Below are 194,615 nucleotides of genomic sequence, written 5' to 3' on the forward strand. Positions count from 1 at the left end.
AATGCGGCTTTCAATGCCGTACTTGCTTTTAAGTCTGACCATTCAGGAGTATGCAGGTAAAAACCTTTATCACCCCAGCCAAAAGCAATATATTGCATGGTACTGTCTTTTGATTTTGTCTGACTAAACTGAATCTCTTTTCGCCAGTCTTTAATTTCATTGACAACCGGAACTACAATATCTGTATGAACGCCGTTTGAGAGGATATAAATAGGAATTCCGTCTTTCTCTTCTACTTGTACAACATCAGAATTGACGGTGATTTTAGAAATCAGATATACTGCAATAAGATACAAAACAAGAAAAGTAATGATGCCGAGAATAGTCCAGCCAAGAAATTTTAAGGTCGTTTTTAGCATTTTGATGGGTTTATTTTTTGGTTGTTAAATTGATACTTTTTTGTACTAACCAATTTTTGAGCCAAAAAAATAATGGTACGCGGATTACACGGATTCGCTAACGCGAAAGCACCGATTTAAACAGATTTTTTTATGTTTTATTTTTTTTATGTAGATTTTATTGTCATTTCGACCGAAGGGAGAAATCACACGCGGGATTCAACAAAGATTAGTATTTTTTTGCAGAGTTTCGAGTACGATTTCTACCTTGGGTCTCAATGATAAACTTTGCGGGCTTCGACTTCGCTCAGCTTGACAGACGTGACTTTCAAACATAAAAAAACTGCTAGATTTCTCCAGCAGTTTTAGTCTATTTTCTATATTCTTTATTCTATTCTCTAGAAAAAATTAAACGTTAAAACGGAAATGCATTACATCACCATCTTTTACGATATATTCTTTTCCTTCGACTTTGAATTTTCCTGCTTCTTTTGCTTTTGCTTCTGAACCGTATTGAACGTAATCTTCATATGAAATTACCTCAGCACGAATGAATCCTTTTTCGAAATCAGTATGGATAACTCCGGCTGCTTGTGGTGCTGTAGAACCAATATTGATAGTCCAGGCACGAACTTCTTTTACACCAGCGGTAAAGTAAGTTTGTTGTTTTAGTAATTTGTAAGCTGCACGAATTAAAACTGATGCTCCAGGCTCTGTTAATCCCATGTCTTCAAGGAAAACCTGACGCTCTTCGTAACTTTCTAATTCTGTGATATCAGCCTCTGCTCCTACTGAAAGGATAATTACTTCAGCATCTTCATCTTTTACCAATTCACGAACCTGATCTACATATTTGTTTCCGTTTACTGCTGAATTTTCATCAACATTACAAACATATAAAACTGGTTTTGCAGTAATTAACTGAAACGATTCCATTAAAACCTCTTCATCATTACCTTGAGGAATAATAGTACGGGCTGATTTAGCCTGTAATAACGACTCTCTGATTCTGTCTAAAAGAGCTTTCTCAGTTTGCGCTTCCTTATTTCCGGTTTTAGCTGCACGATTTACTTTCTCTAAACGTTTTTCAACAGTTTCAAGATCTTTTAATTGCAGCTCAATATCGATTGTTTCTTTATCACGAATTGGGTTTACGTTTCCGTCTACGTGAACAATATTATCATTATCAAAACAACGTAAAACGTGAATGATAGCATTACATTCTCTAATGTTTCCTAAAAATTGATTTCCAAGACCTTCCCCTTTACTTGCTCCTTTTACCAAACCTGCAATATCAACGATATCAACAGTTGCCATTTGAACGCGCTCTGGTTTTACTAATTCTTCTAATTTATTGATTCTTGGATCCGGAACGTTTACAACACCAATATTAGGTTCGATTGTACAAAACGGAAAGTTTGCACTTTGCGCTTTTGCATTAGACAAACAATTAAATAGAGTCGATTTTCCAACATTTGGTAATCCTACAATTCCTGCTTTCATATTTAGATAATATTTGTTTTTTTATTGATTTTAGCCTCGTTAGCCGTTGCCGTTATTGACTATATATCAAATACATACCAACTGACTTAATTCTTTTTTAGCTGTTTTTTCTTTCTTTTAAAATTTTGTCAAAATATCACTTTTTGCCCCTAAAATTTTGCAAATATAAGATTTAATACCTCGTAACTAAACAAAAAATGACGATATATGTTTTTTTACTACTTTTCTTAAAAAAAATCAAACTTTTTATTAATATTTTGTTAAATAAACCTACTTTTATCGCAATATTTAACAAACCATATAGAAATTTTTAACCAAAACAAGTTTTAACATGAGAAGAATTGCAATTTTATTTTTTTTATTTAATACCCTATTTATTTTTGCACAGAAGCAAATTTCGGGTATTGTAAAGGACAATACAGGAAATCCCCTGCCTGGTGTCAACATTGTAGAAAAAGGCACAAACAACGGAGTATCGACGGATATTGACGGATCGTACAAAATAACTGTAAAAGAAGGTGCTTCATTGATTTTTACCTATATGGGTTACACTACGACAACGAGATTGGCAAATGCATCGCAAATTGATGTATCCTTATCTGAAGAAGGCGGACAAAATCTTGACGAAGTAGTCGTGACAGGATCCAGAACTGCTGCCAGAAGTAACACTACCAGTGCATTACCAATTGATGTATTATCCGCAAAAGATTTAACCTCTACAGGACAAGCAACATTTGATAAGGCATTGCAGTACAAAATTCCATCGTTTAATACTGTACAAACGCCTGTAAATGATGCAACATCATTACTGGATCCTTACGAGATCAGGAATATGGGACCATCAAGAACTTTGATCCTTATTAATGGTAAACGTAAAAACTTAAGTTCATTACTTTATGTACAAACTTCTCCGGGTCGTGGAGAAACCGGAGCAGATATTTCTGCAATCCCAACAGATGCAATCGAAAGAGTTGAGATTCTTCGTGACGGAGCTTCTGCTCAATACGGTTCTGATGCTATTGCGGGAGTAATGAACATTATTTTAAAGAAAAATGCTACTGATGGATCTTTGACTGTAAGAAGCGGAATTACTTCTGAAGGTGATGGCGAAATGCTGGGCGTAAGTTTAAACAATGGTACTACTGTGGGCGAAAAAGGTTTTTTAAATTACACCATAGATTTCTCTAAGGTAAATTTAGCCAACAGACCTGGTACAGTTGATGCACAAGGCGAAGCAAATGACTTTTTAGATGGATCACCTGCTGCTGTAGCAAGTGTTCAATCTTTTCTGGATAAATATCCTGATGCAAGAAACGTAAATGGTTCCCCGGAAACAGCAGCTGCAAAATTCCTGATTAACGGTGGAAACGATATTAGCGATAATACTAAATTATACTATAACGCTGCTTATGTGTACAAAAAAGTAAAATCATTCGCTAACTTTAGAACGCCGTACTGGAGACCTTTATCTGATGATCCTTACCTAAATGATTTCTTTGGAAATGGTAATGATGCAAATCCTTCTTATGCTGGATATGGACCTACTTTTGAAGGAGATTTAACCGATTACAACGGAACTTTAGGTTTTAAAAACGTCAAAAACGGCTGGAATACTGATGCAAGTTTAACGGTTGGTGGTAACAAACAGGTTTATTCAGTAAACAACTCTGTAAACAGATCTGATATTCTTGATGATAATGGAAATAATGTTTATAGAGAAAATAGTCCGATCTCGTTTAAACCAGGTGGAACTTCTTTTAATCATGTAGTTGGAAACATTGATGTTTCTAAAATTGTATCTGATAAAATTAGTATTGGTTTTGGTACCGAGTTCAGATCAGAATATTTTACTGTTATCGAAGGAGATAAAGCTTCATGGGACGGAACCGGAGCTGACTCTTTTGCCGGAAACAGACCTGAGAATTCAGGAAAATGGAACAGATATAATGTTGGGGTTTACTTAGATGTAGCTTTTGATATTACCAAAGACTTTTTAATAAACGGTACTGTTCGTCATGAAGAATATAGTGATTTTGGCGGAGCAACTGTCTGGAAAGCAAGTACAAGATATAAATTCCTTGATGATAAAATAACTTTAAGAGGATCTGTATCAACTGGTTTCAGAGCGCCAACTTTACACCAGATTTATACTCAAAAATCTCAGTATTCATTTGTAGCGGGAGAAGGAATTCAGATTAGCGGAATCATAAATAACGTTTCTCCTCAGGCACGCCAGCTAGGTATTCCACCTTTAGATCCTGAAAAATCAACTAACGTAACTGTTGGTATTGGTGCAAAACCATTTCAAAACTTTAATTTTACGATCGATTACTACAATATTAAGGTAGAAGACAGAATCGTTTTAGGAGACAGACAAGATACTGATTTTGGAAATGTTGCCTGGTTTTCTAACTCTTTCGATTCAAGAACTTCCGGTTTAGATGTAGTTGCTAATTACAATAACGTTGGAATTGGCGAAGGTAAATTAGGATTTAATCTGTCAGGAAATATTACTATACAAAATGAGAGAATTTCTCCTGTAACGAACAACTCATTTGGTGATATCCTGAACTCTTTGACTTTTACTTCAAGACCTGATACAAAATGGATTTTTGGAATCAATTATGAAATTGGTAAATTCGGATTTTCTTTGAATAATACTTATTTCGGAAAAACTACTTTTAATCAGGATGGTTTAGCAACAAATGATCCTAATGCTCCGGTTAATTCTCCGGAATTTTTAGCTGCTAACCTTAAAACAGAATTCATTCCTAAAATTGTTACTGATTTAGGCGTAAACTTTAGTGCTACCGAAAAACTAACCATTGCATTAAATGTAAACAACTTATTTAATATTTTGCCTGAATGGAAATTCGTAGCAGAAAATGAGGCCGGAGCTGCTTTACTTGCTGATCCTGCACAAACAAAACAACAATCTAATTTACTTACATTTAACCAGCGTTATTCCAGAATGACATATGATGGATTCCATTTTAGTCAATTAGGAACTATGTTTAATTTATCTGTGAATTATAAATTCTAAGTTCAACTTTGTTTAAATATTAAAAGGGTTGTCTTTATGACAGCCCTTTTTTATAATTTTATAATTTAAAAAAGAGCATTATGGCAAATTTATATGAAGGAAAAATGGCCGCGATTTACGATGCTATGTATCAGACATTTGTTGATTATGACGAAGAATATCTTTTTTATAATAATTTACTTCAGGAGAATAATAGGTCCAGTATTCTTGAAATAGGAAGTGGCACCGGAAATCTCACGAAACGATTTCTGGATAACAATCACCATTATCAAGGCCTTGATTACAGCGAAAGCATGATTGCAATTGCCAGAGAAAAAAATAAAAATGCTATTTTTATTTCGGGTGATATGCGCGATTTTCAACTTGCGAATCCTGTCGATTCTATTTTAATTACCGGAAGATCTACAAGTTACCTGATTACCAATGATGATATTAACAGAACTTTTGAATCTATCTATAAAAATCTCAATGAGAATGGTGTAGTTATTTTTGATTTTATAGATGCCAACAGGTTTATTCCTTTTACAAAAGAAAATCCTGTAATTATTCATGAAGCAAAGTTTGAAGACATAAATTACATCAGAGAAAGTCATTGGGATACCAATAATTTACTTGAGAATTTTATGCTGGAATGGACTGCACAATATTATATTATTAAAAACGGAGAGAAAGAAATCCTGGAGAATGATTTTTCTACCGTACGTGTTTTTACCCTCAATGAAATTCAGCTTTTTTTATACCTCAATAATTTTGAAATACTTAAAACCATTGATCGAAAAACGTATGCGTATGATACTTATGTTATTGTAGCTAAAAAAAGAGCATAAAAAATCCTGAATTAATTCAGGATTTTTTATTTTTCTTAAAACCTACATCTTAAAGTCTAAGGAACTTATTATTGCTTTTTCTTCTTCGGTAGCTGTAAAGCCGGAAATATCCCAATAATTAGTCAAAATCTTATTCTTTTTATTAAAGAGTGATTTTTCCTTAAAAACATCACTTTCGTTGTATGTGAATTTTTGCTTATTAAAATTGGTCGTGATAAAATTATTGCGAACCTGAATATTTTTTACCTGATCTTTTAAAATTAAATCATATCCTATTTCTTCATTCGAACTCAATAAATAATAATCTGATCCGTCGAGCCTGTAGTTTACTTTTACAAAAGATCTGGTAATATGTTTTGAACCAATCTTTGGTTTTTCTTCGGTTTCATTTGTATTCGCCGGATTAAAAATACAGGTAAATTCCATTATTATCTTTTTCTCAGGATCATAAACAATTTCAAAACTATCCCTGTTTTTTTTCGTTTTATCCAATGGAGCAATATTCATTACATAATATTTCTCATTGCCCGGATGTCCTTTTATAATATAGTCGTACTCTTTCTTCGCTTTTGGATCTAAAACAATTTCAAAATAATTAAGGTTAGAATAATTCTCCATAATATTATTCAGGTTATATCCTCGTAAATCCTCACTTACATCTGTTTCCAGCAAGCCATAAGAACGATTTTGTTCGACTAATAATGTTGTAGTGACATTTTTTTGATGACCTGAAAACTGAAAATTTACAAGTCCGTCATTATAATAAGAGTATTTATTGTCGAGCATAAAAAATTCTCGTACGTACACTTTTAACCGATAAGGCATGGTTAATTTTTCTATCGAATTAGAAACCACTTTTCGCAGTATTTTTTGTGGATTTTCTTTAGATAAAACAATTTCATCTAATTTATTATCCTTGTTCTGTAAATAAACTACAAATTGGTCTTCTTTTAAAGTTGCCCAGCGAACGGTAAGATTTTCATAATTCATCTCAGAAACCTGAACATTCGAAGCTCCGTTTAAAACAAAAGTTACCTTTCCTTCTTCATTACTCAGCAAAACTTGCTTCGTTTTAAGTATAACAACCGTCGCATTCTCTATTGGCAGCTGTGTCTCTATATCTTTTACAACTATAGAATATTCCGTATTTTGTGCACAAATAGTAATAGTAAATAATACGACAAATAAAAATATTAGTTTCTTCATAGGCCTTATTAAATTTTCAACTAAAGTATTAATTTTTTATTAATAAACTAACATTCAATAAATAAAACATTAAAAACCAACGAAATAGCCTAATTATACTGAAGAAATTTAAGCAAAAAAAATCCTGAGCGATAACTCAGGATTTATATTTTTTATGGTCGAAATTTATTCGTCACCGTGTAAAAACGCTTGTCTGTTCAAGAGAGTTTCTTCATCTTCTACGTGATTATCATCTGGCACACAACAATCAACCGGACATACAGCAGCACATTGAGGTTCATCATGAAAACCTTTACACTCTGTACATTTTCCTGGAACAATATAGTATACTTCGTCAGAAATTGGAGTTTGAGCATCATCAGCATCAACCTCAGTTCCGTCCGGTAAAATTACTTTTCCTTTAAGACTAGTTCCGTCTTTATATCTCCAATCATCAGCTCCTTCATAAATTGCTGTATTTGGGCACTCTGGTTCACAAGCCCCACAGTTTATGCATTCGTCAGTTATAATTATTGCCATTTTTTTTCAGTCTTAAAATTAAAAGTCTTCGAGTTACAAGTCAAAAAACATATAAAAAAGACATTTGAAGCTTTTGACTTTAATGACTTTTGACTTTCGACTTATTTATCCTTATTTTTGTGCAAAATTACAATCAAAACAATTCATAAGCAAACATTATGACATTAGAAACAAAAAAAAGTGTTTTTGTTGAATTAGGCAAATTTCTAAATCAGTTTTCTGAAACAAATAACATACAAAATGAGTCAGTTTTAGGCAATGATTTGTTTTTTGATGATTTTATAAATCTGATACACCTTTCTCAATCACACAACGGATGGTACACACCAGAACAAGTGTATTTTGCAATAAAATCCTGGGCAGACGCCTTAACAGAAGAAAACATAGCCAAATGGCTTTCTGAATATTCCTTCGACTCCGTTCAGGATGACAACAATGCAAAAAATGTTGCCTTAATTCTTGCCGGGAATATTCCGTTAGTTGGTTTTCACGATTTTTTATCGGTATTAATTACAGGAAATAGCGCTTTAATCAAAACATCATCAAACGATCAGCATTTATTACCGTTTTTAGCTAAATATTTAATTTTCGTTGATGAAAGCTTAAAAGACAAGATCACTTTTGTAGAAGGCAAACTCGAAAACTTTGATACCGTAATTGCTACCGGAAGTAATAATACTGCCCGTTATTTTGAATATTACTTTAAGGATAAACCTTCAATTATTCGTAAAAACAGGAATTCGGTTGCTGTTTTAAACGGAAAAGAAACAAAAGAAGACCTGGAAAATTTAGGTGAAGATATTTTTAGGTATTTTGGATTAGGATGTCGCAATGTTTCGAAACTTTTTGTACCGAAAGACTATTCGTTTGTAGCATTTTTTGAAGCAATTTTTAAATATCAGGATGTGATTCATTATGAGAAATACGCTAATAATTACGATTATAATAAAGCAGTATTTTTAATGAGTAATTTCAAATTATTAGATAACGGATTTTTGACTTTAAAGGAAGATCCAAGCTACGCCTCGCCTATTTCGAGTGTTTTTTATGAATTCTATGAAAATATCGAAGATTTACAGACTCGTCTTGAAGCTGAGGCTGAACAAATTCAGTGTATTGTAAGCAATGATTTGGTCAAAAATAGTATTGCCTTCGGGCAGACTCAAAATCCGCAATTGTGGGATTATGCAGATAACGTAGATACTATAACGTTTTTGTTAACAACAAAGTAAAAATATGTTTAATTATTTCGAATAATTTATCGCTTTTTCAGCTCCTATTGCCGAAATTTGCGTCTTTAAATTTTTCGACTATTAACAACAACCATGAAAAAACACAACTACAGCGCAGGACCAAGTATCTTACCTCAAGAAGTTTTTGAAAAAGCATCAAAAGCTATATTAAATTTTAATGATTCAGGACTTTCTATTCTTGAAATTTCGCACCGAAGCAAAGATTTCGTTGCCGTTATGGATGAAGCTCGTTCCCTTGCTTTAGAGTTACTAGGACTTACAGGAAAAGGATACCAGGCTTTATTTTTACAAGGTGGTGCAAGTACAGCATTCTTAATGGCTCCTTATAATTTATTGAAAGAAGGCGGAAAAGCTGCTTACTTAGATTCCGGAACCTGGGCAACTGCTGCTATAAAAGAAGCAAAAAACTTTGGAGAAACTGTTGTTGTAGCTTCTTCAAAAGAAGAAAATTACAACCATATTCCAAAAGGTTATACCATACCTAGTGATGCTGATTATTTTCACTGCACTAGTAACAATACTATTTTTGGAACTCAGATGAAAGATTTTCCGGCAACAAATATTCCGGTTGTTTGCGATATGAGTTCTGATATTTTTTCACGCAATTTAGACTTTTCTAAATTTGATTTAATCTATGCCGGAGCTCAAAAAAATATGGGTCCTGCAGGAACTACATTAGTAGTTGTTAAAGAAGAAATCTTAGAGAAATCAGGAAGAACTATACCAAGTATGTTAGATTACGCTAAACATATTAAAGCAGAAAGTATGTATAATACTCCTCCTGTTTTTGCTGTTTATGTTTCTCTATTGACTTTGCAATGGATTAAAGAAAAAGGCGGAGTTGCTGCTGTTGAAAAATTAAACGACGCAAAAGCGGATCTACTTTATGCTGAAATTGACAGAAACCCATTATTCAAAGGTGCTGCAGCGGTAGAAGATCGTTCTAAAATGAATGTTACTTTCTTATTGAACAACGCTGATCATACAGAAACTTTTGACGCTTTATGGAAAGCTGCAGGAATTTCAGGATTGCCAGGACACCGTTCTGTAGGTGGTTACAGAGCTTCTATTTACAATGCTATGCCTATCGAAAGTGTTCAGGTTTTAGTTGATGTAATGAAAGCTTTGGAGACTAAAGTTTAGTTTTTTTTCGGTTAATCGTTAATTTGTTTAACTGTTTAATCGTCAAAAAATGCTTCCTTTAAAATATCAAAAAAGAAAATTATAATAGTTGGCTGATCGATTAAACAATTAACCGTACAAACAGTTAAACAGTTATACGATTAACCAAATAAACAATAAAATACAATGAAAGTATTAGCAAATGACGGAATTTCTAAAAGTGGAATTCTAGCCTTAGAAAAAGGTGGATTTGAAGTTATAACTACAAAAGTAGCTCAGGAACAAGTAGCTAATTTTGTAAATGAAAATAATGTAGACGTAGTTTTAGTGCGTAGTGCAACTAAAGTACGTAAAGATATTATTGATGCTTGTCCAGGACTTAAAATTATTGGTCGTGGTGGTGTTGGTATGGATAATATCGATGTTGATTATGCAAAAAGCAAAGGAATTCATGTAATTAATACACCTGCTTCATCATCAGAATCTGTTGCTGAATTGGTTTTTGGTCACTTGTTTTCTGGTGTTCGTTTCTTGCATGATTCTAACAGAAATATGCCTCTTGAAGGAGATTCAAACTTTGATGGTTTGAAAAAAGCTTACGCAAATGGAACTGAATTAAGAGGTAAAACTTTAGGTATTGTTGGTATTGGCCGTATTGGACAAGCTACAGCAAAAATGGCTCTTGGTTTAGGGATGAAAGTTATCGCTGCAGATAGTTTTATTCCTTCTGTAGATGTAAAAGTTGAGTTTTTTGATGGTCAGTCTATCACAACTACAATTGTTTCTCAATCATTAGAATCTTTATTTAAAGAAGCTGATTTCATTACCTTACACGTTCCTGCTCAGGATGGTTACATCATTGGAGAAAAAGAATTGGCTATCATGAAAGATGGTGTTGGAATCGTAAACTGTGCTCGTGGTGGTGTTATTGACGAAGTTGCTTTAGTAAAAGCATTAGACTCAGGTAAAGTTTCTTTTGCAGGTTTAGACGTTTTTGAAAGCGAACCAAAACCGGAAATGGCGATCTTAATGCACACTAAAATTTCTCTAACTCCACACATTGGAGCTGCAACAGGAGAAGCACAAGACAGAATTGGAACAGAATTAGCTTCACAAATTATTACGTTGTTGAGCTAAGCAATTAAAAAATAGATTAACTTTAAAGGGATTTATTACATATTTGTAGTAAATCCCTTTCTTTTTAATTAAATTTGTCGTCTAATCTAAATCTAAAAAATCATGTTTGAACAATTAACCCAATTAGTACAGCAATACGGAGGCAACGCTGTTGTAAACAATACTGCTGTGCCAAACGAGCATAATGAAGCCGTAATAACTGAAACTAGCACTTCGATATTTGCTGGATTACAAAAAATCGCTTCAGAAGGCGGCGGCGAGCAATTGGCCAGTTTATTTAGTGGTAAATCGGCTATTGATAGTTCTAACCCTGTTGTACAGCAAATAACGCAACAGCTGTCAGGAAAACTTGGTGAAAAGTTTGGATTAAGCAGCGACGCTTCTTCAGGCGTTGCAGCAAGTATGATTCCGCAAATATTAAGTTCCTTAGTAAATAAAGCAAAAGACCCGAATGACAGCAGTTTTCAGATTTCTGATATTATCAGTTCCCTTACAGGAAATAGCGGACAAGCTTCCGGCATTATGGAAACGATTAATAAATACGGAATGCAATTTGGTTTAGACCAAAACAATGACGGAAAAGTAGATGTCGCAGATGTTCTTGTAGTCACTAAAACCAAAGGCGGAATTGCCGGATTTATTGGTAAATTATTTGGGAGTAAATAGCTTCTTAAAAGTTGCTAAGATTCTGAGTTGCTAAGCAACTAAGATAACAAAAGCTGTTTACTCAAAGTAAGCGGCTTTTCTTTTAGAAAATTTCACAAATACTTAGCAACTCAGAAGCTTAGCATCTTAGGGCCTTTTTTACAAAACTGTTAAATAACAAAATTCATAATTGAATAATTTGTAATTTTAAGTTTGAAACTAAAAGTCATGAAACAAATTCTTTCCATATTAGTGCTTCTGTTTACGATTATTGCATGTTCTACAGCTTCTAAAAATACTGTTGCGACGAATTCTGTATCTAAACCTAATACGGCTGTAAATGACACAGTTCGAATTGCCAATGACTCGCTTGAATATGAAGTTATAATTATTGACAATGGCTTTAGTAACTGGCTGGCATCAATGGCGCTTCCGCGTAATTATTATTCCTTGTCTTATCTTGAAAACAAGAATTACTTATATGTGACAGAATGGAATAATCGGGTTTTACAACCGCAGCGTTATAATCCAAATTTATACGAAATGACAATCGACTACAGGCCAAATATTCATTATGGATACGAAGTAAATTACCTGATTTATAATTATATGATTTATTTTCAAAATACATACAAACAAAAGCTCGGCGGGTATGTTCCTATAAGATAATGTTCTTATATTTGTAATCATTGCAAATAAAAATGAATAGATTAAAAAAACGTTGGGGAATTACCTCAAATCTACAAGCCATAATTATATTTATTGTTTTTGCCATCACAGGATCGGCATCTGCATGGTTGTCTAAACCCTTTTGTGTATTTCTGGGCATTACCAAAGAAGATTTTGGCGGATGGTTTACTTTAATCCGTTTATTAATTATTTTTCCTATTTATCAGGTTTTATTGGTGGCCATAGGAACAATTTTTGGGCAATTCCGCTTTTTTTGGAACTTCGAAAAGAAAATGCTTAAAAATATGGGACTTGGTTTTTTGTTTAAAGATTAATTCAGCTTCATTAAGAAATAAAAAATGGCAACTTTTAAGGTTGCCATTTTTCATTTATAAAATTGTTACGATTTTTAGTTTTCTCCTTTTTGAAAATAATACGTATAAATCCACGTAATTGTAAAGGACGGAATTATATCTGTAAACGGTAATGCTTCCTCTATAAAAGTTAAAACACTCGCAACTCTCCCTACTCTGCCTTTATACATTCTGGTCATAATAAAAGCCGCAACCGGAGCCCAAATCACATCTGAGAATTCTCCCAAAAGCGGAATTGTAAAGGAAATCATTCCAACTCCGTCCAAAAGAATTCCTAACAGAAGTTTTCTCATTCTGTCATCACTTGTTACATTTATTTCCTGCATTTCTATTTTATTTAGATATTAATCGAATTTATAAAGAATTCATCAAATGGAACTTCCTTGTAATCAAAATTTTATTTCTTAATTCCCATATAACAAACTCTTTATTTATTTATTTTTTCTGTCACTGCAAATAACACACCAAAATTTCCATCGGTCTGAATCCAGTTCTCTGACGGAGCATATGCCCGTGACACAAACCCGTCCAGATACAACGCATTTTTACAGCCTGACGTTTTAAAATAATTTGCAAAATCATAAAAATTAATTTCCTTTTTAGACAATACAAAGAGTAGTTTTCCATCAGGGAGAATCCCAACTCCATTTCGAATATTCAAATTAACAGATCCTTTTTTAAACTCGGGATGAATTTTACCATCAACAACTAACATTGGACCGGATTGCGTTGCATATGCTATTTGTTGATTATTACGAAAATCTTCTGTTTTACAAATTGCAGCAGTTTTGTTTGTGGTTATATAAAATACGCCATTAGGTTTTAGATAGAAATTTCCCGATGCTTGTGTTGTATCCAGAGGCATTAACATTTTATTGTTTTCGATATAAAGTCCCTGTGGCGAATTATCTTTTTTATACATTCCGGCATTCATTGCAAAATCAAGAGTCCTGTTATTTTGCTCCAGCCATAATTTTAAGTTTTGTATACTTCCAAAATTCTGATTCTTATCATTTTTCCAATATAGTTTTAAATCTTGTTTTTTAAGATCGACTTTATAAACCAAAAATGAATCTTCAGAATATATTTTTGCACTTATAAATATTCCTAAAAGTGCTGTTATCAAAAGTATTAGTCCAATTTTTATTTTCATCTTTTTAAAATATTTATGATAAATGTAAAATAAAATTCCCTGATCTCCTTAAATGGCTTTCTTCTTAAAATTCTGTTACAACTCATTTTTATATCGGCAGAATCTTTGTTTCTTTGTAGAAACAGTTTCAAAATGATCCACGCAAAAAATATACATAAGTTTTACGATAAATTAGAAGTCCTGAAAGGAGTTGATTTGCATATCAAAAAAGGAGAAATTGTTTCGATAGTTGGTGCTTCCGGTGCCGGAAAAACGACCCTTTTACAAATTCTGGGAACACTTGACAAACCTGAAATCAACCCCAATTCATCTTTGACTATTAACGGAGAAAATGTATTGCAATTACAAGATGTAGAAACCGATAACTCAAAACAGGAAAAAACGTTTAAATGGGTTACCCGCAGCGGTGCGGTTTATGTACTTTGTCTTCTGATTTTTTTATTTTTCTTTAAGCAGGCAATCCTAGATGATGTAACCAGATATAGTATTGCAGGCGTTTTAGTACTGCCACTTTTATTCGTAGCAATTTATCTGAATCGTTATTTTAAAAAGAAAAGCAAACAAGACAAGACATTATCTAATTTCAGGAATTTAAATCTTGGTTTTATATTCCAATTTCATCAATTGCTGCCGGAATTTACCGCCCTGGAAAACGTTTGTATCCCCGCTTTTATGGCAAATAAACCAAAAGCAGAAACGGAAAAAGAAGCTAAAAAAATCTTAGAATATTTAGGTCTTTCCCACAGGATACATCACAAACCAAACGAACTTTCAGGAGGTGAACAGCAAAGAGTTGCCGTAGCAAGAGCATTAATCAATAAGCCGGATGTTATTTTTGCCGATGAACCTTCAGGAAATCTGGACACTCATTCTGCCGAAAACCTGCACCAGTTATTCTTTCAGCTTCGTGACGAATTTGGACAAACGTTTGTCATTGTAACACACAACGAAGAACTGGCAAATATGGCCGACAGAAAATTAGTAATGGTCGATGGTTTAATTAGTAATTAATGATGCTTGTCAATACTTATTTTTCATCCAATACTGCATAAGCAAGTTGAGTTTTCTGTTAAAATTTCAAACTCATTTATGCTATCTTTACTGGCAGTGTCTGGCCGTGCATCTTTTTAATTATTTATAAATTACAGTATAGTATAAATGACTTAAAATCATAAATTTGATATACTTTATTTCCGCTTATTGCCACTTTTCCATTATATGCTATCCAATCATAATCAATCGGTAAAACCGAGCCATCTTTAAACAAAATATTATATTTATTTTTATTTTTGACAATCGATAATGCTTTTTCAGAAATAAGTTCTGCAATATTTTCTACGGATTCATATTTACTATCTACAGCCTTTTTAAAATCATACAAATATGTCCAATGTTTTTTTTTCTTTAAACTGATAATTTTTGGATTTTCATCTCTTGAACAAATAAAATCATCATACTTAAAAGGAATCAAGATTTTATTTGTATTGTCTATTATGCCTATTTTATTATTTAGTTTTACAACTATAAATTTTTTCTTTATTACTAAAACACTATCATAAAGCGGCTCTGCAATTATTTTGTTCTGTAGATTTTTAATTCCGTATTTCCCGTTCAAACCTTGAAAAGTGATAATTTCAGGTCCTAAGGGTTCAGCACAATATATGTAGTCGGAAACGAATTCATTTATGCTATAGTCATAACAGATTTCTTTATCATGCTCATTTTTAAAAATTAAGATTTTTTGATATGAAGCTATTTGAAAATATTTATAAGTTGGCTCAACTATATAATCCCCTTTTAAATTTATAAGACCATATTTTTCTTTTTGTTTTACTAAAGCTACATTATTAATAAAAGGATAAGCTACATCAAAACCCTTGTCTATTTTTATTGCTTTTGTATTATTGTCGATATAATAAAATTTCTCTTTTAAAAGTATTGGTACGATGACGTTATTATTCCCTGAAAAATATTCTAAAACAGACATTTCAAATGGAAACTTATTAATAGTTTGTCCTAACATATTTAGTTTTAAAAAAATAACTACGAAAATTAATACTCGTTTCTGTTTCATAATTTAATTATTTATATAAAGAGCATCTGTTGCCAATTATCCATCATTTATATTATTGATCTACGCTACTTAATTTATAATACAAAACTCCAAAAACAAGTGATATTAAAAATAAAAGCATTAAAATTATTGTAATGTTTCCCTTTTCCTCTTCTATTTTATTACTTTGTTCCTCTTCTAACTCTTCTGTACTTTTTTCCGGAATAGAATTAAAAATGGATGAATTTGAACTTTCTGATTTAGAAAAATTATTTTCACCCGTATCTTTAAACTCTATTTTGCCGCCCACATCACATAAGATAAAAGAATCTTTACCCAATTTTGCATTATTATTTATTTTACTTTTAAGTGTTTTTTGCCAAACTGTTGGTTTACATTTACAAGAATTTCTTAAAATACCACAACGACCAAATGGCAGTATATTTACAGGAAAATCCTTGTCTTTTTCTGTCGCAATCAGCATACCTTTTATTTTAGAATATTGCTGGCTGGTCACTTTTAATAAAGTGCTTTCACTTCCTTTCTCACAAACCAAGGCGGAATCAGTAATAGTTTTGAAAGACATAATTTAAGGATTAATAAGTTCAGGATAATATTTTTTGATCGCTTTTATATAATCATCAGGTAATTTTTTTAGAATCTTAACTTTTACAGTTGAGTCATAACTATACTTTTCATCTTTGGGTTCAAAGTCTTTAAAAGGATATTTGTTAGCTTGGTAATAGACCGGATGTTCCGAATCATAATATATTTTTTCGATGGTGTCAATATCGGTTCCTCTCCATTTCAGCTTTTTTAATTCAACAATTGGAGATCTAAAATTGACCGCCTGAATAAATTCTTTTTCGTTAATAGGGAAATAATTATATGTTTCAATTTCTTTATCAACTAACCCTATTTTGTTGAATAAATAAACATGATATTGTACAGGTCCTGTGGTTTGATATAATAAAACTAAGTCTTTTAAACCATCTTTATTTATATCAAAAACAGTGTCTTTTATTAATAAAGGGTTGTCTTCATACTCTAAAACTTTCTCATGATTTTGGTCAATATAATAAGTTGTACTTTTTGGATTATTCTCCGAATATTTCCACTCAATTAAATACAATATTTTATTTCCAAAAAAATATTCTTTTCTCTTTAAGATTGTATCTGCAGTTGTAATTATTTTTGTTGAGTCAATTAAAGCCACAGATTGTTCTCTTTTTGATTTGTCTTTGCAACAAATAAAAATGCTAACTACAAATACTAAACAACTAATAAAGATATTTTTCATTTTAAATTGTTGATCAAGATTTAATTAAACATTTTTTTTCTTTTGATTTGTTAGAATTAGACTTAAAAACGATACTATCAATTTTTATTAATGGTACTACTTCTCCACTTTGAATTTCTTTTAAAATACAATCTTTAGAAATAAATTTCCAATTAATGATGGTTGCTTTCGAACTAGCTATAATAGTTTTTTGACCAATATCCACAAGTTTATTTTCTCTATGTCTGGATATAATTGAATCTAAAACAACCAAGCTATCTTTTTTAAAACCATATATATAATCATAAGAATCAAACATAAATCCTGGTCCAAAAATATTTCCGTTGTAAACTCCTGTACGAACTATTATATATTGATTATATATACTCCAATCAAATCCATATTTTTCACTAAATTCATGAGGGAATATTTTAAATACCTTTTTCACAATACCCTTTTCCTCCCCAAAAACACATATAATAGCATCTTCAGGCATAGGGGTAGCTATTACTAAATACTTATTTTTTTTAATGTATATAAATTTTGATTTATCAAAAATTTTCTTCAAAGATTCTATGCGGGATTTATCATTAGTGTCTTGATTAGAAAACCAATCTTTATAATAAGCATAATAATATGCTGAATCTTTTAGCGTTGGTATTATTTGATTTAAGTCTGTTAAATTCTGGGGTATAATCTGTTTTTTACCGCAGTTTATATAGATAAAAAAGAATATGCTTAGAATTGTATAATTTAATGCTCTCATTTTTATTGGCTTCCTATTTTTATTTTAAACTCTTTATTGGGTTCACAATTACTTAAACCTGCTAAGTAATAATATCCCTTATCTACTTTTTTCACATATAAACTACTCCAATTGTTTTGCCACAAATCGCATCTCGTTCTATAAGAATCACTCTTATCAACTGATCCAAGTTTCGTAACATCTATCAATGTTTTTATTTTTGTGTTTACATCATAAATATATTTTTTGTAGTCATCATCGCAATCTTCAAAAATTAATAATTCTTTTCTTTGGTCACTCCATTTGAGACTAAAGCGTGACATCTCTGAGCCAAATTCAGTTTTACAACTTTGTTTATCATAAAGAACAAAATAAGTTTCATGCGTATTAAATGTATACGTTAATATGAAATGGTTTTTAAAGTCTCTATCATTATTTTCTTTGTCAAAACCAGGCAGTTTTTTTTGAATATCGAGTTCATATTTCTGGAATATAGTATCTCTTTTATTTCCTATCAATCTATAATTTAATGAATCTTTTTCGTGCATTTTAAAAGGAAAAATTATTAATGTATAGTCATTCTTTAATTTGATAGTATCTGGTTCGATTTTCTCTAAATGATCCTCTAAATAATCTATATTTAAATACAACTCCTTGGCTATGTAGTTTTGTTTTTTTTCACAGCTTATTAGAGTAAAAAAACTTAGAGTAATAATTATGTACTTTTTCGTTCTCATTTTTTTTAATTAATAATCTATTCAGGCAAAGTATAGATTTTATACAGGCCTTTTGATTTGTCATAAATATCCTCCAAATAAGTATATTTTTGTTTAAAATCTAGTTTTCCATCGTTATTAAAATCGCCATAAGAATCGTAAACATCCCTCATATTTATCATAGTAGTCAAAATATAATATTTAATATTTTCCGTGTCTGTAATATCAAAAAGATGATGCATCACCCAGCGTTCATAGCTTGTATATAATATTAAATATATTTTATTTCTATATTTTATAATATCACCACCACCAATCCTTACTTGTTGGTTATTAATTTCTTTAAACCAATCTTTGTCATAATCCTGATAATCCAAACTATTTGTAACTTTTATTTTGGGAGTAAGCCATTTATAGTCTTTTCCCAACCAAAAGTATTGTCCATTTTTAAATGATATTTTTACCGGAGTTTCATAACTTACTATAAATTCCATCTCGTTGGTATAACCATTTATAAAAGGGCAATATTCTTTGTAAGGCTTTTTATATTCCAAATAATTCTGCAATCCAAAACTATAAATCACCACTTCTTTTCTATAATCTAGTACCCTTACATCAGCAAAACTAATATTAATTGGTGTTTCTAATAAAACAGACTTAATACTTGTAAAATCATTCTCTTTGTCATAGGTTCTATTTTCAAATATAATAGAGCTTACTATTTCTTTATTATTGGCTTTAGTTACCTTATATTCTTCTGTTCGTTTCTTTTCAACTGCAATTGAATCAATTGTCTTTTTTTCCAGAATTAATTGTTTTGCTGTTTTATCATTTTTACAACCAATCAATAAGATAAGAAATAAAACTGTGATTATTTTTAAGTATATATTTATCATTATTTTAATATTCTACAATCAATCTATAGCGTTCTTACAAATTATTTATCATCAAATCGAGGATAATATTTCTTAACTGCTTTTATATAATCAGGAGGTAACTTTTTTAGGATTTCAACCTTGACGGTAGAGTCATAAATATATTGTTTGTCTGAGTCCTCAAAGTCTTTAAAAGGATACTTCTGGGATTTGTAATAAACAGGATGTTCCCAATTATAATATATTCTTTCAATCGTATCTACATCTATTTCTTTCCATTTCATCTTTTTCAATTCTACAATTGGAGATCTAAAATTCAATGCTTGAATGAACTCCTTATTTTTAATTGGAAAGTAATTATATGTCTTTATTTCTTTTGCAACATCACCATTTTTATTTAGTAAATAAAAATGATACAATTTAGGTCCTGTTGTTTGATATACTAAGACAAAATCATCTAAGCCATCACCATTTATATCATAAATTGAAATTTCATATAACTCCATTGTTTTTTCAAAACTGATTAGTTTTTTTACTTGTTTATTTTTTATCACATAAATGCTATATTCATTATTATCAAGATTAATAATCTGAATGTATTTGTGTCTATTATGAAATAAATCACCATATTTTTCGACTGAATATTGATATTGATCTTTTTTAGTGTTTAATGATATCGCTTCATTTAGATTTTTTAAATAGATAGTATCATTTCCTGTATTTGCTTTAGAAACATATTTCTTTAAAAACACATCTAATTGAAAATTGTTTGTAACAACTTCTTTTTTAGCAACATCACTTTTGCATGAAAAGAAAAATAAAATGAATAATATAGCTATTGTTTGTTTCATTTGTTGGTAAAGATTCTTAATTAAAACATTTTTTTTCTATTGATTTTTTAGAGTTAGGTTTAAAAATGATAGTATCGGTTCTTGGCAAAGGATTAACTTCTCCACTTTGAATTTCTTTTAAAATACAATCTTTAGAAATAAATTTCCAATTAATTGCAGTTGCATACGATCCAACTAATATTGTTTTATCACCAATATCTTTAAATTTATTTTCCCTATGCCTCGATATAATTGAATCTAAAATAACTAAACTGTCTTTTTTAATGCCATATATATAATCGTATGAATAGAAATCACTTACTCTGGACAATCCGTTATGATAATCTCCATGAACTATAATATAAGAGTTCTCTATTTTCCATTTTGGTTCATAATTCACATTTGCAGGTAAATCGTTGTATAATTTGAATAAATTTTTCACTGTATCCTCTTTATAGCCATAAACCCTAATTATTTCGTCACCTATTGTACGAGGATTGATGACTAAATATTTTCTTTTATCTGAATATATAAATTTTGATTTATCAAATATTTCTTTTAAATATTCTATTTCTTCATTATTAATACTATCCTTAGTATCATAATAATCTTTATAATATGCATAATAAAACATTGAATCTTTTATTGTTGGGATTATTGAATTTAGTGACATTAAATTTTTCGATAGCACTTGTTTTTTATTACAGCTTATTAGAATAAAAAAGCTAAAACAAATTAACATATAAGTTACATTTCTCATTTTTTCAATTGGTTATTTATTATATTCTTAAATTCTTTATGCCTGTGCTCGAGATAAAAAATAGTAGCACCAGCATATCCCATTGTTAAATAACCTTTTTTTATTGCTGATGATTTAGTATTTTCATCTTCAAAATCTTCTTTTAGACTTAATTGTTTTCCTTTTAAAGAACTATGCATTTCTTTTACTTTTTTAAAGGCTTCTGCATTTTTAATCTTCTCGAAATTTGATAATTCATTTTTCCTTTTTTCAAGTTCTTCGATATCTTTTTGCTTATTAGCTTCGGGTATATTTTTCTTTTTTTTAATATCAATTTCTAGATCATATTTCTTTTGTATATTTTCTGATTCTGTATGACAATCTTTTAGTCCTGTTTTAGGATGGCTTATTTTTAATAGATAATTAATATATTTTAAAAAATTCCCTTCAATATCAATTGTGCCTGCTCTGTTTCTTTCATGAGGCCAATTCCAATTTTCTAAGACATCAACACCGTCCCAATGAGTTGCTACTACTATTCCCTTTTTTATTTTATTATTATAATCCATTATTCCTAATAAAGTAGCTTTTATAGAAATTCTTAGTTCTTCTTTAGAATTTCGCTTTTCAATATCTTCATTTACTAGTAAATTATACCTCGGTGTTCCTATTGCATACGAAAAATTACCTTTAAGTCCATTGTCAATTATACCTTTAAAATATTCACAGGCATTACTTATACAACACATTGCGATATTTTTTTTCTCTAAAAAAGAATCTTCCTTTGAAATGTAATATTTGTTTTTTATTCGATTATCTAAAATTTTATACATACCATTTAAATTATAACCATTTATACCTGAACTTTCTCCCATTACAATACCAGCAACCTTAATGAAATCAACATAATCTACATTCAAATCGATCGGATATTTAAATATATCATAGGGAACCTTTTCATTTTTTTCAATTTTAACTTCTCTTATTTTTTGTTTACAAACTTTTACTTTAGTATTGCCTTTGTATGGACCTCCTAAAAAATTCCCTTCATAATCATAATAATAACCTTTTGCGCTATTCATATTTATATTTTTTCGTTACTAATAAAATCTATAATCTCTCTTTTAACCACTCTTTCTTTAAAAGGGAACGTAGCCGTACTTGAAACTTCGTTGATATCAGGTGACTTAATTTCCAGTTTTTCTACTCCGTTTAGAACTACTTCATCTCCACTTAGCAGTAAATCCGTTTGGGCCCCAATATTCATTTTTTTAGCCGTTAGATCTAATAAATCTGTAGCTTTTAGATTGGTTTCCTTAGCGGTAAGCTGTAAATCTTCAAAACTTTCAATGTCTACATATTTATCAGAATGCACCACTACTTGTTTCGTTCCAAATAAAAGCATGTTTTCTTTTGCATTTATATTTATGCTTTTTTCTGCGCTCATTGTGATATTTTCACTGGCAGTAAGATTTATATTTTTTGCTTTCAGGTTAATGATACTTAAAGCTTCAACATCGATAGTATCGGTTGCGCTATCAATATGAAATTGGTTGCCTTTATTGTCCTGAATTGTTATTTTTTCATTTTCATCAGTATCATCAAAAACAATTCGATGTCCGCTTTTGGTATAAATACTCTTAATATTATTATTTATTTTTCCTCCTGCAGCTGTTTCTCCGTTGAACAAACTTCCCATTACAAAGGGTCTGTTTGGGTCACTGTATCTAAAACCTAGTACAACATCATCTCCTATTTCAGGAATAAAAACCATACCTCTATTAGTGCCTACACTTTCACTCGATCCTGCGTCAGGAGTCATAACGCGAAGCCAGGGTGTTTTTTGCTGCTTAACTTGCTGCCAGAGCATACTTACACGTATTCTTCCTTTACCCTGTGGGTCTTTATTATCGACTACTTTTGCCTGTTGAATCCTGGCCTTTGGCAATGACACTACTGGTTCCGGTAATTTTTTTATAGAGGCAGGCAAGGCTTTAAAACTATTTTTGTATACACTGGAGTCACAAACCAAATGCGTAATCTGGGTAATGATGTAGTGCCCAATCTGCTGATTTTTAAATTGAGTTTTTGTCGCATCGCGTCCGGATAAATGTGCTTCATTAACGCTTATTTCTTCGCGTGCATCGATACTGATAATACTGCCAATTTTTAGTTTGTTGTTACGGCTTGTCGCGGTGATAAAATTGGCATCGGCCATGGCACTTTCCTGTCGTTTTTTCAAATTTTGCTCTAAATACATGTCGTATCCTGTTGCCAGGTTTCCATATTCAAAAGAGGCAGTAGCGTATAGATTTTGTGAAGCTTCTAAAACCTGATTACCAAGTGCAGATAAACCTTTGACCTCGTTACTCGTTTTGGCCTGATACAGTTTATTGATGTCATCATTATACGTATAAGCACTAAACTGAACAGGAACTACTTTTATATTGATATCCAGTGTAAGTAAATCTATGCCAAAGGTTAAACTTACAGGTTGTTCATGACTAGCAAGTTTGCCAAAAACCAGCTTTTCGCCATCATAATACAACCACTCGTTGTATTGCCTCGCCAGTCTTTTAATATATTGAAAATCAGTTTCTAAATATTGGGTCTGATAGCTTATTTTAGACGTATATTCAGGTAGGATTTGGTTTTGCAGTTGATCCCCTGCTGCCGTTTTAATAATTTCCTGAATCATTTCCTGAAGAGTAGTGTCCTCCCAGGAATGCATTTTTTTGCTGGATTCTAATAATATGGTTTTAGAAAAACCGGAGATAATAATTTTATTGCCTACCTGGTCATGGTTCTTTTGGGCTAGTCGAATTTTGGTTATAATTCCCAGAAAATTATTTTTATTTCCTAAAATGATGTGTACGGTTTTTCCAAGCCATTGCTGTGCATTCTCTATGGTATATGCCAGCCTTTTTTCTATGACTGTATGAGGTACTTTTATAGTAAATTCATGGTGATCGTTTATATTTTGCTTTAGTTTAATAGAATCAAAATGTAAAACTTCTTGTCCCTCAATTCCAAAAGTTATTTTTTCCTGCTGCATGTTTATGGCGTATAAAAGATTAAAGAATTGCTTATAGTAAATAGAATGAGAATAAATTCAAGTGATAAAAAAGACAGGAAGCGACATAGGCTGAGGCTTCCTGCCATAAAAAAATCAGACTTTAGCCCAATTGTTGTCTAATGTTGCATTACCTAATACAATTTTCTCTGCCGAGAAAGTGATTTCAGTAATCATTGGATTTTCTGCCAAAGCCTCTAATTGCTCGCTGAAGAATACAATGAAAGCATTTTCGAAAGTAATCTCTTTCATTACCTGCTCAGAATCGGGCTTAAAGAACTTTACTTTACCGCTTACAGGTTTGTGCTGGCTGTTTACCGCCTGCTCAATAACAGTCGTATTTTCTGTAGATTTAACTTTTATATTTAATCTGCCTCCTTTTATTTCAGACGAAACCGCGCCTTTACCATCAGTATGCCGCATCATTTCTACTTTTGAAAATAATACCTGATACTCGTTTCCTTCAAATTCTAAAATTGCTTTAAATGCCATAATAAAAATAATTTAAATGTTAAAAATGTGTTCTTTTTTAATATCTCCTTATCATGCCTGACTAGTATAAACTGAAAAGAGGAATGGTAACTGATTTAGAATATCTCTTTTTTACTTTATTATCTTTTATAAGAAAAAGACTGATAGTCAGAATCAATTATGTACGAAAATACAAATAATAATTTATAGAGAGCAAATTATTTTGTAAGATTTTTTCGAAAAAAAATAAATTGCAAAATATTTTGCACTTTACAAATGTTAAAAAAACACTTAATCACGCATACAACTACGTACAGCTATCATCAGAAAGTAAAATATCTTTTTTGTATATTTTATTTTATTATAAATTTGCCCTCTAATAATCCTTGGGTAAACTTAACTCACAAGAACTTTTATTACATCATGACCCAAAAAGAACTCAAAGAATTTCTCGACGAAAAAGTCATTCAATATAACAATCAGGATTTTATTGATAGTGATCCTGTTCAGATTCCGCATTTATTTTCTCAAAAAGAAGACATCGAGATCGCCGGTTTCCTGAGCGCAACAATTGCGTGGGGAAATCGTAAAATGATTATCAAAAATTCGCACCAAATGATGGAGTTAATGGGCAACACGCCTTATGATTTTGTCATGTCACATTCTGATGATGATCTGGTTCGCCTTGAAAATTTTGTTCACCGTACTTTTAACGGAAAAGATTTTGGCGGCTTCATAAAAGGACTGCAGCACATTTATAAAAATCACGGCGGATTAGAATCTGTTTTTGCAAAACATCAGGAGAAAGACAGTTTAAAAAAAAGCATTCACGAGTTTAAAAAAATATTTTTTGAAATCGATCATTTGCCGCGAACCCAAAAACACATTTCAGATCCTTTGAATAATTCGGCAGCAAAAAGAATCAATATGTATTTACGCTGGATGGTTCGCCAGGACACAAAAGGTGTCGATTTAGGCATCTGGAAAACCATTTCACCTGCCTTGTTATCATGTCCGCTTGATGTACATTCCGGTAATGTTGCCCGCAAATTAGGAATTCTGACCAGAAAGCAAAACGACGGAAAAGCATTGACTGAATTAGACTTAAAACTTCGGAAAATGGATGCAGCAGATCCTGTAAAATATGATTTTGCACTGTTTGGACTAGGGGTTTTCGAGGGGTTTTAATACTGATAACTAACACATTACACTATTCAATTATTAGATCATTAGAAAAATCTAGTGCTCTAACCGTCAATTTAATGTACATTTGCACAAAATTTAATGTAAATGAGCACTTTCGAAAAATTCAATCTTCCAAAATCAGTACAAAAAGCAATCGATGAGTTAGGCTTTGTTACGCCTACTCCTATTCAGGAAAAATCCTTTGCTGTGATTATGTCTGGCCGCGATATGATGGGAATTGCGCAAACCGGTACCGGTAAAACATTTGCTTACTTATTGCCCCTTTTAAAATTATATAAATTTACACCAACCAATACACCTAAAATTGTAATTCTGGTTCCAACACGTGAACTAGTCGTTCAGGTGGTAGAAGAAGTAGAGAAATTGACCAAATACATGTCGGTTAAAACACTTGGTATTTTTGGTGGGGTAAATATCAATACACAAAAAAAAGCCGTTTATGAAGGTGTCGATATTTTAGTAGGAACACCAGGACGTACAATGGATTTAGCGCTTGATGCCGTAATTCGTTTTGATGAAACTCAAAAATTAGTAATCGATGAGTTTGACGAAATGCTGAATTTGGGATTCCGCACACAATTAACAGCGCTTTTGGCGATGATGAAAACCAAACGTCAAAACATTCTTTTCTCTGCAACAATGACTGATGAAGTTGATGCTGTTTTGAATGACTTTTTTGATTTCCCGGAAGAAGTTACTCTTGCGGCTTCAGGTACTCCGCTTGAAAACATTACTCAGGTTACTTATAATGTTCCTAACTTTAATACAAAAGTAAATCTGTTAAAACATTTATTAGAAACAAACGAAAGCATGGAACGTGTTTTGGTTTTTGTGAATAATAAAAAGATTTCGGATATGCTTCATACCAGAATCGAAGAGGATTTTGAAGGTCAGTTTGGAGTAATTCACTCGAACAAATCTCAAAATTATCGTTTGAGTACAATGGCTGAATTCCAGGAAGGAAATCTTCGCGGATTAATCACGACTGATATTATGGCGAGAGGTTTGGATATCTCGAATATCTCTCACGTCATCAACTTCGAGCTTCCTGAATTTCCTGAGCTATACATGCACAGAATTGGTCGTACAGGTCGTGCAGATGCTACAGGAACCGCAATTAGCTTTATCACGCCTCGTGAAGAAGAGTTTAAGGTAGAAGTAGAAGTATTGATGAATCAGGAACTTGCAATTGCAGATTTTCCTGAAGAAGTTGAAATTTCATCCAAATTAATCGAACCTGAAAAGGACAAACAACCGATTAAGTTTTTAATGAAAAAACAAAAACTGACAGGTGACGGTGCTTTTCATGAAAAAGATAAAAAGAATAAAAAAGTGAATCTGGGCGGACCTTCTAAAACAAAAAAGAAAACCCACGGATCTGTCAATCGAAATATGTTGAAAACAAGAGATAAAAAGAGAAAAGATAAGAACAAGTAATCTCTAAAAATCTAATAAAAAAATCCAAATTCTAAGTTCAACAACTTGGAATTTGGATTTTTTTTGTCTCAGTTTTCAGTTTCAGTTTTCAGTACTTCTAAGAAGCTGAAAACTGAGACCGAGACTGAAAACTATATTTTGGTAAAAACAAGTCCAACCGGTGAACACAATTCGATCTTTTTTCCTGTTTTTTTAAGTTTTCCGGTTGCTTTATCTCTTTTAAAAATAATAATATCATTTGTATATTGATGCCCGACGAGAAGGTAATTTCCTGTTGGGTCAATAACAAAATCCCTTGGTCCTTTTCCTAAAGTACTTTCTTGCTCTACAAATTTAATACTTCCGTCTTTTAGAATTTGATACACTGTAATAGCATTTACATCTCCACGATCTGAAACGTAAAGAAAGTTTCCGTCAGGCGAAATTTTTATTGCTGCAGAACTATTAGCACCTTTAAAATCCTTCGGGATTATATTGGTTTCTTTTAAAAGCTTTAAACCTCCGGTTTTATTGTATGCAAAAGTTGTCAATGTACCATCTAATTCCTGAACTAAATACACGAATTTACCATCTTTACTGAACACCAAATGCCTTGGGCCACTTCCTGATTTTACATCAACAGTTTCTTTTAGCGTAAGAACTTCATGTGCTGCACCCGGATTGTATTTATAAATAAAAACTTTATCCTGACCCAGATCATTTGATAATACAAATTTCTTGTCCGGAGAAAAAACAACCTGATGCACATGTGCTTTTTCCTGACGTGCCGCATTTGGTCCTTTGCCTTCATGCTGAAGCAATTGTTGTCCTTCGGTTATACTTCCGTCAGCATTTTTCTTAAATACTGCAATACTACCGCCGGAATAATTGGCAACGATCACATTTTTATCATCGTTTATTAAATGACAAGGATCAGCTCCTAAAGAAGAGTTAGAATTTAACAGCTTAAGTTTACCCGTTTTTGAATCGTAAGTAAATGTACTTACAGCGCTTTGCGTTCCGTTTTCGTTTACTGCATAAATAAATTTATTATTTGCTGAAACTGATAAATAACTTGGACTTATCACATTTTCAGATGAGTTTTTTAATTTAAAATCACCGGAAGCTGCATCAAACTCATAAACATATATTCCTTTACTATCGCAAGTGTTGGTATATGTTCCTACTAATAAATTAAATTTATTTTGTGCTTGCAGAGTTTGTAAAGCTAAAGCCGAAAAAAGCATTATATATAATCTCTTCATATTTTTTAATTGTTTTTTGAATGCTAAAATACTCAATAATATCTTTTAGAAGCTTATTTTTTGTTACAAATGAAATTGCAAAAGTTACATTTTTCAAACTCCGCTGTGTAATTTTCAAATCCTATAAGTAATGTAAGTTCATTTAACTTTTAGTATAATTTGAATCTCTTAGATTACTTATATGGTTTACTAAATATACCTATATGTTTGACGAAAAATTTGTATTTTTGACCAGCATCTACAAAACGTAGTGAAATAAATCTAAGCCAGAATGCATTTTAAACATCCCGAAATTCTATACTTTCTGTTTTTATTGATTGTTCCAATTTTGGTTCACTTATTTCAATTACGACGTTTTAAAACCTCTTACTTTACGAATGTTCGCTTCTTAAAAGAACTTTCGATCCAGACCCGCAAAAGTTCAAAAATTAAAAAAAGACTTTTATTAGCCACTCGTTTGCTATTGTTAACTTGCGTTATCCTGGCATTTGCCCAACCTTTTTTTGAAGCCAAAGACAGCAAAAATGCCGCTAATGAAATGTATATTATCCTGGATAATTCCTTTAGTATGCAAGCCAAAGGAAAAAAAGGCGAATTATTAAAACGTGCTGTTCAGGAATTATTAGAAAATACTCCGGAAACCGCCCAGTTTTCTTTATTAACAAACACTGAAAATTACTGGAACACAGATATAAAATCATCCAAGGGTGCTTTGCAAAATCTAAAATACAGCGCAACACCTTTTGAGCTTCAGTCGATTATGGCAAAAATAAAAGCACATAAATCAGCTCATAAAAAAGATATCGTCATTATTACAGATGCTGTTGGTCTCTCAGAAAAAGATGTGAAAAACATGGATACTGAAGAGAGACCTTATTTCATTATTCCTGAAGCTGAACAAAAAAACAACATTGCTATTGACAGCGTTTTTATCAACCAGACTTTAGAAAATTTCTATGAAATAAGCGTTAATTTATCTGCTTATGGAGAAGATTTCAAACCTGTTTCTATGGCTTTATACAATCAAAACAAACTGATTGCCAAAACAATTATCAATTTTGATACAAAGAAAAAGAAAATCAATTTTACAATTCCAAAAGAAGCTTTTCATGGATATGTAACTATTGAAGACAATGGTCTGACTTATGATAACAAACTTTATTTTAGTATTTCGAAAACTAAAAAAACAAATATTATTAGTATTGGAGAACCTGAAAAAAGCAATTTTTTATCGAGAATTTATACTTCGGCAGAATTCAATTATAATAACTATTCGATCAGCAGTTTAGATTATAATAGTTTAGACAAACAAAATACAATTATCCTGAACGAATTAATAGAAGTTCCACAGGCTTTACAAACGACCTTAAAAGCATTTGTTTCTAAAGGTGGAAACCTGGTTGTAATTCCTTCAGAAAAAAGTTCAATTTCTAATCTAAACACTTTCTTAGGGAATTTTGGAAAAGTTCAGTTTAAAAATTTAGAGAATAAAAGTAAATTAATTACCAAAATAAATTTCGATCATCCTTTGTTTACAGGGGTTTTTGAAAACAAGATCACTAATTTTCAATATCCAAAAACAAATAGTTCATTTGATATTTCAAGTCCATATCCGGCCGTTTTATCTTATGAAGATCAAAGCGTATTTGTAACCGCGATTCAAAATCCGGTTTCTGGAATTACTATTTTTTCAGCTCCAATAAACACAACAAATTCAAACTTTCAGCAATCACCTTTAATTGTTCCGTTATTTTATAAAATGGGTCAAAACAATCAAAAAACCGGAGTCAATGCATTGACAATTGGCAATAACCAGCCTTATTTTGTGGATGTTTTATTGACAAAAGATGCAATTCTGGAAGTAAAAGGAATTGAAGATTCTTTTATTCCGATTCAGCAAATCCTGAATAATAAAGTAAAATTAACCTTTAATGACTTTCCTGAAACCGCAGGAAATTATAGTGTTTTTGATAAAAAAGAATGGGTTGAAAATCTGAGTTTCAATTACAAAAGAAGTGAAAGCGATTTAAGTCAGGTGAATACAAATATTATTTCGGATTTTAAAACTGCCGATACGATTTCTACCATTTTTAATACGCTGCAAACTGAGCGAACCGACAGTCAAATTTGGAAATGGTTTGTTATCTTTGCACTGTTATTTTTAGCATTAGAAATGGCAATTATAAAATTTGTGAAGTAAAACGTAACGTTTCTTTCGTTTAGTTTTTGTCATTTCGACGAAGGAGAAATCACATAAAGTAAAGACACACAGTACGTCGCTCTCTGAATGTGATTTCTCCTTCGTCGAAATGACAAGCAAGAATCTGTAAATACAAAAATAAATTTATCTACATATGAAAATAATCATCAGAAGCGCCAAAATTATCGATTCAAAAAGTCCGTTTCATAATCAGACCGTTGATCTTTTAATTGCAGATGGTTTAATAGAAAAAATAGGAACTTCGATTCTTGATATCGAGGATACAACCGAAGTTAAATTTGATAATCTACACCTTTCTCAAGGCTGGTTTGACAGCAGTGTTTCACTTGGTGAACCGGGTTATGAAGACAGGGAAACAATTGCAAACGGATTAAATGTTGCAGCAAAAAGTGGTTTTACGGCAATCGCTTTACAACCAAACTCTTTTCCTGTTATCGACAATCAATCTCAGGTAAATTTTGTAAAAAATAAAGCAAATGGTTTTGTTACAGAACTTTTCCCAATTGGCGCATTGACCAAAGCCAGCGAAGGAAAAGATATGGCCGAATTATTTGATATGAAAAAATCCGGAGCGGTTGCTTTTGGAGATTATAATAAAAGTATCGACAACGCCAACTTATTAAAAATCGCTTTACAATATGTACAGGATTTCGACGGATTGGTTATTACCTATTCTCAGGATCCAAACATAAAAGGAAATGGTGTTGCAAATGAAGGAATTGTTTCGACCAAATTAGGTTTAAAAGGAATCCCTAATTTAGCCGAAGAATTACAAGTAGCGAGAAATTTATACTTATTAGAATATACGGGTGGAAAACTTCACATTCCGACCATTTCTACAGCAAAATCGGTTGAGTTAATCAGAGAAGCCAAAGCAAAAGGATTACAAGTAACTACTAGTGTTTCTGTGCATCATTTGGTTTTAACCGATGAAAAACTAGAAGGTTTCGATACCCGTTTTAAAGTTACACCGCCATTAAGAACTGAAACCGACAGACAAGCTTTATTAAACGGGGTTACAGACGGAACAATCGATATGATTACGTCAGACCATAACCCAATGGATATTGAATTCAAGAAAATGGAATTTGATACGGCAAAAAACGGAACTATTGGTCTTGAAAGTGCTTTTGGAGCTTTATTAACTGTTCTACCTCTGGAAACGGTAATTGAGAAATTAACTTTAGGAAAAGCTGTTTTCGGAATCGAAAATAGTCCAATAACTGAAGGATCTAAAGCCAACTTTACTTTCTTTACTCCGGAAGGAAAATCGACTTTTACAAAAGCAAATATTCTCTCGAAATCTAAAAATTCTGCTTTTTTAGGAACTGAAATAAAAGGTTCTGTCTACGGAATTTTAAATCAAAATCAACTTGTTACATCTAAATAATTACAATGAATAATTCAATCGAGGAGGGAAAATCAATCGCCATTACCAGTTATATCTTAATTATTGGTGTTTTGATCGCGATGTCTATGAACTCTGAAAATAAAAATAGTTTTGCCTCATTCCATATTCGTCAGGCTTTAGGATTATCCCTTGCTTTTATTTCTTTTGGGGCAATTATTAGCAATTTTGACAGCTTTATGATTACTTTCCCAATGTGGATTTGTATTTCTATCTTATGGACTTATGGGATTTTTAGCGCTATTCAGGGACAAACTAGACCAATACCATTAGTGGGGAATTTATTTCAAAAATGGTTTAAAAGTATCGGATAGATTAAAACCAAATTCCAAATTTTGAAATTCCAAATTCCAATTAGAAAATAAAATTTAAAATTTAAAAAAAAACCGTTGAAATCTGCGTTTTCGCTTTAGCGAATCTGTTTTATCAACGTATAAATTTTGAACACGGATGACGCAGATTTGCAAGCAAAAACGCGGATAAAAACAGATTTCTTTATCATCCTAATTAAAGCTCAAAGCATAAAATATAACAAACTCGTAATTCAGCTGAAAACTGAGACTGCGACTGAAAACTAAAAAAATGAATCTATCTCTAGAATATAAAATACAAGAACCTAAAGTTATCTTAGATAAAAACCCTGTTTTACTTTTATTACACGGATATGGCAGCAACGAAGCCGATTTATTTTCGTTTGCGACTGAACTTCCTGATAATTACTATATTATTTCGGCAAGAGCGCCTTATGATTTGCAATACGGCGCATATGCGTGGTACGCAATAAATTTTGATGCAGATCAGAATAAATTTTCAGATAACGAACAAGCTAAAACTTCTCGTGATTTAATAGCAACTTTTGTAGATGAATTGGTTGCCAATTATCCTATTGATGCTAATAATGTGACTTTAATTGGTTTTAGCCAGGGTTCTATTTTGAGTTATTCGGTAGCACTTTCTTATCCTGAAAAAATTCAGAGAGTTGTCGCTATGAGCGGTTATTTCAACGACGAAATCATCAAGGAAGGTTACGAGAAAAACGATTTCAAAAACTTAAAAATATTTGCTTCTCACGGAACTGTAGATCAGGTTATTCCTATTGACTGGGCTAGAAAAACTCCTGCGATTCTGGAACAATTAAATATTCCTGTTACGTATAAAGAATATCCTGTTGGGCACGGTGTAGCTCCTCAAAATTTCTTTGATTTTAAGAATTGGCTGGCTGAGTAGTATTAATTAACAGAATAAATCAAAATCAAAAAAAGCAAACCATATGAAATTATTTCTTTCAATAGCTTTAATGTTACAAATATCAATATGCTTTTCCCAAACATATTATGGCCAAATAATTAACAATAAAAATGACACCATAAGTGTTCAGATCTTAATTAAAGGAAATACGATCTTTAAAAATAATAAGATATTATCTATTCAAGAGAAAATTACCGTTATCGAAAATGGTATATCTAAAGATTATTATCCTGCTGATTTAAAATCTTTCAAAATCAACATGAACAAAGAAGTAAAAACCTATGACAGCATAGATAATTCTACTTTTGCAGAAAGATTTTATTCTAACAAATTAAAACTTTATTATAAATTAGTAAAAGTAGAGACCAAACAAAGTCCTTATTTTGCAATTTATAGGGTGTTTTTAATAAAAAAACCAAATCAGCAAGATATGACTACATTAATTCCAAACGGATTTAGTCGATTAATCACTCAAAATGAAATGCTTGAAAAAATTACTGATTGTGAAATCTCTGTAAATAAAATAAAAAATGATGAAGTAAAAATTAGTAACGAAGAAAAGTTAATTGATTTTGTAATAGACTATGAAAAAAATTGCTTCAATTAAACCAAAATTAATATCATAATTATCAATAAAATATGAATAAAAAATTACTCTTATTTTTCCTTTTTACTACTTCAATTGGATTCTCTCAGCAAATTGAATTTGGTCCAAATATTAGTTATGGATTTACAAATATTGCTAATTCAAGAGTAACAGAAGGACGTGCAGTAATTGGTGATGCATTGTGGAATATCAACGAAGGATTTTCAGTTTTATATTATTTTGGCAATCCACATCAAAAAGGTACAAACGGTATTCATTTTGAATTTGTAAATAGTAAAAGAGGCTCAAAAAGCGAATCTAATTCTGGATCAGAATATAACTTTGATTCTAACTCTCTTAATTTAAATTACAGAAGAGCTGGTAGTTTAGGAAATAATTTTGGAATTTATGCAGATTTAGGTTTTGGTTATAATATCTTAGATAATAACAATATTTACAGTGGAAATATTGACGAACTTTCCGCTTTTAAAAAAGTAAACACAAATTTAACCATCAAAACTAACGAAATAACCTTTTTGTTTGCACTTGGAGTTGATAAACTTATTTTAAAAGATAATTTTGTTGTTTTCTTTGAACTTAATGGAGATGCCGGAATTACTAAAATAAACGAAGGTTCTGGCTCTTACAGAACACAATCTATGGGTTTTTCTACTGGAATTCGCTATATAATCAATGTAAAAAAGAAAGAATTAAATTAAATTAAATTTAAGTTACCGTTTTCAATCTTATTCTCACATTATTCATTTATTTTAAATCATCAACAATGAGTAATTTTCCAGACCTATTAACTGACGAAAAAATCAAGGATAGTAATAAAGACTTTAGAAATGCATTATTTTCTTTAGATAAGAAATTTATTGATAAGGATAATTATGTTCATTTAACAAGGATTTATTCTGCTACGAAACAACTTGATATTAGAAACAAGATCCTGAGACTTTTATATGATTTTGATTTTCCGTACTTAAAAGATTTCTTTGATACTGCGTATAAAAAAGAGCGTTATCTGGATATGAAAATCTATGCATTGCGAGGACTTTCTCAGTTTGTAAGCGAAAAGGAAATCGAAAAATTATTAATAAAGTTCAATCTTACTTTACTAAAAAGGCAAGAAACAACGCCTTATAATTATCAGGAATACGAACTTTTAAGAGGAAAAAATTCTTTGCCTTATTTAGTTCAAAAATACAATTACAATTGTTTCAAGGAAACCCTCAATCAGGTAAATGAGCAATATAATGCAATGCCTTATGCCTTTAAAGGACATTTTACAATAGATGAGAATGGTGAAGGAGTTTCATTAAGAAGTCCGGAAGAAAGTTCAAAAATGATTAAGGATTTTTTTAATAAGCAATAAAAAAATCGCAGCCTTCAAACTGAAAACTGCGACTGTATACTATAAACTCTTATTGTCCTGTATAAATAATTTTACCATTCTTTTTCAATACATAACCTTTCCAGGGAATTAGCTGGTAATCGTCTTTATTCCAGGAATCACCTTCGGATTTTCTTTCTAAAAGAATGGGCTCTTTTTGAGTGTCCAGAAAAAGTTCGGCTTTATTTCCGTCAAAAATTACGTATGCCACTGTCGAATATGTTTTTCCGTCTTCGGCATGGGATAACTTTGTACCTGTTTCAAAAAGACGTACACATTCTTTTTTAAGGCTTGACCAGATATAACCCGCAGAACCTTTACAACCATGAGCATCTGAATCTCCGCCAACCATTACTGCTGGTTTCGATTCTTGTTGTTTTGGGGCTTTATTTTCTTCTGAAACTTTTTTAGCACAAGAAAATGAAGTACCAATAATGAGCGAAAGTAAAAATATCTTTTTCATATATCCTATAATTTAGGTTGCAAAAAATAGGATTATACTTCCTTATTTTTGATACAACCAGGTTTGAATTACTTCAAAAGTAACACTTTCATCATCAGCAACAAAGTATTTTAACAAGACTTCTCCCCATAATTCACCATTACTATAATCTGCAATGATCCATCTGTGGTTTAAAATCTTAGCTTTATTGATTATAAATTTATTTGGACCTATTTTATCTTGTCCTGTATAAGGATTCCCATTTGGGTTTGCGTTTAGGTCTAATAATTTTTCTGTAACAACCGGAATTAGTTTTTCGTATAAAATCACTTTTCCACCAGATGCACTATTATCAAAATAGTTTTGCGCATTTTCATTATGTTCTAAAGAAAAATAATCTGATTCAGCTAATTTTGTTGTTACTGTATTGATGCTGTCTCTTAGCTTCTTAGTCGTTTTATCATATCGCTCTTCTCCAAATTTTACTTCTCTGCTGTAAAACATATAAGTAAAAACATTCATAAGTATCGCAAGGATAAAAAGATAAAGCATTAAGGATTTTTTCATTTTGTGGTATAATTAAATTGTAATTTCTAAATTATCATAAGCCAGAAAAACGTTTTCAGGCAATTGTTTTTGTACTTCTTCATGAAAGCCCAAAACGTGGCTGATATGCGTTAAATAAGCGACTTCAGGTTTTACTAAATTTATAAAATCCAACGCTTCCTGTAAATTAAAGTGTGTATCGTGTGATTCTACCCTTAAAGCATTTACCACTAAAACCTTAAGGTTTTTTAGTTTTTCGATTTCGACTTCATCAATTGTCTTAACATCGGTTAGATAAGCAAAATCATCTATACGATAACCAAAAACCTGTAAGTCGCCATGCATGACATTTACCGGAATGGCAGTTTTATCACCAACGGCAAAGGATTGGTTATTGACTACTTCGATTGTTTTAACGCTCGGCGCTCCCGGATATTTGTTTACGGTTTCGAAAACATAATCAAAACGGCGTTTTAGATTATCAATAACACGTTTATGTGCATAAACGGGTATTTCGCCTTGTCTGAAATTAAACGGACGAATGTCGTCTAAACCGGCAGTATGATCTGCATGTTCGTGTGTAAATAAAATGGCATCGAGATGTCTGCAGCCACAGGAAAGCATTTGCTGCCTGAAATCAGGACCGCAATCGATAACATAAGAATGCTCGCCCCAGGTAATCCAGATGGATACGCGGAGCCTTTTGTCCTTAGCATCAGTGCTTTTACAAACGGGATGATCGACTCCGATTATCGGAATGCCTTGAGAAGTACCAGTACCTAAAAAATAGACCTTCAATTGAACTTAATTTTTTTACAAAAATAGGATTATTTCTCTTTCATTAGAAGCCTAATTTGCTAACTTTGTAACAAATCTATTTAAAATAAAATGGGTACAGAAATAAAACTCAAAGGTGACAAGGTCATCGAACAGATTCCTTCCATAAAAGACAAAGCGTTACGCATTAATTTAAACGAGAATATTTACGGAACATTTGCTGAAATTGGCGCTGGACAAGAAACGGTTAGGCATTTTTTCAGGTCCGGAGGTTCATCGGGAACAATTGCAAAAGCAATGTCTGCCTATGACAAAGATTTCAGTGACGCCGTTTATGGAATTGAAAGAGATGGCCGCTACGTAACCGAAGAGCGATTAAAAAAAATGCTTACTCTTGAAGGACAGATTATCGAAGAGCGCCTAAGCAGAGAAAAACATCCTACAAAACTTTTTTTTAGTTACGCCAATACTGTTGCTACAATAGATTTTGCAAAACAATTTAAAGGACATGGCTGGGTTGGAATCCGATACCAAATTGAACCTGATGAAGCTTATAACGAAATTATCCTGCACATTCGTTTTAAAGAAACTGATGCCCGACTACAACAAGAAACACTTGGGATTTTAGGTGTAAACTTAATTTACGGTGCTTTTTACAAATACAACGATCCAAAACGATTACTTCGTTATTTATACGATCACTTAGATAAAGACCAGCTCGAAATTGATACCATTAACTTCTCAGGACCTCGTTTTGCTGATGTTGATAATCGATTGATGAGTTTGCAATTGGTTAAAAACGGAATGACCGATGCCGTAATGTTTAATCCTGAAGGAAAAAACGTTTTGCCGGCTGCTATTTTATACAAAAAGAACCTTCTTGCTTTTAGAGGAAGTTTTCGCCCGGTTACGAATGTAAACCTTGATATGTACGAGAAATCCCTAAAGATGTTTCTCGAAGAAAATAAGGTTGAAAAAGACAATACATTAGTCGTTTTTGAAATCACACTTTCGAATTTGCGATCTGATGGTGAAATCGACGAGCGCGATTTTATGGACAGAGCAGAATTACTTTGTTCGTTAGGTCAAACTGTAATGATCTCCAATTTCCAGGAATATTATAAAGTGGTTGAATATTTTGCTAATTATACCAAAGCAAGAATGGGATTAGCAATGGGTGTAAACAACTTAGTAGATATTTTTGACGAGAAATATTACCGTCATTTAAGTGGTGGAATCCTTGAAGCTTTCGGAAAATTATTCTATCGTGATATGAAGGTATTCTTATACCCAATGTTAGGCGACAATGGAGAAATTATTACTTCTGAAAACTTAAAAGTACATCCTAGAATGAAGGAATTATATAAATTCTTTAAATTCAACGGAAAAGTAGTTGATATTGTAGATTACAATCCAGATATATTAAATGTATTCTCACGTGAAGTATTAAAAATGATCAGCCAGGGAAAAACGGGCTGGGAACCAATGCTTCCGTCAGGAGTTGCCGAAATTATAAAAGAGCATCACCTTTTTGGATATCATCCTCAGAAGGAGCTGGAACAAAATGCTTAAAAAAATCCCCGGAAAGAAAGTTTTCTTTTTGGGGATTTTTTTTTAGTTTTCAGTCTCAGTTAAGGTTTTCAGTTACTCCCAGAGTGATTTCTCATTATTCGAAATGGCAAAATACTCATACAGTGAAAACCTGAAACCTGAAACAAAATAAACCTGAAACAAAAAAGACTATTTCAAAATCTGTGCTGCGTGTTCTTTAGTTTTAACTTGTGAGATAACCTCATCGATAATTCCGTTTTCATCTATTACAAAAGTTGTTCTGTGAATTCCGTCGTATTCTTTTCCCATGAATTTCTTTGGTCCCCAAACGCCAAATGCGTTGATTACAGATTTATCTTCATCGGCTAATAAAGGAAAAGGAAATTCGTATTTGTCTTTAAATTTTGCCTGCGCTTTCTGACTGTCGGCACTTACTCCCAATAATTCGTAATTATTGGCTTTAAAACGCTCAAAATTATCTCTTAAATCACAAGCCTCGGCAGTACAGCCCGGTGTACTTGCTTTTGGGTAAAAGAATACGACTAATTTTTTTCCGGCGTAATCTGCTAATTTATGTGTTTTTCCGTCCTGATCTGTTCCTGAAAAATTTGGTGCTTTGTCACCGGCTTTTAATGTTGTCATATTTTTTATTTTAGATTTTTTATTTTAGATTTCTGATTTTAGAATGTCTAGCAAAGATTATAGAAAAAAGATTATAGAGCAAAGACTTAGATTCAAAACTCATAATTTATAATTCATAATTTTTAACTCATAACTTTTTTGCCCCAGATTGTAGTGAAAACCCCGGAATTGTGAAAGTTTAAATTTTTTGCATTAAGAAAGCGACTGGAAGAAGCTCTTGTTAATGCTTAAAAATGTTACTTTGACAATGAGGAGTTGTAACGGAAAGCTGGATTAGGCACATCATGAAATTTATGCTATTTTTACATCAATAAAAATACGGAAATGAATAAAGAAGCCCGCGTACAATTTGTTATAAATACGTTAAAAGAACTCTACCCTACTATACCTGTACCCTTGGATCATAAGGATCCGTATACCTTATTAATTGCTGTTTTACTTTCGGCGCAATGTACAGATGTACGTGTGAACCAGATTACGCCTATTCTTTTTGCGAAGGCTGATAATCCGTATGATATGATTAAAATGTCTTTAGAAGAAATCAAAGAAATTATTCGACCTTGTGGTTTATCACCTATGAAATCGAAAGGTATTCATGGTTTGTCGCATATTTTGATTGACAAATACGACGGGGAGGTACCACAGAGTTTTGAAGCTCTTGAATCTTTGCCTGCTGTTGGTCATAAAACGGCAAGTGTGGTGATGTCACAAGCTTTTGGTGTTCCGGCTTTTCCGGTTGATACGCATATTCACAGGCTTATGTTAAGATGGAATCTTTCGAACGGAAAAAATGTGGTGCAGACAGAAAAAGATGCTAAAAGGCTTTTTCCAAGAGAATTATGGAATGATCTTCATCTTCAGATTATTTGGTATGGTCGTGAATATTCTCCTGCAAGAGGCTGGGATTTAGAAAAGGATATTATTACCAGAACTATTGGTAAAAAATCATTGATAGAAGAAGCTACTAAAAAGAAAGTTTAGTAGCTTCTCTCTATTTTTATACATTTTACATACTGCCTTTTAGCGAATTATATTCGTTTGTCATATTAAGCGATCTGTATATCCCTAAAAGTGATTTCATTGCACTTTCATTTTTAGGTTCAATGGTTAGTGCTTTTTTAAGATATGGAATTGCGCTTTTTATAACTTCGTCTTTTTTAGCATCGAGTATATCATATTCCTGCATTTCTTTGGTACTGTTTCCTAATGCTGCCATTTGATCTACTATTTGCTTTTTCTCCTGTATTTTTACATACACAAGATTGATGTAGCAGTCCATACATTTTTCATTGGTCTGTAATCCCTCTTCATAATATTTCTCAGCATTACAGAAATCATTTCTCTCTAAATAAGAATATCCTAATGAAGTTAAAATTTCTTCTTTTTTAGAAGGCGGAAACACATTTCGAGGTTTTTCATAAAGGCCTTCTCTAACACTTAGTTCTCTGGCACTCATAGACGCGAAAGCTTCTTCTTCTTTCGTTTTTTTGTTTGTAGCATAAAAAATCATTCCTTTTCCGGTATAATTTATTTTTTTAAGCTCTTCAAAATATTTGATTGAAGTAGTATAATCTTTAGCTGTTAAAGATGATGTTGCAGCGTTGTATAAGTTTAATGTGTCTTTTTTATCAAACAGGTATACTTCATAACTTTTATCTGCACTTTCTTTAAATTTGCCTTCTTTATAATCTTTATAAGCTCCATCTACAAGTTTAGATTTCATTTCTTTTAAAGCTGAACTTGCCTTGAAAGCATACCTGTAATTTCGGGACTCATTTTCGTATAAAAGAACATCCTGATAGGCACTGGAAGCTATAGTAAAGTTTGCTGCAGCATCTATATTTTTGGTTGCTAATTCTTTGTGTACATTTCCTTTTGTAAAAAAATAGTCGGTTTTTACCTCATCAGGAGCATTTATAATAAGATATTCTATTTTTTTTAAAATAGCTGCTGCTTCCTGAAGTTTCCCTTTAGAATAGTTGGTTTGGGCTTCTTTAAGTTCTTCTTTTTGAGCAAATGCGCTAACATTTACCAAAATCAAGAAGATTAAAATTTTAAGGTTTTTCATTTTGGTTACGTTTTGGTTGTTAAATAAATCTTATGGTTATTTTTATGAGCTGGATTTATCGGGAAGATTCAAGCTAATTTTACTTAGATCATTTTTAACGAAATGGCTCTGGTATTTTTTATTCTTAAGAAGATTATAACAAACAAAACACAGTTGGGTAATTTTTCTCCATAAATTATCTAGTTATTTGATTAAACATTATTTTTAATTACTTATTGAAAGGTTTTTAATACATAAATCTCCTCGTTTAATGAAATTCATTGAACAAATAATTAGTTTTTAACCAAAATAGAACTAATTATTGAATAAATAAACAAAAACAGATTAAAATATAAAATTTTAACAGGATGAGTATAAAAATTACTACTAAAACACCCATTTTAGTGGATAAAAATAAATCAATAATTACAAATTTTAAAGCGACTGGAAAAAAATATTTGAGATAATTACATAAAAAAACTCACTAGTTGTATTTGCATACAAATAGTGAGCTTTTTAAACCAAAACGACCATTTGGTTTTCTTTCGAAATAAACATCCGACAAATAATAGTGGGCTGTTTAATTAGCTATAATTTCAAAACTTTTATCTTCAATTTTCACAACTGTTAATGCTTGTGAATAATTAAGTAAAAAAGAAACAACTTCTTTTTTAGGTTTTAAATCTTTAGAAGCTAATGCTTTTTTAGAGTAAATTTTCGCCATACTATCAAAATGTTTTATAATAGTATAACGGGCAAATCTTCAAAATAGTATTAGTTGGTTAAAATAATTTGATGTTTATCAATTATTTTTCTTAAATTCATTAGAGCATAGCGCATTCTGCCTAATGCGGTATTGATACTTACACCGGTAAGTTCAGAAATTTCTTTAAAACTCATATCCTGATACATACGCATTACCAAAACCTCTTTTTGATCATCTGGAAGTTCTTCGATTATCTTTTTTAAATCGACTTCTACCTGATCAAAAATCATTTTATTTTCTATGGTCAGGGAATCATCAGACATGACAGAAAAAATCGAAAACTCCTCGGTTTCTCTGTACATTGGCATTTTTTTGGTTTTACGAAAGTGATCCACAATCAAGTTGTGGGAAATACGCATTACCCAAGGCAAGAATTTACCTTCTTCGTTATATGAATTACTTTTAAGTGTTTTGATTACTTTAATAAAAGTATCTTGAAAAATATCGTTTGAAATATCTCTATCAGCAATCTTAGAATATATAAATCCATATATCTTAGACTCGTGTCTCTTTATTAATGTTGCAAGTGCACCTTCGTTGCCTTCAACATAATTTTTCACTAATAGAGCGTCTGGAATATGCAGATCAGCCATAATACTACTTTTTTTAGTTCTGTTTTAAAATTGGAGTAATTTTATTAAAAAAGTAGTTTTATTGTATAGGCGTATCTTTATGAGTTATGTTAATAATGTGACCAAATTTAACAAATATTTCTTTTAAAAAGCAAATAAAAAGAACAATAATTAACAATAAATTGTTAATTATTGCAGAAGAAACTTAATTTTAGTCTCAAATTGCTTTAAAAACGGGCAAAACAAGAGTTGAATTTAACAAAAAAAATCAGATATAAATAGCTCATTACTAAACAATTAATAGATCTATATCTGATTTAAATATATTTTTTTTACGGTATTATTTTTTATTGATAAACACGTACATAATCGACATAAAACTTTTGAGGAAGTACTTTATCATCGACTTCAGGGCCTCCAAAATTTCCCCCTATGGCCAAATTTAGGATAATATAGAAGGGTTTATCAAAGGGCCAGGTGTCTTCGTTTTTAACCTCAGGATTAAAGGTATAAACCAATGTTTTGTCTACAAAAAAATTCATTTTTTCTTTGGTCCATTCAATCGCAAAAACATGATAGCCTTCTTCAATATCCGGAAATGCGGTTCTTTTTGTATTAATTGTATTTCCGTGACTGTCTTGTGTGTGCAAAGTGGTATAAACCATATGTGGATCTCTCCCAATGTATTCCAGAATATCAATTTCGCCTGTCTTAGGCCATTTTACTTCGTCAATATTGGCACCCAACATCCAGAATGCCGGCCATAAACCATGACCAACAGGCAATTTTGCTCTTGCTTCTATTCGTCCGTATTTAAATTCTTTTTTTCCTTTAGTGGTGATTTTTGTAGAGGTATATTTGTTTCCTTCTTTTCTGGCTTCGATAACTAAATTACCCTCTTTAATTTCATGGTTAGTTTTAGTATAAATCTGCCTTTCGTTATTTCCATAACCGCATAAATCAGGACAACCATCTCCAAGCTCAAAATTCCAGGCTTTTTCATTGATCTCTTTTTTATTGAAATCTTCTTCCCAAACAAGTTTTCGTTTTATTTCCTGTGCATAACAAAAACCGGAGATCATTATAAGTACAATTATTTTTTTCATTGTCTCTTTTTAAAATTACAAAAAATAAGAAGGCCAGCCTTGACTGACCTTCACATTCATTCTTACTAATTAATTTATAATCTATTGATATACTCTTACGTAATCAATCTCCATCGAAGATTGTGTAAAAGCAGGATCAATATTACCGCCCAGATTACCTCCCATTGCCACATTTAGAATTAAGAAAAAGTCGCTGTTAAAAGGTAAAGAACCCTCATTGGGAACTGAGTGAATTAACTGGTCATCTACAAAAGTTTGTACGGATGCCGGACTCCAAACTGTTTTATAAACATGAAATTCTGTTGAAACATTTGGTATTGTCTTAGAACCTGAAACACCACTTCCGCCTGAATGACCCGGATAATGCAGTGTACTCAAAATAACATTTTGATTGTTACCTACATGTTCCATAATATCAATTTCGCCACATGCCGGCCAGGGTTTAGTAGCATAATTTTGTCCAAGCATCCAGATTGCCGGCCATGTTCCTGCACCAATTGGAAGTTTAGCCTTAATCTCGATTTTACCATAGGTAAAACTAAATTTGCCATCTGTTTTTAATCGGGACGAAGAATAATCTGCTCCTCCTGAAGCTTCTTTTTTAGCTGTAATTTTCAGACTTCCGCCTTGTACGATTACGTTTGTCGCTGAGTTGGTATAATTTTGTTTTTCATTATTACCCCAGCCATTATCTCCTTTACCTAAATCATAATTCCATTTTGTGGCATCAGGAGCTCCGTCTGTATTAAACTCATCTGACCAAACCAGCTTTTTATAATCTGCCGCTGGCGCCTGAGTAGGCTTTGTAGTCGTAAATATGTGATACCATGCTAATGCCGGGTTACCGCCCATAACAGCTCTAACAACCATTCTGTTTGCCGTAAGAGATAATATTTCATAGGAACTCTGACCTATATAATAGCCCATAAATCCATTATCAGAAAAATTCATGGTCGTTCCTCTACTCTGTTTCGCATGATCCGGATTACCCATTACAACAGATTCTGAAGGACTTAATAATACTGTTTTTTTACTTCCTGTATTGTACGTTAAACATGCATCATCCGGTGAACTGCCTCCTGCAACGCTTGCAAAAGAAGCATTAAAGAATGTTGATCCGCCATTATCTAATTCATATTTTAATTGTCCTGCTTCAAGAGAGAAAGTCAGAACATTGTTGTATAAACAGCTGCTTGCAGGTGATGCTGCTTTCTCAAAAGCACCAGCTGAATAGTAATTTGGAAAATAATTTTTAGTGGCATCGCCGTCATTCTGACCCACACCCAAATGTCCTGGTTCAGAAGCTGACCAATACCATTTTTTAGAAGTTCCGTCTGTTAAGAAATTAACTGCTTCATCATCACTAAAATTACTTAATACTGTAACGTCAACAGTGGTATTAGTAGCTACACCACCTCTTCCTGAAGCTATTACGGTTACTGTATAGGTATTTAAGCCTGTTTTGGTAAAACGTTTTGTAAAAACCCCGCTTGGAGCATTTTCTGTGGTACCGTCGCTAAAAGCATATTTATACGAAATGGTATTATCACCTGTTGCGGTAAATTTTACCATTCCTGATCCGTCTCCGTTAGGAGCAGCAGTAGTTTTACCAACAATTTCAGCGGTAACTTTTATATTTGCCGGGGCTGATAAATCTCCAAAGGAATGATCATCATTTTGACAGCTTATTGCCAGTAAAAATGCAAAAAGCAGTACGAAATATTTATTGTATTTTTTCATTTTGTTCTTTTTTATAAAATGTAAATTCATTTTAATCTATTGACAGTTTCAATTTCTATTTATGAAAATAAACGTTGTCAATATATATAGTATGCGATCCGCTTGGATTTCCTGAGAAAATAAGTTGTGCAATATGTCCACGAGTTGTTAATCCGGTAAATTCAGTTAAGGGTATATCAAGACTAACCCAGGTTCCTTTTGTGGGAGCGGTAAATTTAACTTCATGTTCTTTATCGTCTCCGCCTCCATTATAAACGCCATTTGGTCCAAAATCTACTAATTTTATTCTGAATTCAGTAAAATCAGCTGACCAAACGTCTACGTGAAAATGTGTCATGGCAGATGCATCAATTGTTGCTGTTGGTTCGATACCCACGAAGTTTAAATCTGAGTATTTTTTTACTGCATTTCCTGCCACAGCAGTTTCTTCTAGTGTTGCTGCAGACCAATCTGTACGCCAGGTAGCTACAGGCACGTTTGTATAAGCATCGCTAAACATAGAAATAACATCTGTTGCTGCTTTAGTTGGTGTTGGTGCTGCGGTACTTAATGCTTCTCCATTTTTATAAAAATAAATATTATCTATAAATATGTTTTTACCTGCCGGAGTTCCAACCAATTTCAATTGAAAAATATCTGCTACTGTAAATCCATCCTGACTTGTAAATGCAGAAATCGGAATATCAATACTGGTCCATTGGTTTGCTATCAAGTCTTTTGAAACGGCTCTTTCTCCATTTATTTTCGTACTACTGATTAAGAAGATATCTAATTTTGGCAAATCTGCTGTCCACACATCAAGGTGAATGTAATCCATAGCGGTAACATTTGCCGTTACGCCATCTGCAAAGGCAATTCCTTCATAATTCAAGTTTGTATAATTCAGCATTTTGTCGCCATTAAGATCAAACTCTGAATATCCTGTTGATTGTCCCCAATTCGGGAAAAAGACTGTTCCTGCAAGATTGGTATATTTTGAACTGTAAACCGAAATAACATTTCCTGCCGGTCTGTTAGGAGGCGTTGGAGCCGAAGCTGTTGGGTTAAGCACTAATTTTGCGGTAACCTGTTCTGTGTATTCTGTTGTTTTTATAGCAGCACTTTTAGAAACTACACGCACCGTATAAACTCCAGCTTCTTTATAAGTATAAGAAACTGATTCGCCATCGTTTACAGAAACAGGTTCCGGTTTTCCTGCTTCACCAAAATAAACATCGTAAAACAAAGCAAAATCTGCCGTTGCTTTTACCGTTATTTTTTTAGAAATGGTAATATCATTTGTAATCACAACTTTTAAATTTTCCGGTGCCCTGAACGAAACGACAACTTCTTTTGTTATTTCGGTTGTTTTTCCGGTAATTCCCATTGCGGTAATTTTAGACTTGTAAACTCCTTCTTTATAAGTATGTGTTACATTAGCACCTGTCGAAAAATAACTAGATTCAGGGGTTCCGTCTCCATAATTGACTTTGAATTGCGTAACACCCTCTCCTGTAGGTATAAATGTAACTTTACCTGAATTATCCTGGGTTACAGTGGTCAGTGCAGCTATATTTGCCGGTTCGCTCAAACCATCCAAATTAACGTTGCTGTCATCGCTTGAACACCCCATAAATAGGGTTAAAACGAAAAGACTTATAATAAAATGTATTTTTTTCATGATCGTATTTTTTTAATATCCAGGGTTTTGTTGCCAGTTTCCGTTTGCAAATTGAATCTCTTCAATTGGTAATGGAAATAATTCGTTTTTATTTGCCTTAAATCCCGGAATTTTTCCAGCTGCTTTTCCAGTTCTTACTAAATCGAAGAAACGATGTCCTTCTCCAAAAAGTTCGACTCTTCTTTCGGCTAAAATAAAGTCAGTCAAAGCGGCTCCCGTAACTGATATGTCGTGGTTATTATCTCCAAAAGCACGTCTTCTTACCTGATTCAGGTATGTTTTTGCTTTTGTATCATCTATAGCTCCGCGGTTGTAAGCTTCTGCTGCCATCAATAACACATCAGCATAACGTATCGCTCTGTAATTATTAGGATTTGTCAGGTTTAAATCTCCCTGAGCTTCAGCACTTCTTTTTCTTGGCAGGTATTTTCTATTAAAGTAACCGGTATCTTCATTCCCTTTTCCATAACTTACTCCGGCGTTTGAAGCTGCCCACGCTGCGATATCAAGTATAGCAACATCTTTACGCTTATCTCCTGTTTCAAAAGCATCAGCACTTTCTTTGGTTGGAATATTAAAACTAAATCCGGAAGAAAAAAGTGGTCCTGTATAATTTCTGATTCCGCTAAAACCAACAGCTACGTTCCCTTCGCTACATTGCAAACAGGTAAAACCAGCTCCTTCAACATCTGTATATTGTACTTCAAAAACAGATTCCGGTCCGTTTTCTCCAGCCATTTCAAACATGGCATCATAATCTGATTGTAATGTATATTTTCCGGAATTTATTACTGCATCAAATGCAGATGCTGCTTGTACAAATTTACCTTCATACAGATATGCTTTGCCTAGTAAGGCCTGAGCAGCTCCTTTTGTAACTCTTCCTTTTTGAGATGCTGTTGGAGATAAATTAGCCGACGCAAAAATCAAATCAGCTTCGATAGAAGCATAAACTTCCTGAACTGATGAACGCGGTACTGTTTTTTCGTCTCCAACTTTAAATCTTGCATCTCCTTTCATCGGGATTCCACCAAACCATTTCACTAACTCAAATTGGTAATATGCTCTTAGAAAACGTGTTTCTGCAAGTAGTTGGGTCTTTCCTTCAAAATCTGTTTTATCCTTAAATTCAAGAATATAATTGGCTCTTTGTACTCCTGCAAACATCCAGTTCCAGATATCTCTTAAATTACTGTTTACCGGTGTATGAATCATATCGTCTACTTGTTGCCAGCCAATTACGTCTGTAGGGCTTTCTCCTCCAGCCAATGTATTATCTGAGGCAATTTCGCCTAATAAAGCATTTGCATAAGTAGATTGCAGCAAATCATAAGCGGCAACTAATGCCTCATCATAATCTGATTTTGAATTAAAATAGTTTTCAGAATCTATCGAATATTCTGGTTTTGGGCTCACAAAGTCATCTGAACAAGAAATTATTGTCGAGAAGAGTGCCAGCATTATAATGGTTGTAAATAAATATTTTTTCATTTTAATAGCAATTAAAAATTAATGTTTAAACCTAACAGATAGGTTCTTGGCACAGGATAAAAACCGTAATCAATTCCGGCACCAATTGGCGATTGAGAAACCCCATCCTGATTTGTTGGTCCAAATGAAGCGCCCGGGTCAAAACCTTTGTATTTGGTAAAAGTGTATAGATTATTTACTCCGGTATAAAGTCTTAGTTTTGTAATTCCGGCTTTTTGAGTCACTTTAGGATTAATGGTATATCCTAATTGTATGTTCTGAATTCTAAAGTACGATGCATCTTCAACATAATAATCTGACAAAACATTATTTGCTGTTGCTCCGGTAGTTACTCTTGGTACAGAGTTACTTGTTCCTTCTCCTGTCCATCTGTCTAAAACATAATCAAGGCGGTTGGCATCAGAAAGTACTCTTTCGTAATTACGCACCATATCATTGCCTATCGATGCAAATGTATATACAGCAAAATCAAGGTTTTTATAATTTAATTGCAAATTGAATCCCATTGTAGCATCGGCAATCGGGTCACCAATATTTGTTCTGTCTTTGGTATCAATTACGCCATCGCCGTTTACATCTACATAACGAATATCTCCCGGCGAAGCATTTGCACCTAAAGCTAATTGCGAAGGATGTGCATTCACTTCTGCCTGATTCTGGAAAATTCCGTCTGTTTTGTATCCATAGAAATATCCAATTGGTTTTCCGGCTTCCATACGCGCTGCTGCAGGCTGTCCTACCCCAAAAGAACCCTGTTCTATAAATCCGGTTCCGTTATTCACTTCCAATACTTCATTTTTAAGGAAGGTCACGTTATAACCAACAGTAAATGAAAATGAATCTGATAATTTCTCTTTATAATCTATAGCAAATTCTAATCCTGAATTTCTAACCGTACCTGCGTTCATTGTTGGAGCACTCGCACCCGGAGCACCAATTCCTACAATTCCTGAAACCGGAATATTTGGTATCAATAAATCTTTTCTGGTATCGATAAAATAATCAGCAACTACAGAAACTTTATCATTGAAAAGTCTTAAATCTAAACCAACGTCAAACTTTTTAGCTTCTTCCCATTTCAAATCCGGATTGGGTATTTGTCCTGTTGCAGCTCCGTTTACTAAAATACCGTCAAACACATAAGTTGCTTCACCATTTAGAATACTCAAAAATCCATTATTTGGGATTTGATCATTTCCTAAAGTTCCGTAACTCGCTCTGAATTTTAAAAAGTTAACTGTTTTTGATGTTCCAAAGAAACCTTCATCAGATACTACCCATCCTGCTGTAAAAGATGGAAAATATCCCACTTTAAAGCCCGGACCAAATTTTGTCGAAGAATCACGTCTGATCATTGCTGAAAAAAGATATTTTCCTTTATAATCGTATTGTGCTCTTCCAAAATAAGAAATTCTTCTTTGATCATACACATAACCTCCCGTATTTAAAGCACTTGGCAATCCTTTTGTTAAAGAAATATCTGCAAATTCCCATGAATTATTTGGTACATCATAACCTGTTGCAACAGCTGAATTTCCCCATTGTTTATAAATGGTGTTTCCTAATGTTGCTGTAATATTATGATTTTCTGCAATTTTTGTATTATAAGTTCCGTAAATATCAAATGAATAATCGTTATCGTTTACTGTTCTTTGGGTTACTGAACTTCTTTGTACATCAAACACTTTTCCTCCGTAACTTATCTGCGGGCCAAATATTTTACTTTCGCTGTTTGCTGTATTAAAACCTATTGAACTTGATAATGTAAATCCTTTGAAAATTTTATAGTCTAAACCAAAATTTCCGTTTAGCTTTTTATAATTATAGTCATTATAAGTATTGTCAATTTGTGCCAGCGGATTTATAATTTCTGTTCCCAATCCTGTTGTACTTGGTACAAGAGTAAAATTGCCATTTGCATCATGCGTATTAAAAGTTGCCGGTACATTTAAGGCATTAAACAATACAGATCCTAATCCGTTTTCGTTAATTGTTTTTCTGTCAAAATACGTATAGATTACATTTGTTTTCAGTTTGAATTTATCGCTTAAATCAGCTCCTAATCCTATTCTGGCAGTATTTCTTAAGTAACCGGATTTGTCACCGCCTACAATACCTTCCTGATCCAGATGAGAACCACTGATAGAATATGTAATTTTATCAGATCCTCCAGAAATTGTCAAATCACTGTTTAATAAAGGTACGCCTGTACCTAAAACTTCTTTTTGCCAGTCTGTTCCTTTTCCTAAACCGCTTACATTTGGGTAAGGAAGTGCTTTGCCTCCATTAGCATAACTTTCATTTAGTAATAAAGCATATTCAGTAGCGTTTAGAATTGGTAATTTTCTTGAAGCTTCCTGAAATCCGGTATAACTATTAAAGGAGATTTTTGTTTTTGAATTTTTCTTCCCCATTTTGGTCGTAATCAGGATGATTCCGTTTGCTCCAATAGTTCCATAAATTGCTGCTTGCGCATCTTTTAAAACCGTTACGGTTTCTATATCATTAGGGTTTAAAACATTTAAATCCCCAACATAACCATCAATAATAGTTGTTGGACCATTTTGTCCGTTTGTAGCAATACCACGAATACGAACATCTATAGGTGCGCCCGGAGCTCCGGATTGTGTTGTAACATTTACGCCCGAAATGGTTCCTTGTAATGCCTGTTCTATTCTTGACGGTTTAAGAATATCAAGCGTTTTACTGTCAAGTACAGAAACTGCTCCTGTAACTTCTCTTTTCTTCTGGCTACCATAACCAATGACAACAACTTCATCCAGCGATCTTGTGTCATCACCCATTCTTACGGTGACTTTGGTTCCGGAAACTACAACTTCCTGTGTTTTTAAACCAATGAAACTAAAAACAAGCGTAGTTCCTTTTGGGATTCCTAATAGTTTAAAAGATCCGTCGAAATCTGTTGAGGTTGCTTGCGACGAATTTTTAACTTTTACATTAACACCAGGCAGTGAAATTCCTGATGTGGCATCAAGTACTGTTCCGGTCACATCAAAAGACTGCGAAAACGCATACGATGTAAACAGCATTAATACGGTTAATAATAATTTGGATTTCATAATTAGTTAGTTTTTATTGAAAGATAAATTTATCTTATCCGTTTAGGAAAACGATAAATTTAACCTCAACAAAAAACATACATCATAAAAAAAACCTATATAAATTTAATATATCTTAAAATAGACCCTTATTTGACTATAAAATCAGAATATTAATTTCTTTAACATAAAACCTCCGAAATCACAACAAATCGTTAATGTTGTGGTAATGTATAGTTTTTTAAAGGCATTTTTTGATGTACTATACAGCCAGGATATATTCGACTAAACCGATTTCGTGCTGTAAATCCATTTTTTTACGCAAACGATATCTTTTTATCTCTACGCTTCGAACTGAGATATTAAATAAAGGAGCAATCTCTTTTGAAGAAAGATTCAATCGCAAATAAGCGCAAAGACGTAAATCGTTTGGCGTAAGTAACGGATGAAGCTGTTTTATTCTTTTAAGAAAGTCTTTGTCTGCATTGTCAAAAGCTGCTTTAAAAACATTCCAGGAATCTTCTTCCGTAATGTTTTTATTTATAGTGCTTATAACAGATTTTATATTAGTGCTGTCATTTTGATTGGTCTTTTTTAAATCTTCTTTTATAAAAGCCAAAAGCTCATTTTTGCTGTTTAAACTCATTGTAGAAACTGCGAGTTCGCGATTTTTATTATCTACATCCTGAGAAAGCTGTTCGTTACGAAGTTTCATAAGTTGCTGCTCGTTCTCCAGTTCCTTAATCTCGAGCAAAAGATTATTTTCTTCTATTAATTTCTCTTTTTGCTTGTGGTAATAATTGAGATAGGCTTTATTTACAAAATAGACGAGAACCAACATTAAAAGAAAATAAATAAACCACGCCAGATTGGTTAAATACCACGGCTTTAATACAACAAAGGTGTAAGTTGCTGTATTTTGTAAAATTGTATTGGCGTATTTTGCCCTTACTTTAAAGGTGTATTTTCCGGGCGAAAGGTTTTTAAAATTAACGGTTGCCTTTGTACTCCATTCGCTCCAATCGTTTTGGAAACCTTCTAATAAATACTGATATTCTGAATTGATATATTTATTGTATTCCGGAACGGTATAGTTTAAGGTAATATTATTTTCTGATGATTTAAATTCTCCTTCGTTCTGAATTGCAACATTCTTCAGGGTTTCATTTTGTTTGTTTATGGTAATATCCGAAATAAAAACCGTGTAGTTCTTAAAACTTAAATCGTCAATATTCAACGTATAATAACCATCTGTGGTTCCTATTAAATAAGTAGATTTTGAAATTTGAGTAATATTCTCGAAACCTAACATCGAATTGGTCAAAGAGGACGGAATAGGGATTACATTTTGTTTTAACTGATTGCTTAATTTACTCGCAGAGAAATAGTGAATGTAATTTTTAGAAAATAACCAGATTTTATTCGAGTTATCAACGATTAATTTACCTGATGTATATTCATCTTTTTCAAAAATAGAGCTCAATAAAGCATCTTTTTCAAAAATTTTGGTGTTTTGGTTTAATTTAAAAATCCCTCCTTTATAAGCATAATAAATTTGATTATTGAATTTGGTTAAACTAGCATTTTTTCCTTTTTGAGGAGATTTATAAGTGTAGAATCCTTTTGTCTTTGATAAAGTTTTGTCTAATTTCAGCCTGAAAATCCCTTTATATTCATGGCTTACATAAACATCAAGATTATTTGTGATTTCAAAATATCGGGACGAATAATCAAAACCCTGAATTTTATTTTTGAAACCCCATTGATTGTTTACTTTTTCTAAAACCGAAATTCCGTAATAATTTCCCTGAAGCAATTGATTTCCAGCATTGGGAACTGCTTCGAATTTCCAGGTTCCGGAGGCTGAGAATATGTTTCGTGCCGACTCATTATTGATGATAAAAGTTCCGGAGTCATGGCCGCAAAAAAGCGTGTTATCATATACAAAAAGCGACCAAACCTGCCCTTTTGTGCCGTTTATAAATTTAAACTCTGCATTACTTTGCATTTTTTTACAAAACAGGCCCTGATTTGTTCCCACATATAACAAACCATTAAAAGTTGCCGAGGCATAAACAGTCCCTAAAACTCCTGTATCATCTGTAAAGCTATGCACAGGCGAATTGATATTAATACAATTGATTCCGTTATCAAGACCTGCCCATAAATTCTGGTCTTTATCTTCAAAAAGCGACAAAGCTGTATTATTGCTTAATCCTTTATTTTGAGAAATATGGTACTTTAATTTTCCTTTATCCGATAAAACAAAAATTCCGTTCGAAACTGTTCCCAAAGCAAAACTTCCGTCCTGCAAAAGCTGGCTGCTGTAAACAAAACTCGATTTTAACTCATCATCAACATCTGTAGCAAAACGCGTGAGATTAGTACCGGACAACTTATATATTCCGTCTAATTGTGTCTGGACCAGCAAACCGTCTTCTGTACTAAAGACATTTGCAATCGTAAACTTTTTAAGAACAGGATTATCAGAAACCAACTTGGCTTTACCGCTTTCGATTTCAAAAAGTCCGCCTTTTATCGTCTGAAAATAGATCGCATTTTTATGTGCGAAAGATTTAACAACACCATTTTTAGGCGCAATGATTTTAAATTTTCCCGTTTTGGTATCATAAATATAAATTCGGTTCAGGGATTGAAATAAAATCCATTGGTCGTATTTCAGAATGTTCCAAAATTGTTCATCGTCCAAAATTTTATCCTTAATGGTGTCACTTAGAGAAGTATATTTTAATTTACCATTTGCCTGTCTGGTCCAGAAACCAAAATTCATATAACAGCCTGTATAAATTTTATTACCAATTACTTTTACAGATCGCATAATAGTTTCATTAGGCGTAGGATATAATTGCCAGCTTGTACCATTATATTCTAAGAGACCATCATTATTTGCAAAATATAAATAATTCTGATCGTCCTGAGAGATCATCCAACTCTGATTTCCGGCACCATAAACAACAGATGAATATTTGACAATTGGCGGAAACTCCTGTGAAAAAAGGAGGAAACTTATCAAAGAAAGCAGTAAGGAAAATTTAGTTTTCAAATTGAGCCGTGATATTAATTTAATGTAAAAACAGTCCTAAAATAGTGTTTTTTCTGCCACAGATTAAAATGATTTTTTTTCGCCACGAATTTCACGAATTTCCTTTATTTTTTTTGTCGATTATTTCGTCAAATTAATTTGTGCTAATTCGTAAAATTCGTGGCAAAAAAGATTTGAAGAATGAATCCTTTTAATGTGTGAAATCTGTGGCAAAAAAGAACTGGAGCAAATTTGAGTAATCTGTAACATGGAAATTAGTTAAAATTTGGAACAATCTCGTTAACAAAATTCAGTTCAAAATTGATTACTTTTGTAAAAATTGACTTTTTTTATGAAAATTGATCTTTCTACACTAGACCCAAAACATAATATTATAATTAAAGGAGCGCAGGTACATAATTTAAAAAATGTAGATGTCGCTATTCCCAGAAATAAACTTGTTGTTATCACAGGTCTTTCAGGATCAGGTAAATCCAGTTTAGCTTTCGATACTTTGTATGCCGAAGGACAACGTCGTTATGTAGAGAGTTTATCCTCATATGCACGTCAGTTTTTAGGGCGTTTAGACAAGCCAAAAGTCGAATACATTAAGGGTATTGCTCCGGCAATTGCTATTGAGCAAAAAGTAAATACTACAAATGCGCGTTCGACGGTAGGAACTTCGACTGAAATATACGATTATGTAAAACTTTTGTTCGCCAGGATTGGTCGTACTTATTCGCCAATTTCCGGACAAGAAGTTAAAAAAAATACGGTTACAGATGTTGTTGCTGATGTAAAAAATCTGGAATTAGACAGTAAATGGATGCTTCTTGCCCCTATTCATCTCGAAGAAGGCAGAAAACTTGAAGATAAACTGAAGGTGCTTTTGCAACAAGGTTTTGCCCGTATATTAGTCGAAAACGAAATGGTTCGTTTAGATGAATTTACCCCAACAGAAATTCATAAATTAGATAATAAAGATATCTTACTGATCATTGACAGGATTGTTGTCAAGGACGAAGAAGAATTTTATAATCGTCTGGCTGATGCTGTACAAACAGCCTTTTTTGAAGGAAAAGGAATTTGTTATCTACAGGAACTAAACTCAGATAAAAGATTTACTTATTCGAATAATTTTGAACTTGACGGTATTACATTTCTGGAACCTAATGTTCATTTATTCAGTTTTAATAATCCTTACGGAGCTTGTCCGGTTTGCGAAGGATACGGAAATATTATTGGTATTGATGCTGATTTAGTAGTTCCCAATACTTCTTTATCTGTTTTCGAAAATGCTATTTATCCTTGGAGAGGTGACAGTATGAGCTGGTATAAGGATGAATTGATAAAACATGCTTATAAATTTGATTTCCCAATTCACAAACCTTATTTCGAACTTACAGAAGATCAAAAAGACTTAATCTGGAAAGGAAATAACTATTTTCAAGGTCTGAATGGTTTCTTTAAAGAACTGGAAGAAAAAAATTATAAGATTCAGAATCGTGTAATGTTATCTCGTTACCGCGGAAAAACTAAATGTCATGCGTGTCGCGGAAAACGTTTACGTGAAGAAGCTTCGTATGTAAAAATCAATGGTAAAACCGTTTCTGATTTAGTTGATTTGCCTATAAAACATTTGGTTACTTTTTTCAAAAATATTGATCTTAATGTTTACGAACAGCAGATTGCAAAACGTTTGATGGTCGAAATCAACAATCGTTTGTCGTTTTTGACAGAAGTTGGTTTGGATTATCTTACCCTTAACAGAAATTCGGCTACGCTGTCAGGAGGAGAATCACAGCGTATTAATCTTGCCACTTCATTAGGAAGCAGCTTAGTAGGATCAATGTATATTCTTGATGAACCAAGTATAGGTTTACACCCCAAAGATTCTGAACGGCTTATAAAAGTATTGCTTTCGCTTCGTGATTTAGGAAATACAGTTATCGTAGTTGAACATGATGAGGATATTATGAAAGCTGCAGACATGATTATTGATATTGGTCCTGAAGCAGGAACTTTTGGCGGACATTTGGTTGCACAGGGAACTTATGATGAAATTCTAAAATCAGATTCATTAACCGCTAAGTACCTAAATGGGGATTTAGAAATTACGGTTCCTAAAAAGAGACGAAAATTCAAGAATCATATTGATATTATTGGTGCCAGAGAAAACAATCTAAAAAATATTAATGTTACTTTTCCGCTTGATGTGTTAACTGTCATTACAGGAGTTTCAGGAAGTGGAAAAAGTACACTGATCAAAAAGATTTTATTTCCTGCCATGCAGAAAAAATTGGAAAACGCAGCCGAAAAAGCGGGTCAGTTTAGCGAAATAAAAGGATCTTTCTCTCAAATAAAACATATTGAATATGTGGACCAAAATCCTATAGGAAGAAGTTCAAGATCTAATCCTGTAACTTATATTAAGGCTTATGATGAAATTCGTGAATTATATGCCAAAGAAAAATTATCAAAAATAAGAGGTTATCAGGCAAAACATTTTTCTTTTAACGTAGATGGCGGCCGATGTGAAACCTGTAAAGGAGAAGGTTCTATAAACGTCGAAATGGTCTTTATGGCAGATGTATCGTTACCATGTGAAACTTGTGGCGGAAAAAGATTTAAAAAAGAGGTTTTGGAAATCAATTTCGACGATAAAAACATCAACGATATACTAACCATGACGATCGATGATGCTATTGCCTTTTTCGATAAAAACAAACAAGCAAAAATTACACAAAAACTGCAGCCGCTTCAGGATGTTGGTTTAGGATATGTACAATTAGGGCAATCTTCTTCTACTCTTTCCGGTGGAGAAGCACAACGTATTAAGCTAGCTTCATTTTTAGTAAAAGGCGCTACAAAAGACAAAGCTTTATTTGTATTTGATGAACCTACAACTGGTTTGCATTTTCATGATATCAAAAAATTACTGGCTTCTTTTGATGCATTAATAGAAAAAGGACATTCGATAATTGTAATCGAACATAATCTTGATCTTATCAAATGTGCCGACTGGATTATTGATCTGGGCCCTGAAGGAGGAGAAAATGGCGGACATTTATTAGCTGTGGGAACTCCTGAAGAGGTAGCAAAAGAGAAAAAATCTGTTACAGGAATTTATTTAAAAGATAAATTGTAAAAAAAGGATATTGAGGCACTGAGTTGCTGAGGTTCTAAGTTTTAATAAAATATAAATTAAAAAAAATGCAAATTCCAATGATTTCATTATCATTTTGGAATTTGGATTTTTTAAATTTTGAGATTTAAATTTCTTACGCGACTAAACATCTTTCTTCAAAAGGCAAACCATCTTCATCAATTGCAACTAGTACTTTTTTTTGTCTTGAGGCTTCGATTGTTAGATAAAGCCATGCAAATGACCACAGACCTAATGTTAAACAAAAAATGATAAAATTCAAACCATGATTGACCACTTTTCCGCCTTTAGACAGGACCGCGAAAAGGAATTCATCATTTCTTTCTTCTAATGTAAATCCATTGTGAACTTTGTTTGATATCATATTAGAAAATACTTGTAAGCTCTGTTCCTGACTCAGTCCATTCTTTTTCATAATCATTCATTAAAATTAATCAAAATACTACTACAATTATTTTACAAATTTATATTTCGTAAAAAGTATTACTATCTTAAGAACAGCAAAATGTCTGATTTTATTATCTTATCTAAGATATTTTTTCTCTTAAAAACCAAAGTGTTGCCAAATTCTCAGTTAAAGTTAATTTTTATAAAATTAACTTCAAAACAATTCACTGTTAATTTTTAAGATTAATAGCACATTATCAAAAGATTATCCTTTTTTATTGATATTAAAAGAAGGAGCTTCATAATCGTTTTTTAAATAATTTTCAGGAATTGTAGTTGTATTTCCATCACGTAATGCGTTATAATGCGGCGACATGATTTCGATTCCGGCAGCATTAAATGAATCCTGAATATTTTGATGTAAAGAAGAATAAATCAATGGCTGCTTTGTAGGATGTTTGGTATATACATTAATTTGATAGGAAACATAAAAATCATCCAGACTGGTTTGCAAAACAAATGGTGACGGAGTTGGCTCTGTCATTTCTGTTTTTAGCGCCGCATCTATCAAGGCTTTATGAATTTCTTTCCATGGTACATCGTAACCAATTGTAACGGTCGTATGAATTAATAAACCATTATTAACCTGTTTTGTATTTGAAGAGTAATTTGTTGAAGTGCTCGATAAAACAGTGGCATTGGGTATTGTTATATCTTCAAATTTTGGTGTTCTGATTCGGGTAACCAAAGCTGTTTTTTCGATAACTTCCCCACTTACGTCTCCTATTTTTATAAAATCCCCAATCTTAAACGGACGCATGTATGTAATTACTAATCCGGCAACCATGTTCGCAATAGCATTTGATGAACCTAATGAAAACAGGATTCCAACGAATACAGAAACTCCTTTGAAAATTGGCGAATCTGAGCCGGGCAAATAAGGAAATATGATTACTAACATAAATGCCAGCAATAAAAAACGGATAATATTGAATGTTGGCATTGCCCAATCATTGTAAAAACCATCAATCTTTATATTTTCTTTTTTAATTTCATCAAAAAAGAACTTTATAATCTTTATCGTGTATTTAAAAATGAAGATGATAACGATAATGGTGACCAAACTAGGCAAGAAATCTATAAATCCCATGATGGCCAATTTTGCAGGAGCAAGGATCCATCGCAATAATGTTGTTGTATATGCCTCTGTAGCCGGAAAAATACTGAACAACAATGGCAGCGAAAGATAAACTATCAAAATCAAAGTGATACCTTTTATAAAGCTGTACAATCGCATCAATAAGGATTGCTGCTTTTGTGGAGAAAGGATATTAATATTGTTATAGTTGAAACCTTTAAAATATTTATCGCTGTTTTTTAAAATGTGTAACCGAATCCTGTTAAAGATTTTACCAACAAAATATAAGATCAATCCAATAATTAAAATCAATAAAGCTGTATATCCAAGCCTTTTAGGAAGCATTGAATAGTTCTGATTTTGATAAATAATTGCTTTCTTAATTAGGTTTAAATTTCGTCTGGCGATAAAATCAGCTGTTTTATTTTCTGCTTTTGCATCAATATCCAGAATAGACATAATTACGAAATCATTCTTGTACACGATATCCTGAGAAATATCTGAAGGAACAATTGCGATAGAATCTTTTTCAAAAAAGGAATCTTCGTAGAGCTTTCTAATTTTTTCGGTAATGGCTTTTGCCCTGCTCTCTGCCGAGAAAGAACCTACTTTATTATACACATAAAAAAGTGTATCCTTAAAAGGGCTTACAGGATATCGTTTTGGTTTTAATTGAGCAACAACTGTCTTTGATTTTTGCAGACTCTCTTTTTGAGCAAACACAGTTGACGAAAACAAAACAATGAAAAACGTTAAAAAACAAATTAATATCTTTTTCATATTCTGTTAGCTATAAGTGGTTTATCCTACTAACAAATATAAAAACAAAATAGATTCAAATTTAAATTACTTTAGGTTTTCTCAATAAAATCGTACTAAATTTTTATACCTACTTTTCTTAAAAGCATATCGATTACCTTATTAATATCCGGAGAAATATTAAACTTGTAATTTAAATAGATATAGACAATCGTAACCAGAATAGATTTTAAGGCAATACCAATTAAGGGATAAAAGGGAAATTCCCAAAAATAAAACATTAAAAACAGAACTGTCGTAACACCCAAAGAATATAAATTTTGTATTGTAAACGGATACAAATCAAGTTTTTTTACTACAAAAAGCAGTTTCGCCAAACTATAGAAAGTAATCGATAATAGTGTAGCAAATGCAGAACCCATAATACCAAAATGTGGTATGAAAATTATATTTAACACAAATGTCAAAACAACTAATCCTAATCCTAAAAATAAAACTGTGCGATAATATTTTGTATTAAAAATGATCGCATTGTTATTTCCTAAAATCAAATCAAAATATTTTGATAAACCAATCATAAAAACAACCGGAATACCTCCTCTGTAATCTTTAGGAACTATTTCGTAAAGCTGATCAATATTGACGAAAATACACAACATTACAAAACCACCTACAATTTGAAGATTTATTGATGTTTTTTTGTATAAAATATTCAATTCATCATGTTTGTTTTCGTGCATTAATTTCGCCGTAATCGGATACACGATTTGATGCATTGCACGACTTGGAACTGAAATAACCAAAGCAATATAGGTTGCCACGGAATAGTAGGCAATATTCTCAATTTCCATATATTGATTCAGTATCAATTTATCGCCATCCAAAAGTAAATTGGCAACGCTTCCAGACAGAATAATAAAGAAAGTATATTCCATAACACTCTTTACATTCTCAGGTATTGTAATCTGAAAATTAGGTTTCTTGATATAAAAGGCATAAAACATGGTAACCAAAAATGCTACAAAATAAATTCCTGCCGTAAAATAAACAAACTGAATAAGGGTCATCCATTTAAAATACAAACCTACCAAAGCGATAGTAGAAACCAATCTTAGTCCCACCTCTTTTATAAAATTTCCAAAAACAGAATGCATATGAACTCTTGCCCAAGCGTAGAAAATCTCAAAATACGCCATGCAAATTCCCACAAACGGAATTAAGAACATAAACTCTTTTACAACGGGGTTTTTCTTCGTTACAAATGCAGTTATATCATCAAAGAAAAAGATTCCAATAATACCTAACGGAATACACATCAGGATAGGAAATAATGCAGTAAAGGATAAAAATTGCTCTCTTTCTTCTTCGGTTTTATATTGGGAATAAAATTTGACCAGTGTATTTTGCATTCCTATAGCAAAGAGGGGCATAATAACATTTGCAGCAGAAAGAATGTAATTTGTTAATGCATAATACGTTGCACCCAGGTAAATTGGATACAAATAAAGTGTATTAATGGCTCCAATAGCGAAACCAATATAAGTTATAATTGTATTTTTGAAAGACTGATTTAAAACAATACCCATGTTTGGATTTTAGATTTTAGATTATGATTTTAGATTATTGCAATCTTATGATTCACTAATCAATTGCGCCAATTGCTTAGTTAGGCTTTTTCTTGAATATTGTTGTAAACCAACGCCATGAGATTGTAATTTGCCTTCCAGAAATTGATTATAAAAGTCCAAAATTACACTTTTTAGCTTCGCTTTTTCAGAATAATCAAAAAATACTCCTGTATTAGTTTCTGTTACAATATCTGCAAAATCAGATCCATCCGGACCAATAGCAATTATTGGTCTGTTAGAGACCATATATTCGAACAATTTACCGGGAATAATACTTTTAGTATCTTCAGAATTTATCTCTATCAGAAGTAAAACCTGAGATTTTTTTTGATGTGCAATTGCTTCGTGATGCGAAACATATCCAAGGAGGTTTAAGTAATCCTTTAAATCAAATGCTGTAATAGAGTCTAAAACTTCCTGACTTACTGCTCCTATGAGTTTAATTTCCAGATGCGATTTAAAATCAGGAATTTCCTGAAGCAACTCTACCAGACATTCCCATAAAAAATTAGGATTTCTATCGGATAAAAAAGATCCGATATGGGCGAGCGTAAATTTAGTATCCAGAGTTTGTTTTTCTACATTTTCGATATCATAACCATTGGTAATTACCGAAATTGGCTTATTTGTAATTGCCTGAAATTCTACTTTAGTAGTTTTACTCGTTACAATAATAGTATCTGCAGTATTTAATACTTTATGCTCTAAACTTTTATGCTTTTTTGCAGCATAACCGGATAAACGTAATGCTTTATGATATCCTATTGTGGTCCAGGGATCGCGGAAATCAGCAAACCATTTTACGTCTAGCTTCTCTTTTAGCTCTAAACCTATTAAATGCAAACTATGTGGCGGCCCTGAAGTGACAATAGTATCAATATTGTTTTCCTTAATATATTTTTGAAGATAAGATACAGATGGTTTTACCCAAAAAACACGGGCATCAGGAATAAAAAGATTTCCGCGGACCCATAAAAAAGTTTTATCTAAAAAAGTCTGTTTTTTCTTGTGAGGAAAAATTCCGGAACTGATTTTCTTAGTTTTATTTTTCGAAAAGATGGATGCTAATTGATACGGTTCCCAAATTTTATTTTTAAGAACAATAACCTTATCAGAAATTTGATTTACCAATCCTTCATCAATAATGGGATAAGTTGGATTTTCCGGAACATAAACAATCGGCTGAACACCAAATTCAGGCAAATACTTTACAAATTTTAACCAGCGTTGCACACCAGGTCCTCCAGCAGGTGGAAAATAATAAGTAATGATTAAGAGTTTCTTTGGTTCCAAGGAAAAATTGTTAATAGTTTAAAAGTGCAAATTTAGAAGTTATTTTAAAGCAAATTTCTCATATCCTTTAAATAAAATATAGAACAAGAGAAAACAATTTAAGACTTGCCAAAAATTTAAAAAAATCCATACAATTTTAAATTTGGTTTCCATACTTGACAAACTAAAATATTTGCCTTGGCTTTCCTCATAAAAATCATCATATCCCATCAAATAAACTCCACAGAAAATATATACCGCTAAGTCTAAGAAAATAACAACAATAATTTTAATAAATTTCGAAAACATTCTTAAAACTGAGACTGAGACTGATTATCGCGACTGTTCACCAGACTTCTTTCTTTCAAAATAAATCCCACCAATCAAAAGGAATAACATACCTATTGAACTGGCCAAAGTTATAGTGCTTCCGGTTTTTACCACCTGAGGTTCAAATTTAAATTCGATAATATGTGCTCCTCCCGGAACTTCCATTGCTCTTAAAACATAATCAACCGGGAAATGGTTCGTTAATTTACCATCAACATAAGCATTCCAGCCATTTTTATAATAGATCTCAGAGAAAACAGCTAAACCGTCTTTCTTATTATCCGTTTTGTACTTGATATAATTTGGCTTGTATTGCACCACTTTTATAGTTCCGGTTGTATCCCATTGTTTTTTTAAACGGGCACTTTTAAATTTTCCTTCATGCTCGCGAACATTGAAAACGGCCACTTTTTTAGTATCGATATGATCTAAAGCTTTCATGACATCGTCTGGTTTATTAACCAATGTTACGGTACTTACAAACCAGGCATTTCCGTTTGTATTCGGGTTTACGGTTGGGAATTCTTTTCCTTCTTTATCCGTTTGAATGATGTATTTTACATTTAACATATCCAGAACTTCCATATTATTTTTTGCAATTTGGTAGTCAAATAACTGTTGCATTCTTCTAGGTTTTGCTGCATGATATCCGCCAAGCGAATGGTGAAAATAAGATGCACGCGCACTGGACATATTTCCGCTTACTTCAAAAACCCTGTAATGAGTTGTATCTTTTAATATCTGCGCATCAGATGGTGTTTCCTGAAACGGAGATGCAATTTGTACCGGACTCACAAAATCTTTAGCCGAAACATATTTCTTATCCACAAAAAATAAATCGAAAATCATTAAAATCCCAACGATAATCAAAGTGGTATTTTGAGCTAGTTTATTTTTAATAAATAACCATAATATTCCAAAAGTCAATACAATAAAGAAACCCGAACGCAACAAATCTGCAGAATATAAAGTCATTCTGTCTTCTTTTAATGCATCAACAAAAGCTGGTCCGTAGCTGTCTAAAAAATAGTTATCACTGCTTCCTGTAAAATGGAACATACTTTTAGCAAATACCAAAATTATAATAACTCCTATACCAAAAACTCCTGTTTGTATTAATGCTTTCTGTTGTAATTTTGGTTCATCCTTTGCTTTAAAGAAAGATTGTAATCCCATTATAGCCAAAACAGGAAAACACAATTCAAGAATAACCTGAATAGATGAAACTGCTCTGAACTTATCATACATAGGTACATAATCAATAAAGAAATCTGTTAATAACGAAAAGTTTTTTCCCCATGAAAGCACTAACGCTACTAATGCACCTGAAAGGAATACATATTTTATTTTTCTATCATCTATAAACAATGCTAAAACTCCTAAAAAGAAAACGACAACTCCAATATATGCAGGAGCGGCAACAATAGGCTGATCTCCCCAATAGGTTGGCATTCCGGATACAAAATCCTGTGCTTGCTCTGATGGCACTCCCTGTTCAAGCATAAATGCATACATACGGCTATCAGTTCCAACATTCTCATGATTGGAACCTCCAAAAAGCCTTGGAGCAATTAAGTTAAAACTTTCAGGAATTCCGTAACTGTATTCTGTAATATACTCACGGCTTAAAGCATTTTCATTTACCTTTTTAGATCCGTCAGGATTAAAAGTCAGCTCACTATTGCTACGTGTACTAAATTTAGCATACTCACTGGTCGCCATTAAATTAGTAGCATTGGCACCAATAGCAAAAATTCCGGCTACTGCCAAAACTCCAATAGCGGTTAACAGTGGTTTGTATTGTTTATCTTTAATAAAATTAAAAGCAAAATAACCCGAAAGTATCAATAAGAATATCAATAAATAATAGGTCATTTGAAAGTGGTTCGCATTAATCTCTAACGCAACCGCAAACATGGTGAGCAAACCTCCCCAAATATATTTTTTTTGAAAAACCAGTATAAAACCGGCAATAACAAGTGGCATATAAGCAATTGCATGTGCTTTTGCATTATGGCCAACACCAAGTATAATAATTAAATAGGTAGAGAAACCAAAGGCAATTGCACCAATAAATGCTTTTAAAGGATCCGTTTTTAAAACTAATAATAATCCGTAGAAACCTAAGAAATATAAAAACAGGTAATCTGCCGGACGCGGTAAAAAACGCAAAGCATCGTCTATTTTACCTATATAATCGTTAGGATAATTTGCCCCTAATTGATAGGTTGGCATACCACCAAATGCAGAATTTGTCCAATATGGCTCAGAATGTTCTGTAGCTCTAAAATCATTCTGTTCTTTTGCCATTCCGGTATATTGAGCAATATCCGACTGGAAAATTTGTTTTCCTTGTAATACAGGATAAAAATAAATTAAAGAAACGAGAATAAAGCCCAATATAACAAGGGCGTGCGGATAGAACTTATTTACTATTTTCAATTTAGGCTGGTTTGGTTAAATGATGAATCCTGTAACTCTAGGTCACAAACTTAATCTATTTCTTCGTAATCAACATAATCGCCGACTTTTTTGGTTTCGCGGGGATTTTTTGCATTAGCGGTATTTATAATGATTTCATCATTATTTGTACGCGTTTTTTGCCATGTATTATCCTGAGTATATTGTTGTTGTCTCTGAAAATTCTCACCAGCTTTCTCAACGGCTTTTTTTACTAATACCGGTAAAAAGATTTTGGCTAAAAATTTAAAAATATAATAAAACGCAATAATCCACATTATCGTTTTAAACAAATTTGTAAAAGATGCTTCTTGCATGATCATATAATTTTTTTCCAAAATTAATAAATCCATTGTTTAAAATTAAAATATCAATCTTAAATAAATAATAAAATATAGTACATTTGAAATGCGTTATTACTTTTTAATCAAAAAAAACATTTATGTTAAAAAATAAAAACTTTTTTATTACAGCTCTTTGTTTAGTTCCTCAATTTTTTTTCGCACAGTATACTGATGTAATCAACTCCAATCGTCCAGGCGAGACAATGTCTGCGTATGCAGTTGGTAAATCAGTTATTCAGGCAGAGCTTGGTGTTTACGGTATAAAAGAAAAACACGATTTATTAGATTATGACGGAAGTGGTTTTGGTACTGATTTAACCTTACGTTATGGTGCATTTCTAGAAAAACTGGAGTTTGTGCTTGATTTGCAATACCAAATGGAAAATTTCGACACTCCATATACAAGTTACAAAAAGAACAACTTTAGACAGACAGTTCTTGGAGCTAAATATCTGATCTACGATCCTTATAAAAACTACAAAAAAGAAGCTAATATTTACAGCTATAAAGCCAATCATAGTTTTAACTGGCATGAATTAATTCCTGCCGTATCCGTTTTTGCCGGAGCAAATTTTGTTGGTGCTGATAATCCATACTCATTCTCTCCTGAATCCAGTATATCTCCTAAAGTAATGTTGATTACACAAAATCTTTTTGGAGGCGGGAAATGGGTTTTTGTAACCAACATTATTGCCGATTATATCACAACAGATTACCCTAGTTATGGTTATGTTTTAACTTTAACACACGGATTTAATGATAAATGGTCTGGCTTTGTTGAAAATCAAGGCTACAAAAGTGATTTTTACAGTGATGCCATTGTTCGTGGCGGAGCTGCTTATTTAATTAATCCTAATCTTCAGGTTGATGCCTCATTAAGTACCAACTTTAAAAATACACCTTCTATATTTTATGGAGGAGTTGGAGTTTCATGGCGTTATGACGCAAGTTATAAAGAGAAACAAATGGAATTTAAAGGTAAGGAAAAAGCAAAAAAGAATAAAGATAATCAGATGGAACAAAGAGAAATCGATTATCAGGAAAAAGAACGAAAACGTAAATCTAAATACGAATAATAATTAATAATAACCTCTCTAAATAAAGAGATATTTCATACACAATCTTGATGATTACAATTAAAGAAGCCAAAACAAAAAAGGAATTAACCGATTATATCAAATTTCCATTTTCACTCTATAAAGACAATCCATATTGGGTTCCGCCAATTATTGCAGATGAACTTGAATCATTTGATAAAACAAAAAATCCTGCCTTTGATAATGCTGAAGCCTATTTTTATATGGCTTATAAAGACAATAAAATTGTTGGCAGAATTACGGCAATCATTAATTGGTCTGAAGTCAACAATCAGCATAAAAGAAAAGTTCGTTTCGGATGGTTTGATGTCATCGACGATATCGAAGTAACAAAAGCACTTTTAGAAAAAGTATATGAACTGGGCAGACAAAACAATCTTGAACACGTTGAAGGTCCAATGGGATTTTCTAATTTAGATAAAGTTGGTGTACTTACAGAAGGTTATGACCAAATGGGAACTATGATTACATGGTACAATAATCCTTATTATGTTACTCATTTTGAACAGTTAGGTTTTCAGGTAGAAAAGGAATATATCGAAAGTGTTTTTCCGTTCTCAAATGTTAAACCTGAGTTTTTCCTTAAAGCACAGGAATTAATCAAAAAGAGATATGGCTTAAAATCGCTTACATTCACTAAAACAAAAGATATTATGCCACATGTGGACAAAATGTTTGATTTGTTTAATGAATCGTATGCAAAATTAGCTTCGTTTGTAGCAATTTCAGATGTTCAGAAAGAATATTTCAAGAAGAAATACATCAGTTTTATAAATCCTGAATATATCAAATTTGTAGTTGATAAAGACGATAAATTAATCGCTTTTAGTATCGTAATGCCAAGTTTTTCTGAGGCATTGCAAAAAGCAAAAGGCAAACTGTTTCCGTTTGGGTTTCTTCATTTATTAAAAGCCCGAAAAAAGAGCAAAGATGTTGTTTTTTACCTCATCGGAGTACATCCGGATTATCAAAACAAAGGAGTTACGGCTATTATTTTTGACGAATATTACAAAACTTTCTCCGAAAAGGGAATTCAGACTTGTATCAGAACTCCAGAACTGGCTGAAAATACTGCTATCCATTTATTATGGAAAAACTTTGACCCAAAAATTCATTGTCAGAGAAAGACTTATCTGAAATATCTTTAATTAAAATGATCAACAAAACTAAAAAATCCATTCTCCCCAAAGAATGGATTTTTTAATATAAATAATAACAGAAAACTTATTCTGCTTTACAATCAACTTTTGTTAATGTATTTTTTTGATCAAATTTCAGTAGTTTTTTATCTTTAAAGGAAACTTTGCCATTTGCTTCTACAACATCACCATATCCTTCATAAAGAATACCTTCTCTTTCAATAAAAGCAACCTCCCTAATAGATGAAACTCCTTCTGACATAAAAGTATAATCAGCAATTAAAGTATCACCTTTCATATTCCCTATCAAAGTTCCTTCATTTTTATCTTTCCCAGCTATGTTATAGCTTAATTTTCCATTTACTTCCTGATGCGAGTTTACATTATAACTTAGTTCAATTTTATTAGCACCAGTCGATGCATAACATTGATCTCCTGATGGCTCAAGGATTTGGGCTTCTTTTGGTGCTTTTGGTGTAATTTCTACCGGTTCTGCAACTTGATCTTTTTTACAAGAAGCAAAAACACTTAAAGTAATAATTGTAAAGGCCAGTATTTTCTTCATGTTCTTTTGTTTTTAAAATTAGTTGATATAAAATTACTTTAAATAAAAAAAATCCATTCGCATAACGAATGGATTTTTTTACATAATTCCCATATTAGGAATCTATTTTGAAGAAATTAAGCGTCTAAATCAACTTTAGTTCTGCTTGCAATTTCCTTATAAGTTCCATTTTCCAGTTTTTCACGAATTGCTTCAAATGCTACTAACGTTTCATCAATATCACTTAAAGTATGTGATGTTGTAGGGATCATTCTTAACAAAATAATTCCTTTTGGAATTACCGGATAGATGACAATAGACAAGAAAATACCGTAGTTTTCTCTTAAATCATTCACCATAACCATTGCTTCAGGAACACTTCCTTCTAAATAAACTGGTGTTACACAAGTATTTGTGTCACCAATATTAAAGTTTCTTGAACGCAATCCGTTTTGTAATGCATTTACATTTTCCCAAAGTTTATCTTTCAATTCAGGGTGATTACGCAATAATTCTAAACGTTTCAATGAACCAATTGTCTGAATCATTGGTAATGCTTTTGCAAACATCTGAGAACGTAAATTATATTTCAAATAATCAATAATATCCTGATCACCAGCTACAAAAGCTCCAATATTAGCCATTGATTTTGCAAAAGTAGAGAAATAAACATCAATACCATCCTGAATTCCCTGCTCCTCACCTGCTCCGGCTCCTGTTTTACCAAGTGTACCAAAACCGTGTGCATCATCTACTAATAAACGGAAATTATATTTTTCTTTTAAAGCAACAATTTCTTTCAATTTACCTTGTTGTCCTCTCATTCCAAAAACACCTTCGGTAATAAAAAGAATTCCACCACCTGTTTCTGTTGCCATTTTAGTAGCACGTTGCAGGTTTTTTTCCATACTTTCAAGATCATTGTGTTTGTATGTAAAACGTTTACCCATGTGCAAACGAACACCATCAATAATACAAGCATGAGAATCTACATCATAAACAATAATGTCATTTTTAGTAACTAAAGCATCAATAGTAGATACCATTCCCTGATATCCAAAATTCAATAAATATGCTGCCGGTTTCATTACAAACTCAGCTAATTCATTTTCTAATTGCTCGTGGTATTTTGTATGACCTGACATCATACGCGCTCCCATTGGGTAAGCTGCTCCAAATTGAGTTGCAGCATCAATATCGGCCTGACGTACTTCAGGATGATTTGCAAGTCCTAAATAGTCATTCAAACTCCAGTTTAAAATATTTTTTCCACCAAATTGCATTCTTGGACCAAGTTCTCCTTCTAATTTTGGGAATACAAAATACCCCTCAGCTTGTGAAGCCCATTTTCCTAATGGTCCTTTATTGTTCTGAATTCTTTCGAATAAATCTTTTACCATAAATATATTTTGAAGTAATAATTTTATTTTATACAGGGTGCAAAAATAATGATTATTATTCTAAAATAGAGTCAGCCAATTATTTTTATTGAAAAATATTCTGAATCCCCATTTTCTGCCGTTTTTATTGTATAAACTTATCGTATTTAACGTAAGGAATTATCAAATCAATATCCTTAAAACTGAATATAATCAATCAAAAGCAGCTGAAAAATGACTTTTATCATAATAAAAGATAAAATTGTCTTTTAAATTTACTTCAGATTCAAAAACTAAAACAAAAACCATTTATTATGAAAAAAAAGTATATTATTAAAATTAAAGCCTCTCTGTTTGTTCTGTTTTTCCTCTTGCTGATGTCATGTGAGAAAGAAAAAACTAATTATTCTGACATCGTAACTGAAGGAGAAATGCAAGCCGAATTAACCTCTCCTCCATTAGTACCTAAACCAGTTGGAAACAGAACAGCGATGAAGCTAAAAATCAACATGGAAATTAAGGAGCAGGAAGCAACAATGACTGATGGTGTAACGTATACCTACTGGACATTTGGCGGATCTGTTCCCGGAAGTTTTATCAGGACAAGAGTTGGGGATGAAGTCGAATTTCATTTAAAAAACCATCCGGATAATAAATTGCCCCACAATATCGATTTGCATGCTGTTACAGGTCCTGGCGGTGGTGCAACCTCATCATTAGTAGCGCCTGGTCACGAAAAAGTATTTAGTTTTAAGGTAATTAATCCTGGCTTATATGTATATCATTGTGCAACTGCTCCTGTTGGAATGCATATTGCCAACGGAATGTACGGTTTGATTCTGGTTGAACCTGAAGGCGGATTACCTCCGGTTGACAAAGAATATTATGTAATGCAGGGTGATTTTTATACTCAAGGCGAATATGGAGCAAAGGGTCATCAGCCTTTTGATATGACTAAAGCTGTTAAAGAAACTCCTGATTATGTTGTTTTTAACGGAAAAGTAGGTTCCCTTACTAACGGAAATGAGCTTACTGCAAAAGTGGGAGAAACGGTTCGTTTGTTTGTTGGAAACGGTGGTCCAAATCTGGTCTCGTCTTTTCATGTCATTGGAGAAATCTTTGATAATGTTCATGTAGAAGGCGGTGCACTTATCAATAAAAATGTTCAAACTACCTTAATCCCTGCCGGAGGTGCTGCGATTGTAGATTTTAAAGTAGAAACTCCCGGTAATTTCATTTTAGTTGATCACTCCATTTTTAGAGCATTCAACAAAGGCGCTCTGGGAATCTTAAAAGTCGAAGGTGCTGAAAACAAAAATATTTATTCCGGAACAATTCAGGAAGGAATTTATTTGCCGGAAGGAGGAACAATTCAAAACATGCCGGTAAGCGAGTCTTCAAAAACAATTACACCAAAAAGAACTGCAGCAGAAAGAATAAAAATTGGCAAAGAGATTTTTGGAACTACTTGCTTTGCCTGTCACCAATCTGAAGGGCAAGGAATTTCGAATAGTTTTCCTCCTCTTGCAAAATCAGATTATCTAAATGCAGATTCAAAAAGGGCAATCAAAACAATATTGCATGGCTTAACTGGTGAAATTACAGTAAATGGTCAAAAATTTAATAACATAATGCCGAGCCAAAATTTATCTGATGATGAAATTGCAAATGTTATGACCTATATATATAACAGTTGGGGAAACAATAAAACAGTTGTTACACCAGAAATGGTAAAATCCCTGCGATAATATCAACCAATATGTATAAAGGTATTTTAATAGCGGTACTTTTCTTCGCTCTGACTGGATTGATGAGCGCACAGGAAAATAAAATGGTTCAAATACGAGAGGGATCTTTTATTCCTCTTTATGGAACTACTGCAAAAAAACCAGTAAACGTAAAAACCTTTTTTATAGATATCTATCCTGTTACAAATAGTGATTTTTTAATTTTCATAAAAAAGAACCCAGGTTTTAGCAAATCTAAAATAAAAGGAATTTTTGCAGACAAAAGTTATCTGTCTTATTGGGAAAGCGATTTTGATTTTGGAAATATAAATCCTAAATCACCGGTAACAGGCATTTCATGGTTTGCTGCTAAAAAATATTGCGAATGTCAGGGAAAACGGCTACCAACCATCGACGAATGGGAATATGTGGCGATGGCAGATGAAAAGAAAATTGATGCGAGAACTAAAACAGAATTCAATAAATACATTTTGTCATGGTATGAAAAATCTAAAACCTACGAAAATCCGGTTGGAAAAACTTTCAAAAATCACTGGGGAGTTTATGACATGCATGGTTTAGTCTGGGAATGGACAGCTGACTTTAACAGCATTTTTTTATCCGGAGAATCCAGAAAAGATAAAAGTGATGATAAAAACCTGTTTTGCGGCGGTGCATCTGTCAACGCTACAGACTTAATGAATTATGCCGCTTTTATGCGTTATGCTTTTAGAGGCAGTCTTAAAGCACAATATTCAACAAGAAATCTGGGGTTTAGATGTGCAGGCAACACAAAAAAATAATTTTAAATATCTAAAATGAAAAAAATAATACTGGCACTTTTTTTAATCGCTTTAAACCTGCAAAGTTGCAAAGAACCAAAAGTCACTGCCGCCGCATCAAAAGAAAAACCAATTACTGATTTATCAATCTACAATCTACCATCAAAATGGACCAATCAGAACGGTAAAAACATTGAGCTAAAGAGCTTAAAAGGAAATGTTCTTGTTATGGTAATGATTTATACTTCGTGTAAAGCAGCCTGTCCCAGATTAGTAGCAGATATGAGAGCAATTGAGGAAAAACTGGATAAAGACACTAAAAAAAATGTAAAACTTATTTTAGTCAGTATTGATCCTGTAACTGATACGCCACAGAAATTAAAATCATTTGCAATGGCCAATAAGCTCAATAACGATCCCTGGATTTTATTGCGTTCTACAGAAGATAATACAAGGGAATTTGCGGCAGTTTTAGCTGTTAATTACAAACAAATATCTCCTATGGAATTCTCTCATTCTAACATTATAAGTGTCTTTAATCCTGACGGAGAATTGATATACCAACAAGAAGGCCTGGCAGTAAATAATAAAAAAACAGTTGAAACAATAAATAAGGAAGCTAAAAAAATTTAAATAGGTTGATTAGTTCAAAACAAGAGTAGATTTTAATAAATTGACTCTTGTTTTTTATTTAAAATTGAAATCATAATCAACATTATACTCACTACAATCAAAACTCCTGCAATAAATATTCCTTCAAAATATCCGAAAAGCTTTCCCCAGCCTAAATAAAAAAGCCCGCCCTGAACAAAAAGTAAAAGTTCATTCATGCTGTATCCCAGAATAAAAGTTTTAATTCCGTAACGCAGTATTTTATATTTATTATCCAGTATTTTATTTTCAATTAATACTCCAAATAAAATTCCGGTAATAATACCAAGCGCAGTTAAGTGAATAAATCCAATTACAAAATTTCTGATTTGATGAGAAACTTCAGCAAGATCAGGCATTAAATTTAATAATTGAATACCTATTTTTAAAACTAACGAAAATAAAACCAGACCATAAATATATTTTGTTGTTGTATTTAAATTGCTTTTAAAATAGGACAAATGAGGTTTAACCATTTTATAGAAATACACAAAAGCTAAAATTTGTAATAAAACTCCAAAAATATTAATCCATTTTAGCATTTCGTTTTTAACATACCAGCTTACTGGAAGCGCCATTGTTAAAAACGTTGATAGTATTAATAAAACAAAGAATTTATTAAACATCTCTTCTTTCAGGTTTCTTTTAGCTTGTTTTAAAAACAAAGCAAGAACAGCAAATAAAAACCATCCATTAAACTGAAAATGCAGAAAGAATTGAATTGCAATTTGATAAAATGCATTTTGTTGCCCCAGCATACTTAATGCCGGTCCTAAACACCAGACGCCAAAAGTTGAAAAAACCATGAATAAAATAGCAGCTGATAAAAGTTTACTTTCCGGAGTTTTCTCCTTGTAAGTATCTTTCCAGACCAATATGCAAAAAACATAACTTAATAAAATATGCGTTGTTGAAAATACAATCGAAAAAAAAGCATATCCTTGAAGAGGAAAAGAAATCATCATACCAATAACAGTCAACTCCGTTATCCAGAATAATTGATTGTAAATGGGTTTACACCTTTTATCTTTCGGGTTATCTTTCGGGATAAATAAGTAAACGATTAAAACATAAATTGTCATATAAACCCAACCTAGCATCGCTACATGTGAATGTGCATGAAGCAGGAAACTATAATTTATACTACTAAAATGAAATAGTGTTACAAATCGCATCAATAACCCCATAATTGAGGCTATTAAAAAATTGAAAAAACAACATAATACCCAACTTTCAACGGTGTTTATTTTAAATAAATCTCTCATTTGTTTTTAAATAAAAATGCACCAACTACAATCCGTTTTTAGCATGATTTAGTTAGTGCATTTATTCTAAATTATTATTATTTCTTAAGCAAATTCTTCTTCCAGAACAACTGCTTTATTAAACAGAATATTATTTTCAAGATGAATGTGTTTATGCAAATCTTCTTCAAATTCTTTTAGCATTGCAAAAGTTACTTTATAAGTCGTACATCCATCACTTGGTGCAGTATAATTATTGGTTATACTGGCAATTTCCCTAAAGCGATCTCCCTCATTATCATGCTCCTGCATCATCATCGCGATTGGGTTAGATACAGTACCAAAAGAAGGCTGAGTCAGGATTCCATGTTCTTCTTTAGTTTTTACCATTCTTTTTATGAAAGGAAACAACATTAATTCCTCTTTTTTCATGTGCTGTGCCAATTCCCCGATACCTGCTGTAAAAAGTTCATTTATTCTGAATAATTCAGGATGAGCATCACCATGTACTTTGCAAAGTTTATCTAAAAACTGTTTCAGGATAATCGATTTATCTTCAACATAACGATGATGTGTTTTTTCGATATAATCAACCAATAAATCTAATGGCCATGAATTAAAATCTATTCCGTTACTATTTTCAGATTCTAAAACATCAATCAGGTTTTGCACCAAAACATCTGAATCAATATTTTGTTTTTCACATACTTCGGTAAGGATCCTGTTTCCTTTACAGCAAAAATCAATTTGATATTTAGTAAATACTGCAGCTGTTCTAAAATCTTGTGCTACAAATGATCCAATTGTTTTATTTTTTAAATTTTCCATTTTTTTTTTAATTTATTATTATTCATTTTTAATAAAAGATAATTTTGTCTTTTATTTCTTCATTAAAAAACTCTAACCTGTAAACAGCATTAGAGCTTATTATTTATTCAACAATTAATACACCTTTCATCATGGCTACATGCCCTGGAAAAGTACATAAAAAATTGTATGTCCCTTTTTTATCAATTGTAAACTGAATAGTATCCTCTTCTCCGCCTCCCAGTAATTTAGTATGAGCTATAATCGAAACTTTTTCAGAAGCAGGAATATAATCTGTTTCTTTGGCTGTAATAGCTTTTGCAGCAAAAGCAGCTTCATCTGTTCCTTCTTGTAAAATAACAAGATTATGCCCCATCGCTTCCTTTGGTATCTGACCAACATGTTTTAGCGTTAAGGTAATAGGTTTTCCGGCAGTAGCTCTTAATTCTGCTTTATTAAATTGCATCTGGTCATTACCTTCAATAACCAAATCATTGCTGACAACTTCTGCCTGTGATTCAGAATCTTCTGTTTGATTAATTTCTGACGACTCAGTTGTAGTAGTATCTTTTTTTCCACACGATGTTATTGCTAACATTCCTAATAGTACAATAGCCGAAATTTTAACTTTTTTGTTCATTTCTACGTATTTAAATTATAATATTTATTCGTTTTTATTTAATATTTTCAAATGAAAATCTCCTGATTTTATGCTTAAAGCTAGTTCTTCCAGCGAAGTATTCGTTAACATTGCTACGAGTAATTCGCGTATTTTTTTAAATTCATGATGCACAGGACAAGGATGAACCTCAGAACATTCTTTTAACCCTATTCCGCAGCCTTTATAAATAGTATCTCCATCGATGGCATCGACGATATTAATTAATTTTATAGACTTTAAGGCTTCTGTAGAAATTTCGAATCCTCCTCCTACTCCTTTTGCCGAACCTATAATATTGCTTTTCGTTAAAATCTGCATTATTTTGGCCGTAAAAGGTTCCGGAGAATCAATTTCTTTAGCTACATCTTTTATTCCTACCCTGATTCCTTTAGACGAATTAGCAGCAATAAATATAGAGGCTCGAATACCATATTCGCACGCTTTTGAAAACATAACAATAGATTAAATTCATTACAAATGTATACAAACACATATTAAAAGACAAATTTATCCTTAATTAATTTTACGTGACAAACTGCTTATTTATAACGAGAATAATTTAAATCTTAAAAAACATGAAATTATATATCAAGTGAATTTAAAACCAATTTTAGTTTTACCTTTGGTAGAATATAATTTTGTAAAACCTAAAAAATGCCTTTAAGCAACTCTAAAGATCTAAAACTCGCTGTTCTTATTGATGCCGATAATGTACCTTACAGTAATGTAAAAGGTATGATGGAAGAGATAACAAAATTTGGAACCCCAACCACTAAACGCATTTATGCGGATTGGACAAAACCAAATTCTAATGGATGGAAAGCCGTTTTATTAGAACACGCCATAACCCCAATTCAGCAATATAGTTACACCGTAGGTAAAAACTCATCAGATTCTGCCTTGATTATTGATGCTATGGATTTACTTTATTCAGGAAAACTGGATGGATTTTGTATTGTTTCGAGTGATAGTGATTTTACTCGTTTGGCTATTCGATTAAGAGAATCCGGCATGAAAGTAATTGGCATTGGAGAAAAGAAAACACCTAATTCTTTTATCGTTGCTTGTGACAGATTCATTTATATTGAGGTTTTAGACGGAGCAATCCAAAAGAAAAAACCAAAAACAACGACAACAACCGATGCTAAAAAACCTGTTGAAAAACCTGCTGAAAAAGCATTGCACAAAATAGACAAGCAAACCATTGATTTGATAGAAGCCACAATTGAAGACATTGAGGATGATGACGGATGGGCGTTTTTAGGAGATGTAGGAAACTTAATTGTAAAGAAAAAACCTGAATTTGACCCAAGAAATTATGGTTTCTCCAAACTTACACCAATGTTAAAATCGCTAACTGATATTCTTGAAATCGACGAAAGAGAATCAGACAAAAAAGGTATTAAGCATGTATATGTTCGCCTTCGGTTTAACTAATTATAAAAGTATTACATTTTAATTTTTCACGAACATGAGAAAAAAATTCTTCATCTACGGATTCTTATTGCTTCTAATTGTTGCTACAATTTATTTTTATACGAAGCGTGGTTTCTTACTCGTTATTATTATTCCGATATTATTAGTTGTTGGGTTTTATAACATCCTTCAAAAAAAACATGCCATTTTAAGAAATTTTCCTGTTTTGGGTTATTTCAGATATTTATTTGAAATGATTGCACCTGAAATTCAGCAATATTTTATCGAAAGATCTACAGACGGAAGACCTTTTTCAAGAAATCAACGTTCTTTAGTGTATCAAAGGGCAAAAAACATCGATTCAAGTACCCCTTTTGGAACGCAGCAAAATCTAAACCACGATAGTTACGAAGGAATAAAACACTCTATTTTTCCGGCAGCAGTAAACGAAGAATTACCTCGTGTATTAGTAGGAGGAAAAGATTGTAAACAGCCTTATTTAGCTTCTTTATTTAATGTTTCTGCGATGAGTTTTGGTTCATTAAGCGAAAATGCGGTTCGTGCCATAAATATTGGTGCTAAAAAAGGAAATTTCTATCAAAATACTGGAGAAGGCGGATTAACCGAATTTCATCTTGCCGGTGGTGGTGACATTACCTGGCAAATTGGTACCGGATATTTTGGATGCCGCGATGCGGAAGGAAATTTCAGTCCTGAAAAATTCTCAGAAAAAGCGAATCTTCCAAATGTTAAAATGATCGAAATTAAGCTTTCCCAAGGTGCAAAACCAGGTCACGGAGGTGTACTTCCGGCTGCTAAAAATACGGAACAAATTGCAAAAATAAGAGGCGTTGAACCACACACAATGATTCTTTCTCCTCCGGGACACCACGCTTTTTCAGATATTAAAGGACTTATCCATTTTATTGCGCAACTGCGTCAATTATCAAACGGAAAACCTATCGGATTTAAATTATGTATTGGGAATACCGCTGAATTTGAAGCTATTTGCCATGAGATGATCGCGGAGGATATTTATCCTGATTTTATAACTATCGATGGTGCTGAAGGCGGAACCGGAGCTGCACCTCTGGAATTTGCTGATGGTGTTGGAATGCCTTTTGAACCTGCCTTGATTTTTGTAAACAAAACCTTGATAGGCTTGAATATTCGTGATAAAATTCGAATCATTGGCAGCGGAAAAATCATATCAGGTTATTCAATTTTACATGCTATCGCGTTGGGTGCAGATATGTGTAACAGTGCTCGCGGTTTTATGTTTTCATTGGGTTGTATCCAGGCATTACGTTGTCATAATAACGAATGCCCAACCGGAGTTGCAACACAAAATAAAATGCTTATGAAAGGCTTGGTAGTTACTGATAAATCAGATCGTGTTTATCATTTTCACAAAAATACTTTGCACTCTGCAAATGAACTTTTAGCAGCAGCAGGCAAGAAAAGTTTTGCTGATGTGGATAGTAATATCTTTATGCGCGGAGATGAATTTGGAAATTTATCCGATTCCTATTTTCCTGATATTTTAACAAATGTCACTAAACGATAAAAAAAAAGCCTCTTTGAAATTATACAAAGAGGCTTTTTTATTTTTTCAAAATTTAGAGTTTTGCGGTTACCTTTTCGTTGGCGTTTCCTGCATTTTCTAAAACTGCCAATTCTTCTTTATCTACTATTTGTTGTGCAAGAATGGCGTTATTATAGGCTAAGAAATACACATCAAACTTAACTCCTTCTTCAATTAGCTCTTTTGAAATTTGATCGTTCTTAATCATTTCTTTCAGCAAATCAGGAAATGAATCTTTGTAGGTTTGTTTATTAGTATCATTTTCTTCAAGATTAGTTTCTATCCTGATTTCAATTTTATTGTCATTTAAAAATGCTTTCGCGGTTGTGCTCGTAATACCGGTACCTTTAATTGAGGAGGAATTATTATAAGAACTTACATGTTCCTGAATTTTTTGCTTGGTATTTTTACAGCTTACCAATAGCAGCATAACAACGACAGTAAATGCGATTTGGGTAATTTTTCTCATAAAATTTTAGGTTTTAGGTTATTTTTTAACTCAAACATAATGAACTTTTCAAACAAAAACAACTTCAAACCACAAAAATAAAAAACTGTAATTATTTGGTTACAAATTGATTATAAGAAAATAAATCTCAAAAAAGAGGCTTCAATTTACCAAATTCATTACCTGTAAAAATTCAAAAAGCCGCTTTAAAAACGATTAAAGCGGCTTATCACTGGGTTTAATTTCAGATATTATTTTAATATCTCAGCTATAGATTCTTTATTTATTATTTCTTTTACAAAAACTGTATTATCGTCAGCTAAAAAATAGGTATCAAACTGAACACCTTCTTCAACAAGCTCCTTAGGAATCTGATTTTTATTGATCATCTCTTTCAGTAGTAAACGAAAGGATGAATTTGCTTTTATTTTATTAGGTTCATTTTGTTCTAAATTGGTTTCGAACCTCAGTTCAATTTTGTTATCATTTATATAACCTCTTGCAGTTGTTAGCGTAACGTCATTAGCCTTAAAACTTGCAGCAGTACTATTATAGGACGTTACATATTCCTGAAGCTTTTGCTTTGTGTTTTTACAACTTACCATAAATACCAGTAAAACCACAGTAAATGAGATTTGAATAATTTTTCTGACCATAATTTAAATTATTTATTTTTTAATTTTTGAAATCTTAAAAGTGCTTCAAGATAATAATAATCTGCATAATTTATGGAACAATCTATTTCACTTCCTGCAGGTTTATGACCTGTTGAATGAAGCAAAAAAGCCGAATTTACATCATGACTCTGATAATGTTCTGACAGTGAAACAAGCATCTTTTTAGACTTTGCGAGATATTCTTTTTTTAGGTTTAAATCCTTTGTATACGAACTTAACTCCATAAGTGCAGATGATACAATTGCTGCCGCAGAAGCATCTCGCGGTTCATTCGGGATTCCCGGCGCATTAAAATCCCAATACGGAATTAAATCTTCGGTAGATAATCTATCTAAATAAACACGCGTTAATTTATGCGCGAAATCTAAAAACTTAGGATCTTTTGTTTCTCTGTAAACCATGGTAAATCCGTAAATAGCCCACGCCTGACCTCTTGCCCACATACTATCGTCACTATATCCCTGAGCAGTTCTTCCTTTTATTTTTTTACCTGTTTCATAATCATAAATAATAACATGATACGAACTATAATCAGGTCTAAAATGATTATTCATGGTTGTTTCGGCATGTTTTACGGCAATGTCATACAACTTTTTATTTCCTCCATTTTTAGAAGCCCAAAAAAGCAGTTCTAAATTCATCATATTATCAATAATCGTATTATGACCGCCATATTTATTATGTGGCCAAGATTGAATAGTTCCTACTTTTGGATTAAAAAGCGTCGCTAAAGTATCTGCTGATTTTAGAATAATATCTTTATAACCCTCATTCTTAGTCAAACGATATCCGTTCCCGAAACTATTAAAAATCTGAAAACCCAGATCATGATCATTTGCTTTACTAACTGATAAGGGAGTTAAAAACCGACTGAATTTATCGGCTTCTTTTTCCCATTTTTTATCGCCTGTAGCTTCATATAAATACCACAATTCTCCTGGCCAGAAGCCACTTGTCCAATCTTTATAATTGACAAACTTCCAGTCTTTACTTCCATTAGGAACTGTTCGCGGAGAAGTCCCGTCATTAGGAATTACTTTTAAGGTTTTCGAAGCTTGTTGTGCACAATATTCAAGTTGTTTTTTTACATTGAAAGAAGTCTCTTTTTGAGAATAACAATTATTTCCAAATACAAAAAGGGTTAAAATAAAAATAGTAAGTCTTGTAATCATGTGGTTATTTATTTAGACAGAAAGATTATTATGATTTTTACGAATTTATAAAATTAAGCAGACCTAAATCTATCTTTGTATTTTTGTCTACCTAAAAAAGTACTAATGATCTCAAACAAAATCAAAAATTGAAAAAATACAGGCTTTATTATTTCATTTTACTTTTATTGGTTATTTTTCTTGGAATCATGTCCAGAAAAAATGATCTCATTCCTTTGTGTACCGGAGATTTTCTTTACGCTGTTATGATGTATGTGCTGATTAGAATAGTATTTATTGATAAAAAAGCATTTCAAATAATAATTACTTCTTTATTGATTTGCTACGCAATTGAATTTTCTCAACTCTATCAGGCAAACTGGATCAATGAACTTAGAAACACGCTTTTAGGTCGATATACTTTGGGACAAGGTTTTTTATGGTCTGATATTCTAGCTTATACTTTTGGTATTGCTATTGCTTTTAATATTGAAAGAGCTGTTTTGAAACACAAATCTTTATAGAATATTAGCTTTTATATAAATTATTTACTTTCTCGTAAACCCGACAGGTTTTAAAAACCTGTCGGGTCTCTTATCACAATAATCTTGAAGGCAATTAATCAAGCGTCTGAGTAATTTTATCAATATTAAGACTATTTGCCATCGCTGTAAATATTTTATAGTAAACAGATTTATTATCATACAATTCATCATGTGTTCCTACTTCTACACATTTTCCCTGCTCTAAAACTATAATATTGGCAGCATCGATAATTTGAGAAATACTATGCGAGATGATAATTACGGTTCTGTCTTTTTTAATAGCGTCTAATGATTTTTTTATTTGTTCTGTCGCTATTGCATCCAAACTTGCCGTAGGTTCATCCAGAAAAATAATAGGCGGATTCTTTAGAAACAATCTTGCAATCGCAATGCGTTGTTGCTGACCTCCTGAAAGCAAATGCGCATCAGAATCATATCCTTTTGGTAGTTGTATAACTTGTTCATGGATATAAGCTTGTTTGGCAGCGTCTATGATTTCAGATTTTGATGCATCAGGTTTTCCATATAAAATATTTTCAGCAATTGTACCTTTAAAAATATGATTCTTCTGTAATACTAATCCAATATTTTTGCGAAGAAAATCAGTATTATAATCATTCAAGTCTACACCATCGAGGTATATTTTTCCTGATGTTGGCAAATAAAATTTATCCAGTAAATTGATGATTGTACTTTTTCCTGCTCCGCTTAAACCAACTAATGCAGTCGTTTCGTTGGGTTTAATAGTGAAATTGATATCAAAAAGCGCTTTTGTTCCGTTTGGATAAGCAAAATCAACATTTTTAACTTCTATAAGTCCAATAATTTTCTCTGGAACATAATCTCCGCTGGTTTCTTTTTCATTTTCTGATTCTAAAATATCGAAGAATCCTTCAGAATAAATCAAGGCGTCGTTTACTTCATCATAAATACGATGTAATTGCCTGATTGGTGCAGATACATTATTAAACAACATAATATGAAACATGATCGCACCAATTGTCATCGTATTATTCAGTACAAAATAAGCCGTTAGAATAATGATAATTACAACTCCTATTTGTTCTACAAAACCTTTTACACTTTCAAAAATAAAACTTGTCTTTCTGGTTTCAAGTTGATTCTCTGTCATTTCGAACTGAATGTCTTTATGACGATCTGCTTCCATTGGTTCACGAACAAACGATTTTATAACCGTTATCGATTCGATTAAACTGATGATACCGTTATTTTTCGTTTCGCGATAATTACGCATTCTTCGTCTAAAACCACTCAGTTTTGTGGCTTGCAACTGACTTATATAGAAATAGATCGGGATAATACATAAACTTACCAAACCCACATAAACATTCGCATAAAACATAATCCCCAGAGCCACAAAAGCATTAGCAAAAAGTGGCAGAATATCAATGAAAAAATTCTGAACCAATCGTGTTAAGCTGCTAATTCCAAGATCGATTCTGGTTTGTAGTTTTCCGCTTTCATTTTCATTAGAAGTATAAAATTCCATTCGATAACTCAGGATTTTTTCGACAATCGCCTGAGATATATCGCGAGTTATAAAGATTCGCAGTTTTTCTCCATAAAATTTCTGACCAAATTGTACTACAGAATATATAAGCTCTTTAGAAAGTAATACAATACTAATAATTCCCAATAAATGAAAACCTTTCGATAAGGGTTCATGCGCCACCATTAGATCACTAATAGAATCTACGGTATACTTTAATATTAAGGCATTTACCTGAGCCGCAAACGATCCTAAAAAAGTAAGCAACAAAGTAGCAATAACCATCTTTTTATAAGGCTTAACAAAAGGAGTTATTTTTTTATATAATACTGATATCTGCATTTATTTTTATTTCATGTCGCATATCAAATATAAGAATTCTAAATTTGTGTTTTGGAATTACTCTAAAGAATCAACTTTAAAAATATATCGTCATGCAATTGGTTTTCGCTTCAAACAATCTCAATAAAATCAAGGAAATTCAAAGTATCCTGAAAGGATCTATTCAATTATTAAGTTTAGAAGAAATTGGCTGTCACGAAGAAATTCCGGAAACTGCTGATACTATTGAAGGAAATGCGATTTTAAAAGCAAATTATGTAACTGAAAAATACGGTTATGACTGTTTTGCCGATGATACGGGTTTAGAAGTTACCGCTTTAAACGGAGAACCCGGCGTTTATTCGGCACGATATGCGGGAGAACAACGCAATGCCGATGATAATATGAACAAACTTCTTAAGGCTTTATCAAATAAAGAAGACCGAACCGCTCAATTTAAGACTGTTATTGCTTTAAATTTAAAAGGAGAACAACACTTATTTACCGGAATTGCAAAAGGAAACATTATTCTTGAGAAAACAGGAAATCATGGCTTTGGTTACGATCCTATTTTTCAACCTGAGAATTATACTGAGACTTTTGCTGAACTGGCTTCAGACATCAAAAATAAAATAAGTCATCGTGCAAAAGCAACTCACCAACTAATTGATTTTCTGAACGCAGCAAAATAATTGTTTAGAATACAACATTTTAGAGTCCAAAATTTATATTTCACGACGTATTTTTGCCGAATTTTCCTGATGTACAGACAAAAATCATGCTACTATAAACATAACTTTTTGATAATCAAATCATAACAAATACATAATTCTTAAAATAGCATTAGTTTATCTGAATAATTAACAGTAATTTTGCACCCTATTTTAAAAATACATATGAATAAATTTGAACAATTAGGATTGAATGAATCGTTACTGAAGGCGATTTTAGATCTAGGATTTGAGAATCCGTCAGAAGTACAGGAGAAAGCGATTCCCCTATTATTGGAAAAAGACACAGATATGGTTGCGTTGGCTCAGACAGGGACAGGGAAAACGGCAGCTTTTGGTTTTCCGCTAATTCAAAAAATTGATGCTGACAACAAGAATACACAAGCATTAGTTTTATCGCCAACACGAGAACTTTGTTTACAGATTACCAACGAACTTAAAAACTACTCAAAATACGAGAAAGGTATTAATGTGGTAGCAGTTTACGGCGGGGCTAGTATTACAGAGCAAGCTAGGGACATTAAAAGAGGAGCACAAATTATTGTGGCTACTCCAGGAAGAATGCAAGACATGATCAACAGAGGTTTGGTTAACATTAAAAATATAGATTACTGTATTCTTGATGAAGCTGATGAGATGTTGAACATGGGATTCTATGAAGACATCGTATCTATTTTATCAGATACTCCAGATCAAAAAAGTACATGGTTGTTCTCTGCAACTATGCCACAAGAGGTTGCCAGAATTGCAAAACAATTCATGAGCGAACCGGTTGAAATTACTGTTGGAGCTAAGAACTCAGGTTCTGCAACAGTTTCTCACGAATTTTACTTAGTAAATGCACGTGATCGTTACGAAGCTTTGAAACGTTTAGCCGATGCAAATCCAGATATATTTTCTGTGGTTTTCTGTCGTACTAAAAGAGATACACAAGCTGTAGCTGAAAAATTAATTGAAGATGGATATAGCGCTGCTGCGTTGCACGGAGATTTATCTCAGGCGCAACGTGATGGTGTAATGAAATCTTTCCGTGGAAGACAAATTCAAATGCTTGTTGCTACTGACGTTGCTGCACGTGGTATTGACGTTGATAATATTACTCACGTAGTAAATTACCAACTTCCTGACGAAATTGAAACATACAATCACCGTTCAGGACGTACAGGTAGAGCTGGAAAATTAGGAACTTCTATTGTTATTGTTACAAAAAGTGAGTTGCGTAAAATTTCTTCTATCGAAAGAATCATCAAACAAAAATTCGAAGAGAAATCTATTCCTTCTGGAATCGAAATCTGCGAAATTCAATTGTTGCACTTAGCAAACAAAATTAAAGATACTGAAGTTGATCACGAAATTGACAACTACTTACCAGCAATCAACAATGTTCTTGAAGGTTTATCCAAAGAAGAATTGATTAAGAAAATGGTTTCAGTAGAATTTAACCGTTTTATTGCTTACTATAAAAAGAACAGAGATATTTCTACTCAATCTGGAGAAAGACGCGAAAGAACTGATTCTGAGCCAAGAGAATTCAATAATAACGGAGCAGTTCGTTACTTTGTAAACATAGGTTCAAGAGATAATTTCGACTGGATGTCTCTTAAAGATTACTTGAAAGAAACATTAGACTTAGGTCGTGATGACGTTTTCAAAGTAGATGTGAAAGAAGGTTTCTCTTTCTTTAACACTGATCCTGAACACACTGATAAAGTAATGGAAGTATTAAACAACGTACAATTAGAAGGACGTCGTATTAATGTTGAAATTTCCAAAAATGATGGTGGCGGAAGACGTGACCATAACGGTCGTAGCGGCGGAGGACGTAGTTCTGCTCCAAGACGCGAAGGTTCTGGTGGTGGAAGTTTCGGACCAAGACGTGAAGGTTCTGGCGGTGGTGGTTTTAGAAGCGACAGAAACTCTGCTCCTAGAGAAGGTGGTTTCAGAAGCGACAGAAATTCATCTGCTCCAAAAAGAGAAGGTGGGTTTAGAAGCTCAGCTCCAAGAAGCGAAGGAAGTTCAGACAGAGCTCCAAGACGTTCTGAAAGCTTTGGTGATTCGCCAAGACCAAGAAGACCAAGAAGAGATTAATACTTTAATATCTTAAAATACAAAATCCCAGATTCCAGACATAATTGGAATTTGGGATTTTTTTTACCTTAAAGAATCTTACTCTCTATAAATGAGTTTTGTATTTTAATCTTCCTTAACCCTTTTTATTTAAATACTAAAAGCAACGCTGCTACCTTTGTTAATTTTCTGATAATTATATTCGAAGACTGCGAAATATTTAATCCCTATTTAGTACTTTTAGTGCTTTAAATCAGGATATGAAATATTTCGCAGTTTTCTTTTTTACACTACTATCAGCCATTGGTTTTGCACAAGACGTTGAGTCTACTGCACCACAAAGAGTTTCAGGTTATGTCATTAATGACAATACGAAACAACCTTTGCCAAACGTAAATATTATTAACACGAACAAGGTACGTGGTGCCAAGTCTGATGCTAAAGGATATTTTGAGATAGATGTACAAGTTAATGACACGATCCACTTTTCGATTTTAGGATTTCAATCTTTAAGAATCAGGGTAACGAATGACTGGATAAAAAATAAAGTAACCAGAATTCAGCTTACTGAAAAAGCAATTGCTCTTGAAGAAGTAATTATCGCACCATTTAATCTAACCGGATATCTGGAAGTCGATTCTAAATTAATTCCAACAAAAGAAAACTACCGTTACAGCATTTCCGGACTTACTCAAGGCTACGAAGCAGGAGAATATTCTCCAAATGCATTTGGAAAAGTATTAGGCTCCATTTTTAATCCTGCAGATGTTCTCTATAGTTTCTTTGGAAAAAATGCCAAAGAACTCAAGAAACTAAAAGAAATGAGAAAAGATGATACCGTTCGAAATCTTCTTGAATCTAAATATGATCGTGAAACTGTTGCTGTACTTCTAGGCATTAGTAAAGACGAAATTCCTGAAATTTTACAGCGCTGCAATTATTCTGACTCCTTCATACAATCAGCAAATGATTTACAAATTATGGACGCCATCAATGGTTGCTATGAACAATATAAAGTATTAAAACGAAATTAATTCACTTTAAATAAAATTTAAAATCCTCATTTACAAATAGTAATTGAGGATTTTTTTTATTTAAAAACTTATATTTGATCATTAACAAACCAAAAGATATTATGAATGAAATACCTTTTCAAACAATCGACTGGAATCAAATTGCAAAAACCGAACATTCCGGAGAAACCGGAACCGCTTATTGGCAAACCCTGCAGTTAGGAGGTTTACGCATTCGAAAAGTTACTTATTCTAAAAACTACATTGCTGATCATTGGTGTCAAAAAGGTCATATTGTTCATTGTCTTGAAGGAGATTTTATCAGCGAATTAGAAAATGGACAAAAATTTGAACTTTCAAAAGGAATGACATATGTAGTTACTGATGACATTAGTTCTCATAAATCATTAACCAATAATGGTGTTGAGTTACTAATAATAGATGGTGATTTTTTAAAGTAATAAAAGTAATATTTGAAGCAAATTAAAATATTATATCTACATTTACTTACATTCAAATAAAATTAATTAAATCAACATATCATGGCAAAAAGTCAAGACGCTAAAAAAACAGCAAAGAAAGAACCGTTAAAAACGGCTAAAGAAAAAAAAGAAGAAAAGAGAGAGAAGAAAAATGCTCCTAAAAGAGATTAAGTTTTAGTCTCAGTTTGCAGTCTCAGTTTGCAGTTTCTCGAAACTGAATACTGAGATTGCGACTTAATACTGAGTCTTTTTTTAAATGCACAATTTTAGATATATCGATAATTTAAAATTAGAAGCAATGCGAAAAAATTATATTTTAAAGATTACGCTTTTGCTATTTCTATTTTTCTTAAGCAGCAAAAGTTTCTCACAACATACTGACTTAGTAGACGATTCTCAAACTCAAATCTTAGCCGATTCTACTAAAAACTATATCATTCCTGATGCAACAAGCAAAGGAATGAAATGGTCGAGAACTGAGAATAAATGGTTCACAGCAAAATTAGGCTTCGCTCCTATTTTAGATTATAATGCCAACTTTCAAAATCAGGACAGCAAAAATCAGGTAGGTAAACAAGAAAGCCGATTTGACATTAGAAGCGCCAGAGTTATGGTGAGCGGAAAAATAAACTTCAAAAACCCCTGGAAATACTTAATAAGTGTTGAATACAAAGGATTAGACAGACCTGACGACGCCAATAATTTTGGCATAACCGATTTTAAAATTGTTATACCATTATCTGAAAATAGTGAACTCGATTTCGGAAAAGTCAAGGAAACTTTTGTTTATGAAATGGTTGGGGACGCCGCCAACTTACCGCAATTTGAACGATTATTAAATCCTTTTTTTAATAGCAGAAATATTGGTGTAATTTATCGTCATTATCTATTAAACGACAGAATTTCTCTTTCAGGCGGAGTTTTTAAAAATTGGCCCGCAAGCGACAAAAGCTTTTCAAACACTGATAATACCTTTACAGCCAGAATTACCGGATTACCAAAATGGCAAAATGACGGAAAAGAATTTATGCATGTTGGAATTGGTTTGCGATACGTAGATGCTAAAAATGACATTATAAGGTTAAAAAATAAAAATGAGTCAAATATCACTTCAGCTTATGTTGATACCGGAAATATGAATGCTTCACACCAGTTTAATTTAAGTATGGAGCAACTTTGGAGTTTAGATAATTTTTCGGTTCTAATGGAATATGTTCACAACTGGACTGCAACAAACGATTTAGGCACGCAGCAATTTAGTGGTTATTATGTAACAGGAAGTTATGTTTTAAGCGGAGAACAAAGGCCCTATGATCAGAAAGCCGCTTATGCCAGAAGAATAAAACCAACAGGTAAATATGGAGCTTGGGAAATCTTTGCGCGTGTTGGAGCAAATGATTTAGAAACCAAAGAAATTCACGGAGGAGTAAATAACCGTTATGACCTGGGACTGAATTGGTGGGCAACTCAATATTGGAAAGCTGGTTTGGTTTATGGAATTGGCAATCTTGAAAAAGACGGAATTACAGGAGTAACCAATAATTTACAATTCAGAATTCAATGGATATATTAGAAAGTATTCAGTTGCAGTGTTCAGTCTTTAGTCGCAGTTTCAGTCTCAGTATTCAGTGATTGTAATACCGAAAACTGAGACTGAAACTGCGACTGTAAACTGAGACTTATTATTTAACCGGAATATTAGAAAGAATCTCTAATACAAATTTCCAATATTTTTGAGCTGAAGAAATACTTGCTCTTTCATCCGGAGAGTGTGCACCATGAATCGTTGGTCCAAAAGAAATCATATCCATATCAGGATAATTTGTTCCTAAAATTCCACATTCTAAACCAGCGTGACAAGCTACTACTTTTGGTTTTTCGTTATTTTGCTTTTCATAGATTCCAACTAAAGTATCTAATATTTCAGAATTTACGTTTGGAGTCCATCCCGGATAAGAACCTGAAAGCTCTACTTCACAACCTACTAATTCAAAAGCAGAACGCAATGCATTTGCCAAATCAAATTTTGAAGTTTCAACAGATGAACGAGTTAAACACCCAATAGATATTTCTCCATCTTTTACAATAACACGAGCAATATTATTAGACGTTTCTACTAAATCATCCATATCAGCACTCATTCTGTAAACTCCGTTATGAGCAGCATAAATAGCACGAATAATTCCTTCCTGAACTCCTAAATCCATTACTTTTTCAGGAGTATCGCATTTTACGATTTCTATAGATAAATTAGGCTCAGTAGTTTTATATTCCGTTTTAATATCATTGATGATTTCCTGCATATCAAAAATATAGGCTTCATCAAACATTTCAGAAATAATTACTTTCGCAACACTTTCTCTCGGAATTGCATTTCGCAAACTTCCACCGTTAATTTCTGCTACCTGCAAACCAAAGTTTTCAAAAGCATCAAACAATAAACGGTTCATGATTTTATTTGCATTTCCTAAACCTTTATTGATATCCATTCCTGAGTGACCACCATTAAGCCCTTTTACAGTAATAATATGTCCAACTGATCCTTCCGGAACTTCTTCTTCATTATAAGTTCTTGTAGCTGTTACATCGATTCCACCAGCGCAACCTATATCAATTTCATCATCTTCTTCTGTATCTAAATTCAAAAGAATCTGACCCTGAAGAATTCCTCCTTTTAAATTTAGAGCCCCAGTCATTCCGGTTTCTTCATCAATAGTAAATAAAGCTTCAATTGCAGGATGCGGAATATCTTTACTTTCTAAAATAGCCATAATTGTTGCTACTCCTAATCCATTGTCAGCTCCAAGTGTTGTACCGCGGGCACGAACCCAGTCACCATCTACATACATATCGATTCCCTGTGTATCAAAATCAAAAACAGTATCTGCATTTTTTTGGTGCACCATATCAAGATGTCCCTGCATAACGATTGCTTTGCGGTTTTCCATTCCCGGAGTTGCCGGTTTTCTGATAATAACATTTCGGATTTCGTCTTCAAAAGTTTCTAAACCTAAGCTGTTTCCAAAGTCTTTCATAAACTCGATCACACGTTCTTCTTTCTTTGACGGACGAGGAACTGCGTTTAAATCAGCGAATTTATTCCATAGCGCTTTAGGTTCCAGATTTCTTATTTCCTGACTCATTATATTTTGTTTGAAGTTTAACAATTAAGAGTCCCAAAGTTACAAAGTTTAATTTTTTTTTCGCCACGAATTTCACGAATTAGCACTAATCTTATTGAAATTAAAATACAATTTCACAAATACTATCCCGTTTTGTAAAATTACAAACTAATAATTTAGTAAAAGCTCGTGGAATTCTTAACTAACTTTTTTTATCAATCAATATTGTATTTATATTTACCTATCAAAAATCTATACTTTGAAATCAAAATACACACTACCTATATTTCTTCTTTTGCAAATCATCCTCTTAAAAATTCTACCCTTCTTTCCTGAATTTATAGAAAGATTTTACAGCAAAGGATTCTACTTAAAAATCTCTTACTTTTCGAGAATTCTTTTAGGTAAGATTCCATTTTCTGTTGGAGACTGCATTTATTCTATTTTAATTTTACTCTTAATTCGATGGTTTTGGAAAATCCGCAAAACATGGAAAATTCAATGGAAAGATAATCTCTTAAAAGCTCTAAGTATTCTTTCAATATTTTATTTCTTTTTTCATATACTCTGGGCATTAAACTATTACAGGGAACCTCTTTTTGAAAAAATGAAAATCCAGAAAGAATATACTGATGCGGAATTGTTGGTTTTTACAAAAAAACTAATTGCAAAAACAAATGAAATTCAGTTTCAAATTACCCAAAATGACAGTGCCAAAATAGTTTTTCCTTATTCTCAGAATCAGGCATTTCAGATGAATTTATCCGGCTATAAAAATCTCTCAAGAGATTATTCTTATTTTAAGTATGAAATTATAAGCGTTAAAAAATCTCTTTTCAGTTTACCTCTTACCTACATGGGATTTGGCGGTTATTTAAACCCTTTTACTAATGAGGCACAGGTCAATGATTTATTACCTATGTATAATTTTCCTATTACGAGTTGTCACGAAATGGCACATCAAATGGGTTATGCAAGCGAAAGCGAATGCAATTTTATTGGCGTTCTGGCAGCTGTAAAAAACAACAATTTATATTATCAATACTCCGGTTATAGTTTTGCTTTGCGTTACTGCTTAGGGATTTGGCAGGCAAAAGATGAAAAAATATTCAAACAATTAAAACAAACAGTTCACGCAGGAATTTTAAAAAACTATCAGGAAAGTCAGGATTTCTGGAAACAATATGATACTTTTATTGATAAAGGTTTTCATGTTTTTTATGATAATTTCTTAAAAACAAATAATCAAAAAGATGGCATGGAAGGTTATAGTAAATTTGTAGATTTGATGGTGAATTATTACAAAACCAGACCACTATAGAACGCTATTTATTATTAATAATTCGAGAAATTTGTAAAATTCGTGACAAAAAAAACACATTCATTGTAACAAAATAAAGTTCATTACTACTAATACATTATGAGCGAAAATCTAGAACAGTCATTTGTTGCACAATTGCAGGCAAATCAGAATATAATCCATAAGATATGTCGATTATATACTGCTGGCGAAGATGCTCACAAAGACTTGTTTCAGGAAATTACCATACAACTATGGAAAGCTTATCCTAAATTTAGAGGCGATAGTAAATTTTCGACCTGGACGTATCGTGTCGCTTTAAATACCGCCATTACCTTATATCGAAAAACCAAAAGAACCGTATCTACAGTAGAATATGAAAGTCACCAGCATTTTGTAAAAGATGTTGATTACAATTATGAAGAAGAAGAACAGATTAAGTTGATGTACAAAGCCGTTTATCAGCTTAACGACATCGAAAAAGCATTAGTTTTTATGTATTTAGAAGACAAAGATTATCAAGAAATAGCAGAGACCTTAGGGATCAGCGAAGTGAATGCACGTGTGAAAATGAACAGAATTAAAGGGAAACTTAAAAAAATACTAAATCCTTAAAAATTATTATGAAAGAACTGGATTTATTAAAAAAAGACTGGAAAAAGAACTCTGACTCTTTTGAACAAATTTCTGAAAAAGAAATCTATAAAATGATTCATAAAAAATCATCTTCAATTGTGAAGTGGATTTTGATTATCAGCATTTTAGAAGTATTATTTTGGACTATATCAAATTACTTTTCAAATATTGACGATTTCTTAAATAACATTCATCATCCTGAAATCATACTTTATATGGAGATTCTGATGTATTTTAATTATGCGGTAATATTGGTTTTTATTTATTTTTTCTACAAAAATTACAAAACAATATCCACCATTGTTTCTACTAAATTATTAATGAGCAGTATTTTGAGAACTCGTAAAACAGTTCAGTATTATGTATGGTACAATTTAGGAATGATTGTGGTTTCATCAATTCTTAGCTTTTTCATAGGATATGTTTACAATCCTGATATGGCAATTGTTAGGGAAAAACTAGCCTTGAACGGAAAAGCAATGTTGTTTTCGATTGGCGCTCTTGTATTACTTACATTACTATTCTTTGGGCTATTCTGGTGTATTTACAGATTGCTTTACGGAACTTTATTAAGAAGATTGTACGCTAATTATAAAGAGTTAAAGAAAATTGATTTCTAGATCCAAAGGTTTCTTTTGAAGTTGCTATCCAAAAACCTTGGACTTAGCTAAGGTTCTAAGTTTATTTTAAAAAAAACGTGAAACTTGAAACAAAAATTTAGAATCTAATGTTCGCTTTCTGATGCTTTATAGCTCCATCTTCTCATTTCATTCAGTTCTTCTTCAGCTTTAATTTCTTCGGCCGGAATGACTTTTAAAAATGATGGATGTTGTTCTATTGCAAATTCTACTTTTTCAACGATTTCTTCGATCGTATCATTTTCATAATCAATATCAAGAGGTTCTTTGATAATAAAAGATTGTAGAATTCCCTTTTTCTTCATTCGTAATCCTTTCTTATCAAACGAACGACGGAAACCATCTATTACTATCGGAATTACAATTGGTTTATGCTGTTTAATGATATGTGCTGTTCCTTTACGAACCGGTTTGAACGATTTTGTTGTTCCTTGCGGAAACGTAATTACCCAACCATCTTCAAGTGCTATTCTGATGTTTTCAGTATCGTTTGGGTTAACATCACGTTTTTCAGTAACATCGACACCTTTTGCACGCCAGGTTCTTTCGACTGTAATCGCACCAACATAAGCTAAAATTCTTGGCAGTAAACCTGCATGCATGGTTTCTTTTGCCGCAACATAATAGATATTCATTTTTGGCTGCCACAAATATCCAATATTCTTAATGGTATCCTGACGTCCGCTTAAACTTGCGTTAAACACATGAAACATAGCTACAACATCGGCAAAATAAGTTTGATGATTAGAAATAAACAATACATTAGTGTCCGGCAATGTTTTAATAATTTCTGATCCTTCAATCTGTAAATCATTAAATCCCCTGTATCTTCGGTGCGTCATGGCTCCCAAAATTCGTATTAACCATTTTTTAATGAATAATATATGTCCAAAAGGATTTCGTTTAAACAATCCCATAGTTGTGTATTGTATTTTTTTGTTAGAACGCAAACATACAAAAATTATTCTTTTGGCAATACTATAAAGCAATTTCGTAAAGAAATCATTATTCTGATGAATAACAAATTGTTAAATTTCTATTTTTACGAATTTCCTTCAAAGGTTATTTTCAGAACATCTCTCAATTCACTTAAAATCATAGCAGTTGCTCCCCAAACAATATGATTTTGTATACTAAATGCCGGAACTAAAATATTATCACCATAAGAAGTTGACAATGTGGCTTCGATAATAATTTTATCATCTAAAAATACAGACAACGGAAGTTCTATTATATTTGCCACTTCTCTACTATCAGGATAAAATAAAAGCTCCTCTTTTGAAATTCCCAAATATGGGTGCACTAAAAAATTACTTGGCGGAATGTACATTGGACTAAAATGCTTAATCACCTCTATTTTTTCCGGTAAAACTCCAACTTCTTCCTGTGTTTCCCTCAAAGCCGTCTCTTTATAATCAGAATCTGTACTTTCATATTTTCCTCCGGGAAAAGCAATTTGAGAAGAGTGAACACCATTGTAAGCATTCCGTACAATTAAAACCAAATGTGTTTTTCCATCTTTAGGATAAAACAACATCATTACGGCTGCGATTCTGGGATTTTCTATTTTTAAATCCAGATTCTTCAAAGCTTCTATTCTTTCTTTAGGAGCCATTTTTATATGCGACGCAACCGCTGGCAGTTCAACTGGAATTAAATTAGGAACATATTGCAAAAAATCTTGAAAATCCATATTCAAAGTTTATTTTTGTACTTTCAAATAAATACAAATAAAAATATAAATATAGTCCAGAAAACGCGGTTCTACAAGTTTTCTAAAATCAAAGCCATAAAAATGTACAGTAGAGAAGAATCACAAAAATTAAAAAGGGAGTTTTGGGTGGCTTTCGCCGAAAAATATCCTCGTAAATGGGTACTTTATGATACAAAAATCAAAGACTTCTCATTTAAGTTTTATGTCGACAATAAAAAAGCACAGGTTTTAATTGATATCGAACAAAGAAGCGATGAAAAACGAACTGCATATTTCGAAAAATTAGAGGCTTTAAAAAATATTCTGGAAGAGGAATTTATTAAAGATCTGGTTTTTGAAAAAAACTACACTCTCGAAAGTGGAAAAACCATCAGCCGAATCTGGACCGAAATACAAGGAGTGGGATTTAGCAACCGCAATAATTGGGATGCTATTTTTGATTTCTTTTTCGAAAAAATGAATGCTTTAGAAATGTTTTATCTTGAATATGATGATTTTATCAAAGATATTGAGTAAAAGCAACTAAGTTCTTATTATAGAAAAAAGCTCGCAGGTTTTAAAAACCTGCGAGCTTTTTTTGGTTTTACACGCTAAAAATATTATATAAAATAATATGATCGTCGTAATTGATATAAAGTTGTTTTCTGTAATCTTGCTTTTTACGGGTAATAATAGATAATTTACAATCCTTGCCATCATTATCTTTGCACATGAAAGAATACACTATATCAGTATCATTTTCTTCGCGCTCGATATAATCCAAAATCCTAAAAAGCTGTATTTCCTGCGAATACACTACAATTCTATGTTTGTTAGTATCTAAAATTACAGAAAGATTAACCAAATCCAGATTTGACCATTCGCCCCATTTCCCTCTTTCATTTTTTTCTAAAACACTAAAACCAGATGTTTTAAAGCTATAAGATTGACTGTAAGTTTGCTGTAAACCAATTATTAAAAAAAATAGTACTATATAAGTGCGTATAGAATTCATATCGTGTTGATGCCAATAATTAAAACTCAAATTTAGCCTTTTCTTGACAAGCAACTTCAAAATCGGCAATCATTTCCTCAATAATTTGCTGTGCGGGTAATATTTCATGAATTAATCCTGCAATTTGCCCTATTTCGAGTTCTCCTTCTTCCAGATCACCTTCAAACATTCCTTTTTTTGATCTTGCTCTTCCTAAAAGCTGATTTAAATCTTCTTTTGACGGACATTTTTGATATAATTCCTGAACATCATTGTAAAATTTATTTTTAATCAAACGTACCGGAGCTAATTCTTTCAATGTCAACTGTGTATCACCTTCTTTAACTTTAACTATTGTTTCTTTAAAATTATTATGTGCAGATGATTCTACAGATGCTGCAAAACGACTTCCAACCTGAACTCCATCTGCTCCTAAAACCATCACAGCAAGCATTGCGTGTCCGGTTGCAATTCCACCCGCAGCAATAATTGGGATCTGGATTTTCTCTTTCACCATTGGAATTAAAGTCAATGTTGTAGTTTCATCACGGCCATTATGTCCTCCAGCTTCAAAACCTTCGGCTACAATTGCATCCACACCAGCTTCTTGTGCTTTTAAAGCAAAAATACTACTGCTCACAACATGAACAACGATAATTCCTTTTTCCTTTAAAAAAGATGTCCATGTTTTAGGATTTCCTGCCGAAGTAAAGACGATTTTCACACCTTCTTCGACAACAATATTCATAATTTCTTCAATATTGGGATATAACATCGGAATATTAACCCCAAAAAGTTTATCAGTTGCCTTTTTACATTTTTGAATGTGTTCTCTTAGTACCTCCGGATACATTGATCCTGCGCCAATTAAACCTAATCCTCCGGCATTACTAACAGCAGAAGCTAATTTATAACCGCTGTTCCAGATCATTCCGCCTTGAATAATTGGATATTTAATATTAAAAAGCTGTGTGATTTTATTCATTCAAAAATGCTGTTATTGTTTGATTATCTTTCCTGTTTTATGCAGATCATCCGCGTCAAAAGTATAAAAATAGAGTCCACTTTTTAAAGCTTCTACAGAAAGAGTTGGATTTTGATTTGAAATTTGTTTTTCAATAATTTTCTGTCCTAAAACTGAGTAAATTGCAATTAAGGCCGTATTACTTTTAAACGAAAATGAAACTGTCGTTTGTGCCGGATTAGGAAATATAGAAAATGGAGCAGTTAAAGATTCGAAATTCTCAACACTCAAAGTTGATCCAAAATTTGGAATTCCATAACCATAATTATTATTTGGAGCACTATATCGATCAGAAGACTGAAGAATCATTTCCCTGATTTCCTTATTGGTTTTCGACGGAAAAGCCTGCCACAAACAAGCAATCATTCCCGCCATTATTGGGCACGAAAAAGAAGTTCCGTTCACAGTTACTATATTTCCTGAAGTGTCAGATACAACAGCAGCAGTTCCTTGCGCCATAACATCCGGTTTTATTCTTCCGTCATAACTTGGCCCAATAGAACTAAAAGACGATTTATTTTTTGAAGAAGTAACTCCTCCAACAGTAATTACAGAAACCGCATCTGCCGGTCCGCCAATATGTGGTTCCGCAGTACTCCCCTCATTTCCTGCCGAAGCCACGACAATGATTCCTTTGTTAAAAGCAATTTGAGCACCTCTGGAAATAAAATTTGTCGTACCGTTCATGTCGCTGTACGTATGACTGTAAGCAGCATTATCAAAGCCAAAATACCCTAATGAAGTTGTAATAATATCTGCTCCCAAATTATCGGCTCTTTCAGCAGCTTCTACCCAATATGACTCTTCGACAGGATTTTCAGTAGGTGCATATTCTGTAATAAACAAATAATATGATGCATCTGGGGCCGTACCCACTAAAGCATTTTCTTTATATCCACCCATTGTAGAAAGTACCAATGTACCATGACTGTCACCTGTATAGAAATTTTCATTTCTATTTACAAAATCATACCCTCCTAAAATTTGATTATTATCGATAAGTTTTTTAAAAGGTAACGCTGTATTCACACCTGGAAACCCAGCATCTAAAACTGCAATTACTTTATTGTTTCCGGTATAATTTTGCTGATGTAAAACCTGACCGTTAAGCATTTGGATTTGATTTGAAGAAGATCCATAAGCATAATCAATTGTAGTTTCAAGTTTATCTTTTACCTGAGATATCTTTTCAGGAGAAACCATTTTAGTAGTTATATTCAATGCTTTATTTGCAAAAACTACCTTATCAACAAACGACATTGCTGTCAGTGACAAAATATTAGCCTGAGTTCCTCTAATATGAAGCGCATTCATCCACTTAGATTGTGCCATTACACTAATTCCGTTACTTGACTTAATCAGATTTATGTAAGTTTCTTCTACAGGAACATCCGTTAGATCTAAGGCAATATTTTGATTGGCCCTTCGGTCTAAAGCACGCTGTGAAAGCATCATTGATGGAGTATCAAAAAAGATTTGGGCATTTGGTTTATCCTTAAAATAAACCCATGCATCTTCTTGTGAAAAAATCACAGAAGTAAAAACTAATAAAAGAAATGTAAAATAGTACTTCATAGTTTACTTTTTTTTAAGGTTAAAACCTTTGTAAAAAAGTATAAAGCTAAGAAATTACTCCCGAACCAACTAATTCATTATCGAAATACCAAGCTGCAAACTGTCCCTCGGTTATTGCAGATTGCGGTTCATCAAACTGAACATACATTCCGTCTTCAAATTGGTGTAAAACAGCTTTTTGTAAAGGCTGGCGGTAACGAACTCTCGCCATTACTTCCATAGTTTCTCCAACTTTTAAAGCTAAATCAGTACGAATCCAGTGCACTTCAGATTTTTCGATAAATAATGCTCTTTTGAATAAACCAGGATGCAAACTTGTTAATCCTGTATAAATAGTATTGGTTTCAACGTCTGTAGCAATAATAAACAACGGATCCGTTGTTCCGCCTACATTTAGTCCTTTTCGTTGTCCTACCGTAAAATAATGAGCTCCCTGATGTTTACCAACAACTTTTCCCATTGTTGGAAGATAATCACGTTTTTTAGATTCTGATTTTAATTCTTCTTCTAAGGTTAAACCAGCAGGTTTTTCGACAGTATATATTGAATCGTTTTTATCGATCTGAACAATTTTACCTTCTTTAGGCTGCAATTTTTGTTGCAGAAATTCCGGCAAACGAACTTTTCCAATAAAGCATAATCCTTGTGAATCTTTCTTTTCGGCTGTCACCAAATCCATTTCAGCAGCAATTTCACGCACTTCAGGTTTTGTTAAGGCTCCAATAGGAAATAATGATTTTGCCAATTGATCCTGTGATAACTGACATAAAAAATAAGATTGATCTTTGTTGTTATCAGCGCCTGCAATCAATTGATAAACAGGTTTTCCATCAACTTCGATTTCATTTTTTTGACAATAATGTCCTGTTGCCACATAATCAGCTCCAAGACTTAAGGCAATTTTCATGAAAACATCAAATTTGATTTCGCGATTACAAAGTACGTCAGGATTTGGAGTTCTCCCTTTCTCATATTCGTTGAACATATAATCAACGATTTTTTCTTTGTATTCTTCGCTTAAATCTACAGTTTGAAACGGTATTCCAAGTTTTTCAGCTACTAACAAAGCATCGTTACTATCCTCTAACCAAGGACATTCGTTAGAAATAGTAACCGAATCATCGTGCCAGTTTTTCATAAAAAGGCCAATAACTTCGTATCCTTGCTGTTGCAATAAATAAGCCGCAACACTCGAATCTACTCCACCGGAAAGTCCAACAACTACACGTTTCATCCTAAATTTTTTATATTTTTACAAGGATGCAAAGATAAGTCCTATTTTTGATAATCGTGGTAGTTTTAATTAGTTTATATAATACCGTGGTAGATAAAACTTATCGCAAATAAATAATTTTAATTTAAAACGGATAATTAATTCATTTTAGGTTTTGAATCCACTTGATAACTGCTTTTTGGATCGCTCATATTTACTTCTTTGGTCAATTTCCCTTTTAGATAGAACTGCCACATATTTGCTTTTTTACCGTTTACAAATTTTCCTTTCGAAGCCACAACTCCGTCAGCATCATAAAAAACAGCATCGCCGTTGTACTCATTATTTTTATAAGTCGTCTGTTCTAAAAGAATTCCGTTTTGTCCGTATTTTTTATAAACTCCATCTTTCAAGCCGTTTACGTAATTCATTTCTTCGGCAATTTTAGAATTTGGATAATACACCGTTCTTAAACCTTCGAGTTTTCCATTTTTATAATTTTCAAGCGTCATAATTACTTTCGAAGCTTTATGATAATACTTCCATTCACCTTCACGGGCTTTACCAATTTCTTTACCTTCACTTACTTTGTTTTTATTCTGATCATAAAAAATAGTATAGGAACTTCCGTCATTTGCAGTAAAATCCCTTGTTGCTATAACATCACCTTTTTTTGTATCATCAAAAAATTTAAACACACCGGTTTCTTTTCCGTGATTAAAGGTTCCTTCGTAACGAGGACGTTTAGAGACGTCATAAGTTCCTTTCCAGACTCCGTCTTTTTTTCCGTTAGCATCTGTTTTATTAAAATCCTGAGCAGATACTATGATCGCATTTAAAAAAAGCAGTCCTATTATTATTTTTTTATAAATCATTGTAATTCAATTTTAAGCTTTAACGAAAATGGCTTTAATAAATTATATTTTAGATATAAAAAAATCCCGATGAATCGAGATTTTTTTATAAATAAGTTCTTTATTTTTTATTCTGTTTTTTTACAGCTTCTTGTTGTTCCATAACCTCCTGAAGACGTTGTTGAAACTTACTTTGCTTTTTAGGCTCTTTTAATTTATTCTCTTGAATCTGAGCATGAATCTTATCTGTATCAACAATATAATTTTTAATCACAAACATAATTCCAATGGTAATTAAGTTCGAAATAAAGTTATACAAACTCAAACCTGCACCATAACTATTAAAGAAAATTAACATCATCAATGGCGAAACATAGATCATGATTTTCATCATTTTTGCCATATCCGGCATACCTTCTTGCTGAGGCGCAGCCATTTGCTGATCTCCGGAAGTCATTTTCATATAGAAGAAAATTGCAATTGCTGCCAAAATTGGAAACAAACTGATATGATCTCCATATAACGGAATGTGGAATGGTAATTTTACAACAGCATCAAATGATGATAAATCGTCTGCCCAAAGGAAGCTTTTTTGTCTTAACTCAAAAGCTGACGGGAAGAACTGGAATGATGCATACATAAACGGAAGCTGAATCAATGCCGGAATACATCCTGCCATTGGGTTTACTCCTGCTTTGTTGTACAGCTTCATTGTTTCCTGTTGTTTCTTCATTGGGTCTTTTTTGAATTTTTCTCCCAACTCTGTAATCTCCGGACGTAAAACTTTCATTTTTGCCTGAGACAAGAAAGACTTGTATGTAATTGGCGACATTGCCAATTTGATGATAATAGTAAAAATGATAATCGCAATTCCGTAAGCAATATAAGAGCTTAAGAATCCAAATAATGGAATAAAAATCCATTTATTGATCCATCCGAAAATTCCCCAACCTAATGGAATAATTTTTTCGAAGTTTTTATCATATGATTTTAAAATTTTATAATCAGATGGCCCAAAATACCAGCTCATTTTATAATCAACTTCTCCATTTGTAAAAGCCAAAGGAACTGTTGCTCTAAATTGCTTGATATAAGTCGTATCTATTTTTTCATCTTTAACTAAATCATCAGATTGCAATTTAGATTTTTCGAATGCTTTATCTGTAGCTAAAATTGCAGTAAAAAAGTGTTGTTTAAAAGCGATATAACTCACTTTTTCAGGAGTATCTTCTTTTCCTACACCAAGACTTACTGAACTGTATTTTTCATCTCCATATTCGTATTCAAGCTGAGCATATCTTTTTTCAATAGAAACACTTTTCTCGTTTCTGTAACTTTTTAAATCCCATTGTAAATCTAATGGTTTAGCAGAATTTAAAACTTTATTCAAACCTTGAGAACGAATATCAAAACCAACTAAATAATCATTTGATTTTAATATATATTTATATTCCAAAAATTCATTAGCTCCGGCTTTTAAACGCATTGTCAAAATCTGGTCAGCACCATTTTTAGTCAACGTAGGCTCAAAATATAAATCTTTAGAGTTTAAAGTCCTGTTATCAGTTGTTTGTAATTGAATATTTAAATTAGAATTATTGTCTTTAATCAATTCTACTAATTGTCCTGAATTTTTTTCAAACTTTTTAAATTCTTTCAACGTAGTTTCTACTATATAACCACCTTTGTTGGCGATTTTTAGTATCATTTTTTCGTTTTCAAGAGTTGTAAAACCTTCTTTAGCAGAAGGAAGCGTAGCTGAATAAGCAAAACCTCCTAATGTTTTTTGCAATTGCGCTAATTGAACCGTGTCGCCTGGAGTTGTTGCAGCAACTGGTAAAACAGCTGTTTTAGTTTTATCAGTTTTAGCTTGCGCTTCTTGTTTGGCAACTAATTCTTTCTTGGCTTTTTCAGCAGCAATCTCCTTGTCAGAAGGTTGATTTTGGTACATAATCCAAATCAAAATTCCAAATATCAATACAAAACCAATGATTGAATTAAGATCAAATTTTTTTTCTTCCATTATAATTTAAAAAAAGTTATTCGTTAAAGATATTAGTTATGAGTTTGACTCAAAAGTTACATCTTTTAGAATATTAATTATTATTTTTTATGCGCATTCACTGCAGCAGCCACAAAATTCACAAAAATTGGATGTGGGTTTGCTACTGTACTTTTATATTCAGGATGGTATTGTACACCAATAAAAAACGGGTGGTTTTCAAGCTCTACAATTTCTACCAAACCTGTATCCGGATTTACTCCTGAAGCTTTTAAACCTGCTTTTTGCAGTTCATCAGCATATTTATTATTATACTCATAACGGTGACGGTGACGCTCTGAAATAGTCGTTTGTCCGTATATTTTGTGCGCTAAAGTGTTTGGTTTAATATCACATTTCCAAGCTCCAAGACGCATTGTTCCACCTTTATCTGTAATTGTTTTTTGTTCTTCCATTAAATTCACCACCGGATGAGGAGTTTTCTCGTTCATCTCAGTAGAATTCGCATCAGCATAACCTAAAATATTTCTTGAATATTCGATAACAGACATTTGCATTCCTAAACAAATTCCGAAGAACGGAATATTGTTTTCACGTGCAAAACGAACTGCTTCAATTTTTCCTTCAATACCTCTTTCTCCAAAACCAGGCGCTACTAAAACTCCGTCAAGAGGTCCTAATTTTTCAGCAACATTATCACTATTAATGTGTTCTGAATGTATCGAAATTACATTTACTTTAGTTTCGTTTGAAGCTCCTGCATGAATAAACGCCTCTAAAATAGATTTGTAACAATCCTGCATTTCTACATATTTACCAATCAAACCAATATTTACGGTATGTTTTGGATTTTTTAACCTGCGTAAAAAAGTATTCCAGTTTTTTAAATCCGGAGCTGCTTTTTTAGGTAAATCTAATTTCTTTAAAGCCACAACATCTAATCCTTCTTCAAGCATTAAATTTGGAACTTCATATATTGTTGAAGCATCAATAGACTGAATTACAGCTTCTCTTTTTACGTTGCAAAACAACGCCAATTTATTACGCAATTCATCAGAAAGTTCATGCTCTGTTCTGCAAACCAAAATATCAGCTTTGATACCGCTTTCCATCAATGTTTTTACAGAGTGTTGTGTAGGTTTTGTTTTTAACTCACCAGCAGCAGCCAAATAAGGAACTAAAGTTAAATGAATAACAATTCCGTTATTTTCTCCCAACTCCCAAACCAACTGACGAACAGACTCTATATAAGGTAACGACTCAATATCACCAACTGTTCCGCCAATTTCAGTAATTACAATATCATAATCGCCGGATTTACCCAACAATTGCATTCTGTCTTTGATTTCGTTTGTAATATGAGGAACAACCTGAACTGTTTTTCCTAAAAACTCTCCTCTTCTTTCTTTTTCAATAACCGAAAGATAAACTCTTCCTGTTGTAACGTTATTTGCCTGAGAAGTAGGAACATTTAGAAAACGTTCGTAATGACCTAAATCTAAATCTGTTTCAGCACCATCATCTGTTACATAACATTCTCCGTGCTCATATGGATTCAACGTACCCGGATCCACATTTATATACGGATCGAATTTTTGAATAGTTGTACGATATCCTCTTCCTTGTAACAATTTTGCTAAAGATGCGGCGATAATTCCTTTTCCTAATGAAGAAGTCACACCGCCTGTAACAAAAATATATTTTGTTTGATTCATTCTGTTGTTGTTTGTATTGTAGTTGTGTAAAAAACTTGGCAAAAGTACAAATTTAATTAGACAATTTATCAAATAGAGAATGAGATAATTTGCAAATTTTTAAATAGAACAATTACATCTTTCCGTAATCGATACTTTTAACTTTAATTGGATATTCTTTTTAAACAATGCCTTTATTTTTTCAAATAAATACAAGATTATAAAATGAAAAAATAAAGAAGAGTGTACTCAGAATTATATCTAAAGTTAATACTTTCTTTAAATTAGAGGGTTTGAGCAATTTATTTATAGAGAAACGAGCTATTAATTGCACCAGAAAAAATAAAAATATTTTTATACTATAGGAATTAAAAGCAATTGCTTCTTTAAATTTAAGTCTTAATATTTGAGAAAAAGCCCGTGTCAGACCGCGACTTTTACAATAAGCCAAAGGCATTCCTTCGCAAGAAGAAGGAAAACCAAAATTTAGGAATGGCATTATAAAGCAATAAAAAAAGATAAACATGATTATTACGGTAAAAATCATGTTTATCTTTTTATAAGAATCAATTTCGTAAGAGGATTTTATTTCCACAAAAGAGATTTATTTCGTTTCTTCAACCTTTACAGTAATAGTATCATTTGCTACTTCTACAGCGTTTAAAGAATCTTGTACTTTAGCTGACTCTGCAGTTGCTGAATCTATAGCATTGGTTATTTCGTCTTTATGAGATAATACAGCTGAACCTATTGATCCTACTACAACCAATACCCATATAATAACAAAAGCGGTTGCTACGATCCCTAAGATCAAACCTGCTTTTGGCATTGTGGTAGGAGCATTTTCTCTTTTTGCCTGTGATAAACCAATTGCTCCAAAAATTATTGCCAGAACCCCAAAAAATACTGCGATCAAACCAAAACAAGGTATAAATGCTGCAATTGCAGCAACGATTCCTAATACTAAAGCCGCAATACCCATTCCCTGACCTGCGTTTGAGGGTTGTAAATTGTTTTCCATATAGTTATTTATGTTAATTTTTACAAAAATAGAAAAACACTTATGTGAACAGCTGAGAATTTATCAAAGTTATTAACAAATAAATCAAAAGGGATTTCTTATTATTTCAAAGGTTTGAAGTACGTTTTGACATAAAAAAAATATTATAATTTTAAAACATCGACTTGTACACTTTTAAAAATTCAGTCTTGAATTCAGTGGTGCCAATTTGTTTTTAAAAATTATAATATTTTTTATTTAGCAAATATTATAATTTCAAAATATTGACTTGTACACATTAAAAAACTCAGTCTTGAATTCTGTGGTATCAATTAGTTTTTAAAAATTGTAATATTTTTATATATCAAACTTAAATAAAAAAAACGAAACAACAAAAGATTTTTCTTACTATTTTATTTTAAAGGCTTAGGATACTGCTTTTTAATATTTCGGATCAACTCTTCTAACCCATTTAATTTTAATTCATAAACAAGTGCCAGTTGTTGTCCTAATTCACCATTTGGGAATCCTTTGTTATGATACCAAACGACATAATATTCTGGAAGATCAATTAAAAATCGTCCTTCGTATTTTCCGAAAGGCATTTTGGTGTGGGCTAATTTTATGAGAAGTTTTTTGTCTGGTTCCATGTTGTGAAGAAAAAAGAAGCAAGAAGAAAGAATATAGAGTCATTCTTTCTTTCTTGCTTCTATTGAATGCAAAGCTATTATTATTTTTATTCTTTTGCCACAGCTTTTAAAATAGTTTTCAGTCGCAGTCACTGTTTTCAGTCGCAGTCGCAGTTTTCTGTTTACAAAGCAACTGTTTACTGAGACTAAAAACTGTGACTTAATAATGCCATCTCACGAAAGCTTCCATCGCTGCGTAAGTTGCTAAACCTAATTCCTGGTACAAAGCAGCAGTTTCGGCATTTCTGTCTTCGGCTCTTTGCCAAAATTCTCTGGCATCTGTTCCCTGAAAAACAACACCATCTTTTTGCGATTGATGTTTGAAGATTCCGTGACGTTTTGCTAAAACCTGATCAGGGCTCATTGGTACAGCCATTTCGACTTCGTCAATTCCCCACTCTTGCCAAGCTCCGCGGTACAACCATAACCAGCAATCATCCATAAACGATTTTGGTTTAAGCGCTTTTACAGCTTCGAAAATAGCATCAAGACAAACTTTGTGCGTTCCGTGTGGATCCGCTAAATCTCCTGCTGCATATATTTGATGTGGTTTAATTTTTTCGATTAAATCCATTGTCAACTGAATATCTTCTTGTCCAATTGGTTTTTTCTCAATTGTTCCGGTTTCGTAGAAAGGCAATTCCATAAAATGAATCTGATCGTCAGTTAAACCAACAAAATGACTTGTTGCTCTCGCCTCCCCTTTTCTGATTAAACCTTTAATGTAACGAACTTCAGGAATATCAATTTCACTGTTCTTTTTATTCTCTAAAAAGGTTTGTGCTTTTTGGTAAATATTGTCTGCCTCAGCGCTTTTGATTCCGAATTTTTCATTGTAATCAATTACGAATCTTGCAAAACGCAATGCTTCATCATCCGCTACAGCGATATTTCCAGAAGTTTGGTACGCTACGTGCACTTCATGTCCCTGCTCTTGCAAACGCATGAAAGTTCCTCCCATACTAATAATATCATCATCAGGATGCGGACTAAAAATTAATACACGTTTTCTGGCCGGTTCTGCTCTTTCAGGACGGTTTGAATCGTCTGCATTTGGTTTTCCACCTGGCCAACCCGTGATTGTATTTTGTAATTTATTGAAAATCTTAATATTGATGTCGTACGCAGGACCAGAATCAGCTAATAAATCGCTCATTCCGTGTTCGATATAATCTGCATCTGTAAGCATTAAAATTGGTTTTTTAAGCTGAAGCGCCAATCCTAAAACCGCTTTACGAGTCAGTTTATCTGTCCATTCTACTTTTTCTACCAACCAAGGTTTGTTGATTCTGGTAAGTTTAGAAGATGCTTCTTTATCTAAAATAAAAACAGCATTGTTGTGCTCCTGCAAAAATGAAGCTGGTACTCTATTCGTAACTTCATCTTCTACAGATCTTTTTACCACATTTGCTTTTCCTTCTCCCCAAGCCAATAAGATTACTCTCTTAGCTTCCATGATTTTTTTTACTCCAAGTGTGATTGCTGTTCTTGGCGTATTACTTAACCCGAAGAAATCTTTACTTGCCGCAACTCTTGTAATATGATCTAAAGCTACTAAACGTGTTTTTGAGTTTTGTAGCGAACCCGATTCATTAAAACCTATATGCCCGTTTCCTCCAATTCCAAGAATCTGAAGATCGATTCCGCCCAAAGCTTCAATTTTAGCTTCGTATTCGTGGCAATAATCTGCGATTTGTTCTTTTGTTAAAAGTCCGTCTGGAACATGAGCATTTTCAGGTAAAATATCAACGTGATCAAACAACAATTCTTTCATAAAACGAACATAACTGTTGATTGAGTTTGGCTCCATTGGATAATATTCATCCAAATTAAAACTGATTACGTTTTTAAAACTCAAGCCTTCTTCTTTATGCAAACGAACCAACTCAGCATATAATCCTTTTGGAGAAGAACCTGTTGCAAGTCCTAAAATACAAGGTTTACCTTCTTTTTGCTTGGATTGAATTAAAGCTGCAATTTCCTGAGCTACTGCTTTTGATGCATCGCCGGAGTTTTCGAAAACAATCGTATTGATGTTTTCAAATCGTTTCTCGAATCCTGTCGCTTTGTCTATTTTACTTTTTAACATGATATAGTTTTTTTTAATTCCTCTCGTTACATTTTCCAACTTCGATATTTATGACCTTTTATCGCATAAAAAAGAATCATTATATAAGATGGCAACAACATTAAATAAGCAATCTGATTGCCGCTTTTCGAAACTTCAACCGTTCCGTTTGCTATATTTGATGCGTTTATATTTTCTGTGATCAATCCGTAAAACAAAGGAAAAATTGCTCCTCCTATAATACCCATGATCAAAATTGCACTTCCAATTTTAGTATAACCTCCTAAATCTTCTAACGCCATTGGCCAGATTGCCGGCCAGCAAAGTGCATTTGCCAAACCTAATAAGGCTACTAAAAGTATCACAACAGGTAAATTTGGAATTCCAGGCAGCTGAAACATTATTTTTGGCGAAATTAAAACGATTGCCAAAACCAAAATTACTCCTAAAACTCCCGATGCTTTTAAAGCGGTTACCTGCGAAAGATATTTAGGTATTAATGTGATTCCTAATACATAACCCACAACCATTGCTGACATAGTGAAAGAAGTTAATTTTAAATAAAAATTCCCTTCTGTTCCGTATACTCCTAATTTTTTTCCGAATGCTCCAATAGAATCTCCGGCTAAAACTTCGGCAGACAAATACAGCATTAAAGTAATGACTCCTAAAACCAATTGAGGGCGTCTGAATGCGTTTCTCATTTGTTTAAAAACACTCAAATGTGTCACATTTCCTTCTTCATCCAAATCAATTTCAGGAAGTGGCGACAGCTTTACGAAAAGTGCCAAAACCATAATAATCAATCCCATATAAAGGTAAGGCCTTTGCAATTGCAATGCAAGGGAATTTAAAGCATTTGATTTTGAAACCGAATCTAACATTGCGATCTTATCTGCTGTAAACTCCTGCATATTAGACAAAACCAAAGCTGTCAATATCAATGGCGCCACAAATCCGGCTAGTTTATTCGCGATTCCTAAAACACTAATTCTGGCCGCAGCACTTTCTCTCGGGCCAATTACGACTACATACGGATTTGATGCTGTTTGTAAAATTGCCAAACCGGTTCCCATTACAAACAATGCAATTAAAAACAATAAAAAAGTTCGGCTTTCGGCAGCGGGATAAAACATAAATGCACCCGCAGCAATGATCAGTAATCCTAATGAGATTCCGTTTTTATAACCTACTTTTTCGATGACCCAGGATGACGGAATTGCCATTACAAAATATGCAATATAAAAAGCAAAAGTTACAAAATAGGCTTGAGAAGAAGACAACTCGCACGCTAATTCAAAAAATGGAATTAAAGGTCCGTTTAACCAGGTTACAAATCCCAATATAAAAAATAATGCGGTCAGAATAATCATCGGAATGATCGAACTCCTCTTTTCTATATGTATTGCAGTCTCAATGTTTGACATAATTTTATCGGTTGATTGTTAGTTGATTAGTTGCTTTATCCATCTAAAATAACACCACCGCTTTTGCAAATATATTGCAATTTAAATACAATTTAATGCATTTTTTTTGCAATTTTAAACAAAAGTAGTTTAATAAGTTGTACTTATCCGTAAATTAGATATCAATTTTTTGTTAATTTTTTTTTAGGCTTCCCAGTCTAAAACAGGGTAATACTGCTTTAAATATGCTTTGACATCAGCAATGTCTTCTTTAGCAGTTAAGTCCGGAACGTGCTCTGAAAACGGAATTCCTAAAGTTGTATTAGGATTCTCTTTTACTGAATTTAAAAGTACAGTTGGCAATTCTTTTTCGTCTCTTTCAGGATGAACAGGACAATTTTTAAGATGGGTATATAATGTACTTCCGTTAAATTTAAAAGCATTCATACTTACTCTTATTTTTCCTTCAACATCTTTATAATCCTCTAAAACATCAGCCGAAGGTTTTTCTAAAATATCCAATAACTGATTGTTTTGATCTAATTTGGCAATGGCAAAACGCGAAATTCTTTCTGACGGAAATTCTAATGCATCACGATCATACGCAATAAAAGCATTTGGACTACTGGTTTCTCTAAGTGCTAATAAGGCTTTCGCCGAATATAAATTGTCACTATTACAAACTGAATATTGTTGAGAATTCAACTCCGGGAATTGTTCAACAGCCTGAAACAAAGCATCGGCAGTACCAAAAGGTTTTACTCTTCCTTCGGGAATATATTGCACGGCAAAGGAAATATTAAGTCCGTGAAAGTCATTATTTACATTTTGGTTTCCGTAAAACTCTTTAAACAACTCGCCTTGTTCTCCTATAATAATGTAGATATTTTTATATCCTGCTTTTTTAGCATTCAATAAAAGATAATCTAATAAGGGTCTTCCGCTTGCGCCAACACCAATTAAACCTTTGCTTCTTTCGTTTGCCTGAGCGATTTCTTCTGGTGATAAAGTATCAAGAACGGCTTCTTTTTTCATACGGGATGATGCGCCGCCTGCCAGAATAACTAAATTGTTGTGCATATTTATTTTTTAAATTTCAATATTTTCTATAATTCTCACGCCCGGATCTACCGCAACGGCATAAGCTTCTTCTGCGCCTGCTTTTAAAATAGCTTCGATTACGGCATCTTCGTTTTCAGGATTGGCCATGACTACAATACTTCCGCCACCACCTGAACCTACAATTTTTGCTCCGTAAGCTCCCGCCCGCAAAGCTGCATTAATCATATCATCGATTCTGGGCACGGTTATTTTTAATAAATCGCGCAGAACTTCGTGATGCTGATTCATTAATGCTCCTATTTTTTTGAGATCTAAAACTGGTTTTTCAAATTCTTTTAAAGCTTCTTTGGTATAATGGTAATTTTTCAGCGCGGCTTCAAAAAACGGAATCAGTCGATCCGGCAAACAATTTCGGTAACGGTCTATATCTTCAATTTCAGAAGTATTAAGATCGAAATCAGGGAAATTTTGTTTTACAATACCAATCGACATTAAGGCATTTCCTTTTATTTCGCCAATTAGCCCAATGGTTTCTTTTGGAACACCCGAAACTCCTGTTATCAAACCTTTTAAATCGGATCTTATTACTTTAAACGAAAAAGGTTCTTTTGTATTAATGTATACTACATTCCCTACTCCAATACTAAAATGATCCATCATTCCGCCTGGTTCTCCATGTTCTAAAACCTCAGATTCATATCCTACTTTTGCGATAAATTCCGGCCTAACTTCGTGATCGATCCCAAAAGCATCCACCAAAAAACGAATCCAGGCCATCAATAAAGCTGATGAACTTGATGTTCCCGAATTAATCGGAATATCTCCTGTAATGGTAATCGTGTAACCTACATTGGGCACACAACCGTATCGTCGCAAAACGCGTAAGGAAGAGGCAAAATAATCACGTGGTTGCAATGTATCGAAAGTAGCATCGATATCAATGACCCTAATTTCGCCAATATCGATCATGTTTAGCACAAACGTATTAGTATTATTTTGTTCTGCGGTTAGTTTTATATTTCTATCAATTGCACAGGCTATAACTGGCAATCCTAAATAATCCTGATGATCTCCAAAGAGGCACGTTCGGCCGGGAGCTAATGAAGTAATTTTTTTCACTTATAATTTTTATAATAAAATAATGTAATACAAATAATTACAATATTAATAAGTTAAGGATTTAAGCTGTTTTTTTGGTTTTGATTCTACGAAACTATAGATTATATTTTTATAAAACAAGAAAAAAACTAAAAATGTGCTCGAACACACTAAATAAATGTTCTCGAGCACACTTAATAATTCCGGCGAGATTTTTTTTAAATAATTAAACCAAAGTTTCTATATTTGCTTATATGGATAAAAAGTACACTATTAAGGATATAGCAAAAATGGCGGGAGTTTCTAAAGGAACTGTCGACAGGGTTTTGCATAACAGAGGAAAAGTTTCTCCAACGGCTTTGGATAAAATTAATGAAGTTTTGAATGTCATTAATTATGAACCGAACCTTATTGCCCGTAATTTAAAAAACACTAAAGTTTACAGAATTTGTGTTTTGCTTCCGGATCCGGAAATAGATCCGTATTGGTTGCCTTGTGTAAACGGAATTCAGGAAGCTAAAACTGAGTTTAAAGCGTATGGTGTAATTATAGAAACGCATTACTTTAATCCTGAAAGTAAAAAATCTTTTTTAAGTGCACATGAAACGATCATTAAGCAATCTCCTGATGCGGTTTTAATTGCACCTTTATTTCATAAAGAAACTCTTGAAATCGTAAAACAATATGATGAGCTCGAAATAATAGTGAACACTTTTAATAACCAGATTGAAGGTGAATCTATCAAAAGTTTTGTGGGCCAGGATTTGTATAAAAGCGGTCGCGTGGCTGCAAGTTTAATGAATTTGATTTTAACCGATGGTCAAATTGCGATTATACATATTGATGAGAGCGTAAAAAATGCGGTTCACATGCAGGAAAAAGAAAAAGGTTTTAGAAATTATTTTGATGAAAAGAAAATTGCTGACTTTTCGTTGACTACTTTAAAACTAAAACATCCTAATGTTGAAAGTAAATTTTCGGCCTTTCTGGAAGAAAATCCTAACCTTAAGGGAATTTTCATTACAACTTCAAAAGCATATCAAATTGCTTCTATTTTAGCTCCTTTACATAAAAAAATTGCCATTATTGGTTACGATTTAATAGAGAAAAATATCAACTTCCTGAATCAGGGATTGGTACATTTTTTAATTCATCAAAATCAAAAAAGACAAGCTTATTTAGGCGTGAGTACTTTGGTCGAACATTTTATATTCCGCAAAGATATTCCGGAAACTATATTGTTGCCTATTGATATTATTAATGTCGAGAATGCTTCGTTTTATATTTCTTAAACTGATGTAAATAGCACACGGATTTGACGGATTAAACAGGTTTACACAGATTATTTTTCGCAATTCTATAACAAAATTATACCTGGCAAAGACGCACTGCTGTGCGTCTCTACAATAAAAACTTTGCGATTTTGCGACTTTGCGAGATTAATTTTACTTATAAAAAAACCAGCGAAAACCCATTTAATCCGTTAAATCTGTGGGCAAAAAATAAAAATGTCTCGCAGATCTGGCAGATTGAGCAGATTTTTTCCATCAAATTTTATACAAAAACCAGCGAAAACCAGTTTAATCCGTTAAATCTGTGGGCAAAATCTTTGAACCTTTGTTACTTTGAACCTTTGCCCCTTTTTTTAACTCATTAATATAAACTTCCCAAACAAAGAAGCGATATGAAAATTAGGAGTGTCAGTGTTTGGATTTATCCATGAAATCCAGGTGGGTTCGTATTGAAGATTTTCTACCAGAGAAAATTTAGCCCTGAAAACTCCGGCTTCGATTGCATTATTCTGAATTAGATTTAAATCTTTTAAAGACTGAATGCTAATTCGACCTTCGACGATAAATGAAGTTTCATCTTTTGAAGTTTTTACTTCTATATCATTTTTTGGCCATTTCCAGCTGAAATCAAAATCCTTTCCCGGAAGCGCTTTAAAATCCATTATTCGGCCTGAAGTATCTATTTCAAGGCAATAATACGGATTTAGAGATTCATTGGTTCTAAAAAACAATTCTACGCGATCTGAGTTTCCTATACTCGCAAAACTATTGTCTTTTTGATCAACATAAATATCAGTATCGAAAACCCTGAAACTAAAATAGAAATTCTCTCGATCATGAAGCGCTTTAAATTCAATTTTTGAAAATGAATCAGTTTTCCATGGAGAACAAAAATCAGTTAGACAATTTGCTTTTTCCCAAAAAAAAGGAGTAAAAACAGGATCGTTGTTTTTTTGATTTTTATCGATTAAAATTACTTGATATTCTTTTAAAATTTCGGTCATCTTTTTTGAAAAAATTTAATTTAATAAAAATAAAATCCTGAAGCATTTTAATCCTTTCAAACGGTAGAAAACTACCTCGAAAAATCTTCTTATAAAAATGCTAATATAAGTCAAACTTTTATTTAAAACCTAATCGATATTTTTTAATGCATTTGTATTTAAAAAGTAATAAATAAGAAAAAACGGATCAATTTAAAATCTTCAAAAGTTTGATTTATTATTAAATAAATTAATTTATAATTGCGATATTATTATAAATACAAACAACTATTTTTTATTCTTTAAAAATAAAATACTATACCTGCAAATACGCCTAAAATAAAGCGATGTGCTTTTTGTGTCTTTTTTTATAATAATCTTATCAATTTACATTAAAAAAAACGTAAAACACAATTTTATGTGCTCGAGAACATTAATTTTGTGTGTTCGAGCACATTTTTTGTGTTTTTTCTTGGTTAATAAAAATATAATCGATAGTTTCGTCGAATAATAATAAAATACAACGCATTTATCAGCTCTTTTTTATCGCTTTTAATTCTCTTTTTAACCTACCAAAAAGTGATCACTAATGAGCACCAAAACTTAAAAAAACGACTAACAAAAAACACAAATCATTAACCAAAACCAAACTAGAGTATGAACAAAGTATTCTCAAAAAAACCTAAAAATTTTAGGATGCAGACTGTACTTGAAAAAAGTTTAAAAACAACATTACTTTCCTTGTTGTCTTTAAGTTTTCAAATTACAACGGCTGCACCTTCTAAAGAGATTCCGGTAAACGAAACCAATTTGCCTGTTTTTCAGAAAATAGTAAAAGGAAAGGTTGTCGATCAAAAAGGAATTCCGGTTCCCGGAGTAAATATTGTCATAAAAGGCACAACGAAGGGAGTACAAACTGATATCGACGGAAGTTTTGCTATTGAAGTTCCAAATGATGGCACTATACTGGTTTTTACTTTTTTAGGAATGGAAGATCAGGAAATACCGGCAGGAAACAGTAATCTTAAAGTAGTAATGAAAGAGATTGGCGAACAAATGAACGAGGTTGTGATTGTAGGTTACAGCAAAATCAAAAAAGAGAGCTTAACAGGATCATTACAAACTTTAGACAGCAAAAAAATTGTTGATGTCACGACTCCTAGCGTCGAAAACATGCTTGCTGGAAAAGCTTCCGGAGTATATGTAAATACAGGTGGAGGTCAACCGGGAGCGGTAGCAAAAATAGTGATTCGAGGAAAAACCACCGTCAACGGAAGTACAGATCCTTTATGGGTAATTGACGGAGTTATTGTGGGGAATAGTTCTGCAAACATGAATCCATCGGATATTGAAACGTTGACGGTTCTTAAAGATGCTGCTTCTACAGCGGTTTATGGTTCACAAGGTGCAAACGGTGTAATTGTCGTTACAACTAAAAGCGGAAAAACAGGAAAGGCTGTTATTAATTTTTCTGCCAAAACTGCCATGACCACATTAAATAACGGGAATTTTAAAATCATGAATGGATCTCAATTATATGATTTATATGATTCATTCGAAAACAAACAAGCATTCGAGAATGTTTGGTGGTGGAATCCTGAATTAAAAAATAAAAACTTTGACTGGTGGGATAATGCTACTCAAACGGGTATTGCAGAAGATTATAACTTATCAATAAGCGGCGGCAGTGAAAACTTTAAAAGTTACGTTTCTGTAGGTGTTTATAAAGAAACCGGAGCAGTTAAAGGTTATGATTATAAAAAATACAATGGTTTAATGAAATTTGAGTACAGACCAAACACTTGGTTTACTTTAAGACCTCAGGTAAATTTGACCAGAGAAACAACTTATGATCAACAGCATTCAGTTGGTGCTTTATACGGAAATATGCCATGGGATAGTCCGTATATGGAAGACGGATCTTTAGTAGGAAATGCTCCTAACCCAACCTGGGTAAACACAACAGGATCAAACTATTTGTATGATTTACAATGGAATTATGGTGAATCTGAAAATTATACGGTGAGAACTAATCTGGATTTTGATATTAAATTTACAAGCTGGCTGACTTTTTCTTCTGTCAACAATTACATTTTTGGTAATTCAAATTCAAGCTATTACACAGATCCAAGGTCTTCTGGCGGATTAGCGGTAAAAGGCAGAATTGAAGATAACTTTGATACCAATAACAGAATTTACACCAATCAATTATTAAAATTTAATAAATCATTTGGCAAACATAACTTTAATGCTATTGCAGGTTATGAGTGGAATGAATATAATAGAAAATTCAGTCAGGGAATTGCAACCGGAATTCCTCCGGGAATTATAGCTCCCGATGCTGCCGCTGTTCCTGAAAAAGTGGCTGGCGGAAGACAACAGTGGGCTGTGCAATCTTTGTTATCGAATATAAACTACTCGTATGATAACCGTTATTTGGCACAAGTTTCTTTTCGTCGTGACGGAGCATCTAACTTTGGTAAAAATGCACAATATGGTAACTTTTACTCTATAAGTGGTGGATGGAACATTCATAATGAAGCATTCTTTCACGCAGATTATATCAATAACTTAAAACTTAGAGCGAGTTATGGTTCGGTAGGAAACCGTCCAAACAGTTTATATCCTCACCTTCCTTTATATTCTTTCTCGAAAAGTAGTTATAATGAAAGTCCCGGGGCGCTAATCTCGCAATTGGCGAATCCTGATTTAAGTTGGGAAAAAACATTTACTGCTGGTGTTGGTCTGGATGTAAGTTTCTTTAAAAGAGTAAACATTACTTTGGATTACTATAATAAAAACACTTCTGATCTATTGTATTATGTACCACTTCCGGGAGTTATTGGAGTTACTGGTATATGGAGAAACGTTGGTGCGGTAAACAATAGAGGTTTTGAAGCTTCTATTAATGTAGACATCATTAAAGGAGATAATTTTAACTGGTCTGTAGATGCCAACATTGGTACGAATAAAAATAAAGTAACAAGCCTTTATGGAGACAGAAAACAAATTATTGTAGGAGATGGTAGTGGTGTTGCGGGTTCAGCAAGCAAATTATTAACGCCGGGTAAAGATGTTGACAGCTGGTATTTAACAGAATGGGCAGGAGTTGACCCAACTAATGGAAAACCACAATGGTTCACTACAAATGCTGCCGGAGAGCGTGTAAAAACAAGCAGTTACGCTGATGCTTCTAAAAATCAAAAGGTAATAGGAACTTATACTCCGGACTTTTTTGGAGGATTCTCTACTACTTTAAATTATAAGAATTTTGACTTTTCGGCTATTTTTAGTTATTCTGTTGGAGGACAAATTTATAACTATGCCAGAGCCGAATTTGATTCAGATGGTGCTTACAACGACAGAAACCAGATGGTACTTCATAGCGGATGGAGCCGTTGGGAAAAACCGGGAGATATTGCAACACATCCTCAGGCACTTTATGATAACAGCAGCCAGTCGAACAAAGCATCTTCTCGTTTCTTAGAAACCGGAACATACTTAAAAATGCGAAGCATTACCCTTGGATATAATGTACCTATTCCACGTCTTAATATTTCGAACCTAAGATTGTACATCGCCGGAGAAAATCTTTTCACCATTAGTCATTATTCTGGTGTAGATCCTGAGCTTCCTCCTACTTACAATGATGCAACGCAGCAATACATCATTTCTGGTGTTGCAACGCAGGTGTATCCTTCAACACGCAAAATTGTATTAGGACTTAACTTAACTCTTTAAAACAAAATCATGAAAAAGATATTTATATTAGGTATTGCGATTAGTTTCTTGTCCTCATGTGATTTAGACAGAGAACCATTTAATGCATACACAAAAGACAAAATAGAACAAGATAAAGTAGCTGCCGTAGAAGTTTTATTAAATGGTTGTTACGCACAATTAAAAGGCTGGTCTGATGTTATGCACAGAGTTGGAGAGTATCCTGGCGATAATATCATGATTAGAGGAACTTCTACAGATTCATTTTACTCTTTTATTTCGTATCAGCACATTCCTAACAATGACAGATTATCTGTTTTCTGGAATAACAGTTATAAAATAGTATCACAATCAAGTGATTTGATCAAAATGATTTCAGAGGGAGAAAGTCCTGCTGTAAACCAACAGCTTGGCGAAGCGTATTATTTAAGAGGTATGATTTATTTCTACCTGTGCCGCACTTACGGAAGACCTTATGCACAAGCTCCCGAAACTAATTTAGGAGTGCCAATTGTAAATGGTTTACCACCGGATTTAAATAATCTTAGATTACCAGACAGATCAACAGTAAAAGATACTTACGAACAAGCAATTAGTGATTTGAAAAAAGCCGAATCTTTAATGACGGTTGACAGATCTGCAGCGTATGCTACTAAAGAAGCGGCTCAGGCAATGCTTTCGAGAGTATACTTATATATGAGCGGAACATATGAAAATCCGAATCAGGAATACGCAACACAAGCTATAGAATATGCGAATAAAGTAATTACAAGCGGAAAATATAAATTGTTGAGCCGTGAAAGTTTTATGAAATTCAATACGTATGCACCGGATTCTGATGAGCAAACTGAAACCATTTTTGCTGTTAAAAGAGTAGCTTCAGAATTTTCAGGTTTTGATCATTACTACGGAATTGGCGGTATGTATGCTAATATTCAAGGTCAGGGTTGGGGCGAAATGTACGCTAGTGCCAAATATCTGGATTTATTAAGAAAATCAGGTTTAAAGAAAGATGCACGTTGGGCATTTATCGATCCGCAATACACGACAGACGATGCAGGAAACAAAACTCAGGCATTCCGTTTTATCTATGATGTAAAAAATGCAGGTGGTACTCAAACCGGTTACAACTATATGCAACAACCATTAAAAACAAATCCTAATGGTACATTTTTTATCACAATAGGAACTACTGATTATAATTTAACTCCGGTAAACGCAGCCGAAAATCAATATTCGATTGTATACGAAGGCAAAACTTATACAGGAGAGAAAGATTATATGATGTTATTAAATCGTGTATATCCAATGTTTTACATTACAAAATGTTCTTTGCAAAATAATGATTCTCACCTCTACTCTCCTTCTATTTCAAGATTGGCCGAGATGTATCTGAACATGGCAGAAGCTTATGTTAAAAAAGGTGATTATAATAACGCTTTAACCAACCTAAACATTATTCGCGAAAGATCGATTGTTGGTGGTGGTTATACATCATTAAACAGTACCAATGCCGTACAATTAGTAGATGAAGAACGTCAGTTAGAATTAGCATTTGAAGCGCACAGAGGTTATGATGTTTACAGAAATGGGCAAACCATGACGCGTCATTATCCTGGTCCTCATTTACCAATGACAGACTGGCCCGCTACAAGTTTAAGAGTAGTGCAATACATTCCGCAGTCAGAAATTAATGCCTATCCAGGAACTTTAACTCAAAATCCATAATTTTTTATTTAGCATTATTTTGTTTTTGAAGCCTCTCTAATTGGATTGATTAGAGAGGTAATTTAAAAAAATAAATTACTATCGATACATGAAAGACTTATTCTACTTATTTTTTGCTTCGTTACTCGTATCGTTTTCCTGCACGGCAAATAGCGAAAGTACCGAAGATCCTTTAAAGAATCCGAAGACCAGTATTTCTCTTCCTTTGGCAGGAAATGTATATAGTTCTAAACATTTAGAAAGCAATACGATTACAGATAACGGAATCGAAAACTGGACCAATGCTGAGGAATTTTTTACGGTTTATTTCAGAATTTCCAAAGCAGGGAATTTTCAATTAACAGTAGAAGAATCTGTAGAAGTATTTGGAAAATCAGAATTAGAATTTTCGATTAATAATGAAGCTAAAAAAGTAAAATTTGATACTTCAAAAAAAGCAGTAACCATTGGTACCTGGAAAATAAATCAGGAAGGTTACGTAGCCATTAAAATCAAAGGAATAAACAAAACAAAAGATCGTTTTCCTGCTATAAATCGTCTGACTATTTCGAGCGCAGATTATGACGGAAAAATATCTTATGTACCCAATAACGAAGGTAATTTTTATCATTGGGGACGACGCGGACCATCAGTACATTTAAATTATCAGGTTCCTGAAAGTGTCAATGCAAAATGGTATTATAATGAACTTACGGTTCCTGAAAACGAAGATAAAATTGGTTCTTATTTTATGGCGAATGGTTTTGGAGAAGGCTACTTTGGTATTCAGGTTAATTCGGCTACAGAAAGAAGAGTTTTATTTTCTGTATGGAGTCCGTTAAACACCGATGATCCGGCTAGTATTCCTGAATCTCATAAGATTAAAATGCTAAAAAAAGGCGAGAATGTACATACAGGCGAATTTGGGAATGAAGGTTCAGGCGGTCAAAGCTATCTCAAATACAACTGGAAAGCAGGAACAACTTATAGATTTTTATTACAAGGTTTCCCTCAAAACAACAACACAACAACTTATACCGCGTATTTTTATGCGCCTGAATTACAAAAATGGCTATTAATCGCTAGTTTTAATCGTCCTGAAACAAATACTTATTTAAAAAGATTTCATTCGTTTCTGGAAAATTTTATTCCCGAGCAAGGCGATTTATCCCGTAAAGTATTATTCAATAATCAATGGGTTTGTGACGATAAAGGAGTTTGGTCAGAAATAAATTCGGTTCGTTTTACAACCGACAATACCGGAGCAAAAGAATACCGAATGGATTTTGCCGGCGGATTGGACAATAATTCATTTTATCTAAAAAACGGAGGCTTTTTCAACAACTATACAACACCAAAAATGATCTTTACAAGACCTTTAAACAATAAAAAACCGGAAATAAATTTTGACACATTGCCTTAAAAAAGACGTTTTAAAAAATAAACAATTTACACAAAAACAATAATTCCCGATAATCTTCATTTTGATTATCATCATTTTCAAATCAAATTAATTCAATTATGAAAACTAGTATTTTAAAATTCATGTTAGTGACCTGTCTTTTGTTTGGAGGAGCAATCGCATCGGCACAAATGATCAAGACCAAAACACCAACCCGTCCAAAAGGTCAGCAAGATGTTTTGCGTTTGGCTACTGATCCAATTCCAACAGTTCGTGTTGCTTTTATTGGTTTAGGAATGCGTGGTCCCGGAGCTGTTGAGCGTATGACGCATATTCCGGGAGTAGAAATCGTAGCACTTTGCGATATGACGGAGAAAAACACACAATCTGCCAATGAAATTTTAACTAAAGCCGGACTTCCTAAAGCACAAGAATTTTTTGGAGATGAAAATGCATGGAGAAAAGTTACTGCTTTACCAAATGTTGATTTAGTTTATATCGCAACCGACTGGAAACATCATGCTATTATTGGTGTTCAGGCAATGAAAGATGGTAAACACGTAGCAATCGAAGTTCCGGGCGCTATGACTATGAAAGAAATTTGGGATCTTATCGATACGTCTGAAAAAACACGTAAACATTGTATGCAACTTGAAAATTGCGTTTACGATTTCTTCGAATTAACAACATTAAACATGGCGCAACAAGGTTTATTTGGAGAAATTCTTCATGCCGAAGGTTCTTACATTCACGGTCTTCAGCCTTTTTGGGGTGAATACTGGAACAACTGGAGAATGGATTACAACATCAAACACCGTGGTGATATTTACGCTACTCACGGCATGGGACCAGCTTGTCAGGCTTTGAATATTCACCGTGGAGATAAAATGAACTTTTTAGTTTCTATGGATACAAAAGCAGTAGGAAATCCTGCTTATATCAAAGAAAAATCAGGTCAGGAAATTAAAGATTTTAGAAACGGAGATCATACTATGACTATGATTCGTACAGAAAACGGAAAAACAATCCAGATTCAGCACGACGTTACTTCACCTCGTCCCTACAGCAGAATGTATCAATTGAGTGGAACGAAAGGTTTTGCAAACAAATATCCGTTAGAAGGGTACGCTTTAGACGGTAAAGATTTAAGTGATGACGTAAAACCAAATCACGAAAAATTAAGCGCACACTCATTCGTTCCGGAAGACGTTAAAAAAGCTTTGATGGAAAAATACAAACACCCAATTGTAAAAAATATTGAAGAGCAAGCTAAAAAAGTAGGTGGTCACGGCGGAATGGATTTCGTAATGGATTACAGATTAATTCACTGTTTACAAAAAGGACTTCCGTTAGACATGGATGTTTATGACTTGGCAGAATGGTCTTGCTTAGGTCCGTTAACAGAAATCTCGCTTGATAACGGTTCTGCTCCTGTAGAAATTCCGGATTTCACACGTGGCGGATGGAAAAAATTACAAAAATTAGAATTTTCAGAGTAATAATTTTATTGGTTAGTTAGAGTTAAAAACGAGAAAAGGGCACCTTAAAAGTGCCCTTTTCTTATTTTATGCCGGAAATTATTTCCAGTTAAAAGTAATTTTCTTTTCAATTTCACTGCTTAAACTCAAAAATACAGGACAAGTCATTGCAGAACGTTCCAGTATTGTTTTACTTTTTTCGTCTGCTACACCTTGCATATCAAAAACAATTTCGATTGCGCCAATTCGTCTTGGTTCTGCATTCATTATTTTAGTTACTTCGGCAGTTGAGCCAATGAAATCTACCTTTAAATCGCGCGCTTTGATTCCCATAATAGTCATCATGCAACTTGCTAGAGCATTGGCAACTGTATCAGTTGGAGAAAATGCTTCTCCTTTTCCGTTATTGTCCAGAGGCGCATCAGAGATGATTTCACTTCCTGATTGTACGTGAATAGATTTTGTTCTTAGATCTCCTAAATAGGTTACTTTTGATGTCATTAATTTGCTACTTTTAAAGTTAAGTCTGAATCATAATATAAGATATAAACACCTTTATTAGCGTGTCCTCCATCTTCTTTTCTATAAAACTGAAATTTATTATCAACTTGTTCTGTTGTCATTAAATCTGTAGTTTCCTGATATGTTTTTCCTTGCACTAAACGCATCATGGTATCAAAAGTTACATCAAATCCACGTGTTGCATACGTATTCGGGTTTATTTTATTTTTTAATCTATATTCTTTACCAAATATTAAAACTCCCTGCTCATCGCTTTCACGGGTTACAGACGGATACATTAATTTTAATTTTACCAGATTATCAAAACTAATTTCGTCAGTATCCAATGTGCTGTTTGGTTCTAAAATAACCAATTGAACCTGACATGTTTTTTGTGCATCAAGTAAGGCTTTAATTGTGTTTTTAACCATCGCTGTATTTCCAGTTTCCATCACCACATAATTCATTCTGTTTGGTAATAACAAACTTTTTAAATTCGCCACATCCAAACCTCCTGTTTCTGTCAAAGCAGCAAAAAGAACTCCTTTTTGATTTTGTTTAATATAACTAATTACTGATTCTTTCTTTTTATCAACCACAGCAACGATATTTCCGTTTTTAGAACGCATGTAATCAAAAACCGCATTTCTCACGACATCATTCGACGGAATCGTTTGGTATAAATTATCAATTGGGTTTGCTGAATCTTTAGACAATGGCGAAATTACAGGAACATTATACAAACGTAACGAGTTCGCAGTGGCTTCGGCATTATTTTGATAAAATGGCCCAATAACAGCATTTGCATCCTGTAATTTATTCTGAGAAATTAAAGTCGAAACATTCGAATTAATTTTAGTTTCCTGTGAATCATAAATGGCCACATCAATTGGCAATTTCAATGTTTTAGCAGAATCGATTGCCATCATTGCTCCTGAATAAAAATCAAGGGTCATGTTCAGGAATTTATCATTTTTGATACGATTAGCTGCGCTCATAGTATCATTTTGCATTTTATTTAAGTTGAAAGGCAATAATAAAACTAATTTTTTACGCTCATTTTGTCCTCTTTTCTTAGTCAATTCAACTACTTCAGGATCAGCAGAAACGGTTTCAGATTTTACTTTGTCTACAATTTTAATACCGGCTGTATTTTCTGTTTGTTTTTCAATTGGTTTCTCAACTGCTTTTTCAACAGGTTGTTGTTGCGCAATAATTGGGGCCGGAGCTAAATATCCTGTAGGAACTTTTAGTACCATTCCTTCTTTTACTCCTTCAGACAAAGATGGGTTCAGTTCTGTTAATTCTTCCTGGGTTAAATGAAAAGTTCTGGACAAACTATAAAAAGTCTCTTTTGGTTTTACCTGATAATCCATATAAGACGTTGCCTTTTTTGAAGTTTCGGTCTTTTTAGTTTCAGCTGGTTTTGACACATTTGCAACAGCCGGAGCCGAAGCTTCTGTCTTAGGTGCTTTTCCTTTTATGGTTAAACGATAACCAATTGGCAAATTCGAAACAATTTCAGGATTACGTTTTTCAAGTTCCTCAATTGTGATTCCGTATTGTTTAGCGATCGAAAACTTAGTTTCTTTTGCCACAACATCATGATAAACATATTTATCCTGTGCTTTTTCTTTCGCAGGTTTATCTGTGTTTGCTGCTTTCTTTGTTGATCCTTTTGCAGGAATCACCAATTTTTGACCAATCTGAACTCCCGTTTTTTCAAGAACAGGGTTTGCCGCTTTCAAATCTTCGTCAGAGATACCATATTTTTTTTCGATACTGTAAAAAGTCTCTTTAGGCTGTACTTCATGAATTACTTCTTTAGTATTACCATTTGATTTTGCTGCTGCAGTTTCAGATTTTGCTGCAGATTTCGTCCCGTTAGTCGGAATCAATAAAACTGTATTTGGTTTTACACCACTTCTGGCATCCGGATTTAAAGCATAAATATCATAAGGCGTTACCTTAAATTTTACAGCTATCTGATTAACAGTTTCTCCATTTGCAACTGTATACTTAATTACTTTTTCTTGTGAAAAAGCAGAAAACGTTACAAAAAAAACAAGAAACAATAATGTTGAATAATATTTCATAATAAGGCTTAAAACAATTTAATTTTTAATTCAAAAACAAGTCATTAATTTCTCTTTAAAGCAAGATTCTTGCCACTTGTTAATTTAGCGCAAATTATTCTCTAAGATCGATTTCAACCTTAGCAATAATAATCTCTTTATATAACTCATCTTCTTCTTTTTTCTTGCATTGATAAAGTACTTCTTCCATATTTTGATACTTATCCGAGTAAACGTAGTACGAAAGACTATTAATATTAAAAAAGAAACTAGCGTTAAAATCACCAGAATCAATGAGTTTCATTATGAGCTTATCTCTTAATGTTGCGTCTGTAAATATACCTAAAACTAAGTAATAGCCGTTTGAAACTTCTTTAAGATTATCATAAACTTCGACCTTTACTGTTTTATCTGTCCTAAGCGGATTTTCTTTCAGTTCACGCTTCATTTCTTCTATCGAAATTGTTTTTGATGTTCCAGCTTCATTACTTTTACTTTGATTTTTTATTGCTTCGTCCTGATATTTTTTCAGTTTTATCAAAGCCAGTTTATCATCAAATTTTCGCGCTTCCATGCTATAATATGTCGCTTTACTGATATGACGTTTTACCTCGATTTTTTTCTGATTGTCAAGTGAATCAATTTTGGCAATTAAAAGCTGATTTTGTGCATCTCCTTGTTCCTGTTCTATTTTATATCGCTTTATTTCTTCTAAAGAAAGGCGTTGTTGTAATGAAGTAACATTATTATTCTTTTCGTTTTCACGGATTTTCTTTTTGTATTCCTGATTTTCTTCAACCGCAATTTTCTCTACTTTATTCATTAAACCGGCATATGCTTTTCGGTTTTCAGCCAATTCTTTCTTTAATTGAGAAGATAATTCGCTGGTTTTTCCAATACTTTCATAGGATTGTTTTTCCAGTCGTTTTGATTCGTCAATATTCAGGATATCCATTCTTTTTAAATCGACTAAATCATTATTCATAGTATTGACCAATGAATCTAATTTTGCCATTAAAATGTCCTGTACATTTTTATTTGCCTCCAGGACCAAACGTAATTTCTCGACTGAATTTTCTTTTGAGCCGTTCATATTATTCAGATTAACTTTCAAGTCATTAATCTTTATAATTTTTTGGTTCATTTCTTTCTGAACCACTAATCTGTCTTTTAGATCTTCAAGTTCAACTGTTTTGGCTTTTGTTTTTTCAACCACAACTTGTTTTTCCGCAAGAGCCAGCATTAATTCTTCGCTTTCGTTTGTTGGTTTTACTTCCTTGATATTAATAGCTAATTTGTTCCCCACAATTAATCCGTTTACAATTTCAGGATTTTGAGATTCAAGCTGATCGATTGGAATTCCGTATTTTTTAGCAATCGAAAATTTAGTTTCCTTTGGTTCAACCACATGAAAAATTGTTTCCTGATTGATTACACGAACTCTTCCGTCGAGTGTTTTTCTTTTGTTTGGAATGGCAATTGTCTGACCAATTTGCAAACCATTTAAAAGCAAATCTTTATTTAGATTTTCTAAATCCTGAACCGAAACATTATATTGCCTCGCAATACTAAACAGCGATTCTTTTGCCACAACTAGATGTGTTGCTTTTGAAGCAGTTGTAATTTCAGTTTTTGAAGTATTTTGCGGAATAACTAATTCCTGACCAATCTGAAGTCCGTTTGCAAGAATTGGATTTGCATTTTGAAGCGCTTCAACAGAAACATTATATTGTTTTGATAAACCAAAAAGGGTTTCTTTTACACCAACAATATGAGTAGTTTGTTGGTTTTGATTTTGTTTTTCTGCAGAATGAACCGGAATTTTAAGAATCTGGTTGTCTTTTATTCCGCTTTGCGATTCGGGGTTGAGTTTGTAAATTTCATCTACAGAAACCTTATATTTTTGGGCAATAAAATAAGCAGTTTCTCCTTTTTGAATTTTGTGTTCAATAATTGAATCTTGCGCAGCTATTTTGTTAAAAGACAAAATAATGACAAGAGAAATCGTTAAAAATTCTCTCATAAATAGTAGGTTTAAAAAATTAAGGCATTACAAATGTAACGCCTTAATTTGAAAAATAATACTATTCCCACTCAATTGTTGCAGGTGGTTTTGAACTGATATCGTAAACTACACGATTCACGCCTTTTACCTTGTTTATAATGTCATTAGACACTTTCATCAGGAATTCATATGGTAAATGAACCCAGTCAGCAGTCATACCATCTGTAGATTCAACAGCTCTAAGCGCTACTACTTTTTCATATGTACGCTCATCGCCCATCACACCAACACTGTTTACCGGAAGCAAAATTGCTCCAGCCTGCCAAACTTTATCATATAATCCCCATGATTTTAATCCGTCGATAAAAACAGCGTCAACATCTTGTAAGATCTGAACTTTTTCAGGAGTAATATCTCCTAAAATTCTAATTGATAATCCTGGTCCCGGGAAAGGGTGTCTTCCTAACAATTCAGGATCTATTCCTAAAGTAGCTCCTACTCTTCGAACCTCGTCTTTAAACAACATTCTAAGTGGTTCTACAATTTTTAATTTCATATAATCCGGCAATCCACCCACATTATGATGCGATTTAATGGTTGCAGATGGTCCTTTCACCGAAACCGATTCGATTACGTCAGGATAAATAGTTCCCTGAGCCAACCACTTTACGTCTTCGATTAAGTGCGATTCATCATCAAAAACTTCGATAAATACACGACCAATAGTTTTACGTTTGGTTTCAGGATCACTGATTCCGGCTAATTCACCAAGAAAACGATCTCCGGCGTCTACTCCTTTTACGTTTAATCCCATTCCTTTGTATTGATCTAATACATTTTGGAATTCGTTTTTACGAAGTAAACCGTTATTTACGAAAATACAATATAAGTTTTTACCAATTGCCTGGTGCAATAAAACTGCCGCAACAGTAGAATCTACTCCGCCTGACAATCCTAAAACCACTTTATCATTTCCTAATTTCTCTTTTAATTCTCCCACCATTTCTTCTACGAAAGCATTTGGTGTAAAGTTTTGAGGAACTTCGGCAATATTAACTAAAAAGTTTTCCAGCATTTTTGATCCATCAGTAGAATGGAAAACTTCCGGGTGATATTGAATGGCATAAGTAGTTTCACCTTCAATTTTATAAGCTGCAAATTCTACATCATGTGTGCTTGCTAATTTTACTGCATTTGTTGGAAGTGCTTTGATACTATCGCTGTGGCTCATCCAAACCTGGCTATTTTCTGAAACTCCGTTAAAGAAAGTTTCCCCTTCTTTAATATAAGATAAATTAGCTCTACCGTATTCTCTGGTGTTCGAAGCCGCTACTTCACCTCCACTAAAGTGGGCTAAGTATTGTGCTCCGTAACAAACTGCCAACATAGGTAGCTTGCCTCGAATTTGAGATAAATCAGGATGTGGAGCGTCTTCTGCACGAACAGAAAATGGGCTTCCTCCTAAAATTACTGCTTTATAAGGTGATAAATCACTAGGAAAGTGATTGTAAGGGAAAATTTCGCAGAATATATTTAATTCGCGAACTCTACGCGCAATAAGCTGTGTATATTGCGATCCGAAATCTAAAATAAGTACGTTGTGTTGCATGCGCAAAAATACTTTTTATATTTCAATCTTAAAAATGGGAACAATGAAAAATTACTATTTTTTTTCATTATCCGATTTTTTAGGTACAATCCCGAAGTTTCGGGACAGAGCCACAAAGGTTCAAAGGGTTAAAACCGATGATTTTATTAAGTTTTTTCTTTGTTCCTTTGAGGCTTTGTTGCTTTGTGCCTAAAAAACAAAAATCCAACTATCAAAAAACATCGTAATTAGAGAAAAAACCATTTATGAAATCAAAACTAGTTGCCCTTTGTCTTTTTTTAGTTGTATTTTTTAATTCATGTGATGCTGTTGATGACTTACTGTCCTTTACCATTTCTAATGAAACTTCGATTAAAATAAAAAGTACTTCGCCTATCAATTTACCTTCAGAAATTATCACGCCTGATGTAACAACAAATTCTTCAGCTGAATTTGAAAACAACAAAACCAAAGCCAGTCTGGTTAAGGATGTAAAAATCAGATCGCTTAAATTATCGATTGCTGATCCTTCTGATAAAACATTCACGTTTTTGAAATCGATTCACTTATACATTTCAACATCAGATTCTAATGAAATAGAATTGGCATATCAGGATAATATCAATACTTCATCTAATAGCATTGATTTAATTTGTACCGATGCCAGATTAGATCAATATATAAAAGCTGATAAATATAAAATCAGGACTCAGGTTACTTTAAAAGAAACCCTTACAAAAGATGTAACGGTAAAAGCAGATATGAAGTTTAGAGTAACTGCAGATCCATTTTAATCAAAGGTTCAAAGTTGCAAAGCAACAAAGGTGCAGAGGTAAACATGTGTAAAAAACTTTGTTCCTTTGAACCTTTGTCGCTTTGAACCTAAAAACAAAGTACCTTAGAAACTTTAAATCTTTGTAAAACAAACCTCATGAAACTAATCCAGAAGATAGCAATACATCTAATAATTCTTTTTATTGTTATAATTTTTCCTGTTATTGTATATGATTTTATGTCCAACAATGGCTATTATGATTTTGCATTCATTGGTGGAATATCTTATTTTATTTATGCTTTTTATTTTGCGCTTAAAATTAAAAAGCATCGTGCAAAAGTTATTATTTTAGGAATAATCTCTTTATTATTAGCACTTTGCATTGGTTTATTACTGAGTGAAATCAATGTATTTATCCCTATTATATTATTAATAATTAATTTAATACTTCAGGCTTTTTTAGTAATCAAAAACCCAAGATATACAGATCAGACAATAGGAAACTCTTATTTGATTAATTTTGTAATTACTTTAATATTATCTGTTATAATTACTTTTTTTTGGTTTCTTGCTATGGCCGCAAGCGGCATGCCTTCTAATCATTACTAAATTACTTTTATAAAAAATATAAAAACCTCTTTCCGCACCTTTACCATTTTTTCCTCCAAAAAAAACAAGCTTTATTGCTCCGCACTTCTAAAAACCAAATCTTTTCATTAAATTTATAAAACCATACCAAATTGTTTTTACATCATAACCAGATGTTCTTAAAATCTAATCTTAAGAAAGTAAACCATAACCAATGTTGATACTGTCTAAATATTAATTTTAAAAATATAATCCATGAGTAAAATAGTTGCGGAACAATTAGTTGACATGTTGGTAGAAGCCGGAATAAAACGTGTATATGCGGTAACCGGTGATAGTTTAAATCATTTTAATGATGCAATACGAAGAAACGGAAAAATAAAATGGATTCATGTGCGACATGAAGAAGTTGGCGCCTACGCAGCGGCTGCCGAAGCAGAATTAGACGGTTTTGCGGTTTGTGCCGGAAGTTGCGGTCCCGGACATGTACACTTAATCAACGGTTTATATGATGCGCATCGCTCGCATGTGCCTTTATTAGCTATTGCTTCTACAATAAACACCAGCGAAATGGGAATGGGTTATTTTCAGGAAACCAATACCATTAAACTGTTTGATGATTGCAGTTGTTACAATCAAATGATTATGACTGCTGAACAGGCTCCAAGAATTATACAAACTGCCATACAACATGCTTTGGGTAAAAAAGGTGTTGCTGTTATTGGTTTACCCGGAGATGTTTCTGAGCTAAAAGCAGTTGAAAGTAATATATCTACTCAATATTTTCATTGTAATCCTGTTATCAGACCTTCTGATACTGAATTGCAACACCTCGCAAAAGCAATTAATGAAAGTACTAAAATAACTTTATTTTGCGGAATTGGAGCTGAAAAAGCACACGATCAGGTGGTGCAATTATCGCAACATATAAAAGCTTCCGTTGGATATTCGTTTCGAGGAAAAATGAGCATTCAGCCTAATAATCCTAACGAAATAGGAATGACAGGATTACTGGGACAGCCTTCTGCTTATCACAGTATGCACGAATCGCACTTGGTTTTATTGTTGGGAACAGATTTTCCGTATGATAAATTCATGCCTTCCGATAATAAAATCATTCAAATCGATACAAGTACAGAACGTTTAGGCCGAAGAGCGAATCTCTATATGGGTTTATGCGGTGATGTTGCTGATACCATTGAAGCTTTATTACCATTGCTGGAAACGAAAACAGATGATAGTTTTTTACAAGCGCAGCTTAAATTGTATGCCAGTGTAAAAGAAAGCATGAATACTTATATTAATGATAATGGCGGAGAAGATACCATTCAGCCGGAATATGTAGCCCATATCATTGATAAATTGGCAAATAATGATGCCATATTTACGGTAGATACCGGAATGACCTGCGTTTGGGGAGCACGTTTTATTAAAGGAACAGGAGAACGAAAAATGCTGGGTTCATTTAATCACGGATCAATGGCAAACGCAATGCCAATGGCGATTGGAGCAGCTCTTGCCCATCCGGAAAGACAGGTTATTGCGATGTGTGGCGATGGTGGATTATCAATGTTACTGGGAGATTTGGCAACTATTCATCAATATAATATCCCTATCAAAATTATTGTTTTTAATAATCGCGCTTTGGGAATGGTAAAACTCGAAATGGAAGTTGGAGGATTACCGGACAATGAAACTGATATGGTGAATCCGGATTTTGGCCTGATCGCCCAGGCAATGGGATTTCAGGGCGTAAATGTTCATAAACCCGAAGAAGTCGAGGCAGCAATTGAAAATGCATTCCGTCATAACGGACCCGTTTTACTAAATATTTTCACAAATCCAAATGCATTGGCTATGCCTCCAAAGGTAGAATGGGAACAAGTTGTGGGTATGGCAAAATCTATGACCAGATTAATGCTTGGAGGTAAAATGGAAGAAGTTCTGGATACGATTAAATCAAATTACAAACATTTGAAAGAAGGTATTTAAAGGTTCAAAGCAACAAAGGGACAAAGGTTCAGAGGTTTCAAAGCACAACAACTTTGTTCCTTTGAACCTTTGTTGCTTTGAGCCTTTGTTTACTCTTTTGTAACTATTATCGAAGCTTTAAATCCTGCGGCGAGATTATCCCAATAATCATTGGTTACTAATTGACCTTTATCGTCGTAAACCTGAATTTCGGCAGTATTTCCTCCCAGAGTTCCTATGTTTAATGCTTCAAAATCGAGTTTATTAAAGCCATCAGCAAGATCAATTTTTACATCTTTAAAATTAGCTTCTAAAAGTAATTGGTCTCTTATTACCTTATCATTTGAAGAAACTTTTACTAAATCGCCATCTATAGCACCAAAATCACGGAATTTCACAATAAAATATTTAGATTTTGTTCTAAAATCTCCTAGCGAAATATTTCGTTTTACCAATGTTCCGCGTCCTTCTTTTAAACCTGCATCTTTTAAGGCTTTATCTAAATCCTTTTCCATTTTAGGCACATAACGATCGCCCGGATTAGCAAAATCAGTTTCGGTAGACATGGTAAATTTACTTTTCTCCGCTCCTACCTGCAATTGCGATTTAGGGGTAATACTGGTATTATCAAAAACATTAGGTGTTTTAATACTTGGCATATCCATATTATCAGCCTGAGGATCTTTTACTTCCGGAAGAGGTGTTTTCTTTGGCTTTGCCCCAAACTTTGGCGCTGCAATAGGTCTGAATTTTGTACCAAATTCAGTTTGAGCTGAAACTGTGACAGCAGTAAAAAATAGTATGAAAAATAAAATATGCTTCATTGAAAAAGTATTTATCGAATCGGCTTTTATAATTTTTATAAAATCAGTGTAGCTTCACAAAAATAATATAATTTAGTTAGGCACTACAACTTTAAGACTATTATAACAATATATTAGGCTAATTTTTGGAAAGCAAAAAACCTGCCAAAAAAGATCTTTATTTCTATTTATTGTTCATAATATATACAAAAAACAAAAATCCGACTTGACTGAACAAATCGGATTTTTGCTAATAAAATGAAATTACTTTTAACTAAAAGAAGAAACTATTACAGAATTAATCCGTCACAATAACAGCTGTTAAGGTCGAAAGATCTAATGTTTTTCCGGCAGTATAATTAAGATGTACATCATCTGTATACGTCACTCCTGCTTCAACATACTCTACATATGTAGTTCTCTGAAAAACTTCGCCATCAGTAGTTTTAGCCGTAAACTTCACCGTGAAATTTCCTTGCTCATATTTGGAATATGATATTTTAGAAGTGTTTTTTACAGAATAGTTAATTTCAAGCCAATCGGCAACAAACTTTGTTGATGTAACAGTTAAAGTAAAATCTGCCGGATTAAAAGTATTGCCGTTTGAAGGTGCATTATCATCATCGTGGCTGGAGCTGCAGCTTGCCAGTAAGATTGACATAGTAGTTATTAAAATAAAACTAATAACTGATTTTAAGGGAGATAATTTTTTCATAATTAAATATATAAAAGGTTAGATTACATGATTATTTATAAGTTTACCTCTGCAATATTATAAGAAATAATCGCAAAAAAACATCAAAAAGTAAGATTTAACCTAAATAATAAATTTAATTCTTTATATTTCTTAAAACATCACTATTAAGTTGAAAATGATGTTTTTACTTTGGCATTTAATAAGTTATGATTAACTTCAATATTTTAATTTACTTATTAAAAATACAAGCAAATGGACTACATTGACTATTATAAAGCATTAGAAATTACCAAAGCTGCCACTGAAGCTGAAATTAAAAAAGCATATCGAAAATTAGCCCGAAAGTATCATCCTGATTTGAATCCGAATGATAAGGAAGCAGAGAAAAAATTCAAGGAAATAAATGAAGCAAATGAAGTTTTAAGCAATCCTGAAAATCGTAAAAAATACGACAAATACGGAAAAGACTGGAAACATGCTGATGAATTTGAAAAAGCAGGTTATAATCCTAATCAACAACAATCCAGACAACAACAAGGCGGAAGTCAAAGTTATTCAGATTTTGGAGGAGATTTTTCAGGAAGTGATTTTTCTGATTTCTTCAATTCTATGTACGGTTCTACTGGAAGAAGTTCCAGAAGTCAGGCTAAATACAGAGGACAGGATTTTAATGCCGAATTACAATTAGATTTAGAATCGGCATATACTACTCACAAACAAAACCTGACTGTAAACGGAAAAAATATCCGAATTACAATTCCGGCCGGAGTTGAGAACGGACAGATTATAAAAATCCCCAATCATGGTGCACCGGGAGCAAACGGAGGTCCGAATGGTGATTTGTATCTTACCTTTTTAATTGATAATAATTCAGATTTTAAACGCGAAGGAAATAATTTATACGCTGATGTTGACCTTGATTTATACACTGCAATTTTAGGCGGAGAAACTCATGTGAACACCTTTGACGGAAAAGTAAAAATTAAAGTAGCACCTGAAACACAACCCGGAACTAAAGTAAAACTGAAAGGAAAAGGATTTCCTGTGTATAAAAAAGACAATCAATTTGGTGATTTATATATTACTTATACATTAAAAATACCAACACAACTTTCTGCAAAAGAAAAAGAATTATTCCAGGAATTAGCTAAATTAAGAAATCATGAATAGTAAAAACTTAATTCAAATAAAACAATTTTGTATTTATCACGAAATTGAAAACACTTTTATAACAGAACTTCATAATTATGGTTTGGTAAAAATTATTTTCCTTGAAGAAGATGAATACCTACAACCTGAACAATTACCAACTGTAGAAAAAATGATACGACTGCATTATGATCTTAAAATTAATTTAGAAGGTATTGATGTTATCGCAAATCTATTGGATAAAATAGAATCGCTGCAACAAAACCTTACTGCTGCTCAAAATAAACTTCGTCTTTACGAACAGCATCAAATTGAATAAACAAGTTTTTTGTCACAGATTAAAATAATTGCTGTATTTTTTTGCCACGAATTTCACGAATTAAGCGAATTAAAATTGGTGTAAATTCGTGTAATTCGTGGCAACAATTTTGCATAAATAGATAATCTTTAAAATCGTATTGATCTCTGTCAAAAAAATAAAAACCATATTTAGTACTACTTAAAATATCACAAAAAAGAAAATTTAACGAGATGATTTCAATTCAATAATACTCTTTTTGATCTGCATATTTTATAAATTGCAGCAAAATTAACTAACCTGAATTTGATTTTTAAAAAGAATAAAACAAATTCAATAAAACACTAAAAATGAAAAGAGAAAACATCTTAACAGGATCACCTTGGGAGGACAAAATGGGATATTGTCGCGCAGTAAGAATTGGCAATATTATTGAAGTTTCAGGAACTGTGGCTATTGTTGATGGTGAAAAAGTAAAAGCTGATGATGCATATGCCCAAACTTACAACATTCTGGAACGTGTCGAAAAAGTGTTAGAAGATTTAAATGTTGGAATGAAAGACGTTATCAGAACTCGAATTTTCACGACAGACATTAGTACTTTTGAAGATGTAGCAAGAGCTCATGCTTCATTTTTTAAAGATGTTAAACCTACTACAGGTTTTTATGAAATAAGTAAACTTGTTGCACCTGAATATTTAGTTGAAATTGAATTTACCGCTGTTGTACAGTAAATATTTTTTGCCACGAATTTCACGAATTAGCTCGAATTATTTTTGTCTTCAAAAAATGGCTTTAAGTATTTACTAAAAAAATCCTTTTTAATCCATTCAATCTGTGGCAAAAAATTTCGCAAAAACACGAAGAAATTCGCGAAAATTAGTGAAATTCGTGGCAGAAAAAACTTCTCTTAAATAGTTAATGACTTCTCAAACCCCAAAACAAATACTTCTGGCAATTTTCAAATGGATTTCCATTTGTGTATTAATAGGTATTTTGTCCGGATCTGCATCTGCATTTTTCTTAGTTACTTTAGAATGGGTTACACAATTTAGAATTCAACATGACTGGATTATCTGGCTTTTGCCATTTGGCGGATTACTAGTAGGCTTGAGCTACTATTACTGGGGAGAATCTGTAGAAAAAGGAAACAATTTATTGCTTGAAGAATACGAAAATCCTAAAAGTGTTATTCCGTTTAAAATGGCTCCTTTAGTACTTTTAGGAACTTTACTTACACATTTATTTGGAGGCTCTGCAGGTCGTGAAGGAACAGCCGTACAAATGGGAGGCGCAATTGCAGATCAATTTACCAAACTTTTTAACCTCGATAATTCCGAAAGAAAAATTTTAATAATCCTTGGAATTAGTGCTGGTTTTGCTTCTGTTTTTGGAACGCCTTTAGCGGGCGCTATTTTTGCTTTGGAAGTTTTATACTTTAGTAAAATTAATTTCAAAAGTATTATTCTATCATTTTTAGTGGCTTATGTCGCATATTTTACCGTAGAATTTTGGCAAATTAAACACACTCATTACAGTATTCCGGTTGTTCCTGAAATTAGCATTTCAACCTTATTCTATGTTATCATCATTGGAATTTTATCTGGTTTTGCGGCTTTATTATTTTCAAGAAGTACACATTTCTGGGGTTCTCTTTTTTCTAAAAATATTAAATATCCGCCACTGCGTCCGTTTATTGGAGGCATTATTTTGGCGATTGCCATTGCCGGATTTGGGTTTACAAAATTTTCAGGATTAGGCATTCCGGTGATTGTAGATTCATTTTCGAATGCAAATCCATGGTATGACTTTTTACTTAAAATTTTATTTACAGGTGTCACTTTAGGTGCTGGCTTTAAAGGCGGAGAAGTAACACCACTATTTTTTGTTGGCGCTACTTTAGGAAGTGCGTTATCAATCGTAATTCCTTTGCCAATAGCTTTTTTGGCAGGTTTAGGATTTGTTGCAGTTTTTTCGGGCGCTACCCACACTCCTATCGCCTGTAGTGTAATGGGAATGGAACTTTTTGGAATTCAGCCTGGAATTTTTATCGCTATTACCTGTATTATTGCTTATTTTTCGTCTGGTTCTGTAGGAATTTATAAATCGCAAATTGTTAAGGGAGCGAAATATAAGTTATATCAAAAGTGGCTTTAATTAAGTCACAGTCACAGTTTTCACGTATAGTCTGCACTGGAAACAACGACAGAAAACTGACAATTAATAAAAGTGTGTTAATCTGTAAAATGATTTCAACATTACATTAAAAAAATGTAAATTCGCACACTATGAAAATACAAGATATAAAAGCGATACAATTATTACTCGCAACCCCAAAGAAAATCGCCATAATTCCGCATAGAGGTCCTGACGGTGATGCTATGGGTTCAACCTTAGGTTTATACCATTTTTTATTAAAGAACAATCACCAGCCAACTGTGATTGCCCCAAACGATTTTCCTGATTTTTTAGCTTGGTTGCCAGGTTCTGAAACCGTTAAAATCTTTGAAAAAGACACTGAAAACTGCACCAAAATATTAGAAGAAGCTGAGTTAATATTCACACTGGATTTTAATGCTTTTCATCGTACCGGAGAAATGGAACATACTTTAGCAAAGCTAACAGCTCCGTTTATCATGATCGATCACCATCAAAAACCGGATGACTATGCTGCCTATATGTACTCTGATACCTCGTTTGGATCAACTTGCGAAATGCTTTATAACTTCATTTCCTTTCTTGGAAAAAAAGAAGATATAGATAAGACTATTGCAACTTGCATTTACACGGGAATTTTGACTGATTCAGGTTCGTTTCGTTTCCCGCGAACTACAGGAAACACACATCGCATTATTGCAGATTTAATTGATTTAGGAGTCGAAAACACTCAGATTCCTGTTTTATTATTTGATAACAGTTCTTATGGCCGCCTTCAATTATTAGGTCGCGCTTTACAGAACATGAAAGTTTTCACAGAACATAAAACATCTTATACGTCACTTACCCAGGACGAATTAGATTCGTTTGATTATGTAAAAGGCGATACTGAAGGAATTGTTAATTACGGATTAAGTATAAAAGGTATTGTTTTTACTGCTATTTTTATCGAAAATAAAGACGAAAAAATTATCAAGATATCTTTCCGTTCACAAGGAGGGTTTGATGTAAACCAGTTTGCACGAGATCACTTTAATGGTGGCGGACACAGCAATGCAGCTGGAGGAAGATCAGATGTTTCTATGGAGGAAACCTTAAAGAAATTTGAAGATTTAGTAAATAAACTAAAAATATAATTCCACATGAACTACTTAAAACTAAGCATTTATACCCTACTTTTTGCTGTTTTATTTGTGAGCTGTAAACAGCACGAAGAAGCCAGAAGACCTATTTCTCAGGCTTCAGGTACTTTTATGAAAAAATCAGCTGACAGAAATAAAAAACTGGTAGCCAACGAAGAGGATGTTATAAAAAAAATAATAAAAAGCAATCCCAAAATAAAATATTATGCCACCAGAAAAGGATATTGGCTTTATTATGACGAACAAAACTCAGCCGATCCTGCAACACCTAAAAAAGGAGATATTGCTTATTTTAATTTGGAAGTAAAAGATATAAAAGGTAAAATCATTTACTCTGAAGCTGATCTTGGTCCGCAAACTTACTATGTAGACAAACAAGATATCATGATGGGATTGCGTGATGGTATTAAAATGATGCATAAAAATGAAACTGTGACATTCTTATTCCCTTCTCATATGGCATACGGATATCATGGAGATAACAAAAAAATAGGAACAAACCAGTCTTTAATTTGTACGGTGACACTTCGTAATTTTGTACCAGATCCGGTAGCTAAAGCTGCACCTGTAGTTGGACAAGCACAAAAACCTGTAACTCCAAAAGCTGTGAATCCAATTAAAAAAGATACAATAAACCCCTAAAACATTTTAAAAATGAAAAAGAGTATTTTACTATTATTAGTAGCCGTTAGCTCATTATATTCTTGCAAGGACGAACACAGTAATTTACCTGATGGTTTATATGCTGATATTGAAACCAATAAAGGACATATCATTGTTGAATTAGATTATAAAAAAGCTCCAGTTACTGTTGCCAATTTTATCACTTTGGCAGAAGGTAAAAATGAGTTTGTAACAAAAGATTACCTAAAAAAGAAACCTTTTTTTGATGGTTTAAAATTTCACAGAGTTATAGAAGATTTTATGATTCAGACCGGAGATCCTGAAGGAACGGGTTCCGGAGATACAGGATACAAGTTTAAGGATGAAATCAATGATTTAAAATTTGATAAAGCCGGAGTTTTAGCAATGGCTAACAACGGTCCTGGAACAAACAGCAGTCAATTTTTTATTACACATGTTGAAACTCCATGGTTAGACGGAAAACATACTATCTTTGGTCATGTCGTAGACAAAGGACAAGAAGTTGTAAATCAGGTAAAACAAGGCGATACTATTGTTTCTGTAACCATTATTAGAAATGGTGAAGCTGCGAAAAAGTTTGATGCCGTAAAAGTATTTACAGATTATTTCTCAGAAATTGCCAAAGAAAAAGGTAAATATGCAGGAGTTCAAAAAGAAAAAGTAGACTATTTTGCCTCTGTAAAACCTAAAACAACTAAAACAAATTCAGGTTTAGAATATTTAATTACAGAAAAAGGAACCGGTAAAAAACCAACTGCAGGAACTCAATTATACATTCATTATTCAGGATTCCTGGAAGATGGAACTTTATTTGATTCAAGTGTAGAAGAAGTTAATAAAGCTTTTGGAAAATTTGACGTTTCAAGAGCTGAACAACACGGATATCAGCCAATTCCGTTTCAGGCAGGCCGCAAAGATGGTATGATTCCCGGATTTATTGAAGGAATCGAACAACTTTCATTTGGAGACAAAGCAATTCTTTTTATTCCGTCTCATTTAGCTTACGGAGCAACAGGTGCCGGAGGAGTGATTCCGCCAAATGCAAATATTATTTTCGAAATTCAATTATTAGAAAAGCCACAATAACTATATATTAAGATTAACGTAGACTTAAATTCGGAACATTATGAAGTTTAAATTTCTATTTTTATTTTGCCTGGCGGTAGTAAACATCCAGGCTCAAACAAAAAAGCCAGTGGCTAAACCAAAGGCTCCGGTTACAAAAACAATTGCAAAAACAGATCCTAATGATGGCATTTTTGCTACTATATCAACTACAAAAGGGGACATAGTTGTATCGTTAGAATATGTAAAAACACCGGTAACAGTAGCCAACTTTATTTCTTTGGCAGAAGGAAATAATCCTAATGTAAAAGTGGAAAGACTGAAAGGAAAACCTTTTTATGACGGATTAAAGTTTCACAGAGTCATCAATGATTTTATGATTCAGGGTGGAGATCCGGACGGAAACGGTTCAGGAGGTCCCGGATATGCTTTTAAAGATGAATTTGTAGAAGAACTGAAGTTTGAAAAAGGCGGTGTTCTTGCCATGGCAAATTCTGGTCCTGCAACAAACGGAAGCCAGTTTTTTATCACTCATAAAGAAACACCTTGGTTAAACGGAAAACATACTATTTTTGGTCACGTAGTTTCAGGAATGGACAATGTAAATAAAATTGTTCAGGATGATATTATGACAAAAATTACCATTACCCGCAAAGGCGATGCTGCAAAAAAATTTAATGCAGTAAAAGTTTTAGCTGATGATGTAAAAAAACAAGAAGCCAAAAAAGCCGAATCTCAAAAAGTAGTAAAAGATAAAGCTGCTTACTTTGCGGCTAATAAAGCAAAAGCTACGGCAACTGCATCAGGTTTAAAATACGTTATTACAAAAAAAGGAACTGGTGTTAAAGGAGCTGAAGGTTCTGCAATCTATTTTCACTATGCAGGATATTTTGAAGACGGAAATCTATTTGACAGCAGTATGGCCAGCGTAGCAAAAGCTTATGGTAAATATGATGCAAATCGCGATGCTCAAAAAGGATATCAGGCTTTTCCTTTTACAGTAGGTAAAAAGGACGGTATGATTCCTGGTTTTATTGAAGCATTGGATATGATGACTGACGGTGAAAAAGCAATATTCTTCATTCCTTCAAATTTAGCATATGGAGAAAAAGGTGCCGGAGGAGTAATTCCGCCAAATTCCACTTTGATTTTCGAAATTGAAACTTATCAAAATCAACCTGTAAAATAAGATTTTACTTTTTAAGATATAATTAAAAAACCCATCAGAATATATATTTTGATGGGTTTCTTTTTTTCTGCAATACTATCAAATCCATAATTTTAAGACCTAAATCGATCTTTAAAATAAACTCATAACAGCATTTGTATTTGATTTCTATTAAATCCTAAACTAAATAGTGTACCTTTGCCGGCTTTATTTTTTTAAACTAAACAAGTCAAGATGTCACAAAACAATGTATTAAAGGGAGTTTTTTTAGTAGCAATAGGTGCTACAACTTACGGAATGTTAGCCACTTTTGTAAAAATGGCTTATTCAGAAGGATATACAACCGCTGAAGTAACCACATCTCAATTTGTATTAGGAATCATTGGAATTTTATTGATAAACGCTTTTCAAAAAGCAAAACATAAAGAGAATGTTGTAAAAGCAACCAAAAAAAATATTTTTAGCTTAATGCTTGCCGGAACTTCATTGGGTATGACCAGTTTATTCTATTATCTGGCGGTAAAATATATTCCGGTTTCTATTGGTATCGTTTTATTAATGCAAACGGTTTGGATGGGTGTTTTACTTGAAATGATCTTAGAAAAAAAACTTCCTTCAAAACAAAAAGTCATTGCTGTATTTATAGTTCTTATAGGTACTGTTTTAGCAACAAATATTATTCATAATGATGTAGCTCTTGATTGGCGCGGTCTTGCATGGGGAATTCTGGCTGCAGCATCTTTTACTACAACAATGTTTACAGCAAATAGCGTGGCAACCGAAATTTCATCTGCACAACGTAGTTTATACATGCTTTTGGGCGGATCTATAATCGTATTTTCATTTGCAATTGCGACTCAGGTAACCCCTTTTAACTTTGAAATTTTCATGAAATGGGGAATTATACTAGCACTGTTTGGAACTATTATTCCTCCAATGTTAATGACTGCTGGTTTCCCGTTAACCGGAATTGGATTGGGTAGTATTGTATCTGCGCTTGAACTTCCAGTTTCTGTAATGATGGCTTATATATTATTAGATGAAAAAGTGATCTTGTCACAATGGATAGGAATCGTTTTAATCATTTTTGCCATAATTATCATGAATGTAAATTTTAAGAGAAAAAATTAACTTATTTTGCAAACCATTAAAAAAAAGGTATTTGTAATGCAATAATTGTTAATTTTTTTATAAATTCGTGACAAATAATTACATATCATCATGAATTTACCTTGGCATTTATATTTAATGGCTGTTCTCTATATTATTGCCGGACTAAATCATTTTAGAAATCCCGGAATGTATGTCAGAATCATTCCGCCATTTTTTTCAAACCCCAAATTAATAAATTTTTTAAGTGGAGGAGCCGAAATTGTTTTAGGCATCCTCTTAATGGTTAATTGCACAACAAATTTTGCTGCGTGGGGAATTATAGCATTACTAATTGCTGTATTTCCGGCAAATCTTTTCATGTATCAAAATAAAAAAGCAAGTTTTGGCTTACCAAACTGGATTTTATTTGTACGTTTGCCCTTACAATTTGTTTTGATTTTCTGGGCATACCAATATACCCTTTAACAATCAACTATTAATTAAATTATTTTATTATGAAAAAATTATTTGCAGAGTTCTTTGGAACTTATTGGCTAGTTTTTGGAGGTTGTGGAAGCGCACTTTTTGCAGCTGGATATCCTACTTTAGGGATCGGATTTGCTGGTGTTGCACTTGCATTTGGTTTAACAGTATTAACGATGGCATATGCTGTGGGTCATATTTCCGGAGGACATTTTAATCCTGCGGTTTCTCTTGGTTTATGGGCAGGCGGCAGATTTCCTGCAAAAGATCTTTTACCTTATATTATTTCACAATGTATTGGCGCAATTGCCGCTGCAGGAACATTATTTATTATCTGGACCGGTAAGGCAGGAAATGCTATTAACAATTTGCAAGCCGGAGCTTTTGCTTCAAATGGTTACGGGGCATTCTCTCCAGACGGATATTCTTTGCAATCTGCATTTATAGCAGAATTTTTATTGACATTCTTTTTCCTGATCATTATTCTTGGAGCTACAGATAAATGTGCAAACACTAATTTCTGCGGTATAGCAATTGGTTTAGCCCTGACTTTAATTCACTTAATAAGTATTCCAATTACAAATACTTCTGTAAACCCTGCCAGATCACTATCACAAGCTATTTTTACAGGAGGAGAACCATTATCACAAGTTTGGTTATTTTGGGTAGCACCAATTTTAGGCGCTATTCTGGCCGGATTTATATACAAAACATTATTACAAAAGAATGACGAAACGGAGCATTCAGCTTAATAATCGTTAATATTTACATTATAACGTACTTTTAAAGAGAAAATCAGATATATTTATATTCGGTTTTCTCTTTTTTTATATGCCAATGCTTTAGGTTCTCTTTTAGAAAACAGATCAAAATGTATCAATCAAATTCTACTTTTCATGAATGATATTATAGCATATTTTAGTACGATTCCGTCTTCACACAGAAGTTTGATACTCATTGGCGGGATTACCATTTTTTGGCTGATCGAAAATACATTCCCCCTATTCAGGATGCAATATCGAAAATGGCAACATGCAGGAATCAATTTCTTCCTGACTTTTACCACCATTATTGTCAATTTTGTTTTAGCTTTTATATTAATTAAAACTGCCAATTGGACAACCGAAAATAATTTTGGATTGCTGCAATGGCTGCCTAAAATACCCATTTGGTTATATACCCTAATTGGTTTACTTCTATTAGACCTGATTGGTGCATATCTGGCTCATTATATTCAGCATAAAATAAAATTTTTATGGCGTTTTCATATTGTTCATCATACAGATACCTGGATTGATACCACAACTGCCAACAGACACCATCCGGGAGAAAGTATTATTAGATTTATATTTACAACTCTTGGGGTTTTAATAGTTGGAAGTCCAATGTGGATGGTTTTCTTGTACCAAAGTCTGTCTGTTATTTTTTCACAATTTAATCATGCAAATATTTCTCTACCCAATAAGCTGGATGCTATGTTGAGTTATTTTATTATTTCTCCTAACATGCACAAAGTTCATCACCATTATATTCTACCTTATACAGATAGTAATTATGGTAACATTTTTTCTGTTTGGGATCGTATTTTCGGCACTTTTACAACGCTTCCAAAAGAAGAATTAATTTACGGAGTAGACACTCATATGAGTTCAGAAGAAAACAATAGATTGAAAAATTTATTGCAAATTCCGTTTCAAAAATCAAGATCTGCAAAAAACAGTTAAAATCATTAAAAAAAATATCACAGATCGAACCAACTAATTATTTTTTTTATTAATATTGATACTTAAATTGAAAATCAATCTATTAATCATTAACCCCTATTTTGAATTAATTTTCACGTGATGAAAAAGAGTAACCGCAAAGAATTGAATTGGGAACAAACCGAAAAACTTGTTTCGTTAGCCTTAGAAGAAAAAAATCCATTTGAGATCATAAAAAAAGAATTTGGATTGGCAGAAAAAGAAGTTCTGGAAATCATGAAAAAGAAGATGCCACTTGAAAAATTTGAAATGTGGAAAAAGAAGGCAATTGCAAATAAACCAAAACCAAAACCCGTTAAAATAGATGATTTTGATGAAGATCTGGATGGTAAATATTATATAAAAAACAAGCTAGACTAAAACAGAACTCCTGAAATTCAGGAGTTTTTTTATATTTTTAATCTAATTGTAACTTTTTTGCTTTTTATAAGTCAAATACAAATAACTAAACACTAAGAAATGAAAAAAATACTTTACACCTTAGCTCTTGCAGTCACTCTTTGGAGCTGTAAAACAGGAAGCTCATCAGGTGCCGCAAAAAGCAATGTCGTAGATGTAACTATAAATCTAATTGATGTAAAAGACGATAAAGTTTTAGTGACTGTTACGCCACCACAAATCAAAACGGACGAAATCATTTACAGCATTCCAAAAACAGTTCCGGGAACTTATTCTACTGATAATTACGGTAAATATTCTGATGGATTTAAAGCTTTTGATGCTAAGGGAAATGAACTGGCAGTAAAAAGAATTGATGATAATTCCTGGTCAATTTCTAATGCAAAAACATTAAAAAAAGTGACTTATCTGGTAGGCGATACTTTTGATACTGAAAAAGGAACCGGATTTGGTAATGATGACGTTTTTTCGCCGGCAGGAACGAATATTAATGCAGGAATTAACTTCATGGTTAACACGCATGGTTTTGTAGGTTATTTTCAGGATAAACTAAATGTGCCTTATAAAGTTACGATTACGCATCCTGAAACACTTTGGGGCGCAACTTCTATGACTGATGAAGATGCCAGCAAAACAAGCGATGTATTTACAACGCCTCGTTATGCTGTTTTAGTCGAAAACCCTATCATGTATTCTAAACCGGATTATACGACTTTTAACGTAAACGGAATGGATATTCTGATTGCTGTTTATTCTCCTACCGGAAAATTTACTGCTGAAAGTATTACTCCGGAAATGAAAACGATGATGACGGCGCAGAAAAACTTTTTGGGTAAAGTAAATGCTACTAAAAAATATACGGTTTTATTGTATTTATCAAGCATGGCCAAAGATGATGCCCACGGTTTTGGAGCTTTAGAACATCCTACAGCAACTACAGTTGTTTTACCGGAATCTATGCCAAAAGAAAAATTGGTAGAATCTATGAAAGATGTAGTTTCTCATGAATTTTTTCATATTGTAACTCCTCTTACCATTCACTCAAAAGAAATTCAGTATTTTGATTATAATGCCCCAAAAATGTCAGAGCATTTATGGATGTATGAAGGTGTAACAGAATATTTTGCTAACCTGTTTCAAATCAATCAGGGATTAATTGGCGAAACTGAATTCTATACGCGTATTGCTGATAAAATAGAACAGGCAAAAGATTTAAACGATACGATGTCATTTACTTTAATGAGTAAAAATGTACTGGAACAACCTTACAAAGATCAATACTTAAATGTATATCAAAAAGGTGCATTGATTGGTATGTGCATTGACATTATCATTAGAGAAAAAAGTAATGGAGAAAGAGGAATCCTGGATCTAATGCATAAATTAGCTAACGAATATGGTGTTGAAAAACCATTTAACGATGACGAGCTTTTTGCTAAAATCACGCAATTGACTTATCCTGAAGTTGGTGAATTTTTAACCAAATATGTTGCTGGAACAACTCCAATTCCTTACGATTTTTATTTGGCTAAAGTGGGTGTAACAAAAGCATCTGAAAAAACTCCGGGAGCAATTTTCATTAAAGGACAAGCTCCTTATATTGGTGTTGATAAAGCAACCAAAATAATCAGCGTTCGTCCTGATGTTGATTTAAATGTATTTTTTACTAATTTAAATCTTAAAGCAGGCGATCAGATCATTTCTGTAAATAATAAAACCTATAACTTAGATAATATCTATGATCTGATTACAGAAAGTGAAAACTGGAAAGAAAATGATCCAATTGCTATTAAAATCAAGCGTGCCGGAGCAGAACAAACCATAAAAGGAACTGTAAAAGTACCATCTGAAGAAAAAGAAACGTTTAAAGCTACAGACGCTTCAAAAGAGAAACTTAAAAATGCATGGTTAAAAGGATAATTTCTTTTAATTAATCATCATAAAAAAAACCGACAATCACTTGTCGGTTTTTTTCTATTATGTCATTGCGAGGAACGAAGCAATCTCATTTTACATATCAATTTTACCTGTTGTTAGTGTGGTTGCTTCGTTCCTCGCAATGACTTTGCGTGTGTATCTTTATTTCTTAACCGGAAATTTCCAGTCAAATTCGTCTTTATCGTTAATAATTGCACCAACTTCAAACTTTACTACTTCATCAAATTCAGTTTGAAGAATAAACCAATTGTCTTCATTAAAATAATTCTCAAAAGTATCAAAAGTTTCCTGTGTATATTTTGTGATTCCTTTTGTTGCTAAATCTTTCTTTACATCAGCAATTTTTCTTCCGATAAGTTTGAATCCAAAAACTTCCAAATCATTGCTTGAAGCCACTACATAACCTAATTTCAAGTCTTCTTCCTGATAAAATGTCAATCTGATTTTTTGTGCATTGTATACAAAAATCACATTGTCATCTTCGTCTTTATAATTTTTATCAGGTTTTCCTAAAGCAGCGGTTACATCGTTTTGCTTCATTCCGAAAAGCAATTTATCAATTCCTGATTTTAGATTTATTTTCATATTTGATTGTCTTTATTTGAAATGCAAATTTCGTAAAGTTTTTTTGTTATTCGCCACGAATTCACGAATTATACTAACTTAATCTTTTTTCTTGTCTGGCTGAGTCTGATAAACTTAGACCTGACTGGTTTTAAAAACCTGTCAGGTCTAAAACGAAACTAATTTTGATATTGTTTCTTATTTGGTTTTGCACTCATATAAAAAGTAATTTTTCCGCCATTAATAACATCTGTATGTTTCAAGAAAGGCTTATCTAATTGTTTTCCGTTTAAAAGTACTTTACTCACAAACACATTTTTATCCGATTGATTTACCGTTTCTACTTCGAAACTCTTTCCGTTTTCTAAATTAAAAATTGCTTTTTTAACCAATGGACTTCCTAAAGCGTATTCATCAGAACCGGGTGCTACGGGATAAAATCCTAAACTGCTAAAAATATACCAAGCGCTCATTTGTCCAAAATCATCATTTCCTCCTAAACCGTCAGCACCATTTCTGTACATTTTCTTCAGGATCATTCTGATTTTATCCTGCGCTTTCCAAGGCGAATTTGTCCAGTTGTATAAATACACCACATGATGAGATGGTTCATTTCCGTGAACATAATTCCCAATAATTCCGTCTCTGGTGATATCTTCTGTATTTTCAAAATACTTATCCGGTAAATGCATGCTGAACAATGAATCTAATCTCACATTAAATTTATCGTTTCCGCCCATCATTTTAATCATTTCAGCAGGATCTTGCGGAACATACAAGCTATAATTCCAAGAATTTCCTTCAATAAAACCTTGTCCATGCGTATCTAACGGATCAAATTCTTTTTTGAAAGTTCCATCATTTAATTTCGGACGCATGAAACCTGTTTTGGCATCATATACATTTTTATAATTTTTAGATCTTTCGATAAATTCATTATAAATATCTGTTTTACCTAATTTTTTTGCAGCCTGAGCAATTGCCCAATCATCGTAGGCATATTCCAATGTTTTAGATACTGATGATCCGTTTTTATCTTCAGGAACATAACCTTTAGTCATATAATATTCCAATCCGTCATAATAAGGTACTTTTGCTGTATTTACACAAGCCTGAAGTGCTTTTTCAGGGTCAAAATTACCATTGCCTTTTACAATTGCATCTGCAATCACAGAAACGGAATGATACCCAATCATACACCAATTTTCATTGGCATAATGCGACCATATTGGTAACATTTTATGCACACTTTGATCTGAATGTGCCAGCATCGAACTAATCATATCCGAATTTCTCGCTGGCTGAACCAAATTGAATAAGGGATGTAAAGCTCTGTAAGTATCCCATAAGGAATAACTGGTATAATTTTTAAAGTTTTCGGCCTTGTGAACATTCATGTCCAAGCCTTTATAATTTCCGTCTAAATCCATGTATTCTGTTGGTCCTAAAAAGGCATGATACATTGAAGTATAAAAGTTTACCAGATCTTCTTTTTGAATGGTTTCAACCTGAATTTTATTCAATTCATTATTCCAGACTTCCTGACTTTGTTTTTTTACTTTTTCGAAATCCCAACCCGGAACTTCTTTTTTCATATTTTCAAGTGCACCGGCAGAACTCACAGGTGATAATGCCATTTTTATTTTGATCTTCTCGCCTTCTTCAGTATTAAAATCAAAAAATAACTTCAGGTTTTGACCCGCCATCTCCGGGAAATTCTTTGTCTGGTCAAATCTTCCCCAGAAACCTCTGTATACACTTTTTTCCAATGCTGCTTGACCGTAGCTTTTAATAGGTTTACTAAAAGACATCGCAAAATAAACCGTTCTTGTTCTTGCCCAGCCATTGGTCTGGCGATATCCTGTAATTAAAGTATCGTTCTCAACGCGAACAAATGTCCATACATTTTTTTTATCATAGTTGTAAATTCCTGATGTCAGATCAAGAATTATATGCGATTCGTCAGATTTTGGAAAAGTATATTGATGCATTCCAACGCGGGTTGTTGCAGTAAGCTCCGCTTTAATTTTGTGATCTTCAAGAAATACGCTGTAATATGCCGGTTCTGCTTTTTCGGTCGAATGAGAAAATGCAGATCTATAACCTGATAATGGCTTGGATGCGACTCCCGGATTCAATTGTAATTTTCCTGTTGTTGGCATAATCAAAAAATCACCTAAATCAGAATGTCCTGTTCCGCTAAAATGAGTATGGCTAAAACCTACAATCGTTTTATCTTCGTATTGATATCCTGCACAATATTTATAAACCTCGCCATTATATTTTCCGTTTAAACCATAAGCAATCGTATCTGTTTCCGGACTTAATTGCACACTCCCAAACGGAACTGTTGCGCCAGGATAGGTATGTCCCATTTTTGCAGTACCAATCATTGGATCGACGTACTGAATTAAATTACGTTTTTCGATTACTTTTTTCTGTGCATTAACTGCATAACCAAGCACTAAAAATGATAATCCAAAAAGAAGACTTTTGCCATTTATTCTATTCATCAGGTATTTTTTTAAGCATTATTTTTTTTCTAAAACAGCATTACGCATTTACTAAAACGATTTACCAATTGTTTTAGGTTAGAAAAATACAACAAAAAATGATTTTTAAAAAATATAAATTCTATTCAACTAAAAAGCTTTTAAATATCTTTGATTCTATAAAAATGCAACCTTTACTCATGAAGAATTTTATTTTATTGTTATTGATTTCTTTCTCAACATTTAGTTTTTCACAAAAAACAGAAAGCTATAAATTGACAAAACAAGAAATAACCGAAAGAGAACTGGATCAAGTTTCAGATTTTCCTATTTATAAAGCGTTCGAATGTTCAGATAAAAGTGGCGTGTATGAATTGCTTTTATGCGAAAATCAAAAAAATATTTCTAAAAAAGATACTTTAAATACCAAAATTCAGGCTATTTGCACGATGAATGATCATGGTGGATTTCTTGAAAAATGGCGAATAAATGATTTGCTCGAAAACACGGAACCTAAAGAAACTAATATTTGGTTCTGGACAAAATACTGCAGTAGCAAAGATCTTGACGGCGATGGATATATAGATCCTGTAATTGTTTATGGAACCAGAAATGAAAATGATGAAATAAAACGTGTAAAAATTATTACGGTTTATAAAAACAAAAAATATGCAATTCGTGCCATAGAATGTGATCTTGATGATTGCAGAAGTTTTAAAAAAGATCAAAATTGGAATTCTTTACCTCAAAAAGTAAAAACGTACGTAGATAGTTTAGTTGTAAAAATAAGAAAGGAACAAGATCTTCTTTTGAAAAATGGGTAGGAGTTAAATTTCATTTTTTTTAAATTCCAAATTCAGAACTTGATTAAAATGTGGGGTAAAACTAATTACTTGCCAAGACTGGATTAATCCCGAAGCTTTCGCACAGCTCTACAATATGGTTGGAGCATTTGGCTTTTTTTTTGCTTTGTCTAAACTGGACTAAAGTCCAGCCCTACAATATAGATTGAGCCTTCGGCACTTTTTTTTTAGTTTAAAGCTTTTGTTTTAGATTTTCTTTTACCTCATCAAACCATTCGTTTTTTAGAATGCTTAAAACAATTGAATCGCGACGTACTTCGCTATTTGCTGTTGGCATGTGACTGCGTAAAACGCCTTCGACTTTGCAGCCAATGCTTTTCATGGCAGCAATGCTTCGCTCATTATTATTATCGGCACGAAATTCTACACGCTCCATTCCCAGAGTTTCAAAGGCAAATTGCAGCAATAAAAATTTACAATGTTTGTTAAGTCCGGTTCCTCTAAAAGCAGATCCGTACCAGGTATATCCTAATTGTAATGTTTTATAATCAAGTTGAATATCATAAAATCGGGTTGAACCTGCGTATTTTTGAGATTTTTTATCGAAAACTATAAACGGAAATTCTTTTTTGTTTTCTCGTGCTTTTATTGCCGATTGAATATATTTAATCAAGTTTTGTTTTCCGTCGGCACCAACTAATGAATATTTCCAGGTTTCCGGTTCGTTAATCGAGATTTCTAATAAATTATCGACGTCTGATTCTTGCAACGAACGCAATAAAACCAAATTGTCTTCTAAAATTATAGTATCTGAGAAACTGAAATTTGATGCTGAAGTCATAATTATAAATCTTTATTTATTCTGTAATTTTAAAAAACCTTTCTTTGTAAGATCAGATGAAGTTGTAAAGATATTTGAAAAATTTAAAAAGAAGAAATTACAAAAAATTAATATCCCATTTTAAATTTTTATTTTCCTTTAAAAAATATAAGTTTTTTCTTTCTTTATTTGTATCATTGCAATTATTTTAAACTACAATTTTGAATATTTTATTAGTCGTAGCAATAGCATCAAAAAAGGAATTTGGGGAAACTGTTTGGTACGATTTATTAATCGCACTATTTACAGGAATATTATCTTGTCTAATATTTTACTTAGTACTTCGAATATTTAAGCCCAATATCAAAACTTGCAGTATTATTTGTAAAGAACTTGAATCTCTTTATAATGAAATCATAACAAGATATTACTTTAAATTTATAAACAAAACGTATTCAGATATAGAAAACATATCTATAAGTTTATTACTAATAGAAGACTATATTCATGGAAGCGGCAAAATTTTAGTGGTAAGGAACTAAAGCTTAGAAGATATGATTTTAAAAACATTCCGGGCAAATGGACAAAAAATAAAGAAATTCATAATAACTGTGTTCAAATGCTAATTGATGAAGATTTGGAAGATCTTTGGGATGGCAAGAAAGAATATCTGGAATTACAAATTGATTGTACACATTCTAAGAGCGGAAGAAGACTTGTCCATGTACAAAAGTATACAGATGTAAAAAATACTATCAAAAATGGACGCTTTGATTCAGGAGAAAACTTTAACATTATATAGATTGAAACTACTATTTAAATGAGTAATTTTATAGTTCAAATTAAAAAATTATGAAAAACGACATTATCTGGAAATAGTTGAATATTTAGTACACTATTCCTTCTTGATTATAAAAACAAAAGCCTCTATTAATTAGAGGCTTTTGTTTTAAGTATATAATAAAATTACTCACTCATTTCGTCATAACGTTCCGGAACTTGCGGATCATACAACGGACATTTGAATTCTTCCATGAGTTCAACCAATTTATTCATGGTTTTACCCTCGGTTCCGTAGCAGTCGATTTTGATGCTTTGTGGTGTAGATATTACCTGAAAAGCGCCTTTTCCTGAAGTGTTTTGCCAGCTGTTTTCATCGACTTTTTCCCATTGAGAAAATACCGAAGCGATTCTGTTCATAATTACCTGAACCTGAAGTATTTCAAGACCTTCGACTTCTTCTTTTTCGACAAGGGCTTCGTAAACCTCGTGATGATTTAAGTAAACTTCTTCTAAATATTTCCAAAAAAGTAATTCGTACATAGCCTGGTGTTTTTTAGCCCCGATAGTAGTGAAAATCCTTTAATTTTTTTCTTTAAAAAATTAAAGATTGTAACGGATAGCGGGATTAGCTCCTAAAAAAGCTAATTATTAATAAAAAAGGTTCTGTTGTAAACTCCAGTAAAAAACCTTTGCAACTCAGAACCTTTGAACCTTTGTAACTCAAAAAATTTAATACTCGAATGTTCCGTATTCGCTGGTAATTGTTAATTTCTTAGCATCTGCAGCTTCTACTCTACCTACGATTTGTGCATCGACATTGAATGATTTTGAAATTGCAATAATATCCTGAGCAATATTTTCAGGAACATAAATTTCCATACGGTGACCGCAATTGAAAACCTGATACATCTCTTTCCAATCGGTTTTTGATTGTTCCTGAATTAATTTGAACAATGGCGGAACCGGAAACAAATTGTCTTTTATAATGTGTAAATTCTGAACGAAATGTAAAATTTTAGTTTGTGCACCTCCACTACAATGTACCATTCCGTGAATTTCGTTTGGTGTGTAAGTGTCTAAAATTTTCTTGATAATTGGTGCGTAAGTTCTTGTTGGAGAAAGTACTAACTGACCTGCATTTATTGGACTGTTCTCTACTTCATCAGTAAGATTTACCTGTCCTGAATAAATCAATTCTTCCGGAACAAGTGCATCATAACTCTCTGGATATTTTTTGGCTAAGTATTTCCCAAAAACATCATGACGTGCAGATGTTAATCCGTTGCTTCCCATTCCGCCATTATAGCTTTTTTCGTAAGTTGCCTGACCAAATGAAGTCAGACCAACGATTACGTCTCCTGCTTTTATATTGGCATTATCCACAACATCACTGCGTTTCATGCGAGCGGTTACGGTAGAATCTACTATAATAGTACGAACAACATCCCCAACATCGGCAGTTTCTCCTCCTGTTGAATGAATGGTTACACCAAAAGATTTTAATTCGTTGATTAATTCTTCGGTTCCGTTGATGATGGCCGAAATTACCTCAGCTGGAATTAAGTTTTTATTTCTGCCTATTGTTGATGAAAGCAGGATATTATCTGTTGCTCCAACACATAATAAATCGTCGATATTCATAATTAAAGCATCCTGAGCGATTCCTTTCCAAACTGAAATATCTCCTGTTTCTTTCCAGTACATATACGCTAATGACGATTTTGTACCTGCGCCATCTGCGTGCATTATTAAGCAATAGTCTTCGTCCTGTGTTAAATAATCAGGAACGATTTTACAAAATGCTTGAGGAAATAAACCTTTATCGATGTTTTTTATGGCGTTGTGTACGTCTTCTTTTGATGCCGAAACACCTCTTTGTGCGTACCTTTTGCTTGAATCTGAACTCATGTAACTTAGTTTGTGTTGATGTGGTGCAAAGATAATCCCTTTTTTTAATTCTCACGGTTATACGATTTAAAATTAGAATATTTGATTCACAAAAAAATTCGGCAGGTTTCATAACGCTGCCGAATTTTTAGGGTAATTGGTTTTAAAAAATTTGGTTCCTGAAATTATTCCCAATCTGGCATAACAGTTCCTGAAAACAATACGATTCTTGAATTTATAACGCCTGTAGTTGCTTTTACAGTATTTTTGATCGAAATACCATCATTTGAGGTATTGATAAATATCAGTTCTGACTCGTTTGGAGAATACCGAACATCTAAATCGTTTGTTCCTGAAATTTTATCTGTTACGATTTGTGTCGTAATTCCGGTTGCAAAATTATACTCAAAAATCCTGGAATCTAACTGACGGTAGTTCGAACTTTCATATCCTGAAACATCTCTGGTATACACTATTTTTTGTGCGGTGATAGAAAAGTTTAATCCACCAACTGCTCCATTTATACCGGAAAGAATGGTAGCTGTTACTGCTCCGGAAGTATCAATAACATAAATCTCAACATTATAACCATTTGCATCATTTACTTTTAAGGCAATTTTAGATCCATCAGCACTCCAGTCACATTCTGATATAAATTTGCCGTTTGGTGTTTGAAATATTTTCGTCAAACCACTTCCGTCACTGTTGATTTTATACAATTTATCAAAATTAGGATAAATAAGTTCACTTCCTGAAGCATTCCAGGAATACCCGATATAATCTGAATTGAAACCGGCAACAGGTACAGAACTTGTGACCTTTTTGATACCAGTTCCGTCAAAATTCATCGTATAAAGATCATTTTGAGAACCATTTGTTCCTATAAAAGCAATTTTCTTAGCTTGATTATTTCTTCGTGGACGCCAGTAATTTTTATCTGAACTGGTTAATTGATATTGTTTTCCGGCATCATCAGCTGTAAAAATCACATTATTATCATTTATGTTTTTCACAAATAAATATCGTGTTGCAGGAAAAGCAAGTGTCGTAAATGTATTTACTGTGCTTAAAACAGGCGTATTTACACCATCTGTTACTTCAATTTGCCAATAATACTTTGTTCCGTATATTAAGTCTGTCAATGTTAGTTTAGTTTCTTTTATGGGTTCATAAACTTTCACTTCGCTATTGTTACTATTTCTAAGCGTGATTTTAAAAACCAGTTCATCTTTATCAGGATCTGTATCTGTCCAGGTTAAATCCAGAGATACTGCCTGAGCTGTGCTATTATCAATTGGACTTACTAATACGGGAACTGTTGGCGGTTTATTATTGGCTGTGGCTTTTTTGAGTTCAAAAACAACTTCAGAGGTGTTGTTTCCGGTAAGTGTAACGGCTTCAAATTTTGCAACAAAACCATCTTTCTGAGCCTGAAAAGAATATTCACCTGCTTTTACGTTCGAAACGGTAAATTTACCTTCGGCATCTGTAAAAACTGTACTTGTAGTTGGGCTGGAAAGTATTTTAACGTTTTCCATAGGTTCAAAAGTATCTGCATTGACGACTCTTCCGGTAACGGTACCAAATTCATATTCTCCTATTTTTTCTTCGCTGCAGGAAACCAAAAACAATAAAAAAAGTACACTTGCTATTTTGTATAAATACTTCATTTTTAATTTGTTTTTAAATTTAAACTTCATCTTTATATCTTCGGTATTGCATTTTTTTACGATTGTACTATTTTTTCTTTTTTGCGAAATAATAAGTAAGTCCCAATCCAAATTTGTAATAATAATCATCCCGCGTTCCCGCTTTTATATAATCGACATTATCACTGAAATTAATATTTTGTTCTGCAAATAATTTTATTCCAATTCTGTCAGAAACCAAATATTCAAGTCCTAAACCGTATTGAATCTTACTATATGTATTCTCGAATTTTTTGTTTGTCGCATATCCTCCGCCTCCATATATATAAGGTGTAAACTTGTCTTTGGGAAGTAAAAGCCATTCGAAATTAAGATCGTACGTAATATATCCCACGTCGAGCAAATTTTTATTCGCAAGGTTTACCACATTTGTAGAGGCACTGATATTAAAACCGGGTGTTATAAAAAATTTCAAGGCGCCACGGCCAAAAGGTCTCAAAAGCGGATCTTGATAATCGCCGTCCATTAACGTTGCTCCTCCGGAGATTTCGATGGCAAACTTACTTCTTCGGTTTTCTAATTCTCTCCCGTAAAGTGCTGTTACATCTGCAGTTTTTGTTTCTTCGTCATACGCTTTCAATACATTATCAACTTCCCATTTTGGTGCATCAGCTTCCCATATATTATCTTTTATTCCTTCAAGAACCAGAGATTCAACGGCTTTTTCTATCGCTTCGGTTACTGCCATATGCACGGGTTCATTTGTAGTATATCCGGTTTCAACTTCTAATAATCTTTTAAAGTTTACATATCTGAATAAACTTTGATCAATTGCCTGAGATAAAATAGTTTTAGAGACATAAACTGATTTTAGAATTTTTCCGTTTGATGTCGAAATCATTCTCAGATAAATCGTAACACGGTCCTGACGGTATTTTACAGAAGCGCCTGCACCAAAATACCGTGCACCAAAACCTCCTGTTATTATATTAGAATCATATGAAACTATTCCGCCCTCTAGTAAAACTCCGGCATATAATAAGGGCGTTAACTGAGGTTCGTTAGGATTGGCATTTTTTACATATTCCTGACGTGTGGCTCTAATAAGATTTCGTTCCTGAAGTAAATTTCCAATATTTTCACGCTCAATAGGCACAAACCATTTAGAATCTTCCAGGGCTTTTATCAAGATAGAAGTTGCTCCCTGAGTTACGGCTGTACTAAAGCTGCTTCCGTTTTCCTGTGGTTTATATTGCCCTGTCTGGTCTCTGAATTTATAGACACCAACGACAACGGGTTCCTTCGGTTTTGGCAAATCTTTTAATAAGGAAGTCGCAGGAGTACCTTCTCCTAAAACTGCTTTTTGAACTCCGGTTGGCTGATTGTAATAAGCTCCACAACCCGAAAAAAGAAATCCTGATAAAATAAGTAAGTAGTGATGTAATCTCATATCATTGATTTGGGATGATTACTTGAGTTTGTTCTCCGGTATTGGTATCTAATATATTTAATGTGAGTCCGTCTGAAGATGGATAAACATCTACAGAATAACTCCCAAAGGTGTAAGAACCTTGCTTAATACCATCAGTACCAAATTGCTGTTTGTAGAGTGAGCTTGAAATCTGACTTAACAATTGAGCGTTTAAATTGGCTTTAAATCGTTCCAGATCAGTTTGCTGCTTTGTTTCGGTTGTTTTATCCTTCTGCTTATTCTGAGCTTCGGCACTGCTCAAAAGCCATTGATAATTAAAGGTATCTCCTCCAAAAGCTGGATTTACAGGTTTATAAACTAAAGCCTGAGCGTTTATAAACGGAGACACAAGTAGAAATACTACCAGGATTATAATAAATTTCATGTCGCTAATAATAAAATTAATACTGAGTGAAATATTTTCGCTGCTTTTCTTTTTCTTTAAAATAAGTAAAGGTGGCATTTACAGATTCCTCTGCAACGGCATCCAGAAACTCGTCATCCGGTCTGGCTAGAAACTCATAGATAACTTCATTGTCTATGGTTATTGTAATAGCTGTATTTCTTGCGAAACTATATTCTTCACCTATTGTTACTATTTTTTCAGCATTTATTCCAATATCATTGTATTTGTAATAATATCGATCATAAAAATCTTTACCAATTTTGGTTTTGGTATCGTCTGTAATAATTCCTCTTAACATAAAACCGTCAACAGGAAGTACTATTACATTGTCTTTTTTTTTTCCTCGCCCAGAACCACACGGTCTTTTGCTATTATTTGTTTGTCTTCATCATAAAACAATAATAAAACGATTACCTCATCATCTTCAGACAGGTTAATTTGAGAAGTCGATAACTTTTGCAGTTCGTTTGGCTGAAGTGTAAAAACGCCAATCTGGTCGTTATTAGACTCATTATTACTTTTAGTATTGTTTTTTATAACAGACATTCTGTAGCCTGCACTTCTAATAACATCTGTAAGATTCTCTGCAGTACCGGTAATTTTTACGTTTCCTTCAATTTTTTCAATTTCAAGTTTCGCCTTTATTTTATCCTGAGGCACCTGACCATATATTGTGGCAGTAAAAATTAGAAATATCAAAATAATATGTCGGTTTATATAACGCATGTTTCAAGTTTAGTTGTTGATAAGAATTATCGAAGCTCCATTGCCTGTTTGTGTAATTCTCATATTTTTTGACAGCGAATTGGTTCCAATATTCTGAATCTTCTGATTGTCTCCTTTTTGAATCATTTCCATATTTACATTATAATTGGTATATAATGTAAAATCAGAAATTTTGTTGTTATTGCCTTTCTGAACAATATTTTGTGTAATTGTTTTAGCATTTTTATCTAAAAACAATTGATTGTAATCTCCTTTTTGATCTACGGCAATTTTAGTTTCATTTGATTTTAAAACTGCTGTTACTTGGTTTAAATCTCCTATTTGCTGTATCTGAATACCGGACGGGATTTTAAGATTTAAATCCTTTTGTTCTTTTTTATCCATTAAGGAAACGATACTTAAAGCCACTTGTTTTGAATTAAACAGCGAGGAGCTATAATTTTTAAAATCTGAATTATCATCTTTTTCCTGTGCATAAAAAACGGATGAAAAGAGAAAAACAACTACAATATTTAAAATGAAATTCTTCATCTTGATCTCTTTAGATTAAAAAAATGAGATAGTCACGTTGTACGACTATCTCATTTGTATTTTTAAGCATTAGTTACTTTGTGCTACAGTAGATAAGTTCAATGTACCTTGTTGAATTACTACACTTGCATTACCTGCAAAACTAGATGGGAATGTAGAATTTTGTGTTGCATAAGATTTGTTTCCAGTTCCTTCCTGCAATACATTTTCAAGATTTTTAATGCCTGTTTGTGTAACATTAGCAATATTGTTATCACCATATTGATAATGGTTTGACACATTTTTATTGGCAGAAGAAGCCAGTACTGATGCATTCTGAACCTGGCTGGAACTGTTATTATAACCTCCCTGACTTGTGTAAGCTTCATTATAATTCCCTGTTTGGGTTTGAGTAGCTTCATTGCTTCCGTGAGGTTTTGCCGGAATTGAGGTTGTTAAAGGCAGCATTCCTGTAAAAACGGAAGCGCTTGCAACAGGATTTCCTGAAGTTCCCTGATCAACAGTGGCTTTATTATGATTTCCGGTTTGTGTTTGGGTGGCAACATCCTCACCTATTAAATTACCTGAAAAACCTAATCCGTAAGCAATATTGGTTTCGTCTTGCCAGATTGTAGCCTCATTTTCATTCCCTACCTGAGTTTGATAAGCTTTGTTTCTCCAGTTATTTTGAGAAATAAAAGCTTTATTCAATTTACCATCCTGAGATACCTGAGCTAAATTGTCATGCGAAATATTCCCTATCAATGGTAATGTAATTTGACCCGGATTTACACCTTGGTACACATCTGCTTCATTTTTGAAATTTTTCTGGATAACACTTGATTTCTGACTTGTCCCAATTTGGTTAACATACGCATCCTGAGTTGATCCGGTTTGATTAACATAACTGCTATTAGGGCTGTAAGTTCCCGGTAAAACCTGCGCAAAGGCTGCGACTCCCACAAAAAGCATCGCTGAGATGCTTAAAATTACTTTTTTCATAATAGATATATTTAATTGGTTATTAATACAACTTATTATGTAGGTAAGGAGGATTTGGGGAAATCGCGCTATCAAAATCGTCATTCGAAAATAAAATCAGAACGATTATTTTCTTTCTTCATGATCAAAATTAGAAAACTTATCGAAAATCAAATCAAGTATAAACAGCTATTTTTCAATAGATTAATAACTTTTCGATGAAGTGTAAAACTATCTCGATGAACTGCGGAAATCTTTAAAAATATAAGTAGGAAATTACTTTGTTATTGTATTTTATTCATATTTAACCTGTTAGATATGACAAAAACAACGCTGATTGTATATTATTTTAGCATTAAAACAAAAATAGCCCACCTTAATTGGTGGGCTTTGCTATAATTGTTGCTTACGTATTACTTGGTAAATAGTAATTCTCTGTATTTAGTCAATGTCCAGCTTTCGTCATCTACTAATAGTTCCAGTTTATCGCAATGGTTACGAATATCCTCAAAATAAGGTTTTACTTTATTACAATAATCCTCTGCCATTTTTTGGGCATCTGTCAAATGATTCGCTGATCTTCTTTCATTAGTCATTGCTAATACTTTAGAATTGATTCCTTCTATATGACCGGAAATTTCCTTTATAAGAACAATTTGTTCTTTGGCAATAGTTTCAAATTCTTTTCCGAAGATTTCTTTTAGACCTTTTACATTTTCTATTAAAGTATTTTGATAACGAATTGCTGTAGGAATAACGTGGTTTCTTGCGATATCTCCCAAAACTCTTCCTTCGATCTGGATTTTCTTTGTGTATTCTTCTAATTCTATTTCGTAACGCGCTTCAGCTTCAACATGGTTAAGAATCCCTAATTCAGAGAATAAGTCTAATGCTTGCTTAGAAACTTTGGCTTTAATTGCTTCCGGCGTAGTTTTAAAATTACTTAAACCTCTTTTTGCTGCTTCTTTCTCCCAGGCTTCGCTATATCCGTCACCTTCAAAAAGTATTTTTTTAGATTGTTTAATATATTCTCTTAAAACATTAAAAATAGCATCATCTTTTTTCATGTCTTTTGAGTCAATCAAAGTATCAACTTCTGTTTTAAAATCCTTTAATTGTTTTGCGACAATAGCATTCAAAGTAGTCATTGCATTCGAACAGTTTGCATTTGAACCTACTGCTCTAAACTCAAATTTATTTCCTGTAAAAGCAAAAGGCGATGTTCTGTTTCGATCTGTGTTGTCTAAAAGAACGTCTGGAATTTTACCTACTACATTTAGTTTTAGATCTGTTTTTTCTTCAGGAGATAATTTTCCTGTTGTAACACTTTCTAACTCTGATAAGACTTTTGTTAATTGTGCCCCAATAAAAACAGAGATAATTGCAGGCGGCGCTTCATTTGCCCCTAACCTGTGATCATTACTTGCCGTTGCAATAGAAGCTCTTAATAAAGTCTCATTATCATTTACTGCTTTTATGGTATTAATAAAGAAAGTCAGGAACTGTAAATTACTCATAGGAGTTTTACTCGGACTCAATAAATTAACTCCGGTATCTGTTGCTAACGACCAGTTATTGTGTTTTCCTGAACCGTTTACACCTTTGAATGGTTTTTCGTGAAATAAAACTTTAAAATCATGACGCTCAGCAACTCTTTGCATTACATCCATCAATAAGGAGTTATGATCTACGGCAAGATTTGTCTCTTCGAAAATTGGTGCCAACTCAAATTGATTTGGTGCCACTTCGTTATGACGCGTTTTTACCGGAATTCCTAACAACATACATTCTTGCTCTAAATCTCTCATATACGTTAAGGCACGCGTTGGGATTGAACCAAAATAATGATCGTCAAGTTGTTGTCCTTTTGCAGAGGTGTGTCCTAATAAGGTTCTTCCGGTCATCATTAAGTCCGGACGTGAGTTTGCAAGTGCTTTATCAATTAAAAAATATTCCTGCTCCCAACCTAAGGTTGCGGTTACTTTTTTTACATTTTTATCAAAATATTTACATACTTCTGTCGCTGCTTCATCCATTGCGGACAATGCTCTTAATAACGGAATTTTATTATCTAAAGCTTCTCCCGTATAGGCGATAAAAACAGTTGGAATACATAAAGTTGTTCCATATATAAATGCCGGAGAAGTTGGGTCCCAAGCAGTATATCCTCTGGCTTCGAATGTATTTCTGATTCCGCCGTTCGGGAAACTTGATGCATCCGGTTCTTGCTGTACCAATTGTGCTCCGCCAAATTTTTCTACAGGATCGCTTCCGTCATATGATGTTTCAAAAAAAGCATCGTGTTTTTCTGCTGTTGTTCCTGTAAGAGGCTGAAACCAGTGCGTGTAATGCGTAACCCCTTTTGATAATGCCCATTCCTTCATTCCCATGGCAATATAATCTGCCAGTTTTCTGTCTATTTTAGTTCCGTGCTGAATCGCATCTCTAACTCCCTTTAAAGCATCAGAAGTCAAAAACTGCTTCATTGCTTTTTCATTAAACACATTTGCACCAAAAAGGTTAGACTTTCTGTCTATTTCTTCAAAATGTACCGGCTTTCTTGTAGAAGCTTCTTTTAAAGCTTGGAAACGTAATGTTGACATGTATATTAAGTTTAAAATTTGTAATCATTTTTACTAAAAAAAGAAGAACAAATATAAACAATAAAATAGCCTGTTTTAAAGATAAATTCCGGATTTTTATTCGCTGATTTTTCAACGTTCGCGCCTTTTTTCAAAGAATAATGAATTTGATTCAAAGAAATATAACAAAATAACATAGTATTATTCATTAAATAAACATTTTTTGATAATTCCTTAACCTTAATTTACAAAAAACTACCCTGATTTTTACGAATTTATTTTTTAATGGTGTTAAAAATTGCTTTTTTAAAAATATACCCCTCTGAAAATTGCGCTTATCCAAAAAATAATACTCAGCTAAACAAAACAGCCCCCTAATTTTTACGGCTAAAAAAATAAATCTATATTTGACCCAACGAAAAAAACAAAAAAATTAATTTATATTATTATGGCTAAAATTAAGTTAGAGTACATTTGGTTAGATGGATATGAACCAACTCAAAATCTTAGAAGTAAAACTAAAGTTGAAGAGCATGAAAATTTCAAAGGAACATTAGAAGAACTTGGAAACTGGTCATTTGATGGTTCGTCAACAAAACAAGCCGAAGGTGGATCTTCAGACTGTCTGTTAGTACCTGTTGCAATTTACCCTGATCCAACTCGTATAAACGGATACCTGGTAATGTCTGAAGTTATGTACGCAGACGGAACTCCACACCCATCTAACGGTAGAGCTACAATTGATGATGATAATGATGATTTTTGGTTTGGTTTCGAACAAGAGTATTTCATCATGGATACTAAAACTTTATTGCCATTAGGTTTCCCTGTTGGAGGATATCCTGCTCCACAAGGTATGTACTACTGCTCTGTAGGTGGAAAAAACACTCACGGAAGAAAATTAGTAGAAGAACATGCTGACTTATGTATCGCAGCCGGACTTAACTTTGAAGGAATCAACCAAGAGGTTGCTTGCGGACAATGGGAATTTCAATTATTCGCTAAAGGTGCTAAAAAAGCCGGAGACGAAATTTGGGTTGCGCGTTACTTACTAGATCGTTTGACTGAAAAATATGGTTACTATATCGAATATCACCCAAAACCATTAGGTGATACTGACTGGAATGGTTCTGGAATGCATGCTAACTTCTCTAACGAAGTACTAAGAACATGTGGTTCTAAAGAAACTTACGAAAAAATATGTGAAGCTTTCCGTCCTGTTACTGCTGAGCATATCGCGGTTTACGGAGCTTACAACGACCAACGTTTAACTGGTAAACATGAAACTGCATCTATCCACGATTTCTCTTATGGAATATCTGATAGAGGAGCTTCAATCAGAATTCCTTTATATACTGTTCAAAAAGGATGGAAAGGATATCTTGAAGACAGAAGGCCAGCTTCAAACGGAGATCCATACAAAATTGCTGCAAGAATTATCAAAACTGTAAAATCAGCGTTGTAATTCTTAGTTTAGAATATACTTAAAAGTGCCATCGATTACGATGGCACTTTTTTTATTACCAGCAAACCCGACAGGTTTTAAAAACCTGTCGGGTTTAGTTTCCATAATCCCAAGTAACCGCAGAGACACTTTGAATAAAAATCTGTTGGGTTTGCATTTCAATTTCGCTCAATGGGAAAAACCATAAAATTTAAGGTTATTTATACTAATAAATTTTTAAGTTAAACTTCAAAAACTATCTTTGTAAATCATTTAAAAAAAGTATCATGATAGTCTGGATTTTGTTTTTATTAGCCGTTGTTTTTATTCTTGCTTTAGACTTAGGAGTTTTTAATAAAAACCCACATATTATTAGTACGAAAGAAGCAAGCAAATGGACACTTATTTGGGTTACTTTATCATTCCTGTTTTCAGGAGTAATTTACTGGCTTTACACTACAGATTATATTGCAAATCCTGACAATCTGAAACCTGCCGTAGCTTCTATGAAGTTTATTACGGGTTATTTGATTGAGTTATCTTTAAGCGTAGATAATATATTTGTAATCGCGATTATTTTTGCATCATTCAAAATACCACAAAAATACCAACACCGCGTTTTGTTCTGGGGAATCCTGGGTGCTGTAATCTTTCGTGGATTAATGATTTTCTTTGGTGTAATGCTAATCAATAAATTCACATGGACAACTTATTTGTTTGGTGGCTTCTTGATTTTCACCGCTTTAAAAATGTTGTTCTCAGGAGAAGATGATGACTTTCAGCCTAAAGATTCTTTTGTATACAAAACGCTTGGAAAAATTATTCCGATTACTTCTGAAATGGAAGGCGAGAAATTTTTCATTACTACAAAAACCGCAAAAAAAGCTGCTACTCCGTTATTTGTAGCCTTGATCGTTATTGAGGTAATGGATGTTCTTTTTGCTGTTGATAGTGTTCCTGCAATCTTAGCCATAACATCTGACCCATTTTTAGTATTCAGTTCTAATATTTTTGCAATTTTAGGATTGCGTTCTATGTACTTTTTCTTAGCGAATATGCTGGCAAAATTCAGTTTCCTTGAATATAGTCTAGTGGCTATATTAGCTTTTGTGGGATTAAAAATGATTCTTCACGATTTTATTCACGTTCCGGAATGGGCTTCATTAGGATTTATTGCGCTTTCGCTTTTAGTAGGAATTCTGGTTTCTCTAAAATATGGTAAAAATGCAGAAGAAGCTCCTAAAGTAGAGGAGTAAATTCTTGAAACATAATATTTAGAATAAAAAGGCTGTCCCAAAAGACGGCCTTTTATTTTTTGGATCACACAAAAAACGGTAACTACAATTTTGTCATTTCGAGATTGAAGAGAGATTCGAGCTATAGCTAACATACGAAGTTAAATCACAAAAGAAATTCCTTTGCTAAAAGCATTATTCTTTGTCGAATCCCGAGTGTGATTTCTCTCTTCGATCGAAATGACAAACTGCTGATTATATAAACAAAAAAAGGAGATCGAAAGATCTCCTTTTTTTGTTTATACTAAGTAATTAATTTAGTTTCTTAACATTACTGTCATCAATATTATATTTCTTGATAACTGCATTATAATCTGAATAATCTACTCCGCTAGCTGATTTTTTTGAATTTGGTCCTCCTTTATTTACTCCATCATCTCCAGGAACAATAACAACTCTAAATACTTTACCTGTTGTAAAAGCAGTAGGTAATTGAGTCAAAGGAAAGCTTGCATCTACTAAAATAGAAAATTGGTCGTATGAAAACTCATAATTGTATTGTGCAGTACCACTTGGAAAATAATACACTTGCGGTAATAATGCCCAAGTATCAATTCCGTTATTAGTATTAACTAATAAGTATACTAAAAGGTTATCTCCAGAATAAATCTTTGGACTTAAAGGAAAAGTTTTTCCAAAATTATTAGCAGATGTAAAATCCATCTGTACTTCAAAAACTTCTGAAATTGGTCCTTCTGGGCCTTGCGGTCCTTCTGGTCCCTCTGGTCCTTCACAACTTGAGAACACGATTAATCCAACAACTGCGAATAAGGTAAGTATCTTTTTCATAATATTTATTTTTTTAAGGTTTATAAAGGTATTCCAAAAACCAAACCAAAAAAAATGTTTTGATTGGTTTAGCATTAAAAATGTTATTATTTTTTTGCAACCTGCTGGTTTTTAAGCAGTATTTTATTAAAAAATAACACATGATAAGGTAGTGAATTTTCCCAATAATCCCATGTATGTGCTCCTGGACGTTCTGTATAATCGTGTTCTACTTTATTATAAACCAATCTTCGGTGTAATTCTCTGTTGGGTTCTATCAAAAAATCATCAACTCCGCAATCTATAATTAGTGGTAACTTATTTGCCTTTAGTTTATCCAGCATTCCCATCACGGCATATTGCTCATACATTGCGGAGCTGTCGCTTTTATCACCAAAAACGGGCTGCATTAGTTTTACTACTTGTGCAGATGATTCACGATTAAGCATTGTGCTCATATCCACTGCACCACTCATACTACCGGCGGCACAAAATAAATCAGGATGTTTGGCAGATAAATACAATGCGCCATGACCTCCCATAGAAAGTCCCGTAATTACTCTTCCGCTTCTATTGCTTATCGTTCTGTAAGTTTTATCTACTTTCTGAATCACTTCCTGGGTAATAAAAGTTTCAAACTGACTTCCTTTATTTACCGGACTATCGAGATAAAAGCTAAAGGTTTCACCTTCTGGCATTACAATAATGATATTATACTGATCAGAAAGGCTCTGAACCAGCTTTTTATTTGGCGTATTTTTTAGCCAGTCACCAAAATGTCCATACGCACCATGCAATAAATACATAACCGGAAATGCCGATTTGCTTTTTGAGTACGAATTAGGTAAAACAACCGCTGCTTTGTAGGTTTTGCTCATAGCAGCACTTGCAACTTGCAAAGTATCTACTTTTGCAGCATAACTCACTGAACAAGCACATAAAAGAACCGTAAATACTAGAATTCTAAAGTTTTTCATATTTATTTTTTTCTGATTAGGGATTGTAAATATACCCTTTTCTAAATAAATCATATGAAAAATCCCACCAGTTTTTAACAGTCAGTTTATCTATTTGTGATATTTTTTTTCAGATTATATTATTTAAAAAAGTTTGCCACTAATTACTCTAATTTCTACTAATTAGATTATGGTTAAAATGATTTATTTCACGCAAATTCAAAAGATTTAAGCAGATGTAAACAGATTTTTTAATTTTAAATCTAAATAAAAATTGCCAGAATCTGCGTGAAACAAAAAAACCATTCGCCGCAACGAATGGTTTTATATATAACTTACAATTTTATTTTTACCAGATTACAACTCTTAAACTATCGGGCTGATACATTTTATCTCCTTTTTTGACATTAAATGCTTTATGAAATTGCGGAATATTACTCAAAGGTCCGTTAATTCTAAATTGTTCCGGCGAATGAACATCCGTCATAATTTGGTTGATTTTCGATTCATCTCTTCTGTTAATCATCCAGGAATAAGCATATGCCAGAAAATATCGCTGATCCGGAGTGAGACCGCTAATTTTTTCTTTGTTTTTAAACTGGGCTGTTTTCTGGAAAGCTTCATAACCCATTATTACTCCGCCTAAATCAGCAATGTTTTCACCTTGAGTGGCATCTCCGTTAATATGTTTTCCTAAAACCGAAAATTTATTATACTGATCTACGATCAATTGTGTTTTGGCCTTGAATTTTTTCAAATCTTCTGCGGTCCACCAATTGTTCAAGTTTCCTTTTTCGTCATATTGACTTCCCTGATCATCAAAACCATGCGTGATTTCGTGTCCAAAGAAAGATCCTCCAATTATTCCGTACAAAATAGCATCATCAGGCATGCGTCCTTCATAACCCGGTACAATAATATTACAAGCCGGAATCACGATTTCGTTATTACTTGGATTATAATAGGCATTATAGGTTTGTGGCTGCATTATCCACTCGTTTCTGTCAACCGGTTTGCCGTATTTGTTGATCATAAATTTATAATCCCAAATGTAGGCGTTCATAACATTCGCGCAATATGAATTTCTATTGATCGAAAGTTGGCTCATATCTTTCCATTTATCCGGATATCCTAACTTCATCACCATTTTACTTAATTTGTATAATGCTTTTTGTTTGGTAGCTTCACTCATCCAGTCTAACTTTTTGATATGCGAAGCAAATACATCACGAATATTGTTTCCTATTTCCAGTAATTTCTCCTTTACTCCTTTTGGCATATAATCAGCAACATAAACCTGACCTATTAATTCTCCCAGAGACAGATCTGTTTGCTCGACAACTCTTTTCCAGCGTGGTTTTTGAGTAGCAACACCATTTAGTGTTGTGGCATAGAATTTAAAGTTTTCTTTTTCTATCGCTTTCGTCAAATATGGTGCGTACGCACTTACAAGGCTCCATTTTAAATACGTTTTCCATTCTTCGATAGAATAACTTTTAATGGTTTTGTTTAATGCTTTAAAGAATTCCGGCTGACCTACAATAACCGAATCTGCTTTTGCAATTCCCAAAACAGGAAGCACTTTTTTCCAGTCGATATCCGGTGTAATTGTATTGAATTTTTCTACAGAAAGTTTATTGTAATTTGCCAGCGGATCACGAAGAGCTTCTAATTTTCTGGAAGATTTTGCCAGTTCAGTTTCGAGTTTCATAATTGTTGCAGCATTTTTTACCGCAACAGATTCCTCGTCGCCCATAGCTCGCATCATGGTTTTAAGATGCGCTAAATAAGCCGAACGAATCTCGACATTTCGTTTATCCTGATCGAGATAATAATCACGTTGTTTCATTCCTAAACCGCCTTGTCCAAAAAACAAAGCATATTTAGTACTGATTTTATCATCTTGCGAAATATAAAATGAAAAACCCGGCTCTGCTCCTACCGTTTGCAAATGCGCCATAGTATTTACTAATCCTGAAACATCCTTGATTTCGTTGATTTTTCTGATTTCGGTATTTAGCGGCGACAAACCTGCTTTTTCAATGGCAATCGTATCCATTCCAGAAGCATAAAAATCACCTATTTTTTGTTTGTTACTTCCTTTTACTGCAGATTCATCTTTAGCCGATTTCTCGCAGATACTTTTTATTTGACTGTTAATCGTATCATTGATGGTTCGCATAATTCCGTTACTGCTTTCGGTAGGCAAAATGGGATTTTTTTTAAACCAGCCATTATTCGCATAATTAAAAAAATCATCAGCAGGATTTACCGTTGTATCACGATTAGTAATTAAAGGATCAGGAAAAGCGGTTTCTTTTTTGTTACAGCTAAAAAATGTCATTCCGATAAGTAGGAATGCTATAGGTTTTCTAAATAAATTCATTCAGTTATAAAATTGGTTGATATATTAATCCATCCTTAACACACTTGTTATATTTTGAAAATAACAAGTGTGTAAATATAATTTTTATAACAATAATGAAGGATAAAAAAATTCCAAATTTTAAAATCTAAATTTCAAAGCTCGGATTTCTACCTTATTTAGCTAATAATAATCTTGTGTTCCTGGCGGTATTGCGAAGCGCTTTTACCAGTATATTGTTTAAAAGATTTACTAAAGTGGCTAAAATTATTAAAACCACTTTCGTAACATACTTCATTTATACTTATTGGTTTTTCGGCCAATAGTTTTGATGCGTGTACCAAACGATATTCATTTACAAACTCTGTAAAAGTCTTATTAGAAATCTTTTTAAAATAACGACAAAAAGAAGGCGTCGTCATACTCACCAAACTCGAAACTTCGTCTATGGCAATCGATTCCTGAAAATGATCTTTAACATAATTAAATACAACATTTATACGATCATTATCCTGTGTATGCAATTCTAATGAAAAACCATCGGCATTAAGTACCGTATAATCTTTTGAAGAATCTAATTCGTCAAAAATACTCAAAAGGGTTATTAATCGCTCAAACGGAAGTTGGTTTTCCATCATTTCGATTTTCTTGCCTATTTGTTTTTTTGTTTCTCCACCAAAAGCAATTCCGCCTTTTGACTGAGTCAGGATATTTTGCACCTTTCTCATTTCTGGAGCACTAAAAAACTCACTTCCTAAAAATTCAGGTTTAATATGAATAACGGTTTCATTTATATTTCCGGTTTGCTCGTTTGTAAAACCACAATGCGGTAAATTAGAACCTATTAATATCAAACTTCCATTGGTATAATAAGAAACATGGCTTCCTATTTGTCTTTTTCCTGCGCCACCGTTTATATAAACCAATTCAATTTCCGGATGATAATGCCATAAATGAGATTTAACATTGGTCTTTTGGGCATGCTTAGTATAGGTAAAAGAACTTCCGTATGAGTTAGATATCACTTCAAGAGCGGGGGCGATTGTCTTCATGATAAAATCTTTAAAAAATAATAGCAAATTTAACAAAATTACCTAATATAATTTAAAAATTAACCTATATCGGTTTCGCAAATGAGAATTTTTCATGATAATCAGCAAAATTAAAATTATCATTTTTTTACAATCAGCGCATTTTTTTAACTACTCGTATTTTTTTTGTTGATTTTTTTAAGATATCGTATTTAATTGAGTGTTTTTATATGCATCCCTCATTTTTGTAAGAATATTAGATGATTGCGAAAAATATTAACAGTTACAAATAATTGAAAAATAATAGCCGAATTAACAAAAACACCTCATTAAATTCAAATTTTAACCTATAACGGTTTCGTAAATGAGAATATAGCACATAAATTGGAAAATAGAGTTGTGTAAAAAAAGCCATAACCGGAGTAATTTAGCATCAGAAAATTAGAACTAAAAAACTTTAAAACATAGAGCTATGAAAAAGATCGTAAAATTAAGTTTAGTATGTGCAATACTTTTATCAGGAATAAGCACTTATGCAATTGATGGAAATGGGAATGGAAATGAGGATTTTAACCTTCATGTATTAAAAGCTAATGGAAAGCTAATTACGTTTGCTCTAAATCAGGTACAAAAAGCAAGCTTAAGTATTTATGATAAAAACGGAAGTTTAATCTATTCTGAAAATGCTTCAGGTAAAGAAGGAATCTTAAGAACATTTAGTCTTGAAGAATTTCCAGCTGGAATCTACTTCTTAGAAGTTGAAGACAGTGTAAAAAAAGTAAGACACGAAATTACAATTACTGATGATACATCTGTATTATCTACAAAAGCAGTTTCGTCATCATATAAAGCAGATACAACTGCAAAAAATGCAAGCGTAGCAGTACGCTAAAAAAGTTTATACTCTCATAAAGTATAAAAATGAGGTTAGATAGTTAGTAAAGTTAAAAACGTGATTGTTTTGAAACAGCTCTTTGTGGTTATTGAGCTGTTTTTTTTGTGCCTTATTTTTTCACAACAAAGAGAATTTAATCTAAACGCAAGAAACGCTAAGATTTTTGATCTACAATACCTTCAAAAAACACAAAGTTCGCAAAGCTGATTCAAAATAAAGCTTTGCGAATTTTGCGTTTACTAATTTAAATCTATAATAAAAAAAGCCATTGCCTCTTTGTGGCAAAACTTTTATCTGCATGATTTTTTGTAAGAAGCAGAAATAAATTTACATTCTCTTATTTTAACCGAAACGTTGAAAAATAACAACCGAATTAACAAAAACGATAAATATAATTTAAATTTTAACCTATAACGGTTTCGTAAATGAGAATATAGCATCGAAATTGGAGAATAGAGTTGTGAAAAAACACTCATAATGTAAGTAATTTAGCATCAGAGAATTAGAGCTATTAATCTAAAAAACAAACATCATGAAAAAGATTGTAAAATTAAGTTTAGTATGTGCGGTACTTTTTTCAGGAATCAGTACTTATGCAATTGACGGGAATGAAGATTTTAATCTTCATGTATTAAAAGCGAACGGAAAGCTAATAACATTTGCGCTAAATAAAGTGCAAAAAGCAAACCTGGCTATTTATGATAAAGATGGTAGTTTAATCTATTCTGAAAGTGCTTCAGGCAAAGAAGGAATTTTAAGAACTTTTAGCTTAGAAGAATTTCCGGCAGGAACTTACTATTTAGAAGCTGAAGATAATGTAAAAAAAGTGAGACATGAAATTACCGTAACAGATGATGCTACAATATTATCTACAAAAGCAATTTCATCAAGTTACAAAGCAGGTTTTTCTGCTAAAAATACAAGCGTAGCAGTACGCTAAAAAATTATACTCATACAGTATAAAAGTGAGGTTAGATAGTTAGTAAAGTTTAAAACGAAAAATCGTTTTTAAGACAGCTCATTGTGGTTATTGAGCTGTTTTTTTATACCTAAAATTTACTAAAATATTTTAGTAAATTGTTTTTCGAAAACTATTCCTAATAAATACAATAGAGTGATTATACACTATTAAAAAATATTAAAATAAAAACATCCAACATCCCTTTATTTACGTACATAGTTCTAATAAACCACAGAAACATCTTTAATTCAGCAATTTAGACATTAAAAAAAGTAGTTTTATTGCATAAAATTAAATTTCAATTTGTAGTTTTGGACGTTCCACAAATAGTAATTAACATTTAAAAAAAACATGACAAATTTTACCAAAATGGGCTTAGTTGTTGCCGTATTTTTAACAACAATCTTTACTTATGCAATTGATGGAAAAGGGGATTATATCTTGCATATAAAAACCGGAAACGGAAAAGTAGTTAGCTTTACTTTAAACACCGTTGAGAAATCAGTTTTTTCTATTTACGACGAAAGCAATAATTTGGTGTACACAGGAGAATCTGCTACAGACAAATTAGAAATTTCGAAAACTTTAAGTTTAGAGGCATTTCCTGCCGGAACTTACATCCTACATGTAACAGAAAATGGTAAAGTAGCAAAACATGAAATTACAGTTTCTGCTAAGAAAACAAAAATCGTCAAGCTAGACGAATCAGTAAACGAAAGCCCTTCGTTTCGTCGTTAATCTTCACCTTTTTTGCCCAAAAAAATTCAAAGCATCAGCTACCTACAGCTGATGCTTTTTTTTATGAATAAATTTTAAGGATATTTATCTAATGGATTGAAAATACAATTGTCCGTTCCAAAATTCATTTGACTGTCTCCTACTTTGTACTCTATGTTTTTATTATTTTTTTATTAATCCATTTACCATCTATTTGAATTTTAGCAAAATATGTTCCTGCATTTAAATGAGAAATATTGATTTCATTACTGTTTGACTTACTAATTACGAGTTTTCCATTTAAATCAAATACCTGAACATTTTCTATCGTTTCATTATTAGTTGTAGTAATCTTAACATAATTTGATGATGGATTAGGGTAAATAGTCAACCTGGAATCTTTTGTGAAAAATTCTGTATTTAGATTATTACCATACTTCCAAAATTTACCGTCTTTAGAATAGTACAAATAATTATTAAATTCAAAAGGTAGTCGAACGTTATCGAGATTAGTGATATTTTCTAAAGTTTTGAGATTCGAATCGTATATCCATCCTTTTCGGTTGTCATCCTTATCTATCGCACCATGAATAAAATATTGATTTTCATTAAATTTTAGGGTTGAGACTTGAGTATTGAATGGTATTTGAAATTCATCTAAATCATTTAGTACTGCCAATTCTCCTATATTAGAAACTACATTATTGGCTAAATTTAAAGAAACCAACTCCGTACCTTCAGTTGCATTTGAAATCGTAAAAACTAAAGAATTACCTATTTTGGTCAGATTTGATGCTGAAAAATATTTATCAATTTGTTGCTTATAAACCGGAACAATTGAATTGTTTATGGTGTTAAACTTTAAGATCTCTATACTCCCTGTACTATTAGTAAAATTTTTAAGAGAAACAAACATTAAATACAAATTGCCATCTACAGCTATAACATCATCATAATGAACTAAACTACCTACTAACGGATTTCTTACAGTTGCAACTTTTTTTGTGTTTTCTAGTGTACCATCAGTTTCAAATAAAAAATGCCTGCTCGCAAAATAAAGTTTATTATTATATTCAATAAACTGGGTTAAAATACTAGTACCGCCTGAACCACCTACTAATCCTGAACCATTACCATCCATTTGTTCAGTTACGGGAAACGTACCTGCAGAAGTTCCGTCACTCCTCCATACTCTAGAATCGCTTGTATTGGCTGGCTGAATCGAAAATATAAAGATATTGTTGCATTGCCCTTCAAAAGTAGGCGTGTTCCATATAGATGAAATTTCTTTAACCAACACAGTTCCAGAATCTGTTCCATCTGTTTTCCAGACCTCCAGCTTATCGTCTTCTTTTTTTATTAAAAAATATATTGAGTTTCCTGCTGTTGTTAGTGTTGTAACACGTTCGTTAATAAAATTTGTAACTTTTACAGTCCCGGCATCAGTTCCGTCTGTCTTCCATATTTCTCCTGCAGAATTTTCATCAGAGGCTATAAAATAAAAGGTATTATTTAAAATTGCAGATCCGGTTCCTATTGTACCAATATAATCATTTCGACTATCTGTATCTTTGAATAAAAAAGTATTATCAGCAGTTCCATCACTTTGCCATAATGCTCTTCCATTATTTGTATCATATCCCTGAAAATAAATCTTCTGATCAAATTTTTTAAAAAATTGAGCATTGCCAGGCGAAAAATCATAAATCAACTGTTGTGCATTGACTTTTTGAAATAAATAAAGTAAAAAGAATTAAAAGTAGTTTTGTTTTCATTCAATAGTTTTAGGTTTTATTAATAGTTTTCTCAATTTGTAATATTAGTATTAAATATTTGAAATAAATAAAAAAATATTTAATAAAATCATGTTACATATTCCAAATATATGGTTCGTCAACAATGCACAATAAATCTGATCCAAAAACAAACCATAAAAAAAACATCAACCTCTGCTGATGCTTTTTTATGGATAAATATTAGAATTATTATTTATCTATTTGTTTTTTCAAAATATCAGTCGCATTCAGTGATGTCACAACCTTTTTTCCTGTTTTAGATTCTAATTCTTTTAAAGCCACTTTTGCGACATTACCCCCTTGTTGGGCAACTTCCTTATTTTCATCAAAAGTTCCCGGTTCATTTGCAACCGAAATATCTTTTGTAGAGGCTTCTGCCAGCATATTCAAAATCAATTCGGTATTTGTCATATTATCTCGCAGATTTTCTTTCTTTAATCCTTTGAGCATTTTATACTCTTTAGTAGTTTTTCCTGACCACGTACTAGAAATTATATCTATTAAAGTCGCAAACTGACTGCCTTCTTTTATTCCTCTGTTTTTCCATTCATCAGTTAATTCTTTACGAATTTCAATACTTTTTAATCGCTGATTTATCCAACTTTCAGAATATCCCAATTGCAAATATTGATCTAAGGCCCTATCTATAGAAAGTTCCGGATCTTGCATTTCATCTAAACGTTCTGCTGCAATTTGAGCAAGCCACAGTTTAAATGGTTCGGCTTTTGGGGAAGGAATAGATTGTATTAATCGAAATAACTACTCAGTATCAGCCACATCTGTATTATAATATTTACCATCAGATGACTGCATTTTCAGTTGACTACAATTTGTAGTCAACTGACTTCCTTCTTTCTTTAAACGTATTTTTAGTACGCTCCAGTATTTTCTTGGATTTGGACTATCAGTTAAAACCTGAACAGTATCAACGATAGAAAAATACCATTTTTCTTCCTCTTGATCCCAAACGGTTCTTACTTTTTTATCTTGAAATATTTGTATTGTTTCTTGCTCCTTCATTTTCAATAAATAGTTTTAATTTATAACAGATGACTATTGTAATTTGTTTAAACACTAACTTTCTTTTGATTTAGAAAATTAGTGTAAATTATCAATAATCTTGTATTGCTTTCTCTTAAATTAAAAAGCAACTCTACAAGAGCTGCTTTTTTTTATGAATAATATTTAGCGCTACTTTTTCTGTGGTATTAAAGTATTTGCATTATTGATCTCATTAAAAAATACTATTTCTGATTTAGTAATTTTTCTAAATATTCGATTTTGTCTTTTTCAGCCTGAAGCAAACGTTCGTAAAGTTTTTTATTTTCTTCTACAGTTTCCATTAATTTATCTAACGGATTGAAAGTACAATTATTAAGTCCAAAATAGTTATTAGGACTTTCATTGAAAGTATTGAAATAATTAATTGCAGCTTCGTCAGAAAAATTCTTAATGGCTTCAACAGTTACACCAAGTGCTTTTGCTACTTCGATAAGTTTATCTTCATCAATTGTTTCGCTGTTTTCTATAGCGGAAACTGCTTGTTGGTTTGTTCCTAAAGCTTGTGCCAAAGCTTCTTGTTTCATATCTCGAAGTTCACGAATACGGCTTATTTTTCGCCCTATATGATTTGGTTTTGTAATTGTGCTCATAATTCAAAGATAATAATTAAGTGTAATAACTCGCAAAATGTAAAAAACATATTTATCGCCGTACAATACTGCTAAAAATGATTTGCTACAGTAGAGATCTATTGCTTACTTCGCCACGTCAAACAAAAGTACGATTTTTCTTTCTATAAAATAATAAGAGTCTAATTGTAAAATGATTAAATACAACTAAAAAATACACGCCTTATGGAAACAAATGAAATGGAAACTTTATCAAGACTTAAAAAATTAACGGCACTACATTTTCGCACATTAAAACCTGCAAACGACAAATCAGAAACTTACATCGCTCAAATTAAGGTTTTAAATTATTTTGAATTAGGCTGCATTATCACAGATATGCTAAAATTAAGTATTCTTGCACTCGATCACGATATGAATAATGTTGCCGAAAAGAAAAACCAATCTATAAACGTAGGTTTGATTCTGGAAATTGTTGTACAAATGTTTCCTTTGGAAGAATTTGAGTTTTTGAGTTGTGTTGAGGAGGTTATTCAACACTAGCTCTCAATAAGTGAAAAACTATTAATTTTGTCGTTGTGATTCTATTTTTTATTATAATTGAAAAAGCAGCTACTTTAGAACTGCTTTGCAATTTAAATTTATATATATCATTATTTACAATAACTAAATGATAGAATCATTTCCTGTCAACAAAAATGAAATCAATTTAAACAAATCTAATGATACATTTGAGGCTATATGCTTATCTTTTTCTAATAAAGAATGAAATCCTGTATTAGAATTCTCCCCATGAGTTATATAGAGAGTATTTCGTATTTTATTAGAATCTTGTAAAATCTGAAGATAATTATTTACACGGCTTGATAATTTTAAAGCATCTTTGGCAAGCAAAAAAAATGCTATCTGTAAAGAAAGTCTATCTCTATAATTCTCTCTTTTTAATTTAAATCCATTTCGGTCAAATTCAAAAAAGGGAGCTACATTTTTTCTCTGAAAACTGGAATAAATTTCTCTTCTTACTTTATTAAGATTTGGACTTGAACGGCGCCCTCTCTCGTTAATTTCTTCCTCAAAAATTGGTTTGTCTTTTATAAAAAATTTATCAGGTGACTGATTTTTAATTTTCCAACTATCAAGTGGAAGATACACATGAGTGCCACTAGCATCCAAAAAAGATGTGTGAGACATCTCTAAATTTTTTTCAAAAAAACATTCTTGTATTTCATTAAGAATACTCCACAAAGTCATGAAGGATAAAGTATCATATGAATAATGGAATTTTTGTGTATTAAAGTCAGATTGTTCAAATTTTGTTTTTATTAAACCATAAAACATCTCTAATCTTTCAATTATTCGAGATTGAATTATTAAGGGGGGATTATCAGTTATCTCAGGTAAAAGAGAAGTTTTTATTTTCAATATTGCATCCCAGTACAATCTTAAATATTCGCTTTTTTCTATTAAAAAATTAGTTTCAATAAGAAAATCCAAATAATTATCAAATGACTCCTCTTTTGAAGAATCAGTAGATTCTTTGACATACATACCATCCGCTCCTGCTTCAAGAATTTGATTTAATGTACTTGCTTTCTGTGAAGCAGTAAAAATCAGCAAGGGAACATGTAATGATTTTTCGTCACTTTTAATTTTATTTATCAACTGAATTCCATTACTTATATCTACTGAACTAGTAGTCAACAAATCCGCAGGTAATCTTAAATCTAAAAAAATAAAATCATAAATAGAAAAATCAGAAACTAATAATGCATCAGTGAGATTTAATTTTACATCAATATTAGCTGGATAAAATATTTTCTCAAGAGCAAATTTCCATCCTTTATTTGCATTATCATCAATTAATAAAATTTTCTGAAGTTTTGAAATATTAGATGTTAACTTTGTTTTCTCAATACCAATCTTACTTTCATGAACATATCCATTAAAATGAATAATAGTAGAGTCTTCAACTCCATGCTCTTTTAGTTTCTGTTTAAAAAATATCGTTTTAGGAATTTGATAAGACTGCTCAATTTTTTGTAATGAAATACCATAATTTAAAAGCAGTTTAATTGCCCCCCATTCATTAGTAGCTTGATGTCTGTCTAATACCAAAAACTTCTGATAATTAGAAACGTAATTAATATAATCAAAATTCAACTCAAAAACATTACAAAATCTTTCTAATTCAGAAACATCGCTTTTATCTAATAATTCAGATAATTGTCCCTTATTAATCAACTTAATAGCCCTGTTTAAAAATAATCCAAAATCATTTTCATACGGAGAAAGTAAATTTTGTGTTTCAGATAAAAAACATATTATTCCTTTAGAAGAAGTTATTAAATGGTGTGCCAATAGAAATAAATGCTGCTTATTAATTTCAAAATCTATGACAATAAATGATTTATTATCTTTAATACCTTCACAAATTAAATAAGGAACATATTCATCTGAATAATTCTTCCAAGCATTAGGTATTACGTTTTGGACTTTATTTACATCTATTATTTCGCAACTATCGTTACAAAATTTAAAATCATCTGGTTTTTCAGTAATTATAATTTTTTTCATAAACTTCTTAATTGTTCAATTAAATCATTGCCTTCACAACTTAATATTTTTTCATACATAGGAGAAGGTATCTTAACATATTTAAGCTTTAGCAATGTATTAAACTCTAATGATTGTAAAATCGTCTCATTCAAAGCCTCTAAATCTTGCATTTCAATAATTTTACCAATTAAAAACTTCTCATAATCAAAATATAAAATCTCTAACTTCCATTCTTGAAGAAGTATTGATTTTTTCAAAAATGAAGAATAATTATTTTCCATTTTTTTTCTCTGAATACTTCTATAGATAAAACTACCTTCTTCATTTAAAAAAGCTTCTTTTATGGCACCACTAAAAAGGATAAGTTTTGATCCAAAATCAATTTTAATTAAATCAATTATATTTGATGGTATTAAACCATCTCCCTTTTGGCTATTATGAATGAAAATATATTCATAATCATCTACATCAAAAATTGCTTTACATGAATTTCCAGCAATATCATAATCAAAAAGAACTTTTGCATCATTTTCAACTCTTACAAAGTCAATACTTCCAATTGATTTTTTTTTCCATATATCTAAATATGAAATAGTTTTTGAATTATCACTATAAATTTTATCATCTAATATTAATATTTTTTTCATATTTTAATCGTAAAAAGTAAATATATATTTAAACCCTTGAGGGTCTTCATCAATTGGCTTCACTTTACTAGCATATGGCAAAACACGACATTCATAATTTTCCTCCATTATAGATTTAAATTGAACTTTAAAATCGCAAATACCCACTAAAACTGGGAAAAAGTCTCTTCGCATATCAGAAAGTATATTATCTATACTTCCCATTAACAGAGAATTCTTATCCAAAATTGATAATTCAATTTTTATTAAATCATTTACTGCCTTTCTTTCGATATTAATTATAATTCCTTTTTCCTCTAAAGTAAAATTCCTGTTTCCGTTTACATTAGAATGCTTAAGTATTGACTCAAAAATTATTGAAAGTGCAATTTTAACATTAGGAACCCAAGTAAAAAAATTAGCTTTTGATTGAAATTTTTGCAATTCAGGATAAAAAATTATTTGTTTATAGTCAAACAATCCTGAATTATCATTTTCACCAAATGAATAAACAATATTATTAATTTGATCTGAAAATTCCTTTTTAAGAGCTGTCCTTATAATCAAATCAGATAAAATAGATGATTCGCTTTTTTCATTTCCAAATCGATAATCCCCTTTAAATAATTGAATTTTAGCACCAATATTCTTATCTTCTAATGGGTGCAAATTATTAATATTATAAAAATCTATTCCAGAAGTTCTTAAAATTTCAAATAAATTTTGCACTCCACTTATTAAATCTTTTGGAATATTCAATTTATTATTGTTATCAACTGAAAAATCCATAAATTGCTTGTTTGCTGTTTTTAATATTTCAATAAAGTTAAAATCATTTTCATTAACAGGTTTATGAACTAATTGCTTAAATGAATACTTGTTATCATATTTAAAAAATTTCAATAATTTGACTGTTTCTTGGGGGTCGTGTTTTACTTCTTTTATATTACTAATCTGTACCGCCTGAAATGATATTTTTTTCTCACTTAAAACCCTAAATCTTTCATACAATTTTAAATAAGTGCCATTCTCGGCTCCTTTCACCATTTTTAAGAAATTTAATTTCCCGTCTAGCACAAATTCCAAGTTTGGCACTCTTTTCTTAACATAACCTCGATCTTTAAAATATTGCGAGCCAAAGAACAGATTTGCTTTCTCATAACCATGATTTTCCCAATAAAATAGCCACATACGTAATTGCTTAATATAACGTGAATTCACATTTGGTTTTGCATTTACTATAAGTCCTGTAACTTCTTGTCTATATCCTTTCTTTTGAAGTCTAGTTTTAGATTGTTTAATATGAAAATTTTGGGAACTAATAACTCTGTTTAGTTCTTTTATAAAATCACTATTTTCGTTATATACATTATGCATTGAACTAAAAGTTATGTCATCTGCATAACGACTATATCTAAGTCCGAAGCGTTTTGCTACAGCTGTTAAATAAAAATCTAATTGTTGACAAATAATGTTTGTAATTGTTGGTGATGTAGGAGCTCCTTGAGGCAAAACATTTCTATTCACAATTTGCCATTCATTATTTTCATCTAACCTCTCGACATCAATTTTAAAACAGCACAAAGACGAAATCATATTTGCTACTTCCAAAAGATCCCTTTCTTTATTTAAGTTAAAAGGTGGATATTGTAATCTTCCCCAAATTCTAGCTTGATCAATTGAAGAAAAAAAATCTTTTAGATCTATATTATATATGTAGTGATTTCCTGAATGAATATTAGCATTATTTACAATTGATTTACTTTTCACGAAACCATAAACTGAAGGATGAACATCATAAATAGTTTGAAAAATAAGATTTAAACATTTTTGAATTGCCTTTAATCCTTTAGAAGGTGAATTTATCGTTCTATCTGCACCAGATTTTTTTTTAACAATAAAGCTTTTATACTTTTTTGTATTGGAATTACTGTGAAAGTTCAGGTGATTTAAATCAAAACTCTGTGTCTTTTCTCCATAAATAAAAGGTTTCACATAATTTAATAAATCAAGAAAATCATGCTTACTTTTCATATTTTGAAAAGTTTCTTTTATAAAAATAATATTTTCTGTTTTTAAAATCATCTATTAGTTTTAACAAATCTTTGATGTCCGCTTTGTTTTCTTTGTGTATGGCCCAGAAAAATTATAAATATATTAATAGAATAAAAGCAATTAAAAATAATAACTTGAAGGCATAAAAAGCACATATGGCCAGGAATGACCAATAATACATTCAGTTTTCAGGATTAATCCTGAAAACCATCCAACCGGTTTTTTATTACTTACATAATAAACAGTTGGCAAAATCAAAATCTTCAGCGGACATTCAAAGAACTGTACAAAGTAAATATCTACCTATGCAGTACAACTGCACAAATATAATTTTTTTGTTTATATTTGATCATTGATAAATTACTTATTTACTTAATATAAGTGGCGACAAATAAAAATGCTTTAATAAGATATAAAATATTAGACAATTGTTTTAGAAATATTGGAAAAAAATATTTTATTGACAATCTCATTGAAGAATGCAATAAAGCATTATCTGAGATTGATTCTTCGTCAAATGGTATAAGTAGGAGACAAATCTTCGAAGATATTCTTTTTATGCAAAGTTCAGAAGGATGGAGTATTGCACTTTCAAAAATTAAAGAAGGAAGAAAAGTGTATTATAGATATGAAGATCCTAATTTTTCTATTAACAATATGCCTTTAAACAGTTTTGAAGTTCATCAACTTCAAGTAGCTCTTGATATTTTATCACAGTTTAAGGGAATGCCTCAATTTGAATGGATTCATGAACTTGTACCAAAATTAAAACAAGGAATGGTTCATGACAATGAATCATTTTCAACTATTATAAACTTCGACTCTAACAAATATCTTAAGGGCATAGAATATTTAGGTTTGTTATATAATGCCATATATAACAAAAAAGTTCTTTTAATAAAATATCAACCATTTAATCATAGTCAACCTTATAATTTAAAAATTCATCCTTACTATCTGAAGCAATATAATAATAGATGGTTTTTATATGGTTATAGTCCAGAAAAAGAAAAATTTGATTGGAATATGGCATTAGATAGAATAGTTGACATATCTGAAATCCTAGATAATTATCAAGACAATTTGAATATTGATTGGTTAGAATATTTTGAAGATATACTTGGAGTAACTAAACATATAGATGCTAAAGTTGAGAATATAACTCTTCACTTTTATGGCAAAACAGGAAATTATATTATTTCAAAACCCATACATGGTTCTCAAAAATCAAAATGGATTAGTAATGAAATTTTAGAAGTAAAATTGCAATTGATTATTAATTATGAATTAGAACATTTTATTCTTTCATATGTTGATACTGTTTTAGTTGTAGAACCTAAAGAACTGCGATTTGCAATTCAAAAAAGAATTGAAAACGCAAGAATAATTAATGAATAATCTCTATTTAAGAAAAACCTCCCATTTCTGAGAGGTTTTTCCATAAATATAAAACAATAAATTCTACATATTCCTTCTATATTGCCCGCCAACTTCAAACAATGCCGAAGTAATCTGACCAAGCGAACAAACCTTTGTAGCTTCCATTAAATGATCGAATAAATTTTCGTTTTTAATTGCGGCTTCTTGTAGTTTGTTTAAATGCTCGTTTACTTTTGCTTCGTGAAACTGGTGTAAGTTATCGAGCATTGTAATTTGATATTGTTTTTCTTCTTCGGTGGCGCGAATTACTTCTGCCGGAATTACCGTTGGAGAACCTTTTGAACTCAGGAAAGTATTTACACCCACAATTGGGAAATCTCCGTTGTGTTTTAGAGTTTCATAATACAAACTTTCTTCCTGAATTTTAGAACGTTGGTACATGGTTTCCATTGCACCCAAAACTCCGCCACGTTCTGTGATTCGGTCGAATTCTTGCAGAACGGCTGATTCAACTAAATCTGTTAATTCTTCGATGATGAACGAACCTTGAATTGGGTTTTCGTTTTTGGCCAGACCTAATTCTTTATTAATAATCAACTGAATCGCCATTGCTCTGCGCACAGATTCTTCGGTTGGTGTTGTAATCGCTTCATCGTAAGCATTTGTGTGTAACGAATTACAGTTGTCGTAAATCGCATACAAAGCTTGTAAAGTGGTTCTGATATCATTAAAATCAATTTCCTGTGCGTGCAATGAACGTCCAGAAGTTTGAATATGATATTTTAGCATTTGCGCTCTTTCGTTGGCTCCGTATTTGTTTTTCATAGCTTTCGCCCAAATTTTACGCGCCACACGCCCAATAACAGAATATTCAGGATCTACTCCGTTCGAGAAAAAGAACGATAAATTTGGTCCAAAATCGTTGATGTTCATTCCGCGGCTTAAGTAATATTCCACGTAAGTGAAACCATTCGAAAGCGTAAATGCCAATTGCGTAATTGGGTTCGCTCCCGCCTCTGCAATATGATATCCTGAAATCGAAACCGAATAGAAATTACGAACGTTTTTGGTAATAAAATATTCCTGAACGTCGCCCATTAATCTTAGTGCAAATTCGGTAGAGAAAATACAAGTGTTTTGTGCCTGATCTTCTTTCAAAATATCAGCCTGAACCGTTCCACGAACTTGCGATAATGTTTTGACTTTTATTTCATTATAAACGTCCAAAGGCAAAACCTGATCTCCGGTAACTCCCAAAAGCATTAATCCTAAACCGTTGTTTCCTTCCGGTAAATCGCCTTGGTATCTTGGTCTTTCTGTTCCTTTTTCTTTATATATTTTATTGATTTTAGCTTCAACTTCTTTTTCAAGATCGTTTGCTTTTATGTAATATTCGCATTGCTGATCGATCGCTGCATTCATAAAAAAGCCCAACAACATTGGCGCTGGTCCGTTTATGGTCATACTTACAGATGTTAAAGCATGTACCAAATCAAAACCTGAATACAATTTTTTAGCATCATCCAAACAACAAATTGAAACTCCCGCGTTTCCAATTTTCCCGTAAATATCAGGACGAATATCCGGATCGTTTCCGTATAAAGTTACACTATCAAAAGCAGTCGAAAGTCGTTTTGCAGGCAATCCTGCGCTCACATAATGAAAACGTTTGTTGGTTCTTTCCGGTCCGCCTTCTCCGGCAAACATTCTTGACGGATCCTCGCCTTCACGCTTAAACGGATATAATCCTGAAGCAAACGGAAATTCTCCAGGAACATTTTCCTGTAAATTCCAACGTAAAATATCGCCCCAAGCTTCGTATTTAGGCAAAGCAATTTTTGGAATTTGCAAATGCGATAAACTTTCAGAATGTGTCGCAATCTTAATTTCTTTATCACGAACCTTAAACGAGTAAACCGGATTTTTGTATTTGGCTACTTTTTCATCCCAATTCAGAATAATTTCCCAATTGTACGGATCTAAATCCATTTTTACTTTATCAAACTGATTTAGCAAAAGATTTAAAAATATTCTGTTTTCGTCGTGTGCTTCGGTTGCGCTTGGTAAAACAGTCGAATCGTCAATTCCTGCTTTATTTATCTGCGGAATTTTCCCTGAAACTGATTCTATCGTTTTAAAGATTCCATATAGTTTTTGAGCTACTTTTTGCTGCGAAAGCGCGATTTCATCATAAGATCTGTTATTCTCTGCAATTTCAGATAAATAACGCGTTCTGTGTGGCGGAATCACGAAGATTTTCTCGCTCATTTCCTTCGTAATCTGAAAAGTCGATTTTAATTCGGATGCTGTTTTCTCCACAATTTTATCCATGATCGCTTTATAAAGCGTGTTCATTCCAGGATCGTTAAACTGCGATGCAATGGTTCCGAAAACCGGCATTTCATCCGGATTTTTATCCCAAAGATTATGATTGCGTTGGTATTGTTTTTTAACGTCACGAATCGCGTCTAATGCGCCTCTTTTGTCAAACTTATTTAAAGCTACCAAATCAGCAAAATCAAGCATGTCGATTTTTTCTAATTGTGTTGCTGCACCAAATTCCGGCGTCATTACATATAAGGATACATCAGAATGGTCCATAATCTCAGTATCAGATTGTCCAATTCCTGAAGTTTCCAGAATAATCAAATCATATTTTGCCGCTTTCAAAACCTGAATTGCTTCGGCAACATATTTAGACAATGCCAGATTTGATTGACGTGTTGCCAAAGAACGCATATAAACACGTGGATTATTAATAGCATTCATACGGATTCTGTCTCCTAAAAGTGCTCCTCCGGTTTTACGTTTCGAAGGATCGACAGAAATTAATCCAATTGTTTTTTCAGGGAAATCAATTAAAAAACGACGAACTAATTCGTCAACCAAAGATGATTTTCCGGCTCCACCAGTTCCTGTAATTCCTAAAACCGGAATTTTAGAATTGGTATTATTGGTATGAATTTGATCGAAAACAGGTTTTGCTATTTCAGGGAAATTCTCCGCTGCCGAAATTAATCTCGCAATTGCCGTTGGAATTTTATTTTCGATATGATCGATTTCTCCGTTTAGTTTGTCTCCAATAGGATAATCAGATTGTTCTACCAAATCATTAATCATTCCTTGTAATCCCAAAGAACGGCCATCATCAGGAGAATAAATTCTGGTGATACCATAATCCTGTAATTCGGCAATTTCGCTTGGCAGGATTACTCCGCCTCCACCGCCAAAAATCTTAATATGTCCCGCTCCTTTTTCATGAAGCAAGTCATACATATATTTAAAGTATTCATTATGACCTCCTTGATAAGATGTCATGGCAATTGCATTTGCATCTTCCTGAATAGCAGTATTTACCACTTCTTCGACACTGCGATCATGCCCCAAATGAATTACCTCAACTCCAGTTGACTGAATAATACGACGCATGATGTTAATCGCTGCATCATGCCCGTCAAAAAGAGAAGCCGCTGTAACAATTCTTACTTTATTTTTAGGATTATATGGTATTTGTTGTTCCATTTTATGAATATGATAATTTTAAGGGAGCAATTTACAAAATATTATAATATTTGTTCATCCTAATATCTTTTTGTTAACAAAAAAAATAATCTTTTTTATGCGAGAGGGGTAACAATTTAAATACTTATCTGATTTATCTTATATAAGTCTTATAGAAATGTTAACAACATGGTAATCTTGAAAAATTTAAATTAAATACAACAACTTGTTTTCCAGATACCTAAAGTAATTTAGCAGAGTACAAAAGCCCCAAATTTTACCCCTAAACTTTTACTGTTAGTCATCAACGTAAAATTTTAAAAAATGAAAACATTATATCCAATCACCCTAATATTAAGCTTGAGTTTTTTTATCTCTTCTTTTAACAGAAATGAAAATGACATTGTTTCGTATAAAAAAACTGCAACTATTGCTAACGTTTACACAAATTCAGATCCTGATAATGTAGACGAACTTTCAAATGACTTCTTTAAAAGATATTCGGATTTAAAAAAATATAAATCTGATGTCATGTCGCTATATAAAAATAGAACTTTAGGAACCATTTGGTTTGATGAAGATGATATGAATGAATTTGCAACTGTATTGTATGAAAAAGCTAAAAAAACAAATGATTTGATTATCCCTTATCAAAAAGAAATCGATGATCTTTTTTCTTCATCAGCAACAAAGCTTTCTAAAACAGATGCTGATATGCTAATAAGTTCTTTATATATTGCTTATGCGAAAAAAATCAATTCAGATTCTAAGAAAAAAGTCTCTTATGATGCTATGCTCAAAGATTTTTTAAACTACAGCACAATCGAAGAAGCCAATGCTTCTACAACTGCAAATGCAGATGTTAAAGTAGAATATGACCAATATTACAAATTGCAAGATGTGCTGAAAAAATATAAAAAATTAGACCGTACAAATAAATGGAAACCTATTGTTCCGGAAGAAACACCTTATAAAGATTTACGTCCGGATGCTGTTTCCAGCACTATTGCACAGGTTAGAACTCGTTTGTATTTATTGGGAGATCTAAAAAATGATTCTAAAAGTAATGTTTACGATCGTGAATTGATGGATGCCGTAATGAAATATAAAGTTCGTAATGGTTTTAAACCTAACTATATTTTAGCCGAAGAACATATTAAAGAAATGAATGTGCCAATTTCTGAGAAAATAGAAACACTAAAACTTAATATGGAAAGATGCCGCGCTATATCAGCTCAGATTGCCAGTAGCGATGAATATGTTTTAGTAAATATTCCTTCATATGAATTGATTTATGTTAAAAACGGAAAAGTACAATTGACTTCGAGTGTATTTGTTGGTGCGCCATTAACTAAAACAACCATTTTTAACAGTGAAATTGACAGAATCGTTTTCAGCCCTTACTGGACAGTACCGCAAAGTATTGTAAACAACGAATTAAAAGGAAAAATAGCCTCTGATAAAAATTATCTTGCCGAAAAAAATATGGAAATTGTAAATGGTCAGGTAAGACAAAAACCAGGTCCTGACAATTCATTAGGTTTGGTAAAATTTATGTTTCCAAATCCAGATGATATATACTTGCACGATACACCTGCAAAAACGTTATTTGATTTTGAAAAAAGAACTTTCAGCCATGGTTGTATAAATGTAAAAATGGCAAAAGAATTAGCCGTTGCAATGCTTCAGGATTATCCGGAATGGACTCCTGCGAAAATTGATAAAGCTATGGAAGGTAAAACAGAAAACAGTTTTAAATTAACTAAAAAGGTACCTATTTATATCACTTATTTTACCTCTTTGGTAAATGAAAAAGGCGAAATTGGTTTCTTTCAGGATGTTTATGAAAAAGATGCTGAAATTCTTTTTCCTCAGGCAGAAGTTGTAACTAACTAATATTAGAATTTTAAATAGCATATTAAGCTTCTTATTTATTTCAATCACGAATTGAGATAAATAAGAAGCTTTTTTTGTGAACAGAATATAGCCTTTATACAAACTCAAATAAAAACCTTAAGTTATTAATATTAAAACTTTTAGAGAATAAAATATTTTAAAGAGAGACGGATCTTTGCATAATAATTATACCACTATTATAAAAAATAAATTTGTCATGAAAACAGAAAATATTGAAGGATTATCACTTTTTGAAATAAATGTATTGATTCAACAAGGCGGAAGATTTGTTATGTTTCCAAATCTTATTACCAAATTAAAAAGTTCAACTATTTATTTTATTCGCCCTGAAGAAAAAATATACAAATACGCCTTTAAACATTTTATAAAGAATTTATCAAATGGTCGACGCACATTTCCTTTAAAACCATTTTACATTTCAAAATCATTATTTTATTTGGCCATTGGCGGTAAAGATTATACCCAAAACATGCTGGCTGACTTAAAACAGATCAATCCAATATATAATCCTAATTTATATTGTCTTCAATACGTTTAAATTTAAAAGAATATAAACTTTTAATTTTTTATCAGAACATCTATTGCTCAAAAGATCTTGCCATAATTGTCTTAAAGTGTTATTTAAAAAACTTTTACCGGCAAACTTAGAAGTTAACAAAAAATATATTTACGAATTGAATTTAGCTCTTTTACAGGGCTAAATTCTTTTTTTATTTAACTTCTAAAACGATCTAAATATGAAAACCACTACATTCAGAATCTTTATTCTATGCCTTATTTTAGGTACAGCAGCTTGTTCTTCTAACGACTCTGCTGAGAATGAAACTACATCTCCGGAAAAAAAACTATACGATTACTATGTTGACAGCAACATGCAAAAATCAATAGATCAACTTGGTATTACAATACACAAAGGCAATACTCCTCCTACGGTAGAAGGTATTTATAAAATTGATCCTTTGCGTTGTACCATGTCTAATTTTAGTGACGGAATGCTGGGAGTTGAACTTGGCGCATCTACTCTTACATTATCAAATCAAAACACAGTTAATTTAAGCGTTGATTATAAAAGCTTCACTATTTACTCTTATGAAGATAAGAATGAAACCTGGGAAGGAAAAGGCTCCTTTATTTCTGGCCAAGGCAACAAATTCTCTATATTATTACATAGTAACGGCGAACTGGAAAACGGAATTTATAAAGCAAAATTCCAAAATTTAATCATTCTTTCCGGCGAACTGGATGTTCAGGATGACAAAATAAAAGGGATCAAAAATTTACAACTCGCCTCTATTATGTCTGATGATTATCAAGATCCTTACAATACTTTAATATCAATAGGTCAGGGACGCCTTTTTACCAATAGTTATGCCGGTACAAATAAGTAAAATATCCTGAGTCATATTTTTTCTGATGCTATTTTCGAATAAATTTTTTATCGAGAATAACAGTATTTTTCTATCTTTAAACTCTAATATTAAATTATTATTTTTAAATCATGGAAGACGACTACGTTGAAGTTAGAAAGAGTTGGTGGGAAAGAAACTGGAAATGGTTAGTACCAACCGGATGTGTCAGCATTTTATTGATTTTTGTATTATTTATAGCGGGAATTTTCTTTGGAGTTACGTCTATGATGACAAATTCTGATGTTTATAAAGGCACCATGAACGAGGTGCAGCATAACCAACTTGTAATCGAAAAATTAGGAACTCCTATTGAAGATGACGGAATGACTTCCGGCAGTATAAATACAACAAACAACGATCGCGGAAATTGTAATTTACAAATTCCGATAAAAGGACCTAAAGGCCAGGCAATCGTATTTGTTGTCGCTGAAAAAAAAGGAGTCTGGAAGTACAGTGAAATGACTGTTTTTATAAAAGCAACAAAAGAAGAAATTAATTTACTCAAAAAATAATTTCACATAAAAAGGCAGATTCTTGTTGGTTTCTGCCTTTTTTATTTCAAAATACTAAAATGATGTTATCTCAATAAAATTTATTTTTTAAGACTAGGATTCTTAATGCAAAAAACAACTTAGAAAGAGTACTTTTATCATAACAAATTTTCATATTTCAACCATGTATATCCGCCTGTCTTTCTTTTTATTATTTTTCGGTTTTTCGACTTTACTATTTTCTCAAAATCCCGCTAAAAAAGAGCCCATACATAAAGCATCAGCGAATACGATAAATTCAGATAATTATGTAAAAATATTGTGGCTGGATAATAACGGAACTCTTCAGCTCAATGAAGATTATATCAAAACAATCACAGACCAGCAACGAGCAGCATTGGGTTATATTGCAACCGATGTTGGCGGTGAATGTTATTGGGATGGAGAAAAGAAAGCAGACAAAAGCAACTTGAAATGTAAATTGCTGTCAGCGCTTAATTTAGGTTATCAATGCTCTGAAACGCATTTGTCTTTTCTAAAAAAATGGTTTAAAGATGATCTCAAAGTACTTGAGAGATTACAATATTGCAACAAAACTGATTCTTCGCAAAAAATTAAGGATGGTTTTGTAACATTAAAAATGATAACGAACCAATCAACAATTAAGATAATTTACTCAGCAGTTGGCAGCGACAGTAATGCGCAACAAAAATGGAGCTGGACAGAAGAGTCTACTTATTCTTTTACCAAAAATGGAATTAAACAAACTGACCGTAAAAACATCAATGGTCTATACAATTAGAAAAATCAAAAAAATTAAATTAAGTATTATCATTTACTCATGAATAAAATAAAATTGTTTTTTTTATACATCATTTTTCTTCAAAGTGCCTTTATATTAGCACAATCCAATAATTATCAAGCTCTTACCAATCGAGTAAAACAATTTTCGAAACCTGCAAAAGTATTGTTCAATAATATTGATGCCAAAGGAAATGGTTCGATAGAATTTACAAATGCAAAAAAACAAGTGCTGCGTTTTCGTTTAGATAATAAAAAACTTCAGGTTATGCATGGCGGAATTGCTTATCAGCTTTTTTATTATAAAAATAATTATTTGCAAAGAATTGAAACTTTTGATACCAGCGGAAATTTAGCTGCAGAAAGAGAATCAAAAAATGAAGCAGCCGTAAACTTCATTATTGATAAACCAGATTTATACCTAAAGAAAAAGAAACTTATTGATGCTGCCGAAGGAAATATCGACTTAAAAGAGGACAGCAATGAAAAAATTATAAGGGTAGAAATATTCGATCAGAATAATCTCCCGATAAGGGAATTTCAACCTACTTATATTTCCAGCAAAACATATTGGAATTATAATGTTAGAATGTATTGGCCTTAACAGAAGATTTTAGCCACTAAGTTTGATTATGAAATTATATTCAAAATTCACGATATCATGAATTGGAATAACGGAATGGGATATATTCGTTATATCATTTTACCAAATAATAACAATTGGCAACATATACTTGCCGATAGTTATAGCAGCGAAACTTTCACAACTAAAATAAAACAAGATAAAAAGTTTCTTGACAGCTATGATGCGTGTGTTTTTAAATTAATATCAGCTCGCGCGCACCATATATTTTATCAAAGTGAATCTTTTGGAACTATTTTAATGGATAGTGTATCATTTGAATTGGAAAAATTTTGCTTAAATTATTCTAAACAATACGATGGCGAAATTATAGTTCTAAAAGGACATCCGGAATGCTTTGATCTGTATGATATCGAAATATACATAAATGGAGTTTTGGTGCGAAAAAGTATTAATGTCGCCAAAGAATTATATAACAACGCACCGGAAATACTTAAACCAATGTATTCATCTTATGCAAATACAGAAATTGGACAACCATCTATTTTTGAAGAACTGCCGTATTTAATTCCATTTTTAAATCATTTTGGCTGGACAGAAGAATTTATGGATCAAAAAAAATGGCAAGCAGTAACCACTAATCTGGATTAAATTATGATATTATAATTCATCATTTTTTCAGAATATGTTCTTTTCTATAAAAAAACAAAGACCTCTAATGAGGAATGTTATTTATGAAACAAAATATTTCTACTCCCGAAATAAAATTGTGGCTTTGTTTTTGAATATGTAGTATTTTTGAACCTTATATACCCCAAATAATGAAAAAGATTTTAATTTTATCTCTTTGTATTTCACTAAGCTCTTATGCTCAGGTAAAGGAAACTTTAGCTCAAAAACTGTCAAGATTATCAACACAACTTTCAGGAGTTGGAGTTGGCGGCGTTGATATTGCATCTGGACTTAAAGAAGCTCTAAACAAAGGAATAACAGAACAAGTTAGCAAACTAACTGCTGTTGATGGTTTTTATAGAAACGAAGCTGTAAAAATCTTAATGCCGCCTGAATTACAAAAAGTCGACGCTACTTTACGCAAAATAGGTTTATCATCTCTTGCCGATGATGGAATAAAAGTATTAAATCGTGCTGCCGAAGATGCGGTAAAAGAAGCAACACCAATATTTGTTTCTGCTGTAAAAAACATGTCGTTTACAGATGCTAAAAATATCCTGCTAGGAAATGAAAGCGCTGCAACCACATATCTGCAAGGTAATACCAATACAGCTTTATACGCAAAATTTAATCCGGTGATTAAAACTTCTTTTGAAAAAGTAGGTGCTGATGTAGTTTGGAAAAATATTATCAACAAATACAACACGATTCCGCTAGTAAAAAAAGTAAACCCGGATCTGACTGATTATACAACCAATCAGGCTTTGGCAGGAGTTTTTAAAATGATTGCTGTTGAAGAAAAAGATATCCGTACCAATATTAATGCAAGAACTTCTCCTTTATTGAAAAAAGTTTTTGCGATGCAGGACAAAAAATAATTTTTTCTTGTTAACTGTTTAATCGTTTAGTTATTTGATTTGTAATTATAAATCAGGTATTTAAACGATTAAGCAAATCAACAATTAACCGATTAACCAAAAAACTAAAATGCAAAAAATAACAATTCTGATTCACTGCAAAGACCAGAAAGGAATTATCGCCGCAGTGACTACTTTTATTGCTAAAGTAGAAGGAAATATAATCTACATTGATCAGCATGTTGATGTGGAGCAAAATGTATTTTTTATGCGATTAGAATGCGAGCTGACCAATCATAATATTACTATTGATGGTCTTAAAGCCGACTTTGATCAAACCATTGCAACTGATTTTAATATGTCCTGGGATTTATACAATCAGGAACAAAAACCCAAAATGGCATTGTTTGTATCGAAATATGACCATTGCTTGTTTGATATTTTAGGACGATACAGCGCAGGAGAACTAAATGTTGAAATTCCGGTAATTATAAGTAATCATAATGATTTAAGGTCTATTGCAGAGCGTTTTGATATTCCGTTTCATTGTGTGCCTTTTACAAAAGACAACAAAGAAGAAGGTGAAGCAAAACAAATTGAATTACTAAAAAGATATCATATCAATTTTATTGTACTGGCGCGCTACATGCAAATTATTACACCAAATTTGATTGCGCTTTACGAGAATAAGATCATTAATATTCACCATTCATTTTTACCTGCTTTTCCCGGTGCAAAACCATACCATTCCGCTTTTAAACGCGGTGTAAAAATTATTGGTGCAACAAGTCATTATGTCACAGCAGAGTTAGATGAAGGGCCAATTATAGAACAGGATATCGCACCAGTTTCTCACATACATTCGGTAGATGATTTTATTATGAAAGGAAGAGATTTGGAACGTATTGTTTTAGCCCGTGCCATAAAACTGCATTCAGAACGTAAGACAATGGTTTATAGTAATAAAACGGTTGTTTTTTCTTAGGGACAAAAGCAAACAAAAGTTCAGAAGAGCAAAAGTTTTTTTTTCGTTACAACTTAATAAACAAACCCGACAGGTTTT

The 194,615-nt window shown here is 32.6% G+C and carries 172 protein-coding genes and 2 pseudogenes (1 of these 174 only partly in view); 79 read left to right on the forward strand and 95 right to left on the reverse strand.

Annotated elements, in window-relative coordinates:
- A protein-coding gene (locus BXU01_RS03360; protein WP_083691689.1) for a TIGR02117 family protein crosses the window boundary here: on the reverse strand, positions 1 to 359 show its 5' portion. Its footprint begins 319 nt before the window's first position; 359 of the gene's 678 nt are visible here — the first part of the coding sequence; it begins with the start codon at positions 357 to 359; the stop codon falls past the left edge of the window.
- Positions 360 to 746: 387 nt separating this feature from the next.
- On the reverse strand, positions 747 to 1,841 hold the full coding sequence (gene ychF / locus BXU01_RS03365) for a redox-regulated ATPase YchF (protein ID WP_074656996.1): 1,095 nt from the start codon (positions 1,839 to 1,841) through the stop codon (positions 747 to 749).
- 331 nt (positions 1,842 to 2,172) lie between these two features.
- Here ychF and BXU01_RS03370 point away from each other — a divergent pair, with 331 nt between their 5' ends.
- Positions 2,173 to 4,884, forward strand: coding sequence for a TonB-dependent receptor (locus BXU01_RS03370; protein WP_083691690.1), 2,712 nt, complete (start codon positions 2,173 to 2,175; stop codon positions 4,882 to 4,884).
- A gap of 80 nt (positions 4,885 to 4,964) precedes the next feature.
- Positions 4,965 to 5,711 carry a class I SAM-dependent methyltransferase gene (locus BXU01_RS03375; RefSeq protein ID WP_083691691.1) on the forward strand — a complete coding sequence of 249 codons (747 nt, stop codon included), beginning with the start codon at positions 4,965 to 4,967 and terminating at the stop codon, positions 5,709 to 5,711.
- A gap of 42 nt (positions 5,712 to 5,753) precedes the next feature.
- Here BXU01_RS03375 and BXU01_RS03380 read toward each other — a convergent pair whose 3' ends face one another.
- Together BXU01_RS03380 and BXU01_RS03385 are read right to left on the reverse strand one after the other, a co-directional pair.
- Positions 5,754 to 6,917: a hypothetical protein gene (locus BXU01_RS03380; RefSeq protein WP_083691692.1), complete on the reverse strand. Its 1,164-nt coding sequence runs from the start codon at positions 6,915 to 6,917 to the stop codon at positions 5,754 to 5,756.
- 165 nt (positions 6,918 to 7,082) lie between these two features.
- Complete coding sequence (locus tag BXU01_RS03385; protein WP_029269133.1) at positions 7,083 to 7,436, reverse strand: 4Fe-4S dicluster domain-containing protein; 354 nt, start codon at positions 7,434 to 7,436, stop codon at positions 7,083 to 7,085.
- 158 nt (positions 7,437 to 7,594) lie between these two features.
- Here BXU01_RS03385 and BXU01_RS03390 point away from each other — a divergent pair, with 158 nt between their 5' ends.
- The 6 genes from BXU01_RS03390 (at position 7,595) to BXU01_RS03415 (ending at position 12,597) form a co-directional block, all read left to right on the forward strand.
- Positions 7,595 to 8,668, forward strand: coding sequence for an acyl-CoA reductase (locus BXU01_RS03390; RefSeq protein WP_083691693.1), 1,074 nt, complete (start codon positions 7,595 to 7,597; stop codon positions 8,666 to 8,668).
- 93 nt (positions 8,669 to 8,761) lie between these two features.
- The gene (gene serC, locus BXU01_RS03395; RefSeq protein ID WP_083691694.1) at positions 8,762 to 9,832 is read left to right on the forward strand and encodes a 3-phosphoserine/phosphohydroxythreonine transaminase; all 1,071 of its coding nucleotides are present in this window, start codon (positions 8,762 to 8,764) and stop codon (positions 9,830 to 9,832) included.
- 165 nt (positions 9,833 to 9,997) lie between these two features.
- Complete coding sequence (locus BXU01_RS03400) at positions 9,998 to 10,948, forward strand: D-2-hydroxyacid dehydrogenase (protein WP_083691695.1); 951 nt, start codon at positions 9,998 to 10,000, stop codon at positions 10,946 to 10,948.
- Positions 10,949 to 11,050: 102 nt separating this feature from the next.
- Positions 11,051 to 11,614, forward strand: a complete 564-nt coding sequence (locus BXU01_RS03405) for a hypothetical protein (protein ID WP_083691696.1) — start codon at positions 11,051 to 11,053, stop codon at positions 11,612 to 11,614.
- A gap of 207 nt (positions 11,615 to 11,821) precedes the next feature.
- Positions 11,822 to 12,262, forward strand: coding sequence for a DUF6146 family protein (locus tag BXU01_RS03410; protein ID WP_083691697.1), 441 nt, complete (start codon positions 11,822 to 11,824; stop codon positions 12,260 to 12,262).
- A 32-nt stretch (positions 12,263 to 12,294) separates the two neighbouring features.
- A complete protein-coding gene (locus BXU01_RS03415; protein ID WP_055098230.1) occupies positions 12,295 to 12,597 on the forward strand; it encodes a DUF6787 family protein in 303 nt (100 codons plus the stop codon).
- A 74-nt stretch (positions 12,598 to 12,671) separates the two neighbouring features.
- Here BXU01_RS03415 and BXU01_RS03420 read toward each other — a convergent pair whose 3' ends face one another.
- Complete coding sequence (locus BXU01_RS03420; protein WP_083691698.1) at positions 12,672 to 12,962, reverse strand: hypothetical protein; 291 nt, start codon at positions 12,960 to 12,962, stop codon at positions 12,672 to 12,674.
- Positions 12,963 to 13,063: 101 nt separating this feature from the next.
- Positions 13,064 to 13,789: a phosphodiester glycosidase family protein gene (locus BXU01_RS03425; protein ID WP_083691699.1), complete on the reverse strand. Its 726-nt coding sequence runs from the start codon at positions 13,787 to 13,789 to the stop codon at positions 13,064 to 13,066.
- 132 nt (positions 13,790 to 13,921) lie between these two features.
- On the opposite strand from BXU01_RS03425, the pseudogene BXU01_RS23940 reads away from it, so the two are divergent.
- Together BXU01_RS23940 and BXU01_RS23945 are read left to right on the forward strand one after the other, a co-directional pair.
- Positions 13,922 to 14,134 (forward strand): annotated as a pseudogene (locus BXU01_RS23940) (ATP-binding cassette domain-containing protein); the annotation flags it as partial.
- A gap of 216 nt (positions 14,135 to 14,350) precedes the next feature.
- Positions 14,351 to 14,800: pseudogene (locus BXU01_RS23945) on the forward strand (ABC transporter ATP-binding protein); the annotation flags it as partial.
- 124 nt (positions 14,801 to 14,924) lie between these two features.
- Here the strand turns inward: BXU01_RS23945 and BXU01_RS03435 are convergent.
- From BXU01_RS03435 to tssD, 11 genes are all read right to left on the reverse strand, one after another.
- The gene (locus tag BXU01_RS03435; protein WP_083691701.1) at positions 14,925 to 15,863 is read right to left on the reverse strand and encodes a WG repeat-containing protein; all 939 of its coding nucleotides are present in this window, start codon (positions 15,861 to 15,863) and stop codon (positions 14,925 to 14,927) included.
- A 52-nt stretch (positions 15,864 to 15,915) separates the two neighbouring features.
- Positions 15,916 to 16,428 (reverse strand): DUF4280 domain-containing protein, encoded by a 513-nt coding sequence (locus BXU01_RS03440; RefSeq protein ID WP_083691702.1) that lies wholly within the window; start codon positions 16,426 to 16,428, stop codon positions 15,916 to 15,918.
- 3 nt (positions 16,429 to 16,431) lie between these two features.
- Positions 16,432 to 17,142, reverse strand: a complete 711-nt coding sequence (locus tag BXU01_RS03445) for a hypothetical protein (RefSeq protein ID WP_083691703.1) — start codon at positions 17,140 to 17,142, stop codon at positions 16,432 to 16,434.
- 13 nt (positions 17,143 to 17,155) lie between these two features.
- Positions 17,156 to 17,887: a hypothetical protein gene (locus BXU01_RS03450; RefSeq protein WP_083691704.1), complete on the reverse strand. Its 732-nt coding sequence runs from the start codon at positions 17,885 to 17,887 to the stop codon at positions 17,156 to 17,158.
- 2 nt (positions 17,888 to 17,889) lie between these two features.
- Positions 17,890 to 18,603, reverse strand: a complete 714-nt coding sequence (locus BXU01_RS03455; RefSeq protein ID WP_083691705.1) for a hypothetical protein — start codon at positions 18,601 to 18,603, stop codon at positions 17,890 to 17,892.
- 17 nt (positions 18,604 to 18,620) lie between these two features.
- Positions 18,621 to 19,478, reverse strand: coding sequence for a hypothetical protein (locus tag BXU01_RS03460; RefSeq protein ID WP_083691706.1), 858 nt, complete (start codon positions 19,476 to 19,478; stop codon positions 18,621 to 18,623).
- Between the two features lie 41 nt (positions 19,479 to 19,519).
- Positions 19,520 to 20,308, reverse strand: coding sequence for a hypothetical protein (locus tag BXU01_RS03465; protein WP_083691707.1), 789 nt, complete (start codon positions 20,306 to 20,308; stop codon positions 19,520 to 19,522).
- Between the two features lie 16 nt (positions 20,309 to 20,324).
- Complete coding sequence (locus tag BXU01_RS03470; protein WP_123773933.1) at positions 20,325 to 20,960, reverse strand: hypothetical protein; 636 nt, start codon at positions 20,958 to 20,960, stop codon at positions 20,325 to 20,327.
- An 83-nt stretch (positions 20,961 to 21,043) separates the two neighbouring features.
- Positions 21,044 to 22,108, reverse strand: coding sequence for a hypothetical protein (locus tag BXU01_RS03475; protein ID WP_083691709.1), 1,065 nt, complete (start codon positions 22,106 to 22,108; stop codon positions 21,044 to 21,046).
- Positions 22,109 to 22,110: 2 nt separating this feature from the next.
- Positions 22,111 to 24,081, reverse strand: a complete 1,971-nt coding sequence (locus tag BXU01_RS03480; RefSeq protein WP_083691710.1) for a type VI secretion system Vgr family protein — start codon at positions 24,079 to 24,081, stop codon at positions 22,111 to 22,113.
- A 114-nt stretch (positions 24,082 to 24,195) separates the two neighbouring features.
- A complete protein-coding gene (gene tssD, locus BXU01_RS03485; RefSeq protein WP_055098240.1) occupies positions 24,196 to 24,591 on the reverse strand; it encodes a type VI secretion system tube protein TssD in 396 nt (131 codons plus the stop codon).
- 402 nt (positions 24,592 to 24,993) lie between these two features.
- On the opposite strand from tssD, the gene BXU01_RS03490 reads away from it, so the two are divergent.
- Positions 24,994 to 25,758 (forward strand): TIGR02757 family protein, encoded by a 765-nt coding sequence (locus tag BXU01_RS03490; protein WP_083691873.1) that lies wholly within the window; start codon positions 24,994 to 24,996, stop codon positions 25,756 to 25,758.
- Between the two features lie 102 nt (positions 25,759 to 25,860).
- The gene (locus tag BXU01_RS03495) at positions 25,861 to 27,213 is read left to right on the forward strand and encodes a DEAD/DEAH box helicase (protein ID WP_083691711.1); all 1,353 of its coding nucleotides are present in this window, start codon (positions 25,861 to 25,863) and stop codon (positions 27,211 to 27,213) included.
- Positions 27,214 to 27,344: 131 nt separating this feature from the next.
- On the opposite strand, the gene BXU01_RS03500 is transcribed toward BXU01_RS03495, so the two are convergent.
- Positions 27,345 to 28,457 (reverse strand): lactonase family protein, encoded by a 1,113-nt coding sequence (locus tag BXU01_RS03500; RefSeq protein ID WP_083691874.1) that lies wholly within the window; start codon positions 28,455 to 28,457, stop codon positions 27,345 to 27,347.
- Positions 28,458 to 28,728: 271 nt separating this feature from the next.
- On the opposite strand from BXU01_RS03500, the gene BXU01_RS03505 reads away from it, so the two are divergent.
- The 7 genes from BXU01_RS03505 to BXU01_RS23730 all read left to right on the forward strand — a co-directional run bounded on the left by BXU01_RS03505 (position 28,729) and on the right by BXU01_RS23730 (position 35,298).
- On the forward strand, positions 28,729 to 30,657 hold the full coding sequence (locus BXU01_RS03505; protein WP_083691712.1) for a BatA and WFA domain-containing protein: 1,929 nt from the start codon (positions 28,729 to 28,731) through the stop codon (positions 30,655 to 30,657).
- Between the two features lie 154 nt (positions 30,658 to 30,811).
- Complete coding sequence (locus BXU01_RS03510) at positions 30,812 to 32,068, forward strand: dihydroorotase family protein (RefSeq protein ID WP_083691713.1); 1,257 nt, start codon at positions 30,812 to 30,814, stop codon at positions 32,066 to 32,068.
- Positions 32,069 to 32,073: 5 nt separating this feature from the next.
- Positions 32,074 to 32,400 (forward strand): hypothetical protein, encoded by a 327-nt coding sequence (locus BXU01_RS03515; RefSeq protein ID WP_055098245.1) that lies wholly within the window; start codon positions 32,074 to 32,076, stop codon positions 32,398 to 32,400.
- 268 nt (positions 32,401 to 32,668) lie between these two features.
- Complete coding sequence (locus tag BXU01_RS03520) at positions 32,669 to 33,313, forward strand: alpha/beta hydrolase (RefSeq protein WP_083691714.1); 645 nt, start codon at positions 32,669 to 32,671, stop codon at positions 33,311 to 33,313.
- A gap of 43 nt (positions 33,314 to 33,356) precedes the next feature.
- Positions 33,357 to 33,941, forward strand: a complete 585-nt coding sequence (locus BXU01_RS03525; RefSeq protein WP_083691715.1) for a hypothetical protein — start codon at positions 33,357 to 33,359, stop codon at positions 33,939 to 33,941.
- Positions 33,942 to 33,973: 32 nt separating this feature from the next.
- Positions 33,974 to 34,639: a hypothetical protein gene (locus BXU01_RS03530; RefSeq protein WP_083691716.1), complete on the forward strand. Its 666-nt coding sequence runs from the start codon at positions 33,974 to 33,976 to the stop codon at positions 34,637 to 34,639.
- A 65-nt stretch (positions 34,640 to 34,704) separates the two neighbouring features.
- A complete protein-coding gene (locus BXU01_RS23730; RefSeq protein ID WP_206196597.1) occupies positions 34,705 to 35,298 on the forward strand; it encodes a hypothetical protein in 594 nt (197 codons plus the stop codon).
- A gap of 49 nt (positions 35,299 to 35,347) precedes the next feature.
- Here the strand turns inward: BXU01_RS23730 and BXU01_RS03540 are convergent, their stop codons facing one another.
- The 3 genes from BXU01_RS03540 to BXU01_RS03550 are packed head-to-tail and all read right to left on the reverse strand — an operon-like array spanning position 35,348 to position 37,102.
- The gene (locus BXU01_RS03540; RefSeq protein ID WP_083691717.1) at positions 35,348 to 35,779 is read right to left on the reverse strand and encodes a hypothetical protein; all 432 of its coding nucleotides are present in this window, start codon (positions 35,777 to 35,779) and stop codon (positions 35,348 to 35,350) included.
- Positions 35,780 to 35,821: 42 nt separating this feature from the next.
- Positions 35,822 to 36,325 (reverse strand): hypothetical protein, encoded by a 504-nt coding sequence (locus tag BXU01_RS03545; RefSeq protein WP_083691718.1) that lies wholly within the window; start codon positions 36,323 to 36,325, stop codon positions 35,822 to 35,824.
- Positions 36,326 to 36,337: 12 nt separating this feature from the next.
- Entirely contained in the window at positions 36,338 to 37,102 is a 765-nt protein-coding gene (locus tag BXU01_RS03550; RefSeq protein WP_083691719.1) for an MBL fold metallo-hydrolase, read from the reverse strand.
- Positions 37,103 to 37,192: 90 nt separating this feature from the next.
- Between BXU01_RS03550 and BXU01_RS03555 the strand changes: the two genes are divergently transcribed.
- Positions 37,193 to 38,653, forward strand: coding sequence for a TonB-dependent receptor (locus BXU01_RS03555; protein WP_055098253.1), 1,461 nt, complete (start codon positions 37,193 to 37,195; stop codon positions 38,651 to 38,653).
- A 168-nt stretch (positions 38,654 to 38,821) separates the two neighbouring features.
- Here the strand turns inward: BXU01_RS03555 and bcp are convergent, their stop codons facing one another.
- Complete coding sequence (gene bcp, locus BXU01_RS03560; protein WP_055098254.1) at positions 38,822 to 39,274, reverse strand: thioredoxin-dependent thiol peroxidase; 453 nt, start codon at positions 39,272 to 39,274, stop codon at positions 38,822 to 38,824.
- Positions 39,275 to 39,598: 324 nt separating this feature from the next.
- On the opposite strand from bcp, the gene nth reads away from it, so the two are divergent.
- Positions 39,599 to 40,255: an endonuclease III gene (gene nth, locus BXU01_RS03565; RefSeq protein ID WP_083691720.1), complete on the forward strand. Its 657-nt coding sequence runs from the start codon at positions 39,599 to 39,601 to the stop codon at positions 40,253 to 40,255.
- Between the two features lie 25 nt (positions 40,256 to 40,280).
- Here nth and BXU01_RS03570 read toward each other — a convergent pair whose 3' ends face one another.
- The 9 genes from BXU01_RS03570 to BXU01_RS03605 all read right to left on the reverse strand — a co-directional run bounded on the left by BXU01_RS03570 (position 40,281) and on the right by BXU01_RS03605 (position 54,779).
- Positions 40,281 to 41,342, reverse strand: a complete 1,062-nt coding sequence (locus BXU01_RS03570; protein WP_083691721.1) for a lipopolysaccharide assembly protein LapB — start codon at positions 41,340 to 41,342, stop codon at positions 40,281 to 40,283.
- Between the two features lie 559 nt (positions 41,343 to 41,901).
- Entirely contained in the window at positions 41,902 to 42,045 is a 144-nt protein-coding gene (locus BXU01_RS23600) for a hypothetical protein (RefSeq protein WP_165689754.1), read from the reverse strand.
- A gap of 50 nt (positions 42,046 to 42,095) precedes the next feature.
- Positions 42,096 to 42,680: an RNA polymerase sigma factor gene (locus tag BXU01_RS03575; RefSeq protein WP_083691722.1), complete on the reverse strand. Its 585-nt coding sequence runs from the start codon at positions 42,678 to 42,680 to the stop codon at positions 42,096 to 42,098.
- A 326-nt stretch (positions 42,681 to 43,006) separates the two neighbouring features.
- Positions 43,007 to 43,765: a family 16 glycosylhydrolase gene (locus BXU01_RS03580; protein ID WP_083691723.1), complete on the reverse strand. Its 759-nt coding sequence runs from the start codon at positions 43,763 to 43,765 to the stop codon at positions 43,007 to 43,009.
- Between the two features lie 81 nt (positions 43,766 to 43,846).
- The gene (locus tag BXU01_RS03585) at positions 43,847 to 45,505 is read right to left on the reverse strand and encodes a family 16 glycosylhydrolase (RefSeq protein ID WP_083691876.1); all 1,659 of its coding nucleotides are present in this window, start codon (positions 45,503 to 45,505) and stop codon (positions 43,847 to 43,849) included.
- Between the two features lie 55 nt (positions 45,506 to 45,560).
- Entirely contained in the window at positions 45,561 to 47,165 is a 1,605-nt protein-coding gene (locus tag BXU01_RS03590; protein ID WP_206196598.1) for a hypothetical protein, read from the reverse strand.
- Between the two features lie 12 nt (positions 47,166 to 47,177).
- The gene (locus BXU01_RS03595; protein WP_083691724.1) at positions 47,178 to 48,656 is read right to left on the reverse strand and encodes a RagB/SusD family nutrient uptake outer membrane protein; all 1,479 of its coding nucleotides are present in this window, start codon (positions 48,654 to 48,656) and stop codon (positions 47,178 to 47,180) included.
- Between the two features lie 11 nt (positions 48,657 to 48,667).
- A complete protein-coding gene (locus tag BXU01_RS03600) occupies positions 48,668 to 51,736 on the reverse strand; it encodes a TonB-dependent receptor (RefSeq protein ID WP_083691725.1) in 3,069 nt (1,022 codons plus the stop codon).
- A gap of 241 nt (positions 51,737 to 51,977) precedes the next feature.
- On the reverse strand, positions 51,978 to 54,779 hold the full coding sequence (locus BXU01_RS03605) for a triple tyrosine motif-containing protein (protein ID WP_083691726.1): 2,802 nt from the start codon (positions 54,777 to 54,779) through the stop codon (positions 51,978 to 51,980).
- A gap of 331 nt (positions 54,780 to 55,110) precedes the next feature.
- Between BXU01_RS03605 and uvrA the strand changes: the two genes are divergently transcribed.
- On the forward strand, positions 55,111 to 57,906 hold the full coding sequence (gene uvrA, locus BXU01_RS03610) for an excinuclease ABC subunit UvrA (protein WP_083691727.1): 2,796 nt from the start codon (positions 55,111 to 55,113) through the stop codon (positions 57,904 to 57,906).
- Positions 57,907 to 58,039: 133 nt separating this feature from the next.
- On the opposite strand, the gene BXU01_RS03615 is transcribed toward uvrA, so the two are convergent.
- The 6 genes from BXU01_RS03615 to BXU01_RS03645 form a co-directional block, all read right to left on the reverse strand.
- Entirely contained in the window at positions 58,040 to 58,339 is a 300-nt protein-coding gene (locus BXU01_RS03615; protein ID WP_055098602.1) for a hypothetical protein, read from the reverse strand.
- A 237-nt stretch (positions 58,340 to 58,576) separates the two neighbouring features.
- The gene (locus BXU01_RS03620; protein WP_083691728.1) at positions 58,577 to 60,229 is read right to left on the reverse strand and encodes a mechanosensitive ion channel family protein; all 1,653 of its coding nucleotides are present in this window, start codon (positions 60,227 to 60,229) and stop codon (positions 58,577 to 58,579) included.
- 95 nt (positions 60,230 to 60,324) lie between these two features.
- On the reverse strand, positions 60,325 to 61,794 hold the full coding sequence (locus BXU01_RS03625; RefSeq protein ID WP_083691729.1) for an oligosaccharide flippase family protein: 1,470 nt from the start codon (positions 61,792 to 61,794) through the stop codon (positions 60,325 to 60,327).
- Between the two features lie 45 nt (positions 61,795 to 61,839).
- Complete coding sequence (locus tag BXU01_RS03630; protein ID WP_083691730.1) at positions 61,840 to 63,129, reverse strand: glycosyltransferase family 4 protein; 1,290 nt, start codon at positions 63,127 to 63,129, stop codon at positions 61,840 to 61,842.
- A gap of 312 nt (positions 63,130 to 63,441) precedes the next feature.
- Entirely contained in the window at positions 63,442 to 65,880 is a 2,439-nt protein-coding gene (locus BXU01_RS03640) for a YfhO family protein (RefSeq protein WP_083691732.1), read from the reverse strand.
- 50 nt (positions 65,881 to 65,930) lie between these two features.
- Positions 65,931 to 66,251 carry a DUF4834 family protein gene (locus tag BXU01_RS03645; protein WP_083691733.1) on the reverse strand — a complete coding sequence of 107 codons (321 nt, stop codon included), beginning with the start codon at positions 66,249 to 66,251 and terminating at the stop codon, positions 65,931 to 65,933.
- Positions 66,252 to 66,340: 89 nt separating this feature from the next.
- On the opposite strand from BXU01_RS03645, the gene BXU01_RS03650 reads away from it, so the two are divergent.
- Positions 66,341 to 67,318 carry a transporter gene (locus BXU01_RS03650; protein ID WP_083691734.1) on the forward strand — a complete coding sequence of 326 codons (978 nt, stop codon included), beginning with the start codon at positions 66,341 to 66,343 and terminating at the stop codon, positions 67,316 to 67,318.
- A 50-nt stretch (positions 67,319 to 67,368) separates the two neighbouring features.
- On the forward strand, positions 67,369 to 68,487 hold the full coding sequence (locus BXU01_RS03655) for a GTP cyclohydrolase (protein WP_083691735.1): 1,119 nt from the start codon (positions 67,369 to 67,371) through the stop codon (positions 68,485 to 68,487).
- 76 nt (positions 68,488 to 68,563) lie between these two features.
- On the opposite strand, the gene BXU01_RS03660 is transcribed toward BXU01_RS03655, so the two are convergent.
- On the reverse strand, positions 68,564 to 69,043 hold the full coding sequence (locus tag BXU01_RS03660) for a hypothetical protein (RefSeq protein ID WP_083691736.1): 480 nt from the start codon (positions 69,041 to 69,043) through the stop codon (positions 68,564 to 68,566).
- A 116-nt stretch (positions 69,044 to 69,159) separates the two neighbouring features.
- Positions 69,160 to 70,422, reverse strand: a complete 1,263-nt coding sequence (locus tag BXU01_RS03665; RefSeq protein WP_083691737.1) for a pyridoxal phosphate-dependent aminotransferase family protein — start codon at positions 70,420 to 70,422, stop codon at positions 69,160 to 69,162.
- 293 nt (positions 70,423 to 70,715) lie between these two features.
- On the opposite strand from BXU01_RS03665, the gene nirK reads away from it, so the two are divergent.
- From nirK to BXU01_RS03680, 3 genes are read left to right on the forward strand one after another with little or no spacing between them, the layout of a single operon-like run.
- Positions 70,716 to 72,149 (forward strand): copper-containing nitrite reductase, encoded by a 1,434-nt coding sequence (nirK, locus tag BXU01_RS03670; protein ID WP_083691738.1) that lies wholly within the window; start codon positions 70,716 to 70,718, stop codon positions 72,147 to 72,149.
- Between the two features lie 11 nt (positions 72,150 to 72,160).
- Positions 72,161 to 72,931 carry a formylglycine-generating enzyme family protein gene (locus BXU01_RS03675; protein WP_083691739.1) on the forward strand — a complete coding sequence of 257 codons (771 nt, stop codon included), beginning with the start codon at positions 72,161 to 72,163 and terminating at the stop codon, positions 72,929 to 72,931.
- A gap of 15 nt (positions 72,932 to 72,946) precedes the next feature.
- Positions 72,947 to 73,543, forward strand: coding sequence for an SCO family protein (locus tag BXU01_RS03680; protein WP_083691740.1), 597 nt, complete (start codon positions 72,947 to 72,949; stop codon positions 73,541 to 73,543).
- A gap of 32 nt (positions 73,544 to 73,575) precedes the next feature.
- On the opposite strand, the gene BXU01_RS03685 is transcribed toward BXU01_RS03680, so the two are convergent.
- The 4 genes from BXU01_RS03685 to BXU01_RS03700 all read right to left on the reverse strand — a co-directional run bounded on the left by BXU01_RS03685 (position 73,576) and on the right by BXU01_RS03700 (position 76,726).
- The gene (locus BXU01_RS03685; protein WP_083691741.1) at positions 73,576 to 74,826 is read right to left on the reverse strand and encodes a hypothetical protein; all 1,251 of its coding nucleotides are present in this window, start codon (positions 74,824 to 74,826) and stop codon (positions 73,576 to 73,578) included.
- 84 nt (positions 74,827 to 74,910) lie between these two features.
- Positions 74,911 to 75,633, reverse strand: a complete 723-nt coding sequence (ric, locus tag BXU01_RS03690; protein ID WP_083691742.1) for an iron-sulfur cluster repair di-iron protein — start codon at positions 75,631 to 75,633, stop codon at positions 74,911 to 74,913.
- Between the two features lie 103 nt (positions 75,634 to 75,736).
- Positions 75,737 to 76,252, reverse strand: a complete 516-nt coding sequence (gene azu, locus BXU01_RS03695) for an azurin (RefSeq protein WP_083691743.1) — start codon at positions 76,250 to 76,252, stop codon at positions 75,737 to 75,739.
- 24 nt (positions 76,253 to 76,276) lie between these two features.
- The gene (locus BXU01_RS03700; protein WP_083691744.1) at positions 76,277 to 76,726 is read right to left on the reverse strand and encodes an Rrf2 family transcriptional regulator; all 450 of its coding nucleotides are present in this window, start codon (positions 76,724 to 76,726) and stop codon (positions 76,277 to 76,279) included.
- A 201-nt stretch (positions 76,727 to 76,927) separates the two neighbouring features.
- Here BXU01_RS03700 and BXU01_RS03705 point away from each other — a divergent pair, with 201 nt between their 5' ends.
- Both BXU01_RS03705 and BXU01_RS03710 read left to right on the forward strand, forming a co-directional pair.
- Positions 76,928 to 77,710 (forward strand): NYN domain-containing protein, encoded by a 783-nt coding sequence (locus BXU01_RS03705; protein WP_083691745.1) that lies wholly within the window; start codon positions 76,928 to 76,930, stop codon positions 77,708 to 77,710.
- 34 nt (positions 77,711 to 77,744) lie between these two features.
- On the forward strand, positions 77,745 to 79,256 hold the full coding sequence (locus BXU01_RS03710; RefSeq protein WP_083691746.1) for an FMN-binding glutamate synthase family protein: 1,512 nt from the start codon (positions 77,745 to 77,747) through the stop codon (positions 79,254 to 79,256).
- Between the two features lie 52 nt (positions 79,257 to 79,308).
- On the opposite strand, the gene BXU01_RS03715 is transcribed toward BXU01_RS03710, so the two are convergent.
- The 3 genes from BXU01_RS03715 to BXU01_RS03725 all read right to left on the reverse strand — a co-directional run bounded on the left by BXU01_RS03715 (position 79,309) and on the right by BXU01_RS03725 (position 81,571).
- A complete protein-coding gene (locus tag BXU01_RS03715) occupies positions 79,309 to 79,743 on the reverse strand; it encodes a hypothetical protein (RefSeq protein ID WP_083691747.1) in 435 nt (144 codons plus the stop codon).
- 230 nt (positions 79,744 to 79,973) lie between these two features.
- A complete protein-coding gene (locus BXU01_RS03720) occupies positions 79,974 to 80,378 on the reverse strand; it encodes a hypothetical protein (RefSeq protein ID WP_083691748.1) in 405 nt (134 codons plus the stop codon).
- A gap of 8 nt (positions 80,379 to 80,386) precedes the next feature.
- On the reverse strand, positions 80,387 to 81,571 hold the full coding sequence (locus BXU01_RS03725) for a glycoside hydrolase family 88 protein (RefSeq protein ID WP_083691749.1): 1,185 nt from the start codon (positions 81,569 to 81,571) through the stop codon (positions 80,387 to 80,389).
- 128 nt (positions 81,572 to 81,699) lie between these two features.
- Here BXU01_RS03725 and BXU01_RS03730 point away from each other — a divergent pair, with 128 nt between their 5' ends.
- Complete coding sequence (locus BXU01_RS03730) at positions 81,700 to 82,074, forward strand: DUF2809 domain-containing protein (RefSeq protein ID WP_255373696.1); 375 nt, start codon at positions 81,700 to 81,702, stop codon at positions 82,072 to 82,074.
- Positions 82,075 to 82,168: 94 nt separating this feature from the next.
- Here BXU01_RS03730 and BXU01_RS03735 read toward each other — a convergent pair whose 3' ends face one another.
- Positions 82,169 to 83,947 (reverse strand): ABC transporter ATP-binding protein, encoded by a 1,779-nt coding sequence (locus BXU01_RS03735; RefSeq protein WP_083691751.1) that lies wholly within the window; start codon positions 83,945 to 83,947, stop codon positions 82,169 to 82,171.
- Between the two features lie 92 nt (positions 83,948 to 84,039).
- Here BXU01_RS03735 and BXU01_RS03740 point away from each other — a divergent pair, with 92 nt between their 5' ends.
- The 5 genes from BXU01_RS03740 to BXU01_RS03760 all read left to right on the forward strand — a co-directional run bounded on the left by BXU01_RS03740 (position 84,040) and on the right by BXU01_RS03760 (position 89,792).
- Positions 84,040 to 84,618: a non-canonical purine NTP diphosphatase gene (locus BXU01_RS03740; RefSeq protein WP_083691752.1), complete on the forward strand. Its 579-nt coding sequence runs from the start codon at positions 84,040 to 84,042 to the stop codon at positions 84,616 to 84,618.
- Between the two features lie 204 nt (positions 84,619 to 84,822).
- Entirely contained in the window at positions 84,823 to 86,745 is a 1,923-nt protein-coding gene (locus tag BXU01_RS03745) for a DEAD/DEAH box helicase (RefSeq protein ID WP_083691753.1), read from the forward strand.
- A 239-nt stretch (positions 86,746 to 86,984) separates the two neighbouring features.
- Positions 86,985 to 87,758 carry a carboxypeptidase-like regulatory domain-containing protein gene (locus BXU01_RS03750; protein ID WP_083691754.1) on the forward strand — a complete coding sequence of 258 codons (774 nt, stop codon included), beginning with the start codon at positions 86,985 to 86,987 and terminating at the stop codon, positions 87,756 to 87,758.
- Between the two features lie 101 nt (positions 87,759 to 87,859).
- On the forward strand, positions 87,860 to 88,198 hold the full coding sequence (locus tag BXU01_RS03755) for a DHCW motif cupin fold protein (RefSeq protein WP_083691755.1): 339 nt from the start codon (positions 87,860 to 87,862) through the stop codon (positions 88,196 to 88,198).
- Positions 88,199 to 88,517: 319 nt separating this feature from the next.
- Entirely contained in the window at positions 88,518 to 89,792 is a 1,275-nt protein-coding gene (locus tag BXU01_RS03760) for a porin (protein ID WP_165689755.1), read from the forward strand.
- A gap of 109 nt (positions 89,793 to 89,901) precedes the next feature.
- Here the strand turns inward: BXU01_RS03760 and BXU01_RS03765 are convergent, their stop codons facing one another.
- Entirely contained in the window at positions 89,902 to 91,362 is a 1,461-nt protein-coding gene (locus BXU01_RS03765) for an aminoacyl-histidine dipeptidase (RefSeq protein ID WP_083691757.1), read from the reverse strand.
- Between the two features lie 238 nt (positions 91,363 to 91,600).
- Here BXU01_RS03765 and BXU01_RS03770 point away from each other — a divergent pair, with 238 nt between their 5' ends.
- From BXU01_RS03770 to BXU01_RS03780, 3 genes are all read left to right on the forward strand, one after another.
- The gene (locus tag BXU01_RS03770; protein WP_083691758.1) at positions 91,601 to 92,662 is read left to right on the forward strand and encodes a DUF3810 domain-containing protein; all 1,062 of its coding nucleotides are present in this window, start codon (positions 91,601 to 91,603) and stop codon (positions 92,660 to 92,662) included.
- A gap of 99 nt (positions 92,663 to 92,761) precedes the next feature.
- Positions 92,762 to 93,256 (forward strand): RNA polymerase sigma factor, encoded by a 495-nt coding sequence (locus BXU01_RS03775; RefSeq protein WP_068843197.1) that lies wholly within the window; start codon positions 92,762 to 92,764, stop codon positions 93,254 to 93,256.
- 8 nt (positions 93,257 to 93,264) lie between these two features.
- The gene (locus BXU01_RS03780; protein WP_055098297.1) at positions 93,265 to 93,897 is read left to right on the forward strand and encodes a hypothetical protein; all 633 of its coding nucleotides are present in this window, start codon (positions 93,265 to 93,267) and stop codon (positions 93,895 to 93,897) included.
- 104 nt (positions 93,898 to 94,001) lie between these two features.
- Here the strand turns inward: BXU01_RS03780 and BXU01_RS03785 are convergent, their stop codons facing one another.
- Together BXU01_RS03785 and BXU01_RS03790 are read right to left on the reverse strand one after the other, a co-directional pair.
- Complete coding sequence (locus BXU01_RS03785) at positions 94,002 to 94,832, reverse strand: 1-acyl-sn-glycerol-3-phosphate acyltransferase (protein WP_083691759.1); 831 nt, start codon at positions 94,830 to 94,832, stop codon at positions 94,002 to 94,004.
- A gap of 125 nt (positions 94,833 to 94,957) precedes the next feature.
- Complete coding sequence (locus BXU01_RS03790; RefSeq protein ID WP_083691760.1) at positions 94,958 to 95,608, reverse strand: CoA pyrophosphatase; 651 nt, start codon at positions 95,606 to 95,608, stop codon at positions 94,958 to 94,960.
- A 102-nt stretch (positions 95,609 to 95,710) separates the two neighbouring features.
- Between BXU01_RS03790 and BXU01_RS03795 the strand changes: the two genes are divergently transcribed.
- Positions 95,711 to 96,145 (forward strand): DUF4268 domain-containing protein, encoded by a 435-nt coding sequence (locus BXU01_RS03795; protein ID WP_083691761.1) that lies wholly within the window; start codon positions 95,711 to 95,713, stop codon positions 96,143 to 96,145.
- 67 nt (positions 96,146 to 96,212) lie between these two features.
- On the opposite strand, the gene BXU01_RS03800 is transcribed toward BXU01_RS03795, so the two are convergent.
- The 13 genes from BXU01_RS03800 to BXU01_RS03865 form a co-directional block, all read right to left on the reverse strand.
- Complete coding sequence (locus tag BXU01_RS03800) at positions 96,213 to 96,623, reverse strand: hypothetical protein (protein ID WP_083691877.1); 411 nt, start codon at positions 96,621 to 96,623, stop codon at positions 96,213 to 96,215.
- Positions 96,624 to 96,642: 19 nt separating this feature from the next.
- Entirely contained in the window at positions 96,643 to 97,587 is a 945-nt protein-coding gene (locus BXU01_RS03805) for a nitronate monooxygenase family protein (RefSeq protein WP_083691762.1), read from the reverse strand.
- A 12-nt stretch (positions 97,588 to 97,599) separates the two neighbouring features.
- Positions 97,600 to 99,201 carry a S8 family serine peptidase gene (locus BXU01_RS03810; protein WP_083691763.1) on the reverse strand — a complete coding sequence of 534 codons (1,602 nt, stop codon included), beginning with the start codon at positions 99,199 to 99,201 and terminating at the stop codon, positions 97,600 to 97,602.
- A 46-nt stretch (positions 99,202 to 99,247) separates the two neighbouring features.
- Positions 99,248 to 100,435 carry a tRNA 2-thiouridine(34) synthase MnmA gene (gene mnmA / locus BXU01_RS03815; RefSeq protein ID WP_083691764.1) on the reverse strand — a complete coding sequence of 396 codons (1,188 nt, stop codon included), beginning with the start codon at positions 100,433 to 100,435 and terminating at the stop codon, positions 99,248 to 99,250.
- Positions 100,436 to 100,572: 137 nt separating this feature from the next.
- Positions 100,573 to 101,289, reverse strand: a complete 717-nt coding sequence (locus BXU01_RS03820) for a toxin-antitoxin system YwqK family antitoxin (RefSeq protein WP_083691765.1) — start codon at positions 101,287 to 101,289, stop codon at positions 100,573 to 100,575.
- 100 nt (positions 101,290 to 101,389) lie between these two features.
- Positions 101,390 to 103,291: a membrane protein insertase YidC gene (gene yidC / locus BXU01_RS03825; RefSeq protein ID WP_083691766.1), complete on the reverse strand. Its 1,902-nt coding sequence runs from the start codon at positions 103,289 to 103,291 to the stop codon at positions 101,390 to 101,392.
- A gap of 80 nt (positions 103,292 to 103,371) precedes the next feature.
- A complete protein-coding gene (locus BXU01_RS03830) occupies positions 103,372 to 104,985 on the reverse strand; it encodes a CTP synthase (protein WP_083691767.1) in 1,614 nt (537 codons plus the stop codon).
- Positions 104,986 to 105,568: 583 nt separating this feature from the next.
- Positions 105,569 to 105,985, reverse strand: a complete 417-nt coding sequence (locus tag BXU01_RS03840) for a DUF4190 domain-containing protein (protein WP_055098309.1) — start codon at positions 105,983 to 105,985, stop codon at positions 105,569 to 105,571.
- A gap of 392 nt (positions 105,986 to 106,377) precedes the next feature.
- Positions 106,378 to 106,614 carry a DUF3820 family protein gene (locus tag BXU01_RS03845; protein ID WP_039117105.1) on the reverse strand — a complete coding sequence of 79 codons (237 nt, stop codon included), beginning with the start codon at positions 106,612 to 106,614 and terminating at the stop codon, positions 106,378 to 106,380.
- 199 nt (positions 106,615 to 106,813) lie between these two features.
- On the reverse strand, positions 106,814 to 108,742 hold the full coding sequence (nagB, locus tag BXU01_RS03850; RefSeq protein WP_083691878.1) for a glucosamine-6-phosphate deaminase: 1,929 nt from the start codon (positions 108,740 to 108,742) through the stop codon (positions 106,814 to 106,816).
- Positions 108,743 to 108,768: 26 nt separating this feature from the next.
- Positions 108,769 to 110,148, reverse strand: coding sequence for a sugar MFS transporter (locus BXU01_RS03855; protein ID WP_165689756.1), 1,380 nt, complete (start codon positions 110,146 to 110,148; stop codon positions 108,769 to 108,771).
- Between the two features lie 183 nt (positions 110,149 to 110,331).
- The gene (locus tag BXU01_RS03860) at positions 110,332 to 111,207 is read right to left on the reverse strand and encodes a sugar phosphate nucleotidyltransferase (protein WP_083691770.1); all 876 of its coding nucleotides are present in this window, start codon (positions 111,205 to 111,207) and stop codon (positions 110,332 to 110,334) included.
- A gap of 9 nt (positions 111,208 to 111,216) precedes the next feature.
- Positions 111,217 to 112,308, reverse strand: a complete 1,092-nt coding sequence (locus BXU01_RS03865) for a mevalonate kinase (RefSeq protein ID WP_083691771.1) — start codon at positions 112,306 to 112,308, stop codon at positions 111,217 to 111,219.
- Between the two features lie 233 nt (positions 112,309 to 112,541).
- On the opposite strand from BXU01_RS03865, the gene BXU01_RS03870 reads away from it, so the two are divergent.
- Positions 112,542 to 113,579, forward strand: coding sequence for a LacI family DNA-binding transcriptional regulator (locus tag BXU01_RS03870; protein WP_083691772.1), 1,038 nt, complete (start codon positions 112,542 to 112,544; stop codon positions 113,577 to 113,579).
- A 353-nt stretch (positions 113,580 to 113,932) separates the two neighbouring features.
- On the opposite strand, the gene BXU01_RS03880 is transcribed toward BXU01_RS03870, so the two are convergent.
- On the reverse strand, positions 113,933 to 114,583 hold the full coding sequence (locus BXU01_RS03880) for a sugar-binding protein (RefSeq protein ID WP_083691774.1): 651 nt from the start codon (positions 114,581 to 114,583) through the stop codon (positions 113,933 to 113,935).
- Positions 114,584 to 115,219: 636 nt separating this feature from the next.
- Between BXU01_RS03880 and BXU01_RS03885 the strand changes: the two genes are divergently transcribed.
- The 4 genes from BXU01_RS03885 (at position 115,220) to BXU01_RS03900 (ending at position 122,890) form a co-directional block, all read left to right on the forward strand.
- Positions 115,220 to 118,303 (forward strand): TonB-dependent receptor, encoded by a 3,084-nt coding sequence (locus BXU01_RS03885; protein WP_083691775.1) that lies wholly within the window; start codon positions 115,220 to 115,222, stop codon positions 118,301 to 118,303.
- A gap of 9 nt (positions 118,304 to 118,312) precedes the next feature.
- Positions 118,313 to 120,010: a RagB/SusD family nutrient uptake outer membrane protein gene (locus tag BXU01_RS03890; RefSeq protein WP_083691776.1), complete on the forward strand. Its 1,698-nt coding sequence runs from the start codon at positions 118,313 to 118,315 to the stop codon at positions 120,008 to 120,010.
- Between the two features lie 88 nt (positions 120,011 to 120,098).
- The gene (locus tag BXU01_RS03895; RefSeq protein ID WP_083691777.1) at positions 120,099 to 121,412 is read left to right on the forward strand and encodes a DUF3472 domain-containing protein; all 1,314 of its coding nucleotides are present in this window, start codon (positions 120,099 to 120,101) and stop codon (positions 121,410 to 121,412) included.
- A gap of 122 nt (positions 121,413 to 121,534) precedes the next feature.
- Positions 121,535 to 122,890 (forward strand): Gfo/Idh/MocA family protein, encoded by a 1,356-nt coding sequence (locus BXU01_RS03900; protein ID WP_255373703.1) that lies wholly within the window; start codon positions 121,535 to 121,537, stop codon positions 122,888 to 122,890.
- Between the two features lie 78 nt (positions 122,891 to 122,968).
- Here the strand turns inward: BXU01_RS03900 and BXU01_RS03905 are convergent, their stop codons facing one another.
- The 4 genes from BXU01_RS03905 to guaA form a co-directional block, all read right to left on the reverse strand.
- On the reverse strand, positions 122,969 to 123,370 hold the full coding sequence (locus tag BXU01_RS03905) for an OsmC family protein (RefSeq protein ID WP_083691779.1): 402 nt from the start codon (positions 123,368 to 123,370) through the stop codon (positions 122,969 to 122,971).
- Positions 123,370 to 125,466 carry a LysM peptidoglycan-binding domain-containing protein gene (locus BXU01_RS03910; protein WP_083691780.1) on the reverse strand — a complete coding sequence of 699 codons (2,097 nt, stop codon included), beginning with the start codon at positions 125,464 to 125,466 and terminating at the stop codon, positions 123,370 to 123,372. Before BXU01_RS03910 ends, BXU01_RS03905 begins: the two co-directional genes overlap by 1 nt.
- Positions 125,467 to 125,560: 94 nt before the next feature.
- Positions 125,561 to 127,468: a LysM peptidoglycan-binding domain-containing protein gene (locus tag BXU01_RS03915; RefSeq protein ID WP_083691781.1), complete on the reverse strand. Its 1,908-nt coding sequence runs from the start codon at positions 127,466 to 127,468 to the stop codon at positions 125,561 to 125,563.
- A gap of 61 nt (positions 127,469 to 127,529) precedes the next feature.
- Positions 127,530 to 129,059 (reverse strand): glutamine-hydrolyzing GMP synthase, encoded by a 1,530-nt coding sequence (gene guaA, locus BXU01_RS03920; RefSeq protein WP_083691782.1) that lies wholly within the window; start codon positions 129,057 to 129,059, stop codon positions 127,530 to 127,532.
- Positions 129,060 to 129,304: 245 nt separating this feature from the next.
- On the opposite strand from guaA, the gene BXU01_RS03930 reads away from it, so the two are divergent.
- The 3 genes from BXU01_RS03930 (at position 129,305) to BXU01_RS03940 (ending at position 132,393) form a co-directional block, all read left to right on the forward strand.
- Entirely contained in the window at positions 129,305 to 129,832 is a 528-nt protein-coding gene (locus BXU01_RS03930) for a hypothetical protein (RefSeq protein ID WP_083691784.1), read from the forward strand.
- A 137-nt stretch (positions 129,833 to 129,969) separates the two neighbouring features.
- Positions 129,970 to 130,422, forward strand: coding sequence for a hypothetical protein (locus BXU01_RS03935; protein WP_123773937.1), 453 nt, complete (start codon positions 129,970 to 129,972; stop codon positions 130,420 to 130,422).
- Positions 130,423 to 130,656: 234 nt separating this feature from the next.
- Entirely contained in the window at positions 130,657 to 132,393 is a 1,737-nt protein-coding gene (locus BXU01_RS03940) for a thiamine pyrophosphate-dependent enzyme (protein WP_083691786.1), read from the forward strand.
- Between the two features lie 89 nt (positions 132,394 to 132,482).
- On the opposite strand, the gene BXU01_RS03945 is transcribed toward BXU01_RS03940, so the two are convergent.
- A complete protein-coding gene (locus BXU01_RS03945; RefSeq protein ID WP_083691787.1) occupies positions 132,483 to 133,196 on the reverse strand; it encodes a hypothetical protein in 714 nt (237 codons plus the stop codon).
- Between the two features lie 277 nt (positions 133,197 to 133,473).
- A complete protein-coding gene (locus BXU01_RS03950) occupies positions 133,474 to 133,890 on the reverse strand; it encodes a hypothetical protein (RefSeq protein WP_083691788.1) in 417 nt (138 codons plus the stop codon).
- Positions 133,891 to 134,124: 234 nt separating this feature from the next.
- On the opposite strand from BXU01_RS03950, the gene BXU01_RS03955 reads away from it, so the two are divergent.
- From BXU01_RS03955 to BXU01_RS04020, 14 genes are all read left to right on the forward strand, one after another.
- Entirely contained in the window at positions 134,125 to 135,042 is a 918-nt protein-coding gene (locus BXU01_RS03955; RefSeq protein ID WP_083691789.1) for a DnaJ C-terminal domain-containing protein, read from the forward strand.
- On the forward strand, positions 135,035 to 135,340 hold the full coding sequence (locus tag BXU01_RS03960) for a chaperone modulator CbpM (RefSeq protein ID WP_083691790.1): 306 nt from the start codon (positions 135,035 to 135,037) through the stop codon (positions 135,338 to 135,340). The genes BXU01_RS03955 and BXU01_RS03960 overlap by 8 nt, the downstream gene beginning before the upstream one ends.
- Before the next feature lie 329 nt (positions 135,341 to 135,669).
- A complete protein-coding gene (locus tag BXU01_RS03965; RefSeq protein ID WP_083691791.1) occupies positions 135,670 to 136,053 on the forward strand; it encodes a RidA family protein in 384 nt (127 codons plus the stop codon).
- A 187-nt stretch (positions 136,054 to 136,240) separates the two neighbouring features.
- Complete coding sequence (locus BXU01_RS03970) at positions 136,241 to 137,476, forward strand: voltage-gated chloride channel family protein (RefSeq protein ID WP_083691792.1); 1,236 nt, start codon at positions 136,241 to 136,243, stop codon at positions 137,474 to 137,476.
- A gap of 131 nt (positions 137,477 to 137,607) precedes the next feature.
- Positions 137,608 to 138,612, forward strand: a complete 1,005-nt coding sequence (locus BXU01_RS03975) for a bifunctional oligoribonuclease/PAP phosphatase NrnA (RefSeq protein ID WP_083691793.1) — start codon at positions 137,608 to 137,610, stop codon at positions 138,610 to 138,612.
- Between the two features lie 6 nt (positions 138,613 to 138,618).
- Positions 138,619 to 139,260 carry a gliding motility-associated peptidyl-prolyl isomerase GldI gene (gene gldI / locus BXU01_RS03980; protein WP_083691794.1) on the forward strand — a complete coding sequence of 214 codons (642 nt, stop codon included), beginning with the start codon at positions 138,619 to 138,621 and terminating at the stop codon, positions 139,258 to 139,260.
- A 12-nt stretch (positions 139,261 to 139,272) separates the two neighbouring features.
- Positions 139,273 to 140,349: a peptidylprolyl isomerase gene (locus BXU01_RS03985; protein ID WP_083691795.1), complete on the forward strand. Its 1,077-nt coding sequence runs from the start codon at positions 139,273 to 139,275 to the stop codon at positions 140,347 to 140,349.
- A gap of 40 nt (positions 140,350 to 140,389) precedes the next feature.
- Positions 140,390 to 141,517, forward strand: a complete 1,128-nt coding sequence (locus BXU01_RS03990) for a peptidylprolyl isomerase (RefSeq protein ID WP_083691796.1) — start codon at positions 140,390 to 140,392, stop codon at positions 141,515 to 141,517.
- 213 nt (positions 141,518 to 141,730) lie between these two features.
- On the forward strand, positions 141,731 to 142,627 hold the full coding sequence (locus BXU01_RS03995) for a DMT family transporter (RefSeq protein ID WP_083691797.1): 897 nt from the start codon (positions 141,731 to 141,733) through the stop codon (positions 142,625 to 142,627).
- Positions 142,628 to 142,717: 90 nt separating this feature from the next.
- Positions 142,718 to 143,074 carry a DoxX family membrane protein gene (locus BXU01_RS04000; protein ID WP_083691798.1) on the forward strand — a complete coding sequence of 119 codons (357 nt, stop codon included), beginning with the start codon at positions 142,718 to 142,720 and terminating at the stop codon, positions 143,072 to 143,074.
- Positions 143,075 to 143,103: 29 nt separating this feature from the next.
- Positions 143,104 to 143,823: an aquaporin Z gene (gene aqpZ / locus BXU01_RS04005; protein ID WP_083691799.1), complete on the forward strand. Its 720-nt coding sequence runs from the start codon at positions 143,104 to 143,106 to the stop codon at positions 143,821 to 143,823.
- A 144-nt stretch (positions 143,824 to 143,967) separates the two neighbouring features.
- Entirely contained in the window at positions 143,968 to 144,795 is an 828-nt protein-coding gene (locus BXU01_RS04010; RefSeq protein WP_083691800.1) for a sterol desaturase family protein, read from the forward strand.
- 120 nt (positions 144,796 to 144,915) lie between these two features.
- Entirely contained in the window at positions 144,916 to 145,194 is a 279-nt protein-coding gene (locus BXU01_RS04015) for a DUF2805 domain-containing protein (RefSeq protein ID WP_055098339.1), read from the forward strand.
- A gap of 99 nt (positions 145,195 to 145,293) precedes the next feature.
- Positions 145,294 to 147,153: a peptidase M61 gene (locus tag BXU01_RS04020; RefSeq protein WP_083691801.1), complete on the forward strand. Its 1,860-nt coding sequence runs from the start codon at positions 145,294 to 145,296 to the stop codon at positions 147,151 to 147,153.
- Positions 147,154 to 147,312: 159 nt separating this feature from the next.
- Here the strand turns inward: BXU01_RS04020 and BXU01_RS04025 are convergent, their stop codons facing one another.
- Entirely contained in the window at positions 147,313 to 147,756 is a 444-nt protein-coding gene (locus tag BXU01_RS04025) for a hypothetical protein (protein ID WP_083691802.1), read from the reverse strand.
- Positions 147,757 to 147,914: 158 nt separating this feature from the next.
- A complete protein-coding gene (locus BXU01_RS04030) occupies positions 147,915 to 150,248 on the reverse strand; it encodes a GH92 family glycosyl hydrolase (protein WP_083691803.1) in 2,334 nt (777 codons plus the stop codon).
- Between the two features lie 179 nt (positions 150,249 to 150,427).
- Here BXU01_RS04030 and BXU01_RS04035 point away from each other — a divergent pair, with 179 nt between their 5' ends.
- Complete coding sequence (locus BXU01_RS04035; RefSeq protein WP_083691879.1) at positions 150,428 to 151,051, forward strand: M949_RS01915 family surface polysaccharide biosynthesis protein; 624 nt, start codon at positions 150,428 to 150,430, stop codon at positions 151,049 to 151,051.
- A gap of 211 nt (positions 151,052 to 151,262) precedes the next feature.
- Here BXU01_RS04035 and BXU01_RS04040 read toward each other — a convergent pair whose 3' ends face one another.
- Positions 151,263 to 151,871, reverse strand: a complete 609-nt coding sequence (locus BXU01_RS04040; protein ID WP_083691804.1) for a GNAT family N-acetyltransferase — start codon at positions 151,869 to 151,871, stop codon at positions 151,263 to 151,265.
- 616 nt (positions 151,872 to 152,487) lie between these two features.
- On the opposite strand from BXU01_RS04040, the gene BXU01_RS23605 reads away from it, so the two are divergent.
- Positions 152,488 to 152,652, forward strand: a complete 165-nt coding sequence (locus tag BXU01_RS23605) for a hypothetical protein (protein ID WP_165689757.1) — start codon at positions 152,488 to 152,490, stop codon at positions 152,650 to 152,652.
- Positions 152,653 to 152,816: 164 nt separating this feature from the next.
- Here BXU01_RS23605 and BXU01_RS04050 read toward each other — a convergent pair whose 3' ends face one another.
- From BXU01_RS04050 to BXU01_RS04095, 10 genes are all read right to left on the reverse strand, one after another.
- A complete protein-coding gene (locus BXU01_RS04050; RefSeq protein ID WP_083691806.1) occupies positions 152,817 to 153,173 on the reverse strand; it encodes a hypothetical protein in 357 nt (118 codons plus the stop codon).
- Positions 153,174 to 153,362: 189 nt separating this feature from the next.
- Positions 153,363 to 154,541 (reverse strand): AIR synthase related protein, encoded by a 1,179-nt coding sequence (locus BXU01_RS04055; RefSeq protein WP_083691807.1) that lies wholly within the window; start codon positions 154,539 to 154,541, stop codon positions 153,363 to 153,365.
- A gap of 164 nt (positions 154,542 to 154,705) precedes the next feature.
- Positions 154,706 to 156,190, reverse strand: coding sequence for a carboxypeptidase regulatory-like domain-containing protein (locus tag BXU01_RS04060; RefSeq protein ID WP_083691880.1), 1,485 nt, complete (start codon positions 156,188 to 156,190; stop codon positions 154,706 to 154,708).
- 67 nt (positions 156,191 to 156,257) lie between these two features.
- On the reverse strand, positions 156,258 to 157,619 hold the full coding sequence (locus tag BXU01_RS04065) for a CsgG/HfaB family protein (RefSeq protein ID WP_083691808.1): 1,362 nt from the start codon (positions 157,617 to 157,619) through the stop codon (positions 156,258 to 156,260).
- 1 nt (position 157,620) lies between these two features.
- Positions 157,621 to 158,025, reverse strand: coding sequence for a curli production assembly/transport component CsgF (locus tag BXU01_RS04070; RefSeq protein WP_083691809.1), 405 nt, complete (start codon positions 158,023 to 158,025; stop codon positions 157,621 to 157,623).
- 16 nt (positions 158,026 to 158,041) lie between these two features.
- The gene (locus tag BXU01_RS04075) at positions 158,042 to 158,344 is read right to left on the reverse strand and encodes a CsgE family curli-type amyloid fiber assembly protein (RefSeq protein WP_055098609.1); all 303 of its coding nucleotides are present in this window, start codon (positions 158,342 to 158,344) and stop codon (positions 158,042 to 158,044) included.
- Positions 158,345 to 158,367: 23 nt separating this feature from the next.
- Positions 158,368 to 158,772, reverse strand: coding sequence for a hypothetical protein (locus BXU01_RS04080; RefSeq protein ID WP_083691810.1), 405 nt, complete (start codon positions 158,770 to 158,772; stop codon positions 158,368 to 158,370).
- Between the two features lie 9 nt (positions 158,773 to 158,781).
- A complete protein-coding gene (locus BXU01_RS04085) occupies positions 158,782 to 159,303 on the reverse strand; it encodes a hypothetical protein (protein ID WP_083691811.1) in 522 nt (173 codons plus the stop codon).
- A 69-nt stretch (positions 159,304 to 159,372) separates the two neighbouring features.
- Positions 159,373 to 160,284 (reverse strand): hypothetical protein, encoded by a 912-nt coding sequence (locus BXU01_RS04090; protein WP_083691812.1) that lies wholly within the window; start codon positions 160,282 to 160,284, stop codon positions 159,373 to 159,375.
- A gap of 392 nt (positions 160,285 to 160,676) precedes the next feature.
- The gene (locus tag BXU01_RS04095) at positions 160,677 to 162,866 is read right to left on the reverse strand and encodes a glutamine synthetase III (RefSeq protein ID WP_083691813.1); all 2,190 of its coding nucleotides are present in this window, start codon (positions 162,864 to 162,866) and stop codon (positions 160,677 to 160,679) included.
- Positions 162,867 to 163,293: 427 nt separating this feature from the next.
- Here BXU01_RS04095 and BXU01_RS04100 point away from each other — a divergent pair, with 427 nt between their 5' ends.
- Positions 163,294 to 164,310, forward strand: coding sequence for a glutamine synthetase beta-grasp domain-containing protein (locus tag BXU01_RS04100; RefSeq protein WP_083691814.1), 1,017 nt, complete (start codon positions 163,294 to 163,296; stop codon positions 164,308 to 164,310).
- 266 nt (positions 164,311 to 164,576) lie between these two features.
- A complete protein-coding gene (locus tag BXU01_RS04105; protein WP_083691815.1) occupies positions 164,577 to 165,545 on the forward strand; it encodes a TerC/Alx family metal homeostasis membrane protein in 969 nt (322 codons plus the stop codon).
- 291 nt (positions 165,546 to 165,836) lie between these two features.
- Here BXU01_RS04105 and BXU01_RS04110 read toward each other — a convergent pair whose 3' ends face one another.
- The 4 genes from BXU01_RS04110 to BXU01_RS04125 form a co-directional block, all read right to left on the reverse strand.
- Positions 165,837 to 166,373, reverse strand: coding sequence for a hypothetical protein (locus BXU01_RS04110; protein ID WP_123773941.1), 537 nt, complete (start codon positions 166,371 to 166,373; stop codon positions 165,837 to 165,839).
- Positions 166,374 to 166,459: 86 nt separating this feature from the next.
- Positions 166,460 to 167,329 (reverse strand): alpha/beta hydrolase family protein, encoded by an 870-nt coding sequence (locus BXU01_RS04115; protein ID WP_083691881.1) that lies wholly within the window; start codon positions 167,327 to 167,329, stop codon positions 166,460 to 166,462.
- A 328-nt stretch (positions 167,330 to 167,657) separates the two neighbouring features.
- Positions 167,658 to 169,694 (reverse strand): M13 family metallopeptidase, encoded by a 2,037-nt coding sequence (locus BXU01_RS04120; protein WP_083691817.1) that lies wholly within the window; start codon positions 169,692 to 169,694, stop codon positions 167,658 to 167,660.
- 158 nt (positions 169,695 to 169,852) lie between these two features.
- A complete protein-coding gene (locus tag BXU01_RS04125; protein WP_083691818.1) occupies positions 169,853 to 170,725 on the reverse strand; it encodes an AraC family transcriptional regulator in 873 nt (290 codons plus the stop codon).
- A 451-nt stretch (positions 170,726 to 171,176) separates the two neighbouring features.
- Here BXU01_RS04125 and BXU01_RS04130 point away from each other — a divergent pair, with 451 nt between their 5' ends.
- The 3 genes from BXU01_RS04130 to BXU01_RS04140 all read left to right on the forward strand — a co-directional run bounded on the left by BXU01_RS04130 (position 171,177) and on the right by BXU01_RS04140 (position 173,298).
- Entirely contained in the window at positions 171,177 to 171,596 is a 420-nt protein-coding gene (locus tag BXU01_RS04130; protein WP_083691819.1) for a T9SS type A sorting domain-containing protein, read from the forward strand.
- A 535-nt stretch (positions 171,597 to 172,131) separates the two neighbouring features.
- Positions 172,132 to 172,539 (forward strand): secretion protein, encoded by a 408-nt coding sequence (locus BXU01_RS04135; protein ID WP_083691820.1) that lies wholly within the window; start codon positions 172,132 to 172,134, stop codon positions 172,537 to 172,539.
- 372 nt (positions 172,540 to 172,911) lie between these two features.
- Positions 172,912 to 173,298, forward strand: a complete 387-nt coding sequence (locus BXU01_RS04140; protein ID WP_083691821.1) for a secretion protein — start codon at positions 172,912 to 172,914, stop codon at positions 173,296 to 173,298.
- Between the two features lie 151 nt (positions 173,299 to 173,449).
- Here BXU01_RS04140 and BXU01_RS04145 read toward each other — a convergent pair whose 3' ends face one another.
- From BXU01_RS04145 to BXU01_RS04155, 4 genes are all read right to left on the reverse strand, one after another.
- Complete coding sequence (locus BXU01_RS04145) at positions 173,450 to 174,988, reverse strand: T9SS type A sorting domain-containing protein (protein ID WP_083691822.1); 1,539 nt, start codon at positions 174,986 to 174,988, stop codon at positions 173,450 to 173,452.
- Positions 174,989 to 175,262: 274 nt separating this feature from the next.
- On the reverse strand, positions 175,263 to 175,742 hold the full coding sequence (locus tag BXU01_RS23825) for a hypothetical protein (RefSeq protein ID WP_255373697.1): 480 nt from the start codon (positions 175,740 to 175,742) through the stop codon (positions 175,263 to 175,265).
- A 90-nt stretch (positions 175,743 to 175,832) separates the two neighbouring features.
- Entirely contained in the window at positions 175,833 to 176,093 is a 261-nt protein-coding gene (locus BXU01_RS23830; protein WP_255373698.1) for a hypothetical protein, read from the reverse strand.
- A 224-nt stretch (positions 176,094 to 176,317) separates the two neighbouring features.
- Positions 176,318 to 176,725 carry a helix-turn-helix domain-containing protein gene (locus BXU01_RS04155; RefSeq protein WP_083691823.1) on the reverse strand — a complete coding sequence of 136 codons (408 nt, stop codon included), beginning with the start codon at positions 176,723 to 176,725 and terminating at the stop codon, positions 176,318 to 176,320.
- 204 nt (positions 176,726 to 176,929) lie between these two features.
- Between BXU01_RS04155 and BXU01_RS04160 the strand changes: the two genes are divergently transcribed.
- Positions 176,930 to 177,247, forward strand: a complete 318-nt coding sequence (locus tag BXU01_RS04160) for a hypothetical protein (protein WP_083691824.1) — start codon at positions 176,930 to 176,932, stop codon at positions 177,245 to 177,247.
- Positions 177,248 to 177,370: 123 nt separating this feature from the next.
- On the opposite strand, the gene BXU01_RS04165 is transcribed toward BXU01_RS04160, so the two are convergent.
- From BXU01_RS04165 to BXU01_RS04175, 3 genes are read right to left on the reverse strand one after another with little or no spacing between them, the layout of a single operon-like run.
- Positions 177,371 to 179,278, reverse strand: coding sequence for a response regulator (locus BXU01_RS04165; RefSeq protein ID WP_083691825.1), 1,908 nt, complete (start codon positions 179,276 to 179,278; stop codon positions 177,371 to 177,373).
- On the reverse strand, positions 179,275 to 179,907 hold the full coding sequence (locus tag BXU01_RS04170) for a hypothetical protein (protein ID WP_083691826.1): 633 nt from the start codon (positions 179,905 to 179,907) through the stop codon (positions 179,275 to 179,277). Before BXU01_RS04170 ends, BXU01_RS04165 begins: the two co-directional genes overlap by 4 nt.
- 3 nt (positions 179,908 to 179,910) lie before the next feature.
- Positions 179,911 to 181,971: a reverse transcriptase domain-containing protein gene (locus BXU01_RS04175; RefSeq protein WP_083691827.1), complete on the reverse strand. Its 2,061-nt coding sequence runs from the start codon at positions 181,969 to 181,971 to the stop codon at positions 179,911 to 179,913.
- 351 nt (positions 181,972 to 182,322) lie between these two features.
- On the opposite strand from BXU01_RS04175, the gene BXU01_RS04180 reads away from it, so the two are divergent.
- On the forward strand, positions 182,323 to 183,339 hold the full coding sequence (locus BXU01_RS04180) for a YafY family protein (RefSeq protein WP_083691828.1): 1,017 nt from the start codon (positions 182,323 to 182,325) through the stop codon (positions 183,337 to 183,339).
- Positions 183,340 to 183,402: 63 nt separating this feature from the next.
- Here BXU01_RS04180 and BXU01_RS04185 read toward each other — a convergent pair whose 3' ends face one another.
- The gene (locus BXU01_RS04185; protein WP_083691829.1) at positions 183,403 to 186,843 is read right to left on the reverse strand and encodes a methylmalonyl-CoA mutase family protein; all 3,441 of its coding nucleotides are present in this window, start codon (positions 186,841 to 186,843) and stop codon (positions 183,403 to 183,405) included.
- Positions 186,844 to 187,146: 303 nt separating this feature from the next.
- On the opposite strand from BXU01_RS04185, the gene BXU01_RS04190 reads away from it, so the two are divergent.
- The 9 genes from BXU01_RS04190 to purU all read left to right on the forward strand — a co-directional run bounded on the left by BXU01_RS04190 (position 187,147) and on the right by purU (position 194,537).
- Entirely contained in the window at positions 187,147 to 188,718 is a 1,572-nt protein-coding gene (locus BXU01_RS04190) for a murein L,D-transpeptidase (protein ID WP_083691830.1), read from the forward strand.
- A gap of 217 nt (positions 188,719 to 188,935) precedes the next feature.
- Positions 188,936 to 189,277 (forward strand): hypothetical protein, encoded by a 342-nt coding sequence (locus BXU01_RS04195; protein WP_083691831.1) that lies wholly within the window; start codon positions 188,936 to 188,938, stop codon positions 189,275 to 189,277.
- 199 nt (positions 189,278 to 189,476) lie between these two features.
- Positions 189,477 to 190,127 (forward strand): hypothetical protein, encoded by a 651-nt coding sequence (locus BXU01_RS04200; protein ID WP_083691832.1) that lies wholly within the window; start codon positions 189,477 to 189,479, stop codon positions 190,125 to 190,127.
- Positions 190,128 to 190,237: 110 nt separating this feature from the next.
- A complete protein-coding gene (locus BXU01_RS04205) occupies positions 190,238 to 190,660 on the forward strand; it encodes a cytochrome c oxidase assembly factor Coa1 family protein (protein ID WP_083691833.1) in 423 nt (140 codons plus the stop codon).
- 163 nt (positions 190,661 to 190,823) lie between these two features.
- A complete protein-coding gene (locus tag BXU01_RS04210) occupies positions 190,824 to 191,441 on the forward strand; it encodes a hypothetical protein (RefSeq protein WP_083691834.1) in 618 nt (205 codons plus the stop codon).
- 39 nt (positions 191,442 to 191,480) lie between these two features.
- Entirely contained in the window at positions 191,481 to 192,044 is a 564-nt protein-coding gene (locus tag BXU01_RS04215) for a hypothetical protein (protein ID WP_083691835.1), read from the forward strand.
- A 57-nt stretch (positions 192,045 to 192,101) separates the two neighbouring features.
- Positions 192,102 to 192,674, forward strand: a complete 573-nt coding sequence (locus tag BXU01_RS04220; protein WP_083691836.1) for a hypothetical protein — start codon at positions 192,102 to 192,104, stop codon at positions 192,672 to 192,674.
- Between the two features lie 170 nt (positions 192,675 to 192,844).
- Positions 192,845 to 193,573 carry a DUF4197 domain-containing protein gene (locus tag BXU01_RS04225; RefSeq protein ID WP_083691837.1) on the forward strand — a complete coding sequence of 243 codons (729 nt, stop codon included), beginning with the start codon at positions 192,845 to 192,847 and terminating at the stop codon, positions 193,571 to 193,573.
- A gap of 109 nt (positions 193,574 to 193,682) precedes the next feature.
- Positions 193,683 to 194,537, forward strand: coding sequence for a formyltetrahydrofolate deformylase (purU, locus tag BXU01_RS04230; RefSeq protein ID WP_083691838.1), 855 nt, complete (start codon positions 193,683 to 193,685; stop codon positions 194,535 to 194,537).
- Positions 194,538 to 194,615: the final 78 nt, after the last annotated feature.

The organism is [Flexibacter] sp. ATCC 35103 (assembly GCF_001975985.1).
In the GTDB taxonomy this organism is placed as follows: domain Bacteria; phylum Bacteroidota; class Bacteroidia; order Flavobacteriales; family Flavobacteriaceae; genus Flavobacterium.

Excerpts from the sequence above, each read along its gene's own strand:
- BXU01_RS03940 (WP_083691786.1), top strand. The coding sequence starts at position 130,657 with ATGAGTAAAATAGTTGCGGAACAATTAGTTGACATGTTGGTAGAAGCC.
- BXU01_RS03460 (WP_083691706.1), bottom strand. The coding sequence starts at position 19,478 with ATGATAAATATATACTTAAAAATAATCACAGTTTTATTTCTTATCTTA.
- BXU01_RS04120 (WP_083691817.1), bottom strand. The coding sequence starts at position 169,694 with ATGAATTTATTTAGAAAACCTATAGCATTCCTACTTATCGGAATGACA.
- BXU01_RS03450 (WP_083691704.1), bottom strand. The coding sequence starts at position 17,887 with ATGAGAGCATTAAATTATACAATTCTAAGCATATTCTTTTTTATCTAT.
- BXU01_RS03795 (WP_083691761.1), top strand. The coding sequence starts at position 95,711 with ATGTACAGTAGAGAAGAATCACAAAAATTAAAAAGGGAGTTTTGGGTG.
- BXU01_RS03545 (WP_083691718.1), bottom strand. The coding sequence starts at position 36,325 with ATGAAAAAATCCTTAATGCTTTATCTTTTTATCCTTGCGATACTTATG.
- BXU01_RS03960 (WP_083691790.1), top strand. The coding sequence starts at position 135,035 with ATGAATAGTAAAAACTTAATTCAAATAAAACAATTTTGTATTTATCAC.
- BXU01_RS03905 (WP_083691779.1), bottom strand. The coding sequence starts at position 123,370 with ATGACATCAAAAGTAACCTATTTAGGAGATCTAAGAACAAAATCTATT.
- BXU01_RS03420 (WP_083691698.1), bottom strand. The coding sequence starts at position 12,962 with ATGCAGGAAATAAATGTAACAAGTGATGACAGAATGAGAAAACTTCTG.
- BXU01_RS03885 (WP_083691775.1), top strand. The coding sequence starts at position 115,220 with ATGAACAAAGTATTCTCAAAAAAACCTAAAAATTTTAGGATGCAGACT.
- BXU01_RS03595 (WP_083691724.1), bottom strand. The coding sequence starts at position 48,656 with ATGAAAAAATATTTATTTACAACCATTATAATGCTGGCACTCTTCTCG.
- BXU01_RS03455 (WP_083691705.1), bottom strand. The coding sequence starts at position 18,603 with ATGAGAACGAAAAAGTACATAATTATTACTCTAAGTTTTTTTACTCTA.
- serC (WP_083691694.1), top strand. The coding sequence starts at position 8,762 with ATGAAAAAACACAACTACAGCGCAGGACCAAGTATCTTACCTCAAGAA.
- BXU01_RS03650 (WP_083691734.1), top strand. The coding sequence starts at position 66,341 with ATGTTAAAAAATAAAAACTTTTTTATTACAGCTCTTTGTTTAGTTCCT.
- BXU01_RS03660 (WP_083691736.1), bottom strand. The coding sequence starts at position 69,043 with ATGAAGAAAATACTGGCCTTTACAATTATTACTTTAAGTGTTTTTGCT.
- yidC (WP_083691766.1), bottom strand. The coding sequence starts at position 103,291 with ATGGAAGAAAAAAAATTTGATCTTAATTCAATCATTGGTTTTGTATTG.
- BXU01_RS03575 (WP_083691722.1), bottom strand. The coding sequence starts at position 42,680 with ATGGCTGATCTGCATATTCCAGACGCTCTATTAGTGAAAAATTATGTT.
- BXU01_RS03915 (WP_083691781.1), bottom strand. The coding sequence starts at position 127,468 with ATGAGAGAATTTTTAACGATTTCTCTTGTCATTATTTTGTCTTTTAAC.
- BXU01_RS03625 (WP_083691729.1), bottom strand. The coding sequence starts at position 61,794 with ATGGGTATTGTTTTAAATCAGTCTTTCAAAAATACAATTATAACTTAT.
- BXU01_RS03995 (WP_083691797.1), top strand. The coding sequence starts at position 141,731 with ATGTCACAAAACAATGTATTAAAGGGAGTTTTTTTAGTAGCAATAGGT.
- BXU01_RS04010 (WP_083691800.1), top strand. The coding sequence starts at position 143,968 with ATGAATGATATTATAGCATATTTTAGTACGATTCCGTCTTCACACAGA.
- BXU01_RS04070 (WP_083691809.1), bottom strand. The coding sequence starts at position 158,025 with ATGAAATTTATTATAATCCTGGTAGTATTTCTACTTGTGTCTCCGTTT.
- BXU01_RS04065 (WP_083691808.1), bottom strand. The coding sequence starts at position 157,619 with ATGAGATTACATCACTACTTACTTATTTTATCAGGATTTCTTTTTTCG.
- BXU01_RS04125 (WP_083691818.1), bottom strand. The coding sequence starts at position 170,725 with ATGAAGACAATCGCCCCCGCTCTTGAAGTGATATCTAACTCATACGGA.
- BXU01_RS03480 (WP_083691710.1), bottom strand. The coding sequence starts at position 24,081 with ATGCAGCAGGAAAAAATAACTTTTGGAATTGAGGGACAAGAAGTTTTA.
- BXU01_RS03735 (WP_083691751.1), bottom strand. The coding sequence starts at position 83,947 with ATGCAGATATCAGTATTATATAAAAAAATAACTCCTTTTGTTAAGCCT.
- BXU01_RS04140 (WP_083691821.1), top strand. The coding sequence starts at position 172,912 with ATGACAAATTTTACCAAAATGGGCTTAGTTGTTGCCGTATTTTTAACA.
- BXU01_RS04105 (WP_083691815.1), top strand. The coding sequence starts at position 164,577 with ATGATAGTCTGGATTTTGTTTTTATTAGCCGTTGTTTTTATTCTTGCT.
- BXU01_RS04220 (WP_083691836.1), top strand. The coding sequence starts at position 192,102 with ATGAATTGGAATAACGGAATGGGATATATTCGTTATATCATTTTACCA.
- BXU01_RS04115 (WP_083691881.1), bottom strand. The coding sequence starts at position 167,329 with ATGAAAAACTTTAGAATTCTAGTATTTACGGTTCTTTTATGTGCTTGT.
- BXU01_RS03785 (WP_083691759.1), bottom strand. The coding sequence starts at position 94,832 with ATGGGATTGTTTAAACGAAATCCTTTTGGACATATATTATTCATTAAA.
- BXU01_RS03705 (WP_083691745.1), top strand. The coding sequence starts at position 76,928 with ATGCCTTTAAGCAACTCTAAAGATCTAAAACTCGCTGTTCTTATTGAT.
- BXU01_RS04130 (WP_083691819.1), top strand. The coding sequence starts at position 171,177 with ATGAAAAAGATCGTAAAATTAAGTTTAGTATGTGCAATACTTTTATCA.
- BXU01_RS03525 (WP_083691715.1), top strand. The coding sequence starts at position 33,357 with ATGAAATTATTTCTTTCAATAGCTTTAATGTTACAAATATCAATATGC.
- BXU01_RS04090 (WP_083691812.1), bottom strand. The coding sequence starts at position 160,284 with ATGAAAAAAGTAATTTTAAGCATCTCAGCGATGCTTTTTGTGGGAGTC.
- BXU01_RS03385 (WP_029269133.1), bottom strand. The coding sequence starts at position 7,436 with ATGGCAATAATTATAACTGACGAATGCATAAACTGTGGGGCTTGTGAA.
- BXU01_RS03765 (WP_083691757.1), bottom strand. The coding sequence starts at position 91,362 with ATGAGTCAGGAAATAAGAAATCTGGAACCTAAAGCGCTATGGAATAAA.
- BXU01_RS04080 (WP_083691810.1), bottom strand. The coding sequence starts at position 158,772 with ATGCGTTATATAAACCGACATATTATTTTGATATTTCTAATTTTTACT.
- BXU01_RS03475 (WP_083691709.1), bottom strand. The coding sequence starts at position 22,108 with ATGAATAGCGCAAAAGGTTATTATTATGATTATGAAGGGAATTTTTTA.
- nirK (WP_083691738.1), top strand. The coding sequence starts at position 70,716 with ATGAAAAAAAAGTATATTATTAAAATTAAAGCCTCTCTGTTTGTTCTG.
- BXU01_RS03655 (WP_083691735.1), top strand. The coding sequence starts at position 67,369 with ATGATTACAATTAAAGAAGCCAAAACAAAAAAGGAATTAACCGATTAT.
- tssD (WP_055098240.1), bottom strand. The coding sequence starts at position 24,591 with ATGGCATTTAAAGCAATTTTAGAATTTGAAGGAAACGAGTATCAGGTA.
- BXU01_RS03790 (WP_083691760.1), bottom strand. The coding sequence starts at position 95,608 with ATGGATTTTCAAGATTTTTTGCAATATGTTCCTAATTTAATTCCAGTT.
- BXU01_RS03860 (WP_083691770.1), bottom strand. The coding sequence starts at position 111,207 with ATGCACAACAATTTAGTTATTCTGGCAGGCGGCGCATCATCCCGTATG.
- BXU01_RS04185 (WP_083691829.1), bottom strand. The coding sequence starts at position 186,843 with ATGGAACAACAAATACCATATAATCCTAAAAATAAAGTAAGAATTGTT.
- BXU01_RS04170 (WP_083691826.1), bottom strand. The coding sequence starts at position 179,907 with ATGAAAAAAATATTAATATTAGATGATAAAATTTATAGTGATAATTCA.
- BXU01_RS03415 (WP_055098230.1), top strand. The coding sequence starts at position 12,295 with ATGAATAGATTAAAAAAACGTTGGGGAATTACCTCAAATCTACAAGCC.
- BXU01_RS04050 (WP_083691806.1), bottom strand. The coding sequence starts at position 153,173 with ATGTACGAATTACTTTTTTGGAAATATTTAGAAGAAGTTTACTTAAAT.
- BXU01_RS03580 (WP_083691723.1), bottom strand. The coding sequence starts at position 43,765 with ATGAAAAAAATAATTGTACTTATAATGATCTCCGGTTTTTGTTATGCA.
- BXU01_RS03840 (WP_055098309.1), bottom strand. The coding sequence starts at position 105,985 with ATGGAAAACAATTTACAACCCTCAAACGCAGGTCAGGGAATGGGTATT.
- BXU01_RS03740 (WP_083691752.1), top strand. The coding sequence starts at position 84,040 with ATGCAATTGGTTTTCGCTTCAAACAATCTCAATAAAATCAAGGAAATT.
- BXU01_RS03440 (WP_083691702.1), bottom strand. The coding sequence starts at position 16,428 with ATGTCTTTCAAAACTATTACTGATTCCGCCTTGGTTTGTGAGAAAGGA.
- BXU01_RS03950 (WP_083691788.1), bottom strand. The coding sequence starts at position 133,890 with ATGAAAAAATTATCTCCCTTAAAATCAGTTATTAGTTTTATTTTAATA.
- BXU01_RS04175 (WP_083691827.1), bottom strand. The coding sequence starts at position 181,971 with ATGATTTTAAAAACAGAAAATATTATTTTTATAAAAGAAACTTTTCAA.
- BXU01_RS04055 (WP_083691807.1), bottom strand. The coding sequence starts at position 154,541 with ATGAGTTCAGATTCAAGCAAAAGGTACGCACAAAGAGGTGTTTCGGCA.
- BXU01_RS03700 (WP_083691744.1), bottom strand. The coding sequence starts at position 76,726 with ATGTTTTCAAAAGCGTGCGAATATGGTATTCGAGCCTCTATATTTATT.
- BXU01_RS03555 (WP_055098253.1), top strand. The coding sequence starts at position 37,193 with ATGGGTACAGAAATAAAACTCAAAGGTGACAAGGTCATCGAACAGATT.
- BXU01_RS04025 (WP_083691802.1), bottom strand. The coding sequence starts at position 147,756 with ATGAAAATAAATCTAAAATCAGGAATTGATAAATTGCTTTTCGGAATG.
- ric (WP_083691742.1), bottom strand. The coding sequence starts at position 75,633 with ATGGAAAATTTAAAAAATAAAACAATTGGATCATTTGTAGCACAAGAT.
- BXU01_RS03845 (WP_039117105.1), bottom strand. The coding sequence starts at position 106,614 with ATGGAACCAGACAAAAAACTTCTCATAAAATTAGCCCACACCAAAATG.
- BXU01_RS03780 (WP_055098297.1), top strand. The coding sequence starts at position 93,265 with ATGAAAGAACTGGATTTATTAAAAAAAGACTGGAAAAAGAACTCTGAC.
- BXU01_RS03820 (WP_083691765.1), bottom strand. The coding sequence starts at position 101,289 with ATGATTTATAAAAAAATAATAATAGGACTGCTTTTTTTAAATGCGATC.
- BXU01_RS04190 (WP_083691830.1), top strand. The coding sequence starts at position 187,147 with ATGAAAACATTATATCCAATCACCCTAATATTAAGCTTGAGTTTTTTT.
- BXU01_RS03425 (WP_083691699.1), bottom strand. The coding sequence starts at position 13,789 with ATGAAAATAAAAATTGGACTAATACTTTTGATAACAGCACTTTTAGGA.
- BXU01_RS03505 (WP_083691712.1), top strand. The coding sequence starts at position 28,729 with ATGCATTTTAAACATCCCGAAATTCTATACTTTCTGTTTTTATTGATT.
- gldI (WP_083691794.1), top strand. The coding sequence starts at position 138,619 with ATGAACTACTTAAAACTAAGCATTTATACCCTACTTTTTGCTGTTTTA.
- BXU01_RS04200 (WP_083691832.1), top strand. The coding sequence starts at position 189,477 with ATGAAAACCACTACATTCAGAATCTTTATTCTATGCCTTATTTTAGGT.
- BXU01_RS03675 (WP_083691739.1), top strand. The coding sequence starts at position 72,161 with ATGTATAAAGGTATTTTAATAGCGGTACTTTTCTTCGCTCTGACTGGA.
- BXU01_RS23825 (WP_255373697.1), bottom strand. The coding sequence starts at position 175,742 with ATGCAAGATCCGGAACTTTCTATAGATAGGGCCTTAGATCAATATTTG.
- BXU01_RS03380 (WP_083691692.1), bottom strand. The coding sequence starts at position 6,917 with ATGAAGAAACTAATATTTTTATTTGTCGTATTATTTACTATTACTATT.
- nth (WP_083691720.1), top strand. The coding sequence starts at position 39,599 with ATGAATAAAGAAGCCCGCGTACAATTTGTTATAAATACGTTAAAAGAA.
- ychF (WP_074656996.1), bottom strand. The coding sequence starts at position 1,841 with ATGAAAGCAGGAATTGTAGGATTACCAAATGTTGGAAAATCGACTCTA.
- BXU01_RS03665 (WP_083691737.1), bottom strand. The coding sequence starts at position 70,422 with ATGGTAAAAGATTTATTCGAAAGAATTCAGAACAATAAAGGACCATTA.
- BXU01_RS23830 (WP_255373698.1), bottom strand. The coding sequence starts at position 176,093 with ATGAAGGAGCAAGAAACAATACAAATATTTCAAGATAAAAAAGTAAGA.
- uvrA (WP_083691727.1), top strand. The coding sequence starts at position 55,111 with ATGAAAATTGATCTTTCTACACTAGACCCAAAACATAATATTATAATT.
- BXU01_RS04095 (WP_083691813.1), bottom strand. The coding sequence starts at position 162,866 with ATGTCAACATTACGTTTCCAAGCTTTAAAAGAAGCTTCTACAAGAAAG.
- BXU01_RS04215 (WP_083691835.1), top strand. The coding sequence starts at position 191,481 with ATGAATAAAATAAAATTGTTTTTTTTATACATCATTTTTCTTCAAAGT.
- BXU01_RS03370 (WP_083691690.1), top strand. The coding sequence starts at position 2,173 with ATGAGAAGAATTGCAATTTTATTTTTTTTATTTAATACCCTATTTATT.
- BXU01_RS03435 (WP_083691701.1), bottom strand. The coding sequence starts at position 15,863 with ATGAAACAGAAACGAGTATTAATTTTCGTAGTTATTTTTTTAAAACTA.
- azu (WP_083691743.1), bottom strand. The coding sequence starts at position 76,252 with ATGAACAAAAAAGTTAAAATTTCGGCTATTGTACTATTAGGAATGTTA.
- BXU01_RS03720 (WP_083691748.1), bottom strand. The coding sequence starts at position 80,378 with ATGGTCAGAAAAATTATTCAAATCTCATTTACTGTGGTTTTACTGGTA.
- BXU01_RS03955 (WP_083691789.1), top strand. The coding sequence starts at position 134,125 with ATGGACTACATTGACTATTATAAAGCATTAGAAATTACCAAAGCTGCC.
- BXU01_RS03515 (WP_055098245.1), top strand. The coding sequence starts at position 32,074 with ATGAATAATTCAATCGAGGAGGGAAAATCAATCGCCATTACCAGTTAT.
- guaA (WP_083691782.1), bottom strand. The coding sequence starts at position 129,059 with ATGCAACACAACGTACTTATTTTAGATTTCGGATCGCAATATACACAG.
- BXU01_RS03990 (WP_083691796.1), top strand. The coding sequence starts at position 140,390 with ATGAAGTTTAAATTTCTATTTTTATTTTGCCTGGCGGTAGTAAACATC.
- BXU01_RS04205 (WP_083691833.1), top strand. The coding sequence starts at position 190,238 with ATGGAAGACGACTACGTTGAAGTTAGAAAGAGTTGGTGGGAAAGAAAC.
- BXU01_RS03530 (WP_083691716.1), top strand. The coding sequence starts at position 33,974 with ATGAATAAAAAATTACTCTTATTTTTCCTTTTTACTACTTCAATTGGA.
- BXU01_RS03910 (WP_083691780.1), bottom strand. The coding sequence starts at position 125,466 with ATGAAATATTATTCAACATTATTGTTTCTTGTTTTTTTTGTAACGTTT.
- BXU01_RS04160 (WP_083691824.1), top strand. The coding sequence starts at position 176,930 with ATGGAAACAAATGAAATGGAAACTTTATCAAGACTTAAAAAATTAACG.
- BXU01_RS03590 (WP_206196598.1), bottom strand. The coding sequence starts at position 47,165 with ATGAAAAAAATACATTTTATTATAAGTCTTTTCGTTTTAACCCTATTT.
- BXU01_RS04155 (WP_083691823.1), bottom strand. The coding sequence starts at position 176,725 with ATGAGCACAATTACAAAACCAAATCATATAGGGCGAAAAATAAGCCGT.
- BXU01_RS04060 (WP_083691880.1), bottom strand. The coding sequence starts at position 156,190 with ATGAAGTATTTATACAAAATAGCAAGTGTACTTTTTTTATTGTTTTTG.
- BXU01_RS03540 (WP_083691717.1), bottom strand. The coding sequence starts at position 35,779 with ATGAAAAAGATATTTTTACTTTCGCTCATTATTGGTACTTCATTTTCT.
- BXU01_RS03760 (WP_165689755.1), top strand. The coding sequence starts at position 88,518 with ATGCGAAAAAATTATATTTTAAAGATTACGCTTTTGCTATTTCTATTT.
- BXU01_RS03645 (WP_083691733.1), bottom strand. The coding sequence starts at position 66,251 with ATGGATTTATTAATTTTGGAAAAAAATTATATGATCATGCAAGAAGCA.
- nagB (WP_083691878.1), bottom strand. The coding sequence starts at position 108,742 with ATGTTAAAAAGTAAAATAGACAAAGCGACAGGATTCGAGAAACGATTT.
- BXU01_RS03830 (WP_083691767.1), bottom strand. The coding sequence starts at position 104,985 with ATGAATCAAACAAAATATATTTTTGTTACAGGCGGTGTGACTTCTTCA.
- BXU01_RS03495 (WP_083691711.1), top strand. The coding sequence starts at position 25,861 with ATGAGCACTTTCGAAAAATTCAATCTTCCAAAATCAGTACAAAAAGCA.
- BXU01_RS04085 (WP_083691811.1), bottom strand. The coding sequence starts at position 159,303 with ATGAAGAATTTCATTTTAAATATTGTAGTTGTTTTTCTCTTTTCATCC.
- purU (WP_083691838.1), top strand. The coding sequence starts at position 193,683 with ATGCAAAAAATAACAATTCTGATTCACTGCAAAGACCAGAAAGGAATT.
- BXU01_RS04195 (WP_083691831.1), top strand. The coding sequence starts at position 188,936 with ATGAAAACAGAAAATATTGAAGGATTATCACTTTTTGAAATAAATGTA.
- BXU01_RS03725 (WP_083691749.1), bottom strand. The coding sequence starts at position 81,571 with ATGATTACAAGACTTACTATTTTTATTTTAACCCTTTTTGTATTTGGA.
- BXU01_RS03970 (WP_083691792.1), top strand. The coding sequence starts at position 136,241 with ATGACTTCTCAAACCCCAAAACAAATACTTCTGGCAATTTTCAAATGG.
- BXU01_RS03490 (WP_083691873.1), top strand. The coding sequence starts at position 24,994 with ATGACCCAAAAAGAACTCAAAGAATTTCTCGACGAAAAAGTCATTCAA.
- BXU01_RS03520 (WP_083691714.1), top strand. The coding sequence starts at position 32,669 with ATGAATCTATCTCTAGAATATAAAATACAAGAACCTAAAGTTATCTTA.
- BXU01_RS03715 (WP_083691747.1), bottom strand. The coding sequence starts at position 79,743 with ATGAGAAAAATTACCCAAATCGCATTTACTGTCGTTGTTATGCTGCTA.
- BXU01_RS03500 (WP_083691874.1), bottom strand. The coding sequence starts at position 28,457 with ATGAAGAGATTATATATAATGCTTTTTTCGGCTTTAGCTTTACAAACT.
- BXU01_RS03975 (WP_083691793.1), top strand. The coding sequence starts at position 137,608 with ATGAAAATACAAGATATAAAAGCGATACAATTATTACTCGCAACCCCA.
- BXU01_RS03800 (WP_083691877.1), bottom strand. The coding sequence starts at position 96,623 with ATGAATTCTATACGCACTTATATAGTACTATTTTTTTTAATAATTGGT.
- BXU01_RS23600 (WP_165689754.1), bottom strand. The coding sequence starts at position 42,045 with ATGGCGAAAATTTACTCTAAAAAAGCATTAGCTTCTAAAGATTTAAAA.
- BXU01_RS04075 (WP_055098609.1), bottom strand. The coding sequence starts at position 158,344 with ATGTTAAGAGGAATTATTACAGACGATACCAAAACCAAAATTGGTAAA.
- BXU01_RS03400 (WP_083691695.1), top strand. The coding sequence starts at position 9,998 with ATGAAAGTATTAGCAAATGACGGAATTTCTAAAAGTGGAATTCTAGCC.
- BXU01_RS03405 (WP_083691696.1), top strand. The coding sequence starts at position 11,051 with ATGTTTGAACAATTAACCCAATTAGTACAGCAATACGGAGGCAACGCT.
- BXU01_RS03945 (WP_083691787.1), bottom strand. The coding sequence starts at position 133,196 with ATGAAGCATATTTTATTTTTCATACTATTTTTTACTGCTGTCACAGTT.
- BXU01_RS04030 (WP_083691803.1), bottom strand. The coding sequence starts at position 150,248 with ATGAATAGAATAAATGGCAAAAGTCTTCTTTTTGGATTATCATTTTTA.
- BXU01_RS03855 (WP_165689756.1), bottom strand. The coding sequence starts at position 110,148 with ATGTCAAACATTGAGACTGCAATACATATAGAAAAGAGGAGTTCGATC.
- BXU01_RS04210 (WP_083691834.1), top strand. The coding sequence starts at position 190,824 with ATGTATATCCGCCTGTCTTTCTTTTTATTATTTTTCGGTTTTTCGACT.
- BXU01_RS04225 (WP_083691837.1), top strand. The coding sequence starts at position 192,845 with ATGAAAAAGATTTTAATTTTATCTCTTTGTATTTCACTAAGCTCTTAT.
- BXU01_RS03895 (WP_083691777.1), top strand. The coding sequence starts at position 120,099 with ATGAAAGACTTATTCTACTTATTTTTTGCTTCGTTACTCGTATCGTTT.
- BXU01_RS03600 (WP_083691725.1), bottom strand. The coding sequence starts at position 51,736 with ATGAAATCCAAATTATTATTAACCGTATTAATGCTGTTTACATCGTAT.
- bcp (WP_055098254.1), bottom strand. The coding sequence starts at position 39,274 with ATGACAACATTAAAAGCCGGTGACAAAGCACCAAATTTTTCAGGAACA.
- BXU01_RS23730 (WP_206196597.1), top strand. The coding sequence starts at position 34,705 with ATGAGTAATTTTCCAGACCTATTAACTGACGAAAAAATCAAGGATAGT.
- BXU01_RS03570 (WP_083691721.1), bottom strand. The coding sequence starts at position 41,342 with ATGAAAAACCTTAAAATTTTAATCTTCTTGATTTTGGTAAATGTTAGC.
- BXU01_RS03805 (WP_083691762.1), bottom strand. The coding sequence starts at position 97,587 with ATGAATAAAATCACACAGCTTTTTAATATTAAATATCCAATTATTCAA.
- BXU01_RS03935 (WP_123773937.1), top strand. The coding sequence starts at position 129,970 with ATGAAACTAATCCAGAAGATAGCAATACATCTAATAATTCTTTTTATT.
- BXU01_RS03585 (WP_083691876.1), bottom strand. The coding sequence starts at position 45,505 with ATGAAAAAATACAATAAATATTTCGTACTGCTTTTTGCATTTTTACTG.
- BXU01_RS03390 (WP_083691693.1), top strand. The coding sequence starts at position 7,595 with ATGACATTAGAAACAAAAAAAAGTGTTTTTGTTGAATTAGGCAAATTT.
- BXU01_RS03510 (WP_083691713.1), top strand. The coding sequence starts at position 30,812 with ATGAAAATAATCATCAGAAGCGCCAAAATTATCGATTCAAAAAGTCCG.
- BXU01_RS03375 (WP_083691691.1), top strand. The coding sequence starts at position 4,965 with ATGGCAAATTTATATGAAGGAAAAATGGCCGCGATTTACGATGCTATG.
- BXU01_RS03810 (WP_083691763.1), bottom strand. The coding sequence starts at position 99,201 with ATGAAGTACTATTTTACATTTCTTTTATTAGTTTTTACTTCTGTGATT.
- BXU01_RS03465 (WP_083691707.1), bottom strand. The coding sequence starts at position 20,308 with ATGAAACAAACAATAGCTATATTATTCATTTTATTTTTCTTTTCATGC.
- BXU01_RS03755 (WP_083691755.1), top strand. The coding sequence starts at position 87,860 with ATGAATGAAATACCTTTTCAAACAATCGACTGGAATCAAATTGCAAAA.
- BXU01_RS03445 (WP_083691703.1), bottom strand. The coding sequence starts at position 17,142 with ATGAAAAATATCTTTATTAGTTGTTTAGTATTTGTAGTTAGCATTTTT.
- BXU01_RS04100 (WP_083691814.1), top strand. The coding sequence starts at position 163,294 with ATGGCTAAAATTAAGTTAGAGTACATTTGGTTAGATGGATATGAACCA.
- BXU01_RS03880 (WP_083691774.1), bottom strand. The coding sequence starts at position 114,583 with ATGACCGAAATTTTAAAAGAATATCAAGTAATTTTAATCGATAAAAAT.
- BXU01_RS03900 (WP_255373703.1), top strand. The coding sequence starts at position 121,535 with ATGTTAGTGACCTGTCTTTTGTTTGGAGGAGCAATCGCATCGGCACAA.
- BXU01_RS04135 (WP_083691820.1), top strand. The coding sequence starts at position 172,132 with ATGAAAAAGATTGTAAAATTAAGTTTAGTATGTGCGGTACTTTTTTCA.
- BXU01_RS04015 (WP_055098339.1), top strand. The coding sequence starts at position 144,916 with ATGAAAAAGAGTAACCGCAAAGAATTGAATTGGGAACAAACCGAAAAA.
- BXU01_RS03870 (WP_083691772.1), top strand. The coding sequence starts at position 112,542 with ATGGATAAAAAGTACACTATTAAGGATATAGCAAAAATGGCGGGAGTT.
- BXU01_RS03745 (WP_083691753.1), top strand. The coding sequence starts at position 84,823 with ATGAATAAATTTGAACAATTAGGATTGAATGAATCGTTACTGAAGGCG.
- BXU01_RS04040 (WP_083691804.1), bottom strand. The coding sequence starts at position 151,871 with ATGACTTCAGCATCAAATTTCAGTTTCTCAGATACTATAATTTTAGAA.
- BXU01_RS04035 (WP_083691879.1), top strand. The coding sequence starts at position 150,428 with ATGAAGAATTTTATTTTATTGTTATTGATTTCTTTCTCAACATTTAGT.
- BXU01_RS03470 (WP_123773933.1), bottom strand. The coding sequence starts at position 20,960 with ATGTCACTAAATTCAATAATCCCAACAATAAAAGATTCAATGTTTTAT.
- BXU01_RS03710 (WP_083691746.1), top strand. The coding sequence starts at position 77,745 with ATGAGAAAAAAATTCTTCATCTACGGATTCTTATTGCTTCTAATTGTT.
- BXU01_RS03965 (WP_083691791.1), top strand. The coding sequence starts at position 135,670 with ATGAAAAGAGAAAACATCTTAACAGGATCACCTTGGGAGGACAAAATG.
- BXU01_RS03930 (WP_083691784.1), top strand. The coding sequence starts at position 129,305 with ATGAAATCAAAACTAGTTGCCCTTTGTCTTTTTTTAGTTGTATTTTTT.
- BXU01_RS04110 (WP_123773941.1), bottom strand. The coding sequence starts at position 166,373 with ATGAAAAAGATACTTACCTTATTCGCAGTTGTTGGATTAATCGTGTTC.
- BXU01_RS04165 (WP_083691825.1), bottom strand. The coding sequence starts at position 179,278 with ATGAAAAAAATTATAATTACTGAAAAACCAGATGATTTTAAATTTTGT.
- BXU01_RS03985 (WP_083691795.1), top strand. The coding sequence starts at position 139,273 with ATGAAAAAGAGTATTTTACTATTATTAGTAGCCGTTAGCTCATTATAT.
- BXU01_RS04020 (WP_083691801.1), top strand. The coding sequence starts at position 145,294 with ATGAAAAAAATACTTTACACCTTAGCTCTTGCAGTCACTCTTTGGAGC.
- BXU01_RS03890 (WP_083691776.1), top strand. The coding sequence starts at position 118,313 with ATGAAAAAGATATTTATATTAGGTATTGCGATTAGTTTCTTGTCCTCA.
- BXU01_RS03680 (WP_083691740.1), top strand. The coding sequence starts at position 72,947 with ATGAAAAAAATAATACTGGCACTTTTTTTAATCGCTTTAAACCTGCAA.
- BXU01_RS04000 (WP_083691798.1), top strand. The coding sequence starts at position 142,718 with ATGAATTTACCTTGGCATTTATATTTAATGGCTGTTCTCTATATTATT.
- BXU01_RS03750 (WP_083691754.1), top strand. The coding sequence starts at position 86,985 with ATGAAATATTTCGCAGTTTTCTTTTTTACACTACTATCAGCCATTGGT.
- BXU01_RS03775 (WP_068843197.1), top strand. The coding sequence starts at position 92,762 with ATGAGCGAAAATCTAGAACAGTCATTTGTTGCACAATTGCAGGCAAAT.
- mnmA (WP_083691764.1), bottom strand. The coding sequence starts at position 100,435 with ATGAAACGTGTAGTTGTTGGACTTTCCGGTGGAGTAGATTCGAGTGTT.
- aqpZ (WP_083691799.1), top strand. The coding sequence starts at position 143,104 with ATGAAAAAATTATTTGCAGAGTTCTTTGGAACTTATTGGCTAGTTTTT.
- BXU01_RS03615 (WP_055098602.1), bottom strand. The coding sequence starts at position 58,339 with ATGAAAAAGAATGGACTGAGTCAGGAACAGAGCTTACAAGTATTTTCT.
- BXU01_RS03410 (WP_083691697.1), top strand. The coding sequence starts at position 11,822 with ATGAAACAAATTCTTTCCATATTAGTGCTTCTGTTTACGATTATTGCA.
- BXU01_RS03620 (WP_083691728.1), bottom strand. The coding sequence starts at position 60,229 with ATGAAAAAGATATTAATTTGTTTTTTAACGTTTTTCATTGTTTTGTTT.
- BXU01_RS03685 (WP_083691741.1), bottom strand. The coding sequence starts at position 74,826 with ATGAGAGATTTATTTAAAATAAACACCGTTGAAAGTTGGGTATTATGT.